The 223,509-nt window shown below is 62.2% G+C and carries 215 protein-coding genes, 2 tRNA genes and 2 pseudogenes (2 of these 219 running past the window's edge); 110 read left to right on the top strand and 109 right to left on the bottom strand.

Features of this window, described 5'->3' with window-relative positions; all coding sequences use genetic code 11:
• Positions 1-1,766 carry the 5' portion of a DUF1800 domain-containing protein gene (locus AC097R_RS08880; RefSeq protein ID WP_479597715.1) on the bottom strand. It extends 58 nt beyond the left edge of the window, so 1,766 of the gene's 1,824 nt are visible here — the first part of the coding sequence; it begins with the start codon at positions 1,764-1,766; its stop codon lies off the left edge, out of view.
• A 104-nt stretch (positions 1,767-1,870) separates the two neighbouring features.
• Between AC097R_RS08880 and AC097R_RS08875 the strand changes: the two genes are divergently transcribed.
• Positions 1,871-4,459, top strand: a complete 2,589-nt coding sequence (locus AC097R_RS08875; protein ID WP_479597714.1) for an FtsX-like permease family protein — start codon at positions 1,871-1,873, stop codon at positions 4,457-4,459.
• Here the strand turns inward: AC097R_RS08875 and AC097R_RS08870 are convergent.
• A complete protein-coding gene (locus tag AC097R_RS08870) occupies positions 4,443-5,627 on the bottom strand; it encodes a GGDEF domain-containing protein (protein WP_479597713.1) in 1,185 nt (394 codons plus the stop codon). The genes AC097R_RS08875 and AC097R_RS08870 overlap by 17 nt on opposite strands.
• Before the next feature lie 130 nt (positions 5,628-5,757).
• On the bottom strand, positions 5,758-6,291 hold the full coding sequence (locus AC097R_RS08865) for a DUF2917 domain-containing protein (protein WP_479597712.1): 534 nt from the start codon (positions 6,289-6,291) through the stop codon (positions 5,758-5,760).
• 114 nt (positions 6,292-6,405) lie between these two features.
• On the opposite strand from AC097R_RS08865, the gene AC097R_RS08860 reads away from it, so the two are divergent.
• From AC097R_RS08860 to AC097R_RS08845, 4 genes are read left to right on the top strand one after another with little or no spacing between them, the layout of a single operon-like run.
• Positions 6,406-7,407, top strand: a complete 1,002-nt coding sequence (locus AC097R_RS08860; RefSeq protein WP_479597711.1) for a LysR substrate-binding domain-containing protein — start codon at positions 6,406-6,408, stop codon at positions 7,405-7,407.
• Between the two features lie 40 nt (positions 7,408-7,447).
• Complete coding sequence (locus AC097R_RS08855; RefSeq protein ID WP_479597710.1) at positions 7,448-8,044, top strand: SH3 domain-containing protein; 597 nt, start codon at positions 7,448-7,450, stop codon at positions 8,042-8,044.
• The gene (locus AC097R_RS08850) at positions 8,041-8,985 is read left to right on the top strand and encodes a M48 family metalloprotease (RefSeq protein WP_479597709.1); all 945 of its coding nucleotides are present in this window, start codon (positions 8,041-8,043) and stop codon (positions 8,983-8,985) included. Before AC097R_RS08855 ends, AC097R_RS08850 begins: the two co-directional genes overlap by 4 nt.
• Before the next feature lie 12 nt (positions 8,986-8,997).
• The gene (locus tag AC097R_RS08845; protein ID WP_479597708.1) at positions 8,998-10,086 is read left to right on the top strand and encodes a lipocalin-like domain-containing protein; all 1,089 of its coding nucleotides are present in this window, start codon (positions 8,998-9,000) and stop codon (positions 10,084-10,086) included.
• A gap of 11 nt (positions 10,087-10,097) precedes the next feature.
• Here the strand turns inward: AC097R_RS08845 and AC097R_RS08840 are convergent, their stop codons facing one another.
• Entirely contained in the window at positions 10,098-11,060 is a 963-nt protein-coding gene (locus AC097R_RS08840; protein ID WP_479597707.1) for an SRPBCC family protein, read from the bottom strand.
• Between the two features lie 182 nt (positions 11,061-11,242).
• On the opposite strand from AC097R_RS08840, the gene AC097R_RS08835 reads away from it, so the two are divergent.
• The 4 genes from AC097R_RS08835 to AC097R_RS08820 all read left to right on the top strand — a co-directional run bounded on the left by AC097R_RS08835 (position 11,243) and on the right by AC097R_RS08820 (position 15,201).
• Complete coding sequence (locus AC097R_RS08835; RefSeq protein WP_479597706.1) at positions 11,243-13,021, top strand: ABC transporter transmembrane domain-containing protein; 1,779 nt, start codon at positions 11,243-11,245, stop codon at positions 13,019-13,021.
• Between the two features lie 95 nt (positions 13,022-13,116).
• Complete coding sequence (locus tag AC097R_RS08830) at positions 13,117-13,311, top strand: hypothetical protein (protein ID WP_479597705.1); 195 nt, start codon at positions 13,117-13,119, stop codon at positions 13,309-13,311.
• 40 nt (positions 13,312-13,351) lie between these two features.
• On the top strand, positions 13,352-13,771 hold the full coding sequence (locus AC097R_RS08825; RefSeq protein WP_479597704.1) for a hypothetical protein: 420 nt from the start codon (positions 13,352-13,354) through the stop codon (positions 13,769-13,771).
• A 104-nt stretch (positions 13,772-13,875) separates the two neighbouring features.
• Positions 13,876-15,201, top strand: a complete 1,326-nt coding sequence (locus tag AC097R_RS08820; protein ID WP_479597703.1) for a Glu/Leu/Phe/Val family dehydrogenase — start codon at positions 13,876-13,878, stop codon at positions 15,199-15,201.
• A gap of 36 nt (positions 15,202-15,237) precedes the next feature.
• Here the strand turns inward: AC097R_RS08820 and AC097R_RS08815 are convergent, their stop codons facing one another.
• The 24 genes from AC097R_RS08815 to AC097R_RS08700 form a co-directional block, all read right to left on the bottom strand.
• Positions 15,238-15,720, bottom strand: coding sequence for a DUF1178 family protein (locus AC097R_RS08815; protein WP_479597702.1), 483 nt, complete (start codon positions 15,718-15,720; stop codon positions 15,238-15,240).
• 17 nt (positions 15,721-15,737) lie between these two features.
• The gene (locus AC097R_RS08810) at positions 15,738-16,337 is read right to left on the bottom strand and encodes an NUDIX domain-containing protein (protein WP_479597701.1); all 600 of its coding nucleotides are present in this window, start codon (positions 16,335-16,337) and stop codon (positions 15,738-15,740) included.
• 15 nt (positions 16,338-16,352) lie between these two features.
• Positions 16,353-16,655, bottom strand: a complete 303-nt coding sequence (locus AC097R_RS08805) for a DUF2818 family protein (RefSeq protein ID WP_479597700.1) — start codon at positions 16,653-16,655, stop codon at positions 16,353-16,355.
• A 15-nt stretch (positions 16,656-16,670) separates the two neighbouring features.
• Positions 16,671-18,158, bottom strand: coding sequence for an NADH-quinone oxidoreductase subunit NuoN (nuoN, locus tag AC097R_RS08800; protein WP_479597699.1), 1,488 nt, complete (start codon positions 18,156-18,158; stop codon positions 16,671-16,673).
• A 24-nt stretch (positions 18,159-18,182) separates the two neighbouring features.
• A complete protein-coding gene (locus tag AC097R_RS08795; RefSeq protein ID WP_479597698.1) occupies positions 18,183-19,658 on the bottom strand; it encodes an NADH-quinone oxidoreductase subunit M in 1,476 nt (491 codons plus the stop codon).
• A 13-nt stretch (positions 19,659-19,671) separates the two neighbouring features.
• Positions 19,672-21,717: an NADH-quinone oxidoreductase subunit L gene (gene nuoL, locus AC097R_RS08790; RefSeq protein WP_479597697.1), complete on the bottom strand. Its 2,046-nt coding sequence runs from the start codon at positions 21,715-21,717 to the stop codon at positions 19,672-19,674.
• Positions 21,718-21,722: 5 nt separating this feature from the next.
• Entirely contained in the window at positions 21,723-22,031 is a 309-nt protein-coding gene (gene nuoK / locus AC097R_RS08785) for an NADH-quinone oxidoreductase subunit NuoK (protein WP_138514852.1), read from the bottom strand.
• Positions 22,028-22,678 carry an NADH-quinone oxidoreductase subunit J gene (locus tag AC097R_RS08780; protein WP_479597696.1) on the bottom strand — a complete coding sequence of 217 codons (651 nt, stop codon included), beginning with the start codon at positions 22,676-22,678 and terminating at the stop codon, positions 22,028-22,030. Before AC097R_RS08780 ends, nuoK begins: the two co-directional genes overlap by 4 nt.
• A 25-nt stretch (positions 22,679-22,703) precedes the next feature.
• Positions 22,704-23,225 (bottom strand): NADH-quinone oxidoreductase subunit NuoI, encoded by a 522-nt coding sequence (gene nuoI, locus AC097R_RS08775; RefSeq protein ID WP_310344222.1) that lies wholly within the window; start codon positions 23,223-23,225, stop codon positions 22,704-22,706.
• A gap of 11 nt (positions 23,226-23,236) precedes the next feature.
• Positions 23,237-24,313 (bottom strand): NADH-quinone oxidoreductase subunit NuoH, encoded by a 1,077-nt coding sequence (gene nuoH / locus AC097R_RS08770; protein ID WP_479597695.1) that lies wholly within the window; start codon positions 24,311-24,313, stop codon positions 23,237-23,239.
• Positions 24,310-26,448 (bottom strand): NADH-quinone oxidoreductase subunit NuoG, encoded by a 2,139-nt coding sequence (nuoG, locus tag AC097R_RS08765; protein WP_479597694.1) that lies wholly within the window; start codon positions 26,446-26,448, stop codon positions 24,310-24,312. Before nuoG ends, nuoH begins: the two co-directional genes overlap by 4 nt.
• Positions 26,449-26,460: 12 nt before the next feature.
• Entirely contained in the window at positions 26,461-27,813 is a 1,353-nt protein-coding gene (gene nuoF / locus AC097R_RS08760) for an NADH-quinone oxidoreductase subunit NuoF (protein ID WP_479597693.1), read from the bottom strand.
• Positions 27,813-28,301 carry an NADH-quinone oxidoreductase subunit NuoE gene (gene nuoE, locus AC097R_RS08755; RefSeq protein WP_479597692.1) on the bottom strand — a complete coding sequence of 163 codons (489 nt, stop codon included), beginning with the start codon at positions 28,299-28,301 and terminating at the stop codon, positions 27,813-27,815. Before nuoE ends, nuoF begins: the two co-directional genes overlap by 1 nt.
• Positions 28,298-29,551, bottom strand: coding sequence for an NADH-quinone oxidoreductase subunit D (locus AC097R_RS08750; RefSeq protein WP_479597691.1), 1,254 nt, complete (start codon positions 29,549-29,551; stop codon positions 28,298-28,300). The genes nuoE and AC097R_RS08750 overlap by 4 nt, the downstream gene beginning before the upstream one ends.
• A 12-nt stretch (positions 29,552-29,563) precedes the next feature.
• The gene (locus tag AC097R_RS08745; RefSeq protein ID WP_479597690.1) at positions 29,564-30,172 is read right to left on the bottom strand and encodes an NADH-quinone oxidoreductase subunit C; all 609 of its coding nucleotides are present in this window, start codon (positions 30,170-30,172) and stop codon (positions 29,564-29,566) included.
• A gap of 8 nt (positions 30,173-30,180) precedes the next feature.
• Entirely contained in the window at positions 30,181-30,660 is a 480-nt protein-coding gene (locus AC097R_RS08740) for a NuoB/complex I 20 kDa subunit family protein (RefSeq protein WP_094478019.1), read from the bottom strand.
• A gap of 3 nt (positions 30,661-30,663) precedes the next feature.
• Positions 30,664-31,023: an NADH-quinone oxidoreductase subunit A gene (locus AC097R_RS08735; protein ID WP_310344383.1), complete on the bottom strand. Its 360-nt coding sequence runs from the start codon at positions 31,021-31,023 to the stop codon at positions 30,664-30,666.
• A 63-nt stretch (positions 31,024-31,086) separates the two neighbouring features.
• Positions 31,087-31,171, bottom strand: a tRNA-Leu gene (locus tag AC097R_RS08730).
• A gap of 117 nt (positions 31,172-31,288) precedes the next feature.
• Positions 31,289-31,651 (bottom strand): preprotein translocase subunit SecG, encoded by a 363-nt coding sequence (gene secG / locus AC097R_RS08725; protein WP_479597689.1) that lies wholly within the window; start codon positions 31,649-31,651, stop codon positions 31,289-31,291.
• Positions 31,652-31,685: 34 nt separating this feature from the next.
• Positions 31,686-32,429, bottom strand: a complete 744-nt coding sequence (gene tpiA, locus AC097R_RS08720; RefSeq protein WP_479597688.1) for a triose-phosphate isomerase — start codon at positions 32,427-32,429, stop codon at positions 31,686-31,688.
• The gene (locus tag AC097R_RS08715; RefSeq protein WP_479597687.1) at positions 32,426-33,421 is read right to left on the bottom strand and encodes an NAD(P)H-quinone oxidoreductase; all 996 of its coding nucleotides are present in this window, start codon (positions 33,419-33,421) and stop codon (positions 32,426-32,428) included. Before AC097R_RS08715 ends, tpiA begins: the two co-directional genes overlap by 4 nt.
• A 66-nt stretch (positions 33,422-33,487) precedes the next feature.
• Positions 33,488-35,605: a polyribonucleotide nucleotidyltransferase gene (gene pnp / locus AC097R_RS08710; RefSeq protein WP_479597686.1), complete on the bottom strand. Its 2,118-nt coding sequence runs from the start codon at positions 35,603-35,605 to the stop codon at positions 33,488-33,490.
• A gap of 220 nt (positions 35,606-35,825) precedes the next feature.
• Positions 35,826-36,092 (bottom strand): 30S ribosomal protein S15, encoded by a 267-nt coding sequence (gene rpsO, locus AC097R_RS08705; protein WP_094478006.1) that lies wholly within the window; start codon positions 36,090-36,092, stop codon positions 35,826-35,828.
• A gap of 130 nt (positions 36,093-36,222) precedes the next feature.
• On the bottom strand, positions 36,223-37,536 hold the full coding sequence (locus AC097R_RS08700) for a branched-chain amino acid ABC transporter substrate-binding protein (RefSeq protein ID WP_479597685.1): 1,314 nt from the start codon (positions 37,534-37,536) through the stop codon (positions 36,223-36,225).
• A 94-nt stretch (positions 37,537-37,630) separates the two neighbouring features.
• Between AC097R_RS08700 and AC097R_RS08695 the strand changes: the two genes are divergently transcribed.
• Entirely contained in the window at positions 37,631-38,020 is a 390-nt protein-coding gene (locus tag AC097R_RS08695; protein WP_479597684.1) for an Hsp20/alpha crystallin family protein, read from the top strand.
• Between the two features lie 3 nt (positions 38,021-38,023).
• Here the strand turns inward: AC097R_RS08695 and tsaD are convergent, their stop codons facing one another.
• The gene (tsaD, locus tag AC097R_RS08690; protein ID WP_479597683.1) at positions 38,024-39,079 is read right to left on the bottom strand and encodes a tRNA (adenosine(37)-N6)-threonylcarbamoyltransferase complex transferase subunit TsaD; all 1,056 of its coding nucleotides are present in this window, start codon (positions 39,077-39,079) and stop codon (positions 38,024-38,026) included.
• A gap of 69 nt (positions 39,080-39,148) precedes the next feature.
• Here tsaD and AC097R_RS08685 point away from each other — a divergent pair, with 69 nt between their 5' ends.
• The 3 genes from AC097R_RS08685 (at position 39,149) to AC097R_RS08675 (ending at position 41,133) form a co-directional block, all read left to right on the top strand.
• Positions 39,149-39,907, top strand: a complete 759-nt coding sequence (locus AC097R_RS08685; RefSeq protein WP_479597682.1) for a GNAT family N-acetyltransferase — start codon at positions 39,149-39,151, stop codon at positions 39,905-39,907.
• A gap of 62 nt (positions 39,908-39,969) precedes the next feature.
• Positions 39,970-40,617 (top strand): ANTAR domain-containing response regulator, encoded by a 648-nt coding sequence (locus tag AC097R_RS08680; RefSeq protein ID WP_479597681.1) that lies wholly within the window; start codon positions 39,970-39,972, stop codon positions 40,615-40,617.
• Between the two features lie 66 nt (positions 40,618-40,683).
• Complete coding sequence (locus AC097R_RS08675) at positions 40,684-41,133, top strand: hypothetical protein (RefSeq protein ID WP_479597680.1); 450 nt, start codon at positions 40,684-40,686, stop codon at positions 41,131-41,133.
• On the opposite strand, the gene AC097R_RS08670 is transcribed toward AC097R_RS08675, so the two are convergent.
• Positions 41,130-41,543, bottom strand: coding sequence for a hypothetical protein (locus AC097R_RS08670; protein WP_479598112.1), 414 nt, complete (start codon positions 41,541-41,543; stop codon positions 41,130-41,132). The two genes, AC097R_RS08675 and AC097R_RS08670, sit on opposite strands and share 4 nt — an antisense overlap.
• Before the next feature lie 96 nt (positions 41,544-41,639).
• On the opposite strand from AC097R_RS08670, the gene AC097R_RS08665 reads away from it, so the two are divergent.
• The 8 genes from AC097R_RS08665 to AC097R_RS08630 all read left to right on the top strand — a co-directional run bounded on the left by AC097R_RS08665 (position 41,640) and on the right by AC097R_RS08630 (position 48,269).
• Positions 41,640-42,014: a MerR family transcriptional regulator gene (locus AC097R_RS08665; protein WP_479597679.1), complete on the top strand. Its 375-nt coding sequence runs from the start codon at positions 41,640-41,642 to the stop codon at positions 42,012-42,014.
• Between the two features lie 362 nt (positions 42,015-42,376).
• Positions 42,377-43,621, top strand: a complete 1,245-nt coding sequence (locus tag AC097R_RS08660) for a CmpA/NrtA family ABC transporter substrate-binding protein (protein WP_479597678.1) — start codon at positions 42,377-42,379, stop codon at positions 43,619-43,621.
• A gap of 29 nt (positions 43,622-43,650) precedes the next feature.
• Positions 43,651-44,592, top strand: coding sequence for a nitrate ABC transporter permease (gene ntrB, locus AC097R_RS08655; RefSeq protein WP_479597677.1), 942 nt, complete (start codon positions 43,651-43,653; stop codon positions 44,590-44,592).
• Complete coding sequence (locus AC097R_RS08650) at positions 44,589-45,428, top strand: ABC transporter ATP-binding protein (protein WP_479597676.1); 840 nt, start codon at positions 44,589-44,591, stop codon at positions 45,426-45,428. The genes ntrB and AC097R_RS08650 overlap by 4 nt, the downstream gene beginning before the upstream one ends.
• A gap of 179 nt (positions 45,429-45,607) precedes the next feature.
• Complete coding sequence (locus tag AC097R_RS08645; protein WP_479597675.1) at positions 45,608-46,819, top strand: MFS transporter; 1,212 nt, start codon at positions 45,608-45,610, stop codon at positions 46,817-46,819.
• A 153-nt stretch (positions 46,820-46,972) separates the two neighbouring features.
• Positions 46,973-47,434 (top strand): SRPBCC family protein, encoded by a 462-nt coding sequence (locus AC097R_RS08640; RefSeq protein WP_479597674.1) that lies wholly within the window; start codon positions 46,973-46,975, stop codon positions 47,432-47,434.
• Between the two features lie 30 nt (positions 47,435-47,464).
• Positions 47,465-47,812, top strand: coding sequence for an ArsR/SmtB family transcription factor (locus tag AC097R_RS08635; protein WP_479598111.1), 348 nt, complete (start codon positions 47,465-47,467; stop codon positions 47,810-47,812).
• Positions 47,775-48,269 (top strand): SRPBCC family protein, encoded by a 495-nt coding sequence (locus AC097R_RS08630; protein WP_479597673.1) that lies wholly within the window; start codon positions 47,775-47,777, stop codon positions 48,267-48,269. Before AC097R_RS08635 ends, AC097R_RS08630 begins: the two co-directional genes overlap by 38 nt.
• A gap of 10 nt (positions 48,270-48,279) precedes the next feature.
• Here AC097R_RS08630 and AC097R_RS08625 read toward each other — a convergent pair whose 3' ends face one another.
• Complete coding sequence (locus tag AC097R_RS08625; protein WP_479597672.1) at positions 48,280-49,104, bottom strand: isocitrate lyase/PEP mutase family protein; 825 nt, start codon at positions 49,102-49,104, stop codon at positions 48,280-48,282.
• Positions 49,105-49,320: 216 nt separating this feature from the next.
• Here AC097R_RS08625 and AC097R_RS08620 point away from each other — a divergent pair, with 216 nt between their 5' ends.
• Positions 49,321-50,640: a DnaB-like helicase C-terminal domain-containing protein gene (locus AC097R_RS08620; protein WP_479597671.1), complete on the top strand. Its 1,320-nt coding sequence runs from the start codon at positions 49,321-49,323 to the stop codon at positions 50,638-50,640.
• A 426-nt stretch (positions 50,641-51,066) separates the two neighbouring features.
• Here AC097R_RS08620 and AC097R_RS08615 read toward each other — a convergent pair whose 3' ends face one another.
• Complete coding sequence (locus AC097R_RS08615; protein WP_479597670.1) at positions 51,067-51,750, bottom strand: hypothetical protein; 684 nt, start codon at positions 51,748-51,750, stop codon at positions 51,067-51,069.
• 4 nt (positions 51,751-51,754) lie between these two features.
• Positions 51,755-52,348 carry a TIR domain-containing protein gene (locus tag AC097R_RS08610; RefSeq protein ID WP_479597669.1) on the bottom strand — a complete coding sequence of 198 codons (594 nt, stop codon included), beginning with the start codon at positions 52,346-52,348 and terminating at the stop codon, positions 51,755-51,757.
• A gap of 347 nt (positions 52,349-52,695) precedes the next feature.
• On the opposite strand from AC097R_RS08610, the gene AC097R_RS08605 reads away from it, so the two are divergent.
• Positions 52,696-53,295 (top strand): DUF4142 domain-containing protein, encoded by a 600-nt coding sequence (locus tag AC097R_RS08605; RefSeq protein ID WP_479597668.1) that lies wholly within the window; start codon positions 52,696-52,698, stop codon positions 53,293-53,295.
• 26 nt (positions 53,296-53,321) lie between these two features.
• Here the strand turns inward: AC097R_RS08605 and AC097R_RS08600 are convergent, their stop codons facing one another.
• The 3 genes from AC097R_RS08600 to AC097R_RS08590 all read right to left on the bottom strand — a co-directional run bounded on the left by AC097R_RS08600 (position 53,322) and on the right by AC097R_RS08590 (position 56,839).
• The gene (locus tag AC097R_RS08600; RefSeq protein WP_479597667.1) at positions 53,322-53,672 is read right to left on the bottom strand and encodes a terminase; all 351 of its coding nucleotides are present in this window, start codon (positions 53,670-53,672) and stop codon (positions 53,322-53,324) included.
• Positions 53,673-53,716: 44 nt separating this feature from the next.
• The gene (locus tag AC097R_RS08595; protein ID WP_479597666.1) at positions 53,717-55,477 is read right to left on the bottom strand and encodes a bifunctional protein-serine/threonine kinase/phosphatase; all 1,761 of its coding nucleotides are present in this window, start codon (positions 55,475-55,477) and stop codon (positions 53,717-53,719) included.
• Between the two features lie 78 nt (positions 55,478-55,555).
• On the bottom strand, positions 55,556-56,839 hold the full coding sequence (locus AC097R_RS08590) for a type IV pili methyl-accepting chemotaxis transducer N-terminal domain-containing protein (protein WP_479597665.1): 1,284 nt from the start codon (positions 56,837-56,839) through the stop codon (positions 55,556-55,558).
• Positions 56,840-57,172: 333 nt separating this feature from the next.
• On the opposite strand from AC097R_RS08590, the gene nirB reads away from it, so the two are divergent.
• The 11 genes from nirB (at position 57,173) to AC097R_RS08535 (ending at position 69,565) form a co-directional block, all read left to right on the top strand.
• Positions 57,173-59,611 carry a nitrite reductase large subunit NirB gene (gene nirB, locus AC097R_RS08585; protein WP_479597664.1) on the top strand — a complete coding sequence of 813 codons (2,439 nt, stop codon included), beginning with the start codon at positions 57,173-57,175 and terminating at the stop codon, positions 59,609-59,611.
• Positions 59,612-59,622: 11 nt separating this feature from the next.
• Positions 59,623-60,414, top strand: coding sequence for a type IV pili methyl-accepting chemotaxis transducer N-terminal domain-containing protein (locus AC097R_RS08580; RefSeq protein ID WP_479597663.1), 792 nt, complete (start codon positions 59,623-59,625; stop codon positions 60,412-60,414).
• Positions 60,415-60,492: 78 nt separating this feature from the next.
• Positions 60,493-60,876, top strand: a complete 384-nt coding sequence (gene nirD, locus AC097R_RS08575; RefSeq protein WP_479597662.1) for a nitrite reductase small subunit NirD — start codon at positions 60,493-60,495, stop codon at positions 60,874-60,876.
• Positions 60,877-60,901: 25 nt separating this feature from the next.
• Positions 60,902-63,709, top strand: coding sequence for a nitrate reductase (locus AC097R_RS08570; protein ID WP_479597661.1), 2,808 nt, complete (start codon positions 60,902-60,904; stop codon positions 63,707-63,709).
• A gap of 18 nt (positions 63,710-63,727) precedes the next feature.
• Positions 63,728-64,633, top strand: coding sequence for a DNA-binding protein YbiB (gene ybiB / locus AC097R_RS08565; protein ID WP_479597660.1), 906 nt, complete (start codon positions 63,728-63,730; stop codon positions 64,631-64,633).
• Positions 64,630-65,439: a uroporphyrinogen-III C-methyltransferase gene (cobA, locus tag AC097R_RS08560; protein ID WP_479597659.1), complete on the top strand. Its 810-nt coding sequence runs from the start codon at positions 64,630-64,632 to the stop codon at positions 65,437-65,439. The genes ybiB and cobA overlap by 4 nt, the downstream gene beginning before the upstream one ends.
• A 16-nt stretch (positions 65,440-65,455) precedes the next feature.
• Positions 65,456-66,580: a sterol desaturase family protein gene (locus AC097R_RS08555; RefSeq protein ID WP_479597658.1), complete on the top strand. Its 1,125-nt coding sequence runs from the start codon at positions 65,456-65,458 to the stop codon at positions 66,578-66,580.
• 71 nt (positions 66,581-66,651) lie between these two features.
• Complete coding sequence (locus AC097R_RS08550; protein WP_479597657.1) at positions 66,652-67,359, top strand: methyl-accepting chemotaxis protein; 708 nt, start codon at positions 66,652-66,654, stop codon at positions 67,357-67,359.
• A 51-nt stretch (positions 67,360-67,410) separates the two neighbouring features.
• Entirely contained in the window at positions 67,411-68,655 is a 1,245-nt protein-coding gene (locus tag AC097R_RS08545) for a BaiN/RdsA family NAD(P)/FAD-dependent oxidoreductase (RefSeq protein ID WP_479597656.1), read from the top strand.
• Between the two features lie 131 nt (positions 68,656-68,786).
• Positions 68,787-68,999: a 30S ribosomal protein S21 gene (rpsU, locus tag AC097R_RS08540; protein ID WP_105262375.1), complete on the top strand. Its 213-nt coding sequence runs from the start codon at positions 68,787-68,789 to the stop codon at positions 68,997-68,999.
• A 119-nt stretch (positions 69,000-69,118) separates the two neighbouring features.
• Entirely contained in the window at positions 69,119-69,565 is a 447-nt protein-coding gene (locus AC097R_RS08535) for a GatB/YqeY domain-containing protein (protein ID WP_479597655.1), read from the top strand.
• Between the two features lie 9 nt (positions 69,566-69,574).
• On the opposite strand, the gene AC097R_RS08530 is transcribed toward AC097R_RS08535, so the two are convergent.
• Together AC097R_RS08530 and pmbA are read right to left on the bottom strand one after the other, a co-directional pair.
• Positions 69,575-70,372, bottom strand: a complete 798-nt coding sequence (locus AC097R_RS08530) for a DUF4399 domain-containing protein (protein ID WP_479597654.1) — start codon at positions 70,370-70,372, stop codon at positions 69,575-69,577.
• Between the two features lie 16 nt (positions 70,373-70,388).
• Entirely contained in the window at positions 70,389-71,810 is a 1,422-nt protein-coding gene (gene pmbA / locus AC097R_RS08525; protein WP_479597653.1) for a metalloprotease PmbA, read from the bottom strand.
• Between the two features lie 23 nt (positions 71,811-71,833).
• Here pmbA and yjgA point away from each other — a divergent pair, with 23 nt between their 5' ends.
• Both yjgA and mog read left to right on the top strand, forming a co-directional pair.
• The gene (yjgA, locus tag AC097R_RS08520; protein WP_479597652.1) at positions 71,834-72,496 is read left to right on the top strand and encodes a ribosome biogenesis factor YjgA; all 663 of its coding nucleotides are present in this window, start codon (positions 71,834-71,836) and stop codon (positions 72,494-72,496) included.
• Positions 72,493-73,092, top strand: a complete 600-nt coding sequence (gene mog, locus AC097R_RS08515) for a molybdopterin adenylyltransferase (RefSeq protein WP_479597651.1) — start codon at positions 72,493-72,495, stop codon at positions 73,090-73,092. Before yjgA ends, mog begins: the two co-directional genes overlap by 4 nt.
• A gap of 1 nt (position 73,093) precedes the next feature.
• Here the strand turns inward: mog and AC097R_RS08510 are convergent, their stop codons facing one another.
• On the bottom strand, positions 73,094-73,732 hold the full coding sequence (locus AC097R_RS08510) for a TetR/AcrR family transcriptional regulator (protein ID WP_479597650.1): 639 nt from the start codon (positions 73,730-73,732) through the stop codon (positions 73,094-73,096).
• 40 nt (positions 73,733-73,772) lie between these two features.
• Between AC097R_RS08510 and AC097R_RS08505 the strand changes: the two genes are divergently transcribed.
• Entirely contained in the window at positions 73,773-74,987 is a 1,215-nt protein-coding gene (locus AC097R_RS08505; protein ID WP_479598110.1) for a TCR/Tet family MFS transporter, read from the top strand.
• Here the strand turns inward: AC097R_RS08505 and cysE are convergent.
• The gene (gene cysE / locus AC097R_RS08500) at positions 74,965-75,738 is read right to left on the bottom strand and encodes a serine O-acetyltransferase (protein ID WP_479597649.1); all 774 of its coding nucleotides are present in this window, start codon (positions 75,736-75,738) and stop codon (positions 74,965-74,967) included. The two genes, AC097R_RS08505 and cysE, sit on opposite strands and share 23 nt — an antisense overlap.
• Before the next feature lie 10 nt (positions 75,739-75,748).
• Positions 75,749-76,639: an RNA methyltransferase gene (locus AC097R_RS08495; RefSeq protein WP_479597648.1), complete on the bottom strand. Its 891-nt coding sequence runs from the start codon at positions 76,637-76,639 to the stop codon at positions 75,749-75,751.
• Between the two features lie 141 nt (positions 76,640-76,780).
• On the opposite strand from AC097R_RS08495, the gene AC097R_RS08490 reads away from it, so the two are divergent.
• Entirely contained in the window at positions 76,781-77,683 is a 903-nt protein-coding gene (locus tag AC097R_RS08490) for an inositol monophosphatase family protein (RefSeq protein WP_479597647.1), read from the top strand.
• Here AC097R_RS08490 and AC097R_RS08485 read toward each other — a convergent pair whose 3' ends face one another.
• A complete protein-coding gene (locus tag AC097R_RS08485) occupies positions 77,684-80,668 on the bottom strand; it encodes a sensor domain-containing protein (RefSeq protein ID WP_479597646.1) in 2,985 nt (994 codons plus the stop codon).
• Positions 80,665-83,592, bottom strand: coding sequence for a sensor domain-containing protein (locus tag AC097R_RS08480; RefSeq protein WP_479597645.1), 2,928 nt, complete (start codon positions 83,590-83,592; stop codon positions 80,665-80,667). Before AC097R_RS08480 ends, AC097R_RS08485 begins: the two co-directional genes overlap by 4 nt.
• A 152-nt stretch (positions 83,593-83,744) precedes the next feature.
• Between AC097R_RS08480 and AC097R_RS08475 the strand changes: the two genes are divergently transcribed.
• The 10 genes from AC097R_RS08475 (at position 83,745) to AC097R_RS08430 (ending at position 94,014) form a co-directional block, all read left to right on the top strand.
• Positions 83,745-84,089 (top strand): hypothetical protein, encoded by a 345-nt coding sequence (locus tag AC097R_RS08475; protein WP_479597644.1) that lies wholly within the window; start codon positions 83,745-83,747, stop codon positions 84,087-84,089.
• A gap of 105 nt (positions 84,090-84,194) precedes the next feature.
• The gene (locus AC097R_RS08470) at positions 84,195-84,476 is read left to right on the top strand and encodes a copper-binding protein (protein ID WP_479597643.1); all 282 of its coding nucleotides are present in this window, start codon (positions 84,195-84,197) and stop codon (positions 84,474-84,476) included.
• On the top strand, positions 84,473-85,126 hold the full coding sequence (locus AC097R_RS08465; RefSeq protein ID WP_479597642.1) for a hypothetical protein: 654 nt from the start codon (positions 84,473-84,475) through the stop codon (positions 85,124-85,126). The genes AC097R_RS08470 and AC097R_RS08465 overlap by 4 nt, the downstream gene beginning before the upstream one ends.
• Before the next feature lie 13 nt (positions 85,127-85,139).
• Positions 85,140-85,478 (top strand): heavy-metal-associated domain-containing protein, encoded by a 339-nt coding sequence (locus AC097R_RS08460; protein WP_479597641.1) that lies wholly within the window; start codon positions 85,140-85,142, stop codon positions 85,476-85,478.
• Positions 85,475-85,870: a hypothetical protein gene (locus AC097R_RS08455; RefSeq protein WP_479597640.1), complete on the top strand. Its 396-nt coding sequence runs from the start codon at positions 85,475-85,477 to the stop codon at positions 85,868-85,870. Before AC097R_RS08460 ends, AC097R_RS08455 begins: the two co-directional genes overlap by 4 nt.
• 55 nt (positions 85,871-85,925) lie before the next feature.
• On the top strand, positions 85,926-88,523 hold the full coding sequence (mutS, locus tag AC097R_RS08450; protein WP_479597639.1) for a DNA mismatch repair protein MutS: 2,598 nt from the start codon (positions 85,926-85,928) through the stop codon (positions 88,521-88,523).
• A gap of 335 nt (positions 88,524-88,858) precedes the next feature.
• Positions 88,859-89,686, top strand: coding sequence for a proteasome-type protease (locus AC097R_RS08445; RefSeq protein ID WP_479597638.1), 828 nt, complete (start codon positions 88,859-88,861; stop codon positions 89,684-89,686).
• Between the two features lie 11 nt (positions 89,687-89,697).
• The gene (locus tag AC097R_RS08440; protein ID WP_479597637.1) at positions 89,698-90,501 is read left to right on the top strand and encodes an alpha/beta hydrolase; all 804 of its coding nucleotides are present in this window, start codon (positions 89,698-89,700) and stop codon (positions 90,499-90,501) included.
• Between the two features lie 9 nt (positions 90,502-90,510).
• On the top strand, positions 90,511-92,304 hold the full coding sequence (locus tag AC097R_RS08435; RefSeq protein WP_479597636.1) for a sensor histidine kinase: 1,794 nt from the start codon (positions 90,511-90,513) through the stop codon (positions 92,302-92,304).
• Between the two features lie 3 nt (positions 92,305-92,307).
• Positions 92,308-94,014, top strand: a complete 1,707-nt coding sequence (locus tag AC097R_RS08430) for a putative bifunctional diguanylate cyclase/phosphodiesterase (RefSeq protein WP_479597635.1) — start codon at positions 92,308-92,310, stop codon at positions 94,012-94,014.
• 21 nt (positions 94,015-94,035) lie between these two features.
• Here AC097R_RS08430 and AC097R_RS08425 read toward each other — a convergent pair whose 3' ends face one another.
• From AC097R_RS08425 to AC097R_RS08410, 4 genes are all read right to left on the bottom strand, one after another.
• Positions 94,036-94,869 (bottom strand): undecaprenyl-diphosphate phosphatase, encoded by an 834-nt coding sequence (locus AC097R_RS08425; protein WP_479597634.1) that lies wholly within the window; start codon positions 94,867-94,869, stop codon positions 94,036-94,038.
• A 68-nt stretch (positions 94,870-94,937) separates the two neighbouring features.
• Complete coding sequence (locus AC097R_RS08420; RefSeq protein ID WP_479597633.1) at positions 94,938-96,173, bottom strand: ABC transporter permease; 1,236 nt, start codon at positions 96,171-96,173, stop codon at positions 94,938-94,940.
• The gene (locus AC097R_RS08415; protein WP_479597632.1) at positions 96,170-96,898 is read right to left on the bottom strand and encodes an ABC transporter ATP-binding protein; all 729 of its coding nucleotides are present in this window, start codon (positions 96,896-96,898) and stop codon (positions 96,170-96,172) included. The genes AC097R_RS08420 and AC097R_RS08415 overlap by 4 nt, the downstream gene beginning before the upstream one ends.
• Positions 96,899-96,908: 10 nt before the next feature.
• The gene (locus AC097R_RS08410; RefSeq protein ID WP_479597631.1) at positions 96,909-98,513 is read right to left on the bottom strand and encodes an efflux RND transporter periplasmic adaptor subunit; all 1,605 of its coding nucleotides are present in this window, start codon (positions 98,511-98,513) and stop codon (positions 96,909-96,911) included.
• 160 nt (positions 98,514-98,673) lie between these two features.
• On the opposite strand from AC097R_RS08410, the gene AC097R_RS08405 reads away from it, so the two are divergent.
• The 10 genes from AC097R_RS08405 (at position 98,674) to AC097R_RS08360 (ending at position 106,977) form a co-directional block, all read left to right on the top strand.
• The gene (locus tag AC097R_RS08405; protein ID WP_479597630.1) at positions 98,674-99,198 is read left to right on the top strand and encodes a DUF6622 family protein; all 525 of its coding nucleotides are present in this window, start codon (positions 98,674-98,676) and stop codon (positions 99,196-99,198) included.
• Positions 99,199-99,234: 36 nt separating this feature from the next.
• Complete coding sequence (locus AC097R_RS08400) at positions 99,235-99,648, top strand: DUF2306 domain-containing protein (protein WP_479597629.1); 414 nt, start codon at positions 99,235-99,237, stop codon at positions 99,646-99,648.
• Positions 99,649-99,668: 20 nt separating this feature from the next.
• Positions 99,669-100,715: an alpha/beta hydrolase family protein gene (locus tag AC097R_RS08395; protein WP_479597628.1), complete on the top strand. Its 1,047-nt coding sequence runs from the start codon at positions 99,669-99,671 to the stop codon at positions 100,713-100,715.
• 32 nt (positions 100,716-100,747) lie between these two features.
• On the top strand, positions 100,748-101,044 hold the full coding sequence (locus AC097R_RS08390) for a 2TM domain-containing protein (protein WP_479597627.1): 297 nt from the start codon (positions 100,748-100,750) through the stop codon (positions 101,042-101,044).
• Positions 101,045-101,051: 7 nt separating this feature from the next.
• Complete coding sequence (locus AC097R_RS08385; RefSeq protein ID WP_479597626.1) at positions 101,052-102,113, top strand: sensor histidine kinase; 1,062 nt, start codon at positions 101,052-101,054, stop codon at positions 102,111-102,113.
• Positions 102,110-102,937 (top strand): LytR/AlgR family response regulator transcription factor, encoded by an 828-nt coding sequence (locus AC097R_RS08380; protein WP_479597625.1) that lies wholly within the window; start codon positions 102,110-102,112, stop codon positions 102,935-102,937. Before AC097R_RS08385 ends, AC097R_RS08380 begins: the two co-directional genes overlap by 4 nt.
• A 24-nt stretch (positions 102,938-102,961) precedes the next feature.
• The gene (locus AC097R_RS08375; RefSeq protein ID WP_479597624.1) at positions 102,962-103,678 is read left to right on the top strand and encodes a substrate-binding periplasmic protein; all 717 of its coding nucleotides are present in this window, start codon (positions 102,962-102,964) and stop codon (positions 103,676-103,678) included.
• Between the two features lie 163 nt (positions 103,679-103,841).
• Entirely contained in the window at positions 103,842-105,002 is a 1,161-nt protein-coding gene (locus AC097R_RS08370; protein ID WP_479597623.1) for a branched-chain amino acid ABC transporter substrate-binding protein, read from the top strand.
• Positions 105,003-105,030: 28 nt separating this feature from the next.
• Positions 105,031-105,621: a hypothetical protein gene (locus tag AC097R_RS08365; RefSeq protein ID WP_479597622.1), complete on the top strand. Its 591-nt coding sequence runs from the start codon at positions 105,031-105,033 to the stop codon at positions 105,619-105,621.
• Between the two features lie 219 nt (positions 105,622-105,840).
• The gene (locus AC097R_RS08360) at positions 105,841-106,977 is read left to right on the top strand and encodes a branched-chain amino acid ABC transporter substrate-binding protein (protein ID WP_479597621.1); all 1,137 of its coding nucleotides are present in this window, start codon (positions 105,841-105,843) and stop codon (positions 106,975-106,977) included.
• 86 nt (positions 106,978-107,063) lie between these two features.
• Here the strand turns inward: AC097R_RS08360 and AC097R_RS08355 are convergent, their stop codons facing one another.
• Positions 107,064-108,188, bottom strand: a complete 1,125-nt coding sequence (locus AC097R_RS08355; protein WP_479597620.1) for a DUF2157 domain-containing protein — start codon at positions 108,186-108,188, stop codon at positions 107,064-107,066.
• A 60-nt stretch (positions 108,189-108,248) separates the two neighbouring features.
• Between AC097R_RS08355 and AC097R_RS08350 the strand changes: the two genes are divergently transcribed.
• Together AC097R_RS08350 and AC097R_RS08345 are read left to right on the top strand one after the other, a co-directional pair.
• Complete coding sequence (locus AC097R_RS08350) at positions 108,249-109,211, top strand: glutaminase (RefSeq protein ID WP_479597619.1); 963 nt, start codon at positions 108,249-108,251, stop codon at positions 109,209-109,211.
• 92 nt (positions 109,212-109,303) lie between these two features.
• A complete protein-coding gene (locus tag AC097R_RS08345; RefSeq protein ID WP_479597618.1) occupies positions 109,304-110,215 on the top strand; it encodes a substrate-binding periplasmic protein in 912 nt (303 codons plus the stop codon).
• Here AC097R_RS08345 and AC097R_RS08340 read toward each other — a convergent pair.
• On the bottom strand, positions 110,196-111,128 hold the full coding sequence (locus tag AC097R_RS08340) for a diguanylate cyclase domain-containing protein (RefSeq protein WP_479597617.1): 933 nt from the start codon (positions 111,126-111,128) through the stop codon (positions 110,196-110,198). The two genes, AC097R_RS08345 and AC097R_RS08340, sit on opposite strands and share 20 nt — an antisense overlap.
• An 85-nt stretch (positions 111,129-111,213) precedes the next feature.
• On the opposite strand from AC097R_RS08340, the gene AC097R_RS08335 reads away from it, so the two are divergent.
• From AC097R_RS08335 to AC097R_RS08315, 5 genes are all read left to right on the top strand, one after another.
• The gene (locus AC097R_RS08335; RefSeq protein WP_479597616.1) at positions 111,214-113,025 is read left to right on the top strand and encodes a glutamine--tRNA ligase/YqeY domain fusion protein; all 1,812 of its coding nucleotides are present in this window, start codon (positions 111,214-111,216) and stop codon (positions 113,023-113,025) included.
• Positions 113,026-113,159: 134 nt separating this feature from the next.
• Positions 113,160-114,386, top strand: a complete 1,227-nt coding sequence (locus AC097R_RS08330; RefSeq protein WP_479597615.1) for an SIR2 family protein — start codon at positions 113,160-113,162, stop codon at positions 114,384-114,386.
• Positions 114,379-116,271, top strand: coding sequence for an ATP-binding protein (locus AC097R_RS08325; protein WP_479597614.1), 1,893 nt, complete (start codon positions 114,379-114,381; stop codon positions 116,269-116,271). Before AC097R_RS08330 ends, AC097R_RS08325 begins: the two co-directional genes overlap by 8 nt.
• 3 nt (positions 116,272-116,274) lie before the next feature.
• Complete coding sequence (locus AC097R_RS08320; protein WP_479597613.1) at positions 116,275-116,484, top strand: KTSC domain-containing protein; 210 nt, start codon at positions 116,275-116,277, stop codon at positions 116,482-116,484.
• Between the two features lie 48 nt (positions 116,485-116,532).
• Positions 116,533-117,072, top strand: coding sequence for a DUF924 family protein (locus tag AC097R_RS08315; RefSeq protein ID WP_479597612.1), 540 nt, complete (start codon positions 116,533-116,535; stop codon positions 117,070-117,072).
• Between the two features lie 70 nt (positions 117,073-117,142).
• On the opposite strand, the gene AC097R_RS08310 is transcribed toward AC097R_RS08315, so the two are convergent.
• Positions 117,143-119,011, bottom strand: a complete 1,869-nt coding sequence (locus tag AC097R_RS08310; RefSeq protein WP_479597611.1) for a sensor domain-containing diguanylate cyclase — start codon at positions 119,009-119,011, stop codon at positions 117,143-117,145.
• 75 nt (positions 119,012-119,086) lie between these two features.
• Here AC097R_RS08310 and AC097R_RS08305 point away from each other — a divergent pair, with 75 nt between their 5' ends.
• Together AC097R_RS08305 and AC097R_RS08300 are read left to right on the top strand one after the other, a co-directional pair.
• Complete coding sequence (locus AC097R_RS08305; RefSeq protein WP_479597610.1) at positions 119,087-119,299, top strand: addiction module protein; 213 nt, start codon at positions 119,087-119,089, stop codon at positions 119,297-119,299.
• A 70-nt stretch (positions 119,300-119,369) separates the two neighbouring features.
• The gene (locus tag AC097R_RS08300) at positions 119,370-119,573 is read left to right on the top strand and encodes a type II toxin-antitoxin system RelE/ParE family toxin (RefSeq protein WP_479597608.1); all 204 of its coding nucleotides are present in this window, start codon (positions 119,370-119,372) and stop codon (positions 119,571-119,573) included.
• Positions 119,574-119,631: 58 nt separating this feature from the next.
• Here the strand turns inward: AC097R_RS08300 and AC097R_RS08295 are convergent, their stop codons facing one another.
• Positions 119,632-120,210: a cold shock domain-containing protein gene (locus AC097R_RS08295; protein ID WP_479597606.1), complete on the bottom strand. Its 579-nt coding sequence runs from the start codon at positions 120,208-120,210 to the stop codon at positions 119,632-119,634.
• Positions 120,211-120,460: 250 nt separating this feature from the next.
• On the opposite strand from AC097R_RS08295, the gene AC097R_RS08290 reads away from it, so the two are divergent.
• Both AC097R_RS08290 and AC097R_RS08285 read left to right on the top strand, forming a co-directional pair.
• The gene (locus AC097R_RS08290) at positions 120,461-120,946 is read left to right on the top strand and encodes a helix-turn-helix domain-containing protein (protein ID WP_479597604.1); all 486 of its coding nucleotides are present in this window, start codon (positions 120,461-120,463) and stop codon (positions 120,944-120,946) included.
• On the top strand, positions 120,936-121,649 hold the full coding sequence (locus AC097R_RS08285) for a nucleotidyl transferase AbiEii/AbiGii toxin family protein (RefSeq protein WP_479597601.1): 714 nt from the start codon (positions 120,936-120,938) through the stop codon (positions 121,647-121,649). The genes AC097R_RS08290 and AC097R_RS08285 overlap by 11 nt, the downstream gene beginning before the upstream one ends.
• Positions 121,650-121,656: 7 nt before the next feature.
• On the opposite strand, the gene AC097R_RS08280 is transcribed toward AC097R_RS08285, so the two are convergent.
• The 3 genes from AC097R_RS08280 to AC097R_RS08270 all read right to left on the bottom strand — a co-directional run bounded on the left by AC097R_RS08280 (position 121,657) and on the right by AC097R_RS08270 (position 125,666).
• Entirely contained in the window at positions 121,657-122,469 is an 813-nt protein-coding gene (locus tag AC097R_RS08280; RefSeq protein WP_479597598.1) for a hypothetical protein, read from the bottom strand.
• A complete protein-coding gene (locus AC097R_RS08275) occupies positions 122,466-124,028 on the bottom strand; it encodes a putative bifunctional diguanylate cyclase/phosphodiesterase (protein ID WP_479597595.1) in 1,563 nt (520 codons plus the stop codon). Before AC097R_RS08275 ends, AC097R_RS08280 begins: the two co-directional genes overlap by 4 nt.
• Positions 124,029-124,193: 165 nt before the next feature.
• The gene (locus AC097R_RS08270) at positions 124,194-125,666 is read right to left on the bottom strand and encodes an RNB domain-containing ribonuclease (protein WP_479597591.1); all 1,473 of its coding nucleotides are present in this window, start codon (positions 125,664-125,666) and stop codon (positions 124,194-124,196) included.
• A 90-nt stretch (positions 125,667-125,756) separates the two neighbouring features.
• On the opposite strand from AC097R_RS08270, the gene udk reads away from it, so the two are divergent.
• Positions 125,757-126,398 carry a uridine kinase gene (gene udk, locus AC097R_RS08265; protein ID WP_479597587.1) on the top strand — a complete coding sequence of 214 codons (642 nt, stop codon included), beginning with the start codon at positions 125,757-125,759 and terminating at the stop codon, positions 126,396-126,398.
• Here the strand turns inward: udk and AC097R_RS08260 are convergent.
• Both AC097R_RS08260 and AC097R_RS08255 read right to left on the bottom strand, forming a co-directional pair.
• The gene (locus AC097R_RS08260; protein WP_479597583.1) at positions 126,352-126,861 is read right to left on the bottom strand and encodes an N-acetyltransferase family protein; all 510 of its coding nucleotides are present in this window, start codon (positions 126,859-126,861) and stop codon (positions 126,352-126,354) included. The two genes, udk and AC097R_RS08260, sit on opposite strands and share 47 nt — an antisense overlap.
• Positions 126,855-127,313: a rhodanese-like domain-containing protein gene (locus AC097R_RS08255; RefSeq protein WP_479597580.1), complete on the bottom strand. Its 459-nt coding sequence runs from the start codon at positions 127,311-127,313 to the stop codon at positions 126,855-126,857. The genes AC097R_RS08260 and AC097R_RS08255 overlap by 7 nt, the downstream gene beginning before the upstream one ends.
• A 110-nt stretch (positions 127,314-127,423) precedes the next feature.
• Here AC097R_RS08255 and pdxR point away from each other — a divergent pair, with 110 nt between their 5' ends.
• Positions 127,424-128,884, top strand: coding sequence for a MocR-like pyridoxine biosynthesis transcription factor PdxR (pdxR, locus tag AC097R_RS08250; protein ID WP_479597577.1), 1,461 nt, complete (start codon positions 127,424-127,426; stop codon positions 128,882-128,884).
• On the opposite strand, the gene AC097R_RS08245 is transcribed toward pdxR, so the two are convergent.
• Complete coding sequence (locus AC097R_RS08245; RefSeq protein ID WP_479597574.1) at positions 128,881-129,810, bottom strand: M14 family metallopeptidase; 930 nt, start codon at positions 129,808-129,810, stop codon at positions 128,881-128,883. The genes pdxR and AC097R_RS08245 overlap by 4 nt on opposite strands.
• 203 nt (positions 129,811-130,013) lie before the next feature.
• Here AC097R_RS08245 and AC097R_RS08240 point away from each other — a divergent pair, with 203 nt between their 5' ends.
• Positions 130,014-130,241, top strand: a complete 228-nt coding sequence (locus AC097R_RS08240; protein ID WP_479597571.1) for a hypothetical protein — start codon at positions 130,014-130,016, stop codon at positions 130,239-130,241.
• Here the strand turns inward: AC097R_RS08240 and AC097R_RS08235 are convergent.
• Both AC097R_RS08235 and AC097R_RS08230 read right to left on the bottom strand, forming a co-directional pair.
• Positions 130,231-131,223: a 2-hydroxyacid dehydrogenase gene (locus AC097R_RS08235; protein ID WP_479597568.1), complete on the bottom strand. Its 993-nt coding sequence runs from the start codon at positions 131,221-131,223 to the stop codon at positions 130,231-130,233. The genes AC097R_RS08240 and AC097R_RS08235 overlap by 11 nt on opposite strands.
• Before the next feature lie 12 nt (positions 131,224-131,235).
• Positions 131,236-133,536, bottom strand: a complete 2,301-nt coding sequence (locus tag AC097R_RS08230) for a nitric-oxide reductase large subunit (protein WP_479597564.1) — start codon at positions 133,534-133,536, stop codon at positions 131,236-131,238.
• Positions 133,537-133,769: 233 nt separating this feature from the next.
• Between AC097R_RS08230 and AC097R_RS08225 the strand changes: the two genes are divergently transcribed.
• Positions 133,770-135,545, top strand: a complete 1,776-nt coding sequence (locus tag AC097R_RS08225; protein ID WP_479597562.1) for a phospholipase D-like domain-containing protein — start codon at positions 133,770-133,772, stop codon at positions 135,543-135,545.
• On the opposite strand, the gene AC097R_RS08220 is transcribed toward AC097R_RS08225, so the two are convergent.
• Positions 135,535-136,278, bottom strand: coding sequence for an NYN domain-containing protein (locus tag AC097R_RS08220; protein ID WP_479597559.1), 744 nt, complete (start codon positions 136,276-136,278; stop codon positions 135,535-135,537). The two genes, AC097R_RS08225 and AC097R_RS08220, sit on opposite strands and share 11 nt — an antisense overlap.
• 71 nt (positions 136,279-136,349) lie before the next feature.
• Here AC097R_RS08220 and trxC point away from each other — a divergent pair, with 71 nt between their 5' ends.
• From trxC to AC097R_RS08200, 4 genes are all read left to right on the top strand, one after another.
• Entirely contained in the window at positions 136,350-136,790 is a 441-nt protein-coding gene (trxC, locus tag AC097R_RS08215; RefSeq protein ID WP_479597557.1) for a thioredoxin TrxC, read from the top strand.
• A 119-nt stretch (positions 136,791-136,909) separates the two neighbouring features.
• Positions 136,910-137,965, top strand: a complete 1,056-nt coding sequence (locus AC097R_RS08210) for an alkene reductase (RefSeq protein WP_479597555.1) — start codon at positions 136,910-136,912, stop codon at positions 137,963-137,965.
• Between the two features lie 74 nt (positions 137,966-138,039).
• Positions 138,040-138,309, top strand: coding sequence for a MoaD/ThiS family protein (locus AC097R_RS08205; RefSeq protein ID WP_479597552.1), 270 nt, complete (start codon positions 138,040-138,042; stop codon positions 138,307-138,309).
• A 28-nt stretch (positions 138,310-138,337) separates the two neighbouring features.
• On the top strand, positions 138,338-139,435 hold the full coding sequence (locus AC097R_RS08200; RefSeq protein WP_479597548.1) for a WD40/YVTN/BNR-like repeat-containing protein: 1,098 nt from the start codon (positions 138,338-138,340) through the stop codon (positions 139,433-139,435).
• Here AC097R_RS08200 and AC097R_RS08195 read toward each other — a convergent pair.
• Positions 139,432-139,701 (bottom strand): hypothetical protein, encoded by a 270-nt coding sequence (locus AC097R_RS08195; protein WP_479597545.1) that lies wholly within the window; start codon positions 139,699-139,701, stop codon positions 139,432-139,434. The two genes, AC097R_RS08200 and AC097R_RS08195, sit on opposite strands and share 4 nt — an antisense overlap.
• A gap of 121 nt (positions 139,702-139,822) precedes the next feature.
• Between AC097R_RS08195 and AC097R_RS08190 the strand changes: the two genes are divergently transcribed.
• The 6 genes from AC097R_RS08190 to msrA all read left to right on the top strand — a co-directional run bounded on the left by AC097R_RS08190 (position 139,823) and on the right by msrA (position 143,784).
• Positions 139,823-140,923 carry an MBL fold metallo-hydrolase gene (locus tag AC097R_RS08190; RefSeq protein WP_479597541.1) on the top strand — a complete coding sequence of 367 codons (1,101 nt, stop codon included), beginning with the start codon at positions 139,823-139,825 and terminating at the stop codon, positions 140,921-140,923.
• On the top strand, positions 140,920-141,162 hold the full coding sequence (locus AC097R_RS08185; protein ID WP_479597537.1) for a hypothetical protein: 243 nt from the start codon (positions 140,920-140,922) through the stop codon (positions 141,160-141,162). The genes AC097R_RS08190 and AC097R_RS08185 overlap by 4 nt, the downstream gene beginning before the upstream one ends.
• Positions 141,163-141,219: 57 nt before the next feature.
• Positions 141,220-142,050 carry a substrate-binding periplasmic protein gene (locus AC097R_RS08180; RefSeq protein ID WP_479597534.1) on the top strand — a complete coding sequence of 277 codons (831 nt, stop codon included), beginning with the start codon at positions 141,220-141,222 and terminating at the stop codon, positions 142,048-142,050.
• Positions 142,051-142,115: 65 nt separating this feature from the next.
• The gene (locus tag AC097R_RS08175; protein ID WP_310344033.1) at positions 142,116-142,364 is read left to right on the top strand and encodes a hypothetical protein; all 249 of its coding nucleotides are present in this window, start codon (positions 142,116-142,118) and stop codon (positions 142,362-142,364) included.
• Positions 142,365-142,379: 15 nt separating this feature from the next.
• On the top strand, positions 142,380-142,997 hold the full coding sequence (locus AC097R_RS08170; protein ID WP_479597530.1) for a DUF938 domain-containing protein: 618 nt from the start codon (positions 142,380-142,382) through the stop codon (positions 142,995-142,997).
• Between the two features lie 49 nt (positions 142,998-143,046).
• Positions 143,047-143,784: a peptide-methionine (S)-S-oxide reductase MsrA gene (gene msrA, locus AC097R_RS08165; protein WP_479597528.1), complete on the top strand. Its 738-nt coding sequence runs from the start codon at positions 143,047-143,049 to the stop codon at positions 143,782-143,784.
• A gap of 11 nt (positions 143,785-143,795) precedes the next feature.
• Here the strand turns inward: msrA and AC097R_RS08160 are convergent, their stop codons facing one another.
• Positions 143,796-144,389 carry a 3'-5' exonuclease gene (locus AC097R_RS08160; RefSeq protein WP_479597526.1) on the bottom strand — a complete coding sequence of 198 codons (594 nt, stop codon included), beginning with the start codon at positions 144,387-144,389 and terminating at the stop codon, positions 143,796-143,798.
• 44 nt (positions 144,390-144,433) lie between these two features.
• On the opposite strand from AC097R_RS08160, the gene AC097R_RS08155 reads away from it, so the two are divergent.
• The gene (locus AC097R_RS08155; protein ID WP_479597522.1) at positions 144,434-144,766 is read left to right on the top strand and encodes a DUF6172 family protein; all 333 of its coding nucleotides are present in this window, start codon (positions 144,434-144,436) and stop codon (positions 144,764-144,766) included.
• A gap of 4 nt (positions 144,767-144,770) precedes the next feature.
• Here the strand turns inward: AC097R_RS08155 and creD are convergent, their stop codons facing one another.
• Positions 144,771-146,084 (bottom strand): cell envelope integrity protein CreD, encoded by a 1,314-nt coding sequence (creD, locus tag AC097R_RS08150; RefSeq protein WP_479597519.1) that lies wholly within the window; start codon positions 146,082-146,084, stop codon positions 144,771-144,773.
• A 154-nt stretch (positions 146,085-146,238) separates the two neighbouring features.
• Here creD and AC097R_RS08145 point away from each other — a divergent pair, with 154 nt between their 5' ends.
• Complete coding sequence (locus tag AC097R_RS08145; RefSeq protein ID WP_310344025.1) at positions 146,239-146,379, top strand: hypothetical protein; 141 nt, start codon at positions 146,239-146,241, stop codon at positions 146,377-146,379.
• A 205-nt stretch (positions 146,380-146,584) separates the two neighbouring features.
• Complete coding sequence (locus AC097R_RS08140) at positions 146,585-147,046, top strand: RcnB family protein (protein ID WP_479597516.1); 462 nt, start codon at positions 146,585-146,587, stop codon at positions 147,044-147,046.
• On the opposite strand, the gene AC097R_RS08135 is transcribed toward AC097R_RS08140, so the two are convergent.
• Together AC097R_RS08135 and AC097R_RS08130 are read right to left on the bottom strand one after the other, a co-directional pair.
• On the bottom strand, positions 147,030-148,430 hold the full coding sequence (locus tag AC097R_RS08135; RefSeq protein WP_479597514.1) for a DUF3999 family protein: 1,401 nt from the start codon (positions 148,428-148,430) through the stop codon (positions 147,030-147,032). The genes AC097R_RS08140 and AC097R_RS08135 overlap by 17 nt on opposite strands.
• Positions 148,427-151,312 carry a DUF2339 domain-containing protein gene (locus tag AC097R_RS08130; RefSeq protein ID WP_479597511.1) on the bottom strand — a complete coding sequence of 962 codons (2,886 nt, stop codon included), beginning with the start codon at positions 151,310-151,312 and terminating at the stop codon, positions 148,427-148,429. The genes AC097R_RS08135 and AC097R_RS08130 overlap by 4 nt, the downstream gene beginning before the upstream one ends.
• Positions 151,313-151,458: 146 nt before the next feature.
• On the opposite strand from AC097R_RS08130, the gene AC097R_RS08125 reads away from it, so the two are divergent.
• Positions 151,459-152,604, top strand: a complete 1,146-nt coding sequence (locus AC097R_RS08125; protein ID WP_479597509.1) for an alpha-hydroxy acid oxidase — start codon at positions 151,459-151,461, stop codon at positions 152,602-152,604.
• 9 nt (positions 152,605-152,613) lie between these two features.
• On the opposite strand, the gene AC097R_RS08120 is transcribed toward AC097R_RS08125, so the two are convergent.
• Complete coding sequence (locus tag AC097R_RS08120) at positions 152,614-153,372, bottom strand: substrate-binding periplasmic protein (protein WP_479597507.1); 759 nt, start codon at positions 153,370-153,372, stop codon at positions 152,614-152,616.
• 81 nt (positions 153,373-153,453) lie between these two features.
• Here AC097R_RS08120 and dinB point away from each other — a divergent pair, with 81 nt between their 5' ends.
• The gene (gene dinB / locus AC097R_RS08115; protein ID WP_479597505.1) at positions 153,454-154,704 is read left to right on the top strand and encodes a DNA polymerase IV; all 1,251 of its coding nucleotides are present in this window, start codon (positions 153,454-153,456) and stop codon (positions 154,702-154,704) included.
• Here the strand turns inward: dinB and AC097R_RS08110 are convergent.
• A complete protein-coding gene (locus AC097R_RS08110; RefSeq protein ID WP_479597503.1) occupies positions 154,701-155,156 on the bottom strand; it encodes a DUF1569 domain-containing protein in 456 nt (151 codons plus the stop codon). The two genes, dinB and AC097R_RS08110, sit on opposite strands and share 4 nt — an antisense overlap.
• 214 nt (positions 155,157-155,370) lie before the next feature.
• Between AC097R_RS08110 and AC097R_RS08105 the strand changes: the two genes are divergently transcribed.
• From AC097R_RS08105 to AC097R_RS08095, 3 genes are all read left to right on the top strand, one after another.
• Positions 155,371-157,986 (top strand): sensor domain-containing protein, encoded by a 2,616-nt coding sequence (locus AC097R_RS08105; RefSeq protein WP_479597501.1) that lies wholly within the window; start codon positions 155,371-155,373, stop codon positions 157,984-157,986.
• Positions 157,987-158,085: 99 nt separating this feature from the next.
• Positions 158,086-159,183 (top strand): TRAP transporter substrate-binding protein, encoded by a 1,098-nt coding sequence (locus tag AC097R_RS08100; RefSeq protein WP_479597499.1) that lies wholly within the window; start codon positions 158,086-158,088, stop codon positions 159,181-159,183.
• Positions 159,183-161,837 carry a bifunctional diguanylate cyclase/phosphodiesterase gene (locus tag AC097R_RS08095; RefSeq protein WP_479597497.1) on the top strand — a complete coding sequence of 885 codons (2,655 nt, stop codon included), beginning with the start codon at positions 159,183-159,185 and terminating at the stop codon, positions 161,835-161,837. The genes AC097R_RS08100 and AC097R_RS08095 overlap by 1 nt, the downstream gene beginning before the upstream one ends.
• A 57-nt stretch (positions 161,838-161,894) precedes the next feature.
• Here AC097R_RS08095 and queF read toward each other — a convergent pair whose 3' ends face one another.
• The 3 genes from queF to yaaA are packed head-to-tail and all read right to left on the bottom strand — an operon-like array spanning position 161,895 to position 164,451.
• Positions 161,895-162,740 carry an NADPH-dependent 7-cyano-7-deazaguanine reductase QueF gene (queF, locus tag AC097R_RS08090; protein WP_479597494.1) on the bottom strand — a complete coding sequence of 282 codons (846 nt, stop codon included), beginning with the start codon at positions 162,738-162,740 and terminating at the stop codon, positions 161,895-161,897.
• 10 nt (positions 162,741-162,750) lie between these two features.
• Entirely contained in the window at positions 162,751-163,650 is a 900-nt protein-coding gene (locus AC097R_RS08085) for an alpha/beta fold hydrolase (RefSeq protein ID WP_479597492.1), read from the bottom strand.
• Between the two features lie 27 nt (positions 163,651-163,677).
• Positions 163,678-164,451 (bottom strand): peroxide stress protein YaaA, encoded by a 774-nt coding sequence (gene yaaA / locus AC097R_RS08080; RefSeq protein ID WP_479597490.1) that lies wholly within the window; start codon positions 164,449-164,451, stop codon positions 163,678-163,680.
• Between the two features lie 142 nt (positions 164,452-164,593).
• On the opposite strand from yaaA, the gene AC097R_RS08075 reads away from it, so the two are divergent.
• The 4 genes from AC097R_RS08075 (at position 164,594) to AC097R_RS08060 (ending at position 167,719) form a co-directional block, all read left to right on the top strand.
• Positions 164,594-165,970 (top strand): esterase-like activity of phytase family protein, encoded by a 1,377-nt coding sequence (locus tag AC097R_RS08075; protein WP_479597488.1) that lies wholly within the window; start codon positions 164,594-164,596, stop codon positions 165,968-165,970.
• Between the two features lie 44 nt (positions 165,971-166,014).
• On the top strand, positions 166,015-166,908 hold the full coding sequence (locus tag AC097R_RS08070; RefSeq protein WP_479597486.1) for a MaoC family dehydratase: 894 nt from the start codon (positions 166,015-166,017) through the stop codon (positions 166,906-166,908).
• A gap of 22 nt (positions 166,909-166,930) precedes the next feature.
• The gene (moaC, locus tag AC097R_RS08065) at positions 166,931-167,437 is read left to right on the top strand and encodes a cyclic pyranopterin monophosphate synthase MoaC (protein ID WP_479597484.1); all 507 of its coding nucleotides are present in this window, start codon (positions 166,931-166,933) and stop codon (positions 167,435-167,437) included.
• A 108-nt stretch (positions 167,438-167,545) separates the two neighbouring features.
• Positions 167,546-167,719, top strand: a complete 174-nt coding sequence (locus tag AC097R_RS08060) for a CsbD family protein (protein WP_479597482.1) — start codon at positions 167,546-167,548, stop codon at positions 167,717-167,719.
• 27 nt (positions 167,720-167,746) lie between these two features.
• Here the strand turns inward: AC097R_RS08060 and AC097R_RS08055 are convergent, their stop codons facing one another.
• Positions 167,747-168,241, bottom strand: a complete 495-nt coding sequence (locus AC097R_RS08055; RefSeq protein ID WP_479597479.1) for a cupin domain-containing protein — start codon at positions 168,239-168,241, stop codon at positions 167,747-167,749.
• A gap of 73 nt (positions 168,242-168,314) precedes the next feature.
• On the opposite strand from AC097R_RS08055, the gene AC097R_RS08050 reads away from it, so the two are divergent.
• Positions 168,315-171,233, top strand: a complete 2,919-nt coding sequence (locus AC097R_RS08050) for a valine--tRNA ligase (RefSeq protein ID WP_479597477.1) — start codon at positions 168,315-168,317, stop codon at positions 171,231-171,233.
• A 74-nt stretch (positions 171,234-171,307) separates the two neighbouring features.
• Here AC097R_RS08050 and AC097R_RS08045 read toward each other — a convergent pair whose 3' ends face one another.
• The 3 genes from AC097R_RS08045 to cysM all read right to left on the bottom strand — a co-directional run bounded on the left by AC097R_RS08045 (position 171,308) and on the right by cysM (position 173,106).
• On the bottom strand, positions 171,308-171,535 hold the full coding sequence (locus AC097R_RS08045) for a sulfurtransferase TusA family protein (RefSeq protein WP_479597475.1): 228 nt from the start codon (positions 171,533-171,535) through the stop codon (positions 171,308-171,310).
• A 30-nt stretch (positions 171,536-171,565) separates the two neighbouring features.
• Positions 171,566-172,117, bottom strand: coding sequence for an NUDIX domain-containing protein (locus AC097R_RS08040; protein ID WP_479597473.1), 552 nt, complete (start codon positions 172,115-172,117; stop codon positions 171,566-171,568).
• 86 nt (positions 172,118-172,203) lie between these two features.
• Complete coding sequence (gene cysM / locus AC097R_RS08035; protein ID WP_479597471.1) at positions 172,204-173,106, bottom strand: cysteine synthase CysM; 903 nt, start codon at positions 173,104-173,106, stop codon at positions 172,204-172,206.
• 41 nt (positions 173,107-173,147) lie between these two features.
• Here cysM and AC097R_RS08030 point away from each other — a divergent pair.
• The 3 genes from AC097R_RS08030 (at position 173,148) to AC097R_RS08020 (ending at position 176,094) form a co-directional block, all read left to right on the top strand.
• A tRNA-Leu gene (locus AC097R_RS08030) sits at positions 173,148-173,232 on the top strand.
• A 127-nt stretch (positions 173,233-173,359) separates the two neighbouring features.
• Entirely contained in the window at positions 173,360-173,824 is a 465-nt protein-coding gene (locus AC097R_RS08025; protein ID WP_479597469.1) for a (2Fe-2S)-binding protein, read from the top strand.
• Positions 173,821-176,094, top strand: coding sequence for a xanthine dehydrogenase family protein molybdopterin-binding subunit (locus AC097R_RS08020; RefSeq protein ID WP_479597467.1), 2,274 nt, complete (start codon positions 173,821-173,823; stop codon positions 176,092-176,094). Before AC097R_RS08025 ends, AC097R_RS08020 begins: the two co-directional genes overlap by 4 nt.
• Before the next feature lie 6 nt (positions 176,095-176,100).
• Here AC097R_RS08020 and AC097R_RS08015 read toward each other — a convergent pair whose 3' ends face one another.
• Complete coding sequence (locus AC097R_RS08015) at positions 176,101-176,523, bottom strand: META domain-containing protein (RefSeq protein ID WP_479597465.1); 423 nt, start codon at positions 176,521-176,523, stop codon at positions 176,101-176,103.
• Between the two features lie 126 nt (positions 176,524-176,649).
• Between AC097R_RS08015 and AC097R_RS08010 the strand changes: the two genes are divergently transcribed.
• Positions 176,650-177,345, top strand: a complete 696-nt coding sequence (locus AC097R_RS08010) for a phosphatase PAP2 family protein (RefSeq protein WP_479597463.1) — start codon at positions 176,650-176,652, stop codon at positions 177,343-177,345.
• Positions 177,346-177,347: 2 nt separating this feature from the next.
• Here the strand turns inward: AC097R_RS08010 and AC097R_RS08005 are convergent, their stop codons facing one another.
• A complete protein-coding gene (locus AC097R_RS08005) occupies positions 177,348-178,262 on the bottom strand; it encodes an SDR family oxidoreductase (protein ID WP_479597461.1) in 915 nt (304 codons plus the stop codon).
• Between the two features lie 44 nt (positions 178,263-178,306).
• Between AC097R_RS08005 and AC097R_RS08000 the strand changes: the two genes are divergently transcribed.
• Positions 178,307-179,359, top strand: coding sequence for a CDP-6-deoxy-delta-3,4-glucoseen reductase (locus AC097R_RS08000; protein WP_479597459.1), 1,053 nt, complete (start codon positions 178,307-178,309; stop codon positions 179,357-179,359).
• Positions 179,360-179,377: 18 nt separating this feature from the next.
• Here the strand turns inward: AC097R_RS08000 and AC097R_RS07995 are convergent, their stop codons facing one another.
• The 9 genes from AC097R_RS07995 to AC097R_RS07955 form a co-directional block, all read right to left on the bottom strand.
• On the bottom strand, positions 179,378-179,761 hold the full coding sequence (locus AC097R_RS07995; protein WP_479597457.1) for a hypothetical protein: 384 nt from the start codon (positions 179,759-179,761) through the stop codon (positions 179,378-179,380).
• A 125-nt stretch (positions 179,762-179,886) separates the two neighbouring features.
• Positions 179,887-180,606 carry an ABC transporter ATP-binding protein gene (locus AC097R_RS07990; protein WP_479597454.1) on the bottom strand — a complete coding sequence of 240 codons (720 nt, stop codon included), beginning with the start codon at positions 180,604-180,606 and terminating at the stop codon, positions 179,887-179,889.
• Between the two features lie 9 nt (positions 180,607-180,615).
• Positions 180,616-181,386: an ABC transporter ATP-binding protein gene (locus AC097R_RS07985; protein ID WP_479597451.1), complete on the bottom strand. Its 771-nt coding sequence runs from the start codon at positions 181,384-181,386 to the stop codon at positions 180,616-180,618.
• Between the two features lie 65 nt (positions 181,387-181,451).
• Entirely contained in the window at positions 181,452-182,537 is a 1,086-nt protein-coding gene (locus tag AC097R_RS07980; RefSeq protein WP_479597449.1) for a branched-chain amino acid ABC transporter permease, read from the bottom strand.
• A 13-nt stretch (positions 182,538-182,550) separates the two neighbouring features.
• Positions 182,551-183,480: a branched-chain amino acid ABC transporter permease gene (locus AC097R_RS07975; RefSeq protein WP_479597447.1), complete on the bottom strand. Its 930-nt coding sequence runs from the start codon at positions 183,478-183,480 to the stop codon at positions 182,551-182,553.
• 222 nt (positions 183,481-183,702) lie between these two features.
• Positions 183,703-184,998: a replication-associated recombination protein A gene (locus tag AC097R_RS07970; protein ID WP_479597444.1), complete on the bottom strand. Its 1,296-nt coding sequence runs from the start codon at positions 184,996-184,998 to the stop codon at positions 183,703-183,705.
• 11 nt (positions 184,999-185,009) lie between these two features.
• Entirely contained in the window at positions 185,010-185,639 is a 630-nt protein-coding gene (gene lolA / locus AC097R_RS07965) for an outer membrane lipoprotein periplasmic chaperone LolA (protein WP_479597441.1), read from the bottom strand.
• A 67-nt stretch (positions 185,640-185,706) separates the two neighbouring features.
• Positions 185,707-188,037 carry a DNA translocase FtsK gene (locus AC097R_RS07960; protein WP_479597439.1) on the bottom strand — a complete coding sequence of 777 codons (2,331 nt, stop codon included), beginning with the start codon at positions 188,035-188,037 and terminating at the stop codon, positions 185,707-185,709.
• Positions 188,038-188,077: 40 nt separating this feature from the next.
• A complete protein-coding gene (locus AC097R_RS07955) occupies positions 188,078-188,752 on the bottom strand; it encodes a Crp/Fnr family transcriptional regulator (RefSeq protein ID WP_479597436.1) in 675 nt (224 codons plus the stop codon).
• Between the two features lie 163 nt (positions 188,753-188,915).
• On the opposite strand from AC097R_RS07955, the gene trxB reads away from it, so the two are divergent.
• From trxB to rpmG, 3 genes are all read left to right on the top strand, one after another.
• Positions 188,916-189,866 carry a thioredoxin-disulfide reductase gene (trxB, locus tag AC097R_RS07950; RefSeq protein WP_479597434.1) on the top strand — a complete coding sequence of 317 codons (951 nt, stop codon included), beginning with the start codon at positions 188,916-188,918 and terminating at the stop codon, positions 189,864-189,866.
• A gap of 227 nt (positions 189,867-190,093) precedes the next feature.
• Positions 190,094-190,327 carry a 50S ribosomal protein L28 gene (gene rpmB, locus AC097R_RS07945; RefSeq protein ID WP_105260014.1) on the top strand — a complete coding sequence of 78 codons (234 nt, stop codon included), beginning with the start codon at positions 190,094-190,096 and terminating at the stop codon, positions 190,325-190,327.
• An 11-nt stretch (positions 190,328-190,338) separates the two neighbouring features.
• Positions 190,339-190,509 carry a 50S ribosomal protein L33 gene (gene rpmG, locus AC097R_RS07940; RefSeq protein ID WP_029707149.1) on the top strand — a complete coding sequence of 57 codons (171 nt, stop codon included), beginning with the start codon at positions 190,339-190,341 and terminating at the stop codon, positions 190,507-190,509.
• A 391-nt stretch (positions 190,510-190,900) separates the two neighbouring features.
• Here rpmG and AC097R_RS07935 read toward each other — a convergent pair whose 3' ends face one another.
• Both AC097R_RS07935 and AC097R_RS07930 read right to left on the bottom strand, forming a co-directional pair.
• The gene (locus tag AC097R_RS07935; RefSeq protein ID WP_479597430.1) at positions 190,901-192,115 is read right to left on the bottom strand and encodes a DesA family fatty acid desaturase; all 1,215 of its coding nucleotides are present in this window, start codon (positions 192,113-192,115) and stop codon (positions 190,901-190,903) included.
• Positions 192,116-192,262: 147 nt separating this feature from the next.
• Entirely contained in the window at positions 192,263-193,534 is a 1,272-nt protein-coding gene (locus AC097R_RS07930) for an RsmB/NOP family class I SAM-dependent RNA methyltransferase (RefSeq protein ID WP_479597428.1), read from the bottom strand.
• A 16-nt stretch (positions 193,535-193,550) separates the two neighbouring features.
• Between AC097R_RS07930 and AC097R_RS07925 the strand changes: the two genes are divergently transcribed.
• Positions 193,551-193,790 carry a DUF1653 domain-containing protein gene (locus AC097R_RS07925; RefSeq protein ID WP_479597425.1) on the top strand — a complete coding sequence of 80 codons (240 nt, stop codon included), beginning with the start codon at positions 193,551-193,553 and terminating at the stop codon, positions 193,788-193,790.
• 39 nt (positions 193,791-193,829) lie between these two features.
• Here AC097R_RS07925 and AC097R_RS07920 read toward each other — a convergent pair whose 3' ends face one another.
• Together AC097R_RS07920 and AC097R_RS07915 are read right to left on the bottom strand one after the other, a co-directional pair.
• Positions 193,830-194,960, bottom strand: coding sequence for an ATP-binding protein (locus AC097R_RS07920; protein WP_479597423.1), 1,131 nt, complete (start codon positions 194,958-194,960; stop codon positions 193,830-193,832).
• Entirely contained in the window at positions 194,960-195,700 is a 741-nt protein-coding gene (locus AC097R_RS07915) for a response regulator (RefSeq protein WP_479597421.1), read from the bottom strand. Before AC097R_RS07915 ends, AC097R_RS07920 begins: the two co-directional genes overlap by 1 nt.
• Positions 195,701-195,924: 224 nt before the next feature.
• Between AC097R_RS07915 and xopAW the strand changes: the two genes are divergently transcribed.
• Positions 195,925-196,776, top strand: a complete 852-nt coding sequence (xopAW, locus tag AC097R_RS07910; protein ID WP_479597418.1) for a XopAW family type III secretion system calcium-binding effector — start codon at positions 195,925-195,927, stop codon at positions 196,774-196,776.
• Positions 196,777-196,821: 45 nt separating this feature from the next.
• On the opposite strand, the gene purN is transcribed toward xopAW, so the two are convergent.
• Positions 196,822-197,406, bottom strand: a complete 585-nt coding sequence (gene purN / locus AC097R_RS07905) for a phosphoribosylglycinamide formyltransferase (protein ID WP_479597416.1) — start codon at positions 197,404-197,406, stop codon at positions 196,822-196,824.
• Positions 197,407-197,419: 13 nt separating this feature from the next.
• Here purN and AC097R_RS07900 point away from each other — a divergent pair, with 13 nt between their 5' ends.
• The 4 genes from AC097R_RS07900 to AC097R_RS07885 all read left to right on the top strand — a co-directional run bounded on the left by AC097R_RS07900 (position 197,420) and on the right by AC097R_RS07885 (position 200,878).
• Positions 197,420-198,085: a YceH family protein gene (locus AC097R_RS07900; RefSeq protein ID WP_479597414.1), complete on the top strand. Its 666-nt coding sequence runs from the start codon at positions 197,420-197,422 to the stop codon at positions 198,083-198,085.
• 65 nt (positions 198,086-198,150) lie between these two features.
• A complete protein-coding gene (locus tag AC097R_RS07895; protein ID WP_479597411.1) occupies positions 198,151-199,332 on the top strand; it encodes an acyl-CoA dehydrogenase family protein in 1,182 nt (393 codons plus the stop codon).
• Positions 199,333-199,403: 71 nt separating this feature from the next.
• On the top strand, positions 199,404-200,519 hold the full coding sequence (locus AC097R_RS07890) for an acyl-CoA dehydrogenase family protein (protein WP_479597409.1): 1,116 nt from the start codon (positions 199,404-199,406) through the stop codon (positions 200,517-200,519).
• Positions 200,520-200,572: 53 nt separating this feature from the next.
• Complete coding sequence (locus AC097R_RS07885) at positions 200,573-200,878, top strand: DUF3892 domain-containing protein (protein ID WP_479597406.1); 306 nt, start codon at positions 200,573-200,575, stop codon at positions 200,876-200,878.
• Between the two features lie 460 nt (positions 200,879-201,338).
• Here AC097R_RS07885 and AC097R_RS07880 read toward each other — a convergent pair whose 3' ends face one another.
• The 19 genes and pseudogenes from AC097R_RS07880 to AC097R_RS07790 all read right to left on the bottom strand — a co-directional run.
• Positions 201,339-202,028 (bottom strand): hypothetical protein, encoded by a 690-nt coding sequence (locus AC097R_RS07880; protein ID WP_479597404.1) that lies wholly within the window; start codon positions 202,026-202,028, stop codon positions 201,339-201,341.
• A gap of 211 nt (positions 202,029-202,239) precedes the next feature.
• Positions 202,240-202,713, bottom strand: a complete 474-nt coding sequence (locus AC097R_RS07875) for a hypothetical protein (RefSeq protein WP_479597402.1) — start codon at positions 202,711-202,713, stop codon at positions 202,240-202,242.
• Positions 202,714-203,005: 292 nt separating this feature from the next.
• On the bottom strand, positions 203,006-203,842 hold the full coding sequence (locus AC097R_RS07870; protein ID WP_479597399.1) for a hypothetical protein: 837 nt from the start codon (positions 203,840-203,842) through the stop codon (positions 203,006-203,008).
• Between the two features lie 210 nt (positions 203,843-204,052).
• Positions 204,053-204,445, bottom strand: coding sequence for a VOC family protein (locus AC097R_RS07865; RefSeq protein ID WP_479597397.1), 393 nt, complete (start codon positions 204,443-204,445; stop codon positions 204,053-204,055).
• Positions 204,446-204,569: 124 nt separating this feature from the next.
• Positions 204,570-205,061: a type II secretion system protein gene (locus AC097R_RS07860; protein WP_479597395.1), complete on the bottom strand. Its 492-nt coding sequence runs from the start codon at positions 205,059-205,061 to the stop codon at positions 204,570-204,572.
• Between the two features lie 88 nt (positions 205,062-205,149).
• Entirely contained in the window at positions 205,150-208,089 is a 2,940-nt protein-coding gene (locus AC097R_RS07855; RefSeq protein ID WP_479597393.1) for a sensor domain-containing protein, read from the bottom strand.
• A gap of 286 nt (positions 208,090-208,375) precedes the next feature.
• Positions 208,376-210,019 carry a methyl-accepting chemotaxis protein gene (locus tag AC097R_RS07850; RefSeq protein WP_479597391.1) on the bottom strand — a complete coding sequence of 548 codons (1,644 nt, stop codon included), beginning with the start codon at positions 210,017-210,019 and terminating at the stop codon, positions 208,376-208,378.
• Positions 210,020-210,057: 38 nt separating this feature from the next.
• Positions 210,058-210,546: pseudogene (locus AC097R_RS07845) on the bottom strand (methyl-accepting chemotaxis protein); the annotation flags it as partial.
• A 90-nt stretch (positions 210,547-210,636) separates the two neighbouring features.
• The gene (locus AC097R_RS07840; protein WP_479597389.1) at positions 210,637-211,263 is read right to left on the bottom strand and encodes a hypothetical protein; all 627 of its coding nucleotides are present in this window, start codon (positions 211,261-211,263) and stop codon (positions 210,637-210,639) included.
• Entirely contained in the window at positions 211,256-212,236 is a 981-nt protein-coding gene (locus AC097R_RS07835) for a helix-turn-helix domain-containing protein (RefSeq protein WP_479597387.1), read from the bottom strand. Before AC097R_RS07835 ends, AC097R_RS07840 begins: the two co-directional genes overlap by 8 nt.
• Before the next feature lie 265 nt (positions 212,237-212,501).
• A complete protein-coding gene (locus AC097R_RS07830; RefSeq protein ID WP_479597385.1) occupies positions 212,502-214,598 on the bottom strand; it encodes an EAL domain-containing protein in 2,097 nt (698 codons plus the stop codon).
• A 48-nt stretch (positions 214,599-214,646) separates the two neighbouring features.
• Positions 214,647-216,545, bottom strand: a complete 1,899-nt coding sequence (locus AC097R_RS07825; RefSeq protein ID WP_479597383.1) for a GGDEF domain-containing protein — start codon at positions 216,543-216,545, stop codon at positions 214,647-214,649.
• A 191-nt stretch (positions 216,546-216,736) separates the two neighbouring features.
• Entirely contained in the window at positions 216,737-217,300 is a 564-nt protein-coding gene (locus AC097R_RS07820; protein ID WP_479597381.1) for a chemotaxis protein CheW, read from the bottom strand.
• A gap of 12 nt (positions 217,301-217,312) precedes the next feature.
• Positions 217,313-218,851 (bottom strand): methyl-accepting chemotaxis protein, encoded by a 1,539-nt coding sequence (locus AC097R_RS07815; RefSeq protein ID WP_479598109.1) that lies wholly within the window; start codon positions 218,849-218,851, stop codon positions 217,313-217,315.
• 366 nt (positions 218,852-219,217) lie between these two features.
• A pseudogene (locus tag AC097R_RS07810) lies at positions 219,218-219,742 on the bottom strand (MCP four helix bundle domain-containing protein); the annotation flags it as partial.
• A gap of 95 nt (positions 219,743-219,837) precedes the next feature.
• Positions 219,838-222,051 (bottom strand): chemotaxis protein CheA, encoded by a 2,214-nt coding sequence (locus tag AC097R_RS07805; protein ID WP_479597379.1) that lies wholly within the window; start codon positions 222,049-222,051, stop codon positions 219,838-219,840.
• Positions 222,048-222,380: an STAS domain-containing protein gene (locus AC097R_RS07800; RefSeq protein ID WP_479597377.1), complete on the bottom strand. Its 333-nt coding sequence runs from the start codon at positions 222,378-222,380 to the stop codon at positions 222,048-222,050. Before AC097R_RS07800 ends, AC097R_RS07805 begins: the two co-directional genes overlap by 4 nt.
• Positions 222,381-222,426: 46 nt before the next feature.
• A complete protein-coding gene (locus AC097R_RS07795; RefSeq protein ID WP_479597375.1) occupies positions 222,427-222,795 on the bottom strand; it encodes a response regulator in 369 nt (122 codons plus the stop codon).
• A gap of 9 nt (positions 222,796-222,804) precedes the next feature.
• Positions 222,805-223,509, bottom strand: partial view of a methyl-accepting chemotaxis protein gene (locus tag AC097R_RS07790; protein WP_479597373.1) — the 3' portion only. 348 nt of this gene lie beyond the right edge of the window; the window shows 705 of its 1,053 coding nt (coding positions 349-1,053); its start codon lies beyond the right edge, outside the window; the stop codon is at positions 222,805-222,807.

The raw sequence follows: 223,509 nt of genomic DNA, 5'->3' as shown, positions 1-223,509 counted from the left end.
CGGTCCAGCCGCTTGTCGGGTGGGCTGGCAGCGGTGAGTGGTGTGGCGTTCAGTGCCGTCACCATCTGCCCCTGCAGCGCCGCTGGCAACTGTCCTGCGCACAGCAGCAGGTTCATGCGCGCCACCAGGGCCTTGGCATCGGCAGCCAACGCCAACTCAGTGCTGTAGCTGGCCTTGATGTCGAAGCCGTTCTTCGGGTTCTTGGAGTTATTGACATTGTTGGGCAAGTCCGGGTCGTTCACGTAGATGCCATTGCGGATCACGTTCTGCATGAAGTTCAGGTAGCCCGCCACGCTGCTTTCCGTCACGATCTGGAACTCGGGCGCCACTGCGCCCGTGGTGGCCATCTGGGTGGACGGCGGCACATAGCCCGGGCGGAAGAAGTTGAACACCGAGGCCGAGCGCAGCGGGCTCTGGCCCAGCTGGGTGGCGGGGTTGCTCAGGTCGTTAATCTTCCAGCTGCCCTGGGCCGACGTGACGCCAAAGGTGCGCCCCCATTGCACAAGACGCAACATGGGTTCCCGCAGGCGGCCAAACTGGGCCTGCTGCAGGCCAGCCGGGTCGCGTGCCTCGTCGTCCAGCAGGATGGCGGCGAACACCGCGCGCAGGTCACCACGGACACCGGCACCGTTGTCGGCAAACGCGGCCGACACCCGCGCCACATAGGCAGGGCTGGGGTTGCTGGTAACCAGGCGCTGGATCATCTGGCGGCCAAAGAACGGCCCCACATTGGGGTGGTTGAACAGCGTGTCCAGCGCAATCTTCAGCGCCTGCGGGCCCGGCGTGTTGGCCGGGATGCTGGTGCCCAGAAATTGCACCGGTAGATCGGAATGCCGGTTGGGCGTGAGCGACATGCGCTGTTTGGCAAAGTTAGTGTTGCCCACCTTGCGTTTGCCTTCGGGGTCGAACGGCACGACCACGTTCTGCCGCTGGTCAAAGTCGTAGCCGGTGAACACACGGGCCAGTTGGCTCACGTCGTTTTGCACATAGGTTTCCATTCGCGCACCGGCGGAATTGACCTTGTCGGTGCCATCGGGGTTGAGCTGGTACAGGCCAATGGAGAACAGCTGCATCACCTCGCGCGCATAGTTTTCATCGGGCACGCGGCCCGTGGCGGGGTTTTCCTTCTGGTTGCCCTTGGTGTTCAGGTAGTGGCCCATGGCCGGGTTCAGCGATACGTCTTCCAGCAGGTCGCGGAAGTTGCCCAGCGCGTGCTGCACCAGCGTGTCCCAGTAGTGCGCCATCACATGGCTGCGCCAGGCCAGGTCCAACCCCGTGAGCGAGACCACAAAAAACTCGGACAACGCCAGCGCCAGCCGCTTGCGCACTGGGTCGGGCGCCGTCATGAGCTGGTTCCAGATCATGTAGTCGCCGGGGTAGAAGTGGTCGAAGTAGCGCGTGTCGTTGGCAATGGTGCCGTAGCCCCGTGCGTTCAGCCAATCCCAGCCCGTTTGGCCCAGTGGCGCATCAAACTGCTGGGCCAGCCAGTCGGCGTAGCCCTGCCGTTGCACCGCGGCAATTTCGGCGTCTGACGCGGAAAACTGCGCCTGCAGCAAAAAGCGAGCTGCTGCTTCCGGTGTGCTGGCGGTGGCGTAGTGCTGGCTGGGGCGCTGCAGTGGCACACCACGGCCATAGCGTGCGCCCGGTGCAGCACAGGCCGCCAGCAAGGCGCTGAGCCCGGCCAGCGCTGCGTGTTTGGCCCACTGCGGGGTATTGGCATCGGCCGTCTCAAGGGCGGCGGAATCGTCAAACGCGTCTTCGGTCATGGTGCATTCCATGGCGGCCGGTGGCCGCACAACCGCGCCATGGTAACCAAGCTTGTGTCAACGCTGTGTGAAGCTTACGAGGCAGATGCGCTAGGCTCGGGCGCATGTTGATGGCGCTGTTCACCACTTTTTCCTGGCAAGAGCTGCGCCACCACCCCTGGCGCAATGGGGCGGCCGTGGTGTCGGTGATGTTGGGGGTGGCGCTGGCGTTTGCGGTACACCTGATCAATGCCTCGGCGCTGGACGAGTTTTCACAGGCCGTGCGATCCGTGGGCGGTCAGCCTGACCTGGAGCTGCGCAACACTGCGGGCGGCAATGCAGGTGTGGGCCTGGCGCTGTGGGGCCGCCTGCTGAACCACCCGGATGTGGCGGTGGCGTCCCCCGTGCTGGAGCTGAGCACCTACGCCGTGCAAGACGGCCGCAAGGTGTTGCTGCGCGTGGTGGGCGTAGACCCGCTGCAGGTGGCCGGCGTGGCGCCGGACCTGCTGCCCCAGCCGACGGCGGGCGCTGACCGGCTGGCGCTGTTGGCGCCGGACACCCTCTTTTTGAACCCTCTGGCCCGCCAAACCCTAAAAGGTAACAATTTGCAACTGCAACAGGGCCTGCAGTTGCGCACCGTGCAGGTGGCGGGTGGCGTGCAGGCCGGTGGCGCACCGCTGGCGGTGATGGACATCGCAGCGGCGCAAGAGCTGTTTGCTGTGGGTGACCGCATCACCCGCGTGGACCTGCGGCTGCGCACCGGGGTAGACCGCGCCGCCTTTGTGCGCGCCGCCCAGGCCGCCCCGAACTGGCCCGCAGGCGCCACGCTACGTGAACCGGGCGATGCGGTGGCACGCATTGGCAACCTGTCGCGCGCCTATCGGGTGAATCTGACGGTGCTGGCGCTGGTAGCGCTGTTTACCGGCGGGTTTCTGGTGTTCTCGGTGCTGGCCCTCAGCGTGGCGCGGCGGGCGCAGCAGTTTGCACTCTTGGGCGTGCTAGGGCTCACCGGCGCCCAGCGCCTGCAGCTGGTGCTGCTGGAGGCCGCGGCCCTGGGTGCCGTGGGCAGCGTGCTGGGCCTGGCGCTGGGCGCGGGCCTGGCCGCACTGGCACTGCACCTGCTGGGCGGTGATCTGGGTGGGGGCTTCTTTGCCGGCAGCGCCCCCGCGCTGCAGTGGAGCCCGGGCGCGGCACTGGTATTTGGGCTGCTGGGCGTGGTGGCGGCACTCGTGGGCGCCTGGACGCCGGCGCGGCTAGCGCAGCAGCTGCCCCCGGTGCAAACGCTCAAAGGCCTGGGCAGTTCGGTGGGCCGGCGCAGCCAGGCCTGGGTGGGCGTGCTGTTGCTGCTGGCCGGCTGCCTGCTGGCGCTGTTGCCGCCCGTTGCGGGCATTCCGCTGGCGGCGTACCTCAGCGTGGCGCTGTTGCTGCTGGGCGGCATCACCGCCCTGCCAGCCGCGGTAGGCTGGGTGCTGGATGCGGTAGCCCCGCTGGTGGCGCGCCGTGCCCTGCCCTTGCTGGCCGTGGAGCGGGCCCGGCGCGTGCGCGAAAGTGCGGCCGTGGCAGTGAGCGGCGTGGTCGCCTCGCTGAGCCTGGCCGTGGCGCTGACCGTGATGGTGGCCAGCTTTCGCCACTCGGTGACGCAGTGGCTGGACACGGTGCTGCCCGCCGCGCTGTATGTGCGCGGCGCCAGCAGCGGCAGCGCGCTGGACACGGCCTACTTTGACCCCGCCTTTGTGCAGGGCGCGGCCCAGGTGGCCGGGGTGGAGCGCCTGACCACCCAGCGCAGCCTGCCGCTGACGCTGGACCCGGCCCAACCCGCCGTGGTGCTGGTGGTGCGGCCCTTGCATGATGCGCAGACAGGTGCTCTCACCCTGCCGCTGGTAGGCAACGCACTGCCCGTGCCGCCGGGGCGCACCGGTGTGTACGTGAGCGAGGCCATGCTGGACCTGTACGGTGCGCGCCTGGGGCAGGACCTGCCGGCACTCTCTGCATCAATTGGTGCTCTAACCCCCGAAAACACTGCGCCAGCAGCTCCTGTTTTTGTAGCAGGCGTGTGGCGTGACTACGCCCGCCAGTTTGGCACCGTGGCCCTGGAGCAAGCCGACTTTGCCCGCATCAGCCGCGACACGCGGGTGAACGACATGGCTTTTTGGCTGGCATCCGATGCCAGCGTGGCCGAGGTGGAAGACCGCCTGCGTGACCTGGCCAACCGGCTCGCCCACACGCCCGGTGGCGAGGCGGGCAATTTGCTGGAGTTTGGCTCGGCGGCCGAGATACGCGCCACCAGCCTGACGATTTTTGACCGCAGCTTTGCCGTGACCTACTGGCTGCAGGCGGTGGCTATTGGCATTGGGCTGTTTGGCGTGGCGGCCAGCTTCAGCGCGCAGGTGTTGGCGCGGCGCAAGGAGTTTGGGCTGCTGGTGCACCTGGGGCTGACGCGTGGGCAGATATTGCGCGTGGTGGCGCTGGAAGGCGCGGCCTGGACCACGCTGGGCGCCTTGGCGGGTGTGGCGCTGGGCCTGGCTGTGGCCGTGGTGCTGGTACATGTGGTGAATCCGCAGAGCTTTCACTGGACCATGGAGCTGGCCCTGCCCTGGACACGCCTGGCGGCGTTGGGGGCGGCGGTCATTGCCGCGGGTACCGTCACCGCCTGGCTGGCCGGCCAGGCTGCGGCCGACCGCGATGCGGTGATGGCCGTTAAAGAGGACTGGTAGGGCTGGAGGCGCTGTTGGCGGGACTGCTGAGCGCCTCTTCCACGCGGTTGCGCCCCAGCTGTTTGGCGCGGTACAGGCCCGCGTCAGCGCGGTCGATCAGTGCGGTCAGGTTGTCGGATGCCGCGTGGTTGAAGATGGCCACGCCAATGCTGACCTGGCACACCGGCAAGGCCGGGTTGGCGGTCGCGCTTTGGCGAATGCGCTCTGCCACCAGTAGCGCCTCATCGCGCGAGGTGTCGGGCAGCAGCGCCACGAATTCCTCGCCGCCATAGCGCCCCAGGATGGCGGGGCGGCGCAGCAGGGTTTGGGTGCGCTGGACAAAATCACTGATCACCAGGTCGCCCACGTGGTGGCCATGCTTGTCGTTGATGTTCTTGAAATGGTCCAGGTCCAACATCAGCGCTGCCAGCGAAGTACCCAGGCGCTGGCTGCGGGCCACCTCGTTCTCACCCAGTTCAAACAGGGCGCGGCGGGTGTAGGCACCGGTCAGGCTGTCGTTGCTGACCAGGTATTCCAGCTCCGAGCGCATGCGCTCCGTGGCCATCAGCACACCCCCAATGGACAAGAGCAGCAGCCCGAAGCTGTAGCTGGCGAAATACACCACCTGGATGACCGATGCCGCAAAGATGCTGGAGGCGGGGGGGTCCACCCATGCCGTCACCCCGCGCACCAGCATGACGATGGTGAGCAGCACCGACACGGTCAGCAGCACACGGCAGGCCAACGACGCATTGCCATATTCCCCCACAACCGCCGCATGCGCAGCAAACAACACCGCCATGGTGCCGCAGATGAACAGCAAGCGGTACAGGTACGGCGCCTCGCCGGCGATCAGCCAGACCATGGCCACGACGGCGTACACCGCCACGGCGGGCACAAAGTAGCGTGGCAGCGCCACATCCATATGGCGGCAGGTGCCCACCAACAGATACGCGCCGGACAGCACCAACAACACATTGCCCATGCCGGCAGGGACCAACGTTTGCACCAGGCTTTGCAGCCCAAACAACAGGGTAGAGAAAAAGGCCAGCAGTTGTCCGATGGCCCAGTGGTTCAAACCACGGATGGAACGGGGGTAGGTGCGCGCCTGGAAGAAAAGCAGCAATGCCATCAGCAAGGCCATCAGGCCATTGATGAGGATGAAGACGCGCAGATCGGGAGCGGACACTGGCAGGCTCACAGCAGTTGGCTACGCGGCCATGATAGTGGCAGAGGGCCTGCCAGCCATGCTTTTCCCCAAAAACAACGCCCATGCCGGGTGGCATGGGCGCGGGAGGCCTAAGGGAACCTAGGGCAAATCAAGGTGCGTTGGACTCCAGGCCGCACAGCACCCGGCCCCGGCCGGCGGCGAACACATTCGCATAGCCTGCCAAGCCCGCCACCAAGCGCACCAGGGCGCGTGCCACCAACGCCAGGCCGTGGCCTACGTCACGCAGGGGCTCCACCACCTTGGCTTGCCAACGGGTGGCCATGCATGGCTCGGGCTGCGCCACCCACTGCAGCTTGATGTCGTCCTGCCCCTTGTGCGGCCACGCTTCCACCACCACACGCTGTCCGGCGCGCAGCTGCAAGTCATGGCCCAACGCCACGAAATGGTCACCGGTTTCCAGCAGCGGCGTGTGGCGGGATACATCCACCGTGGCCCAGGCGCGGCCAGACACCACGCGCAGCACACCCGCCGTGCGCGGACGCAGAGTCACCGCCCGGCCCTTGGCCAGCACCCAGGGGGCGTCGGCGGACAAGGAGAACACGCCGTACTGGAGGTCAGCGGCGGGTTGTTGAAGCTGGGAAGCTTGTTGGGACTGTTGTAGCGAGGGGCTTTGGACTTGCATGGTGGACTCCGGTTTGGTGGTTGGGCAATGAATGATCTCGCTGCCCAGCCCCACCGTCCAATGAAATCGGGCTATGCTATTCATTCCATTCACGCATTAATCGACATTCCCGCCATGTCCTCCGCCGTCCCCTCCAGTACCGAGATCCGCCTGCGCACCCGGCCCATTGCGATGGGCCACCTGCGCGCCCTGGAGGCGGTGGCCCGCCACCTGAACTTCCGTGCGGCAGCCGAAGAGCTGTCACTGACCCAGAGTGCGGTGAGCCGCCAGGTGCAGTCGCTGGAAGAAGAAGTGGGGGTGCCCCTGTTTTTGCGCCACACGCGCGCCGTGGAGCTGACCAGCGCCGGCAGCCAATTGTTGCGTGCCGTGGTGCCTTCGCTGGAACGGGTGGACAGCGCAGTGCGCCTGATTCGCCGCACCGCGGGGCGCAAGAGTGTGGCCATTTCCACCTGGGCCTCCTTCGCCTCCATGTGGCTGATTCCGCGGCTCGAAGCCTTCCAGGCCGAGTACCCCGACATTGACATTCGCCTGGACGCCACCGACAACCCGGTGGACCTGGACACCAGCGACGTGGACCTCGCCATCCGCTACACCCGCCCCAGCAATGCGGGCCCTGACGCGGTGCGCCTGTTTGGCGAGCAACTCACGCCGGTGGCCAGCCCTTGGCTGCTGAAAAGCGGCCCGCCGCTGCGCAAGCCTGCCGACCTGAACCGCTTTGCGCTGCTGGAGGCCAGCGACAGCCACCGCCACCAAAACCTGGAATGGCTGACCTGGCGGCGCTGGCTGGACGACAACCAGTTGCCAAAACTAGAGCCCAAGCGCTGGATGTATTTCAACTACGCCCACCAGATCGTGCAGGCTGCGCTGACCGGCCAGGGCGTGGCACTGGCGCGCATGCCACTGGTGGCCGACAGCCTGGCCAGCGGCGACCTGGTGGAGGTGCTGCCCAACGGTCGCATCGACACCCCGCTGGTGTACTTTCTGCTGGTGGGGCCACGCAGTGGTGCCCGCCCCGAAATCCAGGCCTTTTGTGCCTGGCTGATGGCGCAGGCGGCGGTCACCCGCAAGGCCATTGGCGAGGTGCCCGACCCCGAAACCAACGCCCACCCCGACTGAACCATTGCCCAGCGACACACCTTCCATGACAATGGCACGCATGCGTACTCCCCATCGTCTCTTTACCCGCGGCCTGGTGGTCTTGGCGGCGCTGTCGGCGCTGGCTGGCGCCCCCGCACTGGCACAAGAAGCCCTGGTCACCAAGCGCGCCTCGGCGCTGCGCGATGGCCCGGCCGACACCGCCAACTCCCTGGTCGCCCTGCCCGCCCAAACCCCGCTGACCCGGCTGCCCACACGCCAGGGCCCGTGGATTCAGGTCAAGACCGCGGCGGGCGCCAGCGGCTGGATCCATCTGTTTGACGTGGGCAGCGCTACCGAGCAAGGCACCGTGGCCAACGCTGCCACCGGTGCGCTGCGCGGGCTGTCCAACCTGTTCAACCGCGGCAGCGCACAAAACCAGAACACGGGCGGCCCCACCGCCACCGTGGGCATACGCGGCCTGGGCGCCGAAGACATTGCCAACGCGCAACCCAATATGGCCGCACTGACCCAGGCCGAGGGCCAGCGCCAGGACGCGGCCCAGGCCAAACGCTTTGCCGCCGATGCCAGCCTGGCCGCCCGCGCGGTGGAGCCGCTGCCCGTGCCCTCGCCGCCCGCCGCGGTCACCAACCCCAACATCAAGGGGGCCTTCCCATGAAGCGCACCGTGCTCGGCCTGTGTGTGGCCGCCTGCTTTGCTGCCGTGCCCGTGTCACTCCAGGCGCAAGACGCCGGCAAGGCACTCGGCGGTCTGTTCCAGAACCTGCTCAAGCCCAACCAGGGCGGCGGTGGCGGCCTCGGCCTCTCACTGGGGGGCAACAACAATGCGACCAATGCCGGCAATGCCGTGGACTTGGTGGGCCTGCTCTCGCAATCGCTGGAACAGATTGACGAACCCAAGGAAATCGAAATCGGCCGCCAGCTCTCGGCCGTGCTGCTGGGCGCCAAACCCCTGCACAAAGACGTGGCACTGCAGCGCTATGTGAACCGGCTGGGCCGCTGGATCAGCCTGCAGTCGGCCCGGCCCGATTTGCCCTGGACCTTTGCGGTGCTGGACGACGCGGGCTTCAACGCCTTTGCCGCGCCCGGTGGCTACATCTTCATCACCAAAGGCCTGGTCGACGCGGTGGCCGATGAGTCAGAACTGGCCGGCATCCTGGCGCACGAGATCCACCACGTGGTGGGCAAGCACCACCTCAAGGCCATGCGCAAGACCGCACAAACCGGCTTGCTGACCAAGGCCATCGCCTCGCAATTCGGCAACAACGTGCAGGGCATGGTGTCGGCCCAGCTGCTGGCTCTGGGCAAGGACCTGTACTCCAAGGGCCTGGACCAGGAGGACGAGCTGGAGGCTGACCGCAGTGGTGTGGCCCTGGCCGCGCGCGCGGGCTTTGACCCCTATGGCCTGGTGGCCGTGCTGCAGCAGCTGCGCACCGCCAAGCCCGACAACCCCGTGTTCACGCTGACCCTGAGCACCCACCCCGCCACCCAGGTGCGGCTGGACCAGTTGGAGGCGGCGATGGGCCAGCGGCTGGACGCGCTGGCAGGCCAGCCCTCGCCCACCATCCCGCAGCGCCTGGCGCGTGCTGGCAACCGCTAGTTGCCGCACGCCATGCTGAGCCGCCGCGCCTGGCTGGCGGCCCCGGTGTTGGCAGGCGCATGGCCCGCAGCGTGGGCCCTGCCCGCCGCCACTCTGCACTTCCCGCGCGATGCGGGCAGCCACAACGACTTCGCCACCGAGTGGTGGTACCTCACGGGCTATGCCAATGTGGCGGGCCAGACTGCGGCATTGGGCTTTCAGGTCACCTTCTTTCGCAGCCGCGTGGCGGCCACCCAGGGCATGCAGTCGCGCCTGGCGGCCAAGCAGCTGCTGTTTGCCCATGCCGCCGTCACCGATGTGGCGGGTAAAAAACTGTGGCACGACCAGCGCATTGCCCGCTGGTCTGGCGAGCCCGCGGGCAGCAACCCGGCAGACGCCGCGTACGCCAGCCTGCAGGACACAGGCGTGCTGCTGCGCGACTGGTCTTTGCAGCGCCAAGGCGCAGACCTGCAGGCAAAAATTTCTGCCAGCGACTTCACGCTGAACCTGAATTTCAAAGCGTCCCAGCCCGTGCTGCTACAAGGAAAAGACGGTCTATCCCGCAAGGGACCGGAAGAGAAACAGGCCAGCTACTACTACAGCCTGCCGCAGTTGCAGGTCAGCGGCAGCATCGCGCTGCAGGGCCAGACACGCACACTGGAGGCTGGCAGCACCGCCTGGCTGGACCACGAGTGGAGCCAGGAGGTGCTGCACCCGCAGGCCCAGGGCTGGGACTGGATGGGCATCAACCTGTTCGACGGCAGTGCGCTCACCGCCTTCCAGCTGCGTGACCAGCACGGCGGTGTGCTGTGGGACGGTGGCTCGTTCCGCAGCGCGGCGGGGGTGCGCTATGCGTTCACGCGCGGCGAGGTGCTGTTCAAACCCACGCGTAGCTGGCGCAGCCCGCTGAGCAAAGCGAGCTACCCCGTGGAATGGATCGTGCGTACCCCGGCCGACTTCTACACGGTGAAAGCCGTCATCGACAACCAGGAACTCGACAGCCGCGGCTCCACCGGCGCCATCTACTGGGAAGGCCTGAGCGAGGTCTGGGACAGCAACGGCAAGCTGGTCGGGCGCGGCTACCTGGAGATGACGGGGTATGCGGCGGCGCTGAAGCTCTAACGGCCTCAGCACTAGACCGCTTTGCGCTCGCCGCGGTTCTTGTAGAAATTCAGGATCGTGCGGGCCGAGTCCTCCACCAACACGCGGCCCCACCAGGCCGAGTACCAGTTGAAGTTGGTGCTGACGCGGTAGTGGATGACGATCTCCAGCTGGGTACCATCGCCTTCGGGAGTGAGCTGGTAGGAGGTGTCCACCAGGTCAAAGTACTTGCCACCGATCAGCACATGCTCATCCAGCGCACCTGCCGGAAACGACTCGGGTTTGAAGGCATAGCTCCAGCGGATGAAGCGGTTTTCGTCCCACGCAGTGATGGGCTCGTCAAAGCTCACGCCCTTGTCCCAACGCAGCTTGCGCACGCGGCCCGAGCCGCTGACTTGGGTGATGGCCTCCACGGGATAGGGCACGCCAATGCGCCAAGCCATGCCACCTTTCATTTCGTTGGGTTGGATGTCGGTCGCATGGTTGATGAGCTGCCAGATTGCTTCCGGCTTGGCAGCAATATGGGTGGATACCGTACTCCGAAATACCTCTTGCGGCAGAGGCGCGTGGATTTCGGCATAGCCCACGACCAAGGGTAGCAACAACAGCGAGTTCATGACACCGGGCTGGGGCTTAGCCCAATAGACCAGCAGCAATCCAACAAGTCCGCCGAAAGACGCGCACAGCAGAAAAATGGGGAGTGCCATGGCAATGCAAATGCTGCCCTCGATCAGCAACAATGCGGTGCCCGCCACAAAGCTCACTGTGGGTGCCCACGGCCCCATCAACGCAAAACCAATGGCAGGTTGGCTGTGACGAGCGGCGTACACCGTGTACACCCCAATCAGCGCCGGCACCAGCAGCACAAAAGCCGACAGCATGGGCCCGCCCGCGTTCGCTGCATTGCCCTGGTTGAGGAAGGGCAGCAAGCCAAACGCCAGTCGCATGACCAGCCCATAGGCAGCGCCCAGAACAAAGATGTACCGTTTCTTCATAGGAATTGCTGGCTGGAAAGTATGACGACGACTATACCGTTGCAACAAACCGCAACAAACCGAAAACCAGCCGCTACAAATTCCATAGCTGCTCGCGCAATAATCACGGGGGCCAGGGGCTTGTTTCGTTATATTTCCCTCGCCACCTTGCCCCCACCGCCTTCGCCCCAACCTAAGCTGCCATGACCTCCTCCGACCGCCCCAAAGCCACCAACCCCAAATCCCTCTCCGGCCTGCTGCCGTTTCTGCGGCCCTACCGGGGCCGCATTGGCATGGCGCTGGTGTTTCTGGTGCTGGCGGCGGGCGCCACGCTGGCGTTTCCGTTGGCGCTGCGCAGCCTGATCGATGGCGGGCTGGTGCAGGCCGACAAGGGCGCGCAGGTGATGGCGCTGCGCGAACACTTTGGCGCGCTGTTTGCGGTGGCGGTGGCGCTGGGCCTGTTTTCGGCCGGGCGCTTCTACATGGTGAGCTGGCTGGGCGAGCGCGTGACGGCAGACCTGCGCAACGCGGTCTACAGCCATGTACTCAAGCAGAGCCCCGAGTTTTTTGAAACCACGCAAACCGGCGAGGTGCTCTCGCGCCTGTCGGCCGACACCACACTGGTGCAAACCGTGGTGGGCTCGTCGCTCAGCATGGGCCTGCGCAATGCGGTGATGGGCATTGGCGCTTTAGGCGTGCTGGTATGGACCAACCCGGTGGTGATGCTGCAGGTGCTGGTGGTGCTGGTCTTGGTAGTGGTGCCCAGCCTGTGGTTTGGCCGACGCGTGCGCAAGCTCTCACGGGCATCGCAAGACCGCATTGCCGATTCCAGCGCCATTGCGGCCGAGGTGCTGAACGCGATTCCCGTGGTGCAAAGCTACACCGCCGAGGGGCGCGAGACTGCGCGCTTTGTCACCTCCACCGACAGCGCCTTCGAGACCGCCACCAAGCGCAGCCTGATGCGTTCGATGCTGGTGGCCTTCATCATCATCGCCACCAGTGCGGCACTGCTGTGGGGCCTGTACCAAGGCACGCAGGCCGTGGCCGAAGGCCGTATCACGGCCGGCCACCTGGGCCAGACCGTGGTGTACGTGATCATTCTGGCCAGCGCATTTGCGGTGCTGGGCGAGGTGTATGGCGACCTACTGCGCGCAGCGGGCGCCACCGAGCGCCTGATGGAGTTGCTGGGCACCCAATCGCCCATCACTTCACCATCAAAACCGCTTCTAGCCCCCATGCCCACTGCGGGAAGCGCTATCAAATTTGAAGCGATTGATTTCCACTACCCCTCGCGCCCCTTGCAGCCAGCGCTGCAAAACTTCAGCCTGAATGTGCAACCCGGCCAGACCGTGGCCATTGTCGGGCCCAGTGGTGCGGGCAAGAGCACGGTGTTCCAGCTGCTGCTGCGCTACTACGACCCGCAAAGCGGCGGCATTGTGCTTGACGGGGTGGGCACGCGCGACATGGCGCTGGACGCGCTGCGCCAACGCGTAGGCATCGTTCCGCAGGACGCGGTGATCTTCTCCAGCAGCGCGCTGGAAAACATCCGCTATGGCAAGCCCGATGCGACCGATGCCGAAGTCAAGGCTGCTGCACAGGCTGCATTCGCCCACGAGTTCATCAGCGCCCTGCCCCAGGGGTACGACACCTTCCTGGGCGAGCGCGGTGTGCGCCTCTCGGGCGGGCAGCGCCAGCGCATTGCGATTGCACGCGCCATGCTGAAAAACCCGCCGCTGCTGCTGCTGGACGAAGCCACCAGCGCGCTGGACGCGGAGAGCGAACGCATGGTGCAAGCCGCGCTGGAAAGTGCCATGCGCGACCGCACCACGCTGGTGATCGCCCACCGCCTGGCCACGGTGCAAAAGGCCGATTTGATTGTGGTGCTGGACCATGGCAAGCTGGTGGAACAGGGCACGCACGCCGAGCTGGTGGCGCGCGGGGGCGTGTACGCCGGACTGGCGGCCCTGCAGTTCAACGCCTGAACCACTAGTTGCGCCTAACAACCCTCCGGGCTGGTGATCCATTGAAAAGAAGGACTTAGACCCCTAAAATCAAACGATCACCCTAGGAGAACTCTATGGACGTTAGCAAAGCCAAGCCCGCACAAGTGCAAGCGGCCCAAGCACTCAAGCGCACCGATGAGTCCCGGCAGACGCAGCAGCGCGAAACCCAGGCCAAGGCACAAGCCCCGAAAAAGGCGGAAGAGCCCAAGCGCCCAGTGGTGAATGCCCAGGGGCAGACCACGGGACGGCTGCTCAACGTCAGCGCCTGAGCCCCGGCAACTCGCCCGCTTGCTCCCCGGGTAGACGGCCATGGTCGCCATCACCGCCACCAACAGCACGACGCCGTCTTTGCAGGCGTCGTTGAGCATGGTGCGCCTGGAGCAGGCCAGGCGGGAGGCGGACACCGCCGAAGCCAAGGCCGAAAACCTGCGTGCCGAGGCCAACGACGCCGAACGCGACGCGCAGGACCGCAAAGACAATGTGCGCGAGCTGAGCAGCAGCGCCAGCAAGCCCACCGACACCCCGGCCAGCAGCACCTACAGCGCGCCCACCAAGTCCAATTTCGTCGCCGTTCCCTTGGCCACGCAGGATTTTTTGGTGCGCATGTACAAGGCCACCAGCCCGCAGTTCGCCGCCAGTGGCAACGCCCTCAAGGACGACAGCAAGGCTGCCCCGGCCATCAACACGCTGGGCCAGGCCACGGGACGCATCGTCAACCTCAGCGTCTGACATCGTTATTATTTTTTTGCATAGTTTGCAAATGAAGTGGCCTTGGACAGGTCGCCGCGGCACGCCTACATTGCGGGCCATGACGACAACCATAAGGAGCTTTCATGTCGCAACACCCCGCTAACCCAGCGTCCCCCGCGAACCCCGCAGCCATTACCCATGCGCTGCCCTCTTACCTGCAGGCCGACCACCTCGGCCCCTGGGGCATTTATTTGCAACAAGTGGACCGCGTCACGCCCTACCTGGGCCACCTGGCGCGCTGGGCCGAAACCCTGAAGCGCCCCAAGCGCGCGCTGATCGTGGATGTACCCATCCAGCTGGACAACGGCACCGTGGCCCACTTTGAGGGCTACCGCGTACAGCACAACACCTCGCGCGGCCCCGGCAAGGGCGGTGTGCGTTTTCACCAAGATGTGACGTTGTCCGAAGTAATGGCGCTGTCGGCCTGGATGTCGGTCAAGAACGCCGCGGTGAACGTGCCCTACGGTGGCGCCAAGGGCGGCATTCGTGTGGACCCCAAGACCCTGTCGCGTGGCGAGCTGGAGCGTCTGACGCGCCGCTACACCAGCGAGATTGGCATCATCATCGGGCCCACCAAGGACATCCCCGCGCCCGACGTGAATACCAACGAGCAGATCATGGCCTGGATGATGGACACCTACTCGATGAACGAAGGCGCCACTGCCACTGGCGTGGTGACTGGCAAGCCCATCGACCTCGGCGGCTCACTCGGTCGCCGCGAAGCCACGGGCCGCGGCGTATACACCGTGGGCGTAGAGGCAGCTCAGCACATAGGTCTGGATATTTCCAAAGCGCGCGTAGCCGTGCAGGGCTTTGGCAATGTGGGTGGCATCGCCGGCAAGCTGTTTGCCCAGGCCGGCGCCCGTGTCGTGGCTGTGCAAGACCACGGCGGCACGATTTACCAAGAGTCTGGCCTGGACGTGCCGGCCCTGCTGGCCCACGTGGCAGCCCATGGCTCGGTGGCGGGGTTCACCCCGGCCGAAGTGATTGCCAATGACGCTTTCTGGGACGTGGACTGCGACATCTTGATTCCCGCGGCACTGGAGCAGCAAATTACCAAAGCGAATGCCGGACGCATCAAGGCCAAGCTGGTCATCGAAGGCGCCAACGGCCCGACCACGCCCGAGGCCGACGACATTCTGCAAGAGCGCAATGTGCTGGTCTTGCCCGACGTGATTGCCAACGCGGGCGGCGTGACGGTGAGCTACTTCGAGTGGGTGCAGGATTTCTCCAGCTTCTTCTGGAGCGAGGACGAGATCAACGCCCGCCTGGTGCGCATCATGAAGGAGGCCTTTGCCGGCGTATGGAATGTGGCGCAAGACCACAAGGTCAGCCTGCGCACCGCCACCTTCATCGTGGCCTGCAAGCGCATTCTGCATGCGCGCGAACTGCGCGGCTTGTATCCCTGAGCGACGACCCGCGCAGTGGCGGAGCAACAAGCTCTGCTACTGCAGGGGTTCTTTGAGCGCTTCGGGCAGGGCAAAGGGCATCACGTCAATGCCCTCCTCCACCAACTCACGCGCTTCTTTTTCCGTGGTGCGGCCACGGATGCCACGTTCTTCGGCTTCGCCATAGTGCATCTTGCGCGCCTCCTCGGCAAACTGCGACCCCACGTCGGTGGTGGTAGCCACCACGTGGCGCGCCATGGCCATCCACGCAGCAGCCAGGGCCGCATTGTGGGGCGTCGTGGCCACTGCGCTGCCGGTAGGAACAGAGGATGGAACTTGGTCTGCAGCCTGCTCAGCCGCAGGTGCGCGGGCACCAGACAGGTTCAAGCGCGGGGCGCTGAGTTTTTTGACCACCGAAGGATCGCCACACACCGGGCATTGCACCAACGCGCGGGCGCACTGGGTCACAAAATCGTCTTCCGACGCAAACCACCCTTCAAACGGGTGGCCTTGGGCGCAGTGAAGGTCCAGAACTTTCATGACCGTATTGTCCGCCCTCAGGGCATGGGGAGTGCGGGCCCCCATTGCAAAGGCCAGCTGCCTTGCAGGACTTGTTGCAGCCACAGTGCACCGGCCAAGGTTTTGGCATCGGTGACACGGCCCTGTTGGCACCACTGCAGCAGCTCTTCCAGAGTAGCGGTGAACACTTCCAGAAATTCACCTGCGTCCAGTTGCGCAGCGCCGGGCGTGAGGCCACGGGCAAACCAGATATCGATGAATTCGGTGGAGTACGCAATCACGGGGTGCATCTGGCCCGCACGCGCCCACTCCGTGGCGGTGTAGCCGGTTTCCTCCAGCAGCTCGCGCTGGGCACAGAACTGCACGGTCTCACCGGCGTCCAGCTTGCCAGCCGGAAACTCCACCATCACTTGGCCAATGGGGTAGCGGAATTGCCGCTCCAGCACGACACGGATCTGGCCCGCATCGTCCTGCAGCAAGGGAATCACCATCACCGCACCGGGATGGACAAAGTATTCGCGGGTGGCAGAGGCGCCGTCTGGCAAGGTAACGGTGTCGCGAAAGGCATGCAGGAATTTGCCTTTCAGAATTTCTTCGCTGGAGTGCGTGTGCTCACGCAGGTGGCTGTCGTCTTCCATGAAAGGAGCGGGCGATCAGTCGCGCCGCTTGAGCAGGTAGCGGTAGACAAAGCCTGGGAACGCAAATGTCATGAACAAGGCCCAGGTGATGGCAAAAAACTCCCAACCCTGTGGGGTGATTTGCCCGGCGTGTTTTTCGAGACCCGCGCCCACCGCACCTGTCACGCCATACCAAAGCACGAGCTCAAGCAGCCGCAAGCCCAGCGACTTGCGTTGCGCTACAGGCAACACCCCCATGAGTTTTTCGGTGAAGAACGGCAGGTTGGCGCCCAACAGCGCCAACACCACCAACACGCCTACCGCGAACGAATTACCCATCAGCCGACTACGACCTCAGGTGCCCAGCATCTGCTTGATGGACGCAGCACACAGCGCCATCAGCCCGCTGGGGAACAGGCCCAACACCAGCACCAGAGCGCCGTTGATGCACAGCACCACGCGTACATCGGTCGGTGCACTCACGGTGGTGGCGGTAATGGGTTCGTCGAAGTACATGACCTTGACGAGGCGCAGATAGTAGAACGCACCCACCAGCGAGGTCAGCATGGCGAATACGGCCAACCCCAGATAGAACGAATCACCAGAAGCGATCAGGGCTTGCAGCACCGACAGCTTGGCATAGAAGCCCACCATGGGAGGAATACCCGCCAAGGAGAACAAGGCAATGGCCATGATGGCGGCATACAGCGGGCTGCGCTGGTTCAGACCGGCAAAGTCAGCGATCTCTTCGCTCTCAAAACCTTCACGCGAGAGCAACAAAATCACACCGAAGCTGGCCAGCGTGGTCAGCACATAGCTGATTACGTAGAACATGGCAGAGCTGTAGGCGTTGGCCGCTGAGGCGACGTTGCCGTTGACCACGCCCGACATCAGACCCAAGAGCACAAAACCGATCTGGGCGATGGTGGAGAAGGCCAGCATGCGCTTGACGTTGGTCTGCGCAATCGCAGCAAAGTTGCCGATCAGCAAGGACCCCACTGCCAACACCATCAGCATCTGTTGCCAGTCACCGGCCAGAGGCAACATGCCTTCGACCAGCAAGCGCATGACGATGGCAAACGCTGCCAGCTTGGGTGCAGCACCAATCATCAGGGTAACTGCAGTGGGAGCGCCTTGGTACACATCGGGAATCCACATGTGGAACGGCACGGCACCCAGTTTGAATGCGAGACCAGCTACGACAAACACCAGACCAAACACCAGCACACCGTGCTGGTACTTGCCGGAAGAAATAGCCCGGAACACTGCGTTCACGTCCAGCGAACCGGTGGCTCCATAGAACATGGACATGCCGTACAGCAAGAAGCCAGACGCCATGGCACCCAGCACAAAGTACTTCATGGCGGCTTCTGTGGCCGTCGCGTTGTCGCGGCGCAGCGCCACCAGCGCATAGCTGGACAGGGTCAGCAGCTCCAGCCCCAGGTAGGTCACAAGGAAGTTGTTGCCGGAGATCATGACGAACATCCCCAGCAAGGCAAACAGGTTGAGCGTGAACATCTCACCGCCGCGCAGCATGTCACGCTGGCCCGCGTAGGGGCGACCGTACACCAGGGTCACCATCACGGCCACCGTGGCAAAGCACTTGAGCCAGTTGCCCATGGAGTCACTGACCATCATGTTGCCAAAACCATAGTGGGTGGCACCGCCAGAGGCATAGGCCGCTTGCAACAAGGCAACCACCGCCAGTGTCAGCAGCGTAAGCACATAGGTAGCGCCACGCAACGGTGTCTTCACGCCCAAATCAGCGATGGCAATGACGCAGGCCATCACCATGAGCACGATCTCGGGGTACACCATGATCCAACTGAGTTTGTCAATCATCATTCGTCTCTCAATTCAGTCTGATCAGTTCAACTTGGACACTGCCACATGCTTGAGCAGCTGGGCCACCGAAGCATCCATGACATCGGTGAAGGGCTTGGGGTACAGGCCCATGTACAGCACAGCAGCAGCCAGCAGTGCCAGCATCAGGAATTCACGCGCGTTGATATCCACCAGGGACTTCACATCGTCATTCGCCACGGGCCCCAGGTACACGCGCTTGAACATCCACAGCGTATAGGCGGCACCGAAGATCAAGGCGCTGGCGGCCGCAAAACCGATCCAGAAGTTGAACTTCACGGCACCCAAAATCACCATCCACTCGCCCACGAAACCAGCGGTTCCTGGCAGGCCGCAGTTGGCCATGGAGAACAGCAGCGCGAACGCCGCGAACTTGGGCATGGTGTTGACCACACCGCCGTAGCTGGAAATTTCACGCGAATGCACTCGGTCGTACAACACGCCAATAGACAGGAACATCGCGCCGGACACAAAGCCGTGGGCAATCATTTGCACCAGACCACCGGCAACACCCAGGTCGTTGAATATAAAGAAACCCAAGGTCACAAACCCCATGTGGGCTACCGACGAGTAGGCCACCAATTTCTTCATGTCTTGCTGCACCATGGCCACCAAGCCCACGTACACCACGGCAATCAGCGACAGCGCGATCATGGTAGCGCCCCATTCATGCGCCGCATCGGGCGCAATAGGCATGGAGAAACGCAAGAACCCATAGGCGCCTAGCTTCAACATAATGGCGGCCAGCACGGCAGAACCACCGGTGGGCGCTTCCACGTGCACATCGGGCAACCATGTGTGCACCGGCCACATGGGAACCTTCACCGCAAATGCCGCAAAGAAGGCGAAGAACAACAAGGTCTGAGGCGTACGACCCAAGGGCAGTGCATGCCAGATCGCCAGATCAAAGCTGCCGCCGGATTTGGTGTACAGGTAAATCAACGCCACCAGCATGAGTAAGGAACCCATCAAGGTGTAGAGGAAGAACTTGAAGGCCGCGTAAATCTTGTTCGGGCCGCCCCAAATACCGATGATCAGGTACATCGGGATCAGCGTGGCTTCAAAGAACACATAGAACAGCAAGCCGTCCAGTGCAGTGAACACGCCAATCATCAGGCCACTGAGGATCAGGAACGCGCCCATGTACTGGTTCACACGCTGGGTAATGACTTCCCAGCCTGCGATCACCACCACCACATTGATGAAGGCGGTGAGCAGCACAAACCAGAAGGAAATGCCGTCCACACCCAGGTGGTAGTTGACGTTGAATCGCTCAATCCAGCGGGCACTTTCCACAAACTGCATAGCCGCCGATGCATTGTCAAACTGACCATACAACGGCAACGTCACCAGCAAACTGACCACGGACCCAATCAACGCGATCCAGCGCACCACGCGGGCATGCTCATCGCGCCCGAACGCCAACAGCACGATGCCGAAGGCGATGGGAGTCCAAATTGCAAGGCTCAACAAACCCATATTATTTTTCTCCTTAGCGGCCAAGCCATTGAACAACCATGGGCCATGTCACGAAGTAGGACATGATCAAGAACACGCCCAAAATCATGACCAGTGCGTAGTGGTACAGGTAACCCGATTGCGCCTGGCGCACCAGACCTGACACCCAGCCCACCAGCTTCCACGATCCGTTGACCACCGCACCATCGATGATGGCCTGATCGCCCACCTTCCACAGGCCCATGCCCAATGCGCGGGCGCCGCGGGCGAGGATGTTTTCGTTGACCCAGTCGAGGTAATACTTGTTTTCCAACAGGTTGAAAATCGGCATCACATTGCGCTTGATAGCGGCGGGAACCGCGGGGAACACCATGTACATCAGATAAGCCGTGACCACGCCTGCCAGTGCCAGCCAGAATGGCAAGGTCGTGAAGGCGTGCATGGCCATTTGCAGCGGGCCATGGAAGGCGTGGGCCAGCTCTTCCATGGCGGGGTGCTTCTCAAGGTCGACCGCAAGCACGCCCTTGAAAAAGTCCCCAAACAGCATGGGCTGAATGGTCAGGTAGCCGATCAAGACCGAAGGAATCGCCAGCAACACCAGCGGAACCGTCACGACCCAAGGAGATTCGTGCGGGTGGTGGTCGTGGTGATCGCCATGATCCCCGTGGTGGTCATCATGGTGTGCATCCGGGTTCTGGTCAAAGCGCTCCTTGCCATGGAACACCAGGAAGTACATGCGGAAGGAATAAAACGCCGTGACGAACACGCCTGCGAGTACCGCGAACGAGGCAAAGCCCGCGCCAGGCAGATGGCTTTCGTGCACCGCTTCAATGATGCTGTCCTTGGAGTAAAAACCGGCGAACAGCGGCGTGCCGATCAGGGCCAGAGAGCCCAGCAGGGATGTGATCCAAGTGATGGGCATGTACTTGCGTAAACCACCCATCCAGCGGATGTCCTGGTTGTGGTGCACGCCCATGATGACCGAGCCCGCGGCAAGGAACAGCAAGGCCTTGAAAAAGGCGTGCGTCATCAGGTGGAACACCGCCACAGAATAGGCCGAAGCACCGAGCGCCACCGTCATGTAACCCAGCTGGGACAGCGTGGAGTACGCGACCACGCGCTTGATGTCGTTTTGGATGATGCCCAGAAAGCCCATGAACAAAGCAGTAATGGCACCGATCACGAGAATGAAGTTCAGGGCCGTGTCGCTCAACTCGAACAGAGGTGACATGCGCGCTACCATGAAGATACCGGCAGTCACCATAGTCGCGGCGTGGATCAGCGCGGAGATGGGTGTGGGGCCTTCCATGGAGTCTGGCAACCACACATGCAATGGGAATTGCGCCGATTTGCCCATGGCACCGATGAACAGGCAAATGCAGATCACGGTGATCAGCATCCAGTCGGTTCCTGGGAAGGACAGCTGTGCCAGCACATCAGCCTTGGCAAAGACTTCCGCATAGTTCAAGGTACCGCCAAAGGCCACGATGAGGCCAATGCCGAGGATGAACCCGAAGTCGCCCACGCGGTTGACCAAGAAGGCCTTCATGTTGGCGAAGATGGCGGTCGGCTTGTTGAACCAAAAACCGATCAGCAGGTAAGACACCAGCCCCACAGCCTCCCAGCCAAAGAACAGCTGCAGCAGGTTGTTGCTCATCACCAGCATCAGCATGGCAAAGGTGAACAGGGAGATGTAGGCGAAGAAGCGGTTGTAGCCTTCGTCCTCTTCCATGTAGCCCACGGTGTAGAGGTGCACCATCAGCGACACAAAGGTCACGACGCACATCATCATGGCGGTAAGGCCATCGACCAGAAAGCCGACCTCCATTTTCAAGCCACCGACCACCATCCAGGTGTAGAGGGTTTCGCTGAAACGGGCGCCATCCAGTGCCACCGACTTCAGGGTGGCAGCGGACAACACAAAGGCTATCAGCACACCCAAAATGGTCAGTGTGTGGCTCAGCTTGCGGCCGATCCAGTTACCGCCAAAGCGGGTACCAAACACACCGGCGAGCAAGGAGCCTACCAGGGGCGCCAGGGGAACGGCCAGCAGCGTAGAAGCAGAAAGGGTTTGACTCATTTCGGTTAGCCCTTCAGCGTATTGAGTTCATCGACGCTGATGCTGGACTTGTTGCGGAACAACAGAACCAGAATGGCCAAGCCAATGGCCGACTCGGCAGCCGCCACGGTCAAAATGAAGAACACGAAGATTTGTCCGTGCATGTCGTGCAGGTAGTGCGAGAAGGCCACGAAATTCGTATTCACGGCCAGCAACATCAACTCGATCGCCATCAGCAACACAATGAGGTTGCGACGGTTCAAGAAAATGCCAACCACCGACAGCGCAAACAGCATCGCGCCCAACGACAGAAAATGTCCTAAGGTCAAGGTCATACTTTGGTCTCCGCTTGCGACTCACCCGCTTCAGGGGCTTGGGCAGCTTGTGTTGCGGCCATCTTCACCACGGTCATCCGGTCACGCGACATCACGCGCACCTGGTCACCAGGGCTTACATACTTGCTGTCCTTGCGGGTGCGCAGGGTCAGGGCAATCGCGGCAATCACGGCCACCAGCAAGATGGCAGCCGCCACCTCCAGCGGTAACAGGTATTGCGTGTACAACAACTTGCCCAACTCTTTGGTGTTGGAGGCACCGACCACCGCAGCCGCGTTCGCGGCCTGGGGATCATCCACCACGCGGAATCCACCCATCAGCACGGCAGCCATTTCCAGTGCAATGATCACGCCCACCAAAGCAGCGAGCGGAAAATGTTTCCAGAAACCAATGCGGAGGTTTTCTACATTGATGTCCATCATCATCACCACGAACAGGAAAAGCACCATCACCGCGCCTACGTACACCAGCACCAAGGTGATGGACAAAAACTCTGCCTTCAACAGCATCCACACCATGGCCGCCTGAAAGAAGGTCAGCACCAGGAATAGGGCGGCATGGACAGGGTTGCGTGCCGTGATCACCCGGAAGGCTGCAAACAGCAGCACGGCCGAGAACACGTAAAAAAGACCGGTCGTAACACTCATGATTCAAACACTTTCTTGCGACGGATCAGCGGTACTTGGCATCTGCCTGCTTGGCAGCAGCGATTTCGTTTTCGTAACGATCGCCCACCGCCAACAGCATCTCTTTGGTGAAGTACAGATCGCCACGCTTCTCACCGTGGTATTCCAGAATGTGGGTTTCCACAATCGAATCTACCGGGCAGCTCTCTTCGCAGAAGCCGCAAAAAATGCACTTGGTAAGGTCGATGTCGTAGCGAGTCGTGCGGCGCGAGCCATCGCTGCGCACATCCGACTCGATGGTGATCGCCATGGCGGGGCACACGGCTTCACACAGCTTGCAGGCAATGCAGCGCTCTTCGCCATTTTCGTAGCGGCGCAAAGCGTGCAAGCCACGGAAACGGGGAGACAGCGGCGTCTTTTCCTCAGGGAACTGCACGGTGATCTTGCGTCGAAACGCATAGCGTCCGGTCAATGCCAGACCCTTGAACAACTCAACCAGCAGAAAGCTGTAGAGAAAATCCTTGAGAGAAAAAGCGGACGGCATACGGGCCACGGAATTGGTAGTCATAGTCACATCCCTCACTTCCAGATGTTCAGAGGGGTTTGCATCCAGGCGCCCACCACCAGGAGCCAGACCAGCGTCACGGGGATGAAAACCTTCCAGCCCAAACGCATGATCTGGTCGTAGCGGAAACGGGGGAATGTGGCACGCACCCAAATAAACAAGCTCACCACGGCGCAAGTCTTGGCACCCAGCCAAATCCAGCCGGGGATCCAGTCCAGGAAGCCCACGGGAGACAACCAGCCACCCAGGAACATGATGGAGGCAAGGATGGAGATTAGCCACATGTTGGCGTATTCGGCCAAGTAGAACATGGCATAAGACATACCGGAGTACTCCACCATGTGGCCCGCCACGATTTCGGCTTCGCCTTCCACCACGTCAAACGGGTGGCGGTTGGTTTCTGCCAGACCCGAGATCACATAGACCACAAAAATGGGCAGCAAAGGTAGCCAGTTCCACGACAGAAAGCCTAAACCCATGTTCGCAAAATTGCCTTGTCCCTGTCCCACCACGATATCGGTCAGGTTCATGCTGCCGGAGATCATCAAAACAATCACCAGGCAAAAACCCATACAAATTTCGTAGCTCACCATCTGCGCCGACGCGCGCAAGGCGCCCAGGAAAGCGTACTTGGAGTTGGAAGCCCAACCCGCAATAACCACCCCATAGACTTCCATGGAGGCAATCGCCATCACGAATAGCAGGCCGGCATTCACGTTGGCCAAAGCCACATCGGGGCCAAACGGAATCACAGCCCAAGCTGCCATCGCAGGCATGATGGTCAGAATGGGGCCCACAAAAAACAGGCCTTTGTTGGCGGCCGTAGGAATCAGGATTTCCTTGGTCAGTAACTTCAAGGCATCCGCAATCGGCTGCAACAGACCCCAGGGGCCCACGCGATTGGGGCCCACACGCACCTGCATCCAACCCAGAAACTTGCGCTCCCACAGGGTGAGGTAAGCCACAGCCCCCATCAAGGGCAAGACGACCACCACAATCTTGATGAGTGCCCACAGCACCGGCCAGACCACACCGGCCCACCAGGATGCAGCCAGCAAACCCAGGCCAGCGTTGTAAATCGTGTCGATCATGACAAAACCTCTTCCACAGATGGGGCCGCAGACCGGGCATCGGCCGTGAGCTGCAGAGATGTCGCGCGACGCACGGTACCGTCCAGCTGGTAAATCGACGCCACCACAGGGGCTGCTCCTTGCGAAGACACATCGACAGGACCGCGGTAGGCATTGCTCAACCGCGCCGCGGGCACAAACTCGGGCACCGCTGCAGTATCAGGGTGCAAGCTCTTCAGCACATCTTGCGACGATTCAAAATCAAACCCGGACAGGCCCATGAGGTTGGCGAGCACACGCAGCACCTTCCAGGCGGGGCGTGTCTCACCCAGGGGTTTGACCACCGCATGGAAACTCTGCACACGCCCTTCGGCATTCACAAACGTGCCCGAAGTTTCCGTGAACGGTGCAATCGGCAGCAGCACATCACTGAACGCCATATTGGCCTTGAAGGGGCTCAACGTAACCACCATTTCAGCCTTGGAGATACCTTGCGCGGCAGCGGCACCCGCGGCGCTGTCGTAGACCGGTTCGGTGTTGAGCAACAACGCGGCTTTCAGACCGCCAGCCAGCATCTGACCCGCGTGCGAACCATTGCCCTGTGGCACGGCACCAGCGATCTGGGCACCCACGGTATTGGCAGCTTCCGTCAGGTAGCCAACCGTGGCACCGACTTGCTCGCCGATCCAGTTGGCCAAGCTCAGCAAGCTGCTGGCCTTGGCGTGGTGCGCAGCGGCATTGCCCAACAAAATGGCCTTGCGTTCGCCCGAGATGAGCGACAAGGCAATCGCTTTGGCTTGAACACTGGCGGTCCCGGAAGCGGGCGCGGAAACGCCCTTCTCTGCCGCCACAGCAGTCGCAATGTCGGCCAAGGATTGCACCCACGCGGACGCGGGCACTTGCACGCTGTGCGTCACAGGCAATGCCCAGTCAGGGTTGCCGGCCGTGATGGCGCTGACCACACCGCCGACTTTGGTGGCTTGGCGAATGCGCTGCGCAAACAGAGGATGGTCTTTGCGCAGATTGGAACCTACAACCAGAACGCGCTGCAGCTGTGACAAGGAAGCGATGCTGGTGCCCAGATAACGCACACCTTCGGTGGCTACAAACTCGGCATTGCGCAAACGGTAGTCGATGCTGTCGCTGCCCAAACCGCGCACCAAGGCACCGGCCAAATGCAGTTCTTCCAGGGTGCTGTGGGGGCTGACCAAGGCGCCAATCGACGCGGCACCGTGGTTAGCCTTGATTTGCTTCAACCCATTGGCCACATATTCAAGGGCGGTTTGCCAGTCCACGCTCTTCCATTCACCGCCCTGCTTGAGCATGGGTGTGGTCAAACGTTCATCGCTGTTGAGCGCTTCGTAAGAGAAACGATCGCGGTCGGCAATCCAGCATTCGTTCACCGCTTCGTTTTCGAGGGGCACCACGCGCAGAACCTTGTGGTTCTTGACCTGCACAATCAGGTTGGCACCGGTGGAGTCATGCGGGCTGACCGACTTGCGGCGCGACAACTCCCACGTGCGGGCGCTGTAGCGGAAAGGTTTGCTGGTCAAGGCACCCACGGGGCAAATGTCAATCATGTTGCCCGACAGCTCGGAGTCCACCGAGTCACCAATGAAGGTTTCGATTTCGGCATGTTCACCGCGGTGCGACATGCCCAGCTCCATCACGCCAGCCACTTCCTGGCCGAAACGCACGCAGCGGGTGCAATGGATGCAACGGCTCATTTCCTCCATGGAAATCAGCGGGCCTACGTCTTTATGGAACACCACGCGCTTTTCTTCTTCGTAGCGCGAGGAAGATCCGCCGTAACCCACGGCCAAATCCTGCAACTGGCATTCGCCGCCCTGGTCGCAAATCGGGCAATCCAGGGGGTGGTTGATCAGCAGGAATTCCATGACCGACTTTTGGGCCTTGATGGCCTTGTCGCTCTTGGTACGCACGATCATGCCCTGGGTCACGGGTGTGGCACAGGCAGGCATGGGTTTGGGCATCTTCTCCACGTCCACCAGGCACATGCGGCAGTTGGCCGCGATGCTCAATTTCTTGTGGTAACAGAAATGGGGAATGTAGGTGCCGGCTTTGTCGGCGGCATGCATGATCATGCTGCCTTCAACAATGTCCACCTTCTTGCCGTCGAGTTCGATTTCAATCATCTTGGGCTTTGCTTAAACGTGGGCCGCAACCATGCTGGTCTTGTGCTCTACGAGGTACTCAAATTCGTGCCGGAAGTGTTTGATCATGGCGCGCACGGGCATGGCTGCGGCGTCGCCCAAGGCGCAGATCGTGCGCCCCATGATGTTCTCGGCCACGTTGTCCAACAGTGCCATATCGCTGGGGCGACCTTGACCGTCCACGATGCGATCCACCATGCGCGACAACCAACCCGTACCTTCGCGGCACGGTGTGCACTGGCCACAAGACTCGTGCATGTAAAAGTAGCTCAGGCGTTGCAAGGCCGTAACCATGCAACGGGTTTCATCCATCACGATGACCGCACCGGAGCCCAGCATGGACCCCGCCTTGGCAATCGAGTCGTAGTCCATGGTGCATTCCATCATGACGGAAGCGGGCAACACAGGCGACGAAGATCCGCCAGGGATCACGGCCTTCAGGGCCTTGCCACCCCGCACACCACCCGCCAGCTCCAGCAGCTTGGCAAACGGTGTTCCCATGGGAATTTCGTAATTGCCGGGGCGCTCCACATCTCCACTGATGGAGTAGATCTTGGTACCACCGTTGTTGGGCTTGCCGCATTCCAGATAGGCCTGTCCACCGTTGCGGATGATCCAGGGCACCGCCGCAAAGGTTTCGGTGTTGTTGATCGTGGTGGGCTTGCCGTAAAGACCGAAGCTGGCTGGGAACGGGGGTTTGAAGCGCGGTTGGCCTTTTTTGCCTTCCAGCGATTCCAGCAAGGCGGTTTCTTCACCGCAAATGTAGGCGCCAAAACCATGGGCCGCATGCAACTGGAAGCTGAAATTGCTGCCCTGGATGTTGTTGCCCAGCAGGCCTGCGGCGCGGGCTTCTTCCAAGGCTTCCTCAAAGCGCTCGTAGGCCGAGAAGATTTCACCGTGGATGTAGTTGTAGCCGACCGTGATGCCCATGGCATAGGCGGCAATCGCCATGCCTTCGATCACGATATGCGGGTTGAATTGCAGGATGTCGCGGTCCTTGCAGGTACCGGGCTCACCCTCGTCGGAGTTGCAGACCAGGTACTTTTGACCCGGGAATTGGCGGGGCATAAAGCTCCACTTGAGTCCCGTAGGAAAGCCCGCACCGCCGCGTCCCCGCAGCGAGGATTCTTTGACCGTGGCAATCACCTGGTCTTGGGTCAGACCTTCACCCCCGTCTTTGCCCAGGATTTTGCGCAGGGCCTGGTAGCCACCACGTGCTTCGTAGTCTTTCAGGCGCCAGTTGCTGCCGTTCAAGCCTGCATAGATTTGGGGATTGATGTGACGGTCGTGGAAGCAGGTTTGCACGCCGGTGGCGCGAAACTGGGAGAGAAGGTTCTCAACGGTCATCACTTGCCCTCCGTGGCACGCAGGCCATCCACCAACTGGTCCAGCTTGTCGTTGCTCATGAAGCTGCACATGGTGCGGTCATTCACCAGCATGACGGGCGAATCCGCGCAAGCGCCCAGGCATTCGCTCTGCTGCAGCGTAAACATGCCGTCGGCCGTAGTCTCACCCATGCGGATACCCAGCTTGTGCTCCAGGTGGTGCAAGGCCTTTTGGCCATCGCGCAACTGGCACGGCAGGTTGGTGCACACATTCAGTTTGAACTTGCCCACCGGACGCTGGTTGTACATGTTGTAGAAGGTCGTGACTTCGTGCACCGCCATGGGTGCCATGCCCAAATGGGCGGCAATCACTTTTTCACTTTCCGCACTCACAAAGCCCAGCTCCTGCTGAACGATGGACAGGCAGGCCATCACAGCAGACTGCTTTTGATCGGCGGGGTATTTGGCCACTTCACGGTCGAAGCGCGCCTTGGTAGCGTCAGAGATCATCGGTCAATCTCTCCAAAAACAATGTCCATGGTGCCGATGATGGACACCGCATCCGCAATCATGTGACCGCTGGCCATTTCGTTCAAGCCGGCCAGATGGGCAAAGCCCGGTGGACGGATCTTCAAGCGATAAGGCTTATTGGCTCCATCGCTCACGATATAAATGCCGAACTCGCCCTTGGGGTGTTCCACGGCGGCGTAGGCCTCGCCTTCGGGCACGCGGAAACCTTCGGTGAACAGCTTGAAATGGTGGATCAACTCCTCCATGCTGCTCTTCATGGATTCGCGCGAAGGTGGCGCCACCTTGTGGTTATCCGTGATCACGGGGCCAGGGTTGGCCTTGAGCCAGTCCACACACTGCTTGATGATGTGGTTGGACTGCTTCATCTCTTCCATACGCACCAGGTAGCGGTCGTACACATCGCCCGTTTTGCCCACGGGGATGTCAAAGTCCAGCTTGTCGTACACCTCATAGGGCTGCTTCTTGCGCAGGTCCCAGGCAATGCCGGAGCCGCGCAGCATGGGGCCGGTAAAGCCCAAGTTCAGCGCGCGTTCGGGCGTCACCACGCCGATGTTCACGGTGCGCTGCTTCCAGATGCGGTTTTCGGTCAGCAGCGTGTGGTATTCCTCCAGGCAGGCGGGGAAACGCTGCGTGAAGTCTTCAATGAAATCGAGCAGCGAACCCTTGCGATTGCGGTTCAACTCATCCACGCCCTTGGCGTTGCGCACGCGGCTGGCCTTGAACTGGGGCATGGTGTCGGGCAAATCGCGGTACACACCACCGGGACGGAAGTAGGCGGCGTGCATGCGGGCGCCACTGGCAGCCTCGTACATGTCAAACAGGTCTTCGCGTTCGCGGAAGGTGTAGATCAGGATGGTGGAACTGCCACAGTCATTGCCGTGCGACCCCAACCACATGAGGTGGTTTAGCAGGCGGGTGATTTCGGCAAACATTACGCGGATGTACTGCGCACGCACCGGCACCTCAAGGCCCAGCAGCTTCTCAATGGCCAGGCAGTAGGCGTGCTCGTTGCACATCATGGACACGTAGTCCAGGCGGTCCATGTACGGCAAAGCCTGGATGTAGGTCTTGGTCTCGGCCAGCTTTTCAGTGGCACGGTGCAGCAGACCAATGTGGGGATCAGCGCGCTGGATCACCTCACCGTCCAGCTCCAGCACCAGGCGCAAAACGCCGTGTGCCGCAGGGTGCTGCGGTCCAAAGTTCAGGGTGTAGTTCTTGATTTCAGCCATGCATTCAACTGCTTATTGCAGGCCTCCGTAATTGTCTTCCCGGATGATGCGAGGCGTGATCTCGCGCGCCTCGATCGTGACCGGCTGGTACACCACGCGCGCCTGCTCTGCGTCGAAGCGCATTTCCACATGCCCGGTGGTGGGAAAGTCTTTGCGGAAAGGGTGGCCGATGAAACCGTAGTCGGTCAGGATGCGGCGCAGGTCGTTGTGGCCTTCAAAAACGATGCCAAACAAATCGAAGGCTTCGCGCTCGAACCAGTTGGCCGAGTTCCAGATGTCGTTCACGGAAGCCACCGCAGGCATGTCGTCGTCGGGCGTAAACACCTTCAAACGCAGGCGCTGGTTCAGGCTCACGGACAACAGATGGCTGACGACCGCGTAGCGCGGGCCATCATAGGCGCCGTCTTTGTACTCGGAGTAGTCCACGCCACACAGGTCCAACAGCTGCTCGAATTTGCAGCCAGGCGCATCGCGCAAGGCCAGCGCAGCCGCTTGGTAATCGGCTGCAGACACTACCACCTGGACTTCACCCAGCGCGATGGAAATGTGTTTGGCCTTGTCACCCAACGCTGCCTGAACAGCGGCCTGAATCGTTTCAGGACGAACGGAATAAACAGTCATGGTGCTCCTCAGGCGCGCGCAATGGTTTCAGTGCGGCGAATCTTTTGCTGCAATTGCAAAATGCCGTACACCAGCGCTTCGGCAGTGGGGGGACAGCCTGGCACATAAACATCAACCGGCACTATGCGGTCGCAGCCACGCACGACGGAATAACTGTAGTGGTAATAGCCACCACCATTGGCACACGAACCCATGCTGATCACCCAGCGCGGCTCGGACATCTGGTCATACACCTTGCGCAAGGCGGGTGCCATCTTGTTGCACAAAGTGCCGGCCACGATCATCAAATCGGACTGGCGCGGGCTGGCGCGGAATACTTCGGAGCCGAATCGGCTCAAGTCATAACGCGCGGCGGCAGCGTGCATCATTTCCACGGCGCAGCAAGCCAGACCGAAGGTCATGGGCCAGATGGAGCCGGTTTTGGCCCAGTTCATCACCGAGTCGTAGCTCGTGGTGACAAAACCCTCTTTCAAAACACCTTCAATCATTGCTTACTCCCAGTCCAAGGCGCCTTTTTTCCACATGTACACGAAGCCAATGGTCAAAACGGCCACGAACTCCGCGCCAATCAAAAACCCGAAGAAGCCGATCTCTTTGAGAGACACAGCCCATGGGAATAGGAAAGCGGTTTCCAAGTCAAACAAAATGAACAGGATGGCTACGAGGTAGTAGCGCACGTCGAACTTCATGCGGGCATCTTCAAATGCCTCGAAGCCACATTCGTAGGGGGAGTTCTTCGCGGGGTCGGGGCGGTTGGGGCCGAGAATGTAGCCCAGCACCTGGGGGACTACACCGACGCCAATACCGACCAAGATGAACAGGAGAACGGGGAGATATTGATCGAGGTTCATCTTGAAATTCTGATCACCGTGATTGGCGCGCCCAAGAATACCTCTGAACGCGCTGATTTTTGCTGGTGCCTTCGGCGAGACTCGAACTCGCACAGCTTTCGCCACTACCACCTCAAGATAGCGTGTCTACCAATTTCACCACGAAGGCGGCTCTCAGTTGGTGAATTTGCGTGAGGAACCTTGCGGCATTTGCTTATTCACCAGCCCTAGAGTTTACCCTGAATTTACCCTGCCGCTGGCAGGGACAAGGCATTTAAAAAGCCAATTACTTGGCTGGAATCTGCGCTGCGCCAGAGGCAGGTGCAGCCGGTGCAGATTCAGCGGCAGCGGGCGTTGCCGCAGGTGCTACAACGGCGGCACCTTCGAGCACGGAACCCGAGCTGGCAGGACGCAGATTGCCGAAATAGGCCAGCGCCAAGGTGCAAACGAAAAACACAGTGGCCAGTACAGCGGTGGTGCGCGACAGGAAGTTGGCACTGCCGCTGGCGCCAAACAAGCTGCCCGAACCGCCGCTGCCAAATGCCGCACCCATGTCAGCGCCCTTGCCGTGCTGCACCAAAATCAGTCCGATCATGCCCAGGGCCGACAACATTTGAACCGTCAAAATAATCGTGACTACGATGTTCATAACTAACTCCTCAATTTAAAAAATCTGCGCAGCGTCAAACCGCTGCGGCAATGATGGACAGGAAGTCCGGCGCCTTCAACGAGGCACCACCCACCAAACCACCGTCAATGTCTGCCTGGCCCAACAACTGGGCGGCATTGGCTGCGTTCATGCTGCCGCCGTACAGAATCTGCACGCGGTCCGAATGCTCCGTAGCGGCATGCAACTGGGCACGCAACACCGCATGCACCTGCTGCGCCTGCTCGGGACTGGCGGTTTTGCCGGTACCAATGGCCCATACTGGCTCATACGCCACCACGATCTCGCTGATGCAATGGCCGTTGGTGTGGATGACGGCCGCCAGTTGGCGCTTCACCACCTCTTCAGTCAATCCTGCTTCACGTTCCTGCAGCGTCTCGCCGACACACACGATGGGCGTGATGCCCGCGGCCAGGGCCTTTTGGGCTTTGTTGGCCACGACTGCATCGGTCTCACCATGGTACTGGCGGCGCTCGGAATGGCCCACGATGGCGTAACGCACGCCCAGGTCGCGCAGCATGCCGGCAGACACTTCACCCGTAAAGGCACCGGCATCGTAGGCCGACACGTCTTGCGCGCCCACGGCAATGGCCGAGCCCTTTACCAAGGCACCCACCTCTGCCAAATAGGGCGCAGGCACGCACACGGCGATATCACACGCCGCCTGGCCCACACCGGCCAGCAACTGCTGCACCAGTGCGGCGTTGGCGGCCGTGGAGCCGTTCATCTTCCAGTTGCCCGCAATCAATTTCTTTTTCATGCTGCATCCCACTTCAAAACAATTTTGCCGATGTGCTGGTTGCTCTCCATCAGCGCATGGGCTTTCGCCGCATCGGCTGGGGCAAAGACGCTGTGAATCACCGCCTTGATGCGCCCGGCGACCAACAGCGGCCAGACCACGCGCAAACACGAGGCCGCAATCGCCGCCTTGAATGCCACCGGCCGCGCACGCAAGGTGGACCCCGTGACAGTCAGCCGCTTGCGCAGCACCAGTCCGGCGTTGATCTCGCTCTGCACACCGCCCTGCACGGCGATGATGACGAGTCGGCCATCGTCTGCCAGGCACTGCACTTCTTTGGCCACATAGGCACCTGCCACCATGTCCAGCACCACGTCCACACCACGCCCCTGCGTGAGGCGCAAGGCCTCCGCCTGGAAATCCTGGGTTTTGTAGTTGATGGCATGGTCGGCGCCCAGTGCCAGGCAAGCCGCACACTTCTCGTCGCTACCCGCCGTCGCAATCACCGTGGCACCCAGGGCCTTGGCCAGTTGGATGGCCGTGACGCCAATGCCACTGGTGCCGCCCTGCACCAGCAAGGTTTCCCCCGCTTGCAAACGGCCCCGGTCGAACACATTGCTCCACACGGTGAACAGCGTCTCGGGCAGGCTCGCAGCCTCCACGTCGCTCCACCCTGCAGGCACCGGCAGGCACTGGCCGACAGGCGCGATGCAAAGCTCGGCATAGCCACCACCGGCCACCAGCGCACACACACGGTCACCGAGCTGAAAGCCGGCAGCCTGCATGGCCGCGGCGTCGCCCGACACAATGGTACCCGCCACTTCCAGCCCCGGAAGGTCAGAAGCGCCTGCGGGCGCCGGGTAGTGCCCGGCACGCTGCAGCACGTCCGGCCGGTTGATACCGCTGGCCGTCACGCGGATGCACACCTCCCCCACACCTGCAACAGGCGCAGGACGGTCCACCAGACGCAATGCGTCGGGTGGACCGAAGGATGAGATTTCGACAGCTTTCATAGCCAAATGAACCGGCAGCCCCCGTGCTTATTGCGCAAGCAGCTACCAATTCAATAGCAAGGTGGATTAACCGTGCTCGCCGTTTTGGGCGGGACGGTCCAGCAGTGCCTTCATGGACAGCTTGATGCGGCCCTTTTCGTCCGTTTCCATGACCTTGACCTTGACGATCTGGCCTTCGGACAGGTAGTCCGTGACCTTCTCGACGCGCTCATGGGCGATCTGGCTGATGTGCAGCAGGCCGTCCTTGCCGGGCAGCAGGTTCACCAAGGCACCGAAGTCCAGGATCTTGGTGATCGGGCCTTCGTAGACCTTGCCGATTTCGACTTCCGCCGTGATCTGCTCGATGCGGCGCTTGGCTTCTTCGGCCTTGGCAGGATCGGCAGACGCGATGGTGATGGTGCCGTCTTCGTCGATGTTGATCTGCGTGCCGGTTTCTTCGGTCAGCGCACGGATCACGGAGCCGCCCTTGCCGATCACGTCACGGATCTTCTCGGGGTTGATCTTCATGGTGAACAGGCGCGGTGCGAAGTTGGACACTTCGGTCTTGGCTTCGGCCATGGCTTCTTGCATGACACCCAGGATGTGCATACGTGCTTCCTTGGCTTGGGCCAAAGCGACTTGCATGATTTCCTTGGTGATGCCCTGGATCTTGATGTCCATCTGCAGCGCGGTAATACCGTTGGTGGTACCAGCGACCTTGAAGTCCATGTCGCCCAGGTGGTCTTCGTCACCCAGGATGTCGGTCAGCACGGCGAAGCGGTTGTCGTCCTTGATCAGGCCCATGGCGATACCCGCCACGTGCGCCTTCAGAGGCACACCAGCGTCCATCAGCGACAGGCAGCCGCCGCAGACAGAAGCCATCGACGAAGAGCCGTTGGATTCGGTGATTTCCGACACCACACGCATGGTGTAGGGGAACTCTTCTTTGGTCGGCAACACGGCAACGAGTGCGCGCTTGGCCAAACGGCCGTGGCCGATTTCGCGGCGCTTGGGCGTGCCCACGCGACCGGTTTCGCCCGTAGCGAACGGAGGCATGTTGTAGTGCAGCATGAAACGGTCTTCGTAGTCACCGCTCAGGGCGTCGATACGCTGGGCATCGCGCTCGGTACCCAGGGTGGCGACCACCAGGGCCTGGGTTTCGCCGCGTGTGAACAGGGCAGAACCGTGGGTGCGGGGCAGCACGCCGTTGCGGATTTCAATGGCGCGCACGGTGCGGGTGTCGCGGCCATCAATACGGGGTTCGCCGGCCAGAATCTGGCTGCGCACGATCTTGGCTTCGATGTCGAACAACAGACCTTCCACCGCCACGCTGTCGAATGCAGCGCCGTCGGCCTTCAGGGCGGACATGACTTCAGCGTAGGCCGCGCGGCAGGCTTGGGTACGGGCTTGCTTGTTGCGGATTTGGTAGGCAGCAACCAGCTTGTCCTTGGCCAGGCCGTCGATCTTGGCGATCAGGGCTTCGTCCTTGGCGGGGGCTTTCCAGTCCCACACGGGCTTGCCGGCTTCGCGCACCAACTCGTGGATCGCGTTGATGGCAATAGCGCCTTGCTCGTGACCGTAAACCACGCCACCGAGCATGATTTCTTCGGACAGTTGCTGGGCTTCGGACTCGACCATCAGCACAGCGGCTTCGGTACCGGCAACGACCAGATCCATGATGGAATCTTTGCGCTGGGTTTGGCCGGGGTTCAACACGTATTCGCCGTTGATGTAACCCACGCGGGCTGCACCGATGGGGCCGTTGAACGGCACGCCAGACACGGACAGCGCGGCGCTGACAGCGATCATGGCGGCAATGTCGGCGTCAACTTCAGGGTTCAACGACACGGTGTGGATCACCACATGCACTTCGTTGAAGAAACCTTCAGGGAACAGCGGGCGGATGGGGCGGTCGATCAGACGGCTGGTCAGCGTCTCGAACTCGCTGGGGCGGCCTTCGCGCTTGAAGAAGGAACCGGGGATCTTGCCTGCGGCGTAAGACTTTTCCAGGTAGTCGACAGTCAGGGGGAAGAAGTCTTGGCCGGGCTTGCCTTCAGTCTTGGCGACCACAGTGGCCAGCACCACGGTACCGTCCATGTCCAGCAACACAGCGCCGGTGGACTGGCGAGCGATTTCGCCGGTTTCCATGGTGACCGTGTGTTGGCCCCATTGGAAGGTCTTGGTAACTTTGTTGAAAATACTCATGTCTTATCTCCTGTGAGTTAGGGGTCATGTTTGGGAGGTTTGGGCCACCTCACCCGAGCCCGGAGCCAACATCACAGTCCACGATGCCATTCCAGAAAAACTCCGGCTACGACCGGAATTGCTTTGGAATGACACAGCTTCGCTCTGTTTTTGCCGTCTCCGAAGTAAAAAACGCCTGAGCTAGTGACCTAACTCAGGCGCTTCACATTCGTGGGACCGATTACTTACGCAGACCCAGCTTGGCGATCAGAGCGACATAGCGGTCAGCATCTTTGCTCTTCAGGTAGTCCAGCAGCTTGCGGCGACGGGAAACCATGCGCAGCAGACCGCGGCGACCGTGGTGGTCTTTGGCGTGGGTCTTGAAGTGGGGGGTCAGTTCGTTGATACGGGCGGTCAGCAAAGCCACTTGGACTTCGGGGCTGCCGGTATCGCCAGCTTGACGTGCGTTGTCTTTGACAACAGCGGCTTTGATGCTAGATGCAATCATGTGTTTTCCTGGTGTTTTGGGACTGCACGCTGGGTGCTGCCCCGGTTTGTACAACTTGCGCCAGGTGCTGGAACTGCGCCTGGCGTGCGCCCTGCCGAATGCAAAGCCGCTCGATTATAACCCGGTCGCGTCAGGGGCGCACCATCTTGCAGCTGGTGGCCTGCTCCGCCGCCGCTGCGGGCACGGTTTTCACCACACGAAATCCGTACCCCGAGCCTTCCACGTCAAATTTGACGCCCGGCGTACCCTGGCGCTCCATCGAGCCCACCACCAGGGTTTGCTGGAACTGGTGGTCGGCTGCGCGCATGGTGCCGGTTTGGCCACTAAAAGTGACGCTAGCCCTCTCCAGCTGTGCGGCGACAGCTACCATATCGATAGCACCATTGGCACCCGCCGCGCCCTGCTTGCCGGCGGCCTCCAGGCTTTGGGCCAGCGCTTCCACCAGCAGTTGCATGCGCATGTGCACATAGTCGTCTTCGGGCTTGGGATAGCGCACGCGGAAGGACTTGTAAAACGCCTCGCTGGCGGCGGTCTGCACATTGGGCAGCCAGTCGGCCACGGCCACCACCTTGCCAATGCCGGCGTCGCCAATCGCGGCCGGGGCGCCCAGCGCATTGCCGTAGAAGGTGTAGAACTTGCCGTCAAAACCCACGTCCTTCGCAGCTTTGATGAGCAGGCTCAGGTCGTTGCCGAAGTTGCCCGTGATCACGGCGCCCGCGCCGCTGGCCTTGATCTTGGTGGCATAGGGCAAAAAGTCTTTCACGCGACCCAAGGGGTGCAGCTCGTCGCCCACCACCTGCACGTCGGGGCGCTGCACGCCCAGCTGGCGACGGGCTTCGCGCGCCACCGACTGGCCAAAGCTGTAGTCCTGGCCAATCAGATAGACGCTCTTCAAGGCCTTGTCGTCCTTGAGCACATCCATCAGCGCGGCCATCCGCATGTCGGAGTGCGCGTCAAAGCGGAAATGCCAGAAGCTGCATTTTTCGTTGGTCAGCTCGGGCAACACGGCGGCGTAGTTGAGGAACAGCACGCGGCGCGCCGGGTCGCGCTCGTTGTGCTTGTTGATGGCGTCGATCAGCGAGGCCGCCACTCCCGAAGAATTGCCCTGCAGGATGATGCGCGCACCACCGTCGATGGCGGAGCGCAGCGCTGACAGCGCCTCTTCGGTCTGGCCCTTGCTGTCAAAGCGCTCCAACTGCAGCGACTGGTTGCCACCGGCACTGGCAGGCAGCTTCACGCCGCCGCGTGCGTTCACACGCTCCACGGCCCAGACGAAGTTGCGAAACGCAGCTTCGCCACCGTTGGCATTGGGGCCGCTAAAGCCTTCGATGACGGCGATCTTGATGGCCGAAGGGGTTTGGGCGATGGCGCTGGCGACCGACAAAACGGAGGCAAATAGCGCCGTTGCGCCCAATTTCAAGACTTGGCGGGAAAGAATAAACATGGGAAATTTCTCTTGAAATGAGAGGGAAAGCGCTCAGCTTGGAGACATGCGGCGATCGCTGTGAGAGCCGCGCAGTGTACTAGGAGTCCACACCATGTTTTTTGCCTCTGCACCCGCCGTTTTCCAGTCCTCTGTGCGCCGTCCCGCTTACGCACACACAGGCCGCTCCGTCGACCGCTTCATCGATGACGCATTGTTCTCCGCACGCCAAAGCGCGGGCGCCTACAAGCAGGACGAAACCTCGTTCACCCTGACGCTGGACATGCCCGGCATTGCCAAGGAGCAATTGAGCATTTCCATCGAAGGTGCGGTGGTTCGCATCCAAAGCAAGGAAGACGCACCCCGCCGCTACCGCGCCGCCTACGAACTGCCCCAGGACGTGGACAGCGCACAGAGCGAAGCCAAGCTGGAACACGGCGTGCTGACCCTGAAGCTGGCTAAAAAGGTGCCGGTGAACAACGCCACCGAACTGACCATTCAGTAGAACTTAGAGCGTGTGCAGCGGCCAGCGGGGCTTGACGTCGAAAGCGTAAGCCTTGCTGGCGGTCTGCAAGCCGCTTTGCAAGCGCATCGCCGCGGCCATGGCAATCATGGCGCCGTTGTCGGTGCACAGGTGCAGCTCGGGGTAGTGCACGCGCACACCGCGTTTGGCGCACTCGGCATTCAGCAGCTCGCGCAGCTTGCGGTTGGCGCCCACGCCACCCGCCACCACCAGGCGCTTCAAGCCGGTTTGCTTGATCGCTGCCATCGACTTCTTCAGCAGCACCTCCACAATCGCCGCCTGCGTAGACGCGGCCAAGTCGGTCTGCTGCTGACGCGGCAATGCGTCGAACACGGTGACCGCACCCGCAGCCACCATGCGCTGGCTTTGCACCAGCACGGCCGTCTTCAGGCCCGCAAATGAAAAGTCCAGGTTGCCGCTGTGCAGCAGCGGCCGTGGCAGTTGGTAGGCCGTGGGGCTGCCCTCTTCTGCCAGCTTGGACAACAACGGCCCACCCGGATAGGCCAGGCCCATGAGCTTGGCAGACTTGTCAAAGGCCTCGCCCGCCGCGTCATCAATCGTTTCACCCAGCAACTCGTAGCGGCCCACGCCGTCCACGCGCATGAGTTGCGTGTGGCCGCCGGACACCAGCAGCGCTACAAACGGAAACTCAGGAGGATCTGCGCTCAGGAATGGGGACAGCAAATGCCCTTCGAGGTGGTGCACGCCCAGCACGGGCTTGTCCAGCGCCGCACCCAAGGCGCAGGCCACGCCCGCCCCCACCAGCAAGGCCCCGGCCAGGCCGGGCCCGCGCGTGTAGGCCACTACGTCCACATCCTGCAGGCTGTGGCCGCTGTCATTCAGCACCTGTTGGGTGAGCGGCAGCACGCGGCGGATGTGGTCGCGGCTGGCCAGCTCGGGCACCACGCCGCCATAGGCCTGGTGCATTTCAATCTGGCTGTGCAGCGCGTGGGCCAGCAGCGTGGGCACAGCAGTGCCGTGCGCATGGACCATGGCCACGCCTGTTTCGTCACACGAGGACTCGATTCCCAACACCAGCATGCTTGTTTCCTTCAGAGCCGCCGAGTTTAGAGGATGGGGCCTGCGCAGGCGGCCCGGCACAATGGCCGCATGCACCTGCCTTTGACCGATGACGCCATTGCCCGGCTGGAAACCTCCACCCGCGATGCCGTGGCCCCGCCCGCCCATGAGAACCTGGACGGCTGGCTGCTGTCGTACGACACGTCCACCGTGGGCCGCGCCAAAAGCGCCGCACCCCTGCGCCACCACAACCTGCGCCCCGACGCCCTGCCCGACATCTGCACGCGCTACACGCAACGCGGTTTGAAACCCATTTTTCGCCTGCCCGACGTGGCGGGCCTGGCCGCTGTGCAGGCCGAACTGCGCCGCATGGGCTTCGTGCCCGCCCAAGCCACGCTGGTGCAGGTGGCGCCCACCGCCACGGTGGCGGGCCTGAGCACCGGCAGCACCGCCACTTGGTCGCCCACACCAACCGAACACTGGGCCGCGGTGTACACCGCGCCAGGCTTTGACCCGGTGGATGGCCAGCACCGCCTGCAGGCGCTGAGCCGCGGCCAGCATGGCGTGTACGCCAGCCTGGTGCAACACGGGCAAGCGTTGTGCGCGGGCACCGCGGTCTACAGCCAGGGCTGGGCCAGCCTGCACGGGCTGCGCACCGTGGTGCACGCGCGCGGCCAGGGTCTGGCCGCCCAGCTGATGGCCTGCTTGGCGCAGGAGGCGCTGCGGCGCGGGCTGACGGAAACGTTTTTGCAGGTGGAGGCAGAAAACACCGCGGCCCTGGCCCTGTACCAGCGTGCGGGCTTCGTCACCGCCTGGTGCTACCACTACTGGCACGCCAGCGCCCGCTAGCCGCTCCTTACGCCAGACAAAAGAGTCCGCTTGGCGCGAATTTTGCGTGCCATGATGGGCATATGACCGAGCCGCTTCGCATCGTCGTGATCAATTCAGACTTGCTGGTCGATGACCAGCAGGATGCCCACGCGTTCAGCCAAGCCGAACGCTCGCGCAGCCTGCGCATTGGACTGCTGGAAAACGGTTTCAACCTGGTGGCGTCTTTGCCGGCCGATGTGTACCTCACCGAGCGCCTGGCGCAGCTGCAGCCCGACATGATCATTGTGGACGCCGAGAGCGACGCGCGTGACGCGCTGGAGCATGTGGTGATGGCCACGCGCGACGAGCGCCGCCCGATCGTCATGTTCACCAACGACAACGACAGTGGCAATGCGCGCGCCGCGGTGGCGGCCGGTGTGTCGGCCTATATCGTGGCGGGCTTGCAGGCCGAGCGCATCCGCCCGATTCTGGACGTGGCGATGGCCCGCTTCCAGCATGAACAGGCCCTGCGCAACGAATTGGCCGCCACGCGCACCGAGCTCAACGAGCTGTCCGCCGCGCTGCAAGACCGCAAGGTCATCGACCGCGCCAAAGCCCTGCTGATGCAGCGCCAGCAGCTCAGCGAAGAAGCCGCCTACGCCAAGCTGCGCAAGACGGCGATGGACAAAAACCTGAAGATTGTGGAAGTGGCCCAGCGCATGCTGGACGTGGCCGACCTGCTCTCCTGACAGAGGCAAACAACTGGTTACGTGTAGTTCACACAATTGGCACAAATCAGAACTAAGCTGTACCCCATGCAACCCGAAATCCCTATCGAACAACTGGCCGCCGAGGTATATGACGCTGCGCCCGCCGCGGAAAAAGAGCGCATGGTGTCGCAGCTGGTCGGCAAGATTTACGAGACTGCGCCGGTCGCCGTGCGCAGCAATCTGATCCTCACGCTGATGAAGCCGCTGGGCGTGCTGTCCCTGGTGGCCGTGGCCGACGGCATCTTCGCCAAAATCCGTTTTCGCGGTGGCTGGCCCGATGTGCAGGTGTTGCCTGACGACGTGAAAAATGTGGAGCCGCAAGACGTGGTGGCCCTGACCCACTATGCACAGCAGGTCAGCCTGCATGTGCTCGACGGCCTGGCCCGCGTGGTGACCGCCTCGCCGGTGATGGCCACTTCGGCAGCTGCTGCGCTGCTGATCCACATCATGGTGCAGCGCCACGGCGTCGAGCGCCGCGCCCACATCCGCAACTAAGCCTGCTTGGCAGCCGCAGGCTGCGCCACCGGCCACCACTGCAGCAGGCCAAACAGCAACTCAAACACCGTAAAGCCCAGCACTACTGCGCTGGCGCCGTGGGCAAACGCGTACACCTGCCACGCAGCAAACAGCATGCGCGCCAGACCATCCAGCCGGCCCAGTCGCACCGTAGGCTCCAGCAGCCGCGCCAGTGACCACACCACCACCACCGAACCCAGCAGATTGGCCAGCAACATATGGGTGGCATCCAGCGGGTGCACCGTGCCCGGCAGTTGCAGCGCCAAGGCCAGCGCCGCCAACTGGGCGTAGAGCCAGGCAAAGGTCCACGGCAGCGCAAACGGCCAGGTGACCAGCAGGTCGTACCAGGCACTGGCACGCACAAGGGTGAGGTAGCGGGGCAAAGTCATCATCAACATCAACCTGAGAAGTGAAAGAAGCCCGCAGTCTCAGGCCTGAAGTAAGCTTCAGGGTCAAGCACTTTTTACCAACTCCCTCTCCTTTCCATGTTGATTGGTGAACTCGCCACTGCCAGCGGCCTCACGCGTGAAGCGCTGCGCTTTTATGAACAGCAGGGGCTGATACGCGCCCAGCGCCTGGCCAATGGCTACCGCGATTACGCGAGCGAGACGCTGATGCTGGTGAACTACATCCGCACGGCGCAGCAGCTAGGCTTCACGCTGGCAGAGATTGGCCACAAGCTGCCCGAGATCTGGGAGCAGGCCGAGCCCGGCCCGGCGATTGCCCAGGTGCTGGGCGAAAAGCTCAGAGAGATTGACGCGCGCATTGCCGCCCTGCTGGCCTTGCGCGAAGGCCTGGCCACGCGGCTGGCACTGGCCTGCCCGCTGATGCCCACAACCACGCCCCAAACCGCGGCGTAACCACCCAGCACGCGCCTGGCTGGCGCAGTGCATAGGTTTTTTTCCTGGTTTGGTGCGGTGCACAAAATCGGTGCGCCGCACATACTTTCAAACAAATTAGGCCTCTAGCCCCTGTATTCATTGCGCTAGCAGCTCCTGAATCCATAGCACACCATCACCAAGACAACCTGGCACAGACATTGCATTAATCCCTGCGAGACCGGCAACGGTCATGCACTGCACCCCACCTAACGGCGGGTAGGGCGCAGGGCAAACAGGACAAAGGCGTCCCCACGGGTTGACTCGCGCACCGCGCAGTCAACCCAGTGCGGACGCCTTTTTTTGTTTTTCGTTTTGTGTTTTTCTCTTCTGGAGCGTGTGCCATGACTGATCTTCTGAAAGCCAAACTCAGCCGCCGTGCTGTTCTGCAAACCGCGGCCGTGGGCGTGGTGGGTATCAACCCTGCGCTGCGCGCTGCGGTGTACGCCGGTGGCTCTGACGCCCCGGAAAAAACCGAAGTCAAGATCGGCTTCATCCCCTTGACCGACTGCGCCAGCGTGGTCATGGCCTCGGTGCTGGGCTTTGACAAGAAATACGGCGTGACCATCGTCCCCAGCAAGGAAGCCAGCTGGGCCGGTGTGCGCGACAAGCTGGTGAACGGCGAGCTGGACTTTGCCCACGTGCTGTACGGCCTGGTCTACGGCGTGCACCTGGGCGTGGGCGGCCCCAAGAAAGACATGGCCGTGCTGGCCACGCTGAACAATAACGGCCAGGCGATCACGCTGTCCAAGAAGCTGGCGGACAAGGGCGCGGTAGATGGCGCCAGCTTGGCCAAGCTGATGGCCAGCGAGAAGCGCGAATACACGTTCGCCCAGACCTTCCCCACCGGCACCCACGCCATGTGGCTGTACTACTGGCTGGCGGCCAATGGCATCAACCCCATGAGTGACGCCAAGGTCATCACCGTGCCGCCACCCCAGATGGTGGCCAATATGCGCGTTGGCAATATGGATGGCTTCTGCGTGGGTGAACCCTGGAACCACCGCGCCATCATTGACGGCATCGGCGTGACGGCCACCACCACCCAGGACATCTGGAAAGACCACCCCGAAAAAGTGCTGGGCACCACGGGCGATTTCGTCAAGAAGTACCCCAACACCGCACGCGCCGTGACCGCCGCCATCCTGGAAGCCGGCCGCTGGATCGACGCCAGCCTGTCCAACAAAAACAAGATGGCAGAAACCATTGCCGACAAGAGCTATGTGAACACCAGCGTGGACGCGATCAACCAGCGCATCTTGGGCCGCTACCAAAACGGCATGGGCAAGACCTGGGATGACCCCAACTACATGAAGTTCTACAACGACGGCGCGGTGAACTTCCCCTACCTGTCGGACGGCATGTGGTTCCTGACGCAACACAAGCGCTGGGGCATTTTGAAAGAGCACCCCGATTACCTCGCTGTGGCCAAGCAGATCAACCAGATCGAGATCTACAAGCAGGCCGCCACCGCCAGCAAGACCCCTGTGCCCAAGGACGTGATGCGCACCAGCAAGCTCATGGACGGCATGGTCTGGGATGGCAAGGACCCCAAGAAATACGCCGACAGCTTCAAGGTCAAAGCCTGAGTTTTTGCGGAACTGAATAGGAGATCCATATGGTCAGCGCTGTTTTTCACTCCCCCTTGGCCACATCGGCCGAAGGGTCTGCTATCAAAAAGGAAGCTGCTGGCGCAGCGTCCACGGGGGCCAGCATGCAAAAAGCAACTAAACCTGCGGCTGTGGCGGCCACGCCCGCCGTGGCCAAGCCGGGCTACGACTGGCGTGGCCTGGTGCTGCGGGTGCTCCCACCCGTGATGGGCCTGGCGCTGCTGGTGGGCATCTGGGCGCTGGTGAGCATTGGCACCAAAAGCAGCATTCCCAGCCCCTGGGAAACACTGCAGCAGGCCATCACCATCTTCAGCGATCCGTTCTACCGCAAAGGCCCCAACGACCAGGGCGTGGGCTGGAACGTGCTGTTCTCGCTGGAGCGTGTGGCGCTGGGTTTTGGCCTGGCGGCTGCGGTGGGCATTCCCGCGGGTTTCATGATTGGGCGCTTTGAGTTTTTGAGCCGCATGTTCAACCCGCTGATCAGCCTGCTGCGCCCTGTGTCGCCACTGGCCTGGTTGCCGATTGGCCTGCTGGTGTTCAAGGGGGCGAACCCTGCGGCCATCTGGACCATCTTCATCTGCTCCATCTGGCCCATGATCATCAACACCGCGGTGGGCGTGCAGCGCGTGCCGCAGGACTACATGAACGTGGCCCGCGTGCTGAACCTGAGCGAGTGGAAGATCGTCACGAAGATCCTGTTCCCCTCGGTGCTGCCCTACATGCTGACCGGCGTGCGCCTGGCTGTGGGCACCGCCTGGCTAGTGATTGTGGCGGCCGAGATGCTGACCGGCGGCGTGGGCATTGGCTTCTGGGTGTGGGACGAGTGGAACAACCTGAACGTCAAGAACATCATCATCGCCATCTTCGTGATCGGCATCGTCGGGCTGGTTCTGGAATACGCCCTGATCAAAATCGCCACCGCATTTACGTTTGAAGAGGTGAAGTCATGAGCATTGTTTCCGCCAACACCAAGTACATCGAAATCCAGGGCGTGGCCCAGACCTTCAAGACCAAGAAGGGCCTGTTCCCCGCGCTGCGCGAGATCAACCTGACCGTGGCCAAGGGCGAGTTCGTGGCGCTGATCGGCCACAGCGGCTGCGGCAAGTCCACGCTGCTGAACCTGATCGCCGGGCTGACCACGCCCACCGAGGGCTCGCTGATCTGCGCCAACCGAGAGATCAACGGCCCCGGCCCCGAGCGCGCCGTGGTGTTCCAAAACCACTCGCTGCTGCCCTGGCTCACCTGCTTTGAAAACGTCTACCTGGGCGTGGAGCGCGTGTTTGGTGCAGGCGCCAAGAGCACCGGCGCCCCGTCCGAAAACAAAACGCAGCTGAAGGCGCGCACCGACGCCGCACTGGCCCTGGTGGGCCTGACGGCTGCGGCGCAAAAGCGCCCTGGCGAAATCAGTGGCGGCATGAAGCAGCGCGTGGGCATTGCCCGGGCGCTGGCCATGGAGCCCAAGGTGCTGCTGATGGACGAGCCCTTTGGCGCACTGGACGCGCTGACCCGCGCCAAGCTGCAGGACGAGCTGCTGGAGATCGTGGCCCGTACCCAAAGCACCGTGGTGATGGTGACGCACGATGTGGACGAAGCCGTGCTGCTGTCCGACAAGATCGTGATGATGACCAACGGCCCGGCCGCCACCATTGGCGAGGTGCTGAGCGTGGACCTGCCCCGCCCGCGCAATCGCGTGGAGCTGGCCGACAGCCCGCAGTACCTGCAGTACCGCAAGGCCGTGATCGACTTTTTGTATACACGCCAGGCCCACGTGGAGAAGGCGGCCTAAGCACCCTGCCCCACCCCGCCTGCGCACCAATGCGCAGCGCCCCGCGACGCACACATGTTGTGCGTCGCGCCGTTTCTGGCTCTCATACGGGCCTTTTCACCCGCAAAAGACGCGCCCCATGTTGGTACGTTTTTTGCACTGTTTTTGGGAGTACCACTCCCTATTGAAGGATTTGCACCATGGCGGGCTTTCGCAGCTTTTTGAAATCAGGCCACTCCCCGACGTTGTTCGCGGCGTTTTTGTATTTTTCGTTCTCGTGCTGCATTTGGGTGCTCAACGGTGCCATGGCACCGTTCATCTCGGAGACCTTTAACCTCAGCCCCGCCCAAAAGGGCCTGATGCTGTCCATCCCCATCATTGCGGGCGCACTCATGCGCTTTCCGCTGGGCATCCTGTCGCAGTACATCGGCCGCAAAAACGCCACACTGGTGGAGATGGGCATGATCATGGTGGCCATGCTGTTTGGCTTCTTCTTTGTGAAGAGCTTTAACGACCTGCTGGCCATGGGCGTGCTGCTGGGCATTGCCGGCGCCAGCTTTGGCGTGGCCCTGTCCCTGGGTTCGGGCTCGTTCCCGGCCAAGCACAAGGGCCTGGCCATGGGCCTGGTGGGCGCGGGCAACGTGGGCACCGCGGTGTCGGTGCTGGTGGCGCCGCCGCTGGCCCAGGCCTTTGGCTGGGTCACGGTGTACGGCATTGCCGCGCTGGCCATCAGCATCCCCATGGTGGTGATGATTGTGCTGGCCCAAGAGCCCGATGACCTGGACAAGCATGCGTCGTTCAAAGAGCACATCGCCTGCCTGTTTGAAAAAGACGGCTGGGCCTTCAGCCTGATCTACGCCGTCACCTTTGGCGGCTTTATCGGCCTCACCACCTTTTTGCCCACCTACTACTACGACCAGTTTGGCGTGAGCAAGGTGCAAGCCGGCCAGCTGACCATGCTGGCGGCGTTCATGGCCGCGGCCGTGCGCGTGTTGGGCGGCTGGATTTCGGACCGCTGGGGCGGCGTGAACACGCTGCAAGTGGTACTGGTCACCGTGGCGGTAACGCTGGTGCTGTGCGGCCTGGCCAACGGCTCGCTGGCGGCCACCACGTTGCTGTTCATCCTGTGCTTTGCCGCACTGGGTGCGGGCAACGGCGCGGTGTTCCAGCTGGTGCCCCTGCGCTGGCCCCTGGCCACTGCGGTGGCGGGTTCCATGATTGGTGAGGTAGGCGCCCTGGGCGGTGGCCTGGTGCCCAATGCCATGGGCCTGTCCAAGCAGTACTTCGGCAGCTACTCCGGCGGCTTCTACCTGTTTGCCGGCCTGGCCGTCGTCATGCTGGTGATGCTGCGCGTGATGCAGATCCGCTGGACCCGTACCTGGGCTGAAAAAGGCGGGCGCGCACGCACCTAAGAATCAACTGCTACTGATTCAGTAGCTGGCCGCACAGACTCCACGGGGGCTGTGCGGCTTTTTTCATACCAACCACCTCTCCAGTTCAAAATTCTGTTTGACATGCAAGTATTTACTTGCATATAATTTCCTGACACTTCAAGGAGAACAGCCATGGTGGATATCTTGCACAGGGTCGGCATCCAATCATCGGTAGACCAGGTCTACCAAGCGTTGGCCACCCGCGAAGGCCTGGCGGCCTGGTGGACCCGCAACACCCAAGGGGACGGTACCGTGGGCGGGGTGATCCGCTTTCTGTTCAGCGCCGGCGGGGAGGAGATCGGTGGCTTCGACATGCAGGTGCTGGAGCTGGTGCCCGGCCAGCGCGTGGTGTGGCAGGTGGTAGAGGGACCACCGGAATGGGTGGGCAACACCATTCGGTTTGACCTGAAACAGTCGGGCGACCATGCCATCGTGCTGTTCAAGCACCAGGGCTGGAAAGAACCCGTGGAATTCATGCACCATTGCAGCACCAAGTGGGCGGTCTACCTGCTGAGCCTGAAATCACTGGTAGAAACCGGCAAGGGCACGCCCAACCCGACCGACCCGCACATCAGCGGCGACGGCGCAGATTGAGGCGCCATTCAATGAAGGTGAGTTTTGGATATCGACAAAGTTTTCAAGGCACTGGCCGACCCGACGCGCAGGCGCCTGCTCGACCAGCTGCACAGCGAGAGCGGCCAGACGCTGGGCGCGCTGTGCGAACACATGGACATGACACGCCAGGCCGTCACCCAGCATTTGCAACTGCTGGAGGCGGCCAACCTGGTCGCGGTGGTGTGGCAAGGGCGCGAAAAGCTGCACTACATCAACCCCGTGCCGCTGCATGAAATTCACACGCGGTGGATCGCCAAGTTCGAGCATGGCCGACTGGACGCACTGCACAACCTGAAGCAACAACTGGAAGGAAAACAAGATGACGACAACCGCAACGCCAACCCCAACAAAGCCTAGCTTTGTCTACGTGAGCTACATCCAGACCACTCCCGAAAAGGTGTGGCAGGCGTTCATGGACACCGACGTGATGGCCCAGTACTGGGTCGGCCCCACATCGGAATGCGCCCGCGTCAACGTGTCAGACTGGAAGCCCGGCTCCACATGGGAACACCAGCGCCTGGATGCCGCGCGCACGGTCGACATCTGCGGCAAGGTGGTGGAGTGCAACCCACCCAGCCGCCTGGTCTACACCTGGGCCCGTCCCAGCGAAATCGATGATGCGTCCAAACACTCACGCGTGGAAATCGACATTGCGCAGCGCATCGACGGACTGGTCCGCCTGACCGTGAGCCACATCGACCTCGACGCGCAAATGCTGGCCGGCATATCGGGCGGCTGGCCTGCGGTGTTGTCGAACTTGAAGACGCTGCTGGAGACTGGGCATGTGTTGCCCCGGGTGCCCGCAGCGGCCTAAAAAAGCCCGACTACGCTTGTGAAAAAATGGCGTTGATCTCTTTGCCGGAGATCGCGTCCTTGGCATATCCGAAGGTGCCTGTGGATTGCACTTCTTGCGCGGCCCGCATCAGGGCACCGTAGGCCGCTCTGGCTAGAGAGCCGCCCAGGCTGATGCGTGCCACGCCCATGTCTTGCAGCTCCGCCACGGTGAGCTGCACGCCTTGAAACCCCATGAGCACATTCAACGGGCGGTCCACAGCACTCAGGATGGCCTGGATGTCTTCACGGGACTGGATGCCCGGTGCATACAACACGTCGGCTCCCGCATCCTGGTAGGCCTGCAGCCGGCGAATCGTGTCTTTGACATCCGGGCGGCCATAGAGGTAGTTTTCGGCGCGGGCGGTCAGCGTGAACTTGAATTTCAGCGACTGAGCGACCAGCGCCGCATTTCGAATGCGCTCGGCGGCCAGACCAATGTCGTAGATGGGTGCATCCGCATCGCCAGACGCATCTTCCAACGACCCGCCCACCACGCCCGCCTGGGCTGCCGCCAAAATGGCAACGGCAGCGTCTTGTGGCGAATCACCAAATCCGTTTTGCAGGTCGGCACTCACAGGCAGCGCGGTCGCCTGCGTGAGCTCCGCCAAATGGTGCAGCATGTCCCGCGCGTTGATGCTCAGATCGATCTTGCCCTGTGAGAAAGCAAACCCGGCCCCCGTGGACGCCAGCGCCTTGAAACCCAGATGCTCCAGCAAGCGCGCAGACCCCACGTCCCACGGATTGGGGATCACAAAGCACGATCCCTTGCGGTGCAGTTGCGCGAAGTCTTCTGCTTTTTCTTTTTGCGTTTTCATGAGTTTTAAAAGTTTGAATAGTGTGTGTGTGGGGGGCGGTTTTCGACCCGAAGCGGAAATCGACCAAAAAAGACTCATTGCCGGATAGCAGACATTCAAGACTGACTCACCTGGCGGATACGATCAACATTCGAAATGCGGAGGAACCTATCTGTCAGCGTTGGCTTTATATAACGGCCAGGCTGTTGGTCGACATTGACCGATACACTTGGTGCGATGGACTTTGACGTATTTATTAGCCATGCAAGCGAAGACAAGGAAGATCTGGCGCGTCCATTGGCTATGCAGCTGCGAGATCGCGGGCTGAAGGTATGGCTCGACGAGTCAGAACTTAAGCTTGGAGATAGTCTACGCCGATCGATTGATAACGGTCTTTCTAAGTCAAGATACGGACTTGTGATTCTGAGTCCTGAATTTCTACGGAAGGAATGGCCGCAAAAAGAACTCGATGGTTTAGTTGCCCGTGAAGACGGCACAGAAAAGGTGATTTTGCCGATCTGGCACAACGTAACACGATCTGACATCGTCGCTTACTCGCCACTGCTGGCCGACAAAATGGCTGCTCCTACATCGAAAGGCTTGGTCTATGTCGTAGATCAGATCATCAAGGCCGTTGGGGCAATTGAGGCCTCATCGGGCGGCTCTAGATCTGAGCAGTTGACTGTACAAAACCAAAGCCATGATTTTCAAGAATTGATAATTCAAATGTTGGACAGAGTCCAGGAGGCGGTTGACTCAGAGTTTCCGGGAGTAACAGGTGTACCCAGTGGGTTCTATGACCTTGACCGATTTACTGCGGGATTTCAGGCTGAATCTCTAGTTATCGTTGCTGGACGACCGTCAGTGGGGAAGACGGCGTTTGCTTTGAACATAGCAGATCATGTGGGTTGCAATGAACGAATACCTATTCTGTTTTTTTGTTCAAATGATTCAGCGGCACAAATCACGAATCGGATGGTATGTGCGTCGGGCAACATTGAACCGCATCACCTTCGTTTGGGTAAGCTTACGGATTCGGAATGGCCCTCGCTCAGTGAAGCAATAGAAAAATTGCGACACGCCTCACTGCACATCCACGATGCAAACAATTTAATCTTCGAGACAATTCAAGCCGAATGCCGACGTCTCGTGAAGTTGCAGGGCGCCCTGGGGTTAGTGATTGTTGACTCATTGCAGGGCCTAGACCAAGCAAGTCACCAAGGCGGCGACTTGGTCGACATTTGCCGACGGCTAAAAGGCCTGGCGCGGGAGATACGGTCCCCCATACTGGTAATAACTGACCTGAACAGAAACGTGGAATCTCGTCCAGATAAGAGGCCGACTCTGAGTGATCTCGGTGAAATGGGAGAGATAGATAGATTCGCCGATCTCGTACTATTCCTATATCGAGATGCAATGTACCGATCGGCACCTGCTGAAACTGAAGTCGCTGAGGTTATCGTAGCAAAGCAAAGAGACGGTTCTCCGACAGGCACGGTGAGACTTGGTTTCCGAAAAAGGATCGGCAAGTTTCAAAACCTTGCTCCCGGTCTTTAATCGATTGATGCCGAAGGAGGGCATTTTTAATACCCACTGGCGGCCCCAGCCGTCACTCGGTTTGCAGTCGTAAAGTGGATCATGGCTCCATATTTTGGAGTCAGGCTTTCTTGATACACGGGCTATTGTGCAGACAACCCTTCATTCCACCTGACGCTGTGCAATTAAGCCGCGTAGCACTGGTGAATTCAATCACTAGGCAGCGCAATCGTAGGAAATAGCGGTCCACTATTAATGACGGTTATTGGGTCGATAGAGGCCCTCGCCGTCTCGAACTGGGCGCCGAAAAACTGGCTTTCAGCGCTGTCGATGGTGAATCTCAAGTCACCATCGGTTAAATATGCCAGCGCGAATAGACTCTATGCCGCACAGCAATTGCCGACTCCAGCATTCAAAGCTCACATCCCAGGATTCTGTCACTTGACTTCAGTGCTTCTTCGTCTTGGTGAATACTACCAACTCATACATCATTTTGCGATACGCCATCAGCCGCTGATTCACTGCCAATAGATCAGCTTGCAACTCGTCGTACTTCGGATACTTTTGCTGAATCTCTTGCGGCGACTGTTCAATAAAGTCGGAATGCTCGGTTGCTTTTCCGTACCAACGTCTGAAACGCGCTTGCCATTTCGTCAGGTGTGGTCGAAGACCATCGTTCAGGACCCCAATAGACAAACGCACAATCTCTTCGGTCTCTTTGCGTCTGAACTTATTGACGGGGACGTCCTTTACGAGTTCGCGTGTGACAGTGAAGAACGTGTGCCATGAGTCGTAGACCTCCGAGATCACATCGTGCTCAAGATCAATCGGAAGGCCGATCTTCCGTGTGCTCAGTTCGACCCAAATCTTGTACGCAATCTGCCGGTCAGTTTCATTGATTGAAAGCTTTAGCTTGTTAGTGCCTATGCCGACTTCGGCCTGATCGATTTCGAACTTCTGGAACAGGTTGCGGTGTCGGATTCCCTGCCAGATAAACAGTAGCAAGAGAACAAATAGGACTGCGCCCGTCACCCAACTGCTCATGACGAAGCGAACTTCGAGCGGGCGCAGGAGGGTTAGCTGTAGCAGGGTGTCGGCTGCAGAGCTGGCAGCTTGTATGGGCTCGACCATGATGCTAGCTCCTGTTGTAGCTGAAGCGGGCGCGCACGTTGTTGATCAAATGGCTTTGGGCTTGACGACGCTGGTAGGCCTCTTCAATTGCTGTTCTAAGTTCAGCTGAGTTAGTCGGATACGGAATGCATCGGGCATAACAGGGGGTGCCATCCGCGACACCTTGTGCGTTCAAGTTGTCATTCAGTCTGAATGGGTACTGCTGGACGCCGTACGCGTAGGAAGGCAGTTTGATGCCAAGCAGTCCGTTTGCCGGGTTACCGAATCCGTTTCTAAGCGAGGCAGCAATCTCCCAATCAACGTACCGGCGCTTCCACGTGTTCTGACCGACCATGATGATGGTTACCGATGTGTTCTGCATGTACTGCTCGCGAATACGGCGCATTACGTAGTCCGTGTCGTTGCTGTTCACGATGTCGTCTGCCATGTCCAGCCCAAGTGCTCGATGGGTAAAGACTTCAGCATTCGAGTAGGTATCAAGGAACGTTTGAACCTCTAGCTCGTCAGCGTGATGGTAGGAGATAAAGCAGCGTCGCTTTGGCGGCGTTTGTGCTTCATACAGCAGTGAGGCGAGAAGACCGTGGTTGGTCGTTGCCATTGTGTGGTCTCGAATTCTTTTTTGTGTCAGCCTGGACACAGTTCACGTTGATCCATTTATTCGGGCGGTTTATTGTTGTCGGTCTCGAAACGTGCTGACACCGAAAGCAATTTATTCTTTGTTTGAAGTATATCTGTGCACTCAAGACGAGCTGCTTACAAGCAGACACTGGTCAAAGACCGAAACTGGCCCAAAGTCGAATCAACGCTTTGTTGCGACAGCCCAAGCCGCAATCAAAGTGCCAAGCATTTGCCGGCATCCTCCGACACCAAATGGGGCGAATGTCCTACAAGCATTTTCGAATGTGCGTGACACAGTCAACTCCTGTTATTTCTGCAGGAGTTTTCATGTTCACCATCTCGTCTACACATCGCAAATCCACTTCCTTGTCTCAGCGCGGAGTGCGCTCCGCGCTGCTCGCAGCCGGCATAGTTGCCGCAGTCGTGTCGCTACCTGTAGGGGCTCAAACCACCGCGCCGGCAGCTACGCCCAATGCGACCGCGCAGTCCGAACTGGCGAGCAGCGATAGCAGCATGTTGATCGATCTGGCCGCAGGTAATCGCGCAGAGGTTCAGGCCGGGCGGCTGGCACTGGAGAAATCCGAGGATGCCAAGGTCAGAGCGTTCGCACAGTCCATGATTGATGACCATGGCAAAGCCCTGACCGAAGTGGAAAGCCTGGCGCGGCAAAAGAATGTGACGTTGCCGGACGGCATTGGCGTGGGGCACAAGACCAAAGAGTTGGCTCTGAGGGCCTTGTCGGGCCAGTCATTCAATGCCCAATACATCAAGCGGGCCGGTGTGGGCGACCACGAAAGTACGGTGAAGCTGCTCAAGAAGATTCAGGCCGAGGGCAAGGATGCGGACCTGAAAGCGCTGGCCGACAAGCTGTTGCCCACTGTGGAGCACCACCTAGGGATGGCCAAGCAGCTAGATACGACGAAGTAAGCGCGATAGGCGAATTGCGCGCTGGCTCACCCCGCCTTGCGCAACGCCCGCCACCAGCCGCCCGACAGAACAAAGCGTGGAAACGTAATCCACTGCTCCAGCAGGATGCGTGAGATGGCGTTGGTGCGGCTGGAGAACGGCACGGAGGGGACGACCTCAATGCCATGCCCGCGGCCCTGCACTGCCATGGAAATCACCATGGCGGCCAGTGCCACCAGCGCAGGCACGATGGCACCATTCAGCAGCGCTACCACCAGCCCCACATTGCCCAGCAAGAACATCGGCACCACCACGATATGCATCAGCAGGTTGGCGCGGGACTGGTGGTACTGGGTGTAGCCCTCCCACTGCCAGCGCAACAGTTCACGGGTGTTCATGGTGTTTCCTTGTTCAGAATAAAAATGCGACGACTGGCAACATGCTACTTCGGCAAGAACAGCAGCCAGTACACCAGCAAAAAATTCAGCAGCACGGACACACCCAGCGCCACCTTCCAGATGGCGGTGGGGTCGCGCTGCATCAGCGGTGTGGCCAGCGGCGCGTTCAGCGGGCGGCTGGCGCCACGCTCCAGTGCCAACAAGAATTCTTCGGCCGTCTCGAACCGCTGGCGCTGGTCGCGGGCCACGGCTTTTTGCAGTACGTGGTCCAGCCAGATCGGTACCTCCGGGTTGTGGCGACTGGGGGGCGTGGGGTCGCGGTAGTAGCGGCCCACCTGGTAGGGCAGCACATCGCCATAGGGCAGCTTGCCGGTCAGCAACTGGTACAGCGTCACGCCCAGCGCAAACAGGTCGCTCTGCGCGTTGGGTAGCTGGGCCTCGCCCTCCTCCGCCTCCGTCTTGCCATTGGAGGCCTTGGTGCGAAAGCCCCATTGTTCGGGGTTTACATAGCTGGGCGTGCCCGCGTGCAGTGCGCGCATGGCGGCGGGCTCGCGCCCGCTCAGGGCCACGCCCAGGTCCAGCACGCGCAGCACGCCGTCGTCGCCCAGGTGCAGGTTGGCGGGCTTGATGTCACGGTGCACCACCCCCTGGCGGTGCAGGCGGGCCAGCGCTTTGAGCGCCTGCATGGTGTAACCCAGGGCCGTGGCCGGTGGCACGCGGCTTTGGCGGTCCAGCAGTTGCTGCAGGGTCTCACCGCCATGCCAGTCGTACAACACATAAAACGCCGAGCGTTCACGGCCATTGGGCAGCTTCTCGTGCACGGCCACCAGGTTGTCTGCCGCACGGGATGAATGCATGCGCAGCGCCAGCCAGGCCTCGTGCGCCAGCATGGCGCGCTCTTCCTGGTCGTGGGCGCGGGCCGTATTCAGGGTCTTGAGGGCGTACAGCACTTGCGTCGCCGGGTCGCGGACTTGGTAGAGCACGTTAATGCCGTTGTCGGCAATGGGCGCAGTCACCGTGAAGCCGTCCAGCGTGTCCCCCACCTTCAGGCGCCCGGGAATGGGTAGGGCCTGGGCCATGCGGTTGGCATCCGCCAGCGTGGCCTCCAGCAGGCCCCGCACGCGCACCACCATGGCCGATACGTTGTCGTTGCTGCCCTTGGCCAGCGCCTGGTCCACCAGCTTTTGGGCGGCCTCGCGTGCATCGGCCATGGCGGCGTAGTCGGGCAGGCGGCGGGCCGACACTTCGCCATGCACCCCATCGGTCAGCAAGATGAACACATCACCCACCTGCAGGTCGCCCTGCAGGTAGTCCACCACCAGGTGGTCTTCGGCGCCCACCGAGCGCAGCAGTTGGTGCTTCAGGTCGGGGTGGTTGACCACGTGGTCTTGGGTGAGCAGGGTGGCCTTGCCGTCGCGCACCAGGTAGCAGCGGGCATCGCCCACATGGGCCAGCGTGTACGACTGGCCGCGCAGCACCAGGGCGGTCAGCGTGGTCAGGCCCATGGCGGGCTGGCGGCGCCGGTTGATGCCGCACAGCCAGGCGTTTTGCGCGGCAATGATGCGGTCCAGCGCCACCGTGGTGTCCCAGGTTTCGGGCGTGCCAAAGTAGTCGCGCACCAAGCTGGTCACCGTGGTTTGGGCGGCCTCGCGGCCCATGCCACCGGCGCTCACGCCGTCGGCAATGGCGACGATGGAGCCCATGTCCTCTTGCCCCTGGGTGGGCAGCATGGCGGCGCAGAAGTCTTCGTTAAGAGGTTTGCGCCCGGCCAGGGACGCAAAGCCAATGTCTATGTCAAATGCCATGCACCAAGATAAGCAATTTCAGTGCCGAATTCTGTTGCAGCGCACCAAAACCGTGCTGGTTAACCCTTAACCGGGGTTTCATCCCACCAGCATTTGCATGCTGTGCTCGTAGTGGCCGGACAGCTGCTCGAACAGGGCCAGCAGGGTTTCGCTGCCCGCGGCCAGGTCTTCCAGCCGGGCGCCGCGCTTGGCAGGGCTCAGGCGCTGAGCGTCTTGCGCAGCGGCCACCATTTGCAGCCAGGCTACACCCGCGGCGCCCAGGGCCTCATGGATGGCGGGGGTGCTCAGCGGCAGGCCATTGAGGTAGGTGAGCGCTTTTTCAAACTCTTGCTGGGCGGCGCGCATGCCGGCCTGGGCCAGCTCCACCGCAACGCCCTCACCCTCCAGCGCCAGCAGCGCGTACTTGCTGAAGCGCTGTGACAGCATGCGCTGGCGCCCTGCCAGGTTCAACACCTGCAGGGGCGCGGCCGCGCCCGAGCTTTCCAGGCTGGCAGTCAGGCGCTCGGCGCCCATCAACAGCGCCTCAGCCTCGTACTCCACCGCCTGGGTGCCGCCCTGGGCCAGCGCGGCCTTCAGCAGCTCCCAGGTTTGGGCTACTTGCTCCAGCAGGTCGCCATAGGTGGGCTGCGACAGGTTTTTGCGCAGCAGCGCAAAGTTGCTGTCCACCCACTGCACCGATTCCTGCAGCAGCGTGGCGTGCTGGGCGGCCTGCACCTGTGCGGCCTGCAGCAGGTGCAGCTTGACCAGCCGCTGCGACAGCATGCGCAACTGGCCTGAGCGGTTCACCACCTCGGCAAAGTGGGCCGACTGAATAATGTGCTGCGACAGCTGGCCCATGCGCTGGTTGGAGCTCATGGCGGCCGAGCGCAGGGTGCGGAAGGCGTCGTCGTCCGACAGGTGCTGGGCCCGCATCAGGATGCCCTTGGCCCGGTCCACCGCCTTGCGCTCTTCAAACCGGGTGGCAATCTCTTCATAGGCTTGGCGCTGTTGCTCCGCCTTTTGAAAGCGCGCCTGCGCCAAATGGATGAGCGGGCGCAGCCGGTTGGCGCCATAGCCATTCACCACATAGGCATGCACGCCGCATTCGGTGGCCTGCACGATGTGGCTGGCGTCGCTGTCCGTGGTGAACACCATCAACGCGCACGGCACGGTTTGGCCCACCACCTGCAGCGCCTGGAACCAGGCGGCCGTGGGCACCGGCACATCACAGATCACCACATCTGGTGCGTGCAGCACCACGCCCTGCACCAACTTGCTGCAATCGTCTACCGTGGCCAGCACCACAATGCCCGCCGCCTGCAGGTCGGCAGCCAGCGTGGGCGCAGTCTTTTGGCGGGCGGAGCACAGCAGGGCGGAGGTCATAAAAAGTCAGAGTTAGCTAGGGACAACGGGGCTTGCGGGCGATTCTGGGTCACGCAATTCGCGCACCACACATGCGGCTCGCAGAGGCTGGGGCAGACAGGTTCCGATCATATGGCACAGCTCTTGCATTAGCTGAGCCGGGCGCAACGACGCGTCCAAACGAGATGACAGCCATGCCGGTTCTGCGCACAACGACGTCGCGCAGTCGCAGTCTGTCCAACGCCAGTGCTTGCTGGTGCGCCTTTGCATAAGGCGCGGATCTCCTCTACCCCCTATTTTTGGCATGTGGCACAGCTACATCCGCAAAGTCTTCTCGTTCTTGGAGTGGCTACTATGAAAAAATCGAAACTGGTAATGATTGGCAACGGCATGGCCGGCGTGCGCACCATTGAGGAATTGCTCAAGGTAGCCCCGGACTTGTACGACATCACCGTCTTTGGCGCAGAACCCCACCCCAACTACAACCGCATCTTGCTGAGCCCGGTGCTGGCTGGCGAGCAGACGCTGGACGAGATCGTGCTGAACTCCTTCGAGTGGTACACCGACAACCACATCACGCTGCACGCCGGCAAAAAAGTGGTGGAAGTAGACCGCGTGAAGCGCATCGTCAAGGCGTCTGACGGCACCGAAGCCGAATACGACCGCCTGCTGATCTGCACCGGCTCCAACCCCTTCATCCTGCCCATTCCCGGCAAAGACCTGGAAGGCGTGATCGCCTACCGCGACATTGCCGACACCAACGCCATGATCGACGCGGCCACCAAGTACAAGCACGCGGTGGTCATCGGTGGCGGCCTGTTGGGCCTGGAAGCGGCCAACGGCCTGATGCTGCGTGGCATGACCGTGAGCGTGGTGCACGTGATGCCCACGCTGATGGAGCGCCAGCTGGACACCGTGGCCGGCGGCCTGCTGCGCAAGTCGCTGGAAGAGCGTGGCCTGCGGTTCCTGATGGGTGCGCAAACCCAGGAGCTGGTGGGTGGCGAAGATGGCCGCGTCCAGAGCATCAAGTTCAAGGACGGCACCGAAGTACCGGCCGACCTGGTGGTGATGGCAGTGGGCATTCGCCCCAACACCGAGCTGGCCGCCAGCATGCGCCTGCATGTGGACCGCGGCATTGTGGTGACCGACACCATGCAAACCGTGACCGACGCCCGCATTTACAGCGTGGGCGAATGCGCTGCCCACCGCGGCATTGCCTATGGTCTGGTGGCGCCCCTGTTTGAGCAGGCCAAAGTGGCCGCCAACCACCTCGCCATGTACGGCATTGGTCGCTACACCGGCTCGCTCACGTCCACCAAACTGAAGGTGACAGGCATTGACCTGTTCTCCGCCGGCGACTTCACCGGCGGCGAAGGTACCGAAGAGATCGTGATGAGCGACCCCTTTGGCGGCGTCTACAAAAAGCTGGTCATCAAGAATGACAAGCTGGTGGGTGCCTGCATGTACGGCGACACCGTGGACGGTAGCTGGTACTTCAAGATGCTGCGCGACGGCCGCAGCATTGCCGACATCCGCGACAAGCTGATGTTTGGCGAAAGCGGCTCCAACATTGGCGACGTGGGCCACCAGGGCCAGAACAAGGCCGCGGCCATGGCCGACAGCGACGAAGTCTGCGGCTGCAACGGCGTGAGCAAAGGCACCATCTGCAAGGCCATCAAGGAAAAAGGCCTGTTCACCCTGGACGAGGTGAAGAAGCACACCAAGGCCAGCGCCTCCTGCGGTTCGTGCACCGGCCTGGTCGAACAGATCATCATGTTCACGGCCGGCGGCGACTACTCCGCAACGCCCAAGAAGAAGGCCATGTGCAGTTGCACCGAGCACAGCCATCAGGAAGTGCGCGACGCCATCTTCAAGGAAAAATTCCTCACCATCGCCCAAGTGCAACAGGGCATGGGTTGGAAGACCCCCAACGGCTGCTCCAGCTGCCGCCCTGCACTGAACTACTACCTGATCTCCAGCTGGCCCAAGCAAGCCAAGGACGATCCGCAAAGCCGCTTCATCAACGAGCGCAGCCACGCCAACATCCAGAAGGACGGCACCTACTCCGTCATCCCGCGGATGTGGGGCGGCGAGACCACAGCCAACGAGCTGCGCAAGATTGCCGACGCAGTGGACAAGTACAAGATCCCCACCGTCAAGGTGACGGGCGGCCAGCGTATCGACTTGCTGGGCGTGAAGAAGGAAGACCTGGTGAGCGTGTGGAAAGACATCGGCATGCCCAGCGGCCACGCCTACGCCAAGGCCCTGCGCACGGTAAAGACCTGCGTGGGCAGTGAGTGGTGCCGCATGGGCACGCAGGACAGCACCCAGATGGGCAAGGACCTGGAGCGCGCCCACTGGCGCATGTATGCACCGCACAAGGTCAAGTACGCCGTCTCCGGCTGCCCGCGCAATTGTGCTGAGGCCGGCATCAAGGACGTAGGCATCATTGGTGTGGACAGTGGCTGGGAGATGTACATCGCCGGCAACGGCGGCATCAAGACCGAGGTGGCGCATTTCTTCGTCAAGCTCAAAACGACCGAAGAAGTGCTGGAGTACACCGGTGCCTTCATGCAGCTCTACCGCAAGGAAGGCTGGTACCTGGAGCGCACGGTGCACTATGTGAGCCGCGTGGGCCTGGACTATGTGAAGAAGCGGATTCTGGAAGACGCCGAAGGCCGCAAGGCCCTGAACGAAGAACTGCTATTCGCACTGGATGGTGAGCCCGATCCCTGGTTTGACTTCCAGGACGCACAAGTCGACACCCGCCAGTTCGAAGCCGTCAAAGCCTGAGGGCCACTGCCATGCAACGCAGAACCCTGATTGCTGTGGCCGCCGCTGGCGGGCTGGGTCTGGCACTGCCAGCCCAGGCCCAGGTGGTGGACCTGAGCGACGCCATCAACAAGGCCGGGCGCCAGCGCATGCTGAGCCAGCGCATGGGCAAGGCTTGGCTGGCCCTGCTGCAAAACGTGGAAAAAACCAGCGCACAAACCGTGCTGGACAAGTCCATGGCGCTGTTTGACCGCCAGCTCGCCGAGCTCAAGGGCTTTGCCCCCACACCCGAGGTGCAGGCCACCTACGGCAAGCTCGACGCAGCCTGGTCCGAGTACAAGACCGCGCTGGTGGGCAAAAGCCCCACCCGCGAAAACGCCGGCAGCCTGCTACAGCTGGACGCCAAGGTGCTGGCCCTGGCCCACCAGGGCACGGTGCAGTACGAGGCGGCACTGGCCAAGCCCGTGGGCAAGCTGGTGAACATTGCAGGGCGCCAGCGCATGCTGAGCCAGCGCATGGCCAAGTTCTACCTGGCCGCCACACTGCCGGTGGACGCCAGCGTGGCCACGGCCGAGATCGGCAAGGCACGCAACGAGTTCATCGCCGCCATGGAGCTGCTGCGCAACGCGCCCGAAGCCACCATGCGCATCAAGGACGAGCTCATGCTGGCCGATGCGCAGTGGGTGTTCTTCGACATGGCCCTCAAGCAGCTGCAAGAAGGTGCACAACGCCCCCGGCCCATGGCCGAGGTGTTCATCAGCAGCGAAAACCTGCTGGCGGTGATGGACCGGGTGACCGGCATGTACTCCAGCCTCAAAGCGTAAATTTATACAAAATAAGCCTCTAGCCCCCGCTAACATTGCGCGGGCAGCTACCAAAACAATAGCATTAGGAAGAACAAAATGACCGAATGGACCCTGATCTGCAAGCTGAAAGACATCCCCGTACTGGGCTCACGCCGTGTGGAACGCGCCAGCGGGTTGGACGTGGCGGTGTTCCGCAACACGCAGGACGAAGTGTTTGCGCTGTTGGACCGCTGCCCGCACAAGGGCGGCCCGCTGAGCCAGGGCATTGTGTTTGGCACCAGCGTGGCATGCCCCTTGCACAACTGGACCATTGGCCTGTGCGATGGGCAGGCCAGTGCCCCTGATGAAGGCTGCACGCCCAAGTTCGAAGTCAAGCTCGACGCCGGCCAGGTCTTCCTCAAGTCTGCTGAACTGCAAGGCCACGCCACCGACCTGGTGCGCCCGATTGCCGGACCCGCCCGCCGCAACGCCACCGCCTGACCGTAAAAAAGAAGGACACGTAAGCATGACCGAAACGCGCTCCACCTGCCCGTACTGTGGTGTCGGCTGCGGCGTCATCATCGAGTCGCAGGGCGCGCAAATCACAGGCGTGCGGGGCGACCCCGACCACCCGGCCAACTTCGGTCGCCTGTGCTCCAAGGGCTCCACGCTGCACCTGACGGCCAGCGAACCCGTCACCCTGCAAACCCGCCTGCTGCAGCCGCTGCAGCGCCTGCAGCGCGGTGCCACGCCCCAGGCCGTGTCGTGGGACAGCGCGCTCTCGCTGGCCACCGACCAGTTCGCCCGCGTGGTGCGCGACCATGGGTCCGATGCCGTGGGCTTTTATGTGAGCGGCCAGCTGCTGACGGAGGACTACTACGTCTTCAACAAGCTGGCCAAGGGCCTGATTGGCACCAACAACATCGACACCAACTCGCGCCTGTGCATGAGCAGTGCCGTGGCCGGCTACAAGAAGACGCTGGGCGCCGACGCCCCGCCCGCCTGCTACGACGACGTGAACCACGCGCAGACGATCTTCATCGTCGGCTCCAACACCGCATTCGCCCACCCCATCCTGTTTCGCCGCATCGAAGACGCCAAGCGCAAGAACCCCGCGCTGAAGATCGTGGTGGCCGATGTGCGCCGCACCGACACGGTAGAGCTGGCCGACCTGTTCCTGCAGATCCAGCCCGGCACCGATGTGATGCTGTTCAACGGCATGCTGCACCTGATGCTGTGGGAAGGCTGGACCAACCCGGCCTTCATTGCCGCGCACACCACGGGCTTTGAAGACCTCAAGGCCACGGTGCGCGACTACACGCCCGACGCTGTGGCCCAGACCTGCGGCATCACCCAGGCCGACCTGCTGGAAGCCGCGCGCCTGTTTGCCCAGAGCCCGGCCACGCTGAGCCTGTACTGCCAAGGCCTGAACCAGTCCAGCAGCGGCACCGCCAAAAACACCGCCCTCATCAACCTGCACCTGGCCACCGGCCAGATCGGCAAGCCCGGCGCCGCCCCGTTCTCACTGACCGGCCAGCCCAACGCCATGGGCGGACGCGAAGTGGGCGGCCTGGCCAACCTGCTTTCCGCCCACCGCGACTTGGCCAACCCCGCGCACCGCGCCGAAGTGGCTGCGCTGTGGGGCGTGCCATCCGTGCCCGACAAGCCCGGCAAGACCGCGGTAGAGATGTTCCAGGCCGCGGCCGATGGTGAGATCAAGGCCCTGTGGATTGCCTGCACCAACCCCGCGCAAAGCATGCCCGACCAGGCCACCGTGCGCCGCGCGCTGGAGCGTGCCGAGTTTGTGGTGGTGCAAGAGGCCTTTGCCACCACGGCCACCGCCCGCTACGCCGACCTGCTGCTGCCCGCCACCACCTGGGGCGAAAAAGAAGGCACGGTCACCAACAGCGAACGCCGCATCAGCCGTGTGCGCGCCGCCGTCGTGCCGCCGGGCGCACCCGACACCGCCCCGCGCCACGACTGGGCCATTGCCACCGACTTCGCGCAGCGCCTGGAACGCGCGCTGGGCCGCGCCCCTGCCAGCGGCACGCTGTTCCCCTACCCCACGGCCGAATCGGTGTGGAACGAGCACCGCGAATCCACCCGCGGTCGCGACCTGGACATCACCGGCATGGACTACACCCAGCTGGACGCCAAGCCCCTGCAGTGGCCCATGCCCGAAGGCGCCAGCACCGGCAAGGTGCGCCTGTACGAAGACGGCGTATTCCCCACGCCCGACGGCCGCGCCCGCTTTGTGAATGCGGAGTACCGCGGCGTGGCCGAGCCGCGCGAGGCCCGCTACCCCTTCTCATTGACCACGGGCCGCCTGCGCGACCAGTGGCACGGCATGAGCCGCACCGGCACACTGGGCCGCCTGTTTGGCCATGTGCGCGAGCCGGTGCTGCAAATGCACCCGCAAGACATGGCGCGCCGCCTGATTGCAGAAAACGACCTGGTGCACGTCACCTCGCGCCGCGGCTCCATCCTGGTGCCGGTGCAAGCCAGTGCGGAGGTGGGCATGAGCCAGGTGTTCATGGCCATGCACTGGGGCGAAGAATATTTGAGCGGCGTGAGCGCCACGGGCTCGCGCCTGGCCGGCGTGAACGCGCTGACCACCTCGGCCTATTGCCCGGACTCCAAGCAGCCCGAGTTCAAGCACGCCGCCGTGAAGGTGCTCAAGGCCGACATGCCCTGGACCCTGCTGGCCATTGCCTGGCTGCCCGCCAACGAAGTGCTGGCGGCGCGCAGCGCGTTGCAAGCGCTGATGGGCCGCTTTGCCTTCGCCAGCTGCGTGCCGTTTGGCAGCGCCGGAGATTCCAAGGGCCATGAGCGCAGCGGTGTGCTGTTCCGCGCGGCCCACACAGAGGCCGCGTCGGACGAGGTGTTGCAAGAGATCGAAGCGCTGCTGCAACTGAATGGCGCTGATGTGGTGCGCTACGCCGACAAGAAGCGCGGCCAGCGCCGCGCCGTGCGCCTGCAGCGCGCCACGGTCAACGCCACGCTGGAAGGCTTCATGCTGGCCGGCGACACGCGCGCCCAAAGCTGGATGACCACGCTGCTGCAAGACGAGCAGCCCGCACAAAACTACGGCCGTGCCCTGCTGGCGCCCGGTGCCACGCCGCCTCTGCCCGTGCAGTCGCGCGGCAAGGTGGTGTGCACCTGCTTCAACGTGACCGACAGCGCCATCGACGCCACACTGGCCAACTGCACCGGTTTTGCCGCCGACCGCCTGGCCACGCTGCAAGGCGCGCTGAAGTGCGGTACCAACTGCGGCTCCTGCGTGCCCCAGCTGCAGCGCATGGTGCGCGCCAGCATGGAGCCGACCACTGCCTGAGTCACGGACAATCGCCCCATGGCTATTGGCAACTACATCAAAGAAATCGGGCGCGGCAAAGACGGCGCCCGCCCCCTCACCCGTGCACAGGCAGACGACCTCTTCGGTCAGGTGCTGGACGGCACCGTCACCGACCTGGAGATAGGCGCGTTCTGTCTGGCCATGCGCATCAAGGGCGAGACCGCCGACGAGATGGCGGGTTTTCTGGACGCCACGCGCCGCCGCATGGCGCTGCTGCCGGCCAGTGCCCAGCCCGTGGTCGTCATCCCCAGCTACAACGGTGCGCGCAAGCTGCCGCTGCTCACGCCGCTGCTGGCGCTGCTGCTGGCACGTGAAGGTCTGCCCGTGCTGATCCACGGCGCCGCCACCGAAGACCGCCGGGTTTTTATATCGGAAGTGCTCGCAGCCCTCGACATACCTGCGCAAGCAGCTATCAATTCCGTAGCACCCGGTACGGTGGCGTTTGTGCCCACCGCATTGCTGTGCCCCGGCCTGCAGCGCCTGCTGGATGTGCGCCGCGTGGTGAACCTGCGCAACCCGGCACACAGCCTGGTCAAGCTCATGAACCCGGTGGATGGCCCGGCACTGCTGGTCAGCAGCTACACCCACCCCGAATACGCCATTTCCATGGCGGAGACACTGGCCCTGGTGCAGTCGAACGCGCTGCTGATCCGCGGCACCGAGGGCGAGGCCGTGGCCGACCCGCGCCGCACGCCCAAGATGCAAGCGTTCATGCACGGCCAGTCCACCGATTTGCATGCCTACCAAGCCGGCTCGCTCACCGAACTGCCCGAGTTGCCCACGGGCACCGACGCCGCCAGCACCGCGGCCTACATTCGTGCCGTGCTGGCGGGCAGCCAGCCCGTGCCCGCGCCGATTGCGCACCAAGTGGCCCACATTTTGCAAATGCACCGCAGCCTATGACACACGACCTTTCCAGCACCCCTTCCAGCGGCCACGTCACCCTCGTCGGTGCCGGCCCCGGCGACCCCGAGTTGCTCACACTCAAAGCCCTCAAGGCCATCCAGCAAGCCACCGTGCTGCTGGTGGACGACCTGGTGAACGAGGCCATCGTGGCCCACGCCCAACCCGGTGCACGCATCATCCATGTGGGCAAGCGCGGCGGCTGCAAATCCACTCCGCAGTCCTTCATCGAACGCCTGATGATCACGGCCGCACTGGAAGGCGAAAACGTGGTGCGCCTCAAGGGCGGTGACCCCTTTATCTTCGGCCGTGGTGGCGAAGAGGTGGAGCATCTGCAGGACGCCGGCGTGCGTGTGTCGGTCATCAACGGCATCACTGCCGGCCTGGCCGCGGTCACCTCGCTCAACGTGCCGCTCACGCACCGCGAACACGCGCATGGCGTGGTGTTTGTCACCGGCCACGCCAAGCCCGGCGACAGCGGCACCGACTGGCCCGCACTGGCCGCCGCGGCAGACCAGGCCAAGCTCACGCTGGTGATCTACATGGGCGTGAGCGGCGCGGCCGACATCCAGCACGGCCTGTTGCAGGGCCTGCCGTCTGACACCCCCGTGGCCATCATCCAGAACGCCAGCCTGCCCACCCAGCGCCATGCGGTGTGCGCGCTGCACGCGCTGCAAGCCACCATCGTGCGCGAAGAATTGGCCAGCCCCAGCGTGATTGTGGTGGGCAATGTGGTGCTGGGCATCCAGGCTGCAGCGGGTTCCGAGACCTCCCAGGAGTTGACTAAACTGCAGGCCTATTCATAACAAGGGGAGGCACTGCATGCTGGAGAAGCTGAACGAACTCACGGAGAGCCACGGCTCTCTGCAACGTGGCCACGGAATGGTGTCTGGCGTCATCGCGCTGTCACTGGCGATTCTGTGTTTTCTGGGCGTGCTGGCCTTCCACTTCCCCGAGTACCTCACCACGCCCATGCTGCGCAAAAGCTACGACGTGGACATGATCCGCAGAGTCATGTTTGCCGCCATGGTGGCTGCCGGTGGCATGTCGCTGGTGAACGTGCTGTTCAACCGCGCACGCTGGCTCTCCGGCTTTGCATTTTTGCTGGTCGCACTCACCGCGGTGTTGGGTGGCAGCAAGGTGCCGGTGAATGACTTTGCCGACAACACGCCCTACATCGGGCTGGACTGGTTCATTCTCGATTTGCTGGGCTCGTCACTGATCTTCATCTTTGTGGAAAAGCTGTTTGCGCTGCGCAAACACCAACCTGTGTTCCGCCCCGAATGGCAAACCGACTTTCACCACTTCATCGTGAACCACATGGTGGTGGGCTTCATCATGCTGGCCACCAACCTGCTGGTGCACAAGCTGTTTGGCTGGGCCGCCAAAGACGGCATCCAGGCCTGGGTGCACGATCTGCCTTTTGTCGTAGCCGTGTTGCTCATCATTCTGGTGGCCGATCTGGTTCAGTACTGGACGCACCGCGCCTACCATGAGGTCCCTTTGCTATGGCGCCTGCACGCAGTGCACCACAGCACCAAGCACATGGACTGGCTGGCCGGCTCGCGCCAACACATCGTCGAGCTGCTGATCACACGCACGATGGTGCTGGCGCCCATTTTCGTGCTCGGCTTTTCCAAGGAAGTGATTGACACCTACATCGTCATCGTCGGCTTCCAGGCCGTGTTCAACCATGCGAATGTGAGCGTGCGACTGGGGCCTCTGCGCTACGTGATCGTCACGCCCAACTTCCACCACTGGCACCACTCGCAGGATGACGAGGCCATCGACAAGAACTACGCCGCGCACTACGCCTTCATCGACTACCTCTTCGGCACCGCCGTGAAATCGGACCGCAAGTGGCCGGACCAATACGGCGTGGTGGGTGACTACGTGCCCAATGGCTTCCTCAAGCAGCTCAAATTTCCATTCGTGTGGAAGGGCTAGGAAATACTAGGGTAACTACTTAGTTCGGGCATCGTTTTTGCTTAAGGAACTCCACGCAAAAGGAGTTCCCCATGATGACCACCAGCCTTGCCCTTTCCTCTGCGTCCACTACGCTTCCTGTCAGCGCCACCCTACCCCGGGCACCCGCTACGGGCCAGATTTCCGACCTGAACCTTGCGGCGCGCCAGCGCATGCTGTCGCAGCGCATGGTCATGCAAACCTTGCTGGCTGCGAATGGCGATGCCCGCCAGCTCACGGCCGCGCACGGCACCTTCCAGCTGTTTTGCGACAGCCATGCACGGCTGCTGGGCACCATCCAAAACTACGATGCCCCCAGTGCACAGCGCTTGCGCACGGTGTACGAAGGCGCCCAAGGCGTGAACGCGACCATCCAGACCTTTATGGACCTAATGCGCACCGCGCTGGAGCACATTGCCAACCAGTCGCGCCGGACCACAGCGGTGCTGGAGAGCATTGTGGATTCCACCGACGGCGTGCTCGAAGCGCTGAATGCTGCCACCACCGCGTTTGACACAGTGACCAAGGCCAAGGCCGATCTGTTGTTCAAGGAGCTCACGGGCATCGTCTCCGACATCCACACCATCGCCCGCGAAGCCAAGGTGGTGAGCTTCAATGCCCAGGTGATGGCCGCACGCGCCGGTCAGCAGGGGCGCGAGTTTGCGGTGGTGGCCAACGTGCTGTCGGGCATCAGCACGGAGATTGACGGGCTGTCGCGCAAGGCCATTGATTTGGCGGATCGGAATCGGCGGCAGGCCTGATTGGTCGCCGGCTGGGTCGCAGCGCGCCAGCCTCTCCCCTACACTGCACCCATGCATAGTTTTGACGTGGTGATCGTGGGTGCCGGGGCTGCCGGCTTGTTTTGCGCCGGGGTGGCGGGCCAGTTGGGCATGAAGGTGCTGGTGGTCGACCACAGCGAGAAGGTGGCCGAAAAAATCCGCATCTCGGGCGGTGGGCGTAGCAATTTCACCAATGTGGACGTCACCGCGGCCAACTTCCTCAGCGAGAACCCGCGCTTCGCCAAATCGGCCCTGTCGCGCTACACGCCGGCCGATTTCATTGGCCTGGTGAAGAAGCACAACATCGCCTTCCACGAAAAACACAAGGGCCAGCTGTTTTGCGACCGCTCGGCCGAAGACCTGATCGCCATGCTGCTGGCCGAATGCGCTGCGGGCAGCGTGGAGCGCTGGCAGCCCTGCAACGTCAAGGCCATACGGTTTTTGGCCTCTAGCCCCCATGGACATTGCGCTAGCAGCTATGAAATTGAGAGCGACCGCGGCGCCATCCACTGCGGCGCGGTGGTCATCGCCACGGGTGGCTTGTCGATTCCCAAGATTGGCGCCACGGATTTTGGCTACCGCGTGGCCAAGCAATTCGATCTGCCCCTCGTCACACCACGCCCTGCCCTGGTGCCACTAACCTTTGACGAAGCCGCCTGGGCCCCGTTTGCCCAACTCTCAGGCCTGTCACTGCCCGTGGACATTGCCACCGGGGCCAAAAAGTCCAGCATGGCGTTTCGCGAAGACCTGCTGTTCACCCACCGCGGGCTCAGCGGCCCCGGCGTGTTGCAAATCTCGAGCTATTGGGCCGAGGGCACACCGATCCGCCTGAACCTGGCGCCGGGCACGGACCTATCGAAACATCTGACCGAGGCCAAAGCCACCTCGCGCAAGCGCATTGCCAACGAGTTGGCGGGCCTGGTGCCCAGCCGCCTGGCCGACACCTGGGTGGAGCAAGGCAAAACCTGGGGCCACGACTGGCAACGCCCGGTCAACGAGGCCAGTGACAAGGCCCTGAACGCCCTGGCCGAGCAGTTGAGCCGCTGGGAACTCACGCCCACCGGCACCGAGGGCTACCGCAAGGCCGAGGTGACCGCGGGCGGCGTGGACACCAAAGTGCTGTCCAGCCAGACCCTGGAAAGCCGCCAACCGGGCCTGTTTTTCATTGGAGAAGTGGTTGATGTGACGGGCTGGCTGGGCGGTTACAACTTCCAATGGGCCTGGGCCAGCGGCTACGCCTGCGCCCATGGCTTGGCAGCGCGCATTAACGCGTTATAATCACGGGCTATTCTGGCAGTCTCCTCATCGGCCAATACTAGTTATAGATGAGGAAATACCGCTGAACGTGGCATGTGGGTCTCGATCTCCCCCCATGACTGGCGACAGCACATTTTGGAATTCATTACGTAATGACAACGATCCGTGTAAAAGAAAACGAGCCCTTTGACGTCGCCCTGCGTCGCTTCAAGCGCACTATTGAAAAATTGGGTTTGCTGACCGACTTGCGCGCCCGCGAGTTCTATGAGAAGCCCACTGCAGAGCGCAAGCGCAAGAAGGCAGCTGCCGTCAAGCGCAACTACAAGCGCATTCGCAGCATGCAGCTCCCCAAGAAACTGTTCTAAGTTTCTGGCCCACGAAGCTGTACGCAGCTTCTGGCCACAAAAAGCTCGCCTGGGGACGCTCCGGCGGGCTTTTTTCATTCTGTAGCCTCACTTTTATTCCACCTTCAGGAAGCACCGCTATGTCACTCAAAGACCAGATCACCGAAGACATGAAGACCGCCATGCGCGCCAAGGACAGCGAGCGGCTGGGCACCATCCGCCTGCTGCTGGCTGCCTGCAAGCAAAAAGAAGTGGACGAGCGTGTGGTGCTGGATGACGCCATGGTGGTGGCCATCGTGGACAAGCTGATCAAGCAGCGCAAGGACTCCATCGCCGCCTTTGTGACCGCTGCCCGCCAAGACCTGGCCGACAAGGAAGAATCCGAAATGAAGGTGCTGCAGGCCTACCTGCCCCAGCGCATGTCGGCTGACGAAGTGCTGGCAGAAGTGAAGGCCATCGTGGCGGAACTGGGCGCTGCGGGCCCCGGTGACATGGGCAAGGTCATGGGCCTGGTGAAAACCCGCCTGGCCGGCAAAGCCGAAATGGGCACCGTGTCTGCAGCCGTCAAAACCGCACTGGCGGGCTAACCTCCTGCGCTAGGGCTGCACCTTGACTGCTGTGGTCACGGCGCTGGCCAGCGCTTGGTTGGGGCTCAGGTTGTCCAGAAACTCCAGCTTGAGCGTGTAGTCCCCCGCGGGTGGGGCCAACCAGGTTTCGGTTTGTCCATCCACAAACTCCATTTCGGCCGCGGTACCGGTTTTGCTGGTCACCGTGAGCTTGAAATGGCCCGTATCTTTCTCCTGCTGGCTGGCGTGCGCCACATTCAGGCCAGACGCATGGAACTGCACGCGGAACGGCACTTTCACCTCCGCGCTGGCCACATGGACCTCCAGGCCCTTCTTCACCAGACTCTTGGGGTCAGTGGCATTCTTCTGGGTGACGGTGATTTTCAAGGGCTTGCTGTAGACAAAGTGCGGCAGGTGCTTGTCATCGGCCAGCAGCATGCGCAGCGTGTAGTTGCCCGGCGCCAGGGTGAGCACGGTCTCCATCTGGCCCTTGCCAAAGTGGATGTACTGGTCGTTAAAGGGCAAAGCGGCCTTGAAGTCCAGTGGCAGGTCACGGTTCACCAGCAGGTGGTGGTGGCCGCTTTTGCCGCCCAGCGGCTTGGCAATCGGCGCCAGACCCCAACCGCCCGACAGGCCGAACTTGAGCACAAACGGGGTCTCGATGCGGTCGCCCGACTTCAGGTTGGTGAAGTAGGCTTCGGCCTCGCCACGCGGCAAGGCGGCCTGCCAGGGGTGCGACACACGTGCAGGCGGAGCCGCTGTCTGGGCCGACACCACAGCGCTGACCACTAGCGCCCCCATGCCCACCATCCACGCAAGAGCACGCATAAGCAACCTCCCTGGTTTAACTACCAGCCACTTTCATTTTATTGATCAGCACTGAACCTACAGTCTTTGCACCGTAATTGTAGGTATCTGCGCCCACCGCCTCAATGCCTTTGAGCATGGCTTTCATGTTGCCGGCAATGGTGATTTCGTGCACCGGGTAGGCAATACGGCCCTTCTCGACCCAGAAGCCACTGGCGCCGCGCGAGTAATCGCCGGTCACGTAGTTCACCCCCTGCCCCATGAGCTCGGTCACCAACAGGCCGGTGCCCAGCTTTTGCAGCATGGCGTCCAGGTCGTCCCCAGCCTTGGTCAGGCGCGAGGTGAAGGTCAGGTTGTGCGAGCCGCCGGAGTTGCCCGTGGTGCGCATGCCCAGCTTGCGGGCCGAATAGCTACTCAGGAAATAACCCTGCACGCGCCCGGCATCCACCACCTTGCGGGCCTGCACGCGCACGCCTTCGTCGTCAAACGGCGAGCTGCCCTTGCCGCGCAGCACGAACGGATCTTCCTGAATATCAATGTGCTTGGGCAACACTTGCTTGCCCAGTGAATCGAGCAAAAAGCTGCTCTTGCGGTACAGCGCACCACCACTCACAGCCTGCACAAAGGCGCCCACCAGCCCGGCGGCCAACGGCGACTCGAACAGCACTGGGCATTCCACCGTGGCAATCTTGCGGGCCTTCAGGCGGCTCAGTGCACGTTCGGCGGCGTAACGGCCCACCGCCTGGGGCGACGCAAGCTCATCGGCCGAGCGCATGGAGCTATACCAGGCGTCGCGCTGCATGTCGTTGCCTTTGCCCGCAATCGGTGACACCGACAGCGAGTGGCGCGAAGAGGCATAGCCACCGCGGAAACCGCGCGTGTGGGCGCTGAAAAAGTGCGATTGCTGGGCCGACACGGCCGCGCCTTCGCTGTTGGTGATGCGCTTGCTCACGCCCAGCGCGGCGGCTTCGCATTCCAGCGCCAATTGGGCGGCCTCTTCGCTGGTCACGGCCCAAGGGAAGAACAGGTCCAAGTTGCGGCTGCGGTCGGCCACGGGCACGATGTCATCGGCATCCGGCAGGCTGGCAAACGGGTCTTCGGCCGTGAAGCGAGCGATGTCGTAGGCCGCGCGCACGGTTTGTTCGATGGCCGCATCCGAAAAATCGGAAGTGCTGGCATTGCCGCGGCGGTTGCCCACGTAGACAGTCACGCCCAGCGATTTGTCGCGGTTGCGTTCCACGTTTTCCAACTCGCCGTTGCGCACAGACACGCTCAAACCACAGCCCTCCGACACTTCGGCACCGGCGTCCGTTGCCCCCAATTTCTTGGCTTGCGCCAGGGCGGTGTCCACGCGCGACTCGAAAAAATCGCGGGTGTAGGCGAAGCCGCTGTCAGCCGGTTTGGCCTTGGGAGTGTGAGATGGGGAGGTGCGCCCAGAGGCGGAGGTGGGTTTCTTCATGGCGACGGCTATGATACTTGGCTATGTCACGCAAACTAAAAAAGGGCTATTACGTCAAGGGTCAGTTCGTCGCCGAAGGCAGCGCACTGGACTTGGAGTACAAGCGCGAACTCAAGGGCACGGATGAGCCCACCCGCACCGACCTCAAAAAGGAAAGCACCGAGCTGCAGAAGCTGGGTGAAGACCTGTTGACGCTGCGCACCGAACTCATCACCAAGTTGGACCTGCCCGACAAACTGGTGGATGGCGTGGCCGAAGCCAAGCGCATCACCAACTTCGAAGGCAAACGCCGCCAGATGCAGTTCATCGGCAAGCTGATGCGCAAGCTGGAGCCGTCCAAATGGGACGAAATCCGCGCCGCACTGGAAGAACAGCACATGCCCTCGGCCAAAGAGACCCTGGTGCTGCACCAGGCCGAACAATGGCGCGACCGCCTGATTGCCGATGACGACGCGCTGGGCCAGTGGCTGACCCTGAGCCCCGCCACCGACAGCCAGAACCTGCGCGCCCTGGTGCGCCAGGCCCGCAAGGACGCCAAGCCCGAGAAACCCGGCGAAGCCCTGCGCCACGGCCGCTCCTACCGGGATATTTTTCAGCTGGTGCGCGAAGCCCTGCTGGCCCACCAGGAAGGGCCCGGCTCTGACGACGCCGACGATGGGGCCGACTACGACGGAGACGAGGCGTGAGCGTGTCGGAGTTTGAGCAGGTCCGAATCGGCATTGTTTCCATCAGCGACCGCGCTTCCAGTGGCGTCTACGAAGACAAAGGCCTGCCCGCCCTGCAAGACTGGCTAAGCCGTGCGCTGCACAATCCCATCCAGTTCGAAGCGCGGCTGATTGCCGACGAGCAAAAAACCATTGAAGACACGCTGATTGCGCTGGTGGATGCGAAATGTGCGCTGGTGCTGACCACCGGTGGCACCGGCCCTGCCCTGCGCGATGTAACACCCGAGGCCACACTGGCCGTGGCCGACAAGGAAATGCCGGGGTTTGGTGAGCAGATGCGCGCCATCAGCCTGCACTTTGTGCCTACCGCCATCCTCTCGCGCCAGGTGGCGGTGATCCGCAAGCAAACCCTGATCATCAACCTGCCAGGCCAGCCTAAGGCCATTGCGGAAACGCTGGAAGGTCTCAAGGATGCTGACGGCCAGCACATCGTGCCCGGCATCTTTGCCGCCGTGCCCTATTGCGTGGACCTGATTGGCGGGCCCTACCTGGAAACCGTGGACACAGTGTGCAAGGGCTTCCGGCCCAAGAGCGCCGTGCGCCCCGTGCGCAGCTGAGTCAGACGTAGGGCGTGCCGGCCAAGGCGGCCTGCAGGCCCTTGGTGCTTTTGTCCACCACCGCCAGGAACGCCGCCTGCGCCTGCTGGGTATCGCCACTCTGCCGGAACGTGCGGTGTGCCTGGATAAAAGCTACGGTCCAGCCCGCCAACAGCAGATCCGCCGCCAACTCGGCATCCACATCGTCCACCGTGCGCCCTGCGCAGTCAGACAACTCCACCGCTACCAACTGTGCGAACTCGTCACGGATCTGCCGGGCACGGGCTTTGAGGCTTTCGCTGCCCTCGATGGTGTTGATAAAGCCCTGGCTCCTGGCTGAAAACTCTACGGCCGGGCTCTGTTCGGCCACCAGCCGGTGCGCGAGCAGGCGCAAAGACTCGACCGGTGCGATGCCTGGGTCACGTTGACGCAGGGCCTTGCGCAACAGATCCCGGCCTTCCTCGTCGCGGTCGAAGAACATGTCCTCCTTGCGCGGGAAGTGGTTGAACACCGTCATGCGCCCCACATCCGCGGCTTCAGCGATCTCGTCCACCGTCACCTTGTCAAAACCGCGCTCCATGAACAGGCGCGTGGCGACGTTGGAGATTTCCAGGCGCGTGGCCAGGCGCTTGCGGGATCGGCGGTCGGGTGGGATTGACATGCAGTTATTGTATCGAGTACATTATTTGTACTGAGTACAAATTAAAACTAAGTATATTAATAAACCTCTGCTCATTGTCTTTGCCACCATTGTTTTGGACACCGTGGGCCTCGGCCTGATTTTTCCCATCCTGCCTGCGCTGCTGCAGGAGGTCACGCACGCGGACAACCTGGCGCCCACCGTCGGCATCATGATGGCGCTGTATGCGGTCATGCAGTTTGTCTTCGCACCGGTGCTGGGAGCGCTGAGCGACCGGGTGGGCCGGCGCCCCGTGCTGCTGATCTCCATCGCGGGTGCGGCCATCAACTACCTATTTCTGGCTTTTGCGCCCAACCTCTGGATGCTGCTCTTGGGCCGCGCCATTGCCGGACTGACCAGCGCCAATGCCTCGGTGGCGACCGCCTACATCACCGACATCTCCCCCGAGGACCAGCGCGCGCACCGCTTTGGCCTGTTGAACGCCATGTTCGGAATGGGCTTCATCATCGGCCCCGTGCTGGGCGGTGCGCTGGGTGACCATGGGGTGCGGCTGCCCTTCATGGCGGCCGCTGCACTCAACGCCGGCAACCTTCTGCTGGCGTTCTTCATGCTGCCAGAGTCGCGCGTACCCAGCCGGGAGAAGCTGAACCTCACCCTACTGAACCCCTTGCGACCGCTGCGCCGGGTGTTCTCGCAAAAACATCTGCTGCCCATCGCCTCCATCTTCTTCAGCTTCAGCGCCGCCGGCGAGGTCTATGGCACCTGCTGGGCGCTCTGGGGCAGTGACACCTTCCAGTGGAACGGACTGTGGATCGGCCTGTCGCTAGGTGCCTTTGGCATCTGCCAGACGCTGGCCCAGGCATTCCTTCCCGGCCCTGCCGTGCGGCTGCTGGGCGAGCGTTCTACGATTCTGATGGGCATTGCCGCCGCAAGCATCGCCCTGGTGGCCATGGCCTTCGCCACGCAGAGCTGGATGATCTACGCCATCCTGCCGCTCACCGCGCTGGGGGGGATTGGCGCACCGGCGCTGCAGTCTTTGGCCACCCGGCAGGTGGGCGAGAGCCAGCAGGGCGAATTCCAGGGTGTGCTCGCATCGGCCGTTAGCCTGGCCTCCATTGCCTGCCCGCTGGCGTTCTCCAGCGTCTATTTCGCGGTGCAGACGCACTGGCCCGGCGCCGTCTGGTTATCGGCCCTGGTTTTTTACGCCATCGTGCTGCCGTTTGTGCTCGGCTTGCGCTTCGACAAGCCTGCCGCTACTTGCCAATCAGCTGGTTGAGCTTCTCGGCCTCAAAACACTCTTTGCGTGAGGCATCGCTGGGCACGCAGTCGCCCACGGCGCCGCGGGCCGACAGTTGTTCGATGGCCTTCCACAGCAGTGCAATCTGGTGGTCCTGGCTGGAGGCACTGTCCACCAGCCCGCGTAGGGCCTGGCTCACGGGGTCGTCTTCCTGGGTGATGCCGTAGGCGGTGAACTTGCGGTCGGCCGTGGTCACATCGGCACTCACCCCGGCCTTGCTGGGCAGAATGCGGGCCGGAATGCCCACCGCCGTGGCGCCTGCGGGTACGGGTTTGACGACCACGGCATTACTGCCGATCTTGGCGCCATCGCCCACCTCAAAGCCGCCCAACACCTTGGCGCCGGCGCTCACCACCACATCCTTGCCCAGCGTAGGGTGGCGTTTAGAGCCTTTGTACAGGCTGGTGCCGCCCAGGGTCACACCTTGGTAAATCGTGCAGCCGTCGCCAATCTCAGCAGTCTCGCCCACCACGGTGCCCATGGCGTGGTCAAAAAAGACGCGTGCGCCCAACTTGGCGCCAGGGTGGATCTCGATGCCGGTGAAAAACCGCGACAGGTGCGACACAAAGCGCCCCAACCATTTGAAACCATGGTTCCACAGCCAGTGGGCCACGCGGTGTAACACCACCGCATGCAGGCCCGGATAACAGGTGATGACCTCCCAGGTGCTGCGGGCAGCCGGGTCGCGGTCAAGAATGCACTGGATATCGGAGCGGATGCGTGAAAACATGCGAAAGAGTCTACCCGTTCAAGCTCGATTTGCCGTCTATCGCCACCAATCCCCCACCCACAGCCGGTGCTTGCGCACCGCGCTGCAGAATGGCCTTGGCAATGCCGCGCAGGATGTGGATTTCCTCCTGGGTGACCTGGGCGCGGTTGAACAGCGCATTCAGGCGTGGCATAAGCTTCTTGGGCGCGGCGGGGTCTAGAAAACCTAGCGCTACCAGCGATTGCTCCAGGTGCGCGAGCATGCCGCTGACCTGCGCCGCGTCGGCCAGCTGTGGCCCCCACGCTCCACCGCTACGCGGGTCGCTGCCCCCCGAGGGGGCTAATTCTCCTTGGGGCGGCCCGGCGGAGAATTGCTGATTGAAGCCGCCCAGCGCCAGGCGCCACTCATAGGCAATCACCTGCAGCGCCGCGCCAATATTGAGCGAACCAAACTGCGGGTTGCTGGGAATGGAGAGGCACACATGGCAGCGGTAGACGTCTTCGTTGCGCATGCCAAAGCGCTCCGAGCCAAACAAAAAACCTACACCGGACTGGGCCGCACTGGATGCCAAATCACCCTCCAGCCCCCGTGTTTCCTGCGTGAGCAGCTCCCCTTTTGATAGCGCGGCGAAGTGCTCGCGCGGCGTGGTGGTCGGTGGACCAAAGTCACGCGGCGTCATCGCCGTGGCGCACAGGTGGCTGATGCCGTCCAGCGCCTCGTCCAGCGTGTCCACGATGCGGCATTTGTCCAGCACGTCCAGCGCCCCACTGGCGCGCTGGATGGTTTCTTCGCGGCGCAGCACATTGGCCCAGCGCGGCGCCACCAGCACCAGGTCGTCAAAACCCATGGTTTTCATGGCGCGGGCGGCGGCGCCCACATTGCCAGCATGGCTGGTATTGATCAGGATGAAGCGGGTTTGCATGCGAAAAATGGGGACAAAAAGGGCTGGTTGAGGGCGATATGCGCTCGCTAGGGTGCGCAACCAAGGCCCTGCCGTTAAAATACAGCTATTGTCGCCGCCTGCATCGCCAGCCGGTCCTCCCAGTTCTTCCCCCAACAATCTATGACGCTCAATCTGCACCCCATGGTCAATGTGGCCATCAAGGCCGCCCGCACTGCCGGTTCCATCATCAACCGCGCTGCGCTGGACATCGAATCCGTACGCGTTTCGCAAAAAAAGGCCAACGACTTCGTCACCGAAGTGGACCATGCTGCAGAGCAAGCGATCATTGAAACCCTGCTGACGGCCTACCCCGGCCACGGCATCCTGGCCGAAGAATCGGGCAGCGAGCACGGCGCCAAAGACTCCGAATTCGTCTGGATCATCGATCCCCTGGACGGCACCACCAACTTCATCCACGGCCTGCCCGTGTACTGCGTGAGCATCGCACTGGCCGTCAAAGGCAAGATCGAGCAAGCCGTGGTGTACGACCCCAGCCGCAACGACCTGTTCACCGCCACCAAGGGCCGCGGCGCCTACCTGAACGACCGCCGCATCCGCGTCTCCAAGCGCACCCAGCTCAACGAGTCGCTGATTTCCACCGGCTTCCCTTTCCGCCAAGGCGACAACTTCAACCAGTACCTGCAGATGATGGGCGACGTGATGCAACGCACCGCGGGCCTGCGCCGCCCCGGCTCTGCCGCGCTGGACCTGGCCTATGTGGCCGCGGGTTACACCGAAGGCTTTTTTGAGCTGGGCCTGCAGCCCTGGGATGTGGCAGCAGGTTCGCTGCTGGTGACCGAAGCCGGTGGCTTGGTGGGCAACTTCACGGGCGAAGCCGATTTTCTGGAGCAGCACGAAATTTTGGCCGGCAGCCCCCGCATCTACGGCCAGATGGTCACCCTGCTGGGCAAGTACAGCAAGTTCGCCCCCGCTGGTGAAAAGGCTGCGCTGCGCCAGGCGGCCATTGCCGCCACCGAAGCACAGGCCACCAGCGACAGCGCGGTCGACGACGCACCGCTGTAATCAGATCACCCAGACCGGCGCCTCGCCTTTGCTGGGCTGGTCCGGCAGGGACAACTCTTCCACAGGGCAGGGGCGGCCAAACAGGTAGCCCTGGAACAGGGTGCAGCCGTTTTGCAGCAAAAAGTCCCGCTGCCCTTCGGTCTCCACACCCTCGGCCACCACCCCAAACGCCAGACTCTTGCCCAGCGCCAGCACGGTGCGGGCGATGGCGGCGTCGTTGGGGTCGGTCAGCACATCGCGCACAAACGACTGGTCGATCTTGAGCTGCTGCAGCGGCAGCAGCTTCAGGTAGGACAGCGACGAGTAGCCCGTGCCAAAGTCGTCCAGCGAAAAGCCCACCCCCACCTTCTGCAGCTCGGTCATTTTCAGAATCGCGTCCTGCGTGTCGCTGAGCAACAGACTCTCGGTCAGCTCCAGCTTCAGGCGCTGCGGGTTCGCACCGGTCTTGCGCAGCAGCGCCTGCACCTGCGGGGCAAATTCGGGATGGCGGAACTGGCGAGCGCTGACGTTGACCGCCATGGACAGCATGGCCGTGGCAGGACTCTCGGCCCACTGCGCGAGCTGGCGGCAGGCCACTTCCAGCACCCACTGGCCCAGGGGGATGATGAGCCCGGTCTGCTCTGCCACGGGGATGAAGTCCATGGGCGGCACCAGACCACGTTGCGGGTGGCGCCAGCGCACCAAGGCCTCGACGCCCACCGTGCGCCGCTCTGCATCCACCACGCGTTGGTAGTACACCACCAGCTCGTGGCGCTGCAGGCCGTGGCGCAGGTCTTGTTCCAGCGCGGTGCGTTCTGCCACCAGGGCCTGCATGGCAGGGTCGAAAAAGCGCAGCGTGTTGCGCCCCGCGGCCTTGGCCTCGTACATGGCCAGGTCCGCCTGCTTGAGCAACTCGTCCACCGTCTGGCGCTGTTGCCCAAACACCGTGACGCCAATGCTCGGTGTGCTGTGGTGCTCCACCGTGCCCAGCATGTACATCTGGTTCAGGCTGGCGATCACCTTCTTGCCCACCAGCTCCACCTGCGCAATGGCGCGGTCAGGGTCATGCTCCAGGTTGTGCAGCATGATCACAAACTCATCGCCACCCAGGCGGGCCACGGTGTCGGCCTGGCGCACGCAGGCCACCAGGCGCTGCGCCACCTGCTGCAGCAGCATGTCACCCACATCGTGACCGCGGGTGTCGTTCAGGTCCTTGAAGTTATCCAGGTCAATGAACAGCAAGGCGCCCACGGCCCGGTCCCGCCCGGCCACGACCAGCGCCAGCTGCAGCCGGTCAATCAGCAGGCGGCGGTTCGGCAAACCCGTGAGCACGTCAAAAAATGCCAAGCGCTCGATCTTCTCCTCGGCCAACTTGCGCCCGGTGATGTCACGCCCCACACCGCGGTAGCCCTGGAAATGGCCCTCGGCATCGAACATCGGGGCACCGCTGGTAGAAATCCAATAGATGTTGCCCTCGTCATTGGTGTCACGCAGCTCCAGCTCGCGGAACTCGGCATGCGATTGCAGTACCTCGCGGTGGGCCTTCCAGTCGGCTTCGGTCATGTTAAGCGCGCCGATTTCCCAACGTGTCTTGCCCAGGTGGCCCGCACCCGTCTGGCTGGACTGCGTGGAAGGCGCACCGTCAAAACGCACAAAGCGGAACGCGGCGTCTTGCTCCCAATACCAGTCGGACGAGAGTTCTGTGAGCGAGCGAAACCGTGCCTCGCTCTCCAAGAGCGTGGCCTGCGAGGCCTTGTGGTCGCTGAGGTCGGTGACCGAGCCATAGGCCACATGGTGGCCCGAGGACTCCGGCAGCGTCACAGCCTTGCCAAACAGCGAGCGCACCGTGCCGTCGGGCAAGCGAATACGAAACTCGTGGGCCCAAGTGGTCCCGCTCAGCACGCTCTCGTTCATGGAGTCGAGGGTGTGCTGCAGGTCCTCGGGATGGATGCAACGGAACAGGCTATTGGGGTTCTCACGCACCTGCTCTGCCGTCACCCCAAAGATGGAAAAACAGGCATCGCTGACAAAGCTGAACTCGCCATAGTGCTGCGAGTAGCGCACGAACTGGAACACCATCTCGGGCAGGCGGCTGGTCAGGCGCTGGATCAGGTCCAGTCGTTCCTCCAGGGCGCGCTTGGCATGGGCCTCTTCGGTAAAGTCCTGCACCACCCCAAAGTCCACAAACGAGCCATCGCTGCGGTGGTGGCGGCGCATGCGGGTGCGCAGCCAGCGTTGGTCGTCCCCCTCGTTGATCCAGCGGTAAGCGAGCTCGGTGCCATCCATGCGGGCACGCGCGTCCAAAAAGGCAGCCCGGTCCTCGGGGTGGATGTGGGCACGCGCCTCCTCAAATGACATGCGGTCTTGCGCCGGCGTGTGGGAGAGCGCGTACAGCCCCTTGGACCACACGGGCAACTGCCCCTGGGTCACCGTCCAGTGGCCTACATGGGCTAGGTCTTCGGTCAGTTCAAACAACTCCAACTGGCCACGCAAATCCTCGTTGGCCAGCTGCAGGGCGCGCTCGCCCGCCGCCACAGCCTCCTCGGCCTCGCGCTGCAAGGTGATGTCGGTGAGGTACACCACGGCGTGCGGTTCCCCAGCAATGTCGATGCGGGTGCCGTTCATCAGGAACAGCACTTTGCGCCCGTCTTTGGTGGTGAAGGGCACTTCTTGCCGGGGCTGGCTTTGCGCCGGTGTGAGCTGCGAAAACGCCGCGTCGCGGGCTTCCTTGCTGGGCCAGAAGCCCAGCTCCAGCGTGGTACGGCCTACCGCATCCTGCCAGGAGTAACCAGTGACCTGCTCCCAGTGACGATTCACATCCACAAAACAACCGTCACTGAGGCGATTGACGGAAATGGCTGCCGGGCTGCGCACAAACAGCGCGTCCAGCATGTCGTACTGGCGCCGCGCTGCGGACTCGGCCGCGCCCAAGGCCGAACGCAGGCGTGCCAGCTCGGCCTGCAAGACCTCTGGGGTTTCGGGATTCACGGGCTGCTCTGCACTCATGGGCTGGGCAACTGCAACAGTTCCACTGGCACCGGGCGTCCGAAGAAATAACCTTGGAACGCCTTGCAACCATTGCGCAGCAAAAAGTCGCGCTGACCTGCGGTCTCCACCCCCTCCGCCACCACACCCAGGTCCAGGCTTTGCGCCAGATTCAGGATGGTGCGGGCGATGGCCGCATCGTTGGGGTCGGTCAGCACATCGCGCACAAAGGACTGGTCGATCTTGAGCTGGTCCAGCGGCAGGCGCTTGAGGTAGGCCAGGGAAGAATAACCCGTGCCAAAGTCATCCAGCGAAAAGCCCACGCCAATGGATCGCAGCTCACTCATTTTTTCAATCACCTCGTCAAACTCCGACAACAGCAGGCTCTCGGTCAGTTCCAGCTTCAAGCGATAGGGGTTGGCACCGGTCAGGCGCAACAGGTTCAGGATGTGGTTGGAGAAATCGGGGTGCTTGAACTGGCGCGCGCTCACATTCACGGCCATAGTCAACTTCTGCGTGTGGGGCTTGGCGCTCCAGGCCACCAGCTGCGCGCAGGCGGCTTCCAGCACCCACTGGCCCAACGGCAGGATCAACCCGGTCTGCTCGGCAATCGGAATGAATTCGCCCGGCGACACGATGCCGCGCTGGGGATGCTTCCAGCGCAGCAGCGCCTCCACACCCGTAGGCACACCTTCTGTGTCCACCACGCACTGGTAGTACAGCATGAACTCGTCGCGCAGCATGCCCTGGCGCAGGTCGGCCTCCAGGGCCGCACGGGCTGTGGCGGCAGCCTGCATCTCGGGGTCAAAAAACCGCAACGTGTTGCGGCCGGCGCTCTTGGCCTGGTACATGGCCAGATCGGCGCGCTTGAGCAGCTCGTCCACGCTGTGCAGGTGCTGGTAAAACAGCGTGACGCCGATGCTGGGCGAGCTATGCAGGTTGTGGCTGGCCAGCGCGAACTGCTGGTTCAGCGTCTGCAAAATCTTCTTGGCCACGGTTTCGGCCTGGGCGGCGGCCTCGGCCGGGTCCATGCCCAGCTCCTCGAGCATGACCACAAACTCATCGCCACCCAGCCGCGCCACCGTGTCCACGGTGCGCACGCACTCTTGCAGCCGCTGCGCCACCTGTTGCAGCAGCAAGTCACCCATGTGATGGCCCAGGGTGTCGTTGAGGATCTTGAAGTTGTCCAGGTCAATGAACAGCAAGGCCCCGTGGTGGCAGTTGCGCACGCTGGCGGCCACGGCGTGGTTTAGCCGGTCGATCAGCAGGCGGCGGTTGGGCAGGCCGGTCAGCGCATCATAAAAAGCCAGGCGCTCAATGTCGGCCTCGGCCTGTTTGCGGGCAGAGATATCACGCCCGGTGCCACGGTAGCCGGTGAACACCCCGTGGATATCAAACACCGGTTCACCACTGATGGACGCCCACATATAGGTGCCATCAGAACGGATGCGTTGCATTTCAAAGTCGTGAAACGTTTCATGGGCCAACAACTGCGCCTTGTGCACCTCCCACTGCGCCTCGGTCACCCCCAGCGCGCCCGAATCCCAGCGCGTGCGGCCCATGGCGTCTGCGGGTGCCAGGTAGCTGTCCGTTTGGCCATCGCCGTCCACCCGCACAAAGCGAAATTCGGCGTCTTGCTCCCAGTACCAGTCGGACGACAGGGCGGAAAGGTTGCGAAAGCGTTCCTCGCTGAGCTGGAGCCGGGCCAGCGCTTCCTTTTGCGAGGTGATGTCGGTGATGGAGCCGCAAAACAGCACGGAACCATCGGCCTGCACTTCGGGCAGGGAATAGCCCAGCACCCAGCGCTCTTTGCCATCCACCGGGCGGGTGCGAAACTCGCAGCGCCAGGGCGACGCCGCCTTGGTAGCCTCCCAGGTGGACTTGCTCACCATGGGCGCATCGTCCGGGTGCACCTGCCGCATGATGGCAGCGGGGTCGTTGCGTGCCTCTTCGGGCGTCAGACCAAACACCTGCTGCACCGCCGCACTGACAAACGGGAAGTTGAAGCGGCCGTCGGGCCACATCTGGAATTCGTACACCATACCCGGCGCGCGGCTGGTGATCTTCTGAATAAAGGCCAGCTGGTTCTCCAGCTCCTGGCGGGCCTGGCGCTCGGTGGTGAACTCCTGCACGATGCCAAAGTCGGCCCGCACCTGGCCACCTTCCACCTGTCGGTGCATGCGCGAGCGCAGCCACACCACGCTGCTGTCGCTGCGCAGCAAGCGGTACTCCACCGTCTGGCCGTCCATGCGCTCCCGGGCCTGCAGCACGCGCTCACGGTCTTCTTCCACCACGTTCGCCAGGAGGCGTTCTTTGGGTACCAGAGCGCGCCCAGGCTCCTGCACGATCTCGCCGTAGCCACGCGACAGGTGCACCATGGAGTCGCCCGGGTAAATCACCCAATGGCCGACCTTGGCCACCGATTCGGTGACCTCGTACAGCTTGACCTGCCGGTTGAGTTTTTCGTTGGCCTGCTCCAGCGCCTGCTCCCCCGCTCGCAGGGCCTCGTGGGCCAGGCGCTCAGCGGTCACGTCGCGCAGGTAGATCAGGATGTACTGCTCGTCCTGCTCCTGCATCAGCACAGCATTCATGCGCACCACCCGCGGGTTGCGGTCCTTCATCACCAGTGTGACATCGCAGTCCACCACGCGCCCCCCGGTCAGCAAGGGTGCAAACACGCGCATGCGCTCTTCAGGGTCCAGCCAGTGGCCCATTTCCACCGCGGTACGGCCCAGCGCCTCGGCGCGGGAGTAGCCGGTCAGGCTCAGCCACTCGGTGTTCACTTCCATGAGCACGCCATCGCGCGCGCGGGTCAGCGCAATGGCTTCAGGGCTGCATTCAAAAACAGTTTGGAACACCGACCCCGACAGCCCAGCCGCTGCAAAGCCACCACCCACCCACGGAGCGGGAGAAGCGGGAGGCACGGGGTCCGGTGGGGTCTGCACAGCGGTGGGGCGGGGCCTGTAGAGGTGATTCCCAATGATAGGGCCTGAAATCTGGGCACGCCATCCAAACACCCCCTGATTTACCCGCTGGTGCGGGCCGGAAATTCGGCCTGCGCCCAGCCCAAAAACAATGGCTGCACTATCATCCCGGCGTGCGCCACCTCTTCATACTGCTGCTGATTGCCTTGCTGCCCCTGCGCGGATGGAGTGCGGAGCACATGGCCGTGCAAATGGCCACCAGCCAACTGGCGGCGTCTGCCATGCCGGCCGATTGCCCCATGCTGGTCCAGGCCGCAACAAGCGACACCAGCCAACCGCAAGGGCATGGCAAAAGCCTGACCCACTGCCAGTCTTGCCAGCTGTGCATGACACTGGCTGCGCTGCCTTCGATGTCGGTGCCCGCGGTGGCACCCCGGCCGCTAGCCCCCGTGGCCCACCAGGCCGATCGCTTTGCCAGCGCAGACCTGCTGCGCGCTGCCAAGCCCCCCATTTCCTGATCCGACAGCCCCTCCACGTCCGCACGGTCCCCGTGCGGGTTCATTGTTGGGGGCCTGGCGTGCCCATGACTGCGCACACACACGGCCCCGCTGTTTGGAAACACCATGAAATATGGAATATGGATGGCCGCGCTGGTCTGCGCGGTACCGGCCTTTGCCGCACCTGACTGGACGCGTGCGCACATCGTCCAGCTGGACCCTGAAAAATCTCGCGTTACCCTGCAACACCAGCGCATCCGAAGCATCCGCATGGACGCGATGACGATGCCGTTCAAGGTCGATACGGGCGTGGCCCTGACCGCCTTCAAGGTGGGTGACCGGGTGCGCTTCACCGTGGTGGAGCGCGACGACCACCTGGTGGTCGATGCGATGGAGCCTGTGCGATGACAGCCCGCCTTGCACAGCGCATCACCCTTGCACTGGGGAGCGCCTTGCTGGCCTTGCCGGCCTGGTGCGGCCCCATGGGCTTCAAGGACAGCTGGATGGCCATGGGCGACTTTGCACCGAACTGGAAGGAAGCCTTCGTCAACTACGCGCTGACGCCACGCGACGCACTGGGCCTGAGCACCCTGGCCATGCGCTCGGACGATGAGGGCCGCACCCGGCAGCTCCACGAGGTCACCTACACGCGCCTGCTGAGCCGCTGGAACCTGCCCGAGGCCCAGGCCAATGTCTGGCTCCTGGGCGGTGCGGGCAACCTCACGGGCAATGACTTCAGCGGCGCCAAGGCCGTGGTGACACCGGGCCTTCAGGTGGACTACGAGACCACGCGGGTGTATGCCTCAGCGCTGATCAGGTTGTACCGCGCCGACGGCATCAACCATGACTTCGCATCGGCACGCCTCGGGTTCTCCTTCTACGAGGTGGACTACGACCAGACCCAGCCCTGGCTGATCGTGGAGGCGCGGCGCATGAACGGCCTGTCGGACGCCACCGAGGTCACGCCCATGCTGCGCCTCATCCACAACCGGTATTTCGTAGAACTGGGGGTCAGCAATGCCTCCCAGGTCCGCGCCAACTTCATGTACATCTTTTGATTCGGAGCACCCCATGAAAAAAATCACTTTCTCCCTCACCCTGGCTGCGGCCTTGGCCTTGACCGCCCTCCCCAGCTTCGCCGCCACCAGCGTGAAGGTCACCGTCAACGGCATGGTCTGCGCGTTTTGCGCGCAGGGCATTGAAAAGCGCATCTCCAAAATGGGCGCCACCAAGGAGGTATTTGTTGACCTCAAGAAGAAGACCGTGGCCATCGAGGCCAAAGAGGGCCAGCTCCTGGATGAAAAAGCCATCACCGCGGAAATCGTGGATGCGGGCTACGACGTGGTCAAGCTGGAAACCGTGTCGCAGTCGGTGGCCGAGATCCGGGCCGAACTGAAGGGGCGCAAATGAGTGCCGACGGCGTGGTCGAATCCCGCAGCGGCCTGTGGACCTCGGTAGCCAGCCTGTTTGCCAGCTCCAGCACCCTGGTGTGCTGCGCGCTGCCGGCCCTGCTGGTGGCGCTCGGCGCAGGGGCCGCACTGTCGTCGCTGATTGCGGTGTTTCCGCAGCTGGTGTGGCTCAGTGAGCACAAGGAGGGCCTGTTTGCCTTTGCCGGCCTGATGCTGCTGGCCAGTGGCGTGCTGCAATGGCGCAACCGCCATGCGCCGTGCCCCACCGACCCGGCCTTGCGCAACGCCTGCCTGAAAACGCGCAAAACGGCGGGGTTGGTGTACGGCGTCAGCGTGCTGCTGTACCTGGTGGGCGGCTGGTTTGCCTTTGTACAGCCCTGGCTCGGGGAGTAGCGGCAGCGGGTCGGCAGCCCTGGAGGGCGGGGCTGATGTTGATAGACTTCCCCGCATGACCGTGCCCGACCCGCAACACACCCCCATGATGCAGCAGTATCTGGGTCTCAAAGCCCAGTACCCCGGCACCCTGCTGTTCTACCGCATGGGGGATTTTTACGAGATGTTTTATGCCGACGCCGAGAAGGCTGCGCGGCTGCTGGACATCACGCTGACGCAGCGCGGCCAGTCGGCCGGCCAACCCGTGGTGATGGCCGGTGTGCCCTTCCACGCGATGGAAGGCTACCTGGCCAAGCTGATCCGCCATGGCGAGTCGGTGGCCATCTGCGAGCAGACCGGTGAGGTCGGCGTCAACAAGGGGCCGGTGGAGCGCAAGGTGGTGCGCGTGGTCACCCCCGGCACGCTGACCGATGCCGAGCTTCTGAACGAAAAGTCTGAATCCATCCTGATGGCGGTGCACCAGGGCCCGCGCAACCGTTGCGGCCTGGCCTGGCTGTCGGTCACGCAGGGCGTGGTGTTCCTGGCCGAGTGCGCACCCGACGAGGTGAATGGCTGGATCACCCGCGTGGCGCCCAGCGAGCTGACCTACAGCGCAGGCTGCACCACCGCCTTTGAAGACCGGCTCAAGCGCCTGCGCTCCACCAGCAACGCGCTGTACCTGACGGCGCGGCCCGAATGGCAATTTGACAGTGCGCTCGGCCAGCGCAAGCTGCTGGACGCGCTACAAGCCGCGAGCCTCTCCAGCTGGAACGCGCAAGACTTGCCGCTGGCCCACGCCGCCAGTGCCGCACTGCTGGGCTATGCCGAGCACACCCAGGGCCGTGCGCTCACCCACATCCACAGCGTGCAGGTGCAGCGCAACGACGCGCTGATCGACCTGCCCACCACCACGCGCCGCAACCTGGAGCTGGTGCAGACGCTGCGCGGCGAAGACAGCCCCACGCTGTTCAGCCTGCTGGACACCTGCATGACCGGCATGGGCAGCCGCATGCTCAAAAGCTGGCTGCTGGAGCCCCAGCGTGACCGCACCGAGGCCCAGCACCGGCTGCAAGCCATTGGCATGCTGCGCAGCAACCTGTGGCAAACCCTGCGCGGCCAGCTCAAGGGCTGTGCCGACGTGGAGCGCATCACCGCCCGCACCGCGCTGCGCCAGGTCCGCCCGCGCGAACTCGTGGCGTTGGTGGTGACGCTACAAAAAACAGAGCTGCTCGCGCAACATCTACGGGGGCTAGAGGGCTATTTGGCCCATATCGCAGAGCATTTACTGCCGCCAACCGACGCCACCGCCCTGCTGGCCCGCGCCATCGACCCCGAGCCCGCTGCCCTGGTGCGCGACGGTGGTGTGATTGCCGGTGGCTTTGACGCCGACCTGGATGAGCTGCGCGCCATCCAAACCAACTGCGATGCCTTTTTGCTGGACCTGGAAGTGCGCGAGAAGGCCCGCACCGGCATTGCCAATTTGCGCGTGCAGTTCAACAAGGTGCACGGCTTCTACATCGAGGTCACCACCGGCCAGGTGGACAAGGTTCCCGACGACTACCGCCGCCGCCAGACGCTGAAGAACGCCGAGCGCTTCATCACGCCCGAACTCAAGGCCTTTGAAGACAAGGCCCTGAGCGCGCAGGAACGCGCCCTGGCGCGTGAAAAGTATTTGTTCGAGCAGGTGCTGGACCAACTACAGGCCCACATTCCGCAGCTCACGCGCGTAGCCCGTGCGTTGGCCGCGCTGGACGCGCTGTGCGCACTGACCGAGCGCGCGCTCACGCTGGACTGGAACGCCCCGCAGTTTGTGGCGGAACCCTGCATCGATATCGAGGCCGGCCGCCACCCCGTGGTGCAGGCGCGGCTAGCCGAGCTGAGCAGCGGCAACTTCATTGCCAACGACTCGCGCCTGGGTGCCCGCCAGCGCATGCAGATCATCACCGGCCCCAACATGGGCGGTAAGTCCACCTACATGCGCCAGGTCGCCATCATCGTGCTGCTGGCCAGTATGGGGAGCTACGTGCCGGCCAAGGCCTGTCGCCTGGGGCCGATCGACGCGATCCACACCCGCATTGGCGCGGCGGATGACCTGGCCAACGCCCAGTCCACCTTCATGCTGGAGATGACCGAGGCCGCACAGATTTTGCACAGCGCCACGCCGCACAGCCTGGTGCTGATGGACGAGATTGGCCGCGGCACCAGCACCTTTGATGGTCTGGCGCTGGCATCGGCCATTGCCACCCAACTGCACGACAAGACCCAGGCCTTCACGCTGTTTGCTACGCATTACTTTGAGCTGACCGAGTTCCCCGCCACGCACCATGCATCCATGAACGTGCATGTGAGTGCGGCCGAGGCGGGGCGCGACATCGTGTTTCTGCACGCTATCGAACCCGGCCCGGCCAGCAAGAGCTACGGCGTGCAAGTAGCCCGCCTGGCCGGCATGCCCGCCGCCGTGCTCAACCATGCCCGCCACACCCTGGACGCGCTGGAGACTCACGCCAGTGAGTCGCAAGCGCAGGTCGACCTGTTCGCCGCACCACCCGCTATAGAAACAGTACCTGCCAGCGCAGTGGAGACGGCGCTTGCGGGCATTAACCCCGATGCGCTGAGCCCGCGGGAGGCGATGGAGGCGCTGTACCAATTGAAGGCGCTGGCCAGCAAGGCTTAGCTCTTTCGCTCCGGGTGGGGCAGGCATTGGGTATTCGGCTAGCGCTCATACGCCTGGCTTTTTGAAATCACGCTAGCCGAATACCCCATACCCGCTGCTACTGCGTCACGTTCACCTCCGGAAAGGCGAAAGCGTTCACGCAGCGCCAACGGCGCGTCCCGTGAACCCCATGTCTTCCCCGCGCAGGGGTGGGCGGCGCGGGTCTGGGGGCGATTTCAAAAAGCAAGGCGTATGAGCCCCCAGGCCCGCGCCGCCTGCCCCTGTGCGGGGAAGACTGCCCACCGCAGCCAACACACCCCCGATACACTCTAGCCTTTGCCCCACCGAACCAGACAATGACCTACTGCGTCGCCATCAAACTCAACGCCGGCCTAGTGTTCCTCTCCGACTCGCGCACGAACGCAGGACTCGACCAGATCAGCACCTTCCGCAAGATGATCGTGTACGAGAAGCCCAACGACCGCTTCATGGTCTTGCTCTCGGCGGGCAACCTCAGCATCTCGCAGTCGGTGCGCGAGATCTTGCAGATCGAGCGGCTCAAGGACCACGAGGCCGATGAAGGCACCACCATCTGGAACGCCCGCAGCATGTTTGACGCTGCGCGCGTGCTCGGCTCGGCCATCCGCAAGGTGCAAGAGCGCGACGGTCAGGCGCTCAAGAATGCCGGTGTGGACTTCAATGTGTCGCTGATTTTTGGCGGCCAGATCCAGGGCGAAGGCATGCGCCTGTTCCAGGTGTATTCCGCCGGAAATTTCATCGAAGCCACGCCTGAGACGCCTTACTTCCAGGTCGGCGAATCGAAGTACGGCAAGCCCGTGCTGGACCGCGTGATCACGCCCCAGACCCCGCTGGACGAAGCCGCCAAATGCGCGCTGGTGTCCATGGACTCCACGCTCAAGTCCAACCTGTCGGTGGGCTTGCCGCTGGACCTGGTGGTGTACGAGGCCAACAGCTTTCAGACCGACAAGGTGGTCTGCATTGACTACAACAACCCCTACTTCGCCATGTTGCACGACAGCTGGGGCCAGAAGCTGCGCGAGGTGTTTGACAGCATCGAAGACCCCATGTGGTCGGGCGAACAGACCAACGTGCCGCTGCTGGTGCCCTCCACGCGCAGCCTGCCACTCAAGAAAATCACCACCCCTGACGAAAAGCTGATTTAGTCCGGTTCTTGATGTCCACCCTCGTTTTCTCCCACGCCAACAGCTTTCCTGCCAGCACCTACAAGGTGCTGTTCAAAAGCCTGCGCGCGCGCGGCTATGCCGTGAAAGCCATCGACAAATACGGCCACGACCCGCGCTTTCCCGTCACCGACAACTGGCCCCACGTGGTGCAACAGCTGGTCGAATACGCCACGCGCGTGGTGGACAAGGTGGGCGAGCCGGTCTGGTTGGTCGGCCACTCACTGGGCGGCTTCCTGAGCCTGATGGCTGCCGCCCGCCACCCCGAGCTGGCCCAAGGCGTGGTGCTGATTGACTCGCCCATATTGGGCGGCTGGCGCTCGCAAGTGCTGGGCCTGGCCAAGACCACGCAGCTGGTGGGCTCCATCTCCCCCGGCGCGGTGAGCCGCCAGCGCCGCCACCACTGGCCCAGCGTGCAGGCCGCGTTTGAACACTTCCAGCACAAAAAAGCCTTTGCCAAATGGGATGCGCAAGTGCTGATGGACTATGTGGATGCGTTTGCCAAGGACGCCGATGGCAAGCGCGTGCTGGCGTTTGACCGCGCGGTTGAAACCGCCTTCTACAACACCCTGCCCGACAACCTGGACCGCCTGCTGGCGCGCCACCCCCTGAAATGCCCGGTCACCTTCATTGGCGGCGACCAGTCGGCCGAGATGAAGCAGGTGGGCATGGCCATGACCGAGAAGGTCACCAAGGGCCGCATCATGATGCTGGACGGCAGCCACCTGTTTCCGATGGAAAAGCCGCTGGCCACCGCGGCTGCCATCGAGGCAGCGCTGCGCAACATGGCGCACTGACGCAGAGCCATGAGCAGCACCCCGCAAGCGCAACTGGACCTGCTGCAACAGCAGCTCCAGGCCTTGCAGGCAAAGAACGATGCACTGCAGGCAGCGCTGGACGCGCAGCAAACCCAGGCCGACCAATGGCTGGAACAACGCACCCGCGAACTGCAGCGCGAAGCACAAGAACAAAAGAAGGCCGAGACCCTGCAACGCGTGTTCTACCGCATTGCCGAACGTGCCACGGCGGGCCTGCCGTTCTACGATTTTCTGAAGGCCGTGCACGACTTGCTGGGCGAGCTGCTCTATGCCAAAAACTTCTATGTGTGCCTGTGCCACCCTAGCGACAACACGGTGGACTTTCCCTACTACGTGGACGAAAAAGACGGTGACACCATGCAGCGCAACGGCGTGCCCCGCAGCCGTGGCATGACCGAATTTGTGCTGCGCACGGAAGTCCCGCAGCTGATTGATGCGCAGCGCTTTGTGGCCCTGCAGGAGTGCGGCGAGATCACCGAAGCCTCGGGCGACCTCACCTTCACCACCTGGCTAGGCGTGCCCATGAAGGTCGAAGGCCGCATCAACGGTGCGCTGGTCGTGCAGGGCTATGAGGATGGGGTTGCGCCCTACTCCGACGCTGACGCCGACATCCTGGTGTTTGTGGCCAACCACGTGGGCGCCGCCATTGAGCGCTACCAGGCGATTGAGGCCATGCGCAGCTCCGAGGCGCGCTACCGCCTGGTGATTGAGAACGTGGGCGTGGGCGTGGTGGTGGTGCAAGACGGGCGCATGGTGTTTGCCAACCCTAGCATGGTGCGCATCGTCGGTCACCCGCTGGAGTACCTGTTGTCGCAACCGTTCACGGCCACCATCCACCCCGACGACATGCCCGCCGTGCTGGACCGACACCAGCGCCGCCTGCGCGGCGAAACGGTAGAGGCCCACTACGGCTTTCGCGTGCTCACACAGCAGGGCGAGGAACGCGCACTGGAACTCTCGGCGGTGGTCATCCAATGGAACCAGCGCAATGCCACATTGCTGTTTGTGGTGGATGCCACGGCCCGCCTTCAGGCCGAGCAAAGCCAGCGCCAGGCGCTGCAGCAGCAGATTGCGCTGAACGACATGAAGACGCGCTTCATCGCCATGGCCTCGCACGAATTCCGCACACCGCTGGCCACCATCCACGGCTCGGTGGAGCTGCTGCAGCACTACAACGACCGCATGCCTGCCGACAAAAAACTGCTCACACTGCAAAAGATCGACGACGCGGTAGAGCGCATGACCCACATGCTGGAGAACGTGCTGGTGATTGGCCGCACCGACGCTGGGCGGCTGGAGTTCAAGCCCCACGCCGTGGGCATTGCCACCTTTTGCCATGCGCTGGTGGACGAGATGCGCAACGCCATGGCACGCCAGCTGGCCCAAGTAAGGCTGCACCTGGACCTGCCGCCAGTGGAGCGGTTGTATTGGCTGGACGACACACTGATCCGCAACATCGTGGGCAACCTGCTGTCCAATGCCGTCAAGTACTCGCCCCAGGGCGGCACCGTGCTGTTTGCCGTGCAAGAGCTGGACGGCGCGCTGGTGTTCACCGTGCGGGATGAGGGCATTGGCATTCCCGAGGCCGACCAGGCCCAGCTGTTTGCGAGCTTTCACCGCGCCAGCAATGTGGGGCCGATTGCCGGCACGGGCCTGGGCTTGTCGATTGTCAAAGAAGCGGTGACCTGCCACTTGGGCCAGATCGCGGTGCACAGCACTGTGGGCCAGGGCAGCACCTTCACCGTCACCCTGCCCACCCGCCGCTGCACGGCCGAGGACTAGCCCATGAAAATCCTGATCGCTGAAGACGAACCCGCGCTGCGCGAAAACCTGCAGTGGATGCTGGAGCTGGAGGGCTACGAGGTGATGGCCGCGCGCAATGGCGCCGATGCCTATGCGCAGGCCCAGGCCAACCGGCCCGACCTGGTGCTGACCGATGTGATGATGCCCGAGATGGACGGCTTTGGCCTGGTGCGCGCGCTGCGCGAAGACGCGCGCACGGCCACCATTCCCATCATCATGCTGACCGCCAAGGCCGACCGCGCCGATGTGCGCGCGGGCATGAACCTGGGTGCCGACGACTACCTGACCAAGCCCTGCCGGCGCGACGAGCTGCTGGAAGCCGTGCAGGCCCGGCTGCAGCGCAGCAGCAGCCTGGAGGAAGCCGCACAGCGCCTGCAGACCGAAACCCGCTACGCCATGCAGATCGACTCGCTCACGGCGCTGCCGGGGCGCGACCTGTTTGAGCAACTGCTGACCACCGCGCTGGAGCACCACAGCAGCGTGGCCCTGCTGTGCCTGGGGTTGGATGGGTTTGCAAAAATCAACGAATCGCTGGGCACTGGCGTGGGCGACTTGGTACTGCGCGAAGTGGGCAAGCGCTTGAACCTGTTCTCCGCCGAATGGCCCCAGCCCACGTTGCACGACGGCGTGGGCCGCATCGGTGGCGACCAGTTTGCCTTGTGCATGGGTGGCCTGGCAGATGAGGCCGCGCTGGACCAGCGCGCCACCGAACTGCTGCGCCGCCTGGCCCTGCCCTACCAGGTGAGCGGCCACACGCTGTACCTCACGGCCTGCGCGGGCGCCAGCCTGTACCCCAGCCAAGCCGACAGCCCGCACGCGCTGCTGCTCAACGCCGAGTCGGCCCTGCACCATGCCAAACCCAATGGCCCAGGCACCTACCTGGTTTTCGACGCTGCCATGAACCGCCAGGCCGCGCGCAGCTTGCAGATCCACAACGAGCTGCACCACGCCATGGGCCTGGGTGCGCTGCAGGTGTACTACCAGCCCCAGATCCGCATTGCCACCGGCGCGGTGGTGGGCTTTGAGGCGCTGCTGCGCTGGCAACACCCCACGCTGGGCTGGATCTCCCCGGCCGAGTTCATCCCCGTGGCCGAGCAGAGCGGCATCATTGTGCAAATCGGCCAGTGGGTGATGCACACCGCGGCCGCACAGGCCGCGCAGTGGCTGGCACAGGGCCACCGCGGTTTTCGCATGGCGGTGAATTTGTCGGCGCGCCAGTTTGCTGGCAAAGACCTGCCCAAGCTCGTGGCCCAGGTGCTTCAGGACACCGGCCTGCCGCCCGAGGTGCTGGAGCTGGAAGTGACCGAGAGCATGGCGCTGCAGAGCGTGGCCTCCACCTTGAGCACGCTGCACGCCTGCAAGGCGCTGGGCGTGAAGCTGGCCATGGACGACTTTGGCACGGGCTACTCCAGCCTGGCCTACCTCAAGCAGTACCCGCTGGACGCGCTCAAGATTGACCAGGCCTTTGTGCGCAACATCACCCAGGACCCGGGCGACGCCGCCATCACGCGCGCCATCGTGGCCATGGCGCACAGCTTTGGCATGACCGTGATTGCCGAGGGGGTAGAGACCCCCGCGCAGCTGGAGTTTTTGCGCGGCCTGCAGTGCGAGGAATTCCAGGGCTACCTGTTCAGCAAACCAGTGCCCGCGGACGAAGCCGTGAAATGCTTTGGCGGCTACCGGGGCTAGGCCCGGCGCCGCACCCCGGTCTTAGGCGGCCCAGGTCACCCAGCCGGTCCAGGCGGTGACCAGCACCACCACCCCAAACACGATGCGGTAGTAGGCAAAGCCCACAAAGCTGTGGGTGGAGATGAACTTCAGCAGCCAGCGCACGCACAGCCAGGCGCTGATGAACGAGAACACCAGGCCCACCCCAAACAGTGGCATGTCGCTCAGCGCCAAGAGCGCACGTTCTTTGTACAGGCTGTAGACACCCGCACCAATGAGCGTGGGAATGGCCAGGAAGAACGAGAAGTCGGTGGCCGCTTTGCGCGACAGGCCCAGCAGCATGCCGCCGATGATGGTGGCGCCACTGCGGCTGGTGCCGGGCACCATGGCCAGGCACTGCACCAGGCCCACTTTCAGCGCGTCCAGCGCGCTCATGTCGTCCACGTTGTGCACGCGCACGGCGGTGCCGCCGGCGGCTTGGCGTTTCTCGGCCCAGAGGATGATGAAGCCACCGACGATGAAGGTCGTGGCCACCACGGCGGGGGTGAACAAATGCGCCTTGATGGCCTTGCCAAACAGCAGGCCCAGCACCACGGCGGGCAAGAAGCCAATGAAGACGTTGAGCGCAAACCGCTGCGCCTGCTTCTGGTTGGGCAGGGCCACCAGCGTGTCACGGATTTTTTGCCAGTAGACCAGGATGACGGCAAAGATGGCGCCGGTCTGGATGGCAATGTCAAACACCTTGGCCTTGTCATCGTCAAAGCCCAACAGCGAGCCTGCCAGGATCAAATGCCCCGTGCTCGAAATCGGCAAAAACTCCGTCAGCCCCTCGACCACACCCATGATGGCGGCCTTGATCAGCAATGCAATGTCCAAAACGTTCTCTCCCGGTTTAACAACAAAATAGGCCTCTAGCCCCCGTATTATCTGCGCGAGCAGCTCACTTATTCATAGCGCAGCGCCTGAATCGGTAACAGTTTGGAAGCGCGCCGCGCGGGATAGTAGCCAAAGAACACGCCCACAAACCCCGAAAAACCCACGGCCAGCAGCACCGCCCACAGGCTGAGCGACACCTGCCACCCGGCAAACCGCCCCACCCCCCAGGTGGACGCCGCGCCCAGCGCCACGCCAATGGCGCCGCCCAGCACACTCAGCGTCACCGCTTCTATCAAGAACTGCGCCAGGATGTCGCGCCCGCGCGCGCCCACCGCCATGCGCAGCCCGATCTCGCGCGTGCGCTCGGTCACGCTGACCAGCATGATGTTCATGATGCCGATGCCACCAATCACCAGGCTGATGCCGGCCACCGCGGCCAGCAGCAGCGTCATCACGCGGCTGGACTCTTCCTGCGCCTGCAAAATTTCTGTGAGGTTGCGCACCACAAAGGGATCGTCGCCGCCCTCCTGCACCTTGAAGCGCTGGCGCAGCAGGTCCTTGATGCTGTCCTCCACGGGCTTCATGTCCTGGCCCTCACGCACCTTCACGCTGATGGCGCCCACGCGTTTCAGGCGGCTGGTGGCGTCGCCGCCCCAGATGCGGTTGCGCAGCGTACCCAGCGGGATCATCACCACATCGTCCTGGTCCTGCCCCATGGAGTTTTGCCCCTTGGGCGCCAGTACGCCAATCACGGTGATGGGGATATTGCGCACCCGCATCACCTGCTCCACCGGGTCCTGCTCGCCAAACAGCTCACGCGCCACGGTGGCGCCTATCCACGCCACCTTGGCCGAGCCGGACAGTTCGGCCGCGTCAAACACGCGCCCGCTGGCCAGCGGCCAGTCGCGCGCCTCCAGGTAGTCGTTGTTCACACCGACGATGCTGCTGCCCCAGTTGCTGTTGCCAAACACCAGTTGCCCGCTGGTGCGCGATGTGGGCGCCGCCACCTGCACCTCGGGAATTTCCAGCGCGATGGCCAGCGCGTCCTCTTCGGTCAGGCGCTGGCGGGTTTGCGCGCCCAGGCGCACCCCGGCCTGCGACACGCCACCCGGCAGCACCAGCATGATGTTGGAGCCCAGGCCCTTCATCTGCTCCTGCACGCGGTTGGTCGCGCCCTGGCCCACCGCCACCATGGTGATGACGGCGGCCACGCCAATGATGATGCCCAGCATGGTGAGGATGCTGCGCAGCGTGTTGGCAGACAGCGAACGCAGCGCGCTGCGCAAAGCGGCCAGCAGGTTCATAGCGGTTTGGCCTCCACGGCTGCGGCACGCGCGGGCTGCTGCACATCCTCCACCATCAACCCGTCCTTGAACACCAGCCGGCGCCGCGCCCAGGCGGCAATGTCGGCCTCGTGCGTGACCAGCACCACGGTCATGCCCTGGCCATTCAAATCGGTCAGCAGCTGCATGATGTCTTCGCTGGTGTGCGAGTCGAGCGCGCCCGTGGGCTCGTCGGCCAATATCAGTTGCGGGTGGTTCACCAGGGCGCGCGCAATGGCCACGCGCTGCTGCTGCCCGCCCGACAGCTCGGCCGGTGTGTGGCTGCTGCGCTGGCCCAGGCCCACGCGCTCCAGCGCGGCGCGGGCCCGCTGCTGGCGCTGGGCGGCAGGCACCCCCGCGTAGACCATGGGCAGCTCCACGTTCTCCAGCGCGCTGGTGCGCGGCAGCAGGTTGAACTGCTGGAACACAAAGCCAATGCGCCGGTTGCGGATGCTGGCCAGCGCGTCTGCGGTCATGGCCTGCACGGCCTCGCCCGCCAGGTGGTAGGTGCCGGTGCTGGGCTGGTCCAGGCAGCCCAGGATGTTCATGAGCGTGGACTTGCCCGAGCCCGAGGCACCCATGATGGCCACCATCTCGCCCTCGGCAATGTCCAGCGACACACCGCGCAGCGCGTGCACCGTCTGGTCACCCATGGTGTAGGTCTTGGTGAGGTCGCGCGCGGCAATCAGCGCGGTGGCGGTAGTCATGCGCCGTGCCTCAAAACGGGGGGCGTGGGCCGGGGCCCTTGGCACCGGCCGCGGCCTGTGCCTTGATGCCGATGATGACCTCGGCGCCCTCTTTCAGCTCGCCGTTCGCCACGTTCGGGCCCAGCAGCAGCTCGGTGCTGCTGCCGTCCGACACGCCCAGGCGCACATTCAGCGCCTTGGGCTGGCCCTGCTCGTCCAGCACATAGACGCGGCCACGCGTGGAGGTGCGGCCCGCGCTCTCGGCCACCAGCGCACCGTAGCGGGTCTTCTGCTCCGGCGTCAGCACCTCGCCAATGCGGGCACGGATGTCGGCCATCAGGCGGTCGCGCGCCTTGGGGCGTTCCTCGGCAGGCAGGTCACGCAGCGCGCCAAACTTGGGCCGCGTCTCGGCATAGATGGCGTCTACGCGCGTGGTTTGTTCTTCGTTGAGCTTGAGTTCAGCCACCAGCCGGTTGCGGAACTCGGTGCCCGGGCCACCTGCGGGGCGGCCACCGGCCGTGGCCTCGGCGGCGGGTGCACTGGCTGCAACAGCGGGGGCAGACGCGGCCCCCTGCGGCACCGCCGGCGCCTCTACGCCCGCAATGCGCATGCGCAGCGCGGCGTTGGGCACCTTCAGCACGCTCTCGCGCTGGTCGGTCACCACGCGCACATTGGCCGTCATGCCGGGCAGCAGCTTGCCGCCCACATTGGAGAAGCCCACGATGGCCACATAGGTCACCACGTTGGCCACATTGGTGGCGGCCTTGCGCACCTGGCGAATCTCGCCGTCAAAGGTCTGGCCCGGGAAGGCGTCCACGGTGAAGCTGGCCTTTTGCCCGGTCTTCAGCCGGCCCACATCGCTCTCGTCGATGGCGGCTTCCACCTGCATGTCCGACAGGTTTTGCGCAATCACAAACAGCTCGGGCGCCTGCAGGCTGCTGGCCACGGTCTGGCCACGCTCGATGGCGCGCTTGATGACGATGCCGTTCACGGGCGAAGTGATGCGCGTGCGTGCCAGGTCAATGCGGGCCTGGGCCAGCGCGGCGTCGCGCTGCGCCACATTGGCCTGGGCGGTCTTCACCTGCGCCTGGGCCACGCCCACCTGGGCCTGCACCGCCTTCAGCGCCTCGGTGCTGGTGTTGACCAGGGCCTTGGACTTGTCCGCCTCGCTCTGGGCGATAAAGCCCTTGCTCACCAACATCAGGTTGCGCTCATGCGTGCGCCGCGCCTCGTCCAGGTCCACCTGGGCGCGCGACACCTGGGTCTGCGCGGCCAGGGCATTGGCCTGGGCCGTCAGCACCGCGGCGCGGGCGGCGTCCACATCAGCCTGGGCGCTGCGCACCCGGTATTCAAAAGTCTCGGGGTCGATCTGGGCCAGCAGCTGGCCAGCCTTCACCTCGGTGTTGAAGTCCACCAGCAGGTCACGGATCTGGCCACTGACCTGGGTGCCCACGCTGACCTGCGACACCGGGCTGACCGCGCCGCTGGCCGCCACCGTGGCCTGCAGGCTGCCGCGTGCGATCGGTGCAGTGCGGTACTCCACCTTGCTGGCATTGCCCTGCTGCACCCACCACCAGCCGCCACCCGCCAAGGCGACCGCCAACACGGTGCCCGTTGCTATCAGTTGTCTTTTCATGCCCCGATTCTAGAAAGCTGCTGTGACGGCCGCGCCACCTGGCTGCATTTCGCGCCACGCAAACCGCATTTCGTCGCAAACCGCTGGGCGCGGCCGGTGCCCATCGGCACAGTCGCTCCTGTCTTGATTCACCACCCACCGCATTGAAAGGGAACACACCATGGCACACAGCATCTTCTCCGGCACCCCCACCTGGGTCTGGTTTCTTCTGGTCGCACTGGCCTGGCTGGGCCTGCGCCAGACCCTGACCCAAACCGCAACCCTGCGCCGCGTGACGCTGATGCCGCTGGCCTTGGTGGCTCTGTCCCTGTATGGCACGGTCACCGTGTTTGGCGACCAGCCCCTGGCGCTGCTGATCTGGGCCAAGGCCGCAGCCACCACCGCCTTCCTGGTGCTGCGCCGCCCGGTGGCTGCCGGCACCCGCTTTGACCTGGCCCGCCAAACCTTCACCCTGCCCGGCACCTGGGCCCCACTGGCGCTGATGATGACCATCTTCTGCACCAAGTACGCGGTGGGTATCACCAACGCCGTCAACCCCGCCCTGCTGCACAGCACGGCCGTGGCCCTCAGCGTGAGCGCCATCTACGGCCTGAGCAGCGGCGTGCTGATCGGCCGGGCCCTGCGCCTGTGGCGCCTGGCCATGGCCGCCGACGCCGCCTGGCATGGCCAAGCTGCCGCCGCCTGATTCCCCGCCCCCACCCACGACCCACAGGAGCCCACCATGCAACTCACCCCCGTCATCGCCATCCACATGACCACCGCGTTGGCCGCGCTGGCCGTGGGCCCCGTCGCACTGTGGGCGCGCAAAGGTGCCACCCAGCGCCCCCGTCTGCACCGTCTGGCCGGCTACACATGGGTCGTGCTGATGGTGGTCACCGCACTGTCGGCCCTGTTCATCCGGGACTTTCAGCTGCCCAATATCGCGGGCTACACACCCATCCACCTGTTTGTGCCCGTGACATTGGTGGGCCTGTGCGGGGCATTCTGGTTCCTGGCGCGCAAAAACATCCGGGGGCACCGCACGGCCATGCAGCAGCTCTACTTCGGTGCCTGCGTGGGTGCCGGGGCTTTTACGCTGCTGCCGGGCCGCTACCTGGGCCAGTTGGTCTGGGGCCAGTGGCTGGGCCTGGTTTGACCTTGAAAGGACACCGTTCCATGTACTCCCGTCTTTCCCTGGCCCTGGCCAACGTCACCCTCTTCACCGCGGCCGCAAGCGCCCAAGCCGGCATGGGCCTGACCGAGCTGCCCGGTTTGCAGGGCGATGGCCCAGTCACCGTGTTCTACCCCACGGCCGCCGCCGAATCCCCGGTGCAGCGCGGCCCCTTCACCCTGTCAGTGGCGCAGCGGGCCGAGCCCCAGCGCGGCAATGGCCACCTGGTCATCATCTCGCACGGCTCAGGCGGCGCGCCCTGGGTGCACACCGACCTGGCCCGCGCGCTGGTGGAGGCCGGCTTCACCGTGGCCCTGCCCGAGCATGCGGGTGACAACTACAAAGACACCAGCACCCCCGGCCCGCAAAGCTGGCGCATGCGCCCGGCCGAGGTGTCGCGTGCCATCGACGCCCTGGCGCTGTCGCCCCGCTTTGCGCCGCTACTGGCGCTGGACCAGGTGGGCGTGTTCGGCCAGTCCGCGGGCGGCCACACGGCGCTCAGCCTGGCCGGGGGCCAGTGGTCGCCCCAGCGCTTTCTGGCGCACTGCCAGGCCCATATTGCCGAAGACTTCAATGCCTGCGTGGGCACCTTCACCCGACTAACCGGCAGCTGGTTCGACGGTTTGAAGAAATCCGTAGCACTGGGCGTGCTGCGCCAGCGCTTTGACGACCCGCAGCCCGTGGCCTACAACGACCCGCGCATCGTGGCGGCCGTAGCCGGGGTGCCCGCCGCGGCGGACTTTGACCTGGAGACGCTGCGCGCGCCGCGCATTCCTTTGGGTTTGGTTACCACCGGGCAAGACATGTGGCTCACACCGCGCTGGCATGGCGAGGCCGTGGCCCAGGCCTGCACCGCCTGCGAACGCATTGCCCACCTGCCCGAGGCCGGCCACAACGCCATGCTCTCGCCCTTGCCGCCGGCCCATGTGCTGGGCAGCGTAGAGGCCGTGCTGCTGGCCGACCCGCCCGGGTTTGACCGCAGCACGCTGGGCGCGCTGGACCTGCGCATCACCGCGTTCTTCCGCCAGCACCTGCTGACCGCGCCACAATAAGCCCTGCAGCCCCCTCTAGAATGCGACCCACTATGCCCACCCCCCTGAGCCCCGAAGAGATAGACCGCCTGGCGCGCAAGCGCGCGGGCGCCAAGCTGGGCTGGTACATCCACGCCACGGTGTATGTGCTGGTCAACCTGCTGATCTTCTCCATGTCGCAGTACGCGTTTGGCACACGGCCCTGGTCGCTGGGCCCGTTGCTGGGCTGGGGCCTGGGCCTGGTGTTGCACGGCATCTCGGTGTTTGTGCTGGGCCGCGGCAGCAGCCTGCGCGAACGCATGGTGCAGCGCGAGCGCGAGCGCATCGAACGTTCCCAACGCGGGCTCTGACACCGCCATGCGCATCGATGGCATCAACAAGCTGCAGCACCTGCTGCAGACCTGGGCCTTCAGCCTGGCCATTGCCACCCTGCAGTACGCGTTCCAGCCCGAAAAGCCCTATGTGCCGCTGGTGGCGTATTCGCTGGCCATTGGCACGTTCATCTGGGCCATCATTGACCTGGGGCGGCACTTCTTCCCCTCCGCCGCCGAGACCGGCTGGCCCTTGGGCGCACCCGGCTTTCTGCTCATGGGCGGCGGCATTGTGGCGGGCTACTTTCTGGGCAACCTGCTGGCCGACACGCTGTGCCGCACCTTTGGCTGGTACGCGGGCTACCCGATTCCTGACCGCGCGGTGGACCTGCGCAACAGCATCCTGATTACCCTCACCGCAGGTTCGGCCGGCACCTACTACTTCTACACCCTGAACAAGAGCGCCTACCTGGAGCGCAAGATGACCGAGGCGCGCCACCTGGCGGCCGAGGCCCGTCTCAAGCTGCTGGAAACCCAGCTGGAGCCGCACATGCTGTTCAACACACTGGCCAACCTGCGCGCCCTGATTGGGGTGGACCCGGTGCGCGCCCAGACCATGCTGGACCACATGATTGCCTACCTGCGTGCCACACTGAGCGCCTCGCGCGCCACAGGCACCGACGGCGGCCACACGCTGACCGACGAGTTTGCCCGCCTGCAGGACTACCTGGAGCTGATGAAGATCCGCATGGGCCCGCGCCTGCAGTTCACGCTGGAGCTGCCCGAGGCGCTGCGCACCCACCCCGTGCCACCGCTGCTGCTGCAGCCGCTGGTGGAAAACAGCATCCAGCACGGGCTGGAGCCCAAGGTAGAAGGCGGCAGCATTGCCATCCGCGCCGCGCAAGAAGGCGGCCTGCTGTGCCTGGAGGTGACCGACACCGGCCTCGGCGCCCCCGAAGTGCTGCAGTCCCGGCCCGGCCACGGCTTTGGCCTGCAACAGGTGCGTGACCGCCTGCTGACCACCTTTGACACCCTGGGCACTATGGAATTGATAGCGGCTCCCGCAGGGGGTACGCGGGTCCGCATCACTTTTCCCCTCCAACCATGAGCCAGCCCACCGCACTGATTGCCGAAGACGAGCCGCTACTGGCCCAGGCCCTGCAGGCCGAGCTGGCGCGCGCCTGGCCCGAACTGCAAGTGCTGCAAACCGTGGGCGATGGCCATTCCGCCGTAGATGCGGCGCTGGCGCAGCAGCCCGATGTGCTGTTCTTTGACATCCGCATGCCAGGCCAAAGCGGCCTGGAGGCGGCGGCCGAGCTGGCCGATGCCTGGCCAATAGACGCCAGTGCCAAACCCTTCCCCGCGCTGGTGTTTGTCACCGCCTACGACCAGTACGCCGTGCAGGCGTTTGAAGCCCAGGCGGTGGACTACGTGCTCAAGCCCGTGCAGGCGGCCCGGCTGCAAAAAACAGTGTCAAAACTGCAGCTAGCCCTCGCCAAACCTGCGCCAGCCGCTATCAATTCAGAAGCAAACCTGGAAGCCACCCTGGCCCAGTTGCGCGGCCTGCTGGCGCGCGAGGCCACGGCCAGCGCTCCCGCTTCGTCCACGCCGCTGCGCGTGCTGCAGGCCAGCGTGGGCAGCAGCATCCGCATGGTGCCGCTGGACGAGGTGGTGTTTATTGAGGCGGCGGACAAGTACCTGCGCGTGCTGACCGCCAGCCACGAGTACCTGCTGCGCACCCCACTCAAAGAACTGCTGCCGCAACTGGACGAGCAGGTGTTCTGGCAGATCCACCGCGGCACGGTGGTGCGGGCCCAGGCCATCGACACCGTCACCCGCGACGAGGCGGGCCGCCTGGCCTTGACCTTGCACCAGAGAAATGAAAAACTGTCCGTGAGCCGGCTCTATGCCCATCGCTTCAAGGCGATGTAGGCGCCGGCCCACGGAGGGAGACTTATGACACCCGACACCGGGCGCAAAGTGGTGCTTGCGGCGCTGCTTGGGCTAGGCCTGCTGCCCGCCAGCTGGGCGCAGCTGAAATTTGCCACTGCGGTGGAGCCACGCTTTGCCCGCACCATGGCCGAGCAGGTGCTCACCCAGGCCTACCAGCAGCTGGGCATGAAAGTGGAATTTGTGCCCCTGCCCATACGCCGCGGCTATGCCATGGCCGCCACCGGCGAGCTGGATGGCGTGACAATTAGCGTTGCCGACAGCCTAGACCCCGCCCTCTTCAAGCTGGAAGTGCCGGTGGCCGTAGAAGAAACTGTGGTCTACACCCTGAACAAGCAGTTCAAGGTGGCGGGCTTTGCCTCGCTGCAGCCCTACACCATTGGCCACATTGCCGGCCTGCGCTACTTTGAGACCCACCTGCAAGGCATGAAAGTGGACACCGCGGTCGATCTGGAGACCTTATTTCGCAAACTTGCGCTGGGCCGCACCGACATCGCGCTGGAGACCCGCTCCAACCTGTGCCGCCTCAAACCGCTGAGCCTGACGCAGATCGTGATTCTGGAGCCGTCGGTTGAGGTGGTGCTGGGCCACCACTTTCTGAACCAGAAGCATGCCGAGCTGGCCCCCAAGCTGACCCAAGTGCTGCGCAGGATGGAGACCGAGGGCAGCATCAAGAAAATCCAGGCCGCAGCGCTCAAGGAATTCCAAGCCCAATGCGGCTGACGCGGACCGCCGGGGGTCAGGAAAGTACCGGTTCATGCAAATCGCGCATGAACCCGAAGAAAATGGACATGCGCCGCTACGGGTAAACCACGGGGACTTGGCATATCGGTTGCTTAGGCTTGCTCCCTACAATCGGCCCCTTGTCCTCACAGGAACTCCCCATATGCAACTGAATCTCTCGCGCCGCAGCGCTGTGCGCCTGCTGGCCTTGTCTGCTGTTCTCACCTCGGCCCTGTTGCAGGGCTGCGACTCCACCCCCTCGGTCATCAAGATTGGTGTGGCCCAGCCGCTCACCGGAAACCTGGCCGCTTTGGGCCAGGATTTGCTCAACGGCGTGAACCTGGCCGTGGAAGAACTCAACAAGGAAGGCTACAAGGTCAAGGGCAAGACCGTGACCTTTGAAGTGGTGGCCGTGGACGACCGCGCCAACGCCGACACCGGCAAGGAAGTGGCCCAGCAGCTGGTAGACGCCGGTGTGGTGGCAGTGATTGGCCACCTGAACTCGGGCGTGAGCATTGCCGCCGCCCCCATCTACGCGGCCAAAAACATTGCCGAACTCTGCATCTGCACCAACCCCAAGTTCACCCAACTGGGCTTTGACACCACCTTCCGCCTGGTCGGCAACGACAATTTGCAGGCCAAGGCTATTGGCAGCTACTCGGCCTCGCAGTTCCGCGGCACCAAGGTCGCGCTGCTGGACGACGGCACCCCCTACGGCAAAGACCTGGCTGCCGGTGCGGGCGTACAGCTCAAGGCCGCCAAGAAAGAAATCGTGCTGCAGCAGTCGTTTGACGACAAGACGACCAAGTTCGAAGAAACCGCCGCCAAGATCAAGAGCGCGGGCGTAGAAATCGTTGTGTCCACCCTGAACGACTTTCAGGTGCTGGCGCTGCTCGAAGCGCTCAAGGCCATCAGCTACACCGACATCAAGGTGCTGGGCGGCGACACCATCAAGACCACGCTGATGCTCAAGGGCACGGGCATGGTCAGCGGGCTGTATGCCACCTCCCCCAGCCTGGAAGCGCGTGAATTCACCGCCGGTGGCGCCTTCCTGGACAAGTACCGCGCCAAGTACAAGATCGAACCCGCCTACGCCGGCCACTACACCTACGACGCCATGTACGTGCTGGCAGCCGCCATTCGCCGCGCCGAATCGGCCAAGCCCAAGGACATCGTGACCACGCTGCGCAAGATCGACGGCTACGCACCTGTGACCGGCTCCATGAAATGGGATGACAAAGGCGAACAGCGCTACGGCGTGATTGGGGTGTACAGTGCCAATGGCGGGCTGTGGGAATCCCAGATGCGCTCGGATTCCTGGTAAGCCCTCCTGCCCCGAGGAGACACACGGCATGACGATTCGCTACACCACAGTGCCCAACACCTTGCCAGAGAGCAAGATGCGCCTGTACCCCACCAAGGTGATCAACATCATCGGTGGGCCGGGTAGCGACAAGTCCCTGTTCTCCTCCGCCATCATCCTGTTCCTGAACCTGCACCACAAGACGGTGGAGACCATCCCGGACTACGCCAAGTCGCTGGTCTGGCAGCAAAACTTTGAAGTGCTGAAGAACCAGTACTTCATCGCCCAGCGCCAGTACGAGATGCTGAACCTGCTGGACGGGCAGGTGCAGTACCTCATTACCGAGTGCTCATTGCCCCAGGTGCTGTACTACAACGAACACTACCCCGAGAACATCTGCGACATCGCCAAAACGCGGGCGCAGATTCTGGAGTGGTACCGGCAGCACAACAACGTGAATATCCTGGTGGAGCGCGGCGAGAAGAAATACGTGCACACCGGCCGTTTTCAGGATGAAGAGCAGGCCCGCAATGTGGACCGCGGCCTGCGCGCCACCCTGATCCATGAGGGTTTTCCATTCACGGCCTTGCAGCCGGACGTGGCAACCATCAACGCATTTGCCCAAACATTGCTCGAATAAGCGCGCACTATGCGCGTGCACACAAGAAGGAGAAGCACCAAATCAAGACGCCTGCCAAGGCCCCCCATTCCCGTTTCTGGGAGTAATGCAATTCATGTCTCATTAGAGATTTGAATAGTAGGCTCGTATCAGTGAAAGCCTTATGCTCATGGCACAGGACTTGCGCTAATGTTCGCCCCGGTGAGAAATTTATTCACACTTTTTTAATTTGGAGTTTCTATGAAGTTGAAAATCGTTGCAGCCGCAGCCATCGCTTTGTCTACTGGTCTGGCATTCGCTCAAAACGCGGTTGTCACCATTGCCCACGTTGGTCCTACCAGCGGTGCGATTGCCCACTTGGGTAAGGACAACGAAAACGGCGCCATCCTGGCCGTGGAAGAACTCAACGCTGCTGGCGTGACCATTGGCGGCAAAAAAGTCACCATCAAGCTGATGACTGAAGATGACGCTGCTGATCCCAAGCAAGGCACTGCAGTTGCTCAAAAGCTGGCTGATGCCAAGGTTTCTGGCGTGATCGGTCACCTGAACTCCGGTACCACCATCCCTGCTTCCAGCATCTACTCCGAAGCCGGTATCCCCCAAATCTCCCCCTCCGCTACCAACCCCAAGTACACCCGTCAAGGCTTCAAGACAGCCTTCCGTCTGGTGGCTGATGACACCCAACTGGGTGGCACACTGGGCAAGTACGCTGTGAAAGAACTGAAGGGCAAAGCCATCGCCGTGATCGACGACCGTACTGCGTACGGCCAAGGCGTGGCACAAGAGTTTGCCAAGGCTGTTGAAGCCGCTGGCGGCACTGTGGTTGCCAAGGAATTCACGACCGACAAGGCCACTGATTTCTCCGCTATCCTGACCACCATCAAGGGCAAGAAAGCTGACGTCGTGTTCTTCGGTGGTATGGACGCCGTTGCCGGCCCCATGCTGCGTCAAATGAAGTCCCTGGGCATCAGCGCCAAGTTCATGGGTGGCGACGGCATCTGCTCCACCGAACTGGTTAAGCTGGGTGGCGACGCGATTGCTGACAACCAAGTCTACTGTGCTGAAGCCGGTGGCGTGGAAGGTCAACAAAAGGTCGGCATGGAAGCCTTCAAGACCAAGTTCAAGGCCAAGTTCGGCTCTGAAGTTCAAGTGTACGCACCCTACGTGTACGACGGCGTGAAGGTCATGGTTGCTGCCATGGTCAAGGCCGGTTCTTCTGACCCCGCCAAGTACCTGCCCGTGTTGGCAGCTACCAAGGACTTCAAGGGCGTGACAGGCAACATCTCCTTTGATGCCAAGGGCGACATCCTGAACGGCGCGTTGACTCTGAAGACCGTCAAGGGCGGCAAGCTGACCGACCTGGCCGTGATCCGTTAATCACCGCACGTCTCTGGGCAACGCGAGTTGCCTTGAAACAAAAAAGCGCACTGCCTGCAGTGCGCTTTTTTTATGCCCGCCTGTTGTCAGCTGCGTGGCTGCAAGCCCGCCGGCACATAGCGCGCCAGCCGCGCCGCAATGGCCACCTCGTGCCGCTGCCACCAGACACCCAGCGCCACCACCCCCAGGCCCAAGAGCGTGAGCGCCAGCGGAAACAACAGGCTGTCGCGGAACACCTGGTGCGACAGATACCCCAGGTACAGCGCCACACCCAGCGCGCCAAACACCGTGAACACGCGCCGGCCGATGGCCGCACCCAGCAGCACCAGCACCACGTTGATCAGCGCGTAGATCGCCTTGCCCCACGGCGAACCCGAGTCACTCAGGCTCAGGCCGCTCCAAAACATGGTGGTGCCAAAGATATAGAGCCAAAAGGCAAAGTCCTGCCGCCACTCGGCCGTGTGGGACAGGCGGCTGCGCACATCCACCCACATCGCCAGTGCCACCGTGCCTATGCCAAACACCAGCGACACATCGCGCGTGAATTCCCACTCCCAGCCGTGATCGGTCAGCAGCGCGTTGGCCACATCCATGCTCATGTACCAGAGCGTCACCGCCAGCGGCATGACCATGAAGGGCAAGCGGTAGCGCCACAGCATCACCACGCCCGCGGCCAGCGTGGCAAATTCCAGCGTGAGCCAGCGCCAGTCAATGCGCGTGTGGTAGCTGGAGAACGAATCTGGCCCGCCCGGTGGCCACAGCCCGGCCACGCTTTGCGCACTCCACACCACCAGCGACACCAGGCACACGGCCAACGTGGCCAACAGCCCCGCGGGCACGCGCAGGCCCCGCGCCTTGAAATGGTCCGCCACCTTCAGGCAGGCAATGAAATACGCCACGCCAATGCCCAGCAGCGCAGCGGGCCCCAGCGCCTGAAAGCCCAGGGTCATGAACAGGCTCATGGCGCCGATGGCCACCATGCCGCCAAAGTAATACAGCACATTCACAAAGCTAAACGCTGGCCCCGCGCCCGCCGCCGCCACGCGCTCCAGCGGCAGCGTGCTGTGGGTCAGGGCGTCGCGGCTCCAGCGCCGCCACAGGGTGTCGGCCTGGGTTTGGGTCAGCAGGCCATCGCGCTCGGCCTCCCTCAGGTCCTGGTAGCGCAGCTCAATCACCAGATTTGTGGTGTCGGTGAAGTCTTTGATGTGCATGGTGCATACCTGCTGTGGTTTTGCGCATATGTACCACAGCCAGCCTCCTAGAATCCGCCCATGCAAACCCTTATGCCTGCGACAAGCGCTTCTGCCCTGCCCACCATCCTGGACCAGATCCACACCGATGCCCGGGCCCTGTTCGGCCAGGGCCGGGTGGCCAGCTACATTCCCGCGCTGGCCGAAGTGCCGCCGCAGCAGTTCGGCATAGCGGTGGCGCTGGTGGACGGCAGCACGTTCAGCGTGGGCGATGCGCACACCTCGTTCTCGCTGCAGAGCATCACCAAGCTGTTCGCCTTTGTGCTGGCGCTAAAGACTGTGGGCGACGACCTGTGGCAGCGCGTGGGGCGCGAGCCCTCAGGCGCGGCGTTCAACTCCATGGTGCAGCTGGAGACTGAAAAAGGCATTCCGCGCAACCCCTTCATCAACGCGGGCGCCCTGGTCATCACCGACATCTTGACCACGCGCTATGCCCACCTGGACTACGCGCTGTTAGGCGCCCTGCGCCGCCTGACCGACGACCCCGACCTGAGCTGGAACGCGCGCATTGCCAAGTCGGAGCGCGACACCGCGCACCGCAACATGGCCATGGCGTATTTCATGAAGAGTTACGGCAACTTTGTGAACGACCCCGAGCTGGTGCTGGACAACTACTGCCGCCAGTGCGCCACTGAGATGAGCTGCGCCCAGCTGGCCCAGGCCACCATGTTTTTGGCCAACAACGGCCGCGACCTGGGCCGCGACGGCAAGCCCGACGAACAGTTTCTGGCGGCCGACGACGCCCGCCGCGTGAACGCCCTGATGCTGACCTGCGGCGCCTACGACGCTGCGGGCGACTTTGCCTACCGCATAGGCCTGCCGGTCAAAACCGGGGTGGGCGGTGGCATTGTGGCCATAGCGCCCGGCATAGGCACCGTGGCCGTGTGGGCGCCCGAGCTGGACGCCAAAGGCAACTCGGTGCTGGGCGCGTTTGCGCTGGAGCAGCTGGTGCTGCGCACCGGCTGGAACCACGGCCAGGCCTGAAAACTCACAAAAAAGGCGTGCATTGCGCCGCCGTTTGGTGCAAGCTGTAGCCATAAGAAAGAGACAGGGAGCAACGTCGTTGGAGTGTTCCTATGTCTACCGGTTCAAGCGTCCAGCGCTGGGCCACACGCACCAGCCGTGTTCTGGCCAGTTGCACCCTTGCCTGCCTGGCAGCGCTGAGCGCCTACCCCGCGTGGGCCGGCAAATTCACCGTCGTTTACTCGCGCGAAATCCCCGAGGCCGATAGCCGCCTGGAATACCCCGTGCGCCTGCTGGAGCTGGCGCTGAAAAAGTCCGGCCATGAATACGAGATGCGCTCCTACCCCCGCCCCATGCCGCAAGGCGCGGCGCTGGGGCGCCTGGCTACGAACGCGGGTATCAACGTGGTGTGGAGCATGACCTCCAAAGACCGCGAAGACCAGCTGCTGCCCATTCGCATTCCCATCGACAAAGGCCTGTTTGGCTACCGCATCGCGTTTGTGCGGGAGCAAAACCGCGGCGTCATCTCCGGCGTGAAAGGGCTGGACGACCTGCGCATGTTCACGGCTGGCCAGGGCCACGACTGGCCCGACACCGAGATCTTGCAGAGCAACGGCCTGAAGGTGACGACCAGCACCGCCTACGAGGGCCTGTTCGCCATGCTGCAGGCCGGGCGGTTTGACTACTTCCCGCGCTCCATGCTGGAGGTTTGGGACGAAACGGACAAGGCCAGCAAACAGCAGCTGGTGGTGGAAGACAAGGTGTTGCTGCACTACCCCACGGCCATTTACTTCTTTGTGAACAAACAAGACATTGCACTGGCCCAGGTGATTGAAACGGGGCTGAACCGTGCGATTGCGGATGGCAGCTTTGACGCGCTGTTTTACGAGCGCTTTGGCGAGGTCATCAAGCGCTGCAACCTGCGCGGCCGCATGTCTATTGCGCTGAACAACCCGCTGCTGCCGCCCGACACGCCCCTGGCCCGCAAGGCCCTGTGGCTGGACATCAGCGCGTTGCCGAAGTAGCAGCCCACTCCAGCCGGTTACGGCCGTTGGCCTTGGCCGCGTACACCGCGTGGTCGGCCCGGCGGATGTTTTCTATGGCGTCCAGCCCCGGCTCCAGCAGGGCCACGCCGGCCGAGCAGGTGTAGCCAAAGCCCGGCAGATCGGGCAGCGGCGCAGAGGTGCGCACCATCTCCAGCACCCGGTTCACGATCTGCGTGAGCGCCGTGGGCTCGATGTTGGGGAACAGCAGCATGAACTCCTCACCGCCCAGGCGGCCAAAGCCGTCCTCGCGGCGCAGGGTGCTGGCCACCAGCCGGGCAAAGTGCGTCAGCACCAGGTCGCCCGCGTGGTGGCCGTGGGTGTCGTTCACGCGCTTGAAGTGGTCCAGGTCCAGCATCACCACGCCGCAGGGCTGGCCCGCGGTGCGCAGCTGCTCCAGCCGCTGGTCTAGCTGCTGCAAGATATGGGCGCGGTTGCTGATGCCGGTGAGCGCATCGGTCTGCGCCGCACGCAGCGCCCCGTCACGCGCCAGGCGCAGTGCGCGCTCGCTGGTGCGCATGGCGGTAATGTCAAACGCCACGCACAGCATCCAGCCCTGCGCGTCCACCGTCTCGGTCATGTAGATCCAGCGGCCATCGGTCAGGTCGGTTTCAAACGCGCGAAACGGCAGCTTGCCCCGGCGCGATTGGGCCGAGGTCAGCCAGGCATCAATGTCTGAGGTCTGGATGGCGGCGCCCACGCCCTCGTCGTAGCTCTTGCGCATCAGCGTCAGCCAGGTCATGGGCTGGTCCGCGGCAATGCCAAAGCCCTGGCGAAACGCCGGGTTGGCGTAGCGCAGCAGGTCGGTCCCGTCAAACAGCGCCACCAGCAGCGGTGTCTGTTCGTACAAGCGGGCCACGTGCTCCACATGGGCATCAACGGATGAGGACGGCATGGTCCAGCAGGCTCCTGCAAAAAGCGGTGGAATGGTTTCGTCCCCAGTGTAAGTAAGCCGGTGGCCCCCGTCTAGAATCGTTGTCATGAGCGCCAATACCCCTGCATCCCCTGCCAACACCCCCGAAACGCCCAAAGTCAGCAACTTTTTGCGCCAGATCATCGAAAACGACCTGAAAAAAGGCACCTACGCCGCCCGCCGCTGGGCTGGCTCCCCTGGCGACGCCACCCACCACGCCACCGGCCAGCCTGACCCCGCCAAGATCCGCACCCGTTTTCCGCCCGAGCCCAATGGCTACCTGCACATAGGCCATGCCAAGAGCATCTGCATCAACTTTGGCCTGGCGCGCGACTACGGGGGCGTGTGCCACTTGCGCTTTGACGACACCAACCCCGAGAAGGAAGACACCGAATACGTCAACTCCATCATCGACGCGGTGAAGTGGCTGGGCTTTGACTGGAACGGTGCGCCCGATGCCGCCGCCTACCAGGCCAGCGACTACTTTGACTTCATGTACCGCGCAGCGGAATATTTGATTGAAGCTGGCTACGCCTATGTGGACGAACAAACCGTAGAACAAATGCGCGTGAACCGCGGCGACTTTGGCAAGCCCGGTGTGGACAGCCCCTTTCGCAGCCGCACGCCCGCCGAAAACCTGGCGCGCTTTCGCGAAATGCGCGATGGCAAGCACGAAGACGGCAGCATGGTGCTGCGCGCCAAGATCGACATGGCCAGCCCCAACATCAACATGCGCGACCCGGCCATCTACCGCATCCGCCGCGCCACGCACCACAACACCGGCGACACCTGGTGCATCTACCCGATGTACACCTACGCCCACCCCATTGAGGACGCGCTGGAACAAATCACCCACAGCCTGTGCACGCTGGAATTTGAAGACCAACGCCCGTTTTACGACTGGCTGCTGGAGCGCCTGAGCGAGGGCGGCCTGCTAGCTGCGCCCGCACCGCGCCAGTATGAATTTGCCCGCCTGAACCTGACGTATGTGATCACCAGCAAGCGCAAGCTGGCGCAGCTGGTGTACGACCACAAGGTGAGCGGCTGGGACGACCCGCGCATGCCCACCATCGTTGGCCTGCGCCGCCGCGGCTACACGCCCGAGAGCCTGCAAATGTTTGCCGACCGCATTGGCGTGACCAAGAGCGACAGCTGGATTGACTACTCCACGCTGGAAGGCTGCCTGCGCGAAGACCTGGAAGCCAAGGCCCACCGCGGCATGGCCGTCATCAACCCCGTGAAACTGGTGCTGACCAACTGGGACGAGGTGATGGGCGCTGGCCACCTGGAGCCCTGCACCCAGCCCGCCCTGCCCCACCCACCCGAAGGCGTGGAAAGCCCCACGCGCCACTTCACCATCGGCAAAGAAGTGTGGATCGAGCGCGAAGACTTTGAAGAAGTGCCCCCCAAGGGCTACAAGCGCCTGTTCCCCGGCAACAAGGTGCGCCTGAAGGGCGGCTACGTGATCGAATGCACCGGCTGCACCAAGGATGCCAACGGCGTCATCACCGAAGTGCTGGCCACCGTGGTGCCCGACACCAAGAGCGGCACACCCGGTAGCGATCTGGTGAAGGTGAAAGCCGCCATCACCTGGGTGGGCGTGGCCAACGGCGTGAACGCCGAAGTGCGCATGTACGACCGCCTGTTTTTGGACGCGCAGCCCGACGCGGGTGGCAAAGACTTTATCGAGAGCCTGAACCCCAACAGCCTGAAAGTGGTGACCGCGATTGTTGAGCCTTCATTGGCCAACGCAGCGCCGGACCAGAAGTTTCAGTTTGAGCGGCATGGGTACTTTGTCGCAGATCGGGTGGATCACGTGCAAGGCAACAAGCCGGTGTTTAACTTGGCGGTGGGGTTGAAGGATAGTTGGGGGAAATAAATACCGAGGCGCTGGGCATAAAGAGCGCCGCTGTTAAATAGCTTGATTCACAATGAATACTGGTGAACTCGAAAATAAGAAGGTCCACTTGACGGACTCCTTTCGAGCAATGCATCAGGTACAAGGGAGGAAAAGTGGACAGCAATCACAACGCCATACGGCATCTCAAATACTTGCGCCAATCTCTGTCGCAGGACAATGAATCTATTGGTTTTTTCCTATCAGCGGGATGCCCTCTTGCGGTGCAAATGCCCGAAGGCACATGGCCGCTAATTCCGGATGTAGCGAATCTCTCGGCTTTTGTTAACAAAAAACTGGCGGACGATCCAAAGTACGTCACTTTGTTGGCCGAGCTTGTGAAGGCCGGAAAGAACAAACAAAACATTGAAGACACACTTAGCTTCGTTCGAAGCCTGTATCTAGTCTCTGCGGGCGGGGATGTTCGCGGTCTGAGTCAGTCCGACCTGGCGACGTTGGAACGGAAGATTTGTTCAACCATCGTATCCAAATTGAACGTGCAACTTCCTAACAAGGAGACGCCGTATCACCAGCTTGGTAAATGGATGAAGTCCATCGATCGCAAAGTTGCGGTTGAAATATTCACGACAAACTACGACCTATTGACAGAGCAATCTCTTGAAGATCTTGGCGTACCGTACTTCGACGGTTTTGTTGGTTCTCGGAAATCCTTCTTTGATTTACGTGCTGTAGAGGACGGTCAAATTCCAACTCATTGGTCAAGGCTTTGGAAAATTCATGGATCGATAAATTGGGTTCAAGAAAGTGAAAACGGACGAGCGCAAGTACACCGCGGCTCAGAAGTTAAAGAAGACGCTTCGCATCTGATCTATCCATCTCATTTGAAGTATGAGGAAAGTCGCAAGATGCCGTATCTCGCGCTCATGGATCAATTGAGCAGGTTCATACGCAAGAAGTCGTCATTTCTAATCTTGTCCGGCTACTCCTTCAATGACGAACATGTCAACGACACAATCGTGAATGCATTGAGCGCAAACCCCACGGCAATGGTGCTTGGTTTGATGTTTGGAGACTATGAGAAAGAGAATACGGATGGGATAAGGATTGAGGCATACCCCAATGCATATAGATTGGCAAAGAGCCAGCACAACCTAAATGTCTGGACATTTGACAAAGCAATCATTGGAACAAATCTTGGTTCCTGGTCAATTTCCTCCCTTGATGATGATGCCGATACTGACCTATTGCAGTTTGTAATTTCGGAAAAAGAAGCCGATGAGGGTGGAAAGCTGCGAAAGCTAATAAAGCTTGGGGACTTCTCTGCCCTCACTACTTTTTTACAGAAAATTATTGGTTCCACGCGGGAATTGTCCAATGGCTAACCAAGAAACCTATCTTGGAGATGTGCAAGACGTTAACGGGACGACTGTCAGCATCACGCTATCAAAAGACTCTCTCACTGGTTTTGTTTACATTGACGGTCAAGGCTACAGGGTCGGGCAAATTGGAAGTTTCGTACGAATTCCAGTAGGCTTCAGTGACCTTTTTGGAATTGTTAGCGGGGTAGGCGCAAGCGCTGCCCCAACGGAAAAGTCTGAAAACAGCATTCACGGGAATCGGTGGATGAAAATTCAGTTGATTGGGGAAGGCCCCAGAAACGGAGTTTTCAAAAGAGGCTTATCGCAATATCCAACAATCGGCGATGAAGTTCATCTTGTCTCCGAAAAGGAATTGAAAAACATTTACGGGCAACCGGATAGACCGTATTTTGTAAAGTTGGGCCACATTTCCAACGCAGATTCAATTCCTGCGCTGATTGACATTAACAAACTGGTAACTAGGCATTCCGCTGTGGTAGGTACCACGGGATCAGGGAAGTCGACAACCGTCGCCAGCATCATTAATGCTCTAGCAGACAACAGTCGATACCCCTCTGCTCGCATCATCATGCTTGATCTACACGGCGAGTATGGGCACGCGCTCAAAGAGAATGGAAATGTCTACAAAATCAACGCAGACACATCCGCGGCTCAAAAGGAGCAAGAATTAAACATACCCTTTTGGGCGTTGAACTTCGATGAGCTATGTGAAATTTGTTTCGGTGACTTCACCAGCGAAAAAGACAAAAACATAGTCATGGAGAGGGTACAAAAATACAAGGTTGAGTCTCTAAACCTCTATCCAAAAAACGGGGCGCTCACGGATACGCTTAGTGTTGATTCACCCATTCCTTTCAGCATTCATCATCTTTGGTATGAGCTTTTCATAGAAACTTTCGGAACCTACTACAAGGACAAAGCCGGTCGTCCTATAGACAATTTGGCCTTTGAAGTAGACGGCAACGGGGTCGAATTGCGTGGAGATCCAGACAAGGGTATTGCTCCGATTTTCAAGAATGTTGTAACTGCTGCAGGTGAAGTAAAAATCAACTATTTACCTGGCACTTTGAATCTTGGCAAACAAGTTCTACTGCTCGGAACCAAGCTGCGCATCCCTAGATATGACTTCATCTTCAAGCCTAAAACTTGGCTGCCAAACAAGTCTGGGCAAGTAGCAACTGATCTAGATGAGCTACTAAAGAATTGGATAGGTAGCGATCGTCCAGTAACTATTCTCGACTTATCTGGGGTACCTGCCGACATCCTCCAAACCACGATTGGGGCCCTGCTCCGTATTCTTTATGAAGCGCTATTCTGGGCACGCAATCTATCCCAGGGTGGCAGACATCGACCTCTATTGATCGTCATGGAGGAGGCCCACATCTACTTAGGGAATGACTCTCAAGGCAAGGCTCAAGGAATGGCATCGCGAGTGGTGCAGAGAATAGTGAAAGAAGGGCGCAAGTACGGCATAGGCGCAATGATCGTTAGCCAACGACCCTCCGAAATTAGCCCCACCATACTTTCTCAATGTGGCACGTTCTTCGCACTACGACTCACAAATGGCACCGACCGAGGTCACATTACTTCAGCCTTGTCCGACAACCTAGATGGTTTGACCGGAATGCTGCCCATTCTGCGAACTGGTGAAGCGATTATTTTGGGTGAGGCAGTGAAATTGCCAATGCGAACCACGATAGAACCGCCGCCCAGAAATAGGCGGCCAGACAGCCAGGACCCAATAGTTTTCGATGAAGTTCCAGGAGATGCATCTCAAAATCCAGGCGGGTGGGGAATCAGCATGGAACCTAGCCCTAACTATGAGGAATTAGTTGAAGCTTGGCGTGCCCAGAATCCGCGGATAGCAAAAGTAATACTCAAGGAGTAAAGAATGGAAATGACCCCCATCTCGTCCTCAAATATTGCGGCCGTTGGCCACGATGAAGGCAGTCAGACTTTACAGGTCGAATTTAATAACGGGACACGTTATCAATACTTCGATGTACCTGAACAAGTGTTCGTCGAGCTAAGAGATGCAGGATCGCCAGGAGGCTATTTTGCTTTGAACATCAAGGGTGTCTATAGATTCTCCAAAGTGTGATGGTACCAACTCAGTTTGTCTCTATGCCCACCTGAGTGCGGCAATACCATGCAACCCCAATCCATCCTCCACTTCTGGTTCGAAGAGCTAACTCCCAAGCAGCACTTCGTCAAAGACGCCACGCTGGACGAAACCATTCGTGCGCGGTTTGGCGACACGTTGGAAGCGGCGGCGCGATGTGAGTTGTTTGCGTGGCGTGCGACAGCCCAGGGGCGGCTGGCGGAGATCATTGTGTTGGACCAGTTCTCGCGCAACATGTACCGCGACACGCCGCGCGCCTTTGCGCAGGACGCGCTGGCGCTGGTGTTGGCGCAAGAGCTGGTGGCCAGCGGGCAAGACAGCAGCCTGCCCACCGCGCAGCGCATCTTTGCCTACATGCCCTACATGCACAGCGAGTCCGCGTTGGTGCATGCGCAAGCCGTGGCGCTGTTTGCGCAGCCGGGCATGGAATACAACCTGGACTATGAGCTGCGCCACAAAGCCATCATCGACCGCTTCGGCCGCTACCCCCACCGCAACACCATCCTAGGCCGCAGCTCCAGCGCCGAAGAGCTGGCATTTCTGAGCGAGCCGGGGTCTTCGTTCTAGGCTTGCGCCCTCCTGAATGCTACGCTTTTAGTAGCTGCGGGCGCATATTCCACCGGGGCTAGAGGCTGTTTTATCCGCCAGCCAGCACCGCACGGTTGCGGCCCGCGGCCTTGGCGGCGTACAAGGCCTGGTCCGCGGCCTGGATCAGGGTCTGGGGTGTGGTGGCGTCGTCAGGCACGATGCTGGCCACGCCCACGCTGGCCGTCACGCAGGCAAAGTCTGACAGGGCATGCGGCAGTGCCAGCGCCTGCAGGGCATCGCACACTTTGCGGGCCATGCCCAGTGCGTCTTCCGCACTGGTGGCGGGCGCAATAAAGACGAACTCCTCGCCGCCATACCGTGCCACCAGATCGCCGGTGCGGGCAATGGTGGCGGCCAGCGTGTCGGCCACCTTGCGCAGGCAGTCGTCTCCGGCCTGGTGTCCGTAGTGGTCGTTGTATTTCTTGAACCAGTCCACGTCCAACAGCCCCAGCGCCAGCGCATGGCCCTGGCGCGCGGCACGGGTCCATTCGGCTGCCAGCGTGGCGTCGAAGTGCCTGCGGTTGGCAATGCCGGTGAGGCCATCGGTGGCACTGAGGGCTTCGAGCTTGCGGTTGAGCAGGCGTAGCTCCGCGGTGCGTTCGGCCACCTTGGCTTCCAGCACATGCTCTGCTTCCCGCAGGGTGGACACCAGTGCTTCCTGGGCTTTGAGGGTCTGTTCCTGTGCATGCACCTGGTCGCGGCGCATGGCGTTGTAGCGGTCTGCCAGGGCAAACGACAGCAGCAGCATTTCCATGGCCGAGCCTATCTGGGTGCCATCGGTCGTCAGAAAATTGGTGGGCAGCACCCCCAGATTGCGCAGGTGGGTGAGCACCACCGCCAGCAAGATGGCCGCGAATGCCGCCACGAAGAAGTAAGCACTGCGCTGCCCGCGCAGCGCACTCCAGCAACCGGTGGCGAGAAGAATCAGCGGCGTGATCAGACTGAGCACGATAAACGTGGGGTTGAACGTGCGAAACCAGAAGATGAGTGCGAAGAAGGAAAGGCCATGCAGCACCATGAACCCCTGCAGCACCCGGTCGAGTGGCTTGAACAACGCAGCGGTGTTGAGAATGCGCCGGGCAAACTCCAGCATGGCGATGGCAGCGACGGCCGTGGGGACGTTGACACCCATGGTGGTCCACGCGGGGATATCGCCCCACACAAACTCGGTGCCCAGCCCGCTGAAGGTTCCCAGCGCCAGTGCCACGGAACCGGAGAAGATGACGTACAGCAGGTAGTTTTTGTCGCGCAGGACCACGAACAGCATCAGGTTGTAAAACGAGATGGCCAGCACAACGCCGAAATACAGCGCTTGCAGGGCGTAGTCGGTGTGCTGGTGGGTTTGCAGTGCCTGTGGCTCCCACATGCGCGCGGGAATGTTCAGCGAGTTCGGGGTTTCCACCCGCAGATAGACCATCTGCTGCGACTGGGGCGGCAGTGTGACGGGCAGCAGAAAGAAGCGGCCGGGCAAGGGGCGGCTTTCAAACGGGCGGGCGTAGCCGGTTTGCGTCACCTGGTACGCGCCCTGCGCATCGGGTGTGTAAAAGTCGATGTGCGCCAGCAGGGCGTAGTTGATTTCCAGCACGCGCTGCACAGGCTGGTTGCTGGGGTTGGCCAGCGGCAGGCGCAACCACACCGCGGACCGCGTGTAGGAAAAACCGAGGGCTGCGCTGGACGGGTTGGTCGGTGGCTTGAACGCATTGGCGCGGGCTGGCTCCCTGACATCGTTCAGGGTCAAGGCAGCGCCGGGGTCTTCCAGATACTCAAAGTAAGCGGTCAGTGAAACGGGGGCTGCTTGTACACGCGTGAGGTCCAGTGGCTCTTGGGTGGTTGCCGCGAAGCTCGGCACCACAACGCCCAGACTGGTGAAGGCAATGAGCACGCCGCAGAAGCGGCGCAGCAGGTTTCGGAAGGGCATGCGCAAGAATAACAAACAGTGTGTGACGTCTTGTCAGCGCTATAGTGGTGCCCTACCCACCCACATGCAGCCACCATGACAACCTCCGCAGAAGCCTTGAGTGCCCAAGCCGCCAAGCTGCCGCCCGAAGAGCGCCTGGAAGTGGTGGAGCGCATCTTGGACACGCTGGACCAGCCCGACGCATCATTGGACTCTGTGTGGGCCCAAGAAGCAGATGACCGACTGGCTGCTTACCGACGCGGTGAAATCCAGGCAGTGGCCTTGTCGGAAGTGATTGCCAAATACTAAGTGAAGCCAAAAGCGGCATGACCGTCCGCCTGTTAGCGCCAGCGCAGGCCGAGCTGGACGAGGCGATAGCGTGGTACGCAGAGCAAGCGCCGGGTCTGGGCGAAGCATTAAGCATCCGCAGGCGTGGCACCCACTCACCCCACACATTCGCCGTTGCCGCTTGCGGCGCTTTCCCTACAGCGTGGTTTACACACAAGATGGCGCGGACATCCTTGTGTTGGCCATTGCGCATCAGCATCGCAAGCCGCTCTACTGGAAAAATCGGCTGAACTGACGTACAAACCGCTATTCATTCAGTAGCGGCCAGCGCATATTCCACGGGGGCTAGAGGCCTATTTTGTGCACCATTGCTGCTCACACGGCACACCGTCTCCGTTGCCATCCATCTTCATTCCTGGGCAGTTCTGTAGGAACAGCGTGGCCTCACGGCATGAATTCATTTGGCTGCACACATTGCGCCCGTCGCATTTGAAGTCTGCGGGCAGTGGCAGCTTGGCGGGCGAAAGGCCGGCAGGTGGAGCCGGCAACACCGACTGGAAACTGGCTGCACGCTTGGCGTATTGGCTGTAGCCAAACCACAGCAGTGCGCAAACCAGCAGGCCGCTGATCACCTTTCCAAAGAAGCCGGTGGGGTTTCCCGCACCGGATTTGCTGAGCCGTGCCGGGGGCCGTGGCGCAGCGTCCCTGTTTGCGTCGCCTGCTCTGTGCACGCGCACGGCACTGCGCTTGGCGTTGCGATCGGGCTCCACTTCAAAGGTCAGTACCTCGCCCTCGGTGGGCTGGCGGCCATTGCGTGCGAAGGCGCTAATGTGGACAAAAATGTCTTGTCCGCCATCATCGGCCACGATGAAGCCAAAGCCGCGCTCGGCATTCCATTTCTTCAGTGTGCCGCCGTAGCGTGGCTGACTCATGCTTCGCTCCCGTTTCACTGGCACCTGTGCGCCGTGCTGTTTGGTTTTGTTGGAAGCATTCTAGGGGCGCCCCCTAACCGGGAGATTTGCTACGTTTTTAGTAGCTTATGGCGCATATTCCACGCGGGCTAGAGGCCGATTTCTTACTGAAAATTCGCTATTTTTTGTAAGCAGAGCTGCATCATCCAGCAACACAAAATTGTTTCTCATATTTGACAAATATCCAATTTTGCAAATAATAAGAAACACTATGACGAACCTATCCACCCAATCAGGCGACAACGATATAGCCCCATTGCAGGCATTGGGCGCGCAGATACGCGCCCGGCGCAAGGCGCTGCGCCTGAACGCGACCCTGACTGCCGAGGCAGCGGGGATGTCGCGGGTCACGTTGCACCGCATAGAAAAGGGGGAGCCGTCCGTAACCATGGGCGCGTGGTCCAACGCGCTGGCGGCGTTAGGGATGTCTCTGCAGACCGTCATCACCGCCGACGAGAGCAAGCACACTGCAGCGCAGCCAGATCGCACAGGGTGGATTCCGGCGCGCGTGTCGCTGTCGGATTACCCGCAACTGCGTGCGTTGGCTTGGCAGGTGCACGGCACCGACACACTGACGCCCACAGAGGCACTGGATATTTACGAACGCAACGCCCGCCACTTGGATGTGCCAGCCATGTCCGCAGACGAGCAAGCACTGCTGCAGGCCCTGCGCCTAGCCTTTAGCCATGCAGTTTGAACGCCCGCACCACCAGCGCGTGGCCCATGTGTTGAGCGCCTTGAACGGTGCCACGCTGCTTGCGCACAGTTGCTATTTCGGGGGTGGTACCTGCATTGCCTTGCGCCATGGTGAATACCGTGAATCGGTGGACATAGACTTTTTGGTGTCGGACGCCGCAGGCTACCGGGAGCTGCGGCAACTGCTGACAAACCCCACTGGCCTGGCAGCCATCACACACCCCAACGCAGCGCCATTGGTGGCACTGCGCGAGATACGTGCAGACCAATATGGCATTCGCACACAGGTTCAAATGGATGGCCACAGCATCAAGTTTGAAATCGTGCGCGAAGCACGCATTACGCTGGAAACACCTGGTGCCAGCGACACCCTCTGTGGTGTGCCCACGCTGATCACGCTGGATTTAGCAACATCCAAACTCCTTGCCAACTCGGATCGACAGGCCGATGACGGTGTGTTCAGCCGCGACGTGATTGACCTGGCCATGATGGAGCTGCCCCTGCCCGAACTGCGCGCCGCACTCACTAAGGCGGAGCAGGCCTACGGTGCCACGGTGGCACGCGACTTGGGCAAGGCTATCGACCGCTTGCAACACCGTGCGGGTTGGCTGGAGCGCTGCATGAAAGTCATGTCCATGCAAATGCCCAAAGCTGTGTTATGGCAAAAGCTGCGGTCTTTACGCCGCATAGTGCCTGTGAGCTAGAGGACCATCACCGCTCCGTCGTAGCCGCTTCGCTCCAGGGTGACGAGCGATGGGGCGTGGCCGCCAAGCCTGCAAGGGGGCGGCGGTTCCAGTCGATGGCGGAGTCTGCGTGCAGTTGCTTGACCACCCACAGGAAATACACCGACGCGGGCACGCCGATCAGGTCGAAGAGCAAGGTGCTGGTGTCCGCACTGCTGGTCAGCGCCAGGATGAGGTGCATGGCGGCGCAAGACGGAAACACGGCAGCCAGCGCCAAGCCTGACAGCGACCAGGAATGGGTGGAGACATAGCGGCGTATCTGCGTGTCCACCAGGTACCACCCCACCATGCCGTACGTGAAGGTCACAAAGATGTTGCTGAGCAGCACCAGTGTGGGGCCGTTTTGAATGCCTTGCGTGGAGCAGATGACGGCGGACGGCACTGGCGGCGAAGCCATGGCCCAACCGGCGACCGCACTCACCGCAATCAACACCGCGATGACTGCGGCGGCCATCACGGACCCGTTGACCGCCACGGTGCGGTCTCCCCGCCCCTGCAGCATGGCTTCGGCACGCAGCCAGCAGAACACCACACCGGCGGGTAGCCCCGTCAGCGTGACCAGCAGCATGGGGGTGGTCACGGCGCCGCCCTGGAGCACGCACCAGCCATGCATCAGGTGGTGGGGGCCACAGCTTGCCGCCATGAGCGAAAACCCCAGGCCAAAACGCGAAAGGCCGCGGTAGCGGTATTGGGTGGCGGCCTCCCACGCGCTGAGCAGGCCCAGGCCCACGTAGGCCATACCGACCAGGAGGTTGCCAATGCCGATGATGAGCAACATCATGGTGCAGCGCCCGCCTTCGGCCCCATGGGCACACCAATGTGGTCCAAAAACTCTTCAATGAAGGTGCGGTGCGCGCGGCGGGTCAGGCTGTCAGGCGCTACCGCGGCGGACTGCATGCCCCAGCTCGGGGGGACCCGCCACAGCGGGCGGTCCATCATGGGCAGGATCAGCGCAGCGTCTACGGGCACGGAGAACAGGTAGCCCTGCGCCACATGGCAGCCCATGCTGCGCAGCGCCAGCGCCTGCTCTATGCGCTCGATACCCTCGGCGATCACATGCTTGCCGGTGGCAAAGGCCAGGCTGAGGATGGACGACACGATGGCCGTGTCGCCAGGCTCGGTGGGCAAGCCGTCGATGAAGGAACGGTCGATCTTCAGCACCTCGATGGGCAAGTCGCGCAGCCGGGCCAGCGAGGAATACTCGGTGCCGAAGTCGTCAATCGCCACGTAAATGCCCATCTGGTGCAGTTGGTTGAGCGTTGCGATGATTTCAGTCTCGGAATTCGTCAGCGCGCTCTCGGTCAGCTCCAGGCACAGCGAGGCAGAGTTAACACCCGTCTCTTGGAGGATGGTCTGCACTTCGGCGATGAAGCCGGGGTCGCCCAGCTGGCGCGGCGACACATTGACGGTCATCGAGAGCGGGCGCCCGGGCAGAGCCGCAGACCACTCGGCCAGTTGCTGGCACGCGGAGCGCAACACCTGGCGCCCCAGCTCGCCGATGAGCCGGCTGTCTTCGGCAATGGGGATGAACTCCGCGGGCGACATCATTCCATGCGCGGGGTGCCGCCAGCGCGCCAGCGCCTCCACGCCAACGAGTTGCCCGGTCACCAGGCTGACTTGCGGCTGGTAGTGCACATACAACTGCTTCTCGCGCAGGGCAATGCGAAGGTCCGACTCGATCTGCATGCGCCGGGACGCGCGTGCGTGCAACTCCTGGTTGAAGCGCACCATGCGATTGCGGCCACGCGCCTTGGCGGCATACAGCGCGGTGTCCGCGTCGCGCAGCAGCTGCTCTGCGGTCTGCGCGCCCAGTGCGCAGCTGGCCACACCAATGCTGGCGGAGGTGACGACCTCTCTGCCCCCAATGTAGAGCGGCTCGGCCACGGCGGTAAGCATTCGGGCTGCCAGTGTGTCTTCCGACCCGTTCACGGCATGGGGATACAAGATCACAAATTCGTCCCCGCCAATGCGGCTGACGATACCGCCCTCGCCCGCCCCCCCCACGCCGCCCAGGCAGTCGCTGATGCGCCGGGCGACCTCGCACAGCAGCTCGTCACCGCTGTCGTGGCCCAGGGAGTCGTTCACCAGCTTGAAGTTATCCAGATCGACAAAGAGCACGGCGACTTGCTCGTCACCTGCGGCAGTTTGTGCAAGCTCGTGTTCGAGTTTGCTGAGCAGCAGGCTGCGTATGGGCAGGCCGGTCAGCACGTCATGCGTAGCCGCGTGGATCAGATCGGCGATCACGGCAAGGGTGTCTTGCTGCGAGGATACGTCCGGGTCCCGATTGGAGAGCAGCATCTGCGCCGTAGCCAGCAACCGGTCCGTGTGCCGGATGTTCATGTGACGGGTGGAGTGCACGGCCTCGTTGGAAGATCTGCCTGAAGTGGAGGACGTCGTACTGTCGTGTTGCATTGCTATGTCCATTCAAGTACCTTCGCGCGCCCTTGCCCAAAATTTACTGTAGCACCCACCGCCGCTCCCAGCAATACGGAGCCGCCCACCCTACTACCCCGCCTCAAAGTCAATAAACCCGCGCTCCACATTGGTGGCCAACAGCTTCACGCGCACCTTGTCCCCCACCTTCAGCGCGCTGGCGCCGCGTAGCAGCTTGCCCTCGGCGGGCGGGTTCAGCAGGCGCACCCACATGCCGTCGGCCGCGTTGCCGGTGACGATGGCGTCAAAGCGCTGGCCGATGCGCGACTCCAGCAGCAGTGCGGCCTCGGACTTGCGCATCTGGCGCTCCACCTTTTGCGCCGCGTCTTCCTGGCGGGTGCAGTGCGTGGCCAGCGCGGCCAGCTCGGCATTCGAATACGGCTGCGGCTCCTTCGCCAGCGTGGCCTTGAGCAGGCGCGCGGTAATGAGGTCGGGGAAGCGCCGGTTGGGCGCGGTGGAGTGGGTGTAGTCGCTCACCGCCAGGCCAAAGTGCCCCACGGGCGGGCCACCGGGAGTCTCCAGCACGTATTCGCCCCGCCCCATGAGCTTGACGATGACCAGCGACAGATCGGGAAAGCGCAGCGGATCTTCCCGGCGGCGCTTGGCCAGAAAATCTTCCAGCGCTTTGGAATCGGCCTCATCGGGCAAGACCTCGCCATATTCCTTGGCCACGGCCACGATGCGCAGCCAGCGCTCGGGCGAGCGCACCACGCGGCGCAGGGACGCCACGCCCTGCCCCGCCAGGTAGCGCGCGGTGCAGGTGTTGGTGGCAATCATCACTTCTTCGATCAGCTGGCGGGCGCGGTTGTGCGCTTGCAGACGGATGTCGGACACGCGTTCGCCGTCAAACACCACGCGAGGCTGAAAGCTTTCAAACTCCAGGGAGCCCTCGCCATGGCGGCGTGTGCGCAGCTGCTGGGCGAGTGCGTCTTGCGTGAGCAGTTGCGCGTCCATGCCGGGCACGGCAGCCGCTGCGGCGGGCAAGTCGCCCATGCCGTCGAGCCAGGCGCTGACGGCGTCATACGCCAGCTTGGCTTGGTTGCGCACCCGGGCGCGGTACACGGTGGAGCCGGCGAGCGAGCCGTCGGAGTGGAACACCATCTCGGTCACCATGGCCAGGCGGTCCTGGTGGGGGTTGAGCGAGGTCAGGTCGGTGGACAAGCGCTCGGGCAGCATGGGAAAAATACGCGCCGAGGTGTAGACCGAGGTGGTGTTGGTGCTGGCGTGCTGGTCGATGGGGGTGTCGCGCGGCACCAGGGCATCCACATCGGCAATGGCCACCCACAGGCGCACACTCCCCTGGGGCAGGGCTTCGGACACGGTGAGCTGGTCCAGGTCCATCGAATCGTCGTTGTCGATGGAGCACCACAGCAAGGTGGTGAGGTCGTGGATGGCGGGGTCGGCGCTGGTGCCCGTGGCCGTGATGCCGGCCAGTTGGCGCTCTACCGCGGGGGAGAATTCGGGCTGCAGGCCGCGCTCCGACATGGCGTGGGTGGCGATGCGAACCAGGTCGCTGCGGTGGTGGACATTGTGGTTGGGCTGCATCGTGCCAATATACGCCTGCGTGTGCCGCAGGCGCTGAGCGGCGGGCTTGTAAGATCACGCCCTTTTGTCAGCCTGGAACCGGAGATCACCATGAGCAAAACCAACAACAAACCTTTCGTGATCGGCGTCGCAGGCGGCAGTGGCAGCGGCAAGTCGACCGTGACGCGCGAGGTGCTGGCCTCCATCGGGCCGGAACTGGTGACGGTGGTGATTCAAGACGACTACTACTGCGACCAAACTCACATGTCGCCCGAAGAGCGGCGCAAAACCAATTACGACCACCCCGAGGCGTTTGACTGGCCGCTGATGGTGCAGCACGTGCAGGCGCTACGCCGCGGCGAGTCGATTGAAATGCCGACCTACGATTTTTCAGCGGACAACCGCGCCAGCAAAACCATCACCGTGAAGCCCGCACCGGTGATCGTGATTGAAGGCCTGTTTGCGCTGTTTGATGCGGACCTGCGCAAGATGATGTCGCTCAAGGTGTTTGTGGACACGGCAGCCGATGTGCGCTTCATCCGCCGCCTGCAGCGCGACATGGCCGAGCGCGCCCGCAGCGCTGAGAGCGTGATCAACCAGTACCTGGAAACCGTGCGCCCCATGCACAAACAGTTCATCGAACCCACCAAGCGCTACGCCGACGTGATCCTGCCCCACGGCGCCAACGGCCCCGCGGTGGACATCATCACCACCAAGGTGAAGACGCTGGTGCGGGATCTGGATCGGGGTTGATGTCCAGCGCCAGCGTGTAGCGCTGCTTGGCGTAGGCCCGGGCGCCCAGGCGGGCGTAGAAGCGCATGGCGCCGTGGTTCCAGGCGGGGGTTTGCCATTGCAGCGTGCTGCTGCCCTGCCCGCGCGCATAGGCCTGCACCGCGTTCATCAGCGCCACGCCACCGCCCTGATTGCGCGCGGCGGGGGTGAGGTACAGGCAGTCCAGGTGCGCGTAGCGCTCACCACTCAGGGTGGCAAAGTCCAGCGTGACGCTGGCGTAGCCCAGGGCGCTGCCGCCCTGCTCCAGCAGCCACGCGCGCAGTTGACCGCTGGCCAGCGCGGCCTGCAGGCGCTGCACATGCCCCACCGCGCTGTAGGGCATGCGCTCGTACGCGGCGTGGGCCGCGCACAGGGGCGCCAGCACGGTGGCGTCGGCCGGCGTGGCCGCGCGCACCACCTGCAGGGCTGCGCTGTCGATCAGCACGCGCACTCGATGGCAGGGGCGTCCGCGGGCATGGCGCCGGGCGCGCTGCCAGTGGCCACGGGTTGGCCGTCGCGCACCCAAAAGTCCAGCCCGCCCAGCATTTCTTTCACGGTGAAGCCGAGCTTGGCCAGCTTGTAGGCGCCCTTGGTGGAGCCGTTGCAGCCAATGCCGTCGCAGTAGGTGACGTAGACCTTGCTGCGGTCCAGCGCGGCGGTGCTCTGCGCGTCCATCAGGCGGTGCGGAAAGCTGACCGCGCCGGGCACATGGCCCTGGGCGTGGAGGGCCTCAGACCGGGTGTCGATGACGACCAGCGCCGCAATGCCGTTGCGCAGGTCTTCGGCCACGTCCCACGCATCGGCGTGGAAGCTGAGCTTGTGCAGCATGTAGTCGGCCGTCTGGCCGGCACTGGCGGGTGGGAAGGCAAGCACTTGGGAGGCAACGGGGGTGGTCATGGTGGGGTTCTCCGGGTGGTGGTGACAACAAAAAGCCTGGTGGCCATGCAGGCAGTGTAAAAACCAGTGGACTTATCATTGATACCAATTTATTAATCTACATAAGACCAATGAAAACTGCGCAACCCAGCCTGTGGATGGGCCTGATGGATGCCACAGCCCGCCCCGGCCTGGGCCTGCGTGAGCGCTTGTGCGCGGCCCTGCGCGACGCCATGCGCAACGGCACGCTGAGCCAGGGCGCGCGCCTGCCCGCCACGCGCGTGTTGGCACACGACCTGGCGCTGTCCCGCGTGACGGTGGAGGCGGCCTACGGGCAGCTGGAGGCCGAGGGCTATGTGGAGCGGCGCACGGGCCATGGCAGCTTTGTAGCGGTGCAGGCCAGCACGGCACCCGTGGCGCCCAGGCGGCGCAGCAAGGCCGCAGCGCTGGTACCGCAGGCCGTGTTGTCGCAGCGCGGCCAGGGCATGGTGGACACGGGCGGCTGCATGGAGCCGCTGCAGCTGCAGGCCTTTGCCGCGGGCAGCCCGGACCTGCGCGCATTTCCGCACGCGCTGTGGCGCCAACTGACCAACAAACGCCTGCGCCACGCGCCCGAGGCGCTGATGCGCTATGGCGACCCACAGGGCCGAGAAGACTTGCGCGAGGCGATTGCGCAGTACCTGGTCAGCTCACGCGGGGTGCGCTGCAGCGCGGCGCAGGTGTTGGTGCTGACCAGCTCGCAGCAGGCGCTGCAGCTACTGGCCACGCTGCTGCTGGACCCGGGCGACCGCGTGTGGCTGGAAGACCCGGGCTACCGCGGCGCGCGCACGGCCTTTGCCGCCAGTGGCGCGCAGCTGGTGCCGCTGCCAGTGGACGCGCAAGGCCTGGTGCCCGACTTCAGCCTGCCCGCGCCAAGGCTCATGTACCTCACGCCCTCGCACCAGTACCCCACGGGCGGCACGCTGAGCCTGCAGCGGCGCATGGCGCTGGTGGACTACGCGCAGCGCCAGGGCTGCTGGATCGTGGAGGACGACTACGACAGCGAGTTTCTGTACGACGGCCGCCCCACGCCCAGCCTGCAGGGGCTGGACACCGGCGGGCGCGTGGTCTACATCGGCACGTTTTCCAAAACGCTGTTTCCATCATTGCGCATGGCCTACGCCGTGCTGCCTGAGGCACTGGTGCAACCGCTGGTTACCGCGCGCAGCGTGTACGACGGCCACGTGGCCCAGCTGGCGCAGGCGGTGACGGCGGACTTCATGGCCCACGGCCACTTTGCGGCGCACCTGCGGCTGATGCGCCAGCTCTACCGCAGCCGGCGCGACCTGCTGCTGGACCTTGTAGCGCGCAAGCTGCCCTGGGCCCAACCACTGAACAGCACCGGCGGCCTGCAGATCAGCGTGACCCTGCCACCGGGCAGCGAGGCCACACTAACCCGCCAGGCCGCCGAGCGCGGCATCGCCACCCCCAGCCTGAGCGCCCTGCACAGCCGCCCCGGTGCGGTGGATGGCTGGTTGCTGGGATTTGCTGCGCTGCAGCCGGGGGAGATTGAGGCTGGGGTGACGGGGCTGGCTACGTTGAAGCTGCGCTAGGCCAGCACAAACTCCACCCCCGCACACACCGCCGCCACCTGCGCGGCAATGCATTGCTCCGGCGTAGCGCGCGGGCTGTCGGGATAGACCTCGGTGGTGCTGGTGTAGCGCGCGCCGGTGATGCCGGCACAGAGGCCCAGCTCTTGCATCGCGTAGTGGATGACACCGTGCGCCACCAGTGGCGAGCCGATGATGCCGCCATGTGCATCGGCCGGGGCGATGTGGGTGACGCGCTGCACGGCCTGGATGATGGCCGCCTGAAACGCGGGCTGGGGGTTGGCGGTGTCGTCCACCAGGTAGAAGCCATCGGGGATGGTGGCGGGCTCAAACGGCATGCCATCGCGCGCGGCCACGGCGGGGCGGTACTCGCTCTCGTCGGTGTCGGTGGTCTCGTGCAGGTCAACGTGGGCGGCAAACTGGCCGTGCAGTGGCGCAATCAGCCGCATCAGCGCCGCAGACTCTTGCGCGGGGCTGCCCGCGCGGAAGTTGCGGTTGGGGTCCAGCGCGTCAAAGTTCCAGCGCTGGATGCGCTCGTAGGCCCAGGGGCTCACGCACGGCGCGACCAGCAGGTTCGCACGGCCTGCGTAGTCCGCCGCATGCGCATCCACGAAGCGCAGTGCGCCGTGCACGCCGCTGGTCTCGTAGCCATGCACACCGCCCGTCACCAGCACCGTGGGCAGGGCACTATTCCACTGCCGGCTGCGGATGGCCAGGAGTGGGAATGCTTCTGCTGCGTGCTGCGCGTCTGCATACACCACCTCGCCATAGGTCTCGACGTCAAAACGGTTGCGCAAACGCTCCACGGCCATCAGCACATCGTCCGCATAGCTGCGCTGCCGCACCTGGCGTGCGCGCCACTGGGCGCGCTCTGCGGGGCCCCAGGCTTGGCCGGGGGTACCTAGGGGATAGAAGTGGGTGCTGCTCATAGGTGCAGCATCGTACAGGGCGATAGATTGCTACGCTTTTAGGAGCTGCTAGCGCATATTCCACGGGGGCTAGAGGCCTATTTCATGCATCAATGTGTGCTTACATCCGGCTACAGCTGCAACGTTGCGCAACACGCAGACGGGCAGTTGTCTGACAGACAGCGGCGCGCACGGGGCATGTAATGAAGCTTTAGGAGACCACTATGAGCCAACACGCCACCATCCGCGGCACCGTCACCTACCGGCCCGGCGACGGCGCACCGCTGTTGATTCCCAAAGGCGACGTGGAGGTTGACCTGCAGCCCGACAGCGCGACGCTGAGCTGGACCGAAGACAACGGCGCCCACGGCCTCACGGCGATGCCAATCACGCAGTTCAAACAGTACGTGCGCGAAAAAAGTATTGCGCTGGATGCCGAGGCTAAGGAGTAACCGGGTACCTAGGCTGGCCGGTTGCCGCAAAGGCATCCAGATTGGCCAGCGTGGTGCTGGCAATGGCCGCCAGTGCCTCCTCGGTAAAGAAGCCCTGGTGGCCGGTCACCACCACGTTGGGGAAGGTCAGCAGGCGGGCAAACACATCGTCCTGAATGCCCGCACCAGAGAGGTCGCGGAAGAACAGGCCGCCCTCCTCCTCATACACGTCCAGCCCCAGGCTGCCCAGCGTGCCGGCCTTGAGTGCGGCAATGGCGGCCTGTGTGTCCACCACCGCGCCGCGGCTGGTGTTGAGCAGCATGGCGCCGCGCTTCATGCCAGCAAAGGCAGCGGCGTTGATCAGGTGGTGGGTTTGCGGCGTTAGCGGGCAGTGCAGGCTGACCACATCGCTGCGCGCCAGCAGTTCGGGCAGGGGCACATATTGCACGCCCATCGCCACGCAGGCCGGGTTGGGCGTGGGGTCGGCTGCGAGCAGCGTGCAGCCAAAGCCGGTCATCAATTGGCAAAAGGTTTCACCAATGCGGCCTGTGCCCACCACGCCAATCGTGCGGCCATGCACGTCAAAGCCCAGCAGGCCATCCAGCGCAAAGTTGCCTTCGCGCACGCGGGCATGGGCGCGGTGAATTTTGCGGTTCAGCGTCAGCAGCAGGGCCAGCGTGTGCTCGGCCACGGCATGCGGCGAATACTCGGGCACGCGGCCCACGGCGATACCCAGCTCTTGCGCGGCCACCAGGTCCACCTGGTTGAAGCCGGCGCAGCGCAACACCACCAAACGCACGCCCAAGCTCTTTAGGCCTTGCAGCACCTTGCGGTCCAACTGGTCGTTGACAAACGCACACACGGCATCCGCGCCCGCAGCGGTGGCCACGGTGCTGGCGTCGAGCCGCGCTTCCAGAAAGCTGAAGCTGTGGTCCGCATAGCCGTGTGCGCGCTCCAGCGCTTGGCGGTCGTAGAGGCGGGTGCTGTAGACGGTGACGTACATGGTGGGGCCCGTTTAAAGCCGCTGTGCCGGAGCAAAGCGCATGCCCCAGTAGGCCTTGAGCGACGCAATGACCAGCGGCACCGCGCCAAAGACGATAAACACCACATCACCCGGCATGCGCATCCACTCGATGAAGTGCGCGCGCTCGGTGCCAATGAAGTCCAGGCTGCGGGCGTGCCAGTAGCCGTTTTGCAGCACATCCCACACCTGCAGCACGCCACCGGGGAACAGGCTCAAGCCCACCATCATCGCCAAGCCAATGTTGGTGCCCCAGAAGGCGAGGTGGATGTATCGCTCCAGCCCCGCCCACACAGCGTCTTCGCTGCACTGGCGGATGACAAACACCATCAGCGCGATGGCCAACATGCCGAATACGCCCATCAGCGCCGCGTGCCCGTGGGCCGGCGTCAGCAAGGTGCCAACCTCGTAGTAGCTGACGATGGGCAGGTTCAGCAAAAAGCCCAGCATGCCCGCGCCGACGAAATTCCAGAAGCCCACCGCCATCAAGAAGTAGAACGTCCACTTGTGCGGTACCACCACCGGGGCGCCATCGGCATCGCGGTCGCCGCGCGTGGTGCGGATGAAATCCCAGGCGTCCAGGGTCAGCAGCGTGAGCGGCACCACCTCCAGCGCCGAGAAGAGGGCCGACACTGCCATGGTGGCGTTGGACTGGCCAGTGAAATACCAGTGGTGGCCCGTGCCCATCAGCCCACCCAGAAAATACAGAATTGCATCGAGGTAGATCACGCGCAGCGCCACGTTGCGGCGGGTCAGGCCCAGTTGGTAAAAGGTCAGCGCGACGATGGTGGTGGCAAAGAATTCAAAGAAGCCCTCCACCCACAAGTGAATGATCCAGAAGCGCCACGTGTCGACCACGGTGTAGTTGGATTTGGCACCGATGAACAAGGCAGGCACATAGAACACGGGGATAGCCAACGCCGCCACCAGAAACATTTTGACAATAGGTTTGACGGCCGCGTCGGTCAGCGAGCCGGAGCGCACCAGCGTGAAGACCATCGCGAACCAGGCGAACAGGCCACCCACCAGCAGGTACTGCCACACGCGGCCCAGCTCCAGGTATTCCCAGCCCTGGTTGCCCAGCCAGAACCACCACTGGCCCAGCAGTTGCGCAATGCCGAGCCACTCGCCCAGCAGGCTGCCGCCAATCACCAGCGCAAACGCCACAAACAGCACATGCGTACACGGCGCCAGCCAGCCGGGCTCATCACTGCGCAGCGTACGGCCCAGAAACAGCGCCGCCGCTACATAGGCGGTGGCAATCCAGAAGATGGCGGTTTGCAGATGCCAGGTGCGCAGCAGGTTGCTGGGGAAAACTTTCTCCAGCTGAAAGCCGTAGAAGCTGCCCGGGTCTGCACGGTAGTGCGCCACGGCGCCGCCCACCAGGGTTTGCGCCAGCAGCAGCACAGCCACCACCACAAAGAATTTCAGCAGCGCCTTTTGGCCCGCGCTGGCACCACCGGGCATGAGAAATAGACGTTTGCGGGGCTCGTGGCTGATCCAGCCCAGAAAATCAAACTTGCCAAACGCCATCAGCACCACCGCAATGCCGGCCAGCAACACGGTCAGGCTCAGCGCACTCCACAGCAGCGCACCCGAGGTGGGCAGATTGCCTACGCTGGGGTCATACGGGAAGTTGTTGGTGTACGAATAGGTTTCGCCCGGCCGCTGGGCGACCGAGGCCCACGCAGCCCAGGTCACAAAGGCGGCGAACTGGCGCAGCTCGGTGGGGTCGGTGATCAGGTCGGGCTTGAGGCCGCCATTGCGCGCGGGGGTGTGAAAGTAACCACCCAAGTGGCTGATTTGCTCCTGATAGGCCGCAGATTCTGCGGGAGAGAAGCGCAGGGTCTGGGTGGTGGCGTCATAGCGGTTGGTCTTCAGCGTGGCGGCCGCCTCGCCGGTGACCGCGGCTTGCTCCACCGGGTTCAGGCTGGCAAAGGTTTGCTTGAAGCGCTGCTGCGCAACGGCCTCTGCGGTGTGCTGGCCCAGGCGGTGCAGGGCGTCGGCCGAGAAGTCTGGCCCCAGGTAGGCGCCGTGCCCCCAAATGCTGCCGTTGGCCATCAGCCCGTATTTGAGGAACACCGTCTGGCCCTCGCGCACGTCATCACCGGTGAACACGGTGCTGCCCTGCGCGTCCAGCACCTGCTCAGGCACGGGCGGCGCGTTGCGGTAAGCGAAGGTGGTGATGGCGATCAGCCCCGAGAACCCAATCGCCATGACGATGAGCACCGCGCGCATCCACCAGGGAGACAGGGGACCGTCGTCGTCGGTCAACGGTTGCGCGGCAATAGGCATAGGAGTCTCCAGACAACGCCGGAGTGACGAAGCACCACAACAGTGCGCGCTAAACCCGATGCCATCTGTGCGTTGGCCCACAGACGGACTGTGGCAACACCATAGCCTGAAGACGCTAGACCAGCTGTATGGCAAGGGCATGACACGGCGGGGCCTAAAACGCTAGTGCTTTCACCAATGCGGCGGCGCCCGACTTTGCCTTCAATGGGGACATACACCACAGGGAGACAACCATGTCCGACGCATGCCTGGCGCTCGCCAACAACGACATTGCCTACATCTTCTGGCAACTGGAGCACAAGGTGCCGGGTTGTCTGGGTTTCTCGGTGCGGCGCATCAGCGCCGATGGTCGCGTTACCGCCTTGCCCGCCTTTGTCGGCTTTGCTCCCGGTGTTCCGGGCCAGCCACGCCTGCGCAAGACCACCGATGTATGGCCGGTGCAATCGTTCCAATGGAAAGACGTGTTCGCCGCACCGGGCACGTACCGCTATCAGGTGGTGCCCATGATGGGGCCGGACGTGGATGCGCTCACGCCCCACCCCAGCCTTGCGCTGCAGTCCAACCCGGTGACGATCGGTGGGGACTATGGCGATGTGGCGGCGTACTTCAACGTGGGGCTGATTTCAACGCAAGCCGTCACCAAGAAAATCAACGCACTGGTGGCCGATGGTCACTACGACAACATCGCCACTGCGCTGCGTGGCGAGATCGCCAAGGTGGGCAGCCCCATCCGCAAGCTGCTGAGTGGCGATGTACTCGACAAGGGCGTGCTCTCGCTGCTGCACAAGGCCCAGGCCCAGGGTGGTTTTTGCCACCTGGCGCTGTATGAGCTTACCGACGCGCAGTTGGTAGATGCCATCACCGTGCTGGGGACCAGCGACCAACTGGCGCTGTGCCTGGCCAACGCCGACACGTCGGAGGAATACACAGACGCCGAGGGCAAGAAGCACACGCGCAAGATCTTGGACGGCACCAACGCCGCCACGCGCAAGGCCCTGCATGCGGCCAGCGTGCCGGTGACTGACCGGTTTGTGCCCTCCAGCGCCATCGGCCACAACAAGTTTGTGGTGTGGTCCGATGCGAATGGCCCACAAGAGGTATTGACCGGCAGCACCAACTGGACCTCCACGGGTCTGTGCTCGCAAACCAACAATGCACTCATCATCCGCAACCCCACGGTGGCCACAGGCTACCGGGACTATTGGGACTGGCTGGTGCAAGATGCCGCCGAACACCCGGCCCAGGGCCACGGGCTACGCACGTGGTGTGGCGGTGGCGCGGTAGACGCGGCGCTGGACTCCGGCAGCGTCTCAGTCTGGTTTGCACCCAACACGGCGGCCAAGACCAAAGACGCCGACACGCCCCCGCCCGATCTGGACCAGGTGTTTGCGCTGATACGCGCGGCCAAGCAGGGCGTGCTGTTTTTGGCGTTCAATCCCGGCAAGCCCAGCTTTCTGGAAGCGGTGCACGACAAAGCCGTGCAGATGCAGGAGGACGGCACACCGTTTTATGTGCGTGGCGCCATTACCGACCCAGCGCCCGTGGGCCAGTTCGCCACCTTCATCACCAAGCGCAGCGGCACGGCCGCACCCGATGTGCTGGTGTCTGGTGTGGCCGGCGTACCGGACGACTTTGGCTACTGGGAGAAGGAGATGTACAAGCTGGGCCATGCGGTGATCCACGACAAGATCATCGTCATCGACCCCTTCAGCCCCCACTGCGTGGTGGTGACCGGCAGCCACAACCTGGGCTACAAAGCCAGCTACCAGAACGACGAGAACCTGGTCATCGTGCGCGGCCACCAGCGGCTGGCCCAGGCCTATGCGGCCCATGTGCTGGACGTGACCAACCACTTCTCCTGGCGCTACAAGCTCTCCCAGCTGGCGCGCGACAACAAGCTGGACCAGGCCTGGGGCGACTTGAGCGAGACAGACAACTGGCAAAACAAATACTTTGACCACCAGACCGACGCCTCGCGCGACGGTTTTTTCTTCTTTGCTAGCCCTTAGCCGCGGCCTTGCGCCGTATGTGCAGGTGCGTCTGCACCGAGTCGCCCTCGCCCGACTTCACCTCTTTGACCTCCAGGTAGGCAGCCTGCTGGCGAATCAACTCGCCCAGCTTGGACACGCCATAGTTGCGCGGGTCAAAAGCGGGGTTGCTGCGGGTGATCTGGCTGCCCAGGGCGGACAGCGTGGTCCAGCCGTCTTCGCGCACCGTGGCTTTCAACGCGTTGAGCAGCATGGGTTTGAGCTTGGGCAGCTCGGCCACCGGCTCATGGCCCGGCTTGGCCTCTTCGGGCTCGTTGCGCAAAATTTCGGTGTAGATGAACTTGTCGCACGCGGCCACAAAGGGTTCGGGTGTTTTGCGCTCGCCAAACCCGTACACCACCAGCCCCGCCTCGCGGATGCGGGTGGCCAGGCGCGTGAAGTCACTGTCACTGCTGACCAGGCAAAACCCGTCCACACCGCCAGCGTGCAGCACATCCATCGCGTCGATGATGAGGGCCGAGTCGGTCGCGTTTTTGCCGCTGGTGTAGCTGAACTGCTGGATGGGCTGAATCGCCATGGTGTGAAGCACCTCTTTCCAGCCCTTGAGGTTGGTAGTGGTCCAGTCACCATAGGCGCGCTTGATGGTGGCCGTGCCATAGCGCGACACCTCGGCCAGCAACTCCTGAATCACGGAGGCCTGCGCGTTGTCGGCGTCAATGAGCACGGCAAGCTTTTGGTTGGTGTTGGTGGCCATAGCGATCCCTCCCGGTATGTGCGCCATCGTACAGCCCTTGCATTCCGCCCCAGTGTCACTATCTGCATGCCATGAGCGAAGCCCTGCACATCGTCTGCCCCCACTGCCACACCACCAACCGCTTGCGCGCCGACCAGCTGGGCAGCGCGCCCGACTGCGGCAGCTGCAAGCAGCCCCTGTTCACCGGCAAGCCCGTAGACCTGGATGTGCCGACCTTTGACAAGCACCTGCAGCGCAACCAGATTCCCCTGCTGGTGGACTTTTGGGCGCCGTGGTGCGGCCCCTGCCGCCAGATGGCGCCGCACTATGTGCATGCCGCAGCGCAACTGGAGCCGCGCGTGCGCGTAGCCAAGGTAGACACCGAGGCGCACCAGGCGCTGGGCGCGCGGTACCAGATTCGCAGCATCCCCACGCTGGCGCTGTTTGTGAACGGCCGCGAGGTGGCGCGCCAAGCGGGTGCCATGGGCGCCGCCGACATCGTGCGCTGGGTGCAGCAGCACACACCGCGCTAAAACGCAGCATCTCCGATCTCTCACTTGCTAATACATCACTTTGCAGTAACCCGCCCGGAGTCCGAATATTCCGCGGCTGGTACCTTCCGTTTCCCTTTCACCCACTCACGTTCCACACCATGCTATTCAATCCCCTGAAACTCGGCGCCCTCACCCTCCCCAACCGTATCCTGCTGGCCCCGCTGACGCGCACGCGCGCCGACGCCGGCCACATGCCCAACGCGCTGATGGCCGAGTACTACGCACAGCGCGCCACAGGCGGCCTGCTGATCACCGAGTGCACCATGGTGGCACCTGGCACCTCCGCCTTCATCAATGAGCCTGGCATTTACAACGACGCACAGATCACCGCTTGGAAAAAAGTGACCGAGGCTGTGCACGCCAAGGGCGGCCGCATCTTCATGCAAATCTGGCACGCCGGCCGCGCCGCTCATCCGGACATCAACGGCGGTGTGCCCACCGTTTCTTCCGCTGCCATCGCCATTGACGGCGAAACCCACACCCCCAATGGCAAGGTGCCAAACGCCGTGCCGCAGGCTTTGACGGCAGAAGAGATTCCCGCCATCGTGGCGGCCTACGCGCAAGGCGCCAAGAACGCCATTGCCGCAGGCTTTGACGGTGTGGAAGTGCATGGTGCCAATGGTTATCTGATCGACCAATTCCTGCGCGACACACCCAACCAACGCACCGACGGCTACGGCGGTTCGCTGGAAAACCGCGCACGCTTCCTGTTTGAAGTGCTGACTGCGGTGACCGCCGCGATTGGCGCGGACAAGGTTGGCCTGCGCCTGTCGCCGCTGAACAGCTACAACAGCATGAAGGACGGCGACCCGATTGCGCTGATCACCTTCCTGGCTGAGAAGCTCAACGCGTTCAACCTGGCCTACCTGCACGTCATGCGCGCCGACTTCTTCGGCGCCCAAAAGGGCGATGTGCTGACCGTGGCACGCGAAAAGTTCAAGGGCGTGATCGTGGGAAATATGGGCTACACCGCTGAAGAAGCCGAGGCCGCCATTGCAGCCGGCACGCTGGACGCCGTGGCCTTTGGCACCTCCTTCCTGGCCAACCCCGACCTGCCGGCTCGCATCCAAACCAAAGCGCCGCTGAACACACCAGACCAAAGCACCTTCTACAGCCCCGGCGCCAAGGGCTATACGGACTACCCGACGCTGTAAGCCCACCAGCGCATCCCCGTATTGCCAATTGCCGCTGCGGTTGCAATACTGCAGCGTATCAACAGGGGGATGCCATGGTGAAGGTGGAGTTTGCGTCCAGCTTGCGGCGCCACGTGGAGTGCGCGCCGCAGCAAGTCGCTGCGGGCAGCTTGCGCGCGGTGCTGGATGCGGCCCTGGTGGCCGCTCCCGAGTTGGGCCACTATGTGTTTGACGACCAGGGCAACGTGCGCAAGCACGTGGCCGTGTTTGTGAACCAGACCCTGGCGGCAAACCGCGAAGACCTCAGCCAACCCATCGCCAACGGCGACAGCGTGCTGGTGATTCAGGCCCTGAGCGGCGGCTAGCTTCCCCCAGCACTACCATGGAGACTTCATGATGCAAACCCTCTTGGTAGCCAGCCGCAAAGGCTTGTTTGTGGTGCGCAGCCAGGGCACGCAATGGGCGGTGGTGGGCCACCACTTTGCGGGTGACCCGGTCACGCAGGTGCTGGCCGACCCGCGCAATGGCCACTGGTACGCCGCGCTGCGCATGGGCCACTTTGGCGTGAAGCTGCGCAAGAGCACCGACCAGGGCACCACCTGGGCCGACATTGCCGCGCCCGCCTTCCCACCCAAACCCAAAGACGGCCCACTGGCCGCCGACCCCACGCCCTGGAATGTGGACTTGGTCTGGGCCCTGGCGCCCGGCAGCGCCGCACAGCCGGGCACGCTGTGGGCAGGTTGCATGCCGGCCGGCTTGTTCAAATCGGAAGATGGTGGGCTGAGTTGGGCGCTGAACACCGCCCTGTGGGAAGACCCACGCCGCCCCGGCTGGTTTGGTGGCGGTAATGATTTTCCGGGCATGCACTCGGTCTTGGTGGACCCGCGTGATGCCCAACACATCACGGTGGCCATCTCGTGCGGCGGTGTGTGGCAAACGCAGGATGGTGGTGCCACCTGGGCGCTGACGGCCGCTGGCATGACGGCGGACTACCTGCCCGCAGACAGCGCGGACGACCAGAACACGCAGGACCCGCACCGCATGGTGCAGTGTGCGGCCCAGCCAGATGTGCTGTGGGTGCAGCACCACTGCGGGATTTACCGGTCCAGCAACGGCGGGCAACGCTGGACGCGCATTGCTGCGCCGCAGCCTTCAGAGTTTGGGTTTGCCGTGGCCTGCGATCCGCAGGACCCGCAGCGCGCATGGTTCGTGCCCGCCAAGGCCGATACACACCGCTACGCGGTGGACGGCAAAATGGTGGTGAACCGGACTGACGATGGCGGTGCGACGTTCAAGACCTTCGGCGCGGGCCTGCCCCAGAGCCACGCCTACCATCTGGTCTACCGCCACAGCCTAGAGCTGGCCCCCGATGGGCGCACACTCGCCATGTCGTCCACCACAGGAGGCTTGTGGGTCAGCGCCGATGCGGGCGAGCACTGGGACTGTGTGAGCCAGGACTTGCCGCCGGTAGCGGCGCTGGGCTGGGCTTAGACGCCTTCGTGGCGGTCGGCTGCGGCGAACAGGTCGCGGGCGAAATCGGGGTCGGTACGCTGGAGGTTCGCGGCGAAGGAGCGCAGTGCTTCGGCTTCTTCAAAGGCGGTTTTGGCGGTCGATTGCGCCTTAGCGGGGGCAAAAGCGGTGTGCCAGATGGCAGCGGCCAGATGTTGGCCTGCTGCCAGCAGCTCCCGAAGCGACGCGCCCACGGTGGGTTGCTCATTCTTGGGTAAAGAAAGTGCGTTCAAAGTAGTGCTGGCCATAGGGTTCTCCTGTAAAAACACTGTCGTGTTGCAGTGCAGTATAGGGTAAACCCTAGTCTTGACACAAGGGTTTACCCTAATAACAACAGTGGGCCAGGGTTATCAAACAAAAGGGAGACACATGACACGCTGGAAAAAGCGGATCAAAGGCCTGCTGCTATGGGTGCTCGCGCTGGGGGTGGCCGCTTGGTTGGTCTTGCAACTGCCCAGCTTTGGTGGCGTGGCCGAAGGCGCGCGGCTGGCGCGCATGCAGGCATCGCCCCAGTGGCACAACGGCCGGTTTGAAAACACGCCGCCCTATGTCAGCAACATGTCCATCCTGCGCGAGCTGCACGACCTGATGGGCGAAGAGGTGCGCGCGCCCACGTTTGAGGTGCCAGTGCAAAAAATGCGGGCCGAGGACCTGGCCCAGCCCCCAGCGCCCGGCCTGCGCGCTTGGTGGCTGGGCCATGCCAGCGCATTGATCGAGGTGGACGGCGTGCGCATCCTCACGGACCCGGTGTTTTCCAAGCGCGCATCGCCCTTCCAGTTTGCCGGGCCCGCGCGGTTGCACCCGGCACCGCTGCCGCTGGAGCAGTGGCAAAACATCGATGCGGTGGTGATCTCGCACGACCACTTCGACCACCTGGACATGGCCACCATCCAACACCTGGCGCGGGGCGGCACCCACTTTTATGTAGGCCTGGGGGTGGGCGCGCACCTGGAACGCTGGCAGGTGCCCGCGGCACAGATCCACGAGATGGACTGGTGGGAACACACCAGCATCAAGGGGGTAACGATTGTGTGCACGCCGGCGCGCCACTACTCGGGCCGTACCAGCATGAACAACTCCACGCTGTGGGCGTCATGGCTGGTCAAAGGTCCCAGCCACTCGGCCTATTACAGCGGCGACACGGGCTATGCCGAGCACTTCAAGGCCATCCGGACCAAGCTGGGCGCCCCTGAACTGGCGCTGGTGAAAGTGGGCGCCTATGGCGACAGCTGGATGGACATTCACATGAACCCCGAATCGGCCATCCAGGCGGTGCAAGACCTGGGCGCCACCACGCTGCTGCCCGTGCACTGGGCCACCTTCAACCTGGCCTACCACGCCTGGGCCGAGCCCGTGCAGCGCACATTGGCCGCTGCCAAGGGCGCGGATGTGCAGGTGGTAACGCCGCGTTTGGGCGAGAAATTTGAATTTGGCCAGCCGTTTGCCAACCAGGCCTGGTACCTGCCATGACCGAACTCACTCTGAGAGAAGTGAACGCCAATGTGCACAGCGTGCACCTGCCCAGTGGCGCGCACGTGGGCAACCTCAAACGCATAGGCGCGGTATGGAAGTTCAAGGCCGTGGGCTACGACGCGACCGGCGCCGTGGAGCCCGGAGGCGGGCCCCTCACCGACCAGCACAACGCCGAGTTTGCGGCGCCCGATGCGTTGGCCGTGAGCCAGCGGCTGGGGCCGCATCTGACGGTCTGAGGCCTGTGGGGATGGTGGGGCGCCACCGCTACCGGGTGGTCTGTGTATAGTGGCTCCATGGACGTTGGAACCGTTTCCTGGCATAGCTGGCTCGCTTGGCGCGCATGGGTGTTTGTGTGCCTTTGCAGCCCATCAGCCTGGGCCAATTGCACGCGGCCCATTGTGGTGCCGGCCGCGCCCACGGGGTTCAATGTCAAGGTGGCGGACGACTTGGTGACCGGCGTCTACCCCGACTGGCTGCGCGAGGTGGGGCGCAAGGCGGGCTGCCAGTTCCAGTTTCCGGTGGTGCCCCGTGCCAGGGCCGATTCCATGCTGTTTGTCTCCAACCAGTCGGACATGCTGCTACCTGCCTCGCAAAATGCCGAGCGGGACCAGAAGGCGCAGTTTGTCCATGTGGTGAATCTCACCCCCTCCCTGATCACCCTGCACAGCCAGCCCAATGTGCCGCGCGATGTGCGCGCTTTGCTGGTCAGAACGACCATGCGTGCGGCGCTGGTGCGCAGCTACAGCTGGGGCGATGAGTACGAAGCTCTGGTGCGCGAACTGGTGGCCGAGAACCGGGTGGATTTTGTCAATGACCTGGAGACCATAGGCCGCATGCTGCGCATAGGCCGGGTGGACTTCACCATCTTGCCGCCCACGCTGTTGTACTCGGCGTTGCAAATCGCGTCTGCGGGCATCCAGACCGGCGAGTTTCGCTACACCGCGCTGGCCGGGCTGCCGCGCTCCAAAGTTGGGGCCTACCTGTCGCGGCAGACTCTGAGCACCTCAGACTTGGACCTGCTCAGCAGCCAGATGCTCAAAACCTCGAAAGACGGCAGCCTGCGCGCCTATTTTGAAAAATACTACCCACAGGACGTGGTGGCGGCAGACATCAGCCCCAACTGAGTCCCCTGTCACCCAACTGGGTTACCCTCGCCGCCTCACTTACACGGCACCACAAGGACCACTCCATGAAAAAACTCAATGTCACCATCAAACTCGAAATGTCCGTTCCCGACGACTGGGCGCTGGTAGAAACGTCTGAAGGCACGCCGGTACTGAGCCTGCCCAACGGCCAGTTTTTGGATATCGCCATTGAACCCCTGTTCTCCGCCGACCCTGAAGACACCTGGAGCAGCACGGAGAGCGAAGACGAGCTCAACGACATCCTGGACATGGTGGAGAGCGAAGAAGTGTCGTACGAGTTTGTGACGCACTAAGCCGCTGCATCGACCATGGCGCAACCCGACCACAGCCCTGCTGCCGAACGCAACAAGCAGCCCATCCTGGAGGTGCTGCAGAGCCTGCTGCCCGCCAGCGGCCGCGCACTGGAGATTGCCTCTGGCACAGGACAGCATGTGGTGTGGTTGGCGCAGCACCTGCCGCAATGGACTTGGCAGCCCACCGAGGTACACCGGGGTGCGATTTACAACATCGAGGTACGTGCCGCTGAGGCCGACCTGGCCAACATCGAGATTGCGGTTGCGCTGGATGTGTGCAAGGAGCCGTGGTTTCCCGAAGGCAGCACACAAGCCGCTCCCTACAACCTGGTGCTGTGCATCAACATGCTGCACATCGCACCCTGGGCTGCCTGCGCAGCACTGATGCGCGGTGCCGCGCAGTACCTGGCGCCCGGTGGCTTTCTGGTGACCTACGGCCCCTACTTTGAAGCGGATGTGGTGCCCACGCAGAGCAACCTGGACTTTGACCTGAGCTTGCGCGCGCACGACCCCAGTTTTGGCATTCGCCAGTTGGCCGATGTAGCCCAAGAGGCAGAGCGTGCCGGCCTGCGCCTGCAAGCGCGCCACGCCCTGCCCGCCAACAACCTGCTGCTGGTCTGGGCCCGGGTGTAAGAACCCAGGGTCGTCACCGACCAATGGGTAACCACTGCAAGGAACCACCATGCCCCAACTGCCCACCCCACGTTCGTCCCCCCTGAACCTGACCAAGAGCAAGCTCTTGTTGCTGGCAGGTGCATTGGTGGTGGCAGCGCTGTACTACAGCCCCAGCGCCAGTGCAGAAAAAGCCACGGTGTTGCCGGCTCCCTCAGCGTCAGTGCTGGCCGCGCTGCCCTCACCTGCCAAGGACCACGAAACCGCCGTGTTTGCGGGCGGCTGCTTCTGGGGTGTGCAGGCGGTGTTTCAGCACACAAAGGGCGTGCTCAATGCGGTGTCGGGCTATGCGGGTGGGTCGCCTGCCGACGCGGACTACAACCGCGTGAGCAGCGGCAGCACCGGCCATGCCGAGGCCGTGCAAATCACCTATGACCCGCGCCAGATCAGCTACGCGCAGCTGTTGCAGATTTACTTCTCGGTCGCCCACGACCCCACGCAGCTCAACCGCCAAGGCCCGGACTCGGGCACCCAGTACCGTTCGGCCATCTTCTTCCAGGAGCCCGCGCACAAGGCGGTGGCCGAGCGCTATGTGGCGCAGCTGGACACGGCCCACGTGTTCCCCAACAAGATCGTCACCCAGCTCAGCCCCCTGCAAGGCTTTTACCCCGCCGAGGGCTACCACCAGAACTACGCCACGCTGCACCCGGAGTCGGGCTATATCGCGCGGTTTGACCTGCCCAAGATTGCCAACCTGCAGAAGCTGATGCCCGCGGTGTACCGCGCGCAGCCGGTGCTAGTGCCTTAAGGCCGCAAAGGCTACAGGCCCAGCGCGTCAAACACGCGAATGGCCGCATACGCATCATTCGCGGCATAGACCAGTTGCGATTCGGTCAGTTGGGCATTGGCCCAGTTGCTGGTCGCGGCTTTTTTGGACTTCATGAAGCGCTGGTTGAACAGCACCGCCACGGCGCCCTTCACGCCCATGTCCTTGCGGTAGCCACGCTCGCGGAAGATGGTGTTGAGCTCCAGAATGCCCTGGGGCTGTACACCCAACTTTTGCACGATGCGTTTTTTGTCATCGCCCAGGCCGAAACCTGCCTTGGCAATACCACCCAGCGCCAGCAGCTCCGCTGCCACCGCGCGGCACTCCGGGTCGTGCAGCTGGAACACCCAGGCCCGCTCAGGCGTGGAGAGCTGCAGAATATGCGGCCCGTCAGACACCTCGCCCACTTTGAAGGTGGGTTTGGACTCGGTATCAAAGCCCCAGGCCGGTGCAGCGGTGAGCGCGGCGTAGGCTTTTTGGGCCTGCGCGCCGGTGCTAACCAGGGTGATGCGGTCCGGCCCCAGGCGCTCAAACGGAGGCAATAAGGCAATGGCGTCTTTGTCGGGGGTGGGGTGGCGTTCCTGCATGGGGCGTATCATCGCCCACCCGCCCGTATTGGCCCAGGACACCCATGAAAAAGACTTTTCCCCTCGCCGTAGAAGGCAAACACCCCGACCGCCTGCTGGAAGCCACCAAGCACGAAATCCGCAAATACATCCAGCGTGAACGCCGCCGCGACCTGCCGAAGGGCGTGGACTTTTGGGACTTTGACTGCAAGTTTGGCGCCAACGAAGACAGCGCCGTGGTGGTCCACCTGGCCGAAATTACGCCCCTGATCGACGCTCTGGTCAAAGACGGTGGCACCCAGTTTTACGTGGAAATTTTGGCCAAGCACGGGGTGCGCAAACCCCGGGACCCGGCCGATGTTCCCACGCTGAAGAACTTCTTCGACGAGGAAGAGTAAGCGCCTAGGCGCCGGTTGCGGCGTACCAGTTCACCCGGCGTGTTCCCAGCATGAAGGCTGCGAGCACCAGGAACAACAACAGCGAGCCCAGCAACAAGGCGTTGTGTTCGGACTGCAAGATGCCGAACAGCGCCGCATACAACGTGGCCATGGCTGTGCCCAGGCCCGCGGCGCGCTGCACACTCTGCAGCACCGATGCCAGGTAGACGCTCACCAGTCCCACCGAGGCCGTCGCCGCCAGGCCATAGGCCAGCGCAAACGCCACGTGTTCAGACAGACTGGTCAACAGCAGAAAGAACACCGCCTGGGCCAGGCCCACCAGCAGGTACTGAATCGGGTGGATACGCAACTGGCGCAGCTGTTCAAACAGAAAAAAGCAGGCAAAGCTCAAAGCAATGAACAGGAAGCCGTACTTGATGGACCGCATGGCCTGCTGGTACACATCGATGGGCTCGATCAGCTTGACCTGAAAGCCTTGCTCCTGTTGTGCGCTGTCAGTAGTGCCTGAGGACGCGAGTGCGGTGGTGCTCCACTGCGCCGCAAACCCCGATTTTTCTACGGTGCGCGCACGGGGCAAAAAGTCACCGCCAAAGCTGGGGTGCGCCCAGTTGCCCGAGAGCGCCGCGGTGCTCACCTCGCCAGTGGGCACAAACGCAAAGGCGCTGGTGCCAGCCAGGCGCAGGTTCAGCGTGAAGGGCAGCGCTTTGGCATGGCCATCGAAGGCCGCAGCCCCCGTGGCATGCAGGCCGGTCTTGAAGGCCTCGGCCTCGCTGCCGCGTGCGCTGGTCAGCTCCACGCCGCCCAACACCAGGCGCGGTGCACCGACAATGCCCCGCGTGTCTGCCACACCCAGGGACAGCACCGGTGCGCCCCACTTCAGCGTGGCATTGGGTCCCAGTGCGGGCAACGCACTGGCGGTGGGCGCCATAAACTGCCCCTCCAGCGTGGCGTTCAGCTCAAAGACCGGCGTGCTGTACAGGCCAAAGGCGCGTTTCTCCACGGTCATCGCGCCCTGCAGGTCCACGATAGTCGGATGCAAGGTGAGCGTGTGGTGGCGGGTGCTGCGCCCCCTGACCGCCCTGCTGTTGCCATTGCTCCAGCCCGAACCGATGTCGTCGTACTCCTCTTCCACTTTCACGGTCAGCACCGGACCCCACAGTTTTTGCTCGCCTGCCGAGCTGGCCGCAATCGACTGCACGGCCTCTTCGCGGTAACGGGTTCTTTCCTCAATGGTGTGCTCGATCATGCTCAATGGCACCCACAACAGCAACGCCAGCAGGGTGACCAGCACCCCCTTCTGCAGCAATGTATTTTTCACAATCAACTCCTTAGTGGCAATGGAGTTGGCAGTGTCGAGAGGGCGGGTGAAGGCAGTGTGCGGTTGCGATGAAAACCGCGTGAAAACACCGGCCCAGTCTGGCGTAACATCCCGTCTGAACGTCTCATGTCGAGACCACACCAAGGAGAGGCCCATGGCCAAAGGCGAACAACGCAGCAACAAGATGGCTAAGAAGCCGAAGAAGGACACCTCCGCTCCCAAGCCCGGTGGCGTATCTGACCGCCCCATGCCTCCCATCACCGCCGTCATTCCCCGCGGCAAAGAAAAGAAATAAGCCTTCGTGCGGCGCTGGCCGCCGCACGCATTGCTATGCTTTCAGTAGCTGCTCGCGCATGTACCACGCGGGCTAGAGGATGATTTGAATGTAAACCTGGGCGCAGCTGCGGCCCACCATTGGTTGCACAAATGCGCCAAGGCTTTACATGCCCGACACCTGGGCGGGGGACTATGCAAGCTCCTTCACTTCCACAGGCTACTTTATGAAATCCACCGCCATTGTGTGCGCCATCGTCGTCGCCAGCATGGGATTCAGCTCCCTGTCGCAGGCCGAGGGCCGTGGTCGACACGGGCCGGACGACGAACGTTGGAGCCAGCAGGACCGGGGACGCCACGACAACGGGCGTGGCAATGACCGCAATGACTCCCGCGACGAACGCCGGGATGACCGACACGACGACAGACATGACGACCGCCGCGACGGCCGATGGGATCACCATTGGGATGGCCACCCCGGTGGCTACTATGGCGCCCGCGGGCCAGACTTCCGCCGTGGTGGCCACCTGCCCTACGAATACCGCCGACCGGTCTATGTGGTGAACAACTACTACGGCCACCACCTGCCCTCGCCACCCCGTGGCCACCAGTGGGTGCAGGTGGGCGCCGACTACGTGCTCATCGCCATTGCCACCGGCATCATTGCGCAGATCATTTTGAACCAGTGATCTGGCGCAGCAGGGTGTAAGCCACGCCTGCCAGCGACAGCACCCCCACCACCAGCACCGCCCAGAGCAGGGCGGTGCGCACGGTGACCCCATCGGGCAGCAGGGCCGCGGCCCACACGTGGGGGGCGTCGGGTGCATCCGCCCGCACCTGCTGCACCGCCACCGCGGGCAGCTCGGCCAGCTTGGCGGGTGATACCGATCCCAACAACGAGGCATCTACCGCCGCAGACAGCGTATTGGCACGCCCCACAGCCAGTGTGAACGGCCCAGGACCCGATGCCAAAAAAGCCACCTGCAGCGGGGCGAACTCCACGCTGGCCTGCAGGCTGCTGGCCGCCAGGGCTTGGCCGTTGCTGGCCTCCACCCGCAGCCCGCGCACCGAGGCACCCTGCAGCGCCACCGGCGGGTTGCTGCTGCCCTGGCCTACGGTGTCGAGCCGGTACACCACGGTAGACGCCAGCGTGCGCCACAGCTGGGTAGCGTCCGCACGACCCGAGATGCGCAGCGGCAGCAAGGTGTTGTCGTGCGTGGCCTGCAGATGCAAGGCGGCAATGGGTGTGGCGAAAGGCAAAGTCCAGCTCAGGCTGCTGCCATCAGGCGTGGCGGCTGGCAAGGCCGAGCGCACGCGCGGCAACACCGCAGTTTGCGGTGCCACCCGGCCGGTGATGGACACAACCTTCACCCCGCTCTGCCCGGCCCAGCTCAGGCGCAGGTAACGGCCCTGCGGGTTCAGCGGCTGCTGCAGCTCCAGCGTGCTGCTGGCGGGGGCGTCAGCACCATCGAAACGGAACAGCGGACCCTTGACGGACACGGGGCGCCAGTCCTGCAAGTCGTCGCTGCTGGCCAGCGCCAGGTGCACCAGCGCGTTGCGCGGCAGCTCGGCCTTGATGTCCAGTGCGGCCAGCGCATGCTTCTCGGCCCGGGTGTCAAACAGCGCAGCCTGCAAGGGCTGCGCGTCGTCTGGCAACGCGGTGGCCTTCGCATTGGCCCCACCCCACTGCACCCAGGCGCTGCCATCGGCAGACACGCGCACCTCCACAGCCCCGCGGACGGGTTTGGCCCCCGCAGCGGTGGCAAACAACGGGTAGGCGGTGTAGGCGCGCGTTTGCACCAAGGGCGCGGTGCGCTCCAGATCGACCGGGCGCAGCAGTGCGTACGGCACCACTGTGCCCTCGGCGTTGAACACGCGCAGGTCATGGGCGGCGCTGCTTTGCATGCGCAGCAGGGCCTCCACCGGCACCTCGGCCCGCACCAGGCTGCTGCCTGCGGGCAGGGTCAACGTGCCACGCCACGCAAATTCGACGGGCGCGGGCGCTTCGGCCGCTATGGCCCATGTGACCGCTGTGGCGGCTAGCGCAGATGCCAACAGAATGCGTGCCTTCATGCCACACCCTCCTCTTCTTGGAGCGCCGTTTGGGCCGGGGGAATGGGCGCAAAGTAGCCTACCACCAGCATCATCACGCCCACCGCGATAAAGGCCACGATGCGCTCGGAGCCACCTCGGTTGCTCAGGTCCACCAGGAACAGCTTGGCCACGGTCAGCCCCAGCAGGGCCGCGCCCCCCATCCATACCGGGCGCGCGCGGCGGCGGTGCGCCACCAGCATCAGGCCCAGAGCCAGCAGCGTCCACAAGATGGAGTAACCGGCCTGCACCAAGAAGGACTCAAACAGACGCTCTGCATCCCACGGCACGCCCGCATAGTGGTGCGCCACGCGCAGCCACACGGTGTTCAGCGCAATGAAGCCCAGGCCTGCCAGCACCAGCGTCCAGCGCGCATGGCCCACCCAGGCGGGCACGGCGAGGTCACTCTGGCGCACACGGGTCAGCCACAGGGAGCAGGCCAGCAAGGCCAGCGCCACGGTGATGTCCGTGGGGTTCAGCAAGGGCACGTAGGGCAAGGGGCGTGCATTGCCGTTGGACGAGACCGCCACCAGCAGGGCACCCAGGCCCACAGCCACCGCCAGTGGTGCGGCGGCCCGCCATAAGTAGGCGATGGCAAAGCGGTCCAGCGGCCAGGCCTGGCGCACGCGGCTGCCCGCGTCATACAGGCTGCGCGTGCACAGCGCCAGCAGCACCAACACGCTGGCCACCAAAAAGATGACCGCCGCCCAAGAGGTGCCTTGCAACTGCGCCTGCTGCACGGCCCACACCAGAAGGTTGCCCACCAGCAGCGCCAGCAGCCACACGCCGCCCGTGTGCACCGCGCTCCACCAGGCACGGGGCGCCAGCGCATCGAGGTTTCTTAGCGTGGCGAAATGCAGCAGCAGCGCCACAGGCCAGACCAGCCAGCCCCCGCCCTGGAACACGTGGTCCAACGACACGATGCCGTCCAGCGCAAACAGCACCATAAGGGGCAACGAGAACCAGGCCGGCGTGGCCGCAATCGCCCAGGGCTTGGCGCGCGCGGGCAAGGCCAAACGGTGCGCCACCCAAGCGCTGGCCAGCCAACCCAGCATCTCCAGGTGCGACTGCATATTGGTGCCCAGCACAGGCGCCCAGTTGCCATCGGCACCCGGTGCCGCGCGTTCGATGTCGTGCAGCAGCGCAAACTGCCACCAGGCAAAGCCCACCCAGAACAGCACGGGCGAAATCTGTTGCTCCACCTTGGCCAGCAACCAGCTGGCGCCCGAGCCCGCCTGCGCGGATGCGGCCTCGGCGGCAAAGCGCGTCCAGTGCGCCAGGGCCAGCGCAGACGCAGCCAGCAGCACGGCACCAATGAAAGCCGGGTTGGCGACGAACCAGGCGCTGGCGTGCAGCTGGTCCAAACCATTCACATAGCTGCCGGCAGCCAGCACCTGCAACACCAGCCCGGCCAGGCGGGCCAACCAACGCCCCTGGCGTTGGCCCATCCAGTACACCGCCGCGCCTTCGGCCGCCCACACGGCGCTGGTCCAGCGTGCATCCAGCGCCAGCGGCACGGCCAGCGTGACAAAGCCCAGGCCCAACACCGCAAAGCACTCGGCCAGCCATTGGCCCACGGCCTGGTTGGCACCTTGGCGCTTCACCGCCCACCAGCCCAAGCCCAGGTACAAAGCGCCCAGCGCCAGCGACGAGAAAGCCGTGGCGTATTCGATGTGTTGCACCAGCGCGGCCTGCAGGCCAAAGGCCACCAGCGGTGTGCCAAACACCAGCGTCGCGTCTACCGCCTGCTTGGGCGCCAGCGAATGGCGGGTGGCATACAGCAGGCTGGCCAGCAGGTAAATGGCGAAGAAGGCCAGTAAAAAGGGTTCTGTGGTCGCAAAGTGCTCGGGCTGGTACTTGAGTGCGCCCCAGGCCGTGGCCACGCCAAAGGTGGCAAAGAAACCCAGCAGGTTCAACGGGCGCCAGGCGCGCAGCCAGGCCACCGCCACGATGGCCAGGTTCAGCACCAGGTAGTAGCTGAACAGGCCCACGTGGTTGCCCTGCCCCGTGGACACCAGGATGGGCGCCGCAAACGCACCCGCAAATCCGATGAAGGCCATGGGCAAAGCGTTCTGCATCAAGGCAATGGCCGTAGAAAACGCGCACACCAGCGCCAGCACGCCAAACGCTGCGCCCGCTGGCAAAAACTGGTAAAGCCTGAAGGCCGCAAACACCGTGAGGTAGAGCACGCCCACGCCAGCGCCCTGCAGCGTCAGCGCATAGGCCAGCTTGTCAGCTTGGCGGCCGCGCAGGCGAAAGCCGAACACAAACAGGGCAATGCCGGCCGCGCCAATGGCGGCCAGGCGCAGTTCGGGGGGCAACAGCGCGTTGTCCACTGCAAACTTGGCCAGGAAGGCCAGACCCACAAACAGCACCAGCACGCCCGCACGCACGATGGTGTTGCCGCCCAGCAGCCAGCCCTTGGCCTGGTTCACCAGGCGGATCAGCACATCGGGCGGCTGCGCCACCCATTCGGGGGGCTCGGGCAGCTCCGTTGTCTGGCTGCGGGCCGCGGCAGGCGGTGCCCGTTCTGCGGTGCGCGCCATAGTGGGCTCTGGCGTGGGCACGGTGTCCACCGCATCCAGAAATTCATCGGGCTCGTTGGGGTCTAGCAGCGCATGCGGTGCGCCAACGAGCACAAAGGGCGGGGTGTGCGACGTGGCCTCTACCTCAGTGCGTGGCGGTGCAGCCTGGGGCACGGCAGATGCCTCACGCTGTGCGGCCATCTCGCTGCGCACCACGCGGCGCAAGGTCCATCCGGCCACCGCGCCCAGGATGGCACCCGCAAACAGGCCCAGTCCCTCGTCGTATTGCACCGTGAGGTAGCCAATGATGGCCCCCCAGATCACGCCCCAAAGCACCATGCTTCTGCTCCCTTGTTGTCGTTGTTCGCCTGTGTGGCGGGCCAGTCTAGCCCAAGACGCTCAAATTATTTCAACCCGCGCCGGGCAGATTTCACGCCCGCCCCAGCCCCTGCCCCGCTACCATTTGCGCCAACACCGGAGACCCCATGCCCACCATCACCAACATCGAAGACCTGCGCATCCTGGCCGAAAAGCGCGTACCGCGCATGTTTTACGACTACGCCGACTCCGGTTCCTGGACCGAGAGCACCTACCGTGCCAACGAAGCCGACTTCCAGAAGATCAAACTGCGCCAGCGCGTGGCGGTGAACATGGAAAACCGCAGCACCGCCACCAAGATGATTGGCATCGACGCCAAGATGCCCGTGGCCATTGCCCCGGTGGGCCTGACCGGCATGCAGCATGCCGATGGCGAGATCCACGCCGCCCGCGCGGCTGAAAAATTCGGCATCCCCTTCACGCTGTCCACCATGAGCATCTGCTCCATCGAGGACATCGCCGAGCACACCAGTGCACCCTTCTGGTTCCAGCTCTACATGATGCGTGACCGCAACGCCATGGTGAAGATGATCGAGCGCGCCCGCGCCGCCCGCTGCAGTGCCCTGGTGCTGACGCTGGACCTGCAAGTGATTGGCCAGCGCCACAAAGATTTGAAGAACGGCCTGACCGCGCCACCCAAGCCCACGCTGGCCAACCTCATCAACCTGGCGACCAAACCGCGCTGGTGCCTGGGCATGCTGGGCACCAAGCGCCACACCTTCCGCAACCTGGTGGGCCATGTGGAGGCGGTGAGCAATATGTCGTCGCTGGCGGCCTGGACCAACGAGCAGTTTGACCCCCGCCTGTCGTGGGACGACGTGAAGTGGGTGAAGGAAAAGTGGGGTGGCAAGCTGATCCTCAAAGGCATTCAGGACGTCGAAGACGCGCAGTTGGCCGTGGCCAGCGGGGCCGACGCCATTGTGGTGAGCAACCACGGCGGCCGCCAGCTGGACGGCGCGCCCAGCAGCATCAGCGCCCTGCCCGCCATCGTGGCGGCCGTGGGCGACAAGATTGAAGTGTGGATGGATGGCGGCGTGCGCAGCGGCCAGGACGTGCTCAAGGCCTGGGCCCTTGGCGCCAAGGGCACGATGATCGGCCGCGCCATGGTCTATGGCCTGGGCGCCATGGGCGAGGCCGGTGTGACCAAGGCCCTACAAATCATCCACAAGGAGCTGGACGTGACCATGGCGTTTTGCGGCCACACCAACATCCAGAACGTGGACAAAGGGATTCTCATTCCCGGCACCTACTGAGCGCGGTCGCTACTTGGGCAGATTCAGCTGGTAACTGTCACCCAGCCGCCGGCGAAAGATGCGGGCGATCTCGCCGTTCTTTTGCAGCTGGCGCACGCCTTGTACCAGCCGGTCGGCCAGGTCTTTGGGCAAACGGGGGGATAGCTGCAGCCACACGGGCTTGGAGGCCAACACCACGCGCTGCGTGTTGCGAAAGCTGGACTCCAGACCGGCGGTGGCCATGGCATCGACCAGGGCTTCCGTCGCACTGCAAAAGCCGTCCAGCCGCGCTGCCAGCAGCATGCGCAGGCCAGAGTCCTGGGTCGACAGGTCCGAGAAACGCCAGGAGGCCGAGTTGTCTTCGGCCAGTTCCTGGCAGCCGCCAATCATGCGGCCCAAGGCCAGCGGCGCCAGCTCGGCGCGATTGGCCACGGTAACGCCAGGGCGCAGCTGCACGATCTGGTTGGCGTAGAACACCACCACGGCTTCCACCGCCTTGCGCTCGGTCAACGCCGTGGTGAACATGAGAGTGGCGTCTGCATTGCCACCGGCCACCAGGGCAGCAGCACGGGCAAAGGGCACGATGTCCACCCGGATGTCCAGCCCGGACTCGCGCGCCAGCGCGGCAGCAATATCGGGGTACAGGCCCTGCGCGCGGCCCTGCTCGTCCACCCAGCTGTAGGGTCGGGTGGCCAGCAGCGGCATGCTGATGGGGCGGTCCGCGGCGCCCGCGGCACTGCCCAGCAGCCCCAGCGCAACGCCCACGATCCGGATCCAACTGGTGCGCACAGACACACCTCCTTTTCAAGCATGGTATCCACAAGTACGGCCCCACGCCATTCGCCCTGCCCGGCTTGCTATCCTTGCCGCATGACCGCCGCGATTCGCCGCATTGCCCACCTCGACATGGACGCGTTTTACGCGTCCGTGGAGTTGCTGCGCTACCCGCAGCTCAAGGGGCTGCCGGTGGTGATCGGCGGGGGGCGGCGCGCGCTGGACGATGCGCTGCGCGACGAGTACGCCGAGCTGCCATTGCACGAAATCCCTGTAGCAGCGTTCCCGCTCTTACGCGACTACACGGGGCGCGGCGTCATCACCACCGCCACCTACGCGGCGCGCCAGTTTGGTGTGGGTTCGGCCATGGGCATGATGAAAGCCGCCAAGCTGTGCCCGCAGGCCATATTGCTGCCGGTGGACTTTGCGCAGTACCGGCATTACTCACAGCGCTTCAAGACCATCATCACCGAGATAGCCCCGCTCATGGAAAACCGCGGGGTGGACGAGGTCTACATCGATTTCACCGAGGTGCCCGGTGGCCAGCGCGAGGGCGGGCGTGTGCTGGCGCGGTTGATCCAGAAAGCGATTTTTGACGACACGGGCCTGACCTGTTCGGTGGGCGTGGCACCCAACAAGCTCTTGGCCAAGATGGCCAGCGAGTTCAACAAGCCCAACGGCATTGCCATCGTGTACGAGGCGGATGTGGAAACGATGATTTGGCCTCTGGCCTGCCGCAAGATCAACGGCATCGGCCCCAAGGCCGACGCCAAGCTCAAGGGCCATGGCATAGAAACCATTGGTCAGCTCGCCGCCAAAGACCTGCAGTGGCTGATGGACACCTTCGGCCAGCGCACCGGCGCTTGGATGTTTGATGCCTCGCACGGCCTGGACGACCGCCCCATCTCGCTGGAGAGCGAGCCGGTGAGCATTAGCCGCGAAACCTCGTTTGAGCGCGACCTGCACGCGGTGCGCGACAAGGCCGAGCTGGGCGCCATCTTCACGCGCCTGTGCGAGCAGCTGGCCGACGACCTGCAGCGCAAGGGCTATGTGGGCAAGACGATTGGCATCAAGCTCAAGTTTGAGGACTTCACCGCGGTGACACGCGACATCACGGTGGAGCGGCACATTGCCGACGCCAAAGAGATACGCCGCGTGGCGGGCCTGTGCCTGAAGCGTGCGCCGCTGCACAAGAAGCTACGCCTGCTGGGCGTGCGCATGGGCGCGCTGCTGGGTGCTGAAGACGCCCTCAACTACAAGACAAATAGGCCTCTAGCCCCCGTGGATATTGCACAAGCAGCTAGCAATTCAGGAGCAGAAGACACGCTGACGGGCCAGCTGTTTTAGGCGACCGTGATCTCGTCCTGGTGGTTGGCAATGTGCATCGCATGCGCCAGCGCAAAGTCAGACCGGCTCAAAGCCCCATAGGCAAAGTGCGGCTTCAGCGGGCCACTGTAGGCCTGAAAGCGCTGCACCGCCGTGCGCAGGCGCTGCACACCCGGCTTCCAGTCGGCGGACTGCGGCAGGACCGGCGCGCCGGGGATGGGATCGGTCAGGCCATGCGTCATCTGGCCGCGCCAACGGAAGACACCAAACGCCGCCGAACCCAGCGTGTTCTGAAACAGCGCGCTCTTGGGCTGTGGAAAACCATCCATGCTCATGTCCACGCTTTGCGCCATGTGTTCCAGCACTGCGCCTATGGGCCAGGCCGTGGTGCTCTTCACCTGCGAGGCGCGGTCCAGCCGGTCCAGCCAGCGCTGCACGTCATCCAGCGACTGGACCTTGGGGGTGTCGGCCATGGCGGCTCCGGTGGTGAAAACGAGGGGGGCGAGGAGGAAGTGGCGGCGCTGCATGGCAAAAATCATACTGGCAGATAGCAATAGGGCCATCCATCCGGTCTGATCCAGGTCAAATGGACCCCCATCGTCCTTGCTTTGCACGTTGACGAACCCCGCTTGCATGATGCTAAATCAATAACGCCAAGACCACACCCGCCTGGCCCCACTGCTGACCATGCCCATCCACCAGCTAGACGACCTGCCCTCATCCGATCTGCAACGCCTGTTGAACGCGGTGCCCGTGCCGCTCTTTGTCAAAAACGCCTCGGGGGAGGTGCTCTACCTGAACGCCGAGTGGAAACAGGCCTTGGGCCTGGGCCCGGGGCCGCTGGAGCCCGGCGACCAGCACACGCTGTTCACCCCCGAGCAAATGGCCACGTTTGCCGCACAGGACCAGGTGGCCTTCACGCTGCGCCACCCGGTGACCACCGAAGACCTGGTGTGGCGCGAAGACCTGCAGCACACCCGGCGCATGCTCAACACCCTGGCGCCGGTGTTTGACGCGGCGGGCCAGCCCCAATTTTTGGTGGGCACCACGCTGGACATCTCCGATCAGCGCCTGCTGCAGCAACAGGCCAACTCCGAGCGCCAGCTGCTCGAAATGCTGGCCAGCAGCGCCAAGCTGGTGGACATCATGACCACCTTCATCCAGGACTTCGAGTCCATCTTCCCCGGCGTGACCTGCTCAGTGCTGCTGCTGGATGAGGACGGTGTGCACCTGCACCACGGTGCCGCCCCCACCCTGCCAGAAGCCTTCTGCCGGGCGATAGATGGTGCGGTGATTGGCCCGCACGCAGGCTCGTGCGGCACGGCCGCCTACACGGGGCAAGACACCCTGGTGGCCGACATCACCCTGGACCCGCGCTGGGACGATTACCGCGAACTGGCGCTGGCGCATGGCTACCGGGCATGCTGGTCCATCCCCATCCGCTCTACCAAGGGGGTAGTGCTGGGCAGCTTTGGCAATTACTACCGCCATGTGTGTGTGCCGTCCGAGGCCGAGCTCCAGGCCATCACGCGCAGCGCCTACCTGCTGGGCCTGGCCATTGAGCGCGACCGCAACGAACGCCAGATGCTGGCGGACCGCCATGCCATTGAAGAGGCCGGCCGCTACCGCCAGGCGATTCTGGACAGCATGGTGGACGGCCTGCTGACGCTGGACCGGCGCGGCGCCATCCATTCCTACAACAATGCGGCCTGCCGCATGCTCGGCTACAGCGCTGACATGGCGCTGCACAGCACCTTGAATGACCTGCTGGCCGTGCCGCTGGACGCCAGCGCCGATGGCACGCTGCACCTGCTGACCGACACCAACGCTTTAGCCGGCGCGGGGAAAACGGTGGAGGTACAGGGCCGGCACCACAGCGGCGCCGTCTTCCCCATCAGCCTGTCGGTCTCCCGCATCCCGCAGTACGCCCAGGAGACGTATGTAGCGGTGCTGCGCGATGTAACCCAACAACGACAGGACGAAGAAGAGATCCGCCGCCTGGCGTTTTACGACCCGCTGACCGGCCTGCCCAACCGCCGCCTGCTGATGGACCGGGTGCGCCAGGCCATGGCCAACTCCTCGCGCCTGGGGCAGCACGGTGCGCTGATGTTTCTGGACCTGGACCACTTCAAGCTGCTCAACGACACCCTGGGCCACGATGTGGGCGACGAGCTGCTGCAGCAAGTGGCCGAGCGGCTGCGCCTGTGCGTGCGCGAGGGCGACAGCGTGGCCCGCCTGGGTGGCGACGAATTTGTGGTGCTGCTCGAAGGCCTGAGCCAACAGATACACGATGCGGCCGGCCAAGCCGAGGCAGTGGCCCACAAGGTGCTGGAGGCGCTGGCCCTGCCCTACAACCTGCGCCAGCACACCTACAACAGCACGCCCAGCATTGGCATCGTGATGTTCATGCAAGACCACCAAAGCATGGACGACCTGCTGAAAAAAGCCGACGTGGCCATGTACCAGGCCAAGGCCGCGGGGCGCAACACCGTGCGCTTTTTTGACCCGGTGATGCAGGCCGCCGTGGCCACCCATGCCGAACTGGCCAAAGAGATTCGCCAGGGCCTGCAGCGGCACGAGTTTGTGCTGCACTACCAGGTGCAAATGGACACCCAGGGCCGCTGCATAGGCGCAGAAGCGCTGGTGCGCTGGAACCACAGCGTGCGTGGGCTGGTGACGCCGGCGCACTTCATTCCGCTGGCCGAAGAGACCGGCATGATCCTGCCGCTGGGGCAGTGGGTGCTGGAGGCCGCCTGCCGCCAGTTGCTGGAATGGGGACGCCACCGGGCTACGGCGCAGTGGACGCTGGCGGTCAACGTCAGCGCCTCGCAGCTGGCGCAGGCGGATTTTGTGGACAGCGTGGCCACCGCCCTGCGCACCACGGGGGCACCCCCCGAGCTCTTGAAGATGGAGCTGACCGAGAGCATGCTGGTGAACGACGTGGAAGACCTCATCGTCAAGATGAGCGCGGTACAGGCCATGGGCGTGAAGTTTTCACTGGACGACTTTGGCACCGGCTACTCCTCGCTGTCCTACCTCAAGCGCCTGCCGCTGTCGCAACTCAAGATTGACCAGTCGTTTGTGCGCGACGTGCTGACCGACCCCAGCGACGCGGTGATCGCCCGCACCATCGTGGCGTTGGGCCACAGCCTGGGCCTCTCTGTCCTGGCCGAGGGGGTAGAAACCGCCGAGCAGCGCAACTTCCTGGCCGAGATTGGGTGTGACGCCTTCCAGGGCTACTTCTTTGGCCGGCCCATCCCGGCGCTGGCCCTGGCCGCCACCCTGGCACTGGCGCCGCACTAGGCAGTTTCCATAGGGCACGGGCCTGCCACTTGGCGTTACAGTGGCAGCCAACAACGTTGGATCACAAAAACAAGCGCGCGAAAGGCGACGATGGGCGGTATGCATCACACATGGGCACGACGGCTAGCAGCCGCCAGTTGGGCGCTGGGCCTGTGTGCGGGCCTCTACCTGGGTCTCGTCGGCACCGTGTCCGCCCAGGCCATGGTGGCCACGGCGCCGGGGCAAAAGCTGCGCATCGTGGGCGGCCTGGCGGGGCTCAACCAGTACACCCGCAATGAAGAGCCCTTTTGGACCCAGGAGCTGCCGCGCCTGACCGGCGGTAAATACTCCGCCGAGATCAGCCCCTTTGACCGCGCAGGCGTGCCCGGCGCCGAGATGCTGCGGTTGATGCAGCTGGGCGTGGTGCCGTTTGGCACGGCACTACTGAGCAATATCTCCACCCAGTACCCCGAATACGCGGCCCCAGATTTGGCGGGCCTGAACCCGGACATGGCCACGCTCAAGAAAACCGTGGCCGCCTTCAAGCCTTACCTGCAAAAAGCGCTGCGTGAACGCCACGGCGTGGAAATGCTGGGCCTGTACATCTACCCGGCGCAGGTGGTGTTTTGCAAACGACCCTTGGCCAGCCTGTCCGACTTGTCGGGGCGGCGCATCCGCGTGGCATCCACCACGCAGGCCGATTTTGTGACCGCGCTGGGCGGCGTTCCGGTGTTGGTCGGGTTTGCGCAGCTGCTGCCCAACATGGCCTCGGGCAATACCGAATGCGCCATCACCGGCACCATGAGCGGCAACGTGCTGGGCCTGCACGAGGTCACCACCCACGTACACGCCCTGCCGATTGGCTGGGGCCTGGCGATTTTTGGGGCCAACCTGGGCGCGTGGGACACCCTGCCCGCCGACCTGCGTGCCGTGCTGACACACGAGCTGCCCAAGCTGGAGAGCGCCATTTGGCAAGAAAGTGAACGCGAGACCGCAGAGGGCATGGCCTGCAACCGCGGCCTGCCCGCCTGCGCCAGTGGGCGCAAGGGCCATATGCAGGAGGTATCCATCTCCGCCCAGGACGAGCGCATGCGCAAGGACATCTTCACCAGCACCGTGCTGCCACGCTGGCTGCAACGCTGCAACGGCCGCTGCAATGCGCTGTGGGACCAGACCATAGGCGCCGCCCTGGGGCTGGCACCCACCACCACCAAGTGATGCGCTCCTCCCAGACCAGAGCCGCCGCAGCGGTGGTGGGCGTCGCAGCCTTCTTTGTGCTGGCGGTGGCGGCCCTGGCCATTGTGCTGGTGCGCGACAGCCGCGAATCCGCCCTGGCCGATGGCAAGGCCCAGGCAGAGCGCTTTGTCGCTGGCGCGCAGGCCGCGGTAAACCGCAGCTTTCTGGGCGTGGACGTGCTGCTGGCCAGCATCGACAGCCTGCTGGGCCTGCAAACCATGCAGCTGGACTGGCTGGAAGGCCCGCTGGCGAACAAGCTGATCGAAGGCGCCACGCGGCAAAACCTGCTGGTACGCAGCGTGGCCCTGGTGGACGCCGAAGGCACCGTGGTGGCGTCCTCCGACGCTACCGGAAACGACCAGCCCGTGGCCTTGCCCCCTGGCTTTGTGACCGAAGCCATTGAACAACAGGTTTCCACCCTGATGATCAGCAACCCGGTGGTCAGCTTCAACAGCTCGGAACCGGTGCTGTACTTCGCCCGCCACGTGCGCCTGGCCGATGGACACAAGCTGCTGGCCGTGGCCGAGGTGCAGGTCAACCTGATCACCGCCATCCTGGTGCAAGGGGCCGACATCAGCCAGCTGGAGGCCACCGTAGAGCGCGCCAACGGCACGCTGCTGGCCAGCGTGCCGGCGCAAGAATCTATGAGCGGCACCCAGCTACAACCCGCCCTGGGCATGGCCAGCGCCACCGCCGAGGCCCAGGAGATGCCCTCGCGCCTGAGCAAGCGCCCCGCCGTGGTGGCCACACGCGGCATGCTCTACGGCAGCCTGCTGATCACCGCCAGCATTCCCATGGACACGGTGCTGGCCGAGTGGCGCAACGAGAGCAAGATGATTGGCGGCGTGGCCCTCACGTTCATCCTGGTCATCGTGGTGGCGGGCGTGGTGGGCCTGCGCTATCTGCGCGAGATGGGCCAGGCGCAGCGCTCCATCACCCTGGCCAAGTCCACCATGGACCAGGCGCTAGAGTCCATGGAGAGTGGTTTTTTGCTGTTGGACGCACAGCGCCGCGTGGTCAGCTGGAACCGCCGCTATCTGGAGATCTACCCCTGGCAGCGCGCGCTGATTGCACCCGGCATGTCTTTTGAGCGCATGCTGGCCAACACGGCCCAGGAGCTGCTGGGCAACGTGACCGAGGACGAACGCAAGACCTGGATTGCCAGCCGCATGGACATGCTGTCGCAGCACCTGCACAGCCACGAACGTGTGTTGCCCAACGGCGATGTGATCGAGATCACCGAACGCGCCACGCCCGATGGGGGTGTGGTCATCGTCTACCAGGACGTGACCCGCCTGCGTCAAGCCTCGGCCGAGATTGAGCAACTGGCGTTTTATGACCCGCTGACCGGCCTGCCCAACCGCCGCCTGCTGACCGACCGGCTGCAACAAGCCATCACCTCCAGCGCCCGCAGCGGCCGGCGCGGAGCGCTGCTGTTCATGGACCTGGACCATTTCAAGACCCTGAACGATACGCTGGGCCACGACATCGGCGACATGCTGCTGCAACAAGTGGCGCAGCGCGTGAGGGCCTGTGTGCGCGAGGCCGACACCGTGGCCCGCCTGGGTGGCGACGAGTTCGTGGTGATGCTGCTCGACCTGAGCCTGGACCCGCTGGAGGCCGCCAAGCAGGCGCAGATGGTGGGCGACAACATCCTGCACAGCCTGAATCTGCCCTATGTGCTGAATGGCGCGCAATACCGCAGCTCCTGCAGCGTGGGTGCAGCCCTGTTTGGCGACACGCACCAGGCCTCCGCCGAGCTTCTCAAGCAGGCCGACATTGCCATGTACCAGGTGAAGAACGCCGGGCGCAACGCGCTGTGCTTTTTTGACCCACAGATGCTGGCCGCCATCCAGACCCGGGCCGACCTGGAAAGCGACCTGCGCCATGCGTTGACCGACCACCAGTTCGAGCTGCACTACCAGCTGCAAACCACCGACCAGGGCGTGCCCGTGGGGGCCGAGGCGCTGGTGCGCTGGCGCCATCCGCAGCGGGGCCTGGTGTCGCCGCTGCAGTTCATCGGCCTGGCCGAAGAGACCGGGCTGATCTTGCCGCTGGGCCACTGGGTCCTGCAAACCGCCTGCGCCCAGCTCACGGCCTGGCAGGCCACTCCCGACAAGGCAGCGCTACAGCTGTCGGTGAACGTGAGCGCACGCCAGTTTCGCCAGGCCGAGTTTGTGGAGCAGGTGCGCGGCATATTGCGCGATTCGGGTGCCAACCCCAACCTGCTGAAGCTGGAGCTGACGGAGAGCCTGGTGCTGGACAACGTGCAGGACACCATCGCCAAGATGAAGCAGCTCAAGGCCACGGGCGTGCGCTTCTCCATGGACGACTTTGGCACCGGCCATTCGTCGTTGACCTACCTGACGCAGCTGCCACTGGACCAGCTCAAGATCGACCAGTCCTTCATCCACAACATCGGCGTGCATGCCTCCGACGCCGTGATCGTGCAAACCATCATCGGCATGGCCAATACGCTGGGGCTGGAAGTGATTGCCGAGGGCGTGGAGACCGAAGCGCAGCGCGACTTTCTAGCCGCGCATGGCTGCTACCTGTGCCAGGGCTACCTGTTTGCCAAGCCGCTGCCCGTGGTGGAGTTTGAAGCCATGCTGCTCCAGCATGAAATCACCGCCTAGCCCCCGTCAACAGTGCGCCAGCAGCTCCTTTTTCAATAGCAAACTCGAAGCGACGGTTTACTGCCGTGCGGTGCGCGTATTGCCCGGCAGCGCCTGAGGATGGCTGGTGCGGAAGGGGTTGATGTCCAGCCCGCCGCGGCGCGTGTAGCGCGCATACACGGTCAGCTTGGTTGGTTTGCAGCGCGTCCAGATGTCCATGAAGATGCGCTCCACGCACTGCTCATGGAACTCGTTGTGGTTGCGAAAGCTCACCAGGTACTGCAACAGACCCTCTTGCTGAATGGGCAGGCCCGAGTAGCTGATCTGCACACTGCCCCAGTCGGGCTGGCCGGTCACCAGGCAGTTGCTTTTCAGCAGGTTGCTCACCAGCACCTCGTTCACCACGCCTTCGTCCGGCACGGTCACCAGCAACTCGGGCGCAGGCTGGTAGTGGGTGCACTCCACGTCCAGCCGGTCCAGGCTCAGGCCGTCCAGCTCGTGCACCGGTTCGCGGTCAAACAGCGCGGCGTCGATCAGTTTCACGCCGATGGAGCTTTGCACCACGCCGCCGCGCCACACGGCTTCAGAAATATCCGTCCGCAGCCGCGCCAGCACCTCGGTGGCATCGGCAAAGCGCGTGTTGTTGTAGCTGTTGAGGTAGAGCTTGAAAGACTTGCTCTCCACGATGTTGGGCGACTCGCAGGGGATGGTGAAGTGCACCAGCGCCACCTGCGGTTTGCCGCGCATGTTCAGCCAGCTCAGTTCAAACGCGGTCCATATGTCGGCACCAAAAAAAGGCGCGACGCCGGTGACACCAATCTCGGCACGCTTGCCGGCACGCGGGATGGGGAATAGCAGCGACGCGTCGTACTGGTCCACATAGGCCGAGGCCTTGCCCAGCTGGGATTGTTCAGGGGTGTTCATGGCGAGGCTTTCAGGTGGCGGTGCGCAGGTGCGGGATCAGCGCGGCCAGGATTTGGCGCACCGGCTCGGGGGGCAGGTCGTGGCCCATGCCCTCGATGGTGAGCAGCTTGGCACCGGGAATGCGGCGCGCCGTGTCTTCACCGCAGGCCAGCGGCACCAGCGGGTCGGCCTTGCCGTGGATGACCAGTGTAGGCGCGGTAATGCGGCCCAAGAGCGCGGCGCGCGTGATGTCGGCCACGATGGCCAGCATCTGGCGCGCGGTGCCCACGGGGTGGAAGGCGCGCTGCACGCCAGCGGTGACGCGCTCGCGCATCTCGGCTTCGGGCGCCGGGTAGGCGGGGCTGCCAATGGCCTTGAACAGGCGCATGGTGTGCGCCACCACGGCGGCGGTGCTGGTACCCGCGGGGCGGCTCAGCAGCACGCGCACCACCTCGGGTGCGGCCTGCGGCAGGCCACGCGCACCGCTGGTGCTCATGATGCTGGTCAGGCTCACCGTGCGCGCCGGTGCGGCCAGCGCCACGCGCTGCGCAATCATGCCGCCCATGCTCACGCCCACCACGTGGGCCTGGTCAATCTTCAATGCGTCCAGCACGCCCAACGCGTCCGCCGCCATGTCGCCCAGGGTGTAGGGCGCGGCGGGCACCAGGCCCAGCTTGTACTTCAGGCTGGCCCACAGCAGGTTGGGCTTGCCCAGCGCGTCAAAGTGGCTGGAGAGGCCCACGTCGCGGTTGTCAAAGCGCACCACCCGGTAGCCCGCTTTTTCCAATGCATCCACCATCTCGGGCGGCCAGGCAATCAGCTGCATGCCCAGGCCCATGATGAGCAGCACCGCAGGTTTGCTGGCGAAGGACGCGTCCGTCTGGGCGCTGTCTTCCACTTCGATGTCAATTCCGTTTGCTCTTATTTTCATAGCTGCTCGCGCAAGTAATTCGGGGGCTCAGGCCTGTTTTCGTCTAAAAACCAGACGCTCGGGGGTGGATTCGGCCGCGGCATAGGCGTAGCCGTCCACGTCAAAGGCGCGCAGTTGGTCGGGCGTCATCAGGCGGTGTTCGATGGCGTAGCGCGCCATCTGGCCACGCGCCTTTTTGGCAAAGAAACTGATGACCTTGTACTGGCCGTCTTTGTGCTCCTGGAACACGCACTCCACCACGCGGCCTTTCAGGGCCTTGGTGTCCACGGCCTTGAAGTACTCGTTGGAGGCCAGGTTCACCACCACGGGCGAGGTGTCCTTGCGCAGGCGGGTGTTCAGGTAGTCGGCGATCTGCTGGCCCCAGAAATGGTAGAGGTTGCTGCCATGCGCACCCTTGAGCGTGGTGCCCATTTCCAGCCGGTAGGGCTGCATCAGGTCCAGCGGGCGCAGCACGCCATACAGGCCGCTGAGGATGCACAAGTGATCCTGCGCCCAGGCCAGGTCGTCCGCGCCCAGGGTCTTGGCCTGCAGGCCGTCGTACACATCGCCATCAAATGCCAGCGCCGCCTGGCGCGCGTTCTTCTGCGTGGCACGGGACGACCAGGCTGCGTAGCGCGCCACGTTCAGCGTGGAAAGCTTGTCGCTGAGGTCCATGAGCGACGAAATTTGCTGCGGAGAGTATTCGCGCAGCATGCCAATCAGCGCTTTGGACTGCTTGACGAACAGCGGTGCGGTGTGCGGCTGGCCACTTAAAGGGGTGTCGTAGTCCAGGGATTTGGCGGGAGAAAGCAGAAACAGCATGGGAGAGAAAAGAGGGTCAGTGCGCGGGCGCGGGGAGCAACAAACCAGTTTAGCGTGAAAGGCCTGCCCTACGGGGCGTCACGGTTGTTTCACACAGCCGCCCTAGGCTACGCGGCTTGATCCACTTGTGACCCTCTCCTCCATGCCACGTTTCTCCCTCTCCCACCTGGCCCTGGCCTGCGCGCTGGCCCTGCCAGCCACCACCGCCCTGGCCCAAACCGAGGTGACCGCCACCCTGGCTGGCCACGCCGCCCTGCCCGCCAGCACCACCGTGGCCCCGCCCAAGGCGGCCGGCAAGTTTTTCGAGACCGCGGGCAAGTTCGCCGCCGCCAACCGCCAGCGCACCGAGGCGCTGCACAGCATCGACGGCATCAGCTTTGTCGGCGACCCCAAGTACCCCCGCAAGTCGGGTGGCACATTGCCCATCCGCGGGCAGTCGGTGCAGGGCTTCTCGGGCATTGTGGCGCTGGGCAAAGACCATTTCCTGACCCTGACGGACAACGGCTTTGGCAGCAAGATCAACTCGCAAGATGCCTTGCTCATGGTCCACCATGTGCAGGCCGACTGGGCCAAGGGCAGCGTCAAGCGCCTGCACACCACGTTTTTGCATGACCCCGACCGCAAGGTGCCATTTGCCATCCAAAACGAGGCTACGCGCGAGCGCTTTTTGACCGGCGTGGACTTTGACCCTGAGTCCATCCAGGTGGTGGGCCAGGAATGGTGGATTGGCGACGAGTTCGGCCCCTATGTGCTGCGCGTGGACGCCAAGGGCAAAGTGCTGGGCGTGATCGACACCGTGGTGAATGGCAAGGCCTACCGCGGCCCGGACCACTACATGAACGGCCGCCTGCCCAACTACCCCGGCGATGCCTTGTTTGACGTGCGCCGCAGTGGCGGCTTTGAACCCATGGCCAAGTCGGTGGATGGCAAAACGCTGTACCCGATGTTCGAGTGGCCGCTGTGGGACGCTGCGGCCAAGGCACAGGAAACGCGCAACGGCAAGCCCTACACCCGCATCCTGGAACTCGATGTGGCCAGCCGGCGCTATACCGAGCGCCAGTGGAAATACGCGTTTGAAGAGGCCGGCAATGTGGCCTCGGACTTCCAGATGCTGGACGCGACCACAGGCCTGGTGATCGAGCGGGACGACGCCACGGAAGGCTCGGGCAATGTCTGCAAGGACGAGCCACGCACCGACTGCTTCACCCGCCCCGCCAAGTTCAAGCGTATCTACAAGATCGACATGGCGCAGCTGGATGCGGACGGCTTTGTGAAGAAGGTGGCCTTCATCGACCTGACCAAGATCGCCAACCCCAAGCACCTGGCCAAGCGCGGCCCCAACGAAGACAGCTTTGTGCTGCCGCACCTGGGGCCTGAAGGCCTGAGCGTGGTGGACGCGACGCACATCGTGTTGGTGAACGACAACAACTTCCCCTTCTCCAGCGGCCGCACGCTGGGCCAGCCGGACGACAACGAGCTAACGCTGCTGGACATCCAGGCCCTGGTGGACGCAAAGTAAGACCGCGGTTAGAGCACAGTGTCGCCATGCACAATGGCGGCACCATGTCCGACACGTCCATTTCCCTTCAGTACCAAACATCACCCCGCAACGGCGGCGCCCTCTTCGCCAGCCTGTTTGCGGGCCGCCCAGCCCAGGTGGGGGAAGACCAGCAAGCGCTGCGTTTTGACGCCCACTGGCAAGGCGCCCGCGCCGATGCCGCCCGCCTGGCGCAATACCGCCAGGTCTGCGAGCTACCCGACACCGGCACCCTGCCCCTCTTGTACCTGCACGCCATGGCCATGCCGCTGCACATGGCCATCCTCAGCCACGCACGTTTTCCACTGCGCCTGCTGGGCCTGGTGCACTGGAGCAACCAGATTGAAAGCCTGCGCCCCCTTGCCAACGGCGAGGCTGTGGACATGCACTGCACGCTGGACGGTATCCAGACCACCGAGCGCGGCCAGTCGTTTGCCATCCATACCACGCTGAGTACTGGTGGTACGGTCGCTTGGCGCGAGACCAGCACATTCCTCTCACCCGTGGCACGCAGCAAGAGCGGCAAAAAGCCCGCACCCGATGGCAGTGAACCCGATTGGGGCCCGCCCATCGCCCAATGGGCCGTGGCCGCCAACGCCGGGCGGCGGTTTGCCGGCCCGTCGGGCGACTGGAACCCCATTCACGTGAGCGCGCTGACCGCCCGTCTGTTTGGCTACCCGCGCGCCATTGCACACGGCATGTTCAGCGCGGCGCGCTGCCTGGCGCTGCTGCAACAAGGCCTGCCGGCCGACGCTCCGCTGGCGCTGGACCTGCGCTTCAAACGCCCGCTGTTGATTCCGGGCCAGGTGGCCCTACATACGGCGCAGGGTGCGGCCTCAGACCCCGGCGCCACCCGCTTTGTATTGAAAGTACAGCCCGGCGGCGAGCCGCATATCGACGGCACGCTGCGTCGGCTGTAAGCCATAGACGACAGGATTGACCATGACCGATACCAACCCCTCTGCCCTCACCCACTTCGACACCAAGGGCGACGCCCACATGGTGAACATTGGCGGCAAGCCGCTGACTGCGCGCAAGGCTGTGGCCGGTGGCCGTATTCAAATGAAACAGAGCACGCTGGACCTGATCCAGAGCGCCCAGGCCGCCAAGGGCGATGTGCTGGGCGTGGCGCGCGTGGCGGGCATCATGGCTGCCAAGCGCACCAGCGACCTGATCCCGCTGTGCCACCCCATCATGCTCTCGCGCGTGGCCATCGAGTTTGAAGTGGTGCCCGCCACCGCCACCAGCGGCCCCGCCGTGCAGTGCCTGGCAATTGCCGAAACCACCGGCAGCACCGGCGTGGAAATGGAAGCCCTGACCGCCGTGCAGATCACCCTGCTGACCATCTACGACATGTGCAAGGCCGTGGACAAGGGCATGGTGATGACCGATGTGAAGCTGCTGGAAAAGCATGGGGGCAAGTCGGGGACTTACCTGGCTGCGCCCTGACATGCGTTTGTGTTTGCTGGCGCACATACGCCAGCGACAGCATTTTTTACGATGCGGGTCAGGGTAGTCACCCACCTCGGGGGCCCGACGCAACAAGGACACCACGCCATGACCCGCCAACAATTTTTGGGCACACTGAAAGAAGTCACTGGTCGCCTGCAGGAAACCACAGGCCGCTGGGTCGGCAACAAGGGGCAGCAGACCCGTGGGTTGGAGCGCCAAGTGCTGGGTCGTGCAGACCAGCGCCACAGCGATGCCCACCTGCCGCGCCGCCAAGGCTGAGGCTGGCACCCTGCTTGATCTGCACCCTCAGTAGGGTGTGTCGTCCTTGTGCACAAAGCGCCATTGGCCGGTAGCAACCAGGATGGCCTTGAGGTCGTCGTCCGGGTAGCTGCCCTCATCGCCCGGCGTGCGGTCGCCCACTTCCAGGTACACCACCTCCTCCGCTGTGCGGTTCTGCAGGCAATGGCCATTGCCGGTACCAGCCTTGAAGCCCGCACACATGCCGGGCGCCAACGGCATGTCGCCCTCGTCGGTCTGTAACGTAGGGTGGCCCTGCAGGACGTAGATGAATTCGTCTTGCTTGGTGTGGGCATGGCGCAGCGCCGACACGGAATGCGGTGCCAGCCGTACCAGGTTCACGCCAAAGTTGCTCAGACCAAACAGGTCGCCCAGCTGGCGCTTTTCGCGCCCGGCCATGCGCGAGGCAAAGGGCTCGGGGTAGTTGGACGGTTTGGTGCGCGGCGCCACCTCGGCAGCGGCCACGGCAACGGGGTGAATGGCAGGTGTGGAGCTGTCTGGCATGGGGGTCCTTGTGGGTGGGTGCTCTAGCTTAGCGCCTGCCCGGTAAAATCGCGGGTCCTCCCAAGAGAACCCCATGTCTGACCAAGCTACCCCCACGCCCTCCGCCCCCGAACAACCGGGTCTGCAGTCCCTGTCCAAATCCTTCGAGCCCGTCGCGCTGGAAGCACACTGGGGCCCCGAGTGGGAAAAGCGTGGCTACGGTGTAGCGGGCTACCGCGGCACCCAGGCCCCGCAGGCCGGCCAGCCCGCGTTTGCCATCCAGCTGCCACCGCCCAATGTGACGGGCACGCTGCACATGGGCCACGCGTTCAACCAGACCATCATGGACAGCCTGACGCGCTACCACCGCATGGCCGGTTTCAACACCGCCTGGATTCCGGGCACTGACCACGCCGGCATCGCCACCCAGATCGTGGTGGAACGCCAGCTGCAAGAGCAAAAGATCAGCCGCCACGACCTGGGCCGCGAGGCCTTCACCGCCAAGGTGTGGGAGTGGAAAGAAAAGTCCGGCAACACCATCACCGGCCAGATGCGCCGCATGGGCGACAGCGTGGACTGGAGCCGCGAGTACTTCACCATGGACCCCAAGCTGTCCAAAACGGTGACCGAGACCTTTGTGCAGCTCTATGAGCAAGGCCTGATCTACCGCGGCAAGCGCCTGGTGAACTGGGACCCCATCCTCATGAGCGCGGTGAGCGACCTGGAGGTGGAGAGCGAAGAGGAAGACGGCTCGCTGTGGCACATCCGCTACCCGCTGGCCGATGGCAGTGGTGACATCACCGTGGCGACCACCCGGCCCGAAACCATGCTGGGTGACGTGGCCGTGATGGTGCACCCCGAAGACGAGCGCTACACCGCCCTCATCGGCAAGATGGTGAAGCTGCCGCTGTGCGACCGCGAGATCCCGGTGATTGCCGACGACTACGTGGACAAGGCCTTTGGTACCGGTGTGGTCAAGGTCACGCCCGCGCACGACCAGAACGACTATGCCGTGGGCCAGCGCCACAAGCTGCCCATGATCTGCGTGCTGACGCTGGACGCCAAGATCAATGAGAACGCGCCTGCGGCCTACCAGGGGCTGGACCGCTTTGTGGCGCGCAAAAAGGTGGTGGCCGATCTGGAAGCCGGCGGTTTCCTGGTCGAGGTGAAGAAGCACAAGCTACAAGTGCCGCGCTGCGCGCGCACCGGCCAGGTCATCGAACCCATGCTGACCGACCAGTGGTTCATGGCCATGAACACCGTGGGCAAGGGGGACGCCACGGGCAAGTCCATCGCGCAAAAATCGATCGACGTAGTGCAGAGTGGTGAGGTCAAGTTTGTGCCCGAGAACTGGGTCAACACCTACAACCAGTGGATGAACAACATCCAGGACTGGTGCATCAGCCGCCAGCTCTGGTGGGGCCACCAAATCCCGGCCTGGTACGACGAAGACGGCAAGGTCTATGTGGCCCGCAATGAGGCGGAAGCCCAGGCCCAGGCCCCCGGCAAGACGCTCAAGCGCGACCCCGACGTGCTGGACACCTGGTACTCCAGCGCCATGGTGCCCTTCAGCACCATGGGTTGGGGCAACGAAGGCGCGGGCACCGGTGCCACCGACGACTACAACCTCTACCTGCCCAGCAGCGTGCTGGTGACGGGCTACGACATCATCTTCTTCTGGGTCGCCCGCATGATCATGATGACCACGCACTTCACGGGGCGTGTGCCGTTCAAGCATGTCTACATCCACGGCCTGGTGAAAGACGCGCAGGGCAAGAAGATGAGCAAGTCCGAGGGCAATGTGCTGGACCCTGTCGACCTGATTGACGGCATCTCGCTCGCGCCTCTGCTGGTCAAACGCTCAGAAGGCCTGCGCAAGCCCGAGACCGCACCCCAGGTGCGCAAGAACACCGAAAAAGAATTCCCCGAAGGCATTCCGGCCTACGGTGCTGACGCACTGCGCTTTACCTTTGCCGCACTGGCTAGCTTGGGCCGCAGCATCAACTTCGATAGCAAGCGCTGCGAAGGCTACCGCAACTTCTGCAACAAGCTGTGGAACGCCACCCGCTTTGTGCTGATGAACTGCGAAGGCAATGACTGTGGGCTGAACGAGCACACCAAAGAGCAGTGCGCCCCCGGTGGCGAAGCCCACGGCTACCTGGAGTTCAGCCAGGCCGATCGCTGGATCGTCTCGCTGCTGCAAAAGACCGAAGCCGAAGTGGCCAAGGGCTTTGCCGAGTACCGCCTGGACAACGTGGCCAACACGATTTACGACTTCGTGTGGAACGAGTTCTGCGACTGGTACCTGGAAATCGCCAAGGTGCAGATCAACACCGGCACCGACGCACAAAAACGCGCCACGCGCCGCACGTTGATCCGCACGCTGGAAGTCATCCTGCGCCTGATCCACCCCATCACGCCCTTCATCTCCGAAGAGCTGTGGCAAAAGGTGGCGCCCGTCGCCGGCCGCCAGGGTCCATCGGTGTCCATCGCCGCCTACCCCGTGAGCCAGCCCGAGCGCATCGACGAGGCCTCCATTGCCCACGTCGCCAAGCTCAAAGCCTTGGTGGACGCTTGCCGCAACCTGCGCGGCGAAATGAACGTGTCGCCCGCCGCCCGCTTGCCGCTGTTCGTGGTGGCCCACAGCGCGGCTGAGGGCGAATTCCTGCAAGCCTCGGCCGCCGTGCTGCAGTCGCTGGCCAAGCTCAGCGAGGTGAAGGTGTTCGCCGACGAAGCCAGCTGGCAAGCCGCTGCCCAGTCTGCCCCCGTCGCGGTGGTGGGCGAAGCACGTGTCTGCCTGTTTGTGGAAGTGGATGTGGCCGCCGAAAAGATTCGCCTGGGCAAGGAAGTAGCGCGCCTGGAAGAGCAGATCACCAAGGCCAGCGTCAAGTTGAGCAACGAAGCCTTTGTGGCCAAGGCCCCGGCCGCCGTGCTGGAGCAGGAACGCAAGCGCGTGGCCGACTTTGCCGCCACGCTGGAGAAGGTGAAAGAGCAGCTGGCCCGTCTGGGCTGAGCGCTACATCCGCCCCAACAAAAAAGCCGCCGGGTTGCCCCGGCGGCTTTTTTATGGGTCTTGGTCGCGCTGGCTTAGCGTCGGCGCAGCACGTGGATGTATTCGGCACCCACGGTTTCCTGCTCCAACAGCTCGTTGCCGGTCTGCTTGGCAAAGGCTTGAAAGTCGCGGATGGAGCCAGGGTCGGTGGCCACCACCTTCAGCGTCTGGCCGCTCAACAGCTCTGCCAGGGCCTTCTTGGCCTTGAGGATGGGCAGCGGGCAGTTCAACCCGCGGGTGTCAACTTCTTTGTCGGTGTGCATGCGATAGGCTTTCTGGCGTTGGCCCCGATTTTAAGTCGCCAGCTTCTCGGCGTCCTGGCGCCACACCGGGTCGATGAAGGTCGGCTCGTGTCCGCGTGAGCGCAAAAACTCGGCCAGCGCATAGCCGGTACCCGCGGGCCAGCATTTCACGTCTTCCAGGTTGTAGAGGCGGTAGTCAACCAGCTCGGGGCTCAGCTTCACCTCGCCATGGCAGACCGCGTGGTAGGCAATGATGACTTGGTTCATGCGCTGGAAGTCGTAGGCGCCCAGCAGCTTGAGCGCGCTGGTGGTCAGGTTGGTCTCTTCAGAAATTTCGCGCGCAATGCCCTCTTCGGGTGTCTCGCCGGCCTCCATGAAGCCAGTGATCAGCGCGTACATCTTGCCGGGCCAGGCCGCGTTGCGCGCCAGCAAGATTTGCCCGTTGTACTCAATCACCGCGGCCAGCACGGGCGTGGGGTTGTTCCAGTGGGTGAAGTCGCAAGCCGGGCAGCGCAGGCGGGTCTTGTCGCCACCGTCTTCGGCCAGCGTGATGTGCTCCAGCGCCGTAGCGCACTGCGGACAGAACTTGAAAGCTGCTGACATACCCACTCCTATCGAAATTGTTTTGCTATGCATTCAATAGCTACCCGCGCAATGAACACGGGGGCTAGAGGCCTATTTCTTATCAATTACGCGGGAAACACCCCTGTGGAGAGGTAGCGGTCACCGCGGTCGCACACCACAAACACGATCACCGCGTCACGCTCGCGCTTGGCAATCTCCTGCGCCACCCAGCAGGCGCCGGCAGCGGAGATGCCACCAAAGATGCCCTCTTCGCGCGCCAGGCGGCGGCACATGTCTTCGGCGTCAAGCTGGCTCACATTCACCAACTCGTCCACATTCTTGGGGTCGTAAATCTTGGGCAAATAAGCCTCTGGCCATTTGCGGATGCCCGGGATGCGCGAGCCCTCCGACGGCTGGGCACCGATGATGCGGATGGCCGGGTTCTTCTCTTTCAAAAAGCGCGACACGCCGGTGATGGTGCCCGTGGTGCCCATGGCGCTCACAAAATGGGTGATGCGGCCTTGGGTCTGCGCCCAAAGCTCGGGGCCCGTGGTCTCGTAGTGGATGCGCGGGTTGTCGTCATTGCCAAACTGGTCCAGCACACGGCCCTTGCCCTCGCGCTGCATCTGCTCGGCCAGGTCGCGCGCGTACTCCATGCCGCCGCTCTTGGGGGTGAGGATCAGCTCGGCACCAAAGGCCTTCATGGTCTGGGCGCGCTCGATGGACAGGTCCTCCGGCATGATCAGCACCATGCGGTAACCCTTGACGGCCGCGGCCATGGCCAGCGCAATGCCGGTGTTGCCCGAGGTGGCTTCGATCAGCGTGTCGCCAGGTTGGATGTCGCCGCGCTCCTGCGCGCGCCGGATCATGGACAGGGCCGGGCGGTCTTTGACGGAGCCGGCCGGGTTGTTACCCTCGAGCTTGCCCAACACCACGGTGTTGCGGGACTGGTTGTCGGTGGCCTGGATGCGCTGCAGTGCGACCAGCGGGGTGTTCCCGATGGCGTCTTCGATGGTGGGGAATGTCATGCCCATAAATGTGCCATAATTCGCGCTTCACAGAATGACCTGCCCAGGTGGTGAAATTGGTAGACTCAGGGGACTCAAAATCCCCCGCCGCAAGGCGTGCCGGTTCGAGTCCGGCCCTGGGCACCAGATCAAAAAGCCTGCTGCTTGCAAAAACAGCAGGCTTTTTTCTTGCCAGTAGCCTTGGGTGACACCACGGCCCCATGGCGCCCCCTATGATGTGTCGCGCTAGCCCGCACATGCAAAGGAGACGCCCATGGAACTCAACATCAATGGCAAGGTGGTGACCGCCGACGCCCCGCCCGACATGCCCCTGCTCTGGGTGCTGCGCGACACCCTGAACATGACCGGCACCAAGTTTGGCTGCGGCGTCGCGGCCTGCGGCGCCTGCACGGTACATGTAGACGGCCAACAGGTGCGCTCCTGCGTAATGCCGGTGTCCGCCGTGGTCGGCACCAAGATCAAAACCATCGAAGCCCTGGGCAGCCCCGACAAGCTGCACGCCCTGCAGGCCGCCTGGATTGCCGAGCAGGTGCCCCAGTGCGGTTACTGCCAAAGCGGCATGCTGATGGCCGCCGCCGCCCTCTTGGCCCGCAAACCCAAACCCACCGATGCCGACATCGATGAGGCCATGACCAACATCTGCCGCTGCGGAACCTACCAGCGCGTGCGCGCCGCCATCCACCGCGCGGCCGGCCAACCCCAAGGAGCCGCAGCATGAAGCGCCGCACCTGGATACTGAGCGCCTTAGGCGCCACGGGCGCACTGGTGGTGGGCTGGGGCCTGACGCCGCAGCGCTCACGCCTGGGCGATGGCGCGCTGATGCTGCCTATCGAAGGCGAAGTGGGCCTGAACGGCTGGATCAAGATCGCCAAGGACGGCACCGTGGTGCTGGCGATGCCACGCAGCGAGATGGGCCAGGGCGTGCACACCGCGCTGGCCATGCTGGTGGCCGAGGAACTCGATGTTTCGCTGGCCAAGGTACGCCTGCAGCAGGCCGGGGCAGAAACCCTGTATGGCAACGTGGTGATGCTGACCGCCACCCTGCCCTTCCACCCGCTGGAAACCGAGAGGGACAACCCGCCTGCGAAGGTGAAGCTAGGCCAATGGTTCGTCGGCAAAATCGCGCGCGAACTGGGCATCAACGCCACGGGCGGCTCGTCCAGCGTGGCCGATGCCTGGGAGCCTCTGCGCACCGCCGCAGCCCTGGCCCGCGCCAGCCTTCTGGACGCTGCCGCCGAGCAGTGGAAAGTGCCCCCTGCCGAACTGAAAATCCAGGATGGCGTGGTGCAACATGCGTCCGGCAAGTCTGCCCATTTTGGCGCGCTGGCCCAAGGCGCCGCCGGACGGAAGCCGTCCAACGTCACCCTCAAGGACCGCAAGGACTGGAAGCTGCTGGGCACCCCGGCACCGCGCGTGGACATTCCCGCCAAGACCAATGGCACAGCTCGGTTTGGGCTGGATGTACGCGTACCCGACATGCTGTTTGCAGCCATCCGCCTGGCACCCCAGCTGGGTGGCACCGTGGGATCACTGGACAGCAAGGCCGCACTGGCCATGCCCGGCATAGAAACGCTGGTACCGCTGGACGCCTTGGGGGGCTCCACGGCCGGTTTTGCCGTGGTCGGCAAAACCACCTGGCATGCGCGCCAGGCTGTGCAAGCCGTGCAGGTGCAGTGGCAAGCCCCCGTAGGCGGCCCGCTAGACACCCAGAAGATCGAAGAGCGCCTGAAAGCGGCCCTACAAGCCGAAGACGGCTTTGCGTTCTACGACAAAGGCGATACCAAGGCCGCTGAGGCTGCAGCTGCCAGCACGGTAGAGGCTGCTTACCAAGCACCTTACCTGGCCCACGCCACCATGGAGCCCATGAATTGCACGGCGCAGGTGAAAGACGGCGCTGTCGAGGTCTGGGCGCCCACCCAGGTTCCGGAAATGGCCCGCGCCATCGCCGCCAAGGTGGCGGGCGTCAAAGAGGACAAGGTCACCCTGCATGTGACGCTGCTGGGCGGTGGCTTTGGTCGCCGGCTGGAGGTGGACTACGTGGCCCAGGCCGTCCGCGTAGCCATGGCCTGCAAGGGCCGCCCGGTGCAACTGGCTTGGTCGCGCGAGGAAGACACCACGCACGATTTTTACCGCCCCATGCATGTGGCCCAGCTGCGCGCCGCCATCGACAGCCAAGGCCAGGTCAGCAGCCTGCGCATCAAGTCCGCCGGTGACGCCATCAGCCCGCGCTGGATGGCCCGCGGGCTGCCGGCCCTGTCTGGCCCCATCGACATGCCCGACAAGACCACCGCGGAAGGCCTGTTTGACCTGCCCTACGGCTTTGCCAACCAGCACATGGCCCACGTGGCCACGCGCATGGAAGTGCCGGTGGGCTTTTGGCGCTCGGTCGGGCATTCGCACAACGCGTTTTTCTCGGAAAGCTTTATCGACGAGCTGGCCGCCAAAACCAAGCAGGACCCGGTGGCCTTTCGTCTGGCCCTGCTCAAGGAAGCCCCCCGCTACGCTGCAGTGTTGCAGCTGGCCGCTGACAAGGCGCGCTGGGGCAGCCCCCTGCCCGCCGGGCGTGCGCGTGGGGTGGCACTGCACGAGTCGTTTGGCTCCATCGTTGCGGAGATCGCTGAGGTATCGCTGAAAAACGGTGTGCCACGCGTGCACAAGGTGGTGTGCGCCATCGACTGTGGCACGGTGGTCAACCCCAACATCGTGGCGCAGCAAATGGAAAGCGCTGTGGTGTTTGGTCTCACGGCCGCGCTGTACAGCAAGATCGACATCAAGGACGGCGCGGTGCAACAGTCCAGCTTCCCCAGCTACCCCATGGTGCAACTGGCTGAGGCCCCGGTGGTAGAAACCTGGCTGGTCCCCAGCACGCGCCACCCCGGCGGTGTGGGCGAACCCGGGGTGCCGCCCATTGCCCCCGCGGTGGCGAACGCCCTGTTTGCCCTGACCGGCAAGCGCCAGCGCAGCCTGCCACTGGTCACAGCGGCCTGAACAATGTCAAGGCGCCGTAGTGGCAGGCGCCAGGCGGGCCAGCAAACGGCCTGCCGCGTCTTGCAACAGCAACTGCCCGTCTTGCAAACGCACGCTGCGGGTGGCCTCCAGCGCCTTGAAGAAACGGTCCTCCTGGCCTTGGGGCGCCGTCATGCAGGCCTTGCCAGTCGCAGCGAGGGGGCCGAGCTTCAAAGCACCCTGCTCCACCACCGCCCGGCCCATGAAGGCGTTGCAGCCGCCGCTGCCTGCCAGCTGGTCCGCAGCGGTCCAGCGCAACCGGGGGGCTGGGGCTGCCACGGTGGCGATGCCATCGATGTAGCTGGCCACCCATTCACGCCCCTGCAACAGGGCACCTGACACCGGGACGGCCTGAGGTTGCACCGGGGCGACCTCGCAGCCGGCCAAAGCCAGCACAAGCGCAACCGTCACAACAGGTTTAAAAGAAGAAAACAGCATGGAGGTATCCGGAGAATCGGGTGGCAAAAGCCTATGGTAACCAGCCCCGACCAACATCCCGCACAATCACGGTCTTTCGCGTTCCGAACCTCCAACCCCATGTCGTCGTCTACCACCCCTGCCACCACAGCCACGCCCCGCCTGTTTTGGGGCCTGCTGGCCTTTGCACTGCTGGCCGCTCTGGTGCCCACGGCGTTCCCGGCGTTGGACCTGGCGGCAGCAGGCCTGTTCACCGGGGCAGAGCCCACGATCGCCTCGGGCAACTGGTGGTGGGTGCAGGGCATCAACCTCTATATCCCGGCCATTTTTCGCGGCGTGCTGGTGCTGTGCTTTGTGGGCTGGCTGGTCGCCACCTTCTCGCAACGCTGGAAACATTTGCGCCTGCCGCTGGCCTTTGTGGTGCTGGCGGGCATCGTCGGGCCCGGCGCGGTGGTGAACGCGGGGTTCAAGGAACACTGGGCGCGCGCGCGGCCCTACCAGGTGGAGAACTTTGGTGGCACGCAACAATTCACCCGCGCCGCAGTGATGACCGACCAGTGCGACAACAACTGCTCGTTCGTCAGCGGCCACGTGGCCTGCGGCTTCTTTCTGGCCACCCTGCTGCTGGTGCACCGCCGTCGGCAAACCGCCTGGGCCGTGGTGGGCACGCTCAGCGGCTTGGTGATTGGGTTTGCCCGCATGTCCGACGTAGCGCACTGGCTCAGCGACGTGCTGTGGGCCTATCCCATCACCCTGGCCAGCAGCTGGTTGGTGTGGCGCGCCCTGCAATGGGCCTACCAGCGCTACGCGCCTTAGCCTTAAATACTGCGCAACCCCTGCTGCACATCGGGGTAACGCAGCACCAGGCGCAGCTCCTGCTTCATGCGCTGGTTCAGCAGGCGGCGTGATTCACTCATAAAACTCAGCAACATCACGGGCAACTGCTCGCGTGCGCTGTCACGTGCCACCCGCGGTGGCCGGGGCAGGCCATAGAGATCGGCCGCCATGTCAAAGTAGTCGCCCATCTTGAGTTGCGAATCGTCGCTCACGTTGTAGGTGCGCTGTGGCTTGCCACGCCACAGCGCGAGCCAGCAGGCGCGGGCCAGGTCATCGGCATGGATATGGTTGGTGTACACGTCGTCTTCTGCGCACAACACGGGCGTGCCTTTGAGCAGCCGGGCATGGGGCGTGCCGCCCTCGCGGTTGGGCGCATAAATGCCGGGTATGCGCAGCACGCTGAGCGGCACACCGCTGGCCCGGCCCCAGGTGCGCAAGGTCTGTTCGGCATGCACGCGGCGCTGCGCGCGCGAGGTCTGCGCAGACAGCGCGTGGGTCTCGGCCACCCATTCACCCTGGCAGTCCCCATAGACGCCGCTGGTGGACCCATACACCGCACGCTGCGGCGCGCTGCGCCGGCGCAAAACCTGGCCCAGATGGGCTGCGCGAGGGTCGGACCAGCCTTCAGACGGCGGGGGCGCCAGGTACACCACGCGGTGGGCCACACCGGCCAGGCGATGCAGGGTGGTGGCGCGGTCCAGGTTGCCCACCAGGGGAACGGCGCCCAATGCCCGCAGCGCCTCCACACGCGACGCGCTGGAGGTCAGCGCCAGCCAGCGCACCGTGGTGTGCGCCGCCACCATGCGGCTGCCCACGTCGCCACAACCCACCACCAGCACACGCTGGCGTTTGAAGCGGGACGGCAGGGCACCAAGGGGAGACTGGATTGAAGGCAAAATCAGGGGCTACAGACAGACAAGCCCTTGAGGATACCCAAAAGATGACCGCCCCTGCGGACGCCACCACCACTTTCTCCGTCACCGTGCAGCCCAGCGGACGCGCCTTCAGCACCCAAGCCGATGAAACCATTCTGGCCGCCGGCATCCGCCAGGGCATTGGTTTGCCCTACGGTTGCAAAGACGGCGCCTGCGGCTCCTGCAAATGCAAACTGCTGTCAGGCTCGGTACACCACAGCTTGCACCAGGCCAAGGCATTGAGCGAGCAGGAAGAAGCCGCCGGCCTGGTGCTGACCTGCTGCGCCACTGCGCAGAGCGATGTGGTACTCGAATCGCGCCAGGTGACCGAGGCTGGCGCCCTGCCCATCAAGAAAATGCCGACGCGCGTGACCACCCTGCAACGGGTGTCCGACGACGTCATGGTGCTGCAACTGCAGTTGCCGGCCAACGACAACTTTGCGTACCGTGCCGGGCAATACGTCGAATTCATCTTGCGCGATGGAGCACGGCGCAGCTACTCCATGGCCAGCGCACCCGGCCAGGGCGCTGGCATGGAGCTCCACATCCGCCACATGCCTGGCGGCAAGTTCACCGACCACGTGTTTGGCGCGATGAAGGAAAAAGAAATATTGCGGCTGGAAGGGCCCTATGGCTCGTTCTTCCTGCGCGAAGACTCGGACAAGCCCATCGTGCTGCTGGCCTCTGGCACCGGCTTTGCACCCGTCAAGGCGTTACTGGAGCACATGCTGGCGCAAGGCATTGCGCGGCCCGTGACGCTGTACTGGGGCGGGCGCCGCCCTGCGGACCTGTACATGGACGCTTGGGTACGTGAGATGCAGCAGCGCCTGCCCCATCTGCGCTACGTGCCCGTGGTGTCCAACGCACTGCCAGAAGACGCCTGGCTGGGGCGCACAGGCTTCGTGCACCGCGCGGTGCTGGACGACCTGCCCGACCTCAGTGGCCATCAGGTCTACGCCTGTGGCGCACCGATTGTGGTGGACTCGGCCCGCACCGACTTTTGTGCAATGGCGGGTCTGCCGGAAGAAGAGTTTTTTGCGGACGCGTTCACCTCGGAGGCCGACAAGGCCCACGCCTGAACGCACCCCGGGGACGGGTTACTGCTTGCCGTTCTTGCGATCGCGCTTGCCGTCGTGGTTCAGGTCCACTTGGCGGTCATGCTTTTGGTAAGCGATGTCGCGGCTCTCGGCGCGCTGCAGGTGCGCAATGCGCTTGCGCTCTTGGCCCGTCACCTTGCCGTCGGCTTCGGCGTGGTCTTCGACCTTGTCGATGCGGGCTTCACCCCGGTTCAGGCGGCGGGCTTCACGCGGGGTCAGTTGGCCAGAACCCACACCTTGCGCAATGCGCTTTTCCTGATTGGCCTCGCGCTGATCAATCTTGGGCGTAGCCAAGGGATCTTTGGGTGCGGGGCTTGCGGTTTGCGCAAACGCGGCGCCGGTCGCGGTCAATACCAAAGCGGCCAGCAAAGTGTGAATTTTCATGGTGAACTCCTGTTGAGGTTGAGCATGGAATGACTCCATGCGCTGTCAACGGCCTCACTCAGTGCTGGCCTGACATCCCGAATGCAAAGTGCCGTAACAACTTGTATCCGGGATGCCCGGGGGGCTTATTCGCCCAGGTAAGCAGCGCGCACCTTGGGGTCGGTCAGCATGTCGGATGCTTTGCCGGTCATCGTCACAATGCCGGACTCCATCACATAGCCGCGGTTGGCGATGGACAGTGCGCGGCTGGCGTTTTGCTCCACCAGCAGCACGGTCACGCCCTGGGCGTACACGTCTTTCACCACTTCAAAGATCTTGTCCACCATGATGGGCGACAGACCCATGGAGGGCTCGTCCAGCAGCAGCACCTTGGGGCGGCTCATCAGCGCACGGCCCATGGCCAGCATCTGTTGTTCGCCACCGGACATGGTGCCGGCCAGCTGGTCCTTGCGCTCGCGCAGGCGCGGGAAGATGGTGAACATCTTCTCGATGTCGGCCAGGATGTCAGCCTTGTCGGTGCGGATGTAGGCGCCCATCTGCAGGTTTTCGGTGATGGTCATGCGGGTGAACACGCCGCGGCCTTCGGGCACCATGGCCAGGCCTTGTTTGACCAGGTCCCAAGGGCCCTGACCCTTGATGCTTTTGCCCAGGTATTCGATGTCACCTGCGTTGATGGGCAGGATGCCGGTGATGGCCTTCATGGTGGTGGTCTTGCCAGCACCGTTAGAGCCAATCAGCGACACCAATTCACCTTCGTGGACTTCGAAATCCACACCTTTGACGGCTTGGATGCCGCCATACGAGACCTTCAGGCCTTTAACTTTGAGCAGAGTCTGGGTTGTCATGCTAATTCCTTAGTGGCCGCTCGTGCCCAAGTAGGCCTCAATCACTTTTTCGTTTTTCTGTACATCGGCAGGTGTGCCTTCGGCAATTTGCTTGCCGTAGTCCAGCACCGTCACGCGGTCGCACAGGCCCATCACCAGCTTCACATCGTGCTCGATGAGCAGGATGGTGCGGTTGTCCTTGCGGATGCGGTCAATCAGTTCGCGCAGCATGACCTTTTCGGTGGCGTTCATGCCAGCAGCGGGTTCGTCCAACGCAATCAGCTGGGGGTCGGTGGCCAATGCGCGGGCGATTTCCAGACGGCGCTGGTCGCCGTAGCTCAGGGTACGGGCCTTGTAGTCGGCAAACTTGCCAATACCCACGTAGTCCAAAAGCTCTTGGGAGCGCTTGGCAATCGCGAGTTCTTCGGCCTTGAAGCCGGGTGTGCGGAACACGGCACCCAACAAACCGGAGTGGGTGCGGATGTGGCGACCCACCATCACGTTTTCCAGCGCGGTCATTTCTGCGAACAGGCGAATGTTCTGGAAGGTGCGGGCGATGCCGGCCTTGGCCACGGTGTGCACTGCAGTGGGTTGGTAAGGCCGGCCGGCCAACTCAAAGCTGCCGCTATCGGGTGTGTACATGCCGGTCAGCACGTTGAAGAAGGTGGTCTTGCCGGCGCCGTTGGGACCGATCAGGCCGTAGACCTGGCCGCGTTCGATTTTGATGCCCACATCGCTCAGGGCTTGCAAACCGCCAAAGCGCTTGGACACGCCGGAGACGTTCAATACTGTATCTGTCATATGGATTCCATTCTGTTGAGGGCCAGCGGGCTTGCGCAGGGCGCGAAGCCGTGGCCCAACAAAGTTCAGGTTTTGGCGTTTTGCAAAGATTTACCGTGCTCTGGCGAAGGCCACAGACCGCGCGGACGAATCAGCATGACGCTGATCATGGCCAGCGCAATCAGCAACTGGCGCAGGATGGAAGCATCCAGGCGACCACCGGTCATGGCTTGCAGCGGGCCAGCCACGTAGCGCAGCACTTCAGGCAGCGCCGACAGCAGCACTGCCCCCAGAATCACACCGGGCAAATGGCCCACGCCACCCAGCACCACCATGGCCACAATCATCACGGACTCCATCAGACTGAAGGACTCGGGAGAGATGAAACCCTGAAACGCGGCAAACATCGCACCCGACACGCCACCGAAGGTAGCGCCCATGCCAAAGGCCAGCAGCTTCATGTTGCGGGTGTTGATGCCCATGGCCTTGGCGGCAATTTCGTCTTCGCGAATGGCCATCCAGGCGCGGCCCACGCGGGACAGCTCCAGGCGGTGGCTGATCACCACACTCACCACGACCAGCGTGAGGAACAGGTAGTAGTAAAGCGATACCGAGGCAAACTCGAAACCAAAGAAGCTGTGCTTTTTGCCCAGATTGAAGCCGAAGAAATGCAAGGGATCGATGCCAAGAAGACCCTTGGGACCATTGGTGATGTTGACGGGGTTGTCCAGGTTGTTCATGAACACCCGGATGATTTCGCCAAAGCCCAGGGTCACGATGGCCAGGTAGTCACCGCGCAGGCGCAGTGTAGGCGCCCCCAGCAAGATGCCAAACACACCGGCCAGACCCGCCGCCAACGGCACGATGGCCCACAGCGGTGTGTGCATGCCCTCTGGGAACATGGCGGCAATGGCGGGGAAGGTTTCCACCAAGTGGGGCGATGCCAGCAGGCCATACATATAGGCACCAATGGCGAAGAACGCCACATAGCCCAAGTCCAGCAGACCGGCGTAGCCCACCACAATGTTCAGGCCCAGGGACAGCAGCACAAACAGCAGTGCCATGTCCACGATACGGACCCAGGCGTTGCCGAAGCCTTGCAGCACCAGCGGCAGGATCAACAGGCCGGCAGCGGCCACCAGCATGGTGATCAGTCGTTTTTGAGAGTTCATCTGTTGGGTCTCCTTACGCACGATCGGCCACACGCTCACCCAGCAAGCCGGAAGGACGCAATGTCAACACGATGATCAGAACAATAAAAGCAAAAATGTCGGAGTAGTGGCTGCCCAGCACACCACCGGTCAGCGCGCCAATGTAGCCAGCACCAATCGACTCGATCAGGCCCAGCAGGATGGCGCCAACGACGGCACCCGCCAGGTTGCCGATGCCGCCAAACACGGCCGCGGTAAAGGCCTTGAGGCCGGGCAGGAAGCCCATGGCGTGCTGTGCGGTGCCGTAGTTGGACGCGTACATCACACCGGCAATGGCGGCCAGCACGGCACCGATGATGAAGGTGGCAGAAATCACCATGTCAGGCTTTACGCCCATGAGGCCCGCCACGCGCGGGTTCTCGGCCGTGGCACGCATTGCGCGCCCCAGCTTGGTGTAATTGACCAGCCACATCAGCAGCGCCAACGACACCGCGGTGACGCCGAGGATCATCACCTGGGTCGGCGTGATCACCGCGCCGGCAATGTCAATGGGCGTGTTGGGCAAGAGCGTGGGATAGGACTTGTAGTTGGGCTTCCAGATGATCATTGCCAGCGTTTGCAGCAAGATGGACATGCCGATGGCGGTGATCAGGGGAGCCAGCTTGGGGCTGTTGCGCAGGGGACGGTAGGCCACTTTCTCAATGACGAAGTTGAGGGTGGCAGCGACCACGCAGGCAATGATGAGGGCCAGGAAGAGGATGATGAAGCCGGGGGTACCGGGCATCGCGTCCTGCATGAGGCCAATCACGGTCCAGCTGGTCAGGGCTCCCACCATCACCACTTCGCCATGGGCAAAGTTGATCAGGTTGATGATGCCGTACACCATCGTGTAGCCCAGCGCGATGAGCGCATACATGCTACCTAACACCAGACCGTTGATGATCTGCTGTATCAAAATATCCATAAATACTCCGTTGTTCTTGGATGCGAACGGCATGGCCGTTAACACTGGTGGCGTTAGACCAATCGAAAGCAATAAGCCTGCCACGTCAGGTTCACTGGCGGTGCAGGCCAAAGCAGTGCCGCGATTCTAGCGAGGTCGCGTACAGGGGTCTCGGGGCTTTGGGGTGGGTTTACCCTTGAAAAGTATGCCGATTCGGCAACACTTTCTGCATTTCATGCAGTATTAACTTTGCTTATGATTGCGCGCTTTTAGATCGCGTAACTTCTCACTGATACGAATCTCCAGCCCCCGCTCTACCGGCCTGTAGAAATTCGTACCGGCCATGCCATCGGGCAGGTATTGCTCCCCCGCCGCGAAGCCATCCTCTTCGTCATGCGCATAGCGGTAGCCCTTGCCGTAGTCCAGCTCTTTCATCAGCTTGGTGGGCGCATTGCGCAGGTGCATGGGCACGGGGCGCGTGCCATCTTTCTTGATAAAGGCTTTGGCTTCGTTGAAGGCCTTGTAGACCGCGTTCGACTTGGGTGCAACGGCCAGGTAGATCACACACTCGGCCAGGGCCAGCTCACCTTCCGGTGTGCCCAGGCGCTCGTACACATCAGCCGCATCCAGCGCCATGCGCAGCGCGCGGGGGTCGGCCAGGCCGATGTCTTCAGCGGCCATGCGGATCAGGCGGCGCGCCATGTATCGCGGGTCGGCTCCGCCATCCAGCATGCGCACAAACCAATACAGCGAGGCATCAGGGTCCGAGCCGCGCACGCTTTTGTGCAGGGCCGAGATGGTGTCGTAAAACTGCTCGCCACCCTTGTCGTAGCGGCGCATGCGCTCGCCCAAGACCTTCAGCAGCCATGCATCGGTGATCTCGCCCACCTTCTCCTGCACGGCGGCCACGGTCAAGGTTTCCAGCGTGTTGAGCAGGCGCCGGGCGTCGCCATCGGCGTAGGCGATCAGCCGATCCACCGCTATGGTTTCGATAGCTGGTAGCGCAGACTCCGCCTGGGCCCGCTCCACTATTTGCTTCAAATTGTCGGCATCCAGCGGCTGCAGCACATAGACGGCGGCGCGGGACAACAACGCCGAGTTGACCTCGAAAGACGGGTTTTCGGTGGTGGCGCCAATGAAGGTAAACAGGCCGCTTTCCACATGCGGCAAAAACGCGTCCTGCTGGCTTTTGTTGAAGCGGTGCACCTCGTCCACAAACACGATGGTGCGGCGCTGCTCCAGCCCGTCGCGGGCCAGCAAGGCCTGCTCCACGGCCTCGCGGATGTCCTTGATGCCACCCAGCACCGCGCTGATGGTGATGAACTGTGCGTCAAATGCATCGGCCATCAGCCGCGCAATGGTGGTCTTGCCCACGCCGGGCGGGCCCCAGAGGATGCAGCTATGCGGCTGGCCCGATTCAAACGCCAGGCGCAGTGCCATGCCATCACCCAGCAGGTGCTGCTGGCCAATCACCTGCCCCAGGGTCTTGGGGCGCAGCAGTTCGGCAAGTGGGGGGTGTTTCGATGGCGACGATGCCATGGTTGTTCGCGCTATTGGCGCACCACGTCCGCACCGGCCGGTGGCTTGAACTGGAAGGCCCCGGCGTCCAGCACCGCGTTGGACTGAAAACCCAGAAAACTCAGCACCGAGCGCTGGCCAAAGCTGTCCAGAATCTCCAGCACCGCCAGTTGGTCTTGTTTAAAGCCCACGCGTACCTGCTGCAGCTGGCTGTCTTTGGCTTTGGGCGTGCCTTGCACCCACTGCAGTCCGTCCTTGTCGGGCGCATCGGCCAGCGCGAAGTCGGCTTGCAGGGCCTTCAAATCGGGCGCCGCCGCAATCAGCGCGGCGGGCGTGGAACCCAGGGCGGCTGACTGCTTGCGCGCGGTCACCTGGTTCAGGTCCACGTCGTACAGCCACAGCGTTTGACCGTCGGCCACGATGGTTTGCTCGAACGGTTTTTTGTAGACAAATTTGAAACGGCTGGGCCGCGCAAACTCAAAGCTGCCACTCGACGTTTTGCTGCGCGCGGTCTGCCCTTCCTTGGCGGGTGCGGTCACCACCTGGGTGAAGTCGGCCTTGCCGCTTTTCACCGTCTTCACGAAGGTTTCCAAGCTCTCCAGGCCTCCAGCCCCCGCGGACATTGCGCTGGCAGCTATCAAAATAAGAGCAATTTGTTTCATCTTAGTCAGTCATTGATCGGTTGGGGTCAGAGCACATTCGCTTCGCGAAGTGGTCTGACCCACAAGGTCACTCATTTCGGGCCGGCACCAGAATTTCGCGCTGGCCACTGCCACTCATGGAACTCACCAGCCCTGCTTTTTCCATGTCTTCCACCAGCCGCGCGGCACGGTTATAGCCAATCTTCAGATGGCGCTGCACCAGCGAGATACTGGCCTTGCGGTTCTTCAGCACCACTTCCACGGCCTGGTCGTACATCGGGTCTTTCTCGCCACCGGCGTCGCCGCCACCCTCACCGTCTTCGCCATCCACCGTGCCACCTTCGAGCACACCGTCGATGTAGTCCGGTTCGCCTTGGCTCTTCAGATAACTTACAACGCGGTGAACCTCTTCGTCGCTGACAAAGGCGCCGTGCACGCGGATCGGCAGACCTGTACCGCTGGGCATGTAGAGCATGTCGCCCATGCCCAGCAGGGCCTCGGCGCCCATCTGGTCCAGGATGGTGCGGCTGTCGATCTTGCTGCTGACCTGAAAGGCAATGCGGGTCGGGATGTTGGCCTTGATCAGACCGGTGATCACATCGACGCTGGGACGCTGTGTCGCCAGAATCAAATGGATGCCGGCTGCACGCGCCTTTTGCGCCAAACGCGCGATCAGCTCTTCAATCTTCTTGCCCACCACCATCATCAGATCGGCCAGCTCGTCAATCACCACCACGATGTGCGGCAGCCGGTTCAGCGGCTCGGGGCTGTCGGGCGTCAGGCTGAAGGGGTTGTAGATGAACTCACCCTTGGCCTTGGCATCGTCGATCTTGACGTTGTAGCCCGCCAAGTTACGCACGCCCATCTTGCTCATCAGCTTGTAGCGCTTCTCCATCTCTGCCACGCACCAGTTCAGGCCGTGTGCGGCCTGGCGCATGTCGGTCACCACGGGGGCCAGCAGGTGCGGAATACCTTCGTACACCGACATTTCCAGCATCTTGGGGTCGATCATCAGCAAGCGCACATCGCGCGCTTCGGCCTTGTAGAGCAGCGACAGAATCATCGCGTTGATACCGACGGATTTACCAGAACCGGTCGTACCCGCCACCAACACGTGCGGCATCTTGGCCAAATCGGCCACCACGGGGTTGCCCACAATGTCTTTGCCCAAGCCCATGGTCAGCATGGACTTGGCTTCGTTGTAGACCTGCGAACCCAAAATCTCAGAGAGCTTGATGCTCTGGCGCTTGGCGTTGGGCAGCTCCAGCGCCATGTAGTTTTTGCCGGGGATGGTTTCCACCACGCGGATCGACACCAGGCTCAGCGAACGCGCCAAGTCCTTGGCCAGGCCCACGATTTGCGAGCCTTTCACGCCCGTGGCAGGCTCAATCTCGTAGCGCGTGATCACCGGGCCAGGCTGGGCCAACACCACACGCACCTCCACGCCAAAGTCTTTCAACTTCTTCTCGATCATGCGGCTGGTCATTTCCAGCGTCTCGGGCGCCACGGTTTCCTGGCGCAGCTGGGCACCGTCCAGCAGATCGACCTGCGGCAGCTTGCTGTCGGGCATTTCGGTGAACAACGGCTTCTGCCGTTCCTTGGCCACGCGCTCGCTGCGCGGCAGCTCCACGATGACGGGCTCAATCAACACCGGCGTGGGGTGGTGAATTTCTTCTTCCTCCCGCTCTTCCAGGAACACCTCTTCGCGCTCGCGTACCGCCAACTGGCCCAGCTCGCGGTCTTGCGCGGCCTCGATCTTTTCGCGGCGCGATTCCACCAGACCGTCCAGCAGCGAGCCAATGCGCTCGGCTGCGCGGGTCCACGAGAAACCAAACACCCAAGCCGCGCCCACCAGACCGAGCACGATGGCCACCAGGCCCGCACCGGCAAAGCCCAGCCACTGCACGCTGAAAGGCCCCACCAAGCGGCCAAGGGCGCCGCCACTGGTACCGGGCAGATGCGCCTCCCAGCGGTACAGGCGTGCCCACTCCAACGACGTGCTGGCGTACACCAGCAGGACCAAACCACCCCAGAAAATCCAGCGCCCACCACGCGTGGGTGCATGGGCAGCCCGGCTCGCCGCATCAGGCGACTCACTGCGCAGGCGCACGGCCAGCAGCGACAGCCAAATGCGCCAGCCCGCGGCCACGCACCACCAGACGGAATAGCCGAATAAAAAGTAGCTCATGTCCGCCAGCCAGGCGCCCAGGCGGCCACCGTGGTTGGTAATCGGCTGCCCCGTGCCCGAGGTGGACCAGGCCGCGTCTTGCGGGGAGTAGCTCAGCAATGCGATCAGCCACAGCGCCAGCGCCACAAAGCCGGCCACCAGGGCGATTTCGCTGGCAAAACGCACCACGCCGGTGGGCGGCTCGGGCGCATCGCGGCTGGAAGATTGCAGTGTGTGAAGTAAATAGGTCATGGTGCAAGCCAGTAGTGCACCGGCAGGTGAAGCAGTGGGGTCAACGGGGTTTGGAGCGGCGTTCCCACACCCGCATGCCACCGTCTTTGTGTGTTTTGACGAAGCCCTGCTCTTCGAAGTCTTTCATCACGCGGCTGACCATCTCGCGGGATGCACCTACCATTTTGGCCAGGTCCAATCGTGAGATCTTGTCGCGAATCAGCAGCTCCCCGTGTTCATTGGGCTCGGCCGCGTCCAGCAGCACATTGGCCACGCGGCCATACACGCCCATCAGCGCCAGAGACACAATTTTCTGGTCCGCATTGCGCAGGCGCTGCACCAGGCCGCGCATCACAGCCGCAGCAATGGCGGTGTTTTCCGCCACACAGCGGGTGAAATCATCGCGCCCCAGTATCAGCAGGTCCATCTGGGTGTCGGCCACCACGGTGGCCGAGTGGGGTTCGTTGTCGATCAGGCTCATCTCGCCGATGTAGTCACCGGCCTTCAGGGTGGCCAGAATCACTTCACGGCCCTTGTTGTCGGTCATCACCACATGGGCGCGGCCGGCCAGGATCAAGTGCAGCGCGTTGGAGTTGGCCCCCTGGTCCACAATGTTCACGCCCTTTTTGATGCGCTGCTTGTCGACGTTGGCCGCCAGCGAATCCACCTGCGTAGGCGTCAACATGGCGAACAGGGGCACCCTGCGTATCAATTCCTGGTTGCTCAGCATTGCCATTCAACGGTTTCCTGAACTTTTAAATCCTGTTTCTTACAATCGGCAGGCTAAAGGGTTAGTAGCCTGCCGCGTTTGACGCGTTCCCGCTTGATCTGGAGAACGACGCCCCGAACTGTACACGGCACGACCCGTGAATTCGATCCTCGACAACAAAGGTTACATCATGTCCAACACCAAGCACGCCAAGGTCCTGATTCTGGGATCTGGCCCTGCGGGTTATACCGCTGCAGTTTACGCAGCCCGCGCCAACCTGAACCCGGTGTTGATCACCGGCATGGCCCAGGGCGGCCAACTGATGACCACCACCGAGGTGGACAACTGGCCCGCCGACGTGGGCGGTGTGCAAGGCCCCGAGCTGATGCAGCGCTTTCTGGAGCATGCCGAACGCTTCAAAACCGAGGTGGTGTTTGACCACATCGGCGCCGTGGACCTGTCCAAGCGCCCCTTCTCCCTGACCGGCGACAGCGGCACCTATACCTGCGATTCGTTGATCATTTCCACCGGTGCGTCCGCCAAGTACCTGGGCCTTCCATCTGAATCGGCCTTCATGGGCCGCGGCGTGTCCGGCTGCGCCACTTGCGACGGCTTCTTCTACCGCAATGAAATCTGCTGCGTGGTAGGAGGCGGCAACACGGCCGTGGAAGAAGCGCTGTACCTCTCCAACATCGCCAGCAAGGTGTACCTGGTGCACCGCCGCGACAAATTCAAGGCAGAGCCCATCCTGGTGGACAAGCTCATGGATAAGGTGGCTGCGGGCAAGATTGAGCTCAAAACCTTCCAAACCCTGGACGAAGTGCTGGGCGACGCTTCCGGCGTGACCGGCATCCGCCTGAAAAGCGTGCATGACGGCAGCACCGAAGACATCACTCTCAAGGGTTGCTTCATTGCCATTGGCCACTCGCCCAACACCGACATCTTCCAGGGCCAGTTGGAGTTGGAAAACGGCTACATCGTGACGCAGGGCGGCCTGAAAGGCTTTGCCACCCAAACCAGCATCCCCGGTGTGTTTGCGGCCGGTGACGTGCAGGACCATGTGTACCGCCAGGCCATCACCAGCGCTGGCACCGGTTGCATGGCCGCGCTGGACGCCCAGCGTTTCCTGGAACAAGACTGAGCCGCTTGCGGCCCTGACGTCAAAACAGCTATAATCCAAGGCTTTGCTGCGTTCGCCCCGTGAGGGGCCTGCCCGTTTTGGGAGCGCAGCGAATTCCGCCCAAGCAAAAGGCGGGGGGTTACCGCCACCCTTTTTCATGGCGAGGTGAGGTTTAAGCGAGATCGGACGGGTTTGTTTTCCAAACCGTTTTGATCGTCAGTGAAAACCGTTTATATCGGAGTGTCCACATGGCACGCGTATGTGAAGTAACGGGCAAAGGCCCAATGGTCGGAAACAATGTTTCCCACGCCAACAACAAAACCAAGCGCCGGTTCCTGCCGAACCTGCAATACCGCCGTTTCTGGGTCGAGACCGAAAACCGCTGGGTTCGCCTGCGGATTTCGAACGCAGGTTTGCGTTTGATCGACAAAAAGGGTATTGATGTTGTGCTCGCAGATCTGCGCGCACGTGGCCAAGCATAAGGAGCAGAACCATGGCAACCAAAGGCGGACGCGAAAAAATCAAGCTGGAATCTACAGCTGGTACCGGTCACTTCTACACGACCGACAAGAACAAGAAAACCATGCCCGAGAAAATGTTGATCAAGAAATTTGATCCCGTTGCTCGCAAGCATGTGGACTACAAGGAAATGAAGCTGAAGTAATTCAGGTTCTTCCGGTCCCAAAAAAGCCCGCCCTGTGCGGGCTTTTTTACGCCCCTACTTACTGAGGGTGAGATTGATGAGAGGCATCTCTTTCGCACGCAGCAGGTAGGGCTTGGGCGCCCTGCTTCGTGTCCCCCGGGCTTCGGCCTCCTCCTTGACCTACGCAGGACACCCAAGCCCTACCTGCTGCTGGAATGTGGACGTGCAAGGAGATGCAGCACTGGCTATGGCGAGCCAACCTTCGCAAGATCGGGCGGGGTAAGCGTTTTGCGCAGGTAAAGGAGGAGGCCGAAGGCCGGGGGACACGGAGCAAAACGCTTACCCCGCCCGATCTGGAGCGCGCAAAAAAAAAGCCCGCACAAGGCGGGCTTCAGAAACGGGGCAGGACGCCTTAAACGTGCGCGGCACGCAGCTTCAAAGAGAACTCGCGCAAGGCGGCAATACCGCTCTCTTCCGCACGGTGGCACCAGCCTTGCAGGTCCTTGGTCAACTGTTCACGCGACACATGGGTGTTGAGCCACATCTGACGCAGCTCTTCGCGCATGGTCACCATCTTGTCCAAGACGGGAGATGCAGCGCGGGCTTGAGCCAGCTGGGGAGCGGCTGCAGCAGGCACCTTCTCTTCGTCACGGTGCATCCAGCGCTTGGCGGCCTTGATCACAGCGGCGTCGGCGCTGCGGGCTTTGACGGACTCGAATTCGTCACGGGCCGCTTGGCGCACGCCCTTGGCGTAGGTCGCCATGATCTCGTAGCGGTTGGCGATCAGCGCTTCCAATGTCTTCTCATCGGCCACAGGGCGAATGTCACCGTAGGCGGCTTTGGGGGGCGTCTTCTTGACGGTGGCCAAGCCCACGGCTTGCATGATGGTGATGTACATCCAGCCAATGTCGAACTCGTAAGGCTTGACCGACAACTTGGCCGACGTGGGATACGTGTGGTGGTTGTTGTGCAACTCTTCACCGGCAATGATGATGCCCCAAGGAGAGATGTTGCGGCTTTGGTCCGCAGCTTCAAAGTTGCGGTAGCCCCAGTAGTGGGCGGCACCGTTGATGATGCCAGCGGCGGTGATGGGGGTCCACGCCATTTGCAGGGCCCAGACAGCCATGCCAGCGGCGCCAAACAGGAACAGGTCGATGATCATCATCAGGCCCACGCCCTGCCAGGAGTAGCGGGTGTACAGGTTGCGCTCAATCCAGTCGTCAGGAGTGCCGTGGCCAAAGCGGGCCATGGTTTCCTTGTTCTTGGACTCGGCGCGGTACAACTCGGCGCCCTCAAACAGCACTTTTTTGATGCCGTACACGTGGGGGCTGTGGGGATCTTCGGCCTGCTCGCACTTGGCGTGGTGCTTGCGGTGGATAGAGGCCCACTCTTTGGTCACCTGGCCGGTGGTCAGCCACAGCCAAAAGCGGAAGAAATGCGACGCGATGGGGTGCAGGTCCAGCGCACGGTGCGCTTGGTGGCGGTGCAGGAACACCGTCACGCTGATCATGGTGACGTGTGTCATGGCCAAGGTGAACAGCACGATTTGCCACCATGCAATGTTCCACATGCCATGAGCCAGCCACTCAATTGCTGCGTTCAGCACAGCCCAATCAGGTAACAACATAGTCAATTCAATCTCTCAACGAGTGTGGTTAGTTATGAAGCTGGGCGCGCCACCGCGTCCCACCAAGCTCCAATTTTAGATGCTGCTGTCTTTTTTGGCTAGATAAATCGTACAGAAGTTAAAAAACATTAACTTTCGTCAAATTATTCACTTCTTTTGCCAAACTGCCGCGAAGAATCCATCGGTTGAATGAACATGGGGCCACAAACGCAGGTACAACTGGCCATCTTCACCACCAGCGCACAGGCTTGGTGCGTTCTCTACCTTGAGTCCATCCAGCACTTCGCCAGCAGGCAGGGCCACGAAGTCAGGATTCGCGGCGGCAAAGGCCTCGGCAATGGCCTCGTTCTCTTGCGGCAGCACACTGCAAGTCGCGTAGACCAGACGCCCGCCGGACTTCACCATGCGCGATGCGCTTTGCAGGATGGCCGCCTGTTTGACCGCCATCTCCTCCACAGCTTGTGCGTTTTGGCGCCATTTCAAGTCGGGGTTGCGGCGCAGGGTGCCCAAACCGGTACACGGTGCGTCCACCAACACCCGGTCCATCTTGCCGGACAGGCGCTTCACGCGATCGTCGCGCTCATGGGCGATGGCCGCAGGGTGCACGTTGGAAAGGCCACTGCGCGCCATGCGCGGCTTGAACGAGTCCAGACGGTGGGCGGATGTGTCAAAGGCGTAGAGACGGCCCGTGCTGCGCATGGCGGCGCCCAGTGCCAGGGTTTTGCCACCAGCGCCGGCGCAAAAGTCCACCACCATCTCACTGCGCTTGGCGTCCACCAGCATGGCCAGCAGCTGCGAACCTTCGTCCTGCACCTCAAAGTCGCCGCGTACAAAGGCGTCGTTCTTGTTCAGCGCAGGTTTGCCGGCAATGCGCAGGCCCCAGGGGGAATATGGCGTGGGCACGGCCTTGATGCCGGCCTGCTGCAGTTCTTTTTGCACATCGCTGCGCTTGGCCTTGAAGGTGTTGACGCGCAAATCCAGGCCTGCGCCCAGGTTCAGGCTGTCCACCAGGGGCCAAAAACCGTCGCCCAACTGCTCTTTGAGGGGCTGCACCAGCCACTCGGGCAGGTTGTGGCGGTGGCGTTCCATCAAATCCGTGGGTTTGACGGCCTCGCATTGGTCCAGCCAGCGTTGCTCTTGGTCGGTCAGCGCGCTGCGCAGGAAATCGCCCGGGCCGTAGAAGCCCAGAATCGCCAGGCGGCGCTCTTTGGGACCGCTGCCCGAAGGAGCCAGGTGGTCGAACAACAGCTTTTTGCGCAGCACGGTGTAGGCCGTTTCGGCCAGAGTGGCGCGCTCGCGCGGGCCCAGGCCCCGGTTATCACGGAAGAAACGCGAGACGATGGCGTCCGCAGGATGGTCAAATTTAAGGACGAGCCGGACCAATTCGGAACAGGCGTCAAGCAGGGCTTTTGGATGCATAGCCTAGGATTGTCCCATGAGCATCGAAAACCTTCCCCCATTAGTGACCACCCCCACTGGCCGTTACCGCCATTACAAAGGCATGGAATACCAGGTACTGGACACCGTGCGCCACAGCGAAACGCTGGAGCCCATGACCCTGTACCGTGCACTGTATGGCGAGCATGGCCTGTGGGTGCGGCCCGCCGCCATGTTTCTAGAAACGGTGGTGATTGACGGTGTGGCCCAGCCCCGCTTCACCCGCATTGAGGACTAAATCGACCGCTAGCCCCCGTAGAACCTGCGCAAGTAGCTCCTAATTCAGGAGCGCTTTAGATTCTGCAACTTTGCGCGGCAGCAGCAATTCAGCCTGCAGACCACCGCCCGCGCGGTTGATAAGCAGCACGCTGCCGCCGTGCTGGCGCGCAATGTCACTGGCTGTGGCCAGGCCCAGCCCTACCCCGCCGCTGTTGCGGTTGCGCGAGGCCTCCACGCGGTAAAAGGGCTGGAGCACTTTAGAGAGCTCAGCCTCGGGAATGCCCGGGCCGCGGTCCCGCACGGTCACGCGCACGCCCTGCGCGTCCTCGGTCAGCCGCACCTGCGCACCACCACCATAGCGCACGGCGTTGTCCAGCAGGTTGGTGATGCAGCGGCGCAGCGCCGAGGCTTGCGCCCGCACGGGCACCAGCGGGGCGGCATCTGCCATGTCCATCGCCACATCGTGGCCACAGTCCTGCTGGTCCTCCACCAGGCTGCCTACCAGCGAGGCCAGGTCCAACGCCACCCAGGGTTCGGCGTCGGCGGCACCCCGCAGGTAGTCCAGCGTGGCACGGATCATGGTGTCCATCTCGGCAATGTCTTTGCCAAAGCGCTGGCGGTCCCCTGCGTCCTGCAAGGACTCCACCCGCAATGCCAGGCGCGTGAGCGGCGTGCGCAGGTCGTGCGACACGGCGGCCACAAACTGGTCACGCTGCTCCAGCTGGGCACGGATGTGCTGCTGCATCTGGTTGAACACGCGGGTGGCCTCGCGGCACTCCAGCGTGCCAGCCTCGGGCAGCGGGGCGCGGTGGATGTTGAGGCCCAGCTCACGCGCGGCGCCCGCCAGGCGGCGCACGGGGTCGGACAGCCAGCGCGCACCCACCCAAGCGGCCAACAGCAGCGCAGCCAGGCGCACCGCAATGTCCAGCAGCAGGCCCAACGTGGGCGGACCCGGGGGGCCATCGGGGCCGCGGAAATGGGGTGGGGGCGGCGGGCCGGCGGCCTCCATCGCCACGGGCGGCCGGTGCAGGCCGGGTGGGGGGTGCAGCTCAAACATCAGCGTCAGTGCCAGCACATGGCTGACGACCACGGCCACACCCAGCAGCAGCGCCAAACGGCCAAACAGGCTGTCGGGCAGCCAGCGCTCGACCCAGGCGGCGGCGTGCCGACCCCGAGTGCGCAGCGGCATCAGGCCCGCCACGCCACCCGCCCCTGCACGGACTGCACGTTGAACATATACCCGGCGCCACGCACGGTCTTGATCATGGACGGTTCGTTCGGATCATCGGCCAGCTTTTGCCGCAGGCGCGAGACCAGCAGGTCGATGCTGCGCTCGAACGCGTCCATGGCGCGGCCCCGGGCCTGCTCCATGAGCTGGTCGCGGCTGAACAGGCGCCGCGGGGTTTGCAAAAAGGTGTTGAGCAGGCGGAACTCGGCGTTGGACAGCGCCACCACCAGCCCCGTGGGCGAGACCAGGGTGCGCTCGTCGCGGTGCAGCTCCCAGCCATCAAAGCAGACCACGTCGCTGCGCGCCAGGATGGGGGTGGAGTCTTTGGCGCCCTGGGCGCGGCGCAGCACGGTGTGGATGCGGGCCACCAGCTCGCGCGGCTCGAAGGGTTTGCCCATGTAGTCGTCGGCGCCGCTCTCTAGCCCCATGACACGGTCGATCGTGGTGGAGCGCGCGGTGAGCATGATGACCGGGATGTGTGAGCGCTCGCGGATCTCGCGCGACAGCGTGAGCCCGTCGGTGCCAGGCAGCATCACGTCCAGCACCACCAAGTCCACGCGGTGTTGCACCAGCTGCTGACGCATGGTGTCGGCGTCACAGGCTGTGTGCACGTCGAGGTTGAAGCGGCCGAGGTACTCACTCAGCAGCGCGGTGATTTCGGCGTCGTCATCGACAAGAAGAATGGAGGTTCTGGCGGTCATGGGCAGTCCTAGCGGCCGGACCAGTGTAGAAAAATGCCCTCCCTCTTAAACGATCAATTGGCCGGTAAGCCCGCGCCAGTTGTGCGCTTGTCGGGGCCGTTTGTATCGGCTTTGGTACACAGAGGACAAACCTGCGTTACCTGCGGCCCGAAAAATGGGTTGGCCGCTCGGTCCCTCCTCGGGCTCGGGTGGCATTCCAACCACCATCGAGAAAGGAAGTGACCATGAGCACCATCAGCGGGGTGAGCGGTTCAAGCAATGCTTGGGCCGCCCTGAACACCCAACGCAGCCAGCACCAGGCCAAGATGTTCGCCAAGGTCGACGCCGACAGCAGCGGCAGCGTCGACCAGGCCGAACTCAGCACCATGCTGGACGACATCAGCAAGAAGACCGGCACCAGCCTGGGCGACAGCAAAGAGCTGTTTACCAAGATGGACAGCAATGCCGACGGCAGCCTCTCCAGCGACGAGCTGGATGCGGGGATGAAAGCCCTGATGCCACCGCCTCCCTCCACCATGGACTTTGCACAGTCCCGTGGTGCGGGTGGCAGCGGCGGCAGCCAGGACGACCTGTTCGCCAAGGTAGACACCGATGGGGATGGCTCAGTCAGCAAGGACGAGCTGCAGGTGCTGACCGACAAGATCAAGTCGGACACCGGCCAGGACGTGAGCCAGGACTTCAGCAAGCTGGACACTGACGGCGACGGCAAGCTCACGCAAACCGAGTTTGAAGCTGGCCGGCCCCAGCCGCCCGAAGGCGCGCAAAGCGCCCAGGGCAGCGATGGTCCCAAAGGCCCACCCCCCGCAGGCGGACCGGGTGGACCCGGTGGCGGGAAACCGGCCTCCAAGAGCGACACCACCTACGACCCGCTGGACACCAACCAAGACGGCACGGTGTCAGAGCTGGAACGCATGGTGGGCGAGTTGCAGAGCGCCAGCGCCAAGCTGGACGCGAGCAACGAAGCCAGCAGCACAAAGGCCAGCTTCGACATTGCCAGCCTGGCCAAGCAGATCTACGCCCAGGTGGCACAGGGCTTGGGCAACACCAGCGGCAGTTTGCTCAGCGCTTCGGCCTAAACAGGCCTCTAGCCTCCGAGGAGACTGCGCAAGCAGCTCCTCTTTTTATAGCAACCCGGCGATCGCCTTGGGGTAGATCAGGTGCTCCTGCGTGAGCACACGGGCCGCCAGCGTATCCGCCGTGTCGTCCGGCAGCACGGGCACCACCGCTTGCGCCAAGATGGGCCCATGGTCCAGCTCCGCCGTTACCTGGTGCACGGTCACACCGGCAAACTTGCAACCCGCGTCAATCGCACGCTGGTGCGTGTGCAGCCCCGGGAAGGCCGGCAGCAGCGAGGGATGGATGTTGACCAGCCGCCCCGCGTAGCGCGCCACAAAGCCCGGGGTGAGGATGCGCATGAACCCGGCCAGCACCACCAGCACGGGCGCCTGGGGCGTGTCGTAGCGGTCGATCAGTGCGGCCAGCGCGGCGTCAAAATCTTCGCGGCTGGCAAATTCCTTGTGGTCCAGCACCTCGGTGTCGATACCCTGCTCTTTGGCAAACACCAGCCCGCCGGCCGTACCCTTGTTGCTGATCACGGCGGCCACTTCGGCGCCATGGCGCTTGGCCCAGTCCTCGCGCTGGGCGGTGCGCACGATGGCGGCCATGTTGGAGCCGCCGCCAGAGATCAAAATGACAATGTTTTTCATAACTGGCTGAATTATGACCACCCCTGTGCTCCTGACCCCTGTTGAAGCCCGCGTGCTTGCCACCCTGATGGAGAAGGCGCGCACCGTGCCCGACAGCTATCCGCTCACCCTGAACAGCCTGCTGCTGGGCTGCAACCAGAAAACCAGCCGCGAGCCGCTGATGGAGCTGACCGAATCTGAAGTCAGCAGCGCAGTGGAAACGCTGCGCGAAGCCGGCCTGGTGCACGAGACCACGGGTGGGCGCACCACCAAGTTCACCCACAACGCCCAGCGCGGCATTGGCGTGCCCGAGCAATCGGCCGTGTTGCTAGGCCTGTTGGTCCTGCGCGGCCCGCAAACCTCGGCCGAGCTGCGGCTGAACGCCGAGCGCTGGTACCGCTTTGCCGACACCTCGTCGGTGGAGGGCTTTCTGGAAGAAATGCAGGACCGGCGCGAAGAAAAAGGCGGCCCGCTGGTCATCAAGCTGGACCGCGCACCCGGCGCCCGTGAGCAGCGCTGGGCCCACCTGCTGTGTGGCCCGGTGGACGCCAGTGCCGCGGTGGCTGGTCGCGGAGCTGCCCCGGCCAGCGCCGACCTGCAGGCCCGCGTGGCCCAGCTGGAAACCGAGCTGGCCGAGCTGCGCACCACGGTGCAAAAGCTGTGCGCCGAGCTGGGTATGTCACAACCCGGACAACCATAAGCGAACGACCGTGCTAAAAACTATGCTGTAAACGGCCTGAGGCCGATCAACCGGAGACTTTTCCCATGGATTTGGCATTCACCCCCGAAGAGCAGCAGTTTCGCGAAGAGGTTCGCGCCTGGGTTCGCGCGAACCTGCCCGCCGACATTTCCCACAAGGTGCACAACGCCCTGGAGCTGACCCGCGACGATATGCAGCGCTGGGCCAAGATCCTGGGTAAGAAAGGCTGGCTGGGCTTTGGCTGGCCCGAGCAGTTTGGCGGCCCCGGCTGGAACGCGGTGCAAAAGCACCTGTTTGAAGAAGAATGCGCATTGGCCGGCGCGCCCCGCATCATCCCGTTTGGCCCCGTCATGGTGGCGCCGGTGATCATGGCGTTTGGCAATGCCGAGCAACACCAGCGTTTCCTGCCCGGCATTGCCAGTGGTGAGGTGTGGTGGAGCCAGGGCTACAGCGAGCCGGGTTCCGGCTCCGATCTGGCATCGGTCAAGACCCGCGCCGAACGCCAAGGCAACAAGTACATCGTCAATGGCCAGAAGACCTGGACCACGCTGGGCCAGTACGGCGACTGGATCTTCTGCCTGGTGCGCACCAGCACCGAAGGCAAACCCCAGACCGGCATCAGCTTCCTGCTCATCGACATGAAGAGCCCAGGCGTCACCGTGCGTCCCATCATCATGCTGGACGGCGGCCACGAGGTGAACGAGGTCTTCTTCGACAACGTGGAAGTGCCCGCCGAAAACCTGATTGGCGAAGAGAACAAGGGCTGGACCTACGCCAAGCACCTGCTGAGCCACGAGCGCACCAACATTGCTGACGTGAACCGCAGCAAGCGCGAGTTGGAGCGCCTCAAGCGCATTGCCAAGCGCGAAGGCGTGTGGGAAGACACCCGCTTCCGCGACGAAATTGCCAAGCTGGAAGTGGACGTGATTGCGCTGGAAATGATGGTCATGCGCGTGCTGGCCGCCGAGAAGTCCGGCAAGCAGTCGCTGGACGTCGCGGGCCTGCTGAAGATCCGCGGCAGCGAGATCCAGCAACGCTACTCCGAACTCATGATGCTGGCCGCCGGCCCCTTCGCCCTGCCCCTGATCCGCGAGGCCATGGAGGCCGGCTGGCAAGGCGACTTCCCTGGTAGCGAGGTGGGCAACGCGCCCCTTTCCTCCACCTACTTCAACCTGCGCAAGACCACCATCTACGGCGGCAGCAACGAAGTGCAACGCGGCATCGTCTCCCAGGTCGTGCTGGGATAGTCAATAACTTTGCGGGACAGACCGCAGCCGCAAAGCGGCCAGCTCTGTCCTCAACTAAATGGAGACACACAATGGACTTCGATTTTTCTGACGACCAGGTACAACTGGGTGACGCCGTACGCAAATGGGTGGACAAGGGCTACACGTTTGAGCGCCGCCGCGCCATCGAGAAAGCCGGCGGCTTTGACCGCGCCGCCTTCAACGAAATCGCCGAACTGGGCCTGACGGGCCTCTATGTGCCCGAAGACGACGGCGGACTGGGCATGGGGCCCATCGAGGGCATGGTGGTGATGGAAGAGCTGGGTCGCGGCATCGTGATGGAGCCCCTGGCCCAGTCGCTCATTGCCGGCGCGGTGATTGCCGGCTATGGCGACGCCGCCACCAAAGCCGCCTGGCTGCCCAGCGTGGCCAGCGGCGAAAAGCTGGTGGTGCTGGCCTACCAAGAGCGCGCAGCGCGCTACCGGCTTGACGTGTGTGAGGCAAAAGCCACGCAAGCCCCCGGCGGCTATGTGCTGAATGCTACAAAAAGCGTAGTGCCCGTGGGGGACCAGGCTGACGCTTTCATCGTGCCCGCCAAGGTGAACAGCCAGCTCGCGCTGTTCTTGGTGGAACGCGAATCGGCTGGCGTGACTACACGCGGCTACGGCACGCAGGACGGTGCCCGCGCCGCCGAGGTGGTGTTGAAGAACGCACCCGCTACGCTGCTGACCACCGATGGTCTGACCGCGCTGGAGCACGCCGTGGACATCGGCATTGCCAGTGTGTGTGCCGAGGCCGTGGGCGTGATGGACAAGACCATGGCTATCACCGCCGAGTACCTGAACACGCGCAAGCAGTTTGGCGTCACCATCGGCAGCTTCCAGGCCCTGCGCCACCGCGCGGCCGACATGAAGATGCAACTGGAACTCGCCCGCTCCATGAGCTACTACGCCAGCCTGAAGCTCAACGCTCCAGCGCCAGAGCGCCGCGCAGCGCTAGCCCGTGCCAAGTACCAACTGGGCCAAAGCATGCGCTTTGTCGGCCAGCAAGCGGTGCAGCTGCACGGCGGCATTGGCGTGACCGACGAATACATCGTCAGCCACTACTTCAAGCGCCTCACGCAGTTGGAAATGACCTTTGGCGACAGTCTCCATCACCTGGGCGAAGTGTCGGCCCGCATGCAGGACACCGCAGGGGCGTTTGCCTGAATAGGCTGGGGTCTGGGCGGTAACTGACGCACAGACCCTGAGCCGGTACAGCCATGGCGGTCTACCTCCAATGCGTGGCCAAGCGCATGCGCGGCGGCTACAAACACGAACACATCCACATCCTGTGGTGGGTCAAGGTTGTGGACGGCCAGGCCACCAGCGACAGCGGCTTTTCCACCCGCGAGCAATTGATCGACTACCTGGAAACCAGCGACCCTCATGCGCTCTGGTGCCCCGCCCCCAAACCCGGCCAGCCCGGCGCATGGGTCGGCGTGCAAACCTTGGGCCGTAAAAAATACCTGCAGGCTATGCGCGATGGGCGCCCCATCGACGACCTGCTGTCGTTACCGGACAAATGAATCTTTGCGTCACCTTGCGAGGGTGACTGCGCCGTGGCTCACCGCTGAAAATGTATTTTCAGTGCGATGATTTTTGCCAAGCACGCCAGTAGCTCATGCTTATTTGGCTGCTACTGACTGCAGACATTCGCGGCGCTCCAAAGCAGTAGTTGGTGCGCTTCATTGGCAAAGCCCTTCTACGACGAGCTTGAGCTTTGCCAAGGCCTCGCGACTATGGGGAATGCCAAGCATTTCCTCTTCAATTTCGGAGAGATCTTGCTCAATGAGCTTGACTGATAGTCTATGCAAATTGTCTCGGACGTCGCGGGGGACCGCCTCCAGCGCGGGCTCATGAAGCTCAATGCTTTCGGCGACAAATGTCGCCCCCTACATCTCCACGCTCGAAGGCAGCAATTGCTTCAGCGACTCTCGCGGCGATAGTGGCGTTCGACATACGACTGATAGGTTCAAATTATTTTCTTCATTCTGGAGAACCGAATATCAACTCTTCAAAGCAGTTTTGCTCAACAGTTACTGTGACTGCTAAAGACTGGTTTGGAGACACAAACTGAAAATTCCCAGTCACAGCATCCATCTCTTTAGTGAACTCTGTCTTGCTGAAAATCCATCCGTTGTTATGCAAAACATCAAAGACAGCATTTTTCTTGAGGCAATTATTCTTGAAGGCTTTGGCGTTGTAGGCATCTATCTTGGGTAGAAGTTTTTTCAACGAATCGTTCGCAACTGCTTTGGGCATTAGATATCCATACGGCCGGAACTCCAGAAGCAAACTGGGCCTAGCCAGCTGAATGTGGAGTGACATGTCCTTGCTGATCAACACACTGCCTTTTATGTAGCCTGGCTTCTCCAGTGGAGGCACGCCTATTCGTTTCAGTTGCTCCAAGACTTCTGTGGGATAGTTTGTATCTGGTGCAACAAGCTTGATTCCGGTTACATCTTCCACGCTCTCCCGGGACAAGGGAGTTGCGTCTTTGGCGGACAGTTTCCGAATTACTTCTGTAACGCCTTCCAGCCCAATCCAAGGCCTCTCACTCGTTGTGTGATTTTGAGCATAAGTGCCAACGCTGAGCACTAGAAGCGCAAAGGCAAATAGACGGGACCTGTGCGAAAAATACTTTGACTTATCGTCCATACGATGAAACAGACTCACTTTGCTACCTATGGAAGAGTGGACGATAGGGGCGATTCTATGGCTGCTCTCGCCGCAGAGCCTTGGCGCCAACAGACTGAAAGCGGTCAGATGACGTGCCTTAAAGCAGTCGCTCAAATGCCGGTCTGGCGTAGCGAGAATAGTCTCTGTGGGACTCTATCGCATAGCGCACAGCAACTAAATGGTGTGCGGTTGAGCGTTAGGTCGATGCCTATTTCGCCTCGCCATCGACTGCCTTTCTCAATTCTTGAATGCGTGACCGAAGCCCTTCCACTTCACAGTCAAGCGCATACGCGTAATCCCATTGGACCATTCCCGATGTACCAGCTGTGTCGAGAAGACACTTATCCTTGAGATGCGCCCGCCAGCTCTTCGCCTCAGCATTAATGATTTCGTACAACCACTCAGGAGTTTCGGTTTCCTTAGCGCGTGCTTTCGCGTTCTTTTCAGCAAGCTCACGCCATGTTCTGTCGACTGTTTTCAGTCTATATGAATAGCATTCGCCTGCGCCTATGGCCGAACCCAATTTGCTCTCCGCGCAAAGACTCCTCTCTTTAGTGTCTTGTGCATATGCCGGCAGCACGATGAAAACTACCAATAGCGGGACCAGAAGGCTCAGCCCACTCAAATGAATAGCGTGCGATGTGAGTGAACCCTGTTTCATGGAAATATTGCGTCGACTCATGCTTTCACTCGCAAACTTTATAGGCCAATTATTTATAAATTAGTGCTCATTCTGCCCAAACACAGCCACTCAACGAGAGGGCGTCTAACCCAACAACGAGGCTAATGTGTGGACCACGCTCCCGAACTACCGCAATCGCAGCGAAGCCGAGGCGTCTACAGACGGATTGCAGACTTTTGCCACACTCTGAAGCGGTCATTAACGTGAACATGACCTGGCCACAACACTTCGCGGCACAGCCCCCACCTTCTGCTCTCTTTCCGTGCCTGATGTTAGTTCAGGCAGTTCTCGTTTAGTTCTGCCGCAGCATTTCGTCAAACTGCTTTGTATATTTGCTGTACACATCGGCAAGGCCCATGTCTCGGATGACGTCAAACCCATTGAAGTGCATCCGAACCAAATCACTTGCGTTGTCGTTGAACCCCAGAAAGGCTGTGGAGTACCTGACAGCTGTGGCTTCTTTCCGGAGTCGTACTTCATCACCTCGTAAGGACGGAATGTCGAACCGAGCTGGCGCCAATCCAGCAAATCCACTGTCTGCCAGAAGAAGGACTAACTGGGCGCGTTCGAGCTGGGCGAGCATCCCAATAGAAGCGACTTTCAATTCTTCATTTGTTCCTGGATCAACCACTGCCGCTGCGCTCTTAAGAAGATCTGGGGCAGAATATTTGACGAGTGAGTAGTATTGAGGAAGCAGAGCTGTTTTAGCTAAGAACGTGGCGTTATCAGCGGCCCAGCGATTGGCGCGCGCATTTGCCAGAAATGGTGTGATGTCTGCCTGACTGCCCGGAAGCTGGCTAGCATAGGCATCGAGAACCTTTTTCCGATTGTTCCCGAATACGCGCGCCGTCTCACGGCACATGACCTCAAGCAGGGCATCGTATTTCGATATCAGTTGCTTCATGGAAGCTTGCTTGTTACTGGCAAACTCAGCAATTCCCTTGGCCCGAGCTTGAACCTTTGGGAGGAACACCGCTTCGGCGTAGGTCGAGCAACTGTATGCCGCGATGACTTCCGGTGGGGCAATCACAGCGCCCACGGCACGAATGTTCTCCTGTGCCTTTGCGGCCGGAGCGGCCAACAATACTGCCCACACTAAGAAACTGATACGGAGCCTTCTTGGTTTCATTTGTCTTTCCTAAGGTGCATTGGTTACTCAATGCAATGTATGCCGTAGAAGTTGCGAGATATTCCGGCGGCTCGGGAATAAACTGAGCGCGAGTTGTGACGGGAAGTCGCTCGCAGTCTAGACTGCAGCGATTCCCACGTTCCGGGTATTCTCCATTTTGGCGAATCTGCGTACTACCGCTTCCGCCGCATTGCAGAAGCGAGCAAGCGATCACCCTTCTGCCACATGGCAAGCCACACACAGCTTATTCCCCTCCGTATCCCGAAAGTAAGCACCGTAGTAGTGGGCGTGGTACTCAGGCCGCAGACCCGGTGCGCCTTCACTAGTGCCGCCGTTCGCCAATGCAGCTCGGTACACGGCATCCACCACCGCGCGGCTGTCGGCCAGAAAGGCCGTCATCTGCCCGTTGCCGGGCTGGTGCTCGCCTTCGAAGGGTTTACCAATCAGGAATAGCGGGCGCGCCTCGCCCGGCTTTTGCCAACCAGCCCACGGCCGCTCCCGTTCACAAAAGCGGAGCTGTAGGTTCAGAGCCTGGAGCACGGGCGTGTAGAAGACTAAAGCGCGCTCAAAGTCGGTGACGCCAACAAACAAGTGAGAGTACATGGACTCAACCTTTCAGTTGCGGAAATCGCGCGAATGCGCAACTGAATTCCAGCTGATTCGCCTCGCGGGCGCTGTCGACATTTTGCCGCACCGTGGCATTCACTAGCCAGGCAGTCAGCTCTGTTTAGCAACCACTGGTGTTGACGCTATAGGTGTAGTCGTGTGGCGTGGCAGTAGCCCAGGCATTGCCGTAGGTGACAGAACATGTGGCAGGATTTTTCGCTGCGTTGAGCTTGAAGATAGTGTTCGGGTTGGCGATGGATACGGTAAATCCGCTGGACGTGATGGCCATATCGACCAAGTTCGTGTTGATGCTGGTTCCGGCGCCTATCCATCCATAGTTCATTCCATAGGTCTTGCCTTGGTAGGTCAGCGTACCCATCTGGGCAGAGATGTCGCAACCCGAAGTGACGGCACATGCCATACGAAAGTTGTTGGCGGTGGTGTGAATGGTGCCCATCAGCGCGTTGACCGTAGCCACACGGGCAGAAGTTCCGAGATCCACGAATTTTGGCAGGGCTACCGCACTAAGAACGCCCAGGATAAGCACCACCATGACCAACTCAACGAGTGTGAATCCAGTTTGATACCCTATATTTTTTGGATGGTCTTGCATACTCAACTCTGTTTGTGCTGGCGCGTTCAGGCTTCTGTGGCGAGCCAACGAAGTGCCTTCGATTTGCGGTCAATGCTGAAAGCAAGAGTCACACCTTGATGCCAACCCAAGACTCAAAGTCCACCCGTGCCATGGGCCTGCCAAACAAGTACCCCTGTGCAAATTGGCAACCTTGCGCCAGCAGGTATTGCGCCTGCTCTGGCGTTTCCACACCCTCTGCCACAGACTCGAGCCGCAGGGCAGTTGTGATGGACAGCATGGCCTTCACCAATTCGCTCTTGTCGCGTTGTTCGGGAATATTGCAGATGAAGGAACGGTCAATCTTGAGCTGATGTACAGGAAACCGATGAAGATAACTCAGCGCGGAATAGCCGGTGCCAAAGTCATCAATGGAAATAGACAAACCCATGTCGTGCAACTCGGCCAGCATGGTAGCCACACCAGTGCTGTCCTCTAATAGCAGGCTCTCAGTGATTTCCAATTCCAGCCATTCCGGTTTGCAGGCGGTTTCAGCCAGTGCACGGCGCACTGAGTCCACGAGGTCATTGCGCATGAACTGCCGCGTAGAAAGGTTTACCGCCATGATGAGTGGAATCTCTCGCCCACGATTCCAGTCCACAATCGTGGCACAGGCAGTTCGAAGAACCCATTCACCCATCTCCACGATCAGTCCGGAGTCTTCTGCGATCGAGATGAACCGGTCTGGTGCAGTCAGCCCATGACCCGGCCAAAACCACCGGAGCAGCGCTTCGGCACCTGTAATGCGACCTGTTTGTAGCTCTATTTGAGGCTGGTAGTACAAAGCCAATTCACCATTCTTCTGCGCCTTGCGCAGGGCCACCTCGATCTCCATGCGTTCGAGCGTACGGTACGTCAATTCCTTGGCGTAAAACTGGAAATTGTTGCGCCCAAGCTTCTTGGCGTGGTACATGGCGGAATCGGCATATTTAAAGAGCGCATCGACCTCGCTACTGTCATCGGGATAAAGCGCAATTCCCAGACTGCAAGTGACGAACAGTTCCCTTCCGTCTATCGTGAAGGACTCCGCCAATTCGTGCAATATCTTGTCGGCAATGGTGGCCAGGTCATCGCCTTTTCGCATGTCAGGCAGCAGCACTGCGAACTCATCGCCCCCCAGGCGCGCCACCGTATCGTAGGCTCGTACACAACCCTGCATGCGCATGGCGGCCTCGCGCAGCAAAAGATCCCCTGCTTGATGCCCCAGCGTGTCGTTGACCTGTTTGAAATTGTCCAGATCCAGCAGCATCAAGCCAACCTGATGTCCGTGATAGGCGGCGTCAGCAATCGTTTGGGAAATCCGATCGGACAACAACTGTCGGTTCGGCAGTCCAGTCAAGCTGTCAAAAAAAGCGTGGTTGTGGATTTTTTTTCGGTAACGGTCAATTTCCGAGATATCGCGCCCAACCGCCAACACATGAGTTACTCGATCTTCACGGTCAAACTCTGGCGTCATGTGAATCTGGGAACAATGCTCCGAGTCTGCAGTCTTCCAGCGCAGCTCAAAGTCTCGCTCCTCACCAGAGTCAATAACCTGCTGGAGCAGGTTTTCGTATTCCTGCGCGGAGGCACCGCCGGGGTACTGCGAGGGCGTTGCACCCAGAATGCGCGCCAGGTCTCCCCCCATGCTGGTCACCAACTGGGGGTTGGCGTATATGCGACGATTGTGGCGGTCATAGCGGGCGATGGTGTCGGAGGAGTTTTCAACTAGCGTGCGGAATTCTTGCTCCCGATTTCGCAGCTGCTCTTCCATGTATTTGCGTTCATTGATGTCACGCATTACTGCCAGCAAAAAATCTTCCCCATCAATCTGCACTTGGCGCAGGTTGACTTCACCCCAGGTTTTTGAACCATCTCCACGTTTGAGCATCCAGTCAAACAGCTGCGGCTGCCCCGCTGCGGCAAGGTGGTTGCGCCGTGTGGCCTCCTCAAAGGTATAGGGCGGCTCGCTCATGGCGAGCAAATCAAAGTTCCCGCTCAAAATATCTTCACGGGAATGCCCCCACAGCTCGCAGCCCTTGCGGTTTAGGTCGTGAAGGATGAACTCGATGACCCCATTGCGCTGAACAATTCGATGCAAAAAGATGCCGTCATTGGCGGACTCGAACACGATGCGGTACTGAGTCTGGGATGCAACCAACGCACCTTCCATGCATTTGCGGTCGGTGATGTCGTGCACATATCCGTACCACACGGTACCTCCGTCCGGATGAGGCTCCGGGTTGGTACGTCCTTCCATCCAGCGCTCGCCGCGGGTGGGGTGCAGAACCCGGTACTCCACGCGCCAGGGGGTCATAGTGCGGGCAGACTCAGCAATCGAGGCGTTCACCCGCTGGGCATCGTCCGGATGGGTCATTGCCAAAAGGGGCGCTGCGCTATTGGCGACGTCTTGTGGAAGCAGGCCGAACAAATCCCAGATGTTGGGAGACACATAAGGCATGCAGATGGACCCGTCGGACCGCAAATGGAAGCTGCCCATCATGCCCGGCGAGGACTTCGAGAGGGCATGGAGTTCTTTGCCCCGAACGGCGACTGCATGCTCTAGCCGCTTGCGCTCGGTAATATCCAGAGTAATGCCGTACCAAAGAATGCTGCCGTCCGGGTCGGCTTCGGGCATCGAGCGGGCTTCGGCCCATATCTCGCCTTTTTGGGGGTGGCGTATGCGGAATTCAGCGTTGAACGGTGTCAGATTTTTAGCAGACTCGGCAATAGCCGCTTGAATGCGTGCACGATCATCGGGATGCAGCAAGTCGACCAGATGCGCTGCAGTGTCGGCGACGTCTTCGGGCTGCAGACCGTAAATATGTTGGATGCCCGCGCTGGCAAATAAAGCATTGGACTGCCCATCTTGGTTCAGACAAAAGATGTGCATGAACCCAGGAATGTTTGCAGCCAGACGAGACCAGTGGTGACCAAAATCCTCATAGTTCTGAAGTTTTTCCTCACGCTGCCGCTCACTGATTTCTGCGATCAACTGCCGTTCCAATGGCACTTGAGTTGTTTGGGTCATTGCCGTCTCATCCTTAGCCGAAGGCATGGGAACAGCCGACCGGGTAAGGAAACTGCGGTCAGTTTTCCTAGGGGGAAAATTTCTAAAAAGCCAACGCATCAACTGCTGCAAATACGTCATGACGGCAAACTCCCCGGACCCGAGGTCAACTAACAATAACCAGTAGTTTCCGTTCAAAACGGTCGCTAATCGGACGGTTTTCTCAGCGTACACATTCGGTCTGCGTACACCAATACTTCATTTAATGACTCTCGGGCGCAACTCGATTTCGGTCAAGCTTACACCCCTAAGCTGGCAACATAAACGGCGGGGCATTTCTACCAGTATGCAATTCACCCGACTGTGGGGTAAAGGCATGTTTCTCCCCTTGGTACAACTTGAACACCGCTACAGTACCGACCAGCTCTTGCGCCTGACTCTTGAGACTCGATGCCGCCGCTGCCATCTGCTCCACTAGCGCCGCGTTCTGTTGGGTGGCTTGGTCCATCTGTGTCACTGCCTCCCCCACCTGGCCCACCCCGGCACTCTGCTCTGAACTTGCCGCGCTGATTTCACCCATGAGATCAGTGACCCGGCGAATCGAGCCCACCACTTCGGTCATCGTGGCTCCCGCTCGGTCAACCAGTGCCGTACCTTGCTCGACTCGTTCCACACTGGTGCCGATCAGTATCTTGATTTCCTTTGCGGCCTCAGCACTGCGTCCTGCCAAGCTACGCACTTCAGAGGCCACCACCGCAAAGCCACGGCCCTGCTCACCCGCACGCGCGGCTTCCACCGCCGCGTTCAGCGCCAAAATATTGGTCTGAAAAGCGATCCCATCGATCACACTGATGATGTCTGAGATTTTTCGGGAGGAATCATTGATGCCTTTCATGGTGTCAACGACCTGCGCAACTACGTCGCCTCCTTTGATCGCCACGGTACTGGCGCTTTGGGCCAATTGGTTGGCCTGACGGGCATTGTCGGCATTTTGCTTTACGGTGGCACTCAGCTCTTCCATAGAAGCCGCTGTTTCTTCTAGCGCGCTCGCTTGGCTTTCGGTGCGAGCACTGAGATCGTGGTTACCCTGCGCGATTTCTGCGGAAGCCGTAGAAACGCTTTCAGCGCCTTCGCGTACCGCAGAAACGACCTTCGTCAGGTTTTCCTGCATATTCTTCATGGCAACCATTAACTCGCCAGTTTCATCGCGACCTTTGATCTCGATGTGGGAGGACAAATCTCCTGCAGCGATTGTTTGCGTCAACTGCACAGCATCCTTGATGGGGATCACGATCGAGCGCGCAATCAAAATGGCCGCCCCGATGCCCAATAACATGGCCAAGGCACTGAGAGTCAGAACGAGAGTTTTTGCATCCTCATAAGTCTGCTCTGCGGCCGTAGCTGCATCGTCACTGGCCTTGGTTTCGAAATCCGCGAGCTCCCCCAACGCAGACAACCAAGCACGTTGCGCAGGCAAGGCCTCTTTCATGAGAACCGCGACTGCCTCCTCGTTCCTGTCCGCCAACCCCAACTCCACCACTTTGCTCAAAGACGGGCGTGCTTGGTTCTTCAATTCCTTAATTTTGGAAAAAAGCTCTTTCTTTTTCGACATCGTGTCAAACTGGGTGTCGAGCATCTTCCCCAAACTTTCTTCGTTCGCATCGTAGTCAGCGCGGAACTTCTTCAAATCTTCGGCCGCTGCCATCGACTCAGCGTCATCTGTCAACAACACAATGTCACGCGCGGCCGCGCCAACTCGGTTGACACTAATACGCATGCTTACAGCCAGCTTGATCTCTGGAATATTGACATGCGTGATTTGTTTCGTCGCCTGGTCGATTTGGGCCATACGACTCAACCCCAGCCCAGCTACACAAGCCAGCAGAATCAACACAACGCCGAAGCAAATGCCGAGACGGGAACCAATTTTCAAGTTCTTAATAAATTTCATAGTTTCTCTAACCCACTTCAACTGGCATGTACAAATTCCTAATGGGGCGCCAATCGAAGAACGAACACCCCTGCAGCCCCCAGCAGTTGCTTTGCTTGGCCGTTCAAACTGGAGGCAGCGGCGGCCATCTCCTCCACCAATGCGGCATTCTGTTGTGTGGACTGGTCCATTTGAACGATAGCCTGTTCAATGTGCAACACACCCACACGCTGCGCTTCACTGGCGCGACTAATCTCTCCGACGATTTCCGTCACCTTGCGGATAGATTCGATCACTTCCAGCATCGTTGTACCTGCACGATCCACCAGCAAAGACCCACGATCCACGTTTTCGACACTGGTACCAATCAGTAACTTGATTTCGCGTGCTGCTTGGGCACTTCTTCCCGCCAAGCTGCGCACTTCTGACGCAACAACAGCAAAACCGCGGCCGTGCTCTCCTGCACGGGCTGCCTCAACGGCGGCATTCAGTGCCAAGATATTGGTTTGAAACGCTATGCCTTCAATCACACCAACGATTTCGGATACCAATGCGAAAGTTATACATATTCATCGCCAATAGTTTTTACGACCGAATGAATCACCGCATATCGGGTGACCCAATACAAGAAAGGAGGCTTAGTGAAATGCATACACCCCAACAAATGTTGCAAAGGACAAAAATATCAAAATTACGGGGTACACCGTCCAGGCGAAATCCAACGCGCCATTCACTTGGTATTCCGCAAACAAATATTTGAAATTATTTTCACGTCCGGATTTAAGAACGCTCTCCAAGCTCTCGCGCAAGTCTCTCCCTTGCGAATTCAGCAGATGGTGCGCAAATGCTTTTTCACCCAAATTGGAATGACCGATGAAGTCCTGCTGCATTTGCTTGTAGAGGTCAAACCCTCCGTGCACTAACAACACTGAAAAATTCTGCTTCCCCACATAGTTCACCGACGCGAATTGGCCCAATGTCTTTTCAATGTCAATCCAGAGTGCACCCAACAACATTTCTACTTCTTGAGCCAGTTTCTGATGCACGTTGAGCAAATGGATTTTTTCCAGAACATGCAACTGCGTGAGAGCGGCTTCCAATCCAATAAAGAGCTTATTGGAAATAGCATATTTTTTTATATTCATTTCCAGACCTAGGTATCTCTTGCGTATATGAAAAAAAGCAAAAAATATGGCCGCCAACAACAAAGCAGCGATCAGTAACGAAAAGAAAACTGTCGTCTCAGAGTGCATCCATTCAGCCACAAAATTCCCCGTCGATTGGTACCTGTATTTCTTGCGATGGAGTGGAAACCCACTTGCAAAATTCCATAGGAGACATGCCGTACTTGCGTTTGAAGGACCGACTGAAACCCGACAAATCGTTGAACCCACGACTTAAGGCCAGCTGTTTCATATTCAAATCTGTACGCTTGCTGGCGATGGTGACCCGGCAATCCTCCAGACGACGATCACGTATGAATCCCCGAATCGTCAGGTCCGCCCGAGCGAACAATAGATACAAACTGCGCAATGACATGTGCAAAGCGGTTGCAATTTCTTTCGGCGTTAGCTCGGGGTCATACAGGTGTTGCTCGATGAATCGCATCGCTGCCGTCATCCGTTTGGAATCCGGATTGACGACGAGCTGCTCCCCTTTTTTCTTTTGTACCGCCTTCACCATCAGACTCCGCGCTGCCAGCAACGCCAATGTCAGATCCGCTTCCGACAGAAATTGCCATTCATTCAGTAGCCCTTGCATAAACCCGCTAAGAATGGAGCCAAAGGGATCCTGCGGTCTAAAGTGCATGCCAGTGACGGACGGAAGATCCAGTATTTCGGACTTCAAATACTTGTCGCAAAACACCAGATTCAAAAGATGGTAGGGCTCGTGGACATGGAAATTCATCGGGACACTGCTGTGCCACAGTGATACATCTCCAGCCTGCAGCGCGATGCGCCCATACGGCCCCTCTATAGCACTGATGCCCGATACTGTGAGGCCCATGGAGACATAAGTTCCATCTTGGTTGTCAGGGTCAAGTCGCCCAATGCAATGCCCCAATCGGGTTTCGGTCAGCTGCATCCCAGCGACCGTGGCACGGTGCAACGCAAAAATGGCCTGTTCGCCGTTGGGCTTGTAGATGTGCCACCCTCTGTCGGCCAAGCCAAGCTCAACGGCGACATTCGACTCGTTGACGTCGTTTTTGACAGCAGCAGGAACAGACAGCTTATTCATTATTGGTTAACTTCCACGCGGCACCATCTCACCAAAATTTCAGTGGGTGAGCGACGCTTCCAACGGGTCGATTTTTAGTGAAACAATCGAACTAAGTGAGCTTATGTTTCGGACCATATCGCGTCAAGGATGTACACGAAAATCGACTTGTCAATGCGTGCAACTTTGATGAATGCATAGGCACTTGGTAGCGCTACCCAACTGAATATTCAACAGAACAACGGAGGTTTCCAGCAGACCTCCACTAAGCCCTACAAGCTTCTGCTTACGCACTTTGGCTCTTGGCGAAATACGCAAGGCAGTGTCTCTCTGACAGCGCGGGGCTGTGGAAGTAGCCTTGAAAAATGTCGCACCCCAGGTCCGCCAGCATCATTCGCTGTTCCAGGGTTTCTACATACTCGGCAACCACCTCCACTTTCTGCGAGCGCCCCAACGCAACGATGGTGCGGATGATGTCGGCATTGGTGCAATTACTCAGAACATCGCGCGTCAACGATCCGTCAATCTTGATGGAATGCACCTGAAAGCGACGCAGGTACAACAGCGACGAGTACCCCATTCCGAAGTCATCCATGGCGAGCCGAACACCTATCTCTGCAAATTTTTGCAAGGTTAGCTCCGCAGCTTGACTGTCAGGGATTACCGCAGATTCTGTGATTTCCAGTTCGATCTCTGATGGATTCAACCCATGGCGATGTAGTAGATCTTCCAGCTTGCGGGTCAGCGCACTATCCTCCAATTGCAAGGGCGAAAGATTGACAGCCATGGTCAGTTCCCGGTAGCCCATGGCATTCCATCTGGCCTTGCAAGCGCAAGCTTGCTCCAAAACCCAACCGCCCAACTTGTGGATAGAACTGCCGTTTTCAGTCAACGCCACCATCACCACCGGTGAGATGGGGCCATAGGCCGCATGGTTCCAACGCACCAAGGCTTCGACGCCTACCAAGCGCCCCAAGGTATCGTGCTTCGGCTGGTAGGCAAGCCACAACTCGCCATCGTTTCTTTTCAACTCTTTGCGCAAATCAGCCAACAGGCTTCTGGCAACGAAACCCGTCTGGTCGTGGCCGATGACAAATCTTCCCGATTTTTTACTCTCATCTGCAATGTGCTGAAGGGCATGGGCCACGGCTTTAGCGTCTCGCTCTTTGCGTACAACTTCAGCCTTTCGCACAAACGGAAGATAGAGAGCAACGCCCAGCGCCATTTCTACACACTGCAACGCAGCGCCTCGCCATCCGCCGGTCAGCAGCCACCCCGACACGATCGGTGGAGTCGTCCACGGAATGTCCACCGCCAGAAAGCTGATCAACCCCAGCTCGGTTGTGGCCACCGTCATCAGAGTGAACAGTAGAGGAATACAGAGGAACGGCACCACATAGATTCCATTCAACACAATCGGCAGCCCATACAGCACCGCCTCGTTGATGTTGAAGAGGGCTGGCAACACCGACCATTTGGCAATCTGGTGTTGAGGCCCTTTCCTCACCTTCCACAAAATGGCAATCACCAAGCACACCGTGGACCCCGCTCCGCCCATCAAAACAAAGTGGTTGAACAGCGGGCGCCATGCCAGGGCATTGGTGTAGGGCGAACCAATAGGGGCAAAGAGTGCAGCGCCGTAGGTGTCGAGAACTTTCGCCCCATGGATTCCAAAAAACCAGGCTACCTGATTCAGCAGAGCAGCCAAGCTGCTCAATACCCAGGTCGCATCGGTCTGCTGCAACTGAGCCCAAATCACCACGGGGGACAGCACATAGGGGGAAACCGCAGGGAGGGTCCCGAGCAACTCCACGAATAAGAAAAAGCATCCTCCCGCCGCAATGACTGCGGGCGTCAGCCGCACCGCGTGGTGATAGATGGAATCGGCTTCATAAGGCCCATCGCTCACCCGGAACCAACGCCACTGGAAGGCAAGCCGTAGCAATTCGGCCGTAATGATTCCCACGACTATGCCGTGCAACATACCTCCGCTGCCAAGTCCATCCACAAACAATGGACGCACCGAGACCATCAGCATGAAATTGATCAATGCCGAAATTGCAACGATCATGGAGGGCACTTCCGGCGCCTCGAATAAGGGACGCATCAAGCGCCTCGCGAGCAGGCTGGCGACCATCGATGCCAGCACCATGCCAAAGATGCCGTGCGAGGCCTTGATCACCCGCTCCAAGTGCTGCGGCCAACCATCACCCCACAGAAACGTCATCGTGTCACGGTAGACACTCCACGGAAAATGCTGCAGGAGCAGTGCGACCAAGCCCAAGAAGGTCAAGGGCATGAGCACAATGAAGGCATCCCGAACAGCCGTCAACCACAAATTCCCCCGGCCTAACACCTTCTCACTTAGCGATTTCATGCCCATATATTTACTGAATCTCCTTGCGTGAATAAATAGACTCGAACCGCAAATTCATTTCGCCAGAACAGCCTGATTGCGCCCATTTGCCTTCGCGCGGTACAAGGCCTCGTCCGCGCTCTTTAACAACTCTTGCGGGTTGCTCTCGTTGGTAGGCACTACCACCGCAATGCCCGCACTCACGGTCACATAGTCAAACGGGGAAAGGGCGTGCTCGAGTACATGTGCTCGCACGGTTGCACACAAACGATAGGCCAACTGAAGCGCGCTCTCGGCGTGTGTTGACGCAGACAAGAAGACAAATTCCTCGCCACCGTAGCGGGCTACCAGATCACCCGCACGGGAGGCCTGTACTTTCAACACTTGGGCAACGCTACGCAAACAATCGTCACCTGCTTGGTGACCATAGTGGTCGTTGTATTTTTTAAACCAATCCACATCGATCATGGCCAAAGCCAGAGATGTCCCTGCTCTCTGCGCGCGATGCCATTCCAGCTCCAGTGCTTTGTCAAAATGCCGACGATTAGCAATACCTGTCAACCCATCGGTCACACTGAGCTCCTCCAACTGCCGATTCGCCGTTTCAAGTTCTGCAGTGCGCTCCCGAACCTTGGATTCCAGCAGTGATTGGCTCTCCTGCACGCGCTCCACCATGGTTGCAAATTCGCGCGCCAGAGCGCCAATTTCGTCAGCAGATTCACTAGGAAGGGCTTCCTGGTCCAGGCGTCCTTTGGAAGTCCCAAAGCGCTGCGCCGCCTGAATCAACCGGTGAAGTGGGATAGCCACCTGTTTCTGCAAAATCGATCGCAGCAGAAACACCTCCACCAGCAAAGTCATTAGCCCCAGAACAATTACGATGGCCAGGTTCCGATAAATGTCAGGTGCCATCAGCGTTCGGGGATAGTGCACACTCAACACCCAAGGTGTTCCGGGAATCGATCCCATAGCAATAATGTCGTCTTGCGTATGAACAATGGTGGCTTTGCCAGGCACAAGTGCATTTGCCGCTTGAAGTAGTGGGTAATCGGTCGCGATGCGCAGCGATTGGATGGAAGCCGTACCTTCGCTACTTTTGATGTCGCTCAAGAACTCCGGGTGGTAAATCAGCGTACCTTGGGCATCCGCCAAAAAAATAGTGCTGTAGGCCCCTTGAATGGAAGGCCGGGCTGTTCGACCCATCAGCTCATCCAGCAGCACATCCACACATGCCAGCACTTGGTGCTTGCCAAACGTATCAAGCGCGTCTGGAGTAGCGATAGTGGTCATCCACGCGTTGTTGGAGATATCCCAATACATGCGGGTGAAGAACGCGTCTTCATCCGGTGCCGCAAATCCCTTTGTATAGAACTCGTAGGTCTCAAGTTTCAGCGCGTCGGGGCCAGAGTAAGTAAATACCTGGGCGATGTCACTGGCCTGGAAGATCGGGAATCCCTTCTCCGGCACGACGCCATAAAAGTTGAACAATCGCCCCTGGGCACTAGATCCGTACTTGTGAGAGAGGATGTAAGACAGGGCAAACCTCGTCTTGGTGTCGTCATTGGGGGGAATGTCTGGGGCATAGGTTGCCGACATGCCAGCAAACCGCCGACCATCTGCAAGCGCCTTGCCCTCAAACAAGTCCGGGCGCTGGGTGTAGGACCCATCCGGATGGCGATAGAAGAATCGATCAAAGTCGTGCACCAGAATCGACTTTTGACCCGGACGTGTATAGATATCCTGAAATTCCCGCAAAAAATTGCGCTCCAAATCCTTGATTTCTTTGAACGGCAGAGATTCGCGCTGCAGAGTCTGTTCGGTCGAAAGCAGTAGCTGCTTGATCACCGACTCCTCGATGGCCGCTTGGTTGACGAAGTACGAGACCACCCCACCCAGTAACGCAACGAAACCGATGCGTGCGGCGGCCATGCGTAGCGCACGCCCAGCCAACGAGGTGGTATGAAAGAGCTTGGCCATAAAATTGGTCAGGTGTATTTACCAATCCAACACTGGTAGGCTGTACAAGCACGGCTTTTGCTCATCTCCTCAGCCCTGCAGCGCCACCACGAGGCAAAAACCCAGTGCGAGCTTGGTTCCCACGCGCATTTGCTTTCCCATTTTTGTCCCTGTGTTGCCGTTTAGTTTGTGAAACCCGCGTGCCGCTTCGGCTACGCTGGCGATGCTTCACCGCCTGCCATGCCGGCCAAGCTTGCCATTTCATCCACCGAGAGCACATGATGGATGTTGAGGATGATCACGAACTTGCCGTTCACCTTGCCCATACCGGTCATGAAATCGGCGCGGATGTGAGCGCCAAACGACGGCGGGGGTTCGATCTCGTTTTTCGGTATCTCCAGCACCGCGTTGACCGCGTCCACCATCACCCCCACCACCTGGGTTTCGGTTTCGGCGAAATTGCCGCTGGCCACTTCCACAATCACGATACAGGTGCGCCGTGTGACGGTCGTGGCTGCCTTGGCAAAACGCGCACTCAGGTCGATCACCGGCACCACCGCGCCACGCAAGTTGATGACCCCGCGAATGAAAGCAGGCATGCGAGGCACTTCGGTCAAGTTTCCATACTCAATGATTTCCTTGATCACCAGAATGCCCATGGCGTAGACCTCGCCTCCGAGCATGAAGGTCAGGTACTGGTCTGTTTGTCCCACACCCTGCACAACCCAGGCCACTGGCGCAGGCGTTTGTTGTCTCGCTTCTACCAATGCGTTCATGCCATGGCCTCCTTAGAAGCGTACAAAGCTAGCTTCACTCACCGGCATGTTTCTGGACGCTGTCACCCGGTTTGCAGTGGCCTTTGGGGCCACAGAAGTAGGATGAGCCGGTTTACTCCTCTGAGCTGGGGCGTGTTCCCCGGTTCTGAAGAATCCCATCACCTCTTGCAGTTGCGCCGCCTGCCCGCTCATCTCTTCCGCCGTGGCGGCCAGCTCCTCGCTGCTGCTGGCGTTTTGCTGGGTGATCTGGTTGAGCTGATTCATGGCCGTGTTGATCTGGCCTACGCCGCTGGACTGCTCGGAACTGGCCGCGGCAATCTCCTGCACCAGCTCTGAGGTCTTGCCAATGGCAGGCACGATGGCATCCAGCAATTTGCCCGCGCTTTCGGCCTTCTCCACGCTGCCGCCGGCCAGCGTGCTGATTTCCTGCGCGGCCACTTGGCTGCGTTCGGCCAGCTTGCGCACTTCGGCTGCCACCACAGCAAAACCTTTGCCATGCTCCCCGGCACGCGCAGCCTCAATGGCAGCGTTCAAGGCTAGCAGGTTGGTCTGGTAGGCGATGTCATCGATGATGCCAATCTTGCCGGCAATGCTCTTCATTGCCGCCACAGTGTCTTTCACCGCCGCGCCACCCTGAACCGCCTCTTTGGCCGCTTGCGAGGCCATGCCGTCAGTGACCCGGGCGTTGTCGGTGTTTTGGTTGATGCTCGCGCTCATCTGCTCGACCGAGGCGCTGGTTTCTTCCAAGCTTGCTGCTTGCTCGCTGCTGGCCTGGCTCATACTCTGGGCAGTGGTGGAGACTTGTTCGCTAATCGATGCAATGTTGCCAGCCGCCGCATTGACGTCGCCTATGACCTGCGAGAGCTTTGCTACCGTGTTGTTGAGGGCTTGCTTGACTTGGTCGAAAGCACCTTCGTAGTTGCGGGTAACCAACTGCGTCAGGTCACCGCGCTCCAACGCCTGGGCAACCTGAATGGTGTCCTTGAACGCGGTGTCAACCGTATCGGAGAGCTGGTTGAGCAACTCGGAGAGATCCTTGGTGAAGCCTGCCTTGCCTTCCAAGGCCATCTTGGTGCTGAAGTCCCCCATGTTGGCTGAGGCAACGATGTCCCGGATTTCACCGACGATGCCCTTGAGGTTACCGCGCAGCTGCTCGATGGTGTTGTTGATGAACACTTTCTTGCCAGGCAGTTTTTCCATAGGGGCGTCAAGGTTGCCTTCACCAAATTCCTTGATGCAGGCCATGGCCTTTTTCTTGACTTCAATGTGTCCAAACACCATGGTGTTAACACCCTTGGCCATCAGTGCAAAATCGTTCTTGAACTTGCCTTCGTCTATCTTGACGTCAATGTCACCCTTGTCGTGTTCGACTGACATGTAGTTCATCTCAGCAATCAGTCCCTTGAGATTGCCGCGCATCTGTTCAATGATGTCGTTGATGAACACCTTCTTGCCGGGCAGCCTCTCCATCGGAGCATCGAAGTTGCCATCACCGAATTCCTTGACGCAAGCCATCGCCTTTTTCTTGACCGCAATGTGACCACCCACCATGGTGTTGACGCCCTCAGCCATCGTCTTGAACGAGCCCCGGAATTCACTGCTATTGACCACGACATCAATATCTCCCTTGTCGTGCTCGGCGGACATGTGGCTCATCTGGGCGATCAGGCCCTGCAACGTGTCGTTCATCGTCTTCATGGCCGCCATCAGGCTGCTTCTGTCACCTGGCTTGAGATCGATTTTGCTGGACAGATCACCCGCCGCAATTCTGTTGGCAATATCAGCGGCCACATCAGGCTCACCGCCCAATTGGTGGCTCAGGCTCCGGGCGATGAAGAACCCCATCAGCGCGGCAATCAGAGTTGCAACGCCACCCAGCGTCAGCATCATCATGCGGGAGGTCTGATACTGATCGGTCGCATCCTTGCCGGCTTGCTTTATCAGCGTCGTCTGCACGGTCTGGAAATCTTCAAGGGTTGCGCTAAATGCCTGGTTGTTAGGAGCGAATTCCTTGAGCAGGAACTCCAGCGCACGGGGCTTGTCGCTCTTGAGAAGGGCGTACAAAGTGTCGTACTTAAGATTCAAGCTCTCGTTTTGCTTTTTGGCAATATCGAACAACTCACGTCCCTTGGGGGCATTGATAACCTTGTCCAGTGCCGCCAGGTCCGCAGCGTTCATGGCACGTGCGGCTTGAATTTTTTGTCGGTCAGCCTCTAGTGCATCCTCGCCAGTGACGAGGAACAGATTGCGGACCAGGCGGGCGTTGTCCAAAGTGCGGGCCTGTACGTTGCCAGCGATATCGCTCTTCGGAAAACGGTCTTCAGTGATTTCGACTGTCTTGTCGTTCATGCGCCCCATGTTGGCCACGCCAATGAAGATGCTAGCCGCCAGAAACACAATCACTAGACCAAAGCCCATTCCCAGCTTGGTCGCTATCTTCATATTTTTAAACATGTAAATTTCCCACAATTATTACTAACGACATATGCCTCTGGCCCTTGTTAAGAGGGCACAAATTGCTACCAATTTAATAGCAATCAACGCCCTAACGCCAACGCTTGCTTGTGCTCATCCTTCGGCTCCTCGCCAGTCATGACCTGGCGCATCAGTCCTGGCACGTCGAGAATCAGCGCCACCTCTCCGCTGCCCAGAATGGTGAAGCCGCCAATGCCTTGAATCAGATTGAACACTTTGCCCAGCGGCTTGATGACAGTTTGAAATTCGCCCATTAGGCGGTCTACTACCAGCCCCGCCTTGTGTTCGCCAAAACGCACCACCACAATGTTTTCGCGCCGCGCCGCTTCGCCCACCACTTCAAAGTGCTCGCGCAGGCGCCGATAAGGCAGCACTTCGCCACGCAGGTTTAGGTAGCGCTTTTCGCTGCCGTCTTCGTGGTCCATCTCACTGAGCTCTATACACTCGACCACCATATCCAGCGGGATGACGTAGACCGCGTTGCCCACGCCCACCAGAAAGCCGTCGATGATGGCCAGCGTCAAGGGCAGGCGGATGCGCACCGTGCTACCTTGACCCTCCACGCTGTCCAGGTCCACCGTGCCACGCAGAGCGGTGATGTTGCGTCGTACCACATCCATTCCAACGCCGCGGCCCGACAGATTGCTCACCGCGTCGGCGGTGGAGAAGCCGGCCTCGAAGATCAGGTTGTGAATTTCTTTGTCGCTTAAGGCTTGCCCCTCGTTGACCAGGCCGCGCTCGATGGCCTTCTTGAGGATGCGCTCTTTGTTCAGGCCACCGCCATCGTCCGAGACTTCGATCACGATGCTGCCTGCGTCGTGGAAGGCGTTGAGTTTTAGCGTGCCCTTGGCCGGCTTGCCTCGGGCCAATCGCAGCTCGACCGATTCGATGCCGTGGTCCATGGAGTTGCGCACCAGATGGGTCAACGGGTCGCCAATGCGCTCCACCACCGTCTTGTCCAGCTCGGTGTCGGCGCCGTTGATGTGCAGCTCAATATCTTTGCCCAGTTCTTTGCCAACATCGCGCACCACGCGCTGAAAGCGATTGAAGGTGCCGCCAATCTGGACCATGCGCAGGTCCAGCGCGGAATCGCGCACCTCCTCCACCAGGCGGGAGACCGTCGCAGTGCTCTCCAATAGTTCAGGGGCCCCGGCACGCCGGGCGGCGAGACTGGCTCCGGCGCCGGCGATGATGAGTTCGCCGACCAAGTTGATCAGAGCGTCCAGCTTGTCGGCATCTACACGGATCAGGTTGGCCTCCGCGGCCCTGTTGTCCTTGCGCTGCTTTTGCTTCTCCAGCGCGGCGTCCACCACCGGAGGCTGCACCATGTGTTGCCCCACCAGCACTTGACCAATGGGCTGCGTGGCCTCACCTTGCATATGGGACTGCGCTTTCTGGATGCGCAGCGCGGTGTCCAGTTCGTTTTGCGTCAAGGTGCCGCAGCGCACCAGCATGTCACCCAGCAGCAGATCCTGCTCCTGCGGCATGTCGCCCAGCAGACTCCGATATTCGTCGATCTTGCTGTGCGGTGGCAGGATGCGGATGCGGCAGTCCTCGCGTACGAACTCGAACACGTTCTCGATGGTGGCCTTGTCGGCCTCGCTCTTGAAGCTGATTTCAAAACCCAGGTAGCAGGTCTCGGGGTCCATGCTGGCTGCCGGGGGAATGGCATCCAGCAGCGTGACGATATGCACCACATGGCCCAGCGTGCCCAAATAGCGTATGAAGGATAGGGGGTCCATGCCGTTGCGCAGCACGTCGTGCCCAAAACGCAACGACAGGTGCCAGTGGTCGGCTTGTACTTCGCCACCTCCGTGGGCGGTGGGAACTGGCACAAACTCCACAGGTACCTTGACTGCAGATGCGGACACCTGCGCCGTAGGCTTGTCCTCCAGATAGTCACTCAGCTGTTCGACCAGCGCCTGCCCTTGGGCCAACACCTGCGACGATGGCTCACCGTCCTGGGCGATGTGGTCCACAAGCTCCCGCATGTGATCGCCACTTTGCAGCAGCACGGCCACCAACTCGGGGGTCACATCCAGCTCGTCGGCGCGGACCTTGTCCAGCACGCTCTCAGCCACATGCGTAAAGGCCACGATGCCGTCCAAGCCAAAGAGCCCAGCCGAGCCCTTGATGGTGTGCGCCGCACGGAAGATGGCGTTGATGGTGTCAGCGTCGTCTGGAGCCTGTTCGATGCACAACAGCGCCTCTTCCATGTGCTGCAGCAGGTCCCGGGCTTCGGCGATGAAGGTTTGTAGTGCGTCGTCGAAATTCATGGGGTGGACTCCGCTACGTGCACCAGTACAGTGTCACCAAAGAAGCCTTCCAGGTCGCACAGGTCCAAGATATCCAGCACGCACGGGCTATGGTCGGTGATGCTCAGGGTTTTGTCCTGCGCATGCGCCTCGGTCTTGACCAAGACCAGCAACTGCACTCCAGCGGAGTCGATCTCGGTGACGGCACCCAAGTTGAGTTCAACTTGCTTGTATTGCTCCAGCGGTTCCAACAATTGATCCTTCAATTCCTGCGCGGTGTAGATCGTCATTTCACCCTCGACGAGGATGCGACACAGGCCGTCCTTGGTGCGTTCAACAGTCACTCCCATAGTGTCTCCTTGGTGGGTTGCGTTTGGGTGTAAGGTGGGGAACCACTCAAGGCAGAATCAGCTTGGCAACAGCCCCCAGCATTTGTGCCGGCTGAAAAGGCTTGACCACCCAGGCCTTGGCACCCGCGGCTTGGCCTGCCTGCTTCTTGGCCTCGCCAGCCTCGGTGGTGAGCATGATGATGGGGGTGAATTTGTAGGCAGGCAGCTTCTTGGCTTCGGTGACGAAGGTGATGCCGTCCATGTTGGGCATGTTCACGTCGCTAATGATGAGGTGGACCTTTTGGCCGTTGAGCTTGGTCAAGGCGTCGCGCCCATCGCAGCCTTCGATGACGTCGTAGCCCGCGCCCTTCAGGGTGATGCTGACGACCTGGCGCAGGGAGGCGGAATCGTCCACGATCAGAATGGTTTTAGCCACGTGTTTCTCCTAAAAAAATGTAATTTCGGTTGAGTCGCTGGGTGTCTTTGGGTGTGTTGGTCCACTGCCACCGTGCGTCGCGTACTGTTCTTGCGTGGTGTAGGTGCTGGCCAGCGCGTCCAGCCAGGCGTGGGAGTCGATGGGTTGGGGCGGGATGCCTTCGGTAATGGCCTGCGCACTCTGCGCCAGGGTCTGAATGAGCTTGCCCTGGTCGTCCCGAACATGGCCCAGCATCTGGCTGACGCGGTCCTGGAACTGCAGAGCCACCAGCACATCGGAGATTTCGCTCTGCATGCGTTGGCTTACCTCGCGCAGCACGTCGGCGGAGTGGCTCAGGTCGTTGGCAGTGTTGCCGAACTCCCCCAGCACGGTCTCGATCACTCGCTCGGAGTGGGACACCATTTGGGCGTCTTGCTCTGCGTATTGGCGCGAGACCTGCAACGTACTGGCAATGGCCTTGTTGACGGTGTTTACGGTTTCGGCGATCTTCTTGCCAGTCTCCCCCGATTGCTTGGAGAGCATGCGCACTTCACTGGCCACCACCGCGAAGCCGCGCCCGACTTCACCGGCGCGCGCAGCCTCAATGGCGGCATTGATGGCCAGCAGATTGGTTTGCTGGGCGATGGCGCCCACGTCCTTCGCCATTTGCTGTAACGCGTCGGTAAAACTCGACAAACCGTGCACCTCCTGCAGCAGGTCTTCTTTTTCTTTCAG

Source organism: Rhodoferax sp. ZS1R25, from assembly GCF_056521335.1.
Note: the sequence above shows the minus strand (reverse complement) of the source record. Positions and strands in the feature narration are given on the sequence as shown.

What these genes read in the sequence shown, in the direction of transcription:
- AC097R_RS08625 (WP_479597672.1), bottom strand. Translation starts at nt 49,104, where the DNA reads ATGAAAACGCAAAAAGAAAAAGCAGAAGACTTCGCGCAACTGCACCGC.
- AC097R_RS08700 (WP_479597685.1), bottom strand. Translation starts at nt 37,536, where the DNA reads ATGTTTATTCTTTCCCGCCAAGTCTTGAAATTGGGCGCAACGGCGCTA.
- msrA (WP_479597528.1), top strand. Translation starts at nt 143,047, where the DNA reads ATGCCCCAACTGCCCACCCCACGTTCGTCCCCCCTGAACCTGACCAAG.
- AC097R_RS08570 (WP_479597661.1), top strand. Translation starts at nt 60,902, where the DNA reads ATGACCGAAACGCGCTCCACCTGCCCGTACTGTGGTGTCGGCTGCGGC.
- AC097R_RS08740 (WP_094478019.1), bottom strand. Translation starts at nt 30,660, where the DNA reads ATGATTGAAGGTGTTTTGAAAGAGGGTTTTGTCACCACGAGCTACGAC.
- AC097R_RS08370 (WP_479597623.1), top strand. Translation starts at nt 103,842, where the DNA reads ATGCAACTGAATCTCTCGCGCCGCAGCGCTGTGCGCCTGCTGGCCTTG.
- AC097R_RS08445 (WP_479597638.1), top strand. Translation starts at nt 88,859, where the DNA reads ATGACCTACTGCGTCGCCATCAAACTCAACGCCGGCCTAGTGTTCCTC.
- AC097R_RS08550 (WP_479597657.1), top strand. Translation starts at nt 66,652, where the DNA reads ATGATGACCACCAGCCTTGCCCTTTCCTCTGCGTCCACTACGCTTCCT.
- yaaA (WP_479597490.1), bottom strand. Translation starts at nt 164,451, where the DNA reads ATGCTGTTTCTGCTTTCTCCCGCCAAATCCCTGGACTACGACACCCCT.
- AC097R_RS07935 (WP_479597430.1), bottom strand. Translation starts at nt 192,115, where the DNA reads ATGTTGTTACCTGATTGGGCTGTGCTGAACGCAGCAATTGAGTGGCTG.
- AC097R_RS08240 (WP_479597571.1), top strand. Translation starts at nt 130,014, where the DNA reads ATGAGCCAACACGCCACCATCCGCGGCACCGTCACCTACCGGCCCGGC.
- AC097R_RS07800 (WP_479597377.1), bottom strand. Translation starts at nt 222,380, where the DNA reads ATGGGAGTGACTGTTGAACGCACCAAGGACGGCCTGTGTCGCATCCTC.
- dinB (WP_479597505.1), top strand. Translation starts at nt 153,454, where the DNA reads ATGACCGCCGCGATTCGCCGCATTGCCCACCTCGACATGGACGCGTTT.
- AC097R_RS08255 (WP_479597580.1), bottom strand. Translation starts at nt 127,313, where the DNA reads ATGACCACCCCCGTTGCCTCCCAAGTGCTTGCCTTCCCACCCGCCAGT.
- cysE (WP_479597649.1), bottom strand. Translation starts at nt 75,738, where the DNA reads ATGTTTTCACGCATCCGCTCCGATATCCAGTGCATTCTTGACCGCGAC.
- AC097R_RS07860 (WP_479597395.1), bottom strand. Translation starts at nt 205,061, where the DNA reads ATGCAAGACCATCCAAAAAATATAGGGTATCAAACTGGATTCACACTC.
- AC097R_RS08315 (WP_479597612.1), top strand. Translation starts at nt 116,533, where the DNA reads ATGCAACCCCAATCCATCCTCCACTTCTGGTTCGAAGAGCTAACTCCC.
- AC097R_RS08665 (WP_479597679.1), top strand. Translation starts at nt 41,640, where the DNA reads ATGTTGATTGGTGAACTCGCCACTGCCAGCGGCCTCACGCGTGAAGCG.
- nuoL (WP_479597697.1), bottom strand. Translation starts at nt 21,717, where the DNA reads ATGAGTCAAACCCTTTCTGCTTCTACGCTGCTGGCCGTTCCCCTGGCG.
- cobA (WP_479597659.1), top strand. Translation starts at nt 64,630, where the DNA reads ATGACACACGACCTTTCCAGCACCCCTTCCAGCGGCCACGTCACCCTC.
- AC097R_RS08735 (WP_310344383.1), bottom strand. Translation starts at nt 31,023, where the DNA reads ATGAACCTCGATCAATATCTCCCCGTTCTCCTGTTCATCTTGGTCGGT.
- nuoH (WP_479597695.1), bottom strand. Translation starts at nt 24,313, where the DNA reads ATGATCGACACGATTTACAACGCTGGCCTGGGTTTGCTGGCTGCATCC.
- AC097R_RS08225 (WP_479597562.1), top strand. Translation starts at nt 133,770, where the DNA reads ATGTCCGACGCATGCCTGGCGCTCGCCAACAACGACATTGCCTACATC.
- AC097R_RS08855 (WP_479597710.1), top strand. Translation starts at nt 7,448, where the DNA reads ATGCGTACTCCCCATCGTCTCTTTACCCGCGGCCTGGTGGTCTTGGCG.
- AC097R_RS08440 (WP_479597637.1), top strand. Translation starts at nt 89,698, where the DNA reads ATGTCCACCCTCGTTTTCTCCCACGCCAACAGCTTTCCTGCCAGCACC.
- tsaD (WP_479597683.1), bottom strand. Translation starts at nt 39,079, where the DNA reads ATGCTGGTGTTGGGAATCGAGTCCTCGTGTGACGAAACAGGCGTGGCC.
- queF (WP_479597494.1), bottom strand. Translation starts at nt 162,740, where the DNA reads ATGAACACCCCTGAACAATCCCAGCTGGGCAAGGCCTCGGCCTATGTG.
- AC097R_RS08010 (WP_479597463.1), top strand. Translation starts at nt 176,650, where the DNA reads ATGTCGTCGTCTACCACCCCTGCCACCACAGCCACGCCCCGCCTGTTT.
- AC097R_RS08580 (WP_479597663.1), top strand. Translation starts at nt 59,623, where the DNA reads ATGCAACGCAGAACCCTGATTGCTGTGGCCGCCGCTGGCGGGCTGGGT.
- AC097R_RS08835 (WP_479597706.1), top strand. Translation starts at nt 11,243, where the DNA reads ATGACCTCCTCCGACCGCCCCAAAGCCACCAACCCCAAATCCCTCTCC.
- AC097R_RS07960 (WP_479597439.1), bottom strand. Translation starts at nt 188,037, where the DNA reads ATGACCTATTTACTTCACACACTGCAATCTTCCAGCCGCGATGCGCCC.
- AC097R_RS08495 (WP_479597648.1), bottom strand. Translation starts at nt 76,639, where the DNA reads ATGCAAACCCGCTTCATCCTGATCAATACCAGCCATGCTGGCAATGTG.
- AC097R_RS08105 (WP_479597501.1), top strand. Translation starts at nt 155,371, where the DNA reads ATGCCCATCCACCAGCTAGACGACCTGCCCTCATCCGATCTGCAACGC.
- AC097R_RS07980 (WP_479597449.1), bottom strand. Translation starts at nt 182,537, where the DNA reads ATGAACTCTCAAAAACGACTGATCACCATGCTGGTGGCCGCTGCCGGC.
- AC097R_RS08490 (WP_479597647.1), top strand. Translation starts at nt 76,781, where the DNA reads ATGACGCTCAATCTGCACCCCATGGTCAATGTGGCCATCAAGGCCGCC.
- AC097R_RS07920 (WP_479597423.1), bottom strand. Translation starts at nt 194,960, where the DNA reads ATGCCGCTGCGCACTCGGGGTCGGCACGCCGCCGCCTGGGTCGAGCGC.
- AC097R_RS08545 (WP_479597656.1), top strand. Translation starts at nt 67,411, where the DNA reads ATGCATAGTTTTGACGTGGTGATCGTGGGTGCCGGGGCTGCCGGCTTG.
- AC097R_RS08395 (WP_479597628.1), top strand. Translation starts at nt 99,669, where the DNA reads ATGTACTCCCGTCTTTCCCTGGCCCTGGCCAACGTCACCCTCTTCACC.
- trxB (WP_479597434.1), top strand. Translation starts at nt 188,916, where the DNA reads ATGTCCAACACCAAGCACGCCAAGGTCCTGATTCTGGGATCTGGCCCT.
- AC097R_RS08000 (WP_479597459.1), top strand. Translation starts at nt 178,307, where the DNA reads ATGACCGCCCCTGCGGACGCCACCACCACTTTCTCCGTCACCGTGCAG.
- purN (WP_479597416.1), bottom strand. Translation starts at nt 197,406, where the DNA reads ATGAAAAACATTGTCATTTTGATCTCTGGCGGCGGCTCCAACATGGCC.
- xopAW (WP_479597418.1), top strand. Translation starts at nt 195,925, where the DNA reads ATGAGCACCATCAGCGGGGTGAGCGGTTCAAGCAATGCTTGGGCCGCC.
- AC097R_RS07890 (WP_479597409.1), top strand. Translation starts at nt 199,404, where the DNA reads ATGGACTTCGATTTTTCTGACGACCAGGTACAACTGGGTGACGCCGTA.
- AC097R_RS08595 (WP_479597666.1), bottom strand. Translation starts at nt 55,477, where the DNA reads ATGGCATTTGACATAGACATTGGCTTTGCGTCCCTGGCCGGGCGCAAA.
- AC097R_RS08805 (WP_479597700.1), bottom strand. Translation starts at nt 16,655, where the DNA reads ATGGGTAATTCGTTCGCGGTAGGCGTGTTGGTGGTGTTGGCGCTGTTG.
- nuoK (WP_138514852.1), bottom strand. Translation starts at nt 22,031, where the DNA reads ATGACCTTGACCTTAGGACATTTTCTGTCGTTGGGCGCGATGCTGTTT.
- AC097R_RS07850 (WP_479597391.1), bottom strand. Translation starts at nt 210,019, where the DNA reads ATGAAATTTATTAAGAACTTGAAAATTGGTTCCCGTCTCGGCATTTGC.
- AC097R_RS08680 (WP_479597681.1), top strand. Translation starts at nt 39,970, where the DNA reads ATGACCGAGCCGCTTCGCATCGTCGTGATCAATTCAGACTTGCTGGTC.
- pdxR (WP_479597577.1), top strand. Translation starts at nt 127,424, where the DNA reads ATGAAAACTGCGCAACCCAGCCTGTGGATGGGCCTGATGGATGCCACA.
- AC097R_RS08310 (WP_479597611.1), bottom strand. Translation starts at nt 119,011, where the DNA reads ATGCCCTTCCGAAACCTGCTGCGCCGCTTCTGCGGCGTGCTCATTGCC.
- ntrB (WP_479597677.1), top strand. Translation starts at nt 43,651, where the DNA reads ATGGTCAGCGCTGTTTTTCACTCCCCCTTGGCCACATCGGCCGAAGGG.
- AC097R_RS08160 (WP_479597526.1), bottom strand. Translation starts at nt 144,389, where the DNA reads ATGCAGGAACGCCACCCCACCCCCGACAAAGACGCCATTGCCTTATTG.
- pmbA (WP_479597653.1), bottom strand. Translation starts at nt 71,810, where the DNA reads ATGAAGAAACCCACCTCCGCCTCTGGGCGCACCTCCCCATCTCACACT.
- AC097R_RS08640 (WP_479597674.1), top strand. Translation starts at nt 46,973, where the DNA reads ATGGTGGATATCTTGCACAGGGTCGGCATCCAATCATCGGTAGACCAG.
- AC097R_RS08275 (WP_479597595.1), bottom strand. Translation starts at nt 124,028, where the DNA reads ATGAACATCCGGCACACGGACCGGTTGCTGGCTACGGCGCAGATGCTG.
- AC097R_RS08190 (WP_479597541.1), top strand. Translation starts at nt 139,823, where the DNA reads ATGACACGCTGGAAAAAGCGGATCAAAGGCCTGCTGCTATGGGTGCTC.
- AC097R_RS07885 (WP_479597406.1), top strand. Translation starts at nt 200,573, where the DNA reads ATGGCGGTCTACCTCCAATGCGTGGCCAAGCGCATGCGCGGCGGCTAC.
- AC097R_RS08840 (WP_479597707.1), bottom strand. Translation starts at nt 11,060, where the DNA reads ATGAAGAAACGGTACATCTTTGTTCTGGGCGCTGCCTATGGGCTGGTC.
- AC097R_RS08195 (WP_479597545.1), bottom strand. Translation starts at nt 139,701, where the DNA reads ATGGCCAGCACTACTTTGAACGCACTTTCTTTACCCAAGAATGAGCAA.
- AC097R_RS07815 (WP_479598109.1), bottom strand. Translation starts at nt 218,851, where the DNA reads ATGGTGGGTGGTCACATTGCGGTCAAGAAAAAGGCGATGGCTTGCGTC.
- AC097R_RS08180 (WP_479597534.1), top strand. Translation starts at nt 141,220, where the DNA reads ATGGACGTTGGAACCGTTTCCTGGCATAGCTGGCTCGCTTGGCGCGCA.
- AC097R_RS07870 (WP_479597399.1), bottom strand. Translation starts at nt 203,842, where the DNA reads ATGAAACCAAGAAGGCTCCGTATCAGTTTCTTAGTGTGGGCAGTATTG.
- AC097R_RS08055 (WP_479597479.1), bottom strand. Translation starts at nt 168,241, where the DNA reads ATGCCAGACAGCTCCACACCTGCCATTCACCCCGTTGCCGTGGCCGCT.
- AC097R_RS08375 (WP_479597624.1), top strand. Translation starts at nt 102,962, where the DNA reads ATGACACCCGACACCGGGCGCAAAGTGGTGCTTGCGGCGCTGCTTGGG.
- AC097R_RS07805 (WP_479597379.1), bottom strand. Translation starts at nt 222,051, where the DNA reads ATGAATTTCGACGACGCACTACAAACCTTCATCGCCGAAGCCCGGGAC.
- AC097R_RS08400 (WP_479597629.1), top strand. Translation starts at nt 99,235, where the DNA reads ATGCAACTCACCCCCGTCATCGCCATCCACATGACCACCGCGTTGGCC.
- AC097R_RS07970 (WP_479597444.1), bottom strand. Translation starts at nt 184,998, where the DNA reads ATGGCATCGTCGCCATCGAAACACCCCCCACTTGCCGAACTGCTGCGC.
- AC097R_RS08220 (WP_479597559.1), bottom strand. Translation starts at nt 136,278, where the DNA reads ATGGCCACCAACACCAACCAAAAGCTTGCCGTGCTCATTGACGCCGAC.
- AC097R_RS08200 (WP_479597548.1), top strand. Translation starts at nt 138,338, where the DNA reads ATGATGCAAACCCTCTTGGTAGCCAGCCGCAAAGGCTTGTTTGTGGTG.
- AC097R_RS08510 (WP_479597650.1), bottom strand. Translation starts at nt 73,732, where the DNA reads ATGTCAATCCCACCCGACCGCCGATCCCGCAAGCGCCTGGCCACGCGC.
- AC097R_RS07975 (WP_479597447.1), bottom strand. Translation starts at nt 183,480, where the DNA reads ATGGATATTTTGATACAGCAGATCATCAACGGTCTGGTGTTAGGTAGC.
- nuoG (WP_479597694.1), bottom strand. Translation starts at nt 26,448, where the DNA reads ATGATTGAAATCGAACTCGACGGCAAGAAGGTGGACATTGTTGAAGGC.
- AC097R_RS07820 (WP_479597381.1), bottom strand. Translation starts at nt 217,300, where the DNA reads ATGAACGCATTGGTAGAAGCGAGACAACAAACGCCTGCGCCAGTGGCC.
- AC097R_RS08590 (WP_479597665.1), bottom strand. Translation starts at nt 56,839, where the DNA reads ATGACCTCCGCCCTGCTGTGCTCCGCCCGCCAAAAGACTGCGCCCACG.
- AC097R_RS08645 (WP_479597675.1), top strand. Translation starts at nt 45,608, where the DNA reads ATGGCGGGCTTTCGCAGCTTTTTGAAATCAGGCCACTCCCCGACGTTG.
- AC097R_RS08380 (WP_479597625.1), top strand. Translation starts at nt 102,110, where the DNA reads ATGAGCCAGCCCACCGCACTGATTGCCGAAGACGAGCCGCTACTGGCC.
- AC097R_RS08355 (WP_479597620.1), bottom strand. Translation starts at nt 108,188, where the DNA reads ATGCACATCAAAGACTTCACCGACACCACAAATCTGGTGATTGAGCTG.
- AC097R_RS08420 (WP_479597633.1), bottom strand. Translation starts at nt 96,173, where the DNA reads ATGAACCTGCTGGCCGCTTTGCGCAGCGCGCTGCGTTCGCTGTCTGCC.
- AC097R_RS08555 (WP_479597658.1), top strand. Translation starts at nt 65,456, where the DNA reads ATGCTGGAGAAGCTGAACGAACTCACGGAGAGCCACGGCTCTCTGCAA.
- secG (WP_479597689.1), bottom strand. Translation starts at nt 31,651, where the DNA reads ATGAACATCGTAGTCACGATTATTTTGACGGTTCAAATGTTGTCGGCC.
- AC097R_RS07915 (WP_479597421.1), bottom strand. Translation starts at nt 195,700, where the DNA reads ATGACCGCCAGAACCTCCATTCTTCTTGTCGATGACGACGCCGAAATC.
- AC097R_RS08340 (WP_479597617.1), bottom strand. Translation starts at nt 111,128, where the DNA reads ATGCCGTCCTCATCCGTTGATGCCCATGTGGAGCACGTGGCCCGCTTG.
- AC097R_RS08155 (WP_479597522.1), top strand. Translation starts at nt 144,434, where the DNA reads ATGAAAAAGACTTTTCCCCTCGCCGTAGAAGGCAAACACCCCGACCGC.
- AC097R_RS08865 (WP_479597712.1), bottom strand. Translation starts at nt 6,291, where the DNA reads ATGCAAGTCCAAAGCCCCTCGCTACAACAGTCCCAACAAGCTTCCCAG.
- AC097R_RS07990 (WP_479597454.1), bottom strand. Translation starts at nt 180,606, where the DNA reads ATGACAACCCAGACTCTGCTCAAAGTTAAAGGCCTGAAGGTCTCGTAT.
- AC097R_RS08630 (WP_479597673.1), top strand. Translation starts at nt 47,775, where the DNA reads ATGACGACAACCGCAACGCCAACCCCAACAAAGCCTAGCTTTGTCTAC.
- AC097R_RS08050 (WP_479597477.1), top strand. Translation starts at nt 168,315, where the DNA reads ATGTCTGACCAAGCTACCCCCACGCCCTCCGCCCCCGAACAACCGGGT.
- AC097R_RS08605 (WP_479597668.1), top strand. Translation starts at nt 52,696, where the DNA reads ATGTTCACCATCTCGTCTACACATCGCAAATCCACTTCCTTGTCTCAG.
- AC097R_RS08045 (WP_479597475.1), bottom strand. Translation starts at nt 171,535, where the DNA reads ATGCACACCGACAAAGAAGTTGACACCCGCGGGTTGAACTGCCCGCTG.
- AC097R_RS08270 (WP_479597591.1), bottom strand. Translation starts at nt 125,666, where the DNA reads ATGCAGCCCAACCACAATGTCCACCACCGCAGCGACCTGGTTCGCATC.
- AC097R_RS08815 (WP_479597702.1), bottom strand. Translation starts at nt 15,720, where the DNA reads ATGAAAGTTCTGGACCTTCACTGCGCCCAAGGCCACCCGTTTGAAGGG.
- AC097R_RS07985 (WP_479597451.1), bottom strand. Translation starts at nt 181,386, where the DNA reads ATGACAGATACAGTATTGAACGTCTCCGGCGTGTCCAAGCGCTTTGGC.
- AC097R_RS08410 (WP_479597631.1), bottom strand. Translation starts at nt 98,513, where the DNA reads ATGAAAAGACAACTGATAGCAACGGGCACCGTGTTGGCGGTCGCCTTG.
- AC097R_RS08185 (WP_479597537.1), top strand. Translation starts at nt 140,920, where the DNA reads ATGACCGAACTCACTCTGAGAGAAGTGAACGCCAATGTGCACAGCGTG.
- AC097R_RS08075 (WP_479597488.1), top strand. Translation starts at nt 164,594, where the DNA reads ATGCCACGTTTCTCCCTCTCCCACCTGGCCCTGGCCTGCGCGCTGGCC.
- AC097R_RS08040 (WP_479597473.1), bottom strand. Translation starts at nt 172,117, where the DNA reads ATGTCAGCAGCTTTCAAGTTCTGTCCGCAGTGCGCTACGGCGCTGGAG.
- AC097R_RS08060 (WP_479597482.1), top strand. Translation starts at nt 167,546, where the DNA reads ATGACCCGCCAACAATTTTTGGGCACACTGAAAGAAGTCACTGGTCGC.
- AC097R_RS08235 (WP_479597568.1), bottom strand. Translation starts at nt 131,223, where the DNA reads ATGTACGTCACCGTCTACAGCACCCGCCTCTACGACCGCCAAGCGCTG.
- AC097R_RS08110 (WP_479597503.1), bottom strand. Translation starts at nt 155,156, where the DNA reads ATGGCCGACACCCCCAAGGTCCAGTCGCTGGATGACGTGCAGCGCTGG.
- AC097R_RS08615 (WP_479597670.1), bottom strand. Translation starts at nt 51,750, where the DNA reads ATGGTCGAGCCCATACAAGCTGCCAGCTCTGCAGCCGACACCCTGCTA.
- AC097R_RS08285 (WP_479597601.1), top strand. Translation starts at nt 120,936, where the DNA reads ATGCAGTTTGAACGCCCGCACCACCAGCGCGTGGCCCATGTGTTGAGC.
- AC097R_RS08430 (WP_479597635.1), top strand. Translation starts at nt 92,308, where the DNA reads ATGAAAATCCTGATCGCTGAAGACGAACCCGCGCTGCGCGAAAACCTG.
- AC097R_RS08280 (WP_479597598.1), bottom strand. Translation starts at nt 122,469, where the DNA reads ATGATGTTGCTCATCATCGGCATTGGCAACCTCCTGGTCGGTATGGCC.
- AC097R_RS07835 (WP_479597387.1), bottom strand. Translation starts at nt 212,236, where the DNA reads ATGAATAAGCTGTCTGTTCCTGCTGCTGTCAAAAACGACGTCAACGAG.
- lolA (WP_479597441.1), bottom strand. Translation starts at nt 185,639, where the DNA reads ATGAAACAAATTGCTCTTATTTTGATAGCTGCCAGCGCAATGTCCGCG.
- nuoF (WP_479597693.1), bottom strand. Translation starts at nt 27,813, where the DNA reads ATGACCGTTGAGAACCTTCTCTCCCAGTTTCGCGCCACCGGCGTGCAA.
- AC097R_RS08145 (WP_310344025.1), top strand. Translation starts at nt 146,239, where the DNA reads ATGGCCAAAGGCGAACAACGCAGCAACAAGATGGCTAAGAAGCCGAAG.
- AC097R_RS08170 (WP_479597530.1), top strand. Translation starts at nt 142,380, where the DNA reads ATGGCGCAACCCGACCACAGCCCTGCTGCCGAACGCAACAAGCAGCCC.
- AC097R_RS08405 (WP_479597630.1), top strand. Translation starts at nt 98,674, where the DNA reads ATGGCACACAGCATCTTCTCCGGCACCCCCACCTGGGTCTGGTTTCTT.
- nuoE (WP_479597692.1), bottom strand. Translation starts at nt 28,301, where the DNA reads ATGATCTCTGACGCTACCAAGGCGCGCTTCGACCGTGAAGTGGCCAAA.
- AC097R_RS08485 (WP_479597646.1), bottom strand. Translation starts at nt 80,668, where the DNA reads ATGAGTGCAGAGCAGCCCGTGAATCCCGAAACCCCAGAGGTCTTGCAG.
- rpmG (WP_029707149.1), top strand. Translation starts at nt 190,339, where the DNA reads ATGGCAACCAAAGGCGGACGCGAAAAAATCAAGCTGGAATCTACAGCT.
- AC097R_RS08810 (WP_479597701.1), bottom strand. Translation starts at nt 16,337, where the DNA reads ATGGAAGACGACAGCCACCTGCGTGAGCACACGCACTCCAGCGAAGAA.
- AC097R_RS08360 (WP_479597621.1), top strand. Translation starts at nt 105,841, where the DNA reads ATGAAGTTGAAAATCGTTGCAGCCGCAGCCATCGCTTTGTCTACTGGT.
- nirD (WP_479597662.1), top strand. Translation starts at nt 60,493, where the DNA reads ATGACCGAATGGACCCTGATCTGCAAGCTGAAAGACATCCCCGTACTG.
- AC097R_RS08335 (WP_479597616.1), top strand. Translation starts at nt 111,214, where the DNA reads ATGAGCGCCAATACCCCTGCATCCCCTGCCAACACCCCCGAAACGCCC.
- AC097R_RS08070 (WP_479597486.1), top strand. Translation starts at nt 166,015, where the DNA reads ATGTCCGACACGTCCATTTCCCTTCAGTACCAAACATCACCCCGCAAC.
- udk (WP_479597587.1), top strand. Translation starts at nt 125,757, where the DNA reads ATGAGCAAAACCAACAACAAACCTTTCGTGATCGGCGTCGCAGGCGGC.
- AC097R_RS07825 (WP_479597383.1), bottom strand. Translation starts at nt 216,545, where the DNA reads ATGGCCAAGCTCTTTCATACCACCTCGTTGGCTGGGCGTGCGCTACGC.
- AC097R_RS08750 (WP_479597691.1), bottom strand. Translation starts at nt 29,551, where the DNA reads ATGGCTGAAATCAAGAACTACACCCTGAACTTTGGACCGCAGCACCCT.
- AC097R_RS08795 (WP_479597698.1), bottom strand. Translation starts at nt 19,658, where the DNA reads ATGGGTTTGTTGAGCCTTGCAATTTGGACTCCCATCGCCTTCGGCATC.
- AC097R_RS08860 (WP_479597711.1), top strand. Translation starts at nt 6,406, where the DNA reads ATGTCCTCCGCCGTCCCCTCCAGTACCGAGATCCGCCTGCGCACCCGG.
- AC097R_RS08675 (WP_479597680.1), top strand. Translation starts at nt 40,684, where the DNA reads ATGCAACCCGAAATCCCTATCGAACAACTGGCCGCCGAGGTATATGAC.
- AC097R_RS08650 (WP_479597676.1), top strand. Translation starts at nt 44,589, where the DNA reads ATGAGCATTGTTTCCGCCAACACCAAGTACATCGAAATCCAGGGCGTG.
- AC097R_RS08820 (WP_479597703.1), top strand. Translation starts at nt 13,876, where the DNA reads ATGTCGCAACACCCCGCTAACCCAGCGTCCCCCGCGAACCCCGCAGCC.
- AC097R_RS08320 (WP_479597613.1), top strand. Translation starts at nt 116,275, where the DNA reads ATGGAAATGACCCCCATCTCGTCCTCAAATATTGCGGCCGTTGGCCAC.
- AC097R_RS08460 (WP_479597641.1), top strand. Translation starts at nt 85,140, where the DNA reads ATGAAAAAAATCACTTTCTCCCTCACCCTGGCTGCGGCCTTGGCCTTG.
- yjgA (WP_479597652.1), top strand. Translation starts at nt 71,834, where the DNA reads ATGTCACGCAAACTAAAAAAGGGCTATTACGTCAAGGGTCAGTTCGTC.
- trxC (WP_479597557.1), top strand. Translation starts at nt 136,350, where the DNA reads ATGAGCGAAGCCCTGCACATCGTCTGCCCCCACTGCCACACCACCAAC.
- AC097R_RS08345 (WP_479597618.1), top strand. Translation starts at nt 109,304, where the DNA reads ATGTCTACCGGTTCAAGCGTCCAGCGCTGGGCCACACGCACCAGCCGT.
- AC097R_RS07865 (WP_479597397.1), bottom strand. Translation starts at nt 204,445, where the DNA reads ATGTACTCTCACTTGTTTGTTGGCGTCACCGACTTTGAGCGCGCTTTA.
- AC097R_RS08130 (WP_479597511.1), bottom strand. Translation starts at nt 151,312, where the DNA reads ATGGTGCTTTGGGGCGTGATCTGGGGGGCCATCATTGGCTACCTCACG.
- AC097R_RS08695 (WP_479597684.1), top strand. Translation starts at nt 37,631, where the DNA reads ATGTTTTTTGCCTCTGCACCCGCCGTTTTCCAGTCCTCTGTGCGCCGT.
- AC097R_RS07900 (WP_479597414.1), top strand. Translation starts at nt 197,420, where the DNA reads ATGACCACCCCTGTGCTCCTGACCCCTGTTGAAGCCCGCGTGCTTGCC.
- AC097R_RS07925 (WP_479597425.1), top strand. Translation starts at nt 193,551, where the DNA reads ATGAGCATCGAAAACCTTCCCCCATTAGTGACCACCCCCACTGGCCGT.
- AC097R_RS08875 (WP_479597714.1), top strand. Translation starts at nt 1,871, where the DNA reads ATGTTGATGGCGCTGTTCACCACTTTTTCCTGGCAAGAGCTGCGCCAC.
- AC097R_RS08415 (WP_479597632.1), bottom strand. Translation starts at nt 96,898, where the DNA reads ATGACTACCGCCACCGCGCTGATTGCCGCGCGCGACCTCACCAAGACC.
- AC097R_RS08350 (WP_479597619.1), top strand. Translation starts at nt 108,249, where the DNA reads ATGCAAACCCTTATGCCTGCGACAAGCGCTTCTGCCCTGCCCACCATC.
- AC097R_RS08600 (WP_479597667.1), bottom strand. Translation starts at nt 53,672, where the DNA reads ATGAACACCCGTGAACTGTTGCGCTGGCAGTGGGAGGGCTACACCCAG.
- rpsU (WP_105262375.1), top strand. Translation starts at nt 68,787, where the DNA reads ATGACAACGATCCGTGTAAAAGAAAACGAGCCCTTTGACGTCGCCCTG.
- rpsO (WP_094478006.1), bottom strand. Translation starts at nt 36,092, where the DNA reads ATGATTGCATCTAGCATCAAAGCCGCTGTTGTCAAAGACAACGCACGT.
- AC097R_RS08610 (WP_479597669.1), bottom strand. Translation starts at nt 52,348, where the DNA reads ATGGCAACGACCAACCACGGTCTTCTCGCCTCACTGCTGTATGAAGCA.
- mutS (WP_479597639.1), top strand. Translation starts at nt 85,926, where the DNA reads ATGACCGTGCCCGACCCGCAACACACCCCCATGATGCAGCAGTATCTG.
- AC097R_RS08465 (WP_479597642.1), top strand. Translation starts at nt 84,473, where the DNA reads ATGACAGCCCGCCTTGCACAGCGCATCACCCTTGCACTGGGGAGCGCC.
- AC097R_RS08670 (WP_479598112.1), bottom strand. Translation starts at nt 41,543, where the DNA reads ATGACTTTGCCCCGCTACCTCACCCTTGTGCGTGCCAGTGCCTGGTAC.
- nuoN (WP_479597699.1), bottom strand. Translation starts at nt 18,158, where the DNA reads ATGATTGACAAACTCAGTTGGATCATGGTGTACCCCGAGATCGTGCTC.
- AC097R_RS08100 (WP_479597499.1), top strand. Translation starts at nt 158,086, where the DNA reads ATGCATCACACATGGGCACGACGGCTAGCAGCCGCCAGTTGGGCGCTG.
- AC097R_RS07830 (WP_479597385.1), bottom strand. Translation starts at nt 214,598, where the DNA reads ATGGGCATGAAATCGCTAAGTGAGAAGGTGTTAGGCCGGGGGAATTTG.
- AC097R_RS08435 (WP_479597636.1), top strand. Translation starts at nt 90,511, where the DNA reads ATGAGCAGCACCCCGCAAGCGCAACTGGACCTGCTGCAACAGCAGCTC.
- AC097R_RS08290 (WP_479597604.1), top strand. Translation starts at nt 120,461, where the DNA reads ATGACGAACCTATCCACCCAATCAGGCGACAACGATATAGCCCCATTG.
- AC097R_RS08715 (WP_479597687.1), bottom strand. Translation starts at nt 33,421, where the DNA reads ATGAAAGCTGTCGAAATCTCATCCTTCGGTCCACCCGACGCATTGCGT.
- AC097R_RS08365 (WP_479597622.1), top strand. Translation starts at nt 105,031, where the DNA reads ATGACGATTCGCTACACCACAGTGCCCAACACCTTGCCAGAGAGCAAG.
- AC097R_RS08020 (WP_479597467.1), top strand. Translation starts at nt 173,821, where the DNA reads ATGAAGCGCCGCACCTGGATACTGAGCGCCTTAGGCGCCACGGGCGCA.
- AC097R_RS08470 (WP_479597643.1), top strand. Translation starts at nt 84,195, where the DNA reads ATGAAATATGGAATATGGATGGCCGCGCTGGTCTGCGCGGTACCGGCC.
- AC097R_RS08135 (WP_479597514.1), bottom strand. Translation starts at nt 148,430, where the DNA reads ATGAAGGCACGCATTCTGTTGGCATCTGCGCTAGCCGCCACAGCGGTC.
- AC097R_RS08385 (WP_479597626.1), top strand. Translation starts at nt 101,052, where the DNA reads ATGCGCATCGATGGCATCAACAAGCTGCAGCACCTGCTGCAGACCTGG.
- AC097R_RS08620 (WP_479597671.1), top strand. Translation starts at nt 49,321, where the DNA reads ATGGACTTTGACGTATTTATTAGCCATGCAAGCGAAGACAAGGAAGAT.
- tpiA (WP_479597688.1), bottom strand. Translation starts at nt 32,429, where the DNA reads ATGAAAAAGAAATTGATTGCGGGCAACTGGAAGATGAACGGCTCCACG.
- AC097R_RS08205 (WP_479597552.1), top strand. Translation starts at nt 138,040, where the DNA reads ATGGTGAAGGTGGAGTTTGCGTCCAGCTTGCGGCGCCACGTGGAGTGC.
- AC097R_RS08175 (WP_310344033.1), top strand. Translation starts at nt 142,116, where the DNA reads ATGAAAAAACTCAATGTCACCATCAAACTCGAAATGTCCGTTCCCGAC.
- AC097R_RS08850 (WP_479597709.1), top strand. Translation starts at nt 8,041, where the DNA reads ATGAAGCGCACCGTGCTCGGCCTGTGTGTGGCCGCCTGCTTTGCTGCC.
- AC097R_RS07875 (WP_479597402.1), bottom strand. Translation starts at nt 202,713, where the DNA reads ATGAGTCGACGCAATATTTCCATGAAACAGGGTTCACTCACATCGCAC.
- AC097R_RS08025 (WP_479597469.1), top strand. Translation starts at nt 173,360, where the DNA reads ATGGAACTCAACATCAATGGCAAGGTGGTGACCGCCGACGCCCCGCCC.
- cysM (WP_479597471.1), bottom strand. Translation starts at nt 173,106, where the DNA reads ATGACATTCCCCACCATCGAAGACGCCATCGGGAACACCCCGCTGGTC.
- AC097R_RS08095 (WP_479597497.1), top strand. Translation starts at nt 159,183, where the DNA reads ATGCGCTCCTCCCAGACCAGAGCCGCCGCAGCGGTGGTGGGCGTCGCA.
- AC097R_RS07955 (WP_479597436.1), bottom strand. Translation starts at nt 188,752, where the DNA reads ATGGCAATGCTGAGCAACCAGGAATTGATACGCAGGGTGCCCCTGTTC.
- AC097R_RS08745 (WP_479597690.1), bottom strand. Translation starts at nt 30,172, where the DNA reads ATGACTGTTTATTCCGTTCGTCCTGAAACGATTCAGGCCGCTGTTCAG.
- ybiB (WP_479597660.1), top strand. Translation starts at nt 63,728, where the DNA reads ATGGCTATTGGCAACTACATCAAAGAAATCGGGCGCGGCAAAGACGGC.
- AC097R_RS08230 (WP_479597564.1), bottom strand. Translation starts at nt 133,536, where the DNA reads ATGCCTATTGCCGCGCAACCGTTGACCGACGACGACGGTCCCCTGTCT.
- AC097R_RS08295 (WP_479597606.1), bottom strand. Translation starts at nt 120,210, where the DNA reads ATGAGTCAGCCACGCTACGGCGGCACACTGAAGAAATGGAATGCCGAG.
- AC097R_RS08390 (WP_479597627.1), top strand. Translation starts at nt 100,748, where the DNA reads ATGCCCACCCCCCTGAGCCCCGAAGAGATAGACCGCCTGGCGCGCAAG.
- AC097R_RS08685 (WP_479597682.1), top strand. Translation starts at nt 39,149, where the DNA reads ATGCACCTGCCTTTGACCGATGACGCCATTGCCCGGCTGGAAACCTCC.
- AC097R_RS08455 (WP_479597640.1), top strand. Translation starts at nt 85,475, where the DNA reads ATGAGTGCCGACGGCGTGGTCGAATCCCGCAGCGGCCTGTGGACCTCG.
- AC097R_RS08325 (WP_479597614.1), top strand. Translation starts at nt 114,379, where the DNA reads ATGGCTAACCAAGAAACCTATCTTGGAGATGTGCAAGACGTTAACGGG.
- AC097R_RS08245 (WP_479597574.1), bottom strand. Translation starts at nt 129,810, where the DNA reads ATGAGCAGCACCCACTTCTATCCCCTAGGTACCCCCGGCCAAGCCTGG.
- AC097R_RS08210 (WP_479597555.1), top strand. Translation starts at nt 136,910, where the DNA reads ATGCTATTCAATCCCCTGAAACTCGGCGCCCTCACCCTCCCCAACCGT.
- AC097R_RS07930 (WP_479597428.1), bottom strand. Translation starts at nt 193,534, where the DNA reads ATGCATCCAAAAGCCCTGCTTGACGCCTGTTCCGAATTGGTCCGGCTC.
- AC097R_RS08830 (WP_479597705.1), top strand. Translation starts at nt 13,117, where the DNA reads ATGGACGTTAGCAAAGCCAAGCCCGCACAAGTGCAAGCGGCCCAAGCA.
- AC097R_RS08780 (WP_479597696.1), bottom strand. Translation starts at nt 22,678, where the DNA reads ATGAGTGTTACGACCGGTCTTTTTTACGTGTTCTCGGCCGTGCTGCTG.
- AC097R_RS07855 (WP_479597393.1), bottom strand. Translation starts at nt 208,089, where the DNA reads ATGACCCAAACAACTCAAGTGCCATTGGAACGGCAGTTGATCGCAGAA.
- AC097R_RS08825 (WP_479597704.1), top strand. Translation starts at nt 13,352, where the DNA reads ATGGTCGCCATCACCGCCACCAACAGCACGACGCCGTCTTTGCAGGCG.
- AC097R_RS08845 (WP_479597708.1), top strand. Translation starts at nt 8,998, where the DNA reads ATGCTGAGCCGCCGCGCCTGGCTGGCGGCCCCGGTGTTGGCAGGCGCA.
- AC097R_RS07995 (WP_479597457.1), bottom strand. Translation starts at nt 179,761, where the DNA reads ATGAAAATTCACACTTTGCTGGCCGCTTTGGTATTGACCGCGACCGGC.
- AC097R_RS08660 (WP_479597678.1), top strand. Translation starts at nt 42,377, where the DNA reads ATGACTGATCTTCTGAAAGCCAAACTCAGCCGCCGTGCTGTTCTGCAA.
- AC097R_RS08125 (WP_479597509.1), top strand. Translation starts at nt 151,459, where the DNA reads ATGCCCACCATCACCAACATCGAAGACCTGCGCATCCTGGCCGAAAAG.
- nuoI (WP_310344222.1), bottom strand. Translation starts at nt 23,225, where the DNA reads ATGACTACCAATTCCGTGGCCCGTATGCCGTCCGCTTTTTCTCTCAAG.
- pnp (WP_479597686.1), bottom strand. Translation starts at nt 35,605, where the DNA reads ATGAGTATTTTCAACAAAGTTACCAAGACCTTCCAATGGGGCCAACAC.
- AC097R_RS08140 (WP_479597516.1), top strand. Translation starts at nt 146,585, where the DNA reads ATGAAATCCACCGCCATTGTGTGCGCCATCGTCGTCGCCAGCATGGGA.
- AC097R_RS07895 (WP_479597411.1), top strand. Translation starts at nt 198,151, where the DNA reads ATGGATTTGGCATTCACCCCCGAAGAGCAGCAGTTTCGCGAAGAGGTT.
- AC097R_RS08535 (WP_479597655.1), top strand. Translation starts at nt 69,119, where the DNA reads ATGTCACTCAAAGACCAGATCACCGAAGACATGAAGACCGCCATGCGC.
- nirB (WP_479597664.1), top strand. Translation starts at nt 57,173, where the DNA reads ATGAAAAAATCGAAACTGGTAATGATTGGCAACGGCATGGCCGGCGTG.
- rpmB (WP_105260014.1), top strand. Translation starts at nt 190,094, where the DNA reads ATGGCACGCGTATGTGAAGTAACGGGCAAAGGCCCAATGGTCGGAAAC.
- moaC (WP_479597484.1), top strand. Translation starts at nt 166,931, where the DNA reads ATGACCGATACCAACCCCTCTGCCCTCACCCACTTCGACACCAAGGGC.
- AC097R_RS08085 (WP_479597492.1), bottom strand. Translation starts at nt 163,650, where the DNA reads ATGAAAATAAGAGCAAACGGAATTGACATCGAAGTGGAAGACAGCGCC.
- AC097R_RS08530 (WP_479597654.1), bottom strand. Translation starts at nt 70,372, where the DNA reads ATGCGTGCTCTTGCGTGGATGGTGGGCATGGGGGCGCTAGTGGTCAGC.
- AC097R_RS08305 (WP_479597610.1), top strand. Translation starts at nt 119,087, where the DNA reads ATGACAACCTCCGCAGAAGCCTTGAGTGCCCAAGCCGCCAAGCTGCCG.